This is a genomic window from Cupriavidus sp. 01L45 (genome assembly GCF_056399885.1).
In genome coordinates this window covers 166,935-333,453 of record NZ_JBFTSG010000001.1, presented here as the reverse complement: position 1 = coordinate 333,453, position 166,519 = coordinate 166,935, and the positions used below count along the sequence as shown (strand labels likewise).

The 166,519-nt window shown below is 65.6% G+C and carries 142 protein-coding genes, 1 other RNA gene, 4 pseudogenes and 1 riboswitch (1 of these 148 running past the window's edge); of the genes and pseudogenes, 94 read left to right on the top strand and 53 right to left on the bottom strand.

The window, feature by feature from the left end; translation table 11 throughout:
- The coding region (locus AC1DT6_RS01525; RefSeq protein WP_477114417.1) for an NAD(P)-binding domain-containing protein at positions 1 to 181 on the bottom strand (181 nt) is incomplete at its 3' end.
- Positions 182 to 193: 12 nt separating this feature from the next.
- The gene (locus tag AC1DT6_RS01520; RefSeq protein WP_441625511.1) at positions 194 to 1,360 is read right to left on the bottom strand and encodes an ABC transporter substrate-binding protein; all 1,167 of its coding nucleotides are present in this window, start codon (positions 1,358 to 1,360) and stop codon (positions 194 to 196) included.
- A gap of 609 nt (positions 1,361 to 1,969) precedes the next feature.
- Here AC1DT6_RS01520 and AC1DT6_RS01515 point away from each other — a divergent pair.
- The 6 genes from AC1DT6_RS01515 (at position 1,970) to AC1DT6_RS01490 (ending at position 11,373) form a co-directional block, all read left to right on the top strand.
- A complete protein-coding gene (locus tag AC1DT6_RS01515) occupies positions 1,970 to 3,403 on the top strand; it encodes a hypothetical protein (protein WP_477114416.1) in 1,434 nt (477 codons plus the stop codon).
- Entirely contained in the window at positions 3,400 to 4,881 is a 1,482-nt protein-coding gene (locus tag AC1DT6_RS01510) for a hypothetical protein (RefSeq protein WP_441625507.1), read from the top strand. The genes AC1DT6_RS01515 and AC1DT6_RS01510 overlap by 4 nt, the downstream gene beginning before the upstream one ends.
- Before the next feature lie 106 nt (positions 4,882 to 4,987).
- Positions 4,988 to 5,434, top strand: coding sequence for a hypothetical protein (locus tag AC1DT6_RS01505; protein WP_441625505.1), 447 nt, complete (start codon positions 4,988 to 4,990; stop codon positions 5,432 to 5,434).
- Between the two features lie 67 nt (positions 5,435 to 5,501).
- Positions 5,502 to 9,251, top strand: coding sequence for a tubulin-like doman-containing protein (locus tag AC1DT6_RS01500; protein ID WP_441625503.1), 3,750 nt, complete (start codon positions 5,502 to 5,504; stop codon positions 9,249 to 9,251).
- A 17-nt stretch (positions 9,252 to 9,268) separates the two neighbouring features.
- Positions 9,269 to 10,507, top strand: coding sequence for a hypothetical protein (locus AC1DT6_RS01495; RefSeq protein WP_441625501.1), 1,239 nt, complete (start codon positions 9,269 to 9,271; stop codon positions 10,505 to 10,507).
- A 155-nt stretch (positions 10,508 to 10,662) separates the two neighbouring features.
- Positions 10,663 to 11,373: a hypothetical protein gene (locus AC1DT6_RS01490; protein ID WP_441625499.1), complete on the top strand. Its 711-nt coding sequence runs from the start codon at positions 10,663 to 10,665 to the stop codon at positions 11,371 to 11,373.
- Positions 11,374 to 11,627: 254 nt separating this feature from the next.
- Here AC1DT6_RS01490 and AC1DT6_RS01485 read toward each other — a convergent pair.
- From AC1DT6_RS01485 to AC1DT6_RS01460, 6 genes and pseudogenes are all read right to left on the bottom strand, one after another.
- Positions 11,628 to 11,993 (bottom strand): annotated as a pseudogene (locus AC1DT6_RS01485) (helix-turn-helix domain-containing protein); the annotation flags it as partial.
- A gap of 53 nt (positions 11,994 to 12,046) precedes the next feature.
- Positions 12,047 to 13,042 carry a lysylphosphatidylglycerol synthase domain-containing protein gene (locus AC1DT6_RS01480; RefSeq protein ID WP_441625497.1) on the bottom strand — a complete coding sequence of 332 codons (996 nt, stop codon included), beginning with the start codon at positions 13,040 to 13,042 and terminating at the stop codon, positions 12,047 to 12,049.
- Positions 13,043 to 13,097: 55 nt separating this feature from the next.
- Positions 13,098 to 13,940 (bottom strand): hopanoid biosynthesis-associated protein HpnK, encoded by an 843-nt coding sequence (gene hpnK / locus AC1DT6_RS01475; RefSeq protein ID WP_441625495.1) that lies wholly within the window; start codon positions 13,938 to 13,940, stop codon positions 13,098 to 13,100.
- Between the two features lie 17 nt (positions 13,941 to 13,957).
- Positions 13,958 to 15,379, bottom strand: coding sequence for a hopanoid biosynthesis associated radical SAM protein HpnJ (hpnJ, locus tag AC1DT6_RS01470; RefSeq protein WP_441625493.1), 1,422 nt, complete (start codon positions 15,377 to 15,379; stop codon positions 13,958 to 13,960).
- Entirely contained in the window at positions 15,376 to 16,683 is a 1,308-nt protein-coding gene (hpnI, locus tag AC1DT6_RS01465; RefSeq protein ID WP_441625491.1) for a bacteriohopanetetrol glucosamine biosynthesis glycosyltransferase HpnI, read from the bottom strand. Before hpnI ends, hpnJ begins: the two co-directional genes overlap by 4 nt.
- Positions 16,684 to 17,409: 726 nt before the next feature.
- Entirely contained in the window at positions 17,410 to 18,561 is a 1,152-nt protein-coding gene (locus tag AC1DT6_RS01460; protein WP_477103004.1) for a zinc-binding dehydrogenase, read from the bottom strand.
- 269 nt (positions 18,562 to 18,830) lie between these two features.
- Between AC1DT6_RS01460 and AC1DT6_RS01455 the strand changes: the two genes are divergently transcribed.
- The 11 genes and pseudogenes from AC1DT6_RS01455 to AC1DT6_RS01405 all read left to right on the top strand — a co-directional run bounded on the left by AC1DT6_RS01455 (position 18,831) and on the right by AC1DT6_RS01405 (position 32,301).
- A complete protein-coding gene (locus AC1DT6_RS01455; protein WP_441625487.1) occupies positions 18,831 to 20,291 on the top strand; it encodes an MFS transporter in 1,461 nt (486 codons plus the stop codon).
- On the top strand, positions 20,288 to 21,811 hold the full coding sequence (locus tag AC1DT6_RS01450; RefSeq protein ID WP_441625485.1) for an FGGY family carbohydrate kinase: 1,524 nt from the start codon (positions 20,288 to 20,290) through the stop codon (positions 21,809 to 21,811). The genes AC1DT6_RS01455 and AC1DT6_RS01450 overlap by 4 nt, the downstream gene beginning before the upstream one ends.
- 22 nt (positions 21,812 to 21,833) lie before the next feature.
- On the top strand, positions 21,834 to 23,513 hold the full coding sequence (locus tag AC1DT6_RS01445) for a glycerol-3-phosphate dehydrogenase/oxidase (RefSeq protein ID WP_441625483.1): 1,680 nt from the start codon (positions 21,834 to 21,836) through the stop codon (positions 23,511 to 23,513).
- The gene (locus AC1DT6_RS01440) at positions 23,510 to 25,063 is read left to right on the top strand and encodes an FAD-binding oxidoreductase (protein ID WP_441625481.1); all 1,554 of its coding nucleotides are present in this window, start codon (positions 23,510 to 23,512) and stop codon (positions 25,061 to 25,063) included. Before AC1DT6_RS01445 ends, AC1DT6_RS01440 begins: the two co-directional genes overlap by 4 nt.
- A 5-nt stretch (positions 25,064 to 25,068) precedes the next feature.
- On the top strand, positions 25,069 to 25,653 hold the full coding sequence (locus tag AC1DT6_RS01435; protein WP_035868188.1) for a glycerol-3-phosphate responsive antiterminator: 585 nt from the start codon (positions 25,069 to 25,071) through the stop codon (positions 25,651 to 25,653).
- 18 nt (positions 25,654 to 25,671) lie between these two features.
- A pseudogene (locus AC1DT6_RS01430) lies at positions 25,672 to 25,779 on the top strand (putative quinol monooxygenase); the annotation flags it as partial.
- Positions 25,780 to 26,256: 477 nt separating this feature from the next.
- A complete protein-coding gene (locus AC1DT6_RS01425; protein WP_441625477.1) occupies positions 26,257 to 27,177 on the top strand; it encodes a glycosyltransferase in 921 nt (306 codons plus the stop codon).
- A 306-nt stretch (positions 27,178 to 27,483) separates the two neighbouring features.
- Positions 27,484 to 28,068 (top strand): SCO family protein, encoded by a 585-nt coding sequence (locus AC1DT6_RS01420; protein WP_441625475.1) that lies wholly within the window; start codon positions 27,484 to 27,486, stop codon positions 28,066 to 28,068.
- Positions 27,950 to 30,124, top strand: a complete 2,175-nt coding sequence (locus AC1DT6_RS01415; RefSeq protein WP_441625473.1) for an RICIN domain-containing protein — start codon at positions 27,950 to 27,952, stop codon at positions 30,122 to 30,124. The genes AC1DT6_RS01420 and AC1DT6_RS01415 overlap by 119 nt, the downstream gene beginning before the upstream one ends.
- Positions 30,124 to 30,558, top strand: a complete 435-nt coding sequence (locus AC1DT6_RS01410; RefSeq protein ID WP_441625471.1) for a hypothetical protein — start codon at positions 30,124 to 30,126, stop codon at positions 30,556 to 30,558. The genes AC1DT6_RS01415 and AC1DT6_RS01410 overlap by 1 nt, the downstream gene beginning before the upstream one ends.
- Positions 30,559 to 30,624: 66 nt before the next feature.
- Positions 30,625 to 32,301 carry a pectate lyase family protein gene (locus tag AC1DT6_RS01405; RefSeq protein WP_441625469.1) on the top strand — a complete coding sequence of 559 codons (1,677 nt, stop codon included), beginning with the start codon at positions 30,625 to 30,627 and terminating at the stop codon, positions 32,299 to 32,301.
- Positions 32,302 to 32,425: 124 nt separating this feature from the next.
- Here AC1DT6_RS01405 and AC1DT6_RS01400 read toward each other — a convergent pair whose 3' ends face one another.
- A complete protein-coding gene (locus tag AC1DT6_RS01400; protein WP_441625467.1) occupies positions 32,426 to 33,334 on the bottom strand; it encodes a sterol desaturase family protein in 909 nt (302 codons plus the stop codon).
- Positions 33,335 to 34,046: 712 nt separating this feature from the next.
- Entirely contained in the window at positions 34,047 to 34,397 is a 351-nt protein-coding gene (locus AC1DT6_RS01395) for a DUF1428 domain-containing protein (RefSeq protein ID WP_441625466.1), read from the bottom strand.
- A gap of 434 nt (positions 34,398 to 34,831) precedes the next feature.
- Between AC1DT6_RS01395 and AC1DT6_RS01390 the strand changes: the two genes are divergently transcribed.
- Positions 34,832 to 35,269, top strand: a complete 438-nt coding sequence (locus AC1DT6_RS01390) for a YciI family protein (RefSeq protein ID WP_441625464.1) — start codon at positions 34,832 to 34,834, stop codon at positions 35,267 to 35,269.
- Positions 35,270 to 35,604: 335 nt separating this feature from the next.
- On the top strand, positions 35,605 to 36,234 hold the full coding sequence (locus tag AC1DT6_RS01385) for a hypothetical protein (protein ID WP_441625462.1): 630 nt from the start codon (positions 35,605 to 35,607) through the stop codon (positions 36,232 to 36,234).
- A 158-nt stretch (positions 36,235 to 36,392) separates the two neighbouring features.
- Here AC1DT6_RS01385 and AC1DT6_RS01380 read toward each other — a convergent pair whose 3' ends face one another.
- The 5 genes from AC1DT6_RS01380 to AC1DT6_RS01360 are packed head-to-tail and all read right to left on the bottom strand — an operon-like array spanning position 36,393 to position 41,416.
- Complete coding sequence (locus AC1DT6_RS01380) at positions 36,393 to 37,358, bottom strand: tripartite tricarboxylate transporter substrate binding protein (protein ID WP_441625460.1); 966 nt, start codon at positions 37,356 to 37,358, stop codon at positions 36,393 to 36,395.
- Between the two features lie 25 nt (positions 37,359 to 37,383).
- Positions 37,384 to 38,244 (bottom strand): amidohydrolase family protein, encoded by an 861-nt coding sequence (locus AC1DT6_RS01375; RefSeq protein WP_441625458.1) that lies wholly within the window; start codon positions 38,242 to 38,244, stop codon positions 37,384 to 37,386.
- A 22-nt stretch (positions 38,245 to 38,266) separates the two neighbouring features.
- Complete coding sequence (locus tag AC1DT6_RS01370) at positions 38,267 to 39,460, bottom strand: CaiB/BaiF CoA transferase family protein (protein WP_441625519.1); 1,194 nt, start codon at positions 39,458 to 39,460, stop codon at positions 38,267 to 38,269.
- A 37-nt stretch (positions 39,461 to 39,497) separates the two neighbouring features.
- A complete protein-coding gene (locus AC1DT6_RS01365; protein ID WP_441625456.1) occupies positions 39,498 to 40,499 on the bottom strand; it encodes a tripartite tricarboxylate transporter substrate binding protein in 1,002 nt (333 codons plus the stop codon).
- 38 nt (positions 40,500 to 40,537) lie between these two features.
- Complete coding sequence (locus AC1DT6_RS01360) at positions 40,538 to 41,416, bottom strand: HpcH/HpaI aldolase/citrate lyase family protein (protein ID WP_441625454.1); 879 nt, start codon at positions 41,414 to 41,416, stop codon at positions 40,538 to 40,540.
- 94 nt (positions 41,417 to 41,510) lie between these two features.
- On the opposite strand from AC1DT6_RS01360, the gene AC1DT6_RS01355 reads away from it, so the two are divergent.
- Complete coding sequence (locus tag AC1DT6_RS01355; protein WP_441625452.1) at positions 41,511 to 42,386, top strand: LysR family transcriptional regulator; 876 nt, start codon at positions 41,511 to 41,513, stop codon at positions 42,384 to 42,386.
- Between the two features lie 40 nt (positions 42,387 to 42,426).
- Here the strand turns inward: AC1DT6_RS01355 and AC1DT6_RS01350 are convergent.
- From AC1DT6_RS01350 to AC1DT6_RS01330, 5 genes and pseudogenes are all read right to left on the bottom strand, one after another.
- Positions 42,427 to 42,792, bottom strand: a pseudogene (locus AC1DT6_RS01350) (LysR family transcriptional regulator); the annotation flags it as partial.
- Positions 42,793 to 42,917: 125 nt separating this feature from the next.
- Positions 42,918 to 43,793 carry a DMT family transporter gene (locus AC1DT6_RS01345; protein WP_441625450.1) on the bottom strand — a complete coding sequence of 292 codons (876 nt, stop codon included), beginning with the start codon at positions 43,791 to 43,793 and terminating at the stop codon, positions 42,918 to 42,920.
- Positions 43,786 to 44,601, bottom strand: coding sequence for a DUF2182 domain-containing protein (locus tag AC1DT6_RS01340; RefSeq protein WP_441625448.1), 816 nt, complete (start codon positions 44,599 to 44,601; stop codon positions 43,786 to 43,788). The genes AC1DT6_RS01345 and AC1DT6_RS01340 overlap by 8 nt, the downstream gene beginning before the upstream one ends.
- Positions 44,598 to 45,200 carry a DUF1326 domain-containing protein gene (locus AC1DT6_RS01335; RefSeq protein ID WP_441625446.1) on the bottom strand — a complete coding sequence of 201 codons (603 nt, stop codon included), beginning with the start codon at positions 45,198 to 45,200 and terminating at the stop codon, positions 44,598 to 44,600. The genes AC1DT6_RS01340 and AC1DT6_RS01335 overlap by 4 nt, the downstream gene beginning before the upstream one ends.
- A gap of 245 nt (positions 45,201 to 45,445) precedes the next feature.
- Positions 45,446 to 46,480, bottom strand: coding sequence for an AraC family transcriptional regulator (locus AC1DT6_RS01330; protein ID WP_441625444.1), 1,035 nt, complete (start codon positions 46,478 to 46,480; stop codon positions 45,446 to 45,448).
- Positions 46,481 to 46,814: 334 nt separating this feature from the next.
- Here AC1DT6_RS01330 and AC1DT6_RS01325 point away from each other — a divergent pair, with 334 nt between their 5' ends.
- The 6 genes from AC1DT6_RS01325 (at position 46,815) to AC1DT6_RS01300 (ending at position 55,625) form a co-directional block, all read left to right on the top strand.
- Positions 46,815 to 47,831, top strand: coding sequence for a hypothetical protein (locus AC1DT6_RS01325; protein ID WP_441625517.1), 1,017 nt, complete (start codon positions 46,815 to 46,817; stop codon positions 47,829 to 47,831).
- 55 nt (positions 47,832 to 47,886) lie between these two features.
- Complete coding sequence (locus AC1DT6_RS01320; RefSeq protein ID WP_477103002.1) at positions 47,887 to 48,705, top strand: alpha/beta fold hydrolase; 819 nt, start codon at positions 47,887 to 47,889, stop codon at positions 48,703 to 48,705.
- A 92-nt stretch (positions 48,706 to 48,797) separates the two neighbouring features.
- The gene (locus AC1DT6_RS01315; protein ID WP_441625440.1) at positions 48,798 to 50,027 is read left to right on the top strand and encodes a helix-turn-helix domain-containing protein; all 1,230 of its coding nucleotides are present in this window, start codon (positions 48,798 to 48,800) and stop codon (positions 50,025 to 50,027) included.
- A gap of 35 nt (positions 50,028 to 50,062) precedes the next feature.
- The gene (locus AC1DT6_RS01310) at positions 50,063 to 50,749 is read left to right on the top strand and encodes a Vgb family protein (protein ID WP_477103001.1); all 687 of its coding nucleotides are present in this window, start codon (positions 50,063 to 50,065) and stop codon (positions 50,747 to 50,749) included.
- 202 nt (positions 50,750 to 50,951) lie between these two features.
- Complete coding sequence (locus AC1DT6_RS01305) at positions 50,952 to 53,531, top strand: penicillin acylase family protein (protein ID WP_441625436.1); 2,580 nt, start codon at positions 50,952 to 50,954, stop codon at positions 53,529 to 53,531.
- A 513-nt stretch (positions 53,532 to 54,044) separates the two neighbouring features.
- On the top strand, positions 54,045 to 55,625 hold the full coding sequence (locus AC1DT6_RS01300) for an isocitrate lyase (RefSeq protein WP_441625434.1): 1,581 nt from the start codon (positions 54,045 to 54,047) through the stop codon (positions 55,623 to 55,625).
- 368 nt (positions 55,626 to 55,993) lie between these two features.
- Here the strand turns inward: AC1DT6_RS01300 and AC1DT6_RS01295 are convergent, their stop codons facing one another.
- Positions 55,994 to 56,887 (bottom strand): LysR substrate-binding domain-containing protein, encoded by an 894-nt coding sequence (locus AC1DT6_RS01295; protein WP_441625432.1) that lies wholly within the window; start codon positions 56,885 to 56,887, stop codon positions 55,994 to 55,996.
- Between the two features lie 159 nt (positions 56,888 to 57,046).
- On the opposite strand from AC1DT6_RS01295, the gene argH reads away from it, so the two are divergent.
- From argH to AC1DT6_RS01280, 3 genes are all read left to right on the top strand, one after another.
- Entirely contained in the window at positions 57,047 to 58,570 is a 1,524-nt protein-coding gene (gene argH, locus AC1DT6_RS01290) for an argininosuccinate lyase (protein WP_441625430.1), read from the top strand.
- Between the two features lie 31 nt (positions 58,571 to 58,601).
- The gene (locus AC1DT6_RS01285; RefSeq protein ID WP_441625428.1) at positions 58,602 to 59,564 is read left to right on the top strand and encodes a Bug family tripartite tricarboxylate transporter substrate binding protein; all 963 of its coding nucleotides are present in this window, start codon (positions 58,602 to 58,604) and stop codon (positions 59,562 to 59,564) included.
- Between the two features lie 1,275 nt (positions 59,565 to 60,839).
- On the top strand, positions 60,840 to 61,208 hold the full coding sequence (locus tag AC1DT6_RS01280) for a BON domain-containing protein (RefSeq protein WP_441625426.1): 369 nt from the start codon (positions 60,840 to 60,842) through the stop codon (positions 61,206 to 61,208).
- A 713-nt stretch (positions 61,209 to 61,921) separates the two neighbouring features.
- On the opposite strand, the gene AC1DT6_RS01275 is transcribed toward AC1DT6_RS01280, so the two are convergent.
- Entirely contained in the window at positions 61,922 to 62,545 is a 624-nt protein-coding gene (locus AC1DT6_RS01275) for a Crp/Fnr family transcriptional regulator (RefSeq protein ID WP_441625424.1), read from the bottom strand.
- 17 nt (positions 62,546 to 62,562) lie between these two features.
- Positions 62,563 to 63,465: a LysR family transcriptional regulator gene (locus AC1DT6_RS01270; protein WP_441625422.1), complete on the bottom strand. Its 903-nt coding sequence runs from the start codon at positions 63,463 to 63,465 to the stop codon at positions 62,563 to 62,565.
- A 136-nt stretch (positions 63,466 to 63,601) separates the two neighbouring features.
- On the opposite strand from AC1DT6_RS01270, the gene AC1DT6_RS01265 reads away from it, so the two are divergent.
- From AC1DT6_RS01265 to AC1DT6_RS01255, 3 genes are all read left to right on the top strand, one after another.
- Complete coding sequence (locus AC1DT6_RS01265) at positions 63,602 to 64,129, top strand: cysteine dioxygenase family protein (RefSeq protein WP_441625421.1); 528 nt, start codon at positions 63,602 to 63,604, stop codon at positions 64,127 to 64,129.
- On the top strand, positions 64,126 to 65,178 hold the full coding sequence (locus AC1DT6_RS01260) for a uroporphyrinogen decarboxylase family protein (protein WP_441625419.1): 1,053 nt from the start codon (positions 64,126 to 64,128) through the stop codon (positions 65,176 to 65,178). The genes AC1DT6_RS01265 and AC1DT6_RS01260 overlap by 4 nt, the downstream gene beginning before the upstream one ends.
- Positions 65,179 to 65,251: 73 nt before the next feature.
- Complete coding sequence (locus AC1DT6_RS01255) at positions 65,252 to 66,235, top strand: Bug family tripartite tricarboxylate transporter substrate binding protein (protein ID WP_441625417.1); 984 nt, start codon at positions 65,252 to 65,254, stop codon at positions 66,233 to 66,235.
- Positions 66,236 to 66,370: 135 nt separating this feature from the next.
- On the opposite strand, the gene AC1DT6_RS01250 is transcribed toward AC1DT6_RS01255, so the two are convergent.
- Positions 66,371 to 67,066: a DUF2076 domain-containing protein gene (locus tag AC1DT6_RS01250; protein WP_477103000.1), complete on the bottom strand. Its 696-nt coding sequence runs from the start codon at positions 67,064 to 67,066 to the stop codon at positions 66,371 to 66,373.
- Positions 67,067 to 67,193: 127 nt separating this feature from the next.
- On the opposite strand from AC1DT6_RS01250, the pseudogene AC1DT6_RS01245 reads away from it, so the two are divergent.
- The 3 genes and pseudogenes from AC1DT6_RS01245 to AC1DT6_RS01235 form a co-directional block, all read left to right on the top strand.
- Positions 67,194 to 67,406, top strand: a pseudogene (locus tag AC1DT6_RS01245) (tannase/feruloyl esterase family alpha/beta hydrolase); the annotation flags it as partial.
- A gap of 505 nt (positions 67,407 to 67,911) precedes the next feature.
- Positions 67,912 to 69,153, top strand: a complete 1,242-nt coding sequence (locus AC1DT6_RS01240; protein WP_441625515.1) for an ABC transporter substrate-binding protein — start codon at positions 67,912 to 67,914, stop codon at positions 69,151 to 69,153.
- The gene (locus tag AC1DT6_RS01235) at positions 69,150 to 72,092 is read left to right on the top strand and encodes a bifunctional diguanylate cyclase/phosphodiesterase (RefSeq protein WP_441625414.1); all 2,943 of its coding nucleotides are present in this window, start codon (positions 69,150 to 69,152) and stop codon (positions 72,090 to 72,092) included. The genes AC1DT6_RS01240 and AC1DT6_RS01235 overlap by 4 nt, the downstream gene beginning before the upstream one ends.
- A 65-nt stretch (positions 72,093 to 72,157) precedes the next feature.
- Here AC1DT6_RS01235 and AC1DT6_RS01230 read toward each other — a convergent pair whose 3' ends face one another.
- The 3 genes from AC1DT6_RS01230 to argC form a co-directional block, all read right to left on the bottom strand.
- Positions 72,158 to 72,955 (bottom strand): alpha/beta hydrolase, encoded by a 798-nt coding sequence (locus AC1DT6_RS01230; protein WP_441625412.1) that lies wholly within the window; start codon positions 72,953 to 72,955, stop codon positions 72,158 to 72,160.
- A gap of 122 nt (positions 72,956 to 73,077) precedes the next feature.
- Positions 73,078 to 73,338 (bottom strand): hypothetical protein, encoded by a 261-nt coding sequence (locus tag AC1DT6_RS01225; protein WP_441625410.1) that lies wholly within the window; start codon positions 73,336 to 73,338, stop codon positions 73,078 to 73,080.
- 430 nt (positions 73,339 to 73,768) lie between these two features.
- On the bottom strand, positions 73,769 to 74,698 hold the full coding sequence (argC, locus tag AC1DT6_RS01220) for an N-acetyl-gamma-glutamyl-phosphate reductase (protein WP_441625408.1): 930 nt from the start codon (positions 74,696 to 74,698) through the stop codon (positions 73,769 to 73,771).
- 129 nt (positions 74,699 to 74,827) lie between these two features.
- Here argC and AC1DT6_RS01215 point away from each other — a divergent pair, with 129 nt between their 5' ends.
- A complete protein-coding gene (locus AC1DT6_RS01215) occupies positions 74,828 to 75,712 on the top strand; it encodes a LysR family transcriptional regulator (RefSeq protein WP_441625406.1) in 885 nt (294 codons plus the stop codon).
- A 248-nt stretch (positions 75,713 to 75,960) separates the two neighbouring features.
- Here AC1DT6_RS01215 and AC1DT6_RS01210 read toward each other — a convergent pair whose 3' ends face one another.
- Entirely contained in the window at positions 75,961 to 76,515 is a 555-nt protein-coding gene (locus AC1DT6_RS01210) for a hypothetical protein (protein WP_441625404.1), read from the bottom strand.
- Positions 76,516 to 76,645: 130 nt separating this feature from the next.
- On the opposite strand from AC1DT6_RS01210, the gene AC1DT6_RS01205 reads away from it, so the two are divergent.
- Positions 76,646 to 77,059, top strand: coding sequence for a DUF1484 family protein (locus tag AC1DT6_RS01205; protein ID WP_441625402.1), 414 nt, complete (start codon positions 76,646 to 76,648; stop codon positions 77,057 to 77,059).
- A gap of 178 nt (positions 77,060 to 77,237) precedes the next feature.
- On the opposite strand, the gene AC1DT6_RS01200 is transcribed toward AC1DT6_RS01205, so the two are convergent.
- Positions 77,238 to 78,389, bottom strand: a complete 1,152-nt coding sequence (locus AC1DT6_RS01200) for a 50S ribosomal protein L11 methyltransferase (protein ID WP_441625400.1) — start codon at positions 78,387 to 78,389, stop codon at positions 77,238 to 77,240.
- Between the two features lie 181 nt (positions 78,390 to 78,570).
- Complete coding sequence (locus AC1DT6_RS01195; protein WP_477102999.1) at positions 78,571 to 79,512, bottom strand: CysB family HTH-type transcriptional regulator; 942 nt, start codon at positions 79,510 to 79,512, stop codon at positions 78,571 to 78,573.
- A gap of 156 nt (positions 79,513 to 79,668) precedes the next feature.
- Between AC1DT6_RS01195 and AC1DT6_RS01190 the strand changes: the two genes are divergently transcribed.
- The 7 genes from AC1DT6_RS01190 (at position 79,669) to cobA (ending at position 86,765) form a co-directional block, all read left to right on the top strand.
- Complete coding sequence (locus AC1DT6_RS01190) at positions 79,669 to 80,442, top strand: sulfite exporter TauE/SafE family protein (RefSeq protein ID WP_441625396.1); 774 nt, start codon at positions 79,669 to 79,671, stop codon at positions 80,440 to 80,442.
- A gap of 29 nt (positions 80,443 to 80,471) precedes the next feature.
- Complete coding sequence (locus tag AC1DT6_RS01185; protein ID WP_441625394.1) at positions 80,472 to 82,151, top strand: nitrite/sulfite reductase; 1,680 nt, start codon at positions 80,472 to 80,474, stop codon at positions 82,149 to 82,151.
- An 18-nt stretch (positions 82,152 to 82,169) separates the two neighbouring features.
- Positions 82,170 to 82,751, top strand: a complete 582-nt coding sequence (locus AC1DT6_RS01180) for a DUF934 domain-containing protein (protein ID WP_441625392.1) — start codon at positions 82,170 to 82,172, stop codon at positions 82,749 to 82,751.
- The gene (locus AC1DT6_RS01175; RefSeq protein ID WP_441625390.1) at positions 82,748 to 83,536 is read left to right on the top strand and encodes a phosphoadenylyl-sulfate reductase; all 789 of its coding nucleotides are present in this window, start codon (positions 82,748 to 82,750) and stop codon (positions 83,534 to 83,536) included. Before AC1DT6_RS01180 ends, AC1DT6_RS01175 begins: the two co-directional genes overlap by 4 nt.
- Before the next feature lie 11 nt (positions 83,537 to 83,547).
- Complete coding sequence (gene cysD / locus AC1DT6_RS01170; protein WP_441625388.1) at positions 83,548 to 84,510, top strand: sulfate adenylyltransferase subunit CysD; 963 nt, start codon at positions 83,548 to 83,550, stop codon at positions 84,508 to 84,510.
- A gap of 140 nt (positions 84,511 to 84,650) precedes the next feature.
- Positions 84,651 to 85,955 (top strand): sulfate adenylyltransferase subunit 1, encoded by a 1,305-nt coding sequence (locus AC1DT6_RS01165; protein ID WP_441625386.1) that lies wholly within the window; start codon positions 84,651 to 84,653, stop codon positions 85,953 to 85,955.
- 39 nt (positions 85,956 to 85,994) lie between these two features.
- Entirely contained in the window at positions 85,995 to 86,765 is a 771-nt protein-coding gene (gene cobA / locus AC1DT6_RS01160) for a uroporphyrinogen-III C-methyltransferase (RefSeq protein ID WP_441625384.1), read from the top strand.
- Between the two features lie 82 nt (positions 86,766 to 86,847).
- Here the strand turns inward: cobA and AC1DT6_RS01155 are convergent, their stop codons facing one another.
- The 3 genes from AC1DT6_RS01155 to lptF are packed head-to-tail and all read right to left on the bottom strand — an operon-like array spanning position 86,848 to position 89,549.
- Complete coding sequence (locus AC1DT6_RS01155) at positions 86,848 to 87,252, bottom strand: sirohydrochlorin chelatase (RefSeq protein WP_441625382.1); 405 nt, start codon at positions 87,250 to 87,252, stop codon at positions 86,848 to 86,850.
- A gap of 21 nt (positions 87,253 to 87,273) precedes the next feature.
- The gene (gene lptG / locus AC1DT6_RS01150) at positions 87,274 to 88,428 is read right to left on the bottom strand and encodes an LPS export ABC transporter permease LptG (RefSeq protein WP_276289849.1); all 1,155 of its coding nucleotides are present in this window, start codon (positions 88,426 to 88,428) and stop codon (positions 87,274 to 87,276) included.
- On the bottom strand, positions 88,425 to 89,549 hold the full coding sequence (gene lptF, locus AC1DT6_RS01145) for an LPS export ABC transporter permease LptF (RefSeq protein ID WP_276289850.1): 1,125 nt from the start codon (positions 89,547 to 89,549) through the stop codon (positions 88,425 to 88,427). The genes lptG and lptF overlap by 4 nt, the downstream gene beginning before the upstream one ends.
- Before the next feature lie 140 nt (positions 89,550 to 89,689).
- On the opposite strand from lptF, the gene AC1DT6_RS01140 reads away from it, so the two are divergent.
- The 3 genes from AC1DT6_RS01140 to AC1DT6_RS01130 all read left to right on the top strand — a co-directional run bounded on the left by AC1DT6_RS01140 (position 89,690) and on the right by AC1DT6_RS01130 (position 92,350).
- Positions 89,690 to 91,252, top strand: coding sequence for a leucyl aminopeptidase (locus AC1DT6_RS01140; protein WP_441625379.1), 1,563 nt, complete (start codon positions 89,690 to 89,692; stop codon positions 91,250 to 91,252).
- A gap of 73 nt (positions 91,253 to 91,325) precedes the next feature.
- Positions 91,326 to 91,769, top strand: coding sequence for a DNA polymerase III subunit chi (locus AC1DT6_RS01135; RefSeq protein WP_276289852.1), 444 nt, complete (start codon positions 91,326 to 91,328; stop codon positions 91,767 to 91,769).
- A complete protein-coding gene (locus AC1DT6_RS01130) occupies positions 91,766 to 92,350 on the top strand; it encodes a hypothetical protein (RefSeq protein ID WP_441625377.1) in 585 nt (194 codons plus the stop codon). The genes AC1DT6_RS01135 and AC1DT6_RS01130 overlap by 4 nt, the downstream gene beginning before the upstream one ends.
- A 121-nt stretch (positions 92,351 to 92,471) precedes the next feature.
- Here the strand turns inward: AC1DT6_RS01130 and ilvD are convergent, their stop codons facing one another.
- Positions 92,472 to 94,145 (bottom strand): dihydroxy-acid dehydratase, encoded by a 1,674-nt coding sequence (ilvD, locus tag AC1DT6_RS01125; protein WP_441625375.1) that lies wholly within the window; start codon positions 94,143 to 94,145, stop codon positions 92,472 to 92,474.
- Positions 94,146 to 94,309: 164 nt separating this feature from the next.
- Here ilvD and AC1DT6_RS01120 point away from each other — a divergent pair, with 164 nt between their 5' ends.
- The 3 genes from AC1DT6_RS01120 to AC1DT6_RS01110 all read left to right on the top strand — a co-directional run bounded on the left by AC1DT6_RS01120 (position 94,310) and on the right by AC1DT6_RS01110 (position 98,347).
- Positions 94,310 to 95,320 (top strand): LysR family transcriptional regulator, encoded by a 1,011-nt coding sequence (locus AC1DT6_RS01120; RefSeq protein ID WP_441625373.1) that lies wholly within the window; start codon positions 94,310 to 94,312, stop codon positions 95,318 to 95,320.
- An 86-nt stretch (positions 95,321 to 95,406) separates the two neighbouring features.
- Entirely contained in the window at positions 95,407 to 96,219 is an 813-nt protein-coding gene (lgt, locus tag AC1DT6_RS01115) for a prolipoprotein diacylglyceryl transferase (RefSeq protein WP_035875993.1), read from the top strand.
- 316 nt (positions 96,220 to 96,535) lie between these two features.
- The gene (locus AC1DT6_RS01110) at positions 96,536 to 98,347 is read left to right on the top strand and encodes a cytochrome P450 (RefSeq protein WP_441625371.1); all 1,812 of its coding nucleotides are present in this window, start codon (positions 96,536 to 96,538) and stop codon (positions 98,345 to 98,347) included.
- Between the two features lie 41 nt (positions 98,348 to 98,388).
- Here AC1DT6_RS01110 and AC1DT6_RS01105 read toward each other — a convergent pair whose 3' ends face one another.
- Both AC1DT6_RS01105 and AC1DT6_RS01100 read right to left on the bottom strand, forming a co-directional pair.
- On the bottom strand, positions 98,389 to 99,363 hold the full coding sequence (locus AC1DT6_RS01105; protein WP_441625369.1) for a Bug family tripartite tricarboxylate transporter substrate binding protein: 975 nt from the start codon (positions 99,361 to 99,363) through the stop codon (positions 98,389 to 98,391).
- A 139-nt stretch (positions 99,364 to 99,502) separates the two neighbouring features.
- Positions 99,503 to 100,465: a LysR substrate-binding domain-containing protein gene (locus tag AC1DT6_RS01100; protein WP_477102998.1), complete on the bottom strand. Its 963-nt coding sequence runs from the start codon at positions 100,463 to 100,465 to the stop codon at positions 99,503 to 99,505.
- Between the two features lie 179 nt (positions 100,466 to 100,644).
- Here AC1DT6_RS01100 and AC1DT6_RS01095 point away from each other — a divergent pair, with 179 nt between their 5' ends.
- The 7 genes from AC1DT6_RS01095 to AC1DT6_RS01065 all read left to right on the top strand — a co-directional run bounded on the left by AC1DT6_RS01095 (position 100,645) and on the right by AC1DT6_RS01065 (position 108,701).
- The gene (locus AC1DT6_RS01095; protein ID WP_441625365.1) at positions 100,645 to 101,817 is read left to right on the top strand and encodes a CaiB/BaiF CoA transferase family protein; all 1,173 of its coding nucleotides are present in this window, start codon (positions 100,645 to 100,647) and stop codon (positions 101,815 to 101,817) included.
- Positions 101,814 to 102,653, top strand: coding sequence for an HpcH/HpaI aldolase/citrate lyase family protein (locus tag AC1DT6_RS01090; RefSeq protein ID WP_441625363.1), 840 nt, complete (start codon positions 101,814 to 101,816; stop codon positions 102,651 to 102,653). Before AC1DT6_RS01095 ends, AC1DT6_RS01090 begins: the two co-directional genes overlap by 4 nt.
- 344 nt (positions 102,654 to 102,997) lie before the next feature.
- Entirely contained in the window at positions 102,998 to 103,699 is a 702-nt protein-coding gene (locus AC1DT6_RS01085; protein WP_441625361.1) for a GntR family transcriptional regulator, read from the top strand.
- A 10-nt stretch (positions 103,700 to 103,709) separates the two neighbouring features.
- A complete protein-coding gene (locus AC1DT6_RS01080; protein ID WP_441625359.1) occupies positions 103,710 to 105,167 on the top strand; it encodes a malonyl-CoA decarboxylase domain-containing protein in 1,458 nt (485 codons plus the stop codon).
- 92 nt (positions 105,168 to 105,259) lie between these two features.
- Positions 105,260 to 106,246 carry a Bug family tripartite tricarboxylate transporter substrate binding protein gene (locus tag AC1DT6_RS01075; protein ID WP_441625357.1) on the top strand — a complete coding sequence of 329 codons (987 nt, stop codon included), beginning with the start codon at positions 105,260 to 105,262 and terminating at the stop codon, positions 106,244 to 106,246.
- Positions 106,247 to 106,289: 43 nt separating this feature from the next.
- Positions 106,290 to 107,072, top strand: a complete 783-nt coding sequence (locus tag AC1DT6_RS01070; protein WP_441625355.1) for an enoyl-CoA hydratase/isomerase family protein — start codon at positions 106,290 to 106,292, stop codon at positions 107,070 to 107,072.
- Positions 107,073 to 107,147: 75 nt separating this feature from the next.
- Positions 107,148 to 108,701, top strand: a complete 1,554-nt coding sequence (locus AC1DT6_RS01065; protein WP_441625513.1) for a malonate--CoA ligase — start codon at positions 107,148 to 107,150, stop codon at positions 108,699 to 108,701.
- Between the two features lie 51 nt (positions 108,702 to 108,752).
- Here the strand turns inward: AC1DT6_RS01065 and AC1DT6_RS01060 are convergent, their stop codons facing one another.
- On the bottom strand, positions 108,753 to 109,562 hold the full coding sequence (locus AC1DT6_RS01060; RefSeq protein ID WP_441625353.1) for a LytR/AlgR family response regulator transcription factor: 810 nt from the start codon (positions 109,560 to 109,562) through the stop codon (positions 108,753 to 108,755).
- Between the two features lie 240 nt (positions 109,563 to 109,802).
- Between AC1DT6_RS01060 and AC1DT6_RS01055 the strand changes: the two genes are divergently transcribed.
- From AC1DT6_RS01055 to AC1DT6_RS01020, 8 genes are all read left to right on the top strand, one after another.
- Complete coding sequence (locus tag AC1DT6_RS01055; RefSeq protein WP_441625351.1) at positions 109,803 to 110,669, top strand: FAD binding domain-containing protein; 867 nt, start codon at positions 109,803 to 109,805, stop codon at positions 110,667 to 110,669.
- Between the two features lie 44 nt (positions 110,670 to 110,713).
- A complete protein-coding gene (locus tag AC1DT6_RS01050) occupies positions 110,714 to 111,232 on the top strand; it encodes a (2Fe-2S)-binding protein (RefSeq protein ID WP_441625349.1) in 519 nt (172 codons plus the stop codon).
- 36 nt (positions 111,233 to 111,268) lie between these two features.
- Complete coding sequence (locus tag AC1DT6_RS01045; RefSeq protein WP_441625347.1) at positions 111,269 to 113,683, top strand: aerobic carbon-monoxide dehydrogenase large subunit; 2,415 nt, start codon at positions 111,269 to 111,271, stop codon at positions 113,681 to 113,683.
- Between the two features lie 67 nt (positions 113,684 to 113,750).
- Positions 113,751 to 114,344: an SRPBCC family protein gene (locus tag AC1DT6_RS01040; protein ID WP_441625345.1), complete on the top strand. Its 594-nt coding sequence runs from the start codon at positions 113,751 to 113,753 to the stop codon at positions 114,342 to 114,344.
- A gap of 19 nt (positions 114,345 to 114,363) precedes the next feature.
- Complete coding sequence (locus AC1DT6_RS01035) at positions 114,364 to 115,257, top strand: AAA family ATPase (protein ID WP_441625343.1); 894 nt, start codon at positions 114,364 to 114,366, stop codon at positions 115,255 to 115,257.
- On the top strand, positions 115,251 to 116,450 hold the full coding sequence (locus AC1DT6_RS01030; protein ID WP_441625341.1) for a vWA domain-containing protein: 1,200 nt from the start codon (positions 115,251 to 115,253) through the stop codon (positions 116,448 to 116,450). Before AC1DT6_RS01035 ends, AC1DT6_RS01030 begins: the two co-directional genes overlap by 7 nt.
- Before the next feature lie 4 nt (positions 116,451 to 116,454).
- On the top strand, positions 116,455 to 117,498 hold the full coding sequence (locus tag AC1DT6_RS01025) for an XdhC family protein (protein WP_441625339.1): 1,044 nt from the start codon (positions 116,455 to 116,457) through the stop codon (positions 117,496 to 117,498).
- Positions 117,495 to 118,145, top strand: coding sequence for a nucleotidyltransferase family protein (locus AC1DT6_RS01020; RefSeq protein WP_441625337.1), 651 nt, complete (start codon positions 117,495 to 117,497; stop codon positions 118,143 to 118,145). Before AC1DT6_RS01025 ends, AC1DT6_RS01020 begins: the two co-directional genes overlap by 4 nt.
- 78 nt (positions 118,146 to 118,223) lie before the next feature.
- On the opposite strand, the gene AC1DT6_RS01015 is transcribed toward AC1DT6_RS01020, so the two are convergent.
- The 6 genes from AC1DT6_RS01015 to AC1DT6_RS00990 form a co-directional block, all read right to left on the bottom strand.
- Entirely contained in the window at positions 118,224 to 118,925 is a 702-nt protein-coding gene (locus AC1DT6_RS01015) for an SIMPL domain-containing protein (RefSeq protein WP_035876034.1), read from the bottom strand.
- 120 nt (positions 118,926 to 119,045) lie between these two features.
- The gene (locus AC1DT6_RS01010; RefSeq protein ID WP_441625335.1) at positions 119,046 to 119,858 is read right to left on the bottom strand and encodes a sulfite exporter TauE/SafE family protein; all 813 of its coding nucleotides are present in this window, start codon (positions 119,856 to 119,858) and stop codon (positions 119,046 to 119,048) included.
- Positions 119,859 to 119,994: 136 nt separating this feature from the next.
- On the bottom strand, positions 119,995 to 120,489 hold the full coding sequence (locus tag AC1DT6_RS01005; RefSeq protein ID WP_441625333.1) for an EVE domain-containing protein: 495 nt from the start codon (positions 120,487 to 120,489) through the stop codon (positions 119,995 to 119,997).
- Between the two features lie 202 nt (positions 120,490 to 120,691).
- Positions 120,692 to 120,902, bottom strand: a non-coding RNA gene (gene ssrS / locus AC1DT6_RS01000) — 6S RNA.
- A gap of 285 nt (positions 120,903 to 121,187) precedes the next feature.
- Positions 121,188 to 121,529, bottom strand: coding sequence for a cell division protein ZapA (locus AC1DT6_RS00995; protein WP_441625331.1), 342 nt, complete (start codon positions 121,527 to 121,529; stop codon positions 121,188 to 121,190).
- Complete coding sequence (locus AC1DT6_RS00990) at positions 121,526 to 121,843, bottom strand: hypothetical protein (protein ID WP_045235926.1); 318 nt, start codon at positions 121,841 to 121,843, stop codon at positions 121,526 to 121,528. Before AC1DT6_RS00990 ends, AC1DT6_RS00995 begins: the two co-directional genes overlap by 4 nt.
- A gap of 219 nt (positions 121,844 to 122,062) precedes the next feature.
- A riboswitch (cobalamin riboswitch) is annotated at positions 122,063 to 122,306 on the top strand.
- 95 nt (positions 122,307 to 122,401) lie between these two features.
- Here AC1DT6_RS00990 and AC1DT6_RS00985 point away from each other — a divergent pair.
- From AC1DT6_RS00985 to AC1DT6_RS00955, 7 genes are all read left to right on the top strand, one after another.
- The gene (locus tag AC1DT6_RS00985) at positions 122,402 to 124,363 is read left to right on the top strand and encodes a TonB-dependent receptor plug domain-containing protein (protein ID WP_441625329.1); all 1,962 of its coding nucleotides are present in this window, start codon (positions 122,402 to 122,404) and stop codon (positions 124,361 to 124,363) included.
- Between the two features lie 15 nt (positions 124,364 to 124,378).
- Positions 124,379 to 125,377, top strand: a complete 999-nt coding sequence (locus AC1DT6_RS00980; RefSeq protein ID WP_441625327.1) for a FecCD family ABC transporter permease — start codon at positions 124,379 to 124,381, stop codon at positions 125,375 to 125,377.
- 5 nt (positions 125,378 to 125,382) lie between these two features.
- Positions 125,383 to 126,219 (top strand): ABC transporter ATP-binding protein, encoded by an 837-nt coding sequence (locus tag AC1DT6_RS00975; protein WP_441625325.1) that lies wholly within the window; start codon positions 125,383 to 125,385, stop codon positions 126,217 to 126,219.
- Positions 126,212 to 126,853, top strand: coding sequence for a cob(I)yrinic acid a,c-diamide adenosyltransferase (gene cobO / locus AC1DT6_RS00970; protein WP_441625323.1), 642 nt, complete (start codon positions 126,212 to 126,214; stop codon positions 126,851 to 126,853). Before AC1DT6_RS00975 ends, cobO begins: the two co-directional genes overlap by 8 nt.
- 61 nt (positions 126,854 to 126,914) lie before the next feature.
- On the top strand, positions 126,915 to 127,955 hold the full coding sequence (gene cobT, locus AC1DT6_RS00965; RefSeq protein WP_441625321.1) for a nicotinate-nucleotide--dimethylbenzimidazole phosphoribosyltransferase: 1,041 nt from the start codon (positions 126,915 to 126,917) through the stop codon (positions 127,953 to 127,955).
- A gap of 28 nt (positions 127,956 to 127,983) precedes the next feature.
- On the top strand, positions 127,984 to 128,748 hold the full coding sequence (locus AC1DT6_RS00960) for an adenosylcobinamide-GDP ribazoletransferase (RefSeq protein ID WP_441625319.1): 765 nt from the start codon (positions 127,984 to 127,986) through the stop codon (positions 128,746 to 128,748).
- A complete protein-coding gene (locus tag AC1DT6_RS00955) occupies positions 128,733 to 129,101 on the top strand; it encodes a histidine phosphatase family protein (RefSeq protein ID WP_477114415.1) in 369 nt (122 codons plus the stop codon). Before AC1DT6_RS00960 ends, AC1DT6_RS00955 begins: the two co-directional genes overlap by 16 nt.
- A gap of 378 nt (positions 129,102 to 129,479) precedes the next feature.
- On the opposite strand, the gene AC1DT6_RS00950 is transcribed toward AC1DT6_RS00955, so the two are convergent.
- The 4 genes from AC1DT6_RS00950 to cobU are packed head-to-tail and all read right to left on the bottom strand — an operon-like array spanning position 129,480 to position 133,187.
- Positions 129,480 to 130,388, bottom strand: coding sequence for a cobalamin-binding protein (locus AC1DT6_RS00950; RefSeq protein WP_441637588.1), 909 nt, complete (start codon positions 130,386 to 130,388; stop codon positions 129,480 to 129,482).
- Between the two features lie 11 nt (positions 130,389 to 130,399).
- On the bottom strand, positions 130,400 to 131,479 hold the full coding sequence (cobD, locus tag AC1DT6_RS00945) for a threonine-phosphate decarboxylase CobD (RefSeq protein ID WP_477102995.1): 1,080 nt from the start codon (positions 131,477 to 131,479) through the stop codon (positions 130,400 to 130,402).
- Positions 131,476 to 132,474, bottom strand: a complete 999-nt coding sequence (gene cbiB, locus AC1DT6_RS00940) for an adenosylcobinamide-phosphate synthase CbiB (RefSeq protein WP_441637592.1) — start codon at positions 132,472 to 132,474, stop codon at positions 131,476 to 131,478. The genes cobD and cbiB overlap by 4 nt, the downstream gene beginning before the upstream one ends.
- The gene (gene cobU / locus AC1DT6_RS00935; protein WP_082094698.1) at positions 132,474 to 133,187 is read right to left on the bottom strand and encodes a bifunctional adenosylcobinamide kinase/adenosylcobinamide-phosphate guanylyltransferase; all 714 of its coding nucleotides are present in this window, start codon (positions 133,185 to 133,187) and stop codon (positions 132,474 to 132,476) included. The genes cbiB and cobU overlap by 1 nt, the downstream gene beginning before the upstream one ends.
- Positions 133,188 to 133,278: 91 nt before the next feature.
- Between cobU and AC1DT6_RS00930 the strand changes: the two genes are divergently transcribed.
- Together AC1DT6_RS00930 and AC1DT6_RS00925 are read left to right on the top strand one after the other, a co-directional pair.
- Positions 133,279 to 134,826 (top strand): cobyric acid synthase, encoded by a 1,548-nt coding sequence (locus AC1DT6_RS00930; protein ID WP_441635515.1) that lies wholly within the window; start codon positions 133,279 to 133,281, stop codon positions 134,824 to 134,826.
- A gap of 119 nt (positions 134,827 to 134,945) precedes the next feature.
- Positions 134,946 to 135,596: a nucleotide-binding protein gene (locus tag AC1DT6_RS00925; RefSeq protein WP_441635517.1), complete on the top strand. Its 651-nt coding sequence runs from the start codon at positions 134,946 to 134,948 to the stop codon at positions 135,594 to 135,596.
- Here AC1DT6_RS00925 and AC1DT6_RS00920 read toward each other — a convergent pair.
- The gene (locus AC1DT6_RS00920; RefSeq protein ID WP_441635519.1) at positions 135,577 to 136,128 is read right to left on the bottom strand and encodes a GNAT family N-acetyltransferase; all 552 of its coding nucleotides are present in this window, start codon (positions 136,126 to 136,128) and stop codon (positions 135,577 to 135,579) included. The two genes, AC1DT6_RS00925 and AC1DT6_RS00920, sit on opposite strands and share 20 nt — an antisense overlap.
- Before the next feature lie 220 nt (positions 136,129 to 136,348).
- Here AC1DT6_RS00920 and AC1DT6_RS00915 point away from each other — a divergent pair, with 220 nt between their 5' ends.
- Entirely contained in the window at positions 136,349 to 137,536 is a 1,188-nt protein-coding gene (locus tag AC1DT6_RS00915; protein WP_441635521.1) for a PepSY-associated TM helix domain-containing protein, read from the top strand.
- A 117-nt stretch (positions 137,537 to 137,653) separates the two neighbouring features.
- Here AC1DT6_RS00915 and panC read toward each other — a convergent pair whose 3' ends face one another.
- The 3 genes from panC to AC1DT6_RS00900 all read right to left on the bottom strand — a co-directional run bounded on the left by panC (position 137,654) and on the right by AC1DT6_RS00900 (position 139,747).
- Positions 137,654 to 138,502: a pantoate--beta-alanine ligase gene (gene panC, locus AC1DT6_RS00910; RefSeq protein ID WP_035864067.1), complete on the bottom strand. Its 849-nt coding sequence runs from the start codon at positions 138,500 to 138,502 to the stop codon at positions 137,654 to 137,656.
- Between the two features lie 140 nt (positions 138,503 to 138,642).
- The gene (locus tag AC1DT6_RS00905; RefSeq protein ID WP_035863726.1) at positions 138,643 to 139,524 is read right to left on the bottom strand and encodes a segregation and condensation protein A; all 882 of its coding nucleotides are present in this window, start codon (positions 139,522 to 139,524) and stop codon (positions 138,643 to 138,645) included.
- Positions 139,525 to 139,558: 34 nt separating this feature from the next.
- Complete coding sequence (locus tag AC1DT6_RS00900) at positions 139,559 to 139,747, bottom strand: DUF3460 family protein (protein ID WP_035863727.1); 189 nt, start codon at positions 139,745 to 139,747, stop codon at positions 139,559 to 139,561.
- A 207-nt stretch (positions 139,748 to 139,954) separates the two neighbouring features.
- On the opposite strand from AC1DT6_RS00900, the gene AC1DT6_RS00895 reads away from it, so the two are divergent.
- From AC1DT6_RS00895 to bamE, 3 genes are all read left to right on the top strand, one after another.
- On the top strand, positions 139,955 to 141,835 hold the full coding sequence (locus AC1DT6_RS00895; protein ID WP_441635537.1) for an autotransporter assembly complex protein TamA: 1,881 nt from the start codon (positions 139,955 to 139,957) through the stop codon (positions 141,833 to 141,835).
- A 64-nt stretch (positions 141,836 to 141,899) separates the two neighbouring features.
- The gene (locus AC1DT6_RS00890; RefSeq protein WP_441635524.1) at positions 141,900 to 146,066 is read left to right on the top strand and encodes a translocation/assembly module TamB domain-containing protein; all 4,167 of its coding nucleotides are present in this window, start codon (positions 141,900 to 141,902) and stop codon (positions 146,064 to 146,066) included.
- A gap of 58 nt (positions 146,067 to 146,124) precedes the next feature.
- Complete coding sequence (gene bamE / locus AC1DT6_RS00885; RefSeq protein WP_441635526.1) at positions 146,125 to 146,673, top strand: outer membrane protein assembly factor BamE domain-containing protein; 549 nt, start codon at positions 146,125 to 146,127, stop codon at positions 146,671 to 146,673.
- A gap of 104 nt (positions 146,674 to 146,777) precedes the next feature.
- Here the strand turns inward: bamE and metG are convergent, their stop codons facing one another.
- Positions 146,778 to 148,847: a methionine--tRNA ligase gene (gene metG, locus AC1DT6_RS00880; RefSeq protein WP_477102994.1), complete on the bottom strand. Its 2,070-nt coding sequence runs from the start codon at positions 148,845 to 148,847 to the stop codon at positions 146,778 to 146,780.
- A gap of 313 nt (positions 148,848 to 149,160) precedes the next feature.
- The gene (locus AC1DT6_RS00875; protein ID WP_035863736.1) at positions 149,161 to 149,793 is read right to left on the bottom strand and encodes a YiaD family glycine zipper/OmpA-like lipoprotein; all 633 of its coding nucleotides are present in this window, start codon (positions 149,791 to 149,793) and stop codon (positions 149,161 to 149,163) included.
- A gap of 305 nt (positions 149,794 to 150,098) precedes the next feature.
- Here AC1DT6_RS00875 and apbC point away from each other — a divergent pair, with 305 nt between their 5' ends.
- The 16 genes from apbC to AC1DT6_RS00795 all read left to right on the top strand — a co-directional run.
- Positions 150,099 to 151,187, top strand: a complete 1,089-nt coding sequence (gene apbC / locus AC1DT6_RS00870) for an iron-sulfur cluster carrier protein ApbC (protein WP_035863737.1) — start codon at positions 150,099 to 150,101, stop codon at positions 151,185 to 151,187.
- A gap of 5 nt (positions 151,188 to 151,192) precedes the next feature.
- Positions 151,193 to 151,771 (top strand): DUF3305 domain-containing protein, encoded by a 579-nt coding sequence (locus AC1DT6_RS00865; RefSeq protein ID WP_441635531.1) that lies wholly within the window; start codon positions 151,193 to 151,195, stop codon positions 151,769 to 151,771.
- Positions 151,772 to 151,787: 16 nt separating this feature from the next.
- On the top strand, positions 151,788 to 152,441 hold the full coding sequence (locus AC1DT6_RS00860; RefSeq protein WP_477102993.1) for a DUF3306 domain-containing protein: 654 nt from the start codon (positions 151,788 to 151,790) through the stop codon (positions 152,439 to 152,441).
- Positions 152,442 to 152,541: 100 nt separating this feature from the next.
- Positions 152,542 to 154,710 carry a 4Fe-4S binding protein gene (locus tag AC1DT6_RS00855; protein WP_477114414.1) on the top strand — a complete coding sequence of 723 codons (2,169 nt, stop codon included), beginning with the start codon at positions 152,542 to 152,544 and terminating at the stop codon, positions 154,708 to 154,710.
- A 107-nt stretch (positions 154,711 to 154,817) separates the two neighbouring features.
- A complete protein-coding gene (locus tag AC1DT6_RS00850; RefSeq protein WP_441625022.1) occupies positions 154,818 to 155,456 on the top strand; it encodes a TorD/DmsD family molecular chaperone in 639 nt (212 codons plus the stop codon).
- A gap of 207 nt (positions 155,457 to 155,663) precedes the next feature.
- On the top strand, positions 155,664 to 155,873 hold the full coding sequence (locus AC1DT6_RS00845) for a formate dehydrogenase (RefSeq protein ID WP_441625004.1): 210 nt from the start codon (positions 155,664 to 155,666) through the stop codon (positions 155,871 to 155,873).
- 56 nt (positions 155,874 to 155,929) lie between these two features.
- On the top strand, positions 155,930 to 158,947 hold the full coding sequence (locus AC1DT6_RS00840) for a molybdopterin-dependent oxidoreductase (RefSeq protein ID WP_441625002.1): 3,018 nt from the start codon (positions 155,930 to 155,932) through the stop codon (positions 158,945 to 158,947).
- Between the two features lie 37 nt (positions 158,948 to 158,984).
- A complete protein-coding gene (gene fdh3B / locus AC1DT6_RS00835) occupies positions 158,985 to 159,653 on the top strand; it encodes a formate dehydrogenase FDH3 subunit beta (protein ID WP_441625000.1) in 669 nt (222 codons plus the stop codon).
- The gene (locus AC1DT6_RS00830; protein WP_441624998.1) at positions 159,650 to 159,883 is read left to right on the top strand and encodes a hypothetical protein; all 234 of its coding nucleotides are present in this window, start codon (positions 159,650 to 159,652) and stop codon (positions 159,881 to 159,883) included. The genes fdh3B and AC1DT6_RS00830 overlap by 4 nt, the downstream gene beginning before the upstream one ends.
- A gap of 40 nt (positions 159,884 to 159,923) precedes the next feature.
- On the top strand, positions 159,924 to 161,132 hold the full coding sequence (locus AC1DT6_RS00825; protein ID WP_441624996.1) for a formate dehydrogenase subunit gamma: 1,209 nt from the start codon (positions 159,924 to 159,926) through the stop codon (positions 161,130 to 161,132).
- A gap of 48 nt (positions 161,133 to 161,180) precedes the next feature.
- Positions 161,181 to 161,582: a hypothetical protein gene (locus tag AC1DT6_RS00820; protein WP_441624994.1), complete on the top strand. Its 402-nt coding sequence runs from the start codon at positions 161,181 to 161,183 to the stop codon at positions 161,580 to 161,582.
- Between the two features lie 13 nt (positions 161,583 to 161,595).
- Positions 161,596 to 162,138 (top strand): superoxide dismutase family protein, encoded by a 543-nt coding sequence (locus tag AC1DT6_RS00815; RefSeq protein ID WP_441624992.1) that lies wholly within the window; start codon positions 161,596 to 161,598, stop codon positions 162,136 to 162,138.
- 57 nt (positions 162,139 to 162,195) lie between these two features.
- Positions 162,196 to 163,026, top strand: coding sequence for a formate dehydrogenase accessory sulfurtransferase FdhD (locus AC1DT6_RS00810; RefSeq protein ID WP_441624990.1), 831 nt, complete (start codon positions 162,196 to 162,198; stop codon positions 163,024 to 163,026).
- Between the two features lie 203 nt (positions 163,027 to 163,229).
- Positions 163,230 to 163,796: a dCTP deaminase gene (gene dcd / locus AC1DT6_RS00805; RefSeq protein ID WP_017230746.1), complete on the top strand. Its 567-nt coding sequence runs from the start codon at positions 163,230 to 163,232 to the stop codon at positions 163,794 to 163,796.
- A 152-nt stretch (positions 163,797 to 163,948) separates the two neighbouring features.
- On the top strand, positions 163,949 to 166,213 hold the full coding sequence (locus AC1DT6_RS00800; RefSeq protein WP_045235955.1) for an arginine/lysine/ornithine decarboxylase: 2,265 nt from the start codon (positions 163,949 to 163,951) through the stop codon (positions 166,211 to 166,213).
- Between the two features lie 177 nt (positions 166,214 to 166,390).
- Positions 166,391 to 166,519: the beginning of a quinone oxidoreductase family protein gene (locus AC1DT6_RS00795; RefSeq protein WP_441624987.1), read on the top strand. 852 nt of this gene lie beyond the right edge of the window; only the first 129 of its 981 coding nucleotides appear in the window; it begins with the start codon at positions 166,391 to 166,393; the stop codon falls past the right edge of the window.

Here is a 166,519-nt window from a genome sequence, read left to right as displayed (position 1 = left end):
GCGTGGCGCAGGGCACCGCGCCCAGCGCGCGGGCCGCGTCGGCCGCCTCGGGCCGGCGCACGCAGGCGCGCACGCCGTGGCCGGCGGCAAGCAGGTGGCGCACCATCGGCGTGCCCATGGCGCCCAGCCCGATAAAGCCGATCGTCAAGGGTTGGGAGGGGGTTGCTGTCGTATTGCTCATGTCAAGACATCCTTATTTCTCGGCCGCGTAGGCAAACTTGCCGTCGCGGATCACGCCCATCACGCGCGAGCGCTGGTCGAAGCCCTGATGGTCTTTCACGCTCAGGTTCATCACGCCATTGGGAATGGTCAGGTTGGTGGTGGTCTCCAGCGCATCGCGCATGGCGTGGCGGAACTCCCGCGTGCCCGGCTGCGCGCCGCTCTTGCCGGCACGGCGCGCGGCGTCGTCCAGCAGCATCCACGCGCCCCAGGCATCCCCGGCAAACTGCGTGATGCTGTCCACGCCGTACTTCGCCTCATAGCGCGTCGCGAAATCCAGTGCCACTTTTTTCACCGGATGGCCGTCCGGCAGTTGCCGGGCCACTACCACCGGCCCGGTCGGGAACAGCGTGCCGTCCACATCCTTGCCGCCTACCCGCAGGAAGTCCCAGGTGGCGATGCCGTGGGTCTGGTACACCTTCCCTTTATACCCCCGCTCGGCCAGCGTCTTCTGCGGCAGTACCGAAGGCGTGCCCGCGCCGGCCACCAGGATCGCATCCGGGTTGGCCGCCATCAGCTTCAGCACCTGCCCGGTTACCGAAGTATCGTTGCGCGAGAAGCGCTCGTTGGCCACCACCTTGATCTTGCGCAGCTCCGCCAGCCTGGAGAACTCCCGCCACCAGCTCTCGCCGTAAGCATCGTTGAAGCCGATGAAGCCCACCGTCTTCACACCATGGTTGCTCATGTACTCGGTGAGCACCGTGGCCATGTGCGAATCGTTCTGCGGCATCTTGAACGCCCAGCGCCGCTTCGGGTCCGTCTGCGGCTCGATGATGGCGGCCGACGCGGCCAGCGCCACCATCGGCGTCTCGCCCTCAGCCACCGCATCGAGCGCGGCGATGGCCGTCGGCGTGATGTTGGGGCCGACCACCACGTCCACCTTCTCCTCGGAAATCAGCTTGCGCACATTGCGCACCGCGGCGGCGGGGTCGGAGCCATCGTCCAGGATCACGTATTGCGCGCGCTGGCCGCCCAGGGTGGGCGGCCACATCAGCACAGCGTTCTTGGAGGGGATGCCGATGGAGGCGGCGGGCCCGGTGGTGGAGACGTCGATGCCCACGCGGATGTCGGCGCGCGCGGGCAGGGCGGCCAGGAGCAGGGCGGAAGCCAGCAGGGTGGCGCGGATGCGCGGGTGGGGCATGGATGATCTCCTCGTGTTCTATTTTTTGGGTAATGCGGCGAAGGCTATCTTAACGATTTATCGGCCCCATGCGGGAGGGGCGCCCCGGCCGCCCGCGCCGGGTTTCCGGTCAATGCGGGCGGAACGCCAATCCCCGCCAATGAGGGGAAAGCCCTTCGAATGGGGGGTGCTAGGAACCTTCCTAAATCCGGACAATGCGCAGTTGCTTCTTTTGAGGCAAATAGCACTAAACATTCCCATTGCCGTGCCGTTATTGCTGGGAAGGTGGGGGTACAGGAACCCGGGCGAGGTGCCGCGCTGACCCGCCATTCCAATCGCACAGACCCACCTTGCGCACGGCGGGAAGCATCGCACAGAACCTATACAGATAGAAAGCCGGTGCAAGCGGGCCGCCGGGCAATCGCGCCGGGAGCATTCCCCGGCCGTCGGGTGTCCGAGGCCAGGCATGGGGAGGGGCTGCACGCGCAGCGCCGCGGGTCCGCGCTACCGGAAGGGCTGATCGCCCCGGTGCGTGCTGGCGGGGAAGGACAGCAAAGAAGGCAACGATAAATGAATGCAGAAGATAGGGGCAGGCATTCCAAGGCATGGCAGTTGAATTCTGGGGACTGGATGGCAGCGGAAGAGGGGGGTGGCTTCGTGCTCGACCGGACCACGCAGAGACATGCCGTGCCGGAAGCCGTATCGAAGGACGACTTGCGCGTGCTGATGCAATGCGGGCGTTCAAGCGCGGCGGCACCAGGTCTCTATCCGCCTGAATTCAAGTTCGATCCACAGACCGGACATGCCCTGCTGCGGCCCGCGGCGGCGCCGGCCGCAAGCTGGATCCCGCCGCACGGCGCCGCCGACATCCTGCAACGCAGCGCGCGCCCGTCCCGTGGACTGAGGCAGGCAGCGCGGCCGTTGCGGCTGAGCGAGCCGTTCCTCCGGCGCGCCGATACGGACCCGGATGACAGCCTGAGCATGCCGCCGGAAGGCAGCTACGAGTTTTTCTCGCTGCCGGCTGGCACCCGGGCGCCGGTACTGCTTGCGCTGGATCCTGCCAAGGGGCTGCTCTATGCGCGGCTGCCTGCCAGCGGCCGCTGGGAACCCGTCGACTACGAGGGCCGCGGCATGCTGGAGGTGTCCGGCATCCCGCGCGAGGACTGGCGAGCCGAAGTGGCGCTGGATGGCAGCGCCAGCCGCATCTTCTTCGGTACCGATTCCGGGCTGGCCTGCGTGCGCGTGGATGTGCCGGGACTGCGTTTCGGGGTCGACTACATCGGCGCGGGCAAGGCGCTTGGCGCCCCCATCCATTTCGCAGAACGGATCTGGGTGCCGCTCGACGCCGGCGCCGGCTCGGTGCGCTTTGCCAGCGCCGACGCGCAGGGCGCGCCGGGGCCCGTGGTGGCGCTTTCCCTGGCCGGCCTGGATACCGGGGCGCTCCATGCGCCGCTGGTCAGCGGCCGCATCGCCATCTGGCCCGCCGAGCGTGGCCAGTTGCTGCTGCGCATGCTTTCCAATGGCGATTGCGAAGCCAGCTTCAGGCCTTGGCCGGACAATCTCCGGCCGGATTTCCGCTTCGGCTGCGCCAGCCTTTCGCCGGTGGGGCATCTGTCGCAGCTGTGCTTTGACGATGCCGCAGGCACATATTGCTACCTGGAGCTCGGCATCGATCAGCCCGCCCGGCATCCGGTGCAAGCGCCGCGCCTGTGCTCGGGCAGCGTGAACTACCGTTTCGCAGCCCGCTTCAAGACCGATCCCTGGGTCGAGCCGGAGCATGGCGACGATGGCGCCACCGACGAGGTGGTGATGCCGCTGCTCGAATCGCAAGACGGCGTGGTGGTCGGGATCAAGCTCGCGACGGCGAAAAGCCTGGACGAGGTGCTGCAATCGGTCGATCGCACGCCCGCGAAGCTGGTGATGGACGACGGATCGACGGAAATCGCCTTCCACTCGTTCTCCGTAAGCGAGCCGTGGCGTCTGCGCCTGTTCGTCCATGATGGCCTGCTATGGGCCTACCACCCCTTGATCACTCGCATCGACGGCTGGAAGCTACAAGCATGAAGCGATTTGTCGTTGGGGTCGCCGCGGCGATCTTGTGCTGTGCCGTGCCGGCGCGCGCCGCGGGCGTGCAACAGGCCTTCCTGGTGCAGAACTCCGGCTGGATGGAGCCTTTCTATGCCGATCCCGCTTCCCGGCTGAAGCCGCTGGTGGCTGCCGTCGCGGGCGCCGCGGCCAGTGCCGAGGACAAGGTGTATCTGCTGGCGTTCAGCCAGAGCACCGCCGGCAATGCCTCGCCGGCCCTGCTTTCCCAGGGCACAGGCGCTGCCGATGTGGCGCGGCGCCTGGCGCCGCTGGCGGTGGCCCGCAAGGGCGCGGGCGAGGCGCTGGCCGACACCGATTTCCAGGAGGCGGTCACCAAGACCATCACCGGTCCGTTCAAGGCGGCGCCGGGCATCATCTGGATCTTCACCAATAACAAGAACAGCCCTAACAACGACGCGCAGACTGCGGAGCGCAACCGCGATTTCTACCGCCTGCTCCACCTCGAGCCGTCGATCACCCGGACCCTGGCATTCCCGCTCAAGATGCCGGTCCAGGGCAAGCAGTACGCGGCCAAGGGCCTGATGGTGTATGCGCTGGCCTACGGCCAGCCGGCGGCCGACGCGCTCGGCCGCATCATGGCCGAAGGGCGGCTGTCCAAGGTGCTGACGCGCGCGCCGGCGCGGCTCAAGCCGATCGACCAGGATGCCGTGCGGATCGTGCCGGAACTGGTCAGGAACACGCCCAATGTGCGCGCCAGCCTCGGTACCGACCAGCGCACCATCGTGCTCGACGTGGACGCGGCCAGTCTCGTGCCCACGGTGGCCTTGCAGGCCTCGCTGCAGAACCTGTTCTATCCCTACGTGATCCGCTCGGCTGGCGTGAATGCCACGCTGGGCGCCGGTGGCCAGAGCGTGCCGGTGCAGGTGGAGCCGGCGGCGGTCAAGGACCTGCAGCCCGGTGCCAGCCAGCCGGTGCAGGCGCAGTTCGCGCTGCCGATGGCGCAGGTGCCCTCGCCGTGGTCGGCGCAGGCCATGTCGGCCATGGGCAAGCAGGTGCTGCTGCCGATGACCGTCGAGATCGGGCTCGCGGGCCAGCAGCTGGCGCTGTCGGACGGCTTTGCCGGCGAAATGCGCGAGCTGTTCCCGGGCGATCCCATTTCCGAAGTCTTCACGCCACCGGAGAGCGTGCGCGCCTCGGTGGCGCGCGTGCCGCTGCTGGTGCGCATCCAGTATCCGCTGCTGCCCTTGCTGGTGGCGATCGGCGGGCTGCTCGCGCTGGTGCTGGGCGCGGGTGCGCTCGGGCTGGTGTCGGGCCGCAGCAAGCGCTACGAACTGCTGGTGGACGGGGTGCCGCGCCACGTGGTGCTCAAGCCGTTCGCCCGCCTCGTCCTCAAGGACGACGCGGGCCAGCCCATCGGCGAGGTTCGCCGCGGGCTGGGCAAGCCGCAGGTGCGCAACGCGGCCGAGGGCCATTCGCTGCGCTTCAGCGGGCGCTGACGGCCCCGGCCTGATATCGCCCCCGATACCGCATTTGTTACCGCACTGAATCCGAATTTGAGTTCGCTTTGAACTCGCATTGATATTGAACAGGGAGAACGAGGGGATGGCACAGACTCAGCAGAACAATTCCGGTTTCGCATTGCCCGCGCCGGTCGAAGGTGGCAACGCCCAGGCTCCGGCCGCAGGGGCTCCAGCCATGGTGAACACGAGCACGGAAGTCTCGCAGCCGGCTTCGCTCAACGAGCTGGGCGCCACCGCCGACACGGGCTCGCGCGACCTGCTGATCGGCGGCGGCATCCTGCTGTTGCTGTTCATCGGCTTCTTCTTCGCCCGCAACGCCTATGCCAATACGCTGGTGGGCAAGCGCGTGCCGCCCAACAAGGCCAATGCGTCAGCCTGGTGGCTGTTCGTCTTCCTCTCCAGCCTGGCGACGGGCGTGGTGCTGTCTGCCGTCAATGCCGCCAAGTTCCTGACGCCGCTGATCATGGGCCCGGTGGCGCTGGTGGGCCTGGTGGCGCTGGTGCTGATGCTGGTCTCGGGCCGCAAGTAAGGCCGCATCAAGGCCGCATCAAGACCGCAAGCAAGAGTAAGCCAAGAGCGCAGGAAGGGGAGAGAACATGTCCGACACCATCAATCAGAGTATTCGCGCCGAGCGCAAGCAGGAGCAGAGCATCGAGCTGCGCCCGACACTGTTCATCGGCGTCGGCGGCACCGGCATGGAGGTGCTGATGCGGGTGCGGCGGCGCATCCTCAACACGCTCTGGGGCGGCTCGGGCATGCGCACGCGCGTCGAAAGCCTGGCGGATTTCCCGGTGGCGCAGTTTATCCAGTTCGACCTGGACTCCGGCGCCGTCATCGACAGCGGCCGCGCCCAGGCCGAGGACCTGCAGTACGAGCTGGTCAAGTTCAGCGACGAGGACAAGATCGTCGAGTCCTTCGACATGGACAAGTACAGCCGGGACGACGATTCCCTGGCGCGCTTTCCCCACATCCAGTCCTGGTCGCCGCTCACGCCCAAGAAGATCCGCGAGCTGGGCATTGACCCGTCCAAGGGCGCTGGCCAGATCCGCGCCGTTTCGCGCCTGTATTTCTTCGACAAGTACGCCAAGCTGCGCGACAAGATCCGCCTGAAGCTCAAGGGGCTTAAGGCCGGGCTGTCCCACGAGCGCCAGCTGAACCAGCTTGGCCTCAAGATGGAGACCAGCAAGTTCCGCATCGTCGTGGTCGGCTCGGTGGCGGGCGGCACGGGATCGGGCGCGTTCCTCGACATGGGCCTGCTGGCCCGCTGGCTCGCCGGCACCGAGGTCGGCAGCGCCGACGTGGAACTGATGCTGTTCCTGCCCACCGGATACTCGGGCGCCAACAAGGACCGCACCGAAGCCAACGGCTACGCGGCGCTGATGGAGCTGGAGTCGGCCATGCTGGGCAACCGCGGCTACGTGGGCCGCTGGGATGCCTATGACCAGCCGGAGCTCAAGCGCGAGCCCTACAACGAGGTGTACCTGATCGATTCCGGGAACCTGGCGCAGCAGCACACCAAGGATGTGGGCGATATCTATCACATGGTGGCCGACGCCTTGTTCGAGGACTTCGCCTCGGGCGACTTTGCGCGCCGCAAGCGTTCCGTGGCAGTCAACCAGGCGCACCACAAGAATTTCCTGCATGACGCGCTGGTACCCAAGAACCGCTTCGCGGACATGCGGCTGTCTTATTCGAAGCGCTATTCCGCGATGGGCCAGGCGGTGCTGGACACGCGCCAGGAATCCCGCCGCGACGAACGCGCGCATCGCTGGGCCGGCGAAATGCTCAAGGCCTTCTTCGGCGTCGGCGGCAACGACCTTGGCGCCAACCGCGCCACCGACAAGCAGCGCGACGAGTTCATGGCCAACCACATGGCCCTGCGCGCCGCGCCGTTCAGCGACTTCCCCGAGTTCTCCGACAAGAGCGTGGAACTGAAGCGTTCGAGCGGCGAGTTCCTCGACTATTTCCTGGTCGAGGAACTGTTGCAGGACAAGCACGGCCTGCTGGTCGCGGGCGTGGACCAGCGTGTCAATACGCGGATCGACGAGATCCGCAGCGGCTTCGATCGGGCCGAATGGCCTACCCAGGTACGCGAAGCGATCAAGCAGCTCGAGCGCGATGCGGTGCGCGACCAGGACTCCGCGGCGGATACGACGGAGGACCGCGTCTCCAAGCGCCGCCGCGAAGTGCTCGACCGCATCAAGCGCGTCATGCGCGACCAGCTCTACGGCTACCTGGACAACAAGGATTTCGGCGGCCTGGAGTACGTGCTGTCGCTGGTCGAGCAGATCAACGACCGCCTGGAAGCGCCGGGCAGCGGACTGACCGCCGCGCTCAACAACAATGCCGAGCGCTACCGCGAGATCAAGGAAGCCGTGCGCAGCCGCGAACTGGAGCGCCTGCTGGCCAACCTGGAGCAGACCAAGGGCGGCTTCTTCGGCGGCGGCGAGAAGCAGGCCGTGCAGGTGATGGACCACCTGCGCATCGAAATTGCCAATGCGCTCAAGTTCCACCTGCGCGCCAAGGCGGCCGAGGAAGCCGCGCTGCTGCTTACCGAACTGTCGGCCTGGCTGGGGCGCCGCGTGGGAGTGGACGCCGCGGGCAAGCCGGTGTGGAACGGGCTGGTGGGCGAGCTGCAGGCCGGGCGCGAATCGGTCCTGGACATGCTGGCCCAGTTGCAGCGCGCCAACGCCATCCTGCAGCACGAGCTGAAGAAGGACCACGCGACCCTGATCGCCATCGACGCGGGCGAACGTGAGGTGCCGATGCCCGGCGCTATCCAGCTGCGCGAGTGGGCCGATGAAGCCTTCAAGGACCTGGGCGGCTCCAAGGCCCTGTTCCCGATGCTGGCCGATACCGACCAGCGCAGCCAGATACTGACCAAGGTCAAGCGCATGGCCGAGCGCCAGCTGGTGCTGGTCAGCGCCGTGGACGGCGATGCGCCCGCCACCGATCCGCTGCTCGAAGCGCTGGAGCAGATGAGCTCGGCCGAGCGCATGAACCATTTCCGCAAGCTGCTGGCCTGTGCCATGCCGTGGATCGACGCCAACATGGCGGGCGATTTCACGGTCAAGGCCGACCAGTACAAATGCTTTATCGGTGTGGCCGGCGCGGACGAATTCAAGCGCAGGTTCAGCGTCGAGCTGGAGGCCTGCATTCCGACGCAAGCCGGCATTACCACGGCCCAGCTCTCCATCGTCGAGACCGGCGTGCCGGGGCGCGCGGTCTGCTATTGCGAACTCTCGGGCGTGCCCATGACGGTGCTGCGCGGGCTGGAAGGCTGGCGCACCAGCTACCGCAAGGAGGCGGAAAAGAGCCCCACGCACACGCATATCGACGCCACCCAGTTCAGCCATCCGATCGCGCCGAACACGGATGAGCTCAACCGCCTGGCGGAAGACTTCAAGCAGTTCCTCTACGCCGTGATGCTGGGCGTGCTGACCCGCTCGAGCCAGCGCGTGGTGCCGCCCGGCCAGTACCAGTTCGCGGTAGCGCGCGGCGACGTGCGGCGCATCGGCAACGAGCGCGCGGTGCGCCAGAACGGCTTGCCGCCGGCTTACCGCGAAGCCATCGTCGAGCGCGTGCAGGATCGCATCGCCGAGATGGGCCCCTGGCAGACCGCGGCACTGGCCGCCCTGTGCGAGTACTACGAGAGCGCGGTCTACACGTCCAAGCTGGTGGCCGACGGCAACGGTGCCGAGCAGGAGCGCAAGGGCTTTGCCAGCGCCATCGCGGCCGAGGCCGCCGCCGAACTCAACGAGCGCGCGCGCCGCCAGGGCCTGTCCGACAGCGAGGTCAAGCAAGCGGTGAACCGGCTGCTGGGCAACCTCAAGCCCTGGGCCACGGTGATCGCGGAATCGGACGCCGATGCCTACGAATGGGAAGTGCGGGAGGCCGACGACGACGGTCCGCTGCGCCTGAAGTTCATGCTCAATGCGGAGATGCTGGAACCCGGCCGCCTGGAGGCGCTGCTGCAAGGGCAGCCCGCGGCCGCCGCCACGGCCATCCCGCAGGCAACGATCCCGCAAGCGGCCATGCCAGGCCTGATGGCCGCGCCGGGCATGCCGCCCGCGCCTGGCACGCCTCCGCCGCTGGGCGGCATGCCGCCGCCCCTGGTGGAACACCAGTACCACCTCGGCGTGAACGGCCAGCAGTACGGTCCGTTCCAGGCCAGCCAGATCGGGCAGATGCTGCAGGCCGGGCAGATCGCCCTGGCGGGCACCAAGGTCTGGCGTGCCGGCCTGGCCGGCTGGCTGGAGCTGAACCAGGTGCCTGAACTGGCCGTGGTGCTGCAGGGTGCTTCGCCGTTCGCGGCCGCGCCGCTGATGCCGCCGCCGCTGTCCTGATGTCGTTGGGGTGAGTCTTGGAAAACTGTCTAGCTTGTGAAGCGCGTCTGTACGACGCGGTAAGTCACTGCCCCTACTGCGGCAAGGCGGTGGGCGACGCCGTCGCGGATACGCCTCAGGCGCCGCCGGCCAGCCAGCCCGTGGCTGGCGTGTCCATGCCGGCGCCTGAGGCGTCGGCACCGGTTGCGGCACAATCGACGCCGGCCGCGCAGGAAGCGGTGAGCGCCGCGCCCGCGCCCCAGCCTGTGGCGGCCAAGCCGCCGCCCCAGCCCAAGCCCAAGCCTAAGGCCCAGGAGAAAGACGAAGGCAAGGCCAAGGTCAAGGCCGAAACCAAGCCCGAAACCAGGGCCGAAGCCGAATCCAGACCCAAGCCCCCCCGCAAGGGCCGCGGCCTGATGGTGGCCGCAGGCGTGGTGGCTGCCGCCGTGGTTGGTTTGTACATGGTCGGCAAGTCGGGGGAGAAGAACCAGGCCTGCGAGCAGGCGCTGGTCGCCGGCGCCAGGCACCTCGCAGCGGGCGATCCGGCCTCGGCGCGCGCCCAGGCCGGGCTTGCCGCGGCCTCTTGCAGCGGGCAGGCACGTGTCAAGGCGGTGGATCTGCAGGCCGCCGCGGACAAGGCAGAGGCTGCGCTGGCGGCGTGCCAGCGCAGCTTCCGCACCATCGCCAGCCGCATCAGCGAGCGCCGGCTGCTCAGCGCCCGCAATGGGCTGGACCAGCTTGGCGCGCCCTGCGCCGATACCGCAACCGCCAAGGATTTGCGCCAGCAGGTCGAGCAGGCCCTGGCCGCCGCCGCGGCGGCCGGCGCGGAAGCGCGCCAGCACATTACGGAAGGCAATATCGGCGCTGCCCGCGCCGCGCTCGACCAGGTGCAGGCGCGCAATCGCGAAGACCTGGATCTGGCGGCGCTGCGCGCGCAGGTGCAGGAAGCCGCGCGATCGCAGGATGCCGCACGCGCACAGGAGGCCAACCGCGCGTCCGCGGACCCGGCCACCGCCGTAGTCCAGGCGACCGGGGTCAGGCCGCCGGCGCTTCCATCGGCACCGGCACCGGCCGCGCGCAATCCCCAGGCCGACCTGGCCCAGTCGTTCCTGCGCGATGCCGATCAGGCGCTTTCGCAGATGAAGTTCGACGCGGCCAAGACCTATGTTGAAAGCGCCCGGCGGATCGACCCCAACAACCCGCAAGCCATCAGCCTGGGGCGCCGCATCCGCGAGCGCGAACTGCAATACCTCAGGGATGAGACGACCATCAAGTGACCGGGAGCCGCGCCGCGCAGGGCGGCTTCTGCATGGCCGCCGCGCACGCGCGGCCAAGGTTGCCGCGTAGCTGCCGACTGGTCTCACCACATCTTTCCCGTTTGTTTCGATTGACCTCGTTCCACACCTACTGCTAACCCACCTTGGATACCCCGATGAAACGCATCAAGCCGGCCCAGCACGCCGTTGTCTATCTTTCGGTCCTGGCTTTGCTGGGCGGCTGCGCGGCTTCCCAGCCGGGCGGCCCCGGCCGGCCGCAGAGCAGTGCGGCTACAGAAGATCCCTGCGGCGTGGGCACCGGCGCGCTGGTCGGCGCGGCCGCGGGCGCGATGCTGGGTGCCATTCTCGGCGGCACGAAGGGCGCCCTCGCAGGCGCCGCGCTGGGTGGCGCAACGGGCGCCGTCGCGTGCCTGGCGATCAATGTCCAGTCGCGCCAGACCAAGACCGCTGCGCAGGCCGATGTCGACTACCGCAAGACCCGCGGCACGGCGCCGCGCGAGCCGATGGTGGTGTCCTATTCGCCGCAACTGAGCAGCCAGGTGGTGAAGCGCGGCCAGCCGGTCAAGGTCAGTTCCTCGGTGGAGCTGGTCAATGGCACCAACAAGCCGGTGCAGGAAGTCCGCGAGGAGCTGCAGGTTTACGCCCCCGACGGCAACCCTATCCGGGCCAGCACCAAGCCATTCACCGCGAACTCGGCCGGCCGCTTCGAAAATTCCTTCGAGCTCAAGCTGCCGGATAGCGCTCCGCAGGGCACCTACGCGATGAAGACCAACCTCTACGTGAACGGCAAGCTCAATACCACGCGCGACCTGAACACCCAGCTGGTCTGGGACGGCAACACCGGCGTGCTGGTGGCCTCGCGCTGAGTCGCCGGCAGCCGTCAGCAGTCGAGTCGCCCGCGCGGCGCATCGAACGGAATCATCACGTGCCCGCGATAGGCGGGCCGTAGTCTGCGCTGTCCGTACCACGCCTCGACGCCAGGGAGGCGTGGCCTTGCAGGAAGCTCGCGATTCGGCGAGAACGCCGAGCTACGTCGTGCCCATGCAGTCGGCACGATAATCCCCTCCCGTAATCCGGTACCCCCTTCGCAGTCCGTGATCGTACTGCGGACACCGGCCGGCTAGCCGCCGCTGTCACCCCGGCGATACGTTCCCGGCGCACTACCTGTCCATCCCTTGAATGCGCGCTGGAATGCCGCGCTGTCGGTAAATCCCGGTTCCTGCGCCAGCGCGGCCAGCGGCACCTTGCTGGTGTTCAGCCGGACGATGGCGATGTCGCGGCGCAGTTCATCCTTCAGCGCCTGGAATGAGGTGCCTTCCGTGGCCAGGCGACGCTGCAGCGTAGAGACCGACATGTGCAGCGCGTCGGCGGTGGCGGCAAGGTCCGGCCAGCCGGGTTGCGTATGCTGCAGATGGCCGCGCACGCGCGCGCTGGTCATTTCTTCGCGGCGGCGCGGCATGATGACATTGGCCTGCGCTTCCGCCAGGATTTGCGGGGGGCCAGGCGGACAGCGGAGTTGCGTGCGGCGCGGGTTGGCACTTACCTTGGCGCCGCCGCCTCCCGCCGCCAGCGGCGCAGTTCCACCCATTGCCATGACAACAATGCCGGCACGCCGAACAGCACCTCGCGTGCGCGCTTGACCAGCGCCAGCGACAGCGACACTTGCGGGTCCACCCCGAGCAGATGGCCCAGCAGCATCACGACGGCCTCCTGCACGCCCAGCCCGGCCGGCACGAAGAAGGCGACATGGCGCGCTGCCTGGGTCAGCGATTCGATGGCGATGGCCTGCCAGAACGGCACCGGATGGCCCAGCAGCATCAGCGCGAACCAGATTTCCAGCGTGCCCGCGAGAAAACCGGCGAGCTGCCAGGCGAGCGCGGCCGCAAGTTCGCCGTGGCGCGCATTGAGCGCGCGGATGGCGGCGTCGAGGCGAGCGCCGTCGATCAGCGCCACCAGCCTGTGGTCCCCGCCGAACAGGCGCTTGGCGGCACCCTCCAGGCGCTCGAAGATGGCGCTGTGACGCAGCGAGAGCGCGAACAGTACCGGCACGGGGAGAGATAGCGCCAGTCCGAGCAGGATCACCCACGCCTGGCCGCCATCGTGCATCGCGAGTATCAGCAGCATCACGCCCAGCGCGGAGAAGAGGTATTGCGCGAACAGCGTCACCATGACTTCCACCACGATGCTGGCGGTGATTGCGGTGGTGTCGTGGATGCGCAGGCGGGTCAGGTGGATGCCGGCCAGTTCACCGCCCACGCTGGCGGTGGGCAGAAGCCTGTTGACGGCTTCGCGCACGGTGGCCACCCACCAGAGGAAGCCCAGGCCGGCGCGCTCTCCGGGATCGGCCGAGGTCAGCAGCACGCGCCAGCCCTGTGCGTCCAGCAGCAGGGGCAGCGCGTGGAAGGGCACGAGCAGCAGCAACAGCCAGCCGCCATCGGCGACGATGCGGGCCACGTCGCTCGCGCCCTCGTGGCTGATCAGCAGGGTCAGGCCAAGCAGGCCGAGCAGGCCGGACAGGTAGATCAGCCGCTTCATCGCGTGTTTGCGGCCAGGGTTGCCGCTGGTGTTGCCGCCAGCATTGCCGTGCCCTTCATGCCGGGGCCAGCACGTCGGCGAAGCCGCCTCGGCGCGGCGCGGTCCGGTCCAGCGCGGCGCGCACGCGTGGCGACAGCAGCGCGGCCAGTTCGTCGGCATGGCGATAGCCGCGCATGGTGGCCGTGACTTCGGCGCCCGATACCACGGCGGGATGGAAGTAGATCTCACCCACGCCCGCGGGCAGGCGCGCGAGCGCGGCCAGCAGCGTGGCTTCGTCCATGGCGCCGCTATTGGCGATGCCCACCACGTAATCGTTGTGCGCCACGCCCGCGGCGGCAAGGCGGCGCCGCAATAGCGCGAGCCAGGGCCGCAGCAGCAGCGGCGCGCGGTGCTCGCGCGGCAGGCGCACGGCGCGCAGGCCGAACTCGCGGCCGATCGCCAGCGTCAGCGACAGCACGGTGGGATGCAGATGGAAATGCTTGTGGGCGTTGACGTGGTCCAGTGCCAGCCCGGTGGCTGCAAAGGCTTCGAACTGCGCGCGGATCTCGGCGGCAAGCTGCCGCCGCGCCCCGGGCAGGAAGAAGAAGCGGCAGCCGTCACGTGCCATGGCGGAGCCGAAGCGGCCTTGCGCGTCGACCAGCGCCGGGATCCGTGCGGGCGGCAGCATCGCGGGCCCGTCGGCCAGCACCAGGTGCAGCCCCACCCGCAGGCCGGGCAGGCGGCGCGCGCGCGCCACCGCGTCGGCGGCGGCAGGCGCGGCCACCATCAGGCTGGCCGCGTTGAGCACGCCATCGCGGCAGGCCATCTCAACCGCCTCGTTGACGGCGGGATGCAGCCCGAAATCGTCCGCGGTGAGGATCAGCGCGCGTGGCGATGCCACCGCGGTCTGCCCTGTCATCTTGTCTTGCGCCGGGCTCACGCTTCGTGCGAACGCAGGAAACGGAAGAACTCCACGCCTTCGCGCAGGCGCCGCTTCATCATCTCCCAGCTGCCCAGCATCTCGCGCACGATCTCCCAGATCTTGCCGGGGCGGAAGTAGAAGCGCTTGTAGAAGGTCTCCACGCCGTGATAGATCTCCTCCCTGGAGAGGTGCGGGTAGCTGATCGCGGCGAGCTGCACGCCCTTGTCGTTGACCAGGTTGATGACCTTGTTCTCTTCCAGCCAGCCGTTTTCCACCGCCTGGCGGTACAGCGTGGTGCCCGGATAGGGCGCCGCCAGCGATACCTGGATGGTGTGCGGGTTGATGTCCTTGGCGTACTCGATGGTTTTCTCGATGGTCTCGCGGGTCTCGCCCGGCAGGCCCAGGATAAAGGTGCCGTGGATGGTGATGCCGAGCTTGCGGCAGTCCTCGGTGAAGCGTCGCGCGATGTCGGTGCGCAGGCCCTTCTTGATGTTCAGCAGGATCTGGTCGTCGCCGGATTCGTAACCCACCAGCAGCAGGCGCAGCCCGTTTTCCTTCATGATCTTGAGCGTGCTGTACGGCACGTTGGCCTTGGCGTTGCACGACCACGTCACGTCGAGCTTGCCCAGGCCGCGCGCGATTTCTTCCACACGCGGCTTGAAGTCGGTGAAGGTGTCGTCGTCGAACATGATCTCCTTCACCTCAGGCATGTTCTCCTTGATCCACTTCACCTCGGCGATCACGCTCTCCGGCGAGCGGGTGCGGTAGCGGTGCCCGCCCACGGTCTGCGGCCACAGGCAGAAGGTGCACTTCGAGCGGCAGCCCCGGCCGGTGTAGATCGACACGTAGGGGTGCTTCAGGTAGCCGATGAAGTAGTTGTCGATCTTCAGGTCACGCTTGTACACGGGCGCCACAAAGGGCAGTGCGTCCATGTTTTCTATCATCGGGCGCGGGCCGTTGTGCTCCAGCGAGCCGTCCGGCAGGCGGTAGCTCAGGCCCGGCACGTCCTTGAGCGGCTTGCCCGCCGCCACATCCTGGCAGGTGTAGTCGAATTCCTCGCGGCACACGAAATCGATGGCGGTGCTGGCGCCCAGCGTGCCACCCGGGTCTACCGCCGGCTTGGCGCCCACCATGCCGATCAGCACGCCAGGCTTGCGCTTCTTCAGTTCCTCGGCGAACTTCGCGTCGGTCGGGAAGGACGGCGTGCTGGTGTGGATGATGACCAGGTCGAAGCCGGCGGCGATATCTAGCGTGGCCTGTGCGTCCAGGCCGTCGGCCGGCGCATCCAGCACGCGGCTGTCGGGCACCAGCGCGGCGGGCTGGGCCAGCCAGGTGGGATACCAGAACGATTTGATCTCGCGCTTGGCCTGGTAGCGCGAACCGGCGCCGCCGTCGAAACCATCGAAGGAAGGGGCCTGCAGGAAGAGCGTTCTCATAGCGGTCTCTGTGGAAACATGCCGTTTGCAGACGGGGCGGGAGAGCGGTCGCGCTCGTCATTGTCCGCGCCATCGGCCTGCAGGGAAAGGGGCAGCGCCATCATGCCGGCGGCAAAGCCAGTGACCGCTTGCGTGCCGGTGCCTTGTTGCGGAACAGGGCCGGAGTGCGGGCTCGCGAACTCCGGGCGGGGCGCGGCGGCAGCGGCGGGGTAATCGCGTACCGACATGACCTGGTCACGCCAGCGCACCTTCTCGCCGAACAGCGCGGCCGCCCATTCGACGAGCAGCAGCGCGTCGCGCAGCGGCGCGCGCAAGGCCGCGGCGGCGCTGCCCGCCAGCACGCTGCGCGCCAAGATACCGGCCAGCGCCACGGCCAGCACCAGAGGCTGCGGCGATAGCCAGGCGGCCAGCGCCAGCACGGGCCAGGTAAAGGTGATGAAGGTAAAGGCAAAGCCGGGAGGGTTGATGGAACGGATGGTGCGCAGCCAGCGCAGTTCGTGCGCCCACAGCGCGGGCAGATGCGTTTCCGTCACGTCCGTGCTCACCACGACGTCCGATAGCACGGTACGCAAGCCGCTGCGGCGGGTCAGCTCGCCAAGCCAGAAATCGTCGGCGAGCCGGTTGGCCAGGGGCGCGAATCCACCGATGGCGTCGAGTACCTCTCGCCGCAGGGCAATCGTCGCGCCGAAGGAGAAGCGGCGCGAGCCGCCGCCGTGGGCGATGCGCACGGAGGGCGCGAACCAGTCGTCGATAAACTGCGCGCCGACCCGTGACCATAGTCCGCCTGCGGCCCTGCCGCGGTACAGGCAGGTCACCACGCCAACCGCGGCGTCGGCCAGCGGCGCGGTGACGCGGGCCAGGTAATCCGGGGGCGCCGCAATGTCACTGTCGGCAATCAACAGCCAGGGATGGCGCGCTTGTGGCAGCAGGTTGATCAGGTTGCTGACCTTGAGGTTGCTGCCGTGCACCCGGGAGTCGGTCACCAGGGCAATGTCGCATGCCGGAAATTCCGCGCGCAGCCGCGCCACCACCGCGATGGCGGGATCGTCCGCCGCATGGACGCCGAACACCAGCTGGAACGCCGGATGCCGTTGCCGGCACAGGCCTGCAAGGTTCTCATAAAGCTGGGGGGCGGCACCGCACAGCGGCTTGAGCACGCTGACCGGGTGCAGGCCGGCGTCTTCCGGGGCGGCGCAAGGGATGGCGGCCTGCGCCGGCGCGCGCCGGCTGGCCAGTACCGCGGCGATGGCATAGCCTGCCGCCACGCACGCCAGCGCGACGTCCGGCAGTGTGCCCCAGTTCATCTTGGGCAGCCGCTGGCACGAACGGCGTTGCTCCCCCTGGCATCACCGCCAGGCACTTCCATCCGAAGGGCCGCGGGAAGATCAATGCGAGGATCAACAGGCAGTTCGAGCCGGATGCAACCGCGCTGGAAAAAAGTCACCTGCATCGAAGGCTCCCGGTCCAATCACCGCATTCATTGTGCGTGGATTTTCTGCCGGTTAATCATAGGGCAATCGATATAAGAAATTCCATGAATTCCTTAAAAATAATATTTGTTTTGAAATGAGTTTGTAAGGTTATGCCGATTAATTTTCGCTTATGCTATTGGTAATCATTTTCAAATGAAATGTGCTGACAGAAAGTGATTATCGTTTCATGACAATGCGTGGCATGGCTGCCGCCCCCGGGTGCCTGCTAACCCTGTTTGGCGCAAATGACGTCATTGATCATATTGCTCGCCATCGCGGCCGGCCTCGCACAGCGCTTTGTTGTCTGGGAAGAAGCAGAACGGGCACGCGGCTGGATTCCACGAGCATGTACGCCGGATCGGCCGCTCCGCGCCGGACCCGTTCGGTAATCCATTCCCGATCCTGTACATGGCGCTGCCGTCCTGAAGCGCGCCAGGACGGCAGCCGTCCGACAGGCAGCGGGTTACGGAGCGCTGCCGACCGGCTCGGGCAGATCCTTTTCAGTGCCCGGCGCGGGCACTGAAAGCCGGCAAGCGCGGCATGCCGCGCCGCGGGTCATTACCCAGCCAGCCCCTTGTTCGGATTAATCAGATACTTCTCGCCGGTCGCGCGCTTGTTGTAGACCGCGATCACGTCCAGGTCCAGTACCTCGGCCAGCGAGATCTCCTTCGAGTAGTGGCTGGCAAAGGTCGTCTTCAGTTCCGCCACCACGCGCTGCTTGAGCGCGCCCGCCGCATGCGGTCCGATCTTCTGCAGGAAGGGAAACAGCAGCCAGCCTCCCATTCCCCAGGCCATGCCGAAGTTGCGGGTGAACTCGGTCGGCGAGGTGTCCAGGCCGCCGTAGAGGTAGACCTGCTTGTGCGTCGTCGAGCCATAGCGGCTGTACTCGCCGGCTTTCCTGCTCAAGGCCGCCTCCATGCAGCTCAGGATCTGTCCCGCAAGCTTGCCGCCGCCGGTGGCGTCGAAGGCGAGCGTCGCGCCCGTGGCCGCGATCGCTTCGGTGAGGTCTTGCAGGAAGGTGGGCGAGGCCGCGTTGCAGACGTGAACCGCACCCTGCGCCTTGAGCAGATCCGCCTGCTCTTGCTTGCGCACGATGTTCACCAGGCCGACGCCATCCTTGAGGCAGATCTGGTTAAGCATCTGCCCCAGATTGGAGGCGGCAGCGGTGTGCACCAGCGCGGTATGTCCCTCGCGCCGCATGGTTTCGACCATGCCGAGCGCCGTGAGCGGGTTGACGAACGACGAGGCGCCTTCGGCCGGTGTCGCCCCTTCCGGCAGGACCAGGCACTGGTCCGCCGGGATACAGCGGTACTGCGAGTACATCGCGCCGCCAATGGCCGCCACCGTCTTGCCCAGCAGCGCCTGCGCCGCGGCCGATGAGCCCGCCTCGACGACCACCCCCGCGCCTTCATTGCCGACCGGCATGGACACATCCACCCGGCCCGCCATGCTCCTCATCGCCGCCTCAGGGACGCGGGCGGTGACGACGGGCTGGCCGGCCGTGCCGCTGGCCTTTGCCGTGCTCATGTCGGCGGCGCCGAACAGCAGGCCGAGGTCGGACGGGTTCAGGGGCGAGGCTTCGACACGGATCAGCACTTCGTCCGGGCCGGGCTGGGGGATGTCGACGCTGGCAAGCGACAACTCCAGTTCGCCGCCGCGCTTGATCAGCGAGCGGAGTTGAAGGGCGGTGCGGGTGCTCTCGATGGGCATTCGGTATCTCCTTGGATCGGTCGTCTGAAGCTGGCCGGGGCTGCGTTGGCCGCAGGGAGCAATGTAGCAAGTTCTGGCAAAACCGGCTGGCGGCGCCTCGCGCCGCCGGTCCGGGGCAGGCCAGGCAGCGCCCGATTACTCCCTTGACACTCGGAAACTTTCAACCTAAAGTGCGCCTGCAGATCTAGATAAGAGACCATCTGTAAGATGGTCTCTCCCTGCGTGCAGATTGCTGCGGCCTCTTACAGAAATAAAACAAGGAGACCGCTGTGCAATCCACGATCAAGATCCGTGGCATCGATGATGTCATCTCGTTTATTGATTCCTGCCCAGGCATAAAAGGCAGAGCCGGCCTCATCTGGTGGCTCGCGCTGGGGGGATTATTCCTTGACGCATTCTCCAATTCCGCATTGAGCGCGGGCCTTGGGCCCATGACGCGGGATTTGCATCTTGCCGCGTCGCAGGTCGCGCTGCTGACCTCGTTCGCTTCGTGGGTGGCCATTGCCTTCAACCCGATCGGCGGCTGGATGGCCGACCGCTGGGGCCGGGTTCGTCCGCTGGTGCTGGCGAAATTCCTGGCGGTGACCGGTGCGCTGCTGGTGGTCTTCGCGCCGGGCTTTGAAGTCATCCTGGTCGGGCGCTTCTTCGTGGGCGCCGCCTACGGCATCGATTTCGCCATTGCCATGGCGGTGCTGGCGGAGTTCACGCCAGTCAAGTTGAAGAGCCGGCTCAATACCTGGCAGGGCATGTGGTACACCGCCGTCTGCAGCAACCTGCTGCTGGCCTTGCTGTTCCACTCGTGGCAGGTGGGCGATTCCATCTGGCGCTATTCGGTGGCCGCTACGGCCATCTTCGGGGTCGGCATTCTCATCCTGCAGCTTGCCTTCCTGGTCGAAAGCCCGATCTGGCTGGCGCGCAAGGAGCGGCTGGACGACGCTGCCGGGGCGATGACCCGGATCTATGGCCGGCCCTTCGTGGCCGCGCCGGTGGACGAGCGCCTGCCTGTCCTCAACCAGGCAAAACGCGGCCTGGCCAATGTGTTGCTTATCTTCCGCGGCGTGTACCTGCCGCGCACCATCCTTGCGGCGACCGTGCAGATCGGCCAGTCCATCCAGTATTTCGCGGTCGGCTGGTATTTGCCGCTGATCAGCGCGGCCTTGTTCGGCAAGGACTTCATCTACGCCACCGTGGGCGCGCTGGTCTTCAATGTCTTCGGCATCTTCGGGGGCTTCATGTCGCCGCTGATCGGCAGAAAGCTTGGCTTGCGGCGCGCTTCCGCCTTCGGATTCGCCGCCGTCTTCGTCATGCTGCTGATCCTCGGCCTGTTCAACGGCAAGATGCCGGTCTGGGTGGCGGTGATCGTGCCGTCGCTGTTTATCCTTTTCCACTCGGGCGGCCCCGGCGCCAATGGCAAGAGCCTTTCGTCGCTGTCGTTCCGCAGTGAACTGCGCGCGGGGGCGAACGGCATCATCGGTGCCCTGGGCTCGACCGGCGCGGCGCTGGGCCTGCTGATTTTCCCGATCTTCCGGGAGAACTATGGCCTGGAAAAAACCTTCCTTATCCTGTCGATCGTGCCGCTGACGGCCAGCATCATCTGCTTTGTGATCCGCTGGGACCCGACGCGCACCACGATCAATCCAGACAACGAAGCCGATGCCCCGCAATTCAGCGGCGATGAACAGCCGGCCCCGGCGTTCCTCAACCCGGCGATAGAGAAAACCCAGCGATGAAGCACAACAGGCACGTCATACTCGCCATCGACGAAGGCACCTCCGGAACGCGCGCGGCTGTCGTCGCCGCCGACGGCCATGTCTCCTGCCTGGAGTACATGGCGCTCCAGGTGGACGCGCCGCGGCCCGGCGTGGTGGAACAGGATGCGAACGCGATCCTGGAGAAGACCATCGCCGTGTGCCGCGCGACGATTGCGCGCGCGCAGCAGGAGCAGTTGCAAATCGTGGCGCTGGGCCTGGCCACGCAGCGGGCCACGGCGGTGCTTTGGGATACCCGCACCGGCCGCGCGCTCGTGCCCGCCATGGTCTGGCAGGACACGCGCTACGTCAGCGAACTCAACGCGCTGGCGCCGGCCTGGGACAAGACGTTGATCGAGCAGGTCGGCCGCCCGGCGGGCGTGCGGTCCCCCTACCTCTGGGCGGCCCGCCATCTCCACGACACCCCGGCCGTGGCCGAGGCGTTCCGGGAGAACCGTCTTGCGTTCGGCACGATCGATACCTGGCTGCTGTGGCACCTGTCCAGCGAACGCACCTGCGTAACCACGCCCACCAACGTGACATCCGCCAGTGCCTACGTGCTGGCGGAGCACCGCTACCACCTCGGCTGGCTGGACGCGCTGGGCTTTCCTGCTGCGCTCTTGCCGGCGCTGCGCCAGGACGCGGACGACTTCGGCCGCACCCGGCCGGAGCAACTGGGCATCGACGTGCCGATCCTCGCCTGCGCCGGCGACCAGCTCGCGGGCGCGGCGGGGCTCGGGTGCCTGGACCGGGGGCAATCGATGTGCGTGCACGGCACCGGCAGCTTCGTCGACCTGATGACCGGGCCGGAGCTGCCGGCCAGGGCGGGGCTGTACGACGGCACCCTGACCATGACCGCGCGCCGGCAGCATCATGTCTCGCACCTCTCGGTCGAAACCTTCGTGGCCACTACCGGTTCGGCGCTCAACTGGGTCTGCGAGAAGTTGCGCTGGTTCGAGAGCGCGAAGCAGATCAGCGCGCTGGCGGCCACGGTCGATTCGGCGCGCGGCGTGACGTTCCTGCCCGCGCTGACGGGGCTGCGGGTACCGCAGATGCAGCCCGAGGCGCGGGCCTCGCTGACGGGCGTTTCCATCGCCAGCTCCCAGGCCGAGGTGGCCTACGCCATCCTCGAAGGCATTGCCCACGCGGTTGCTTCGTGCATCGAGGCCAACGAGGAAGTCGCTGGCGTGAAGGTGTCCGAACTCATCGTGGGCGGCGGCTTGTCCGGCAGCGACGCCTTGCTGCAGATCCAGGCGGACCTGACCGGCATGCCGATCCGGCGCATGCGCGAAACCGACCGGGCCAGCTTGCGCGGCATTGCCTTCTTCGCGGGATCGTCGGGATTGCTGTGGGAGTCGCTGCAGCAAGCCCGCGCCACCAATGAAACCGATGCCGTCTTCGAGCCCCGGCTCGGCGCCAGCGAGCGCGGCGAACGCCGCGCGCTGTGGCATGCGCGGGTGGCGTCCGAGCTGCGTCACGCGCAGACCTTCCACAATCAATAAGCAGTCAGGAGATCTCTACGACATGATGGTTTTTCCATCCAGAAATCCGGGCAAGGACCGCGCCGCGATGACCTCCACCGAGCCGCTGCGCCTGGTCCGCCAGGAGCAGCTGGACCGCCTTGCCAGCGAACAGTTTGACATCCTCATCGTCGGCGGTGGCGTGACCGGCGCCTACGCGGCGCTGGACGCGAGCTTGCGCGGCTACCGCGTGGCCCTGGTGGAGAAGAACGACTTCGCCTCCGGCACCTCGTCCAAATCCTCCAAGATGGTGCACGGTGGCCTGCGCTATATCGAACAGGGCAACCTCGGGCTGGTGCGCCATTCCCTGCTGGAGCGCCAGCGCCTGCGCAGGAATGCCAGGCACCTGGTGCAGCGCCTGCCGTTCCTGTTCCCCGTGCTCGAAAAGGATGGCGTGTTCGACAAGCGCCTGTCCAAAGCGTTTGAAAGCCTGCTCTGGACCTACGACATCGCCGGCGGCTGGCGCGAAGGCATCCTCCACCAGAAACTCACCAAGGCCGAGGTGCTGTCGCATTGCCCGACCTTCAACGAAGAGAACCTGCTCGGCGGCTTCCTGTATTTCGATGCGCGGGTGGACGATGCCAGGCTGACCCTGAACATCGCCCGTACCGCGGCCTTCCATGGCGCGGCGGTGGTCAACCATGCGAAGGCGGTCGAGATCACCCGCAACGATCACGGCAAGGTCGATGGCGTGATCGTCCATGCCGGCGAGCGCGAGATCCGGGCCAGAGCCGGCGTCGTCATCATGGCGACCGGCGTCTGGCTGCGCGACTGGACCGGCCGCAAGAAGGGCGAGGAAAAGACGATGCACATCCGGCCGGCCAAGGGCGTGCATATCGCCATTCCCTGGCTGAAGGTCCGCAACGACTGCACCGTGACCATCCCAGTGCCGGGGCGCAACCGCCGCGCCACCATCACCCGCTGGGGCAACGTCTCCTACCTCGGCACCACCGATGAAGACTACGAGGGCGACCTCGACGATGTCTGCTGCACCCGGCAGGAGCTGGACTTCCTGCTCGACGGCGCGCGCTGGGCCTTGAAGACGGACCTGCAGGCCGAGGACGTGCTCGGCAGCATCGCGGGCTGCCGGCCGCTGGTCGCGCCGCCGGGCGGCAAGACGCTGGAGATCAAGCGCAACCATGAAATCCATACGGCGGCGGATGGCCTGGTCACCATCGTCGGCGGCAAGCTGACCACCTCTCGGCATATGGCCGAGCAGACCATCGACGCCGCGCAGAAAGTCATCGGCCAGCGCAGCAAATGCCGGACCAAATCGGCATACCTGCTGGGCGCGGCGGGTTACGACGCGCAGGCCATCGTGGCATCCGGCGGCCTGTCGGCCCACCTGGGCGAGCGTTACGGCACTGAAGCGCGCTTTGTCAGCGACATCCTGCAGGCCGATGCGCGGCTGCAGAAGCCGATCGTCGAAGGCCTGCCCTACACCGAAGCCGAGATCGTCTACGCCGCGCGCCATGAACTGGCGGGCAGCGTGGACGACATCCTTTCGCGCCGCATCCGTGCCCGCCTGATGGCGCGCGATGCGTCAGCGCGCGCCGCGGCGCGCGTGGGCGAACTGCTGCAGGCCGAACTCGGCCTGTCCGAATCCGTCGTGGCGCAACAGGTCAACACCTACCTGAGCGCCGTCGCACATGAAAAATCCGTTCTTATGGGAGAGAAGGCATGATCAGCAAGGAAGCAATCAAGCGAGGCTACAACCGTGGCAACTACGTCGTCGGCGCGCACACGCCGCCTGCTTACGCGGCCACCGTCAAGGAAACGTCCGACACGCCCGGGCTGCAACGCGACGCCGTGGCCGTCGATGCCGCGCAGATCGACGCGCTGCGCAGCGTGGCGGATGAAGTGCTCACCGATGCCGGCAGCGTAGTGACGTGGACGCGTGACTGGTGGGCCGGGTCGATGATGACCGAGACTGCCGGTAAGCCCGCGACCCCGCGGGCCGTCATCGTGCGGGTTTCAACCATCGGGCAGATCCAGGCAGTCATGCGCATCGCGCACGCGGCGGCGATCCCCGTGACCGTATCGGCCGGGCGCAGCAATGTGACCGGGGCCGCCCTGCCGGTGCGCGGCGGCATCGTGCTGGATGTGTGCGAACTGAACAAGATGCTGGACTTCGACAAGGAAAGCCAGATTGTCGAAGTGGAGGCAGGCGTGTTCGGCGACATCTTCGAGCAGACCATCCAGAGGGAGTACGGCATGACGATGGGCCACTGGCCGTCGTCTTTCGCCATCAGCACCGTGGGCGGCTGGGTGGCGTGCCGCGGCGCCGGCCAGCTCTCCACGCGCTACGGCAAGATCGAGGACATGGTGTTCGGCATGGACGTGGTGCTGGCCGACGGCAGCCTCGTCACGGTGGGCGGATACTCGCGCGCGGCGCTCGGCTCCGACCTGCAGCAACTGTTCATCGGCTCGGAGGGCACCCTTGGTGTCATCGTGCGCGTGCGCCTGAAACTGCATCGGCTGCCCGACTACGGCCGCGCCATCGCCTATGGCTTCAAGACCTTCGCCATCGGTCTGGACGCATGCCGCGAGATCGTGCAGCGCGGCGCGAATCCCGCGGCGCTGCGGCTCTATGACGAACTCGAGAGCGGCGTGCAGTTCAACCTGCCGGACACCAACGTGCTGCTGATCGCCGACGAGGGCGCCCGCGAGATGGTCGATGCGGTGATGGCCATCAGCGAAGGCGTGTGCAAGGAACTTGGCCATGCCCTGGATTCCGGGACCATCTTCGAGCGCTGGCTGGACACCCGCTACCTCACCGGCAAGAGCGCGGAAGGCTTCAAGCGCAGCCCTGGCTTTGTCGCCGACACCCTGGAAATGTCCGGCCCCTGGAGCGACCTGTCCGCCATCTATACCGATGTGGTCAACGCGATCAACGCCGTGCCCGGCACGCTGGCGGGCTCGGCGCACCAGTCGCACGCGTATGTGGACGGCGCCTGCCTGTACTTTTCGCTGCGCGGCGAGGTGGAGGTGGAGAACCGGGCGAAGTGGTACCGCCAGGCCTGGGATGCCGCCAATGCGGTGCTGATCAAATACAATGCCGCGTTGAGCCACCATCACGGCATCGGGCTGTTGCGCGCGCCGTATATGCGTGAATCGCTGGGCAGCGCGTTTCCGGTGCTGGTGGCGGTCAAGCAAGCGCTGGATCCCAAGAACATTCTCAATCCCGGAAAGCTCGGCCTGAGCGACGAGCTGCCCCACCACGCGGATCGGTAAGCATCATGGACAAGTCACTCGGGGCACGCCTGACGCGGCACCCGGTCATCGGGACGCTCTACGGCGTCGAGCAGGTCGACATCTTTATCGAGAGCAATGCCGAAGTCTCCATCGTCGCCAACGTCGAGCTGCGCAAGCTGCAGCCGGTGGTGGCCACGCTGACCAAGGCGGGCAAGTACGTCATCGTCAACATCGACAGCTGCGAAGGGCTGTCGCAAGACAAGGGCGGTGTCGAGTATCTTGCCGATATCGGTGTGACCAGCCTCGTCTCCACCCGGGTGGCAACCATCCAGCGCGCCAACCGGGCGGGGCTGATCACGATGCAGAAGGTATTCGTGACAGACCGCTCGACCTGGCCGCGCAGCGTCAAGGCGCTGGAGCAGAGCGATCCCAATCTCGTGCAGCTGATGCCCGCGCCCATGCTCTCGCATCTTTCCACCAAGGACCGCAAGGCGCTGCCGCCCATCGTGACATCGGGCTTCGTCTGCAACAAGGACGATATCCGCAGCGCGATCAGGGAAGGCGCCGTGGCGGTTTCCACCAGCGACAGCAAGCTGTGGAACCTGGAGCCTTCCGTGTTGAAATCCTGAAACCGACCGAGGCAATCGATGGCTGCTTCCCACCTGCAGGTGATCGCGCACTACTTTGCGTTGCCGGGGAATGGCGACAAGGTATGCGCGCTGCTGGCCGAACTCGCCGCGGCAACGCCAGGTGAGACGATGGCCAGCAGAGCGGCGGTCATGAATCGAGGTATCCATATTTTCGTCCATTCCGTTTTGTGCGCCGCATCGCCGCGACGTTTGCATTGTGGGATGCGCAACGCATGATCACATCACTCAAATTGGTGATCGGCGTCGCGCTGTCGGCGCCAGCCGGGCCGCGCGCGCTGTCCCCGATGTCCAGCCGGTGAGGTGTCAATTTCCCAAGTCGCTGGCGGCATCAGTGGCCTTCACAAGAGCAAGGATTCGGGCACGTTCCGACTCGGCTGGCTATGGCGTTTTTGGTCCGGGCTTGCAGCAAGAGCGTGAGTCCTGCAGCGGGTATTCAAAGCGGCACATGTCAAGTGCGGTCCGTGCGCAAGCGCGCACTAATTCCCGGAAAAAAGAGGCCGCGCCGACTCATCCCAATGGCTAGTTGAAAGGGAATTTTCGCTACTTATACTAAATAAAGAAATCCAATCGCGGGTAATGCTCATGAAGACGTTGGCTACCGCAGATCAACATGCCCCCTTGCCGTCGCCGGCAAGGGTCGCTGTTATCGTGGCCACGAAAGGCCGGCCGCAGGCATCGACGCACGTGCTGCGACTGCTCGAGAAGCAATCCGTGCGACCGGCCATCACGCTGTTTTCCGCCTGCACGGATGCGGATATCGAGCCTGGCCTGGAAACGCCACTGGCGGTTGAGTATATCTTTGGCCCGGCAGGCTTGCCCGCGCAGCGCAACCGCGCGCTGGCCACGGTCCTGTCGCGCGTGGATTTTGTCGTTTTCTTCGACGATGACTTCGTGCCGTCACCCTATTGGATAGAGCGCTGCCTGCAGGCCTTTCTAGCGGAGCCCGATGTCGCGGGGATCTCCGGCGCCTTGCTTCACGATGGCGCGGTCGGTGCCGCCCTGTCATGGGACGACGCATGCAGCCTTGTCCGGCAAGCGGAGGCGGTTGCCAGTACACCGCGCCCGCTCACCACGCTGAGCGGGCTCTATGGATGCAACATGGCCTATCGCGTTTCCGCGATCGGCAATCTGCGCTTTGACGAGCGGCTGGTGCTTTACGGCTGGCTGGAAGACAAGGATTTTTCGCGCGCGATCGGCAGGAAGGGCAGGCTGGTCGAGTCCGACGCGATGTTAGGGGTCCACCTGGGGTTGAGATCGGGCCGAGTCTCCGGAAAACGTTTTGGTTTCTCGCAGATCGTCAATGCCTGGTATTTGCACAAGAAGGGCGTGCTTTCCACGAAGGAAGTCTGGAGTTTCATCGCTAAAGCGCTCACTGCCAATGGTGTCAGGTCGATCCGGCCTGAATCGCACATCGACCGCCGCGGACGTTTCGCCGGCAACCTGGTCGGCGTGACGGATCTTCTGCTTGGCCGGTGCCGGCCGGAGAGGGCCAGTGATTTGTGAGGCGCGTATTGCGATGCCGCTGACTTTCGTCAGCGTTTGATGGATGGACCCCGGGGGCGGGGAAGGTTGTTATCGAAATGACGGCGGGGCCAACGCGGGCCCGTCGCGAAAGCACTCGCCATCAAGGACGCTGCCTGTGCGCAGCGGCACCTCGGCAATTTCCCCCGATAGGCTGGAATGACATTCGGCGGCGCGCTCCCTGAGGGCGCCATTGGGGGAGTCCCTCGTGGAGCGCCAATTGCGATCATGCCGCTACGCGCCATGCCGGCCGGAGTGGCGCGACATATGACTCGGAGACGTACCGGAATGACCACCTGGACCCGGCGCGCATGGCTGCGCGGCATTTCAGCAAGCATCCTGGCTGTCGCATCGCGCGACATGTATGCGCATGTGAGCGCGGGACCTGTCGATGCACCGCTGCCCACGCTAGACGGCTGGGTGGTCGACCAGTTCGGCCGGCGGGTGCGTCTGCAGGACATGTTGCTGGGCGGCGTCACGGCATTGCAAACGATATTCACGGGCTGCAGCTCGGTTTGCCCGTTGCAGGGCGCGCTGTTCAGCGCGGTGCAGGACGGCATGCCGCGCGTGAACGCCCGGTATCCGCTTCGCCTGGTCTCGCTCAGCATCGATCCGCTGTCCGACTCTCCGGAGGCGCTGCGGGCATGGCTGCAACGCATGGGCGCCGGCCCCAACTGGCGCGCGGTGGCGCCAACGGGCGCCGTCGAGCAGATCAGGACGGTACTTGCCGGCAGGGCGCCGGGTCCGAACCTCGATGCGCATTCCACACAAGTCTATTTTTTCAACAAGGCTGCGCAATTGTGCTGGCGCAGCCCTGCATTGCCGCAAGCGAAAGAAGTCCTGTACGTCATGGAGCGCTTGGCCCAGGCTTGACGGATCCGGCACGGGCCAATCAACAACAGCAGAGCAACAGCAGAGCAACAGCAGAGCAACAGCAGAGCAACAGCACCAAACCACCAACCCACCAGCAAACTTCGCCATGACTCCCATCTCACTGCAATCCAACGGATTCACGAGGGCACTGCTTAAGTGGATCGGTACCTGTCTTGTTCTCTTTGCATGGACGTTCTCCGCGCCGGCGGCGGCGCAGACCGGCGCGATGAGCCTGAGCGGTAAGAACTTGTGCGCCGATGTCTCGGGTGCCTCGACCGCGAACGGCGCACCGGTCATCGTCTGGGCGTGCAGCGGCGACCCCAACCAGCGATGGACATTCGCCCAAGACGGTACCGGGTACAAGATCACGGTGGGCCACACCGGCTATTGCCTGGACATTAATGGTGTCAGCCTGGCCAACGGGGCCGCGGCAATTCAATGGCCATGTCAGGTACCAGCCGCCAACAACCAGCGGTTCACGCTGAAGCAGCAAAACGGCGGCTATGCGGTGGTGGCCGTGCACAGTGGCAAGTGCCTTTCCGCGACGGGGAAAGCCAGCGCGCAGCAAGGGCAGGCTGTGGCTCAATACACCTGCGACGGCAGCGTCGGCCAGACCTGGCTGCTCCCCAATCTGAACATTGTCACCCTGCCGTCGAAATGGACGGCGCCCAAGGCACTGTCGCTCGTACCGGTAGCGGCGGCGAGCCTGCCTTCCGGCAAGGTGTTGGTGTGGTCCGCCTACGATCGCTTCACGTTCGGCGGCGACAACGGGCAGACTTACACCGCCCTGTTCGACCCGGTCGCCATGACGTCCACCGAGAAGCTGGTCACCAATACCGCGCATGACATGTTCTGCCCGGGGATCGCGAATCTCCCCGATGGACGCATCTTTGTCAACGGCGGATCCAGCAGTACCAAGACCAGCATCTACGATCCGGCCACGGCCAAGTGGTCCGTGGCACCGGAGATGAACCGCGGCCGCGGGTATGAGGGCAGCGTCACGTTGAGCAATGGCGGCGTCTTCACCGTGGGCGGTTCCTGGAGCGGCGCCATCGGCGACAAGGACGGCGAAACCTGGATGCCGAACAACCCGTGGCGCCTGAACAGCGCCGTGTGGGACGACTACATCCTGACTGGCGACTCTGCGGGCCTGTACCGTTCGGATAACCACGCGTGGCTGTTCGCCTCGGCCAATGGCCGGGTGTTCCATGCGGGGCCGAGCAAGCAGATGAACTGGATCGACACCACCGGTGACGGCAGCGTGACCCCGGTCGGTACGCGGGCGGCGGATGGCGATGCCATGAACGGCAACGCCGTGATGTACGACATCGGCAAGATCCTTACGGTGGGCGGAGCGCCGGACTATGAAAACACGACGTCAACCGCGAACGCACACGTGATCGATATCACGAGCGGCACGCCGGTGGTGCGCAAGCTCGCTTCCATGGCCTATGCCCGCGCCTTCGGCAACAGCGTGGTCTTGCCGAATGGCCAGGTCGTCGTGATCGGTGGCCAGACCGTGCCGGTGCCGTTCTCCGATGACGGGGCGGTGCTCACCCCGGAACTCTGGGATCCGGCTACCGAGAAGTTCCAGAAGCTGGCTGCGATGGCAACCCCGCGGACCTACCACAGCGTGGCCCTGTTGCTGCCCGACGGGCGGGTGCTGAGCGGTGGTGGCGGCCTTTGCGGTGATTGCACGACCAATCATCCCAATGTGGAGATCCTGTCACCGCCCTATCTGCTCAATGCGGATGGAACGGCGGCGACCCGCCCGACGATTTCGTCGGCGCCGGGGGACGCCCTGCTTGGCACCACGATCTCCGTGACCACGAATACCCCGGTGGCCAAGTTCGCGCTGGTCCGCATGTCGTCGGTCACGCATTCCGTGAACAACGAGCAGCGCCGGGTGCCGGTCACCTTCACGGTCGGTACGGCGGGAGAGAATCTGATCAAGATCCCGTCCGACCCGGGCGTCGCCGTGCCCGGCTACTACTATCTGTTCGCCATGAATTCGGCGGGCGTGCCGAGCGTGGCCAAGGTCATTCGCGTCCACTGATGCGCCGCGCGAACAGTAGGGCATGGCGGGCGGTCGTGGGTGTGGCGCTGGCCGCCGCCAGCATGCTGGCGGCGGCCGCGGATGGCAGCGGGGACGTGGAGCGGGGGCGGGCGCTGTTCCACGGCGAGACGGATCTCTCTGCGCACTTGCGGGGGGATCCCGCGCCGCTGCCCGCTTCAGCCGTGCGCTGCATCAATTGTCATACCAAGACCAGCCGGGGGGAGGCATTTGCCCCGCCGCTGACGTCGGATTCCCTTCGTACCTTAAGCCCGCGCCGGGGCGGCCCGCCCACGGCTTACGACCGCGACGCTTTCTGCAGTGCGCTAGCCAACAGTATCGACGTGGCCAACGTGGTATTGGTAAAGGCGATGCCGCAGTACGTCCTGTCGGATAGCGACTGTTCCGCCTTGTGGGCGTACCTGATGACGCAGTAAGCAGGGTGATGGCGTTGCCATGCCTGCGCCGGTCGAAAGCTACACGAGTAACCACACGGAAACGGCATGACTCCATTCAGGCGACAATTCTTTGCACGGCTCGCAGGCACGGTCGCGGGGGCCGGTGCCGCGCTGGCGTCGACCGTTGGCATCGGCAGGGGCGCCATCGCGCGCACCGCGCAAGAGGGCAGGGCGGAAGAGCGCGTGGTATCCGTCAAGGATTTCGCGGGCCTGGACGCGACCGGCTCGAGCCCGTCCGACCAGGCGTTCAGCAGGGCACTGAAAGAAGTCGCCTCGCTCAAACGCAAAGCCCTCGGCGACGAAAACTCCAACAGGATCGGCAACAAGCGCATCGTGCTGCCGCCCGGCACTTACCTGATCACGCAGCCGGGCGCGCTGGTGGACTCCGGCGCATTCGGGGAGCGCACGCAAGGCCTGACGATCGAGGGTGACGGGGCGCCGGGAACGGTGGTCATCATCTACCAGCCGGCCATGCCGGGGCCGCTCATCAAGAACAACGACAAGCTGCTGGTGCTCCGCTTCAGGAACATCCAGTTCCACGGCAAGGCGCCGAACAGCGACCTGATCGACAGCACCAGTACGGGCGGCGCGCAGGACTACGCCTTCGACGACTGCATCTTCACCGGCAACTGGAGATATGGCGCCAACCTCACCGGCGGGAACAACAACAGCGAGTGGCATTTCGGCCGCTGTTCCTGGGCCGGCAAATGGCAGTCGTTTCTCTACGTGGGCACCGCCAATACCTCGGACCAGTTCCTGAACTACTGGTTTGACCACTGCAAATACTGGAGCTCCAGCACCTGGATCGACATGGCCAAGGGCGGCAATATCAAGCTGACCGATTGCGATGTCAGTGGCTATGAACCCGCCGCGCAAACCTACCTGTTCAACCTGCGCGGGCGCTCCCATGCGCGCGGCGTCTGTTCGTTCAAGGCGTCGGGCTTGCGCGTCGAGCAGAAGACCCGGTTCGCGGGCCTGATGTATTGCGAGTGGGAGCAAGGCAACATCGGGTTCAAGGATTGCGATTTCAGTTCGCAGGCTTACCAGCCATTCGCCGCGGGGGTGATGTCGGCCTTGTTCTCGCCGGGTGACAGTTCCGGGGCGCAAGTGGTGTTCGACAATTGCCAGATCATGGGCCGGCACCACTACACGACCGGACAGGCGCCGGCCGGCCAGGGGCGCTCCAGCTACCGGAACTGCGATTTCCTCAACTGCACCTACCCGGACGAGGCGTTTGTCTTCTCCGAGGCAGGAGGTCAGGCCGGGCGCCGCCGCGCAGTGCTGCTCGAAAGCTGCCGGGGCAACGGCACGGGCAGTGTCTACGCCGATGCCGAAGTGGGCTGGGACGTGGCGGCGATTGCGACGGTCAAGCAGAAGATCGTCTCGTTCAAGTCCGCCTTCGGCAACCTGCCGAGCGGCGCCGACGGCCCGCTATCCATCGTGTTGCCGCTGCACGCGATCATCCTGCGCGTCATCGTGGATGTCCCGGCCGGCGCGCTCGGATCCGGCGGCAAGGCAGGCTACACCGTGCAAACGGGCGAGGCCTCCACCACTGCGCTGGCTACCCTGAGCCTGAGTCCGGCGAGCTCGGCAGGCCGGGTGGATAACCACCCGTACTTCCGCTGCAGCACGCGGCAGAAGTGCACGATCAGCCTGGTGCCGGCGGTGAAGGACCAGCCTCCGGGGTTCGGCGCGGTGGTCCTGGTGGAATACATTGGATGAAGGTGGCGGCCGGATAGCGCGCCGGCGCGGAGCCTAAGGGCAGCGCTCAATGCCACCGGAAGCCCAATGCGCAACGCGCGCCGGTTCGTTGGCCGGGTAACGCGTGCCGCACCGCCGCCTGGATTCAGCCGCCGGCCGCGCCGCGCGCCACTCCGGACTCAGGCTTGCGCGCGCGCATCTGCGCGGTGGTATTGCCCTCGCCATCCGGCGTCCAGCCCGGCGGCATGAACAGGTATCCGAAGAAGGCGCGGGCGCTGCGCGCCCCGGCCAGGTCGCGCAACAGGCGGACCCACTGCGTGAACTCGATCCGCAGCGGGTTGGCGCTGTGGATCGGATGCACCAGCCCATACCGGCAGGGCACGTCGTCGCGCTCCTTCACGTAGGTGCCGAACAAGCGGTCGAAGACCAGCAGCACGCCGCCATAGTTCGCATCCAGGTACTCCAGGTTCGACGCATGGTGCACCCGGTGCGCCGACGGCGTATTGAGGATTCCCTCCAGCCAGCCCAGCCGCGGAATCCATACCGCATGAATCCAGAACTGGTAGAGCAGATTGAGCGACAGCACCGCGAACACCACGCCCGGCTCGAAGCCGATCCACGCCAGCGGCACGAAAAACAGCGCCGTGCCGGTCAGCTTACCAAGCACCCCGATGCGAAACGCAGCCGACAGATTGAGATCGTTAGGCGAGTGATGCACCGCGTGGTTGCTCCAGAACCAGCGCACCCGGTGCGCGGCGCGGTGATACCAGTAGTAGCAGAACTCCTGCCCGATAAAGAGCAGCGGCAACGCTACCCAGCCCACGGGGTGGATCGTCAGCAGCCGATGTTCGAACGCCAGCCGCACCAGCGGCGCGGCAATCGACAGCGGCAAGGCGATCCCGATCGCGATGCGCACGACCAGATCCAGTGCCGACACACCAAAAGCCCGCCAGTCATAGCGCTGGCGGCGCGACAGGATGATCGCCTCGATCAGCGCGAATGCCAGGACGCAAGGGACGGCGATGAACAGCTGAAATTTTTCTATTGCGTTCATGACTGCTGGCTGGTGAGTTGTTCGGGCTGGCGCATGTGATTAGCCCGGCATGCCGCAGCGCGGCGCCTGTCGCGTAAGCCGACACGTCACAAGGCCGCGTGCGAGGAAGATACCGCTAACGGTGCCATAGATAAAGCCGGCTGCCAGCGATGTGCTGCTCCGATGCAATAGATCAGGGTTTATCGCTAGTGCGACGCTGACGAAACCTGGCCATGGAAATGTCGGCGAGATAAGACCCATCGGGCAGGCGTATCCGCTTCTCGAAGCGTCCTTCCTTCCTGCGCTCGCCTGCGCAGCATTGGCGCCGTAAGTGGAATTTGCCGGAGTGGGTACGAAAACCCCGAGCCGCCATTACCAGCGTATGGCGGCCACCTGTCGAACTGGCGAAATCCTGGCGACGCTCATGTCCGGCTCGTATGCGCGCCGGCGTGGCCCCCCTCAGAGGGGAGGACAAGCGCCCGCCCTCTCCCCCGACCCCTCCCGCAAGCAGGAGAGGGGAACGCCGAGTGCCCGATCTCTTGATCTCTTGATCGTTCCGCGGGAGACATGAAGGCGAACACCGGGTGGAGTCATACCGCCCGGTGCCTCAAATCAAACCGCCACTGCTTCCAACAAAGAAGGCTGGCTGTCGATCCAGGGCTGCAACGCCGCCTCACTCATCGGCCTGGCGCACCCCCTTCCCACGCAAAACCGGCCCGCCGCGGCCGTCCGGCTAAGCGTCCACGATCATCTCGAAGCCGCCAAAGATCATCCGCTTGCCATCGAACGGCATCGGCTCGTCCATCTTCAGCCGCGGATCGGCCATGGAGGCCTTCATGCCCTCGTCGCGGACCTTGCGCGATGGCCACAGGATCCAGGAGAAGACCACGGTCTCGTCCTTCTCCAGCTTCACGGCCATCGGGAACGAGGTGAGCTTGCCCTCGGGCACATCATCACCCCAGCACTCGACCAGGCCCAGCGCGCCATGGTCCTTGAACACCACCGCGGCGGCCTCGGCGTGCTTGCGATAGGTCTCCCGCTTGGCGGTGGGCACGGCGAGAACAAATCCATCGATGTAATTCATGTCCGATCTCCTTTGGGATTGTCTGCAAACTGGCGCGCAACAAGTGCCGCCATGCAGACGACGAATCAGGGGTGCCAGTCTCGACACGCTGCGGGAAGAATTCTCAATATAGGCGGGGTGGCTGGCCGCGGGCGCCCGCGCTTGCCGTCCGCCGGCGTTCGGTGTGATGAATATGACACCGCGGTGCTGCCGCGCAACCTCTGCCCGCACGGCGCGCCGGTGCGCAAAAACAACCCCGGCGCGAAAGCGGGCCAGCCGCCACGGGCCCGTATCCGCGCCGTCGGTGACGGACCTGGCCACGTGTTGCCCCGGATTTTCCGAAGGCGGTGTCGATTTCCGGTATCCCGGTTCGTCGTAGTGTCAGAGCCGTCCGTCTATCCTGAATCGAGTTCGGGGCGGTGCGGCTCCGGCAATCCGATCAAGGAGAAACGGCGATGCGTGTCATGGTGATGGTGAAGGCCACGAGCCAGTCAGAGGCCGGCAAGATGCCCGGCACGGAGTTGCTTACGGCCATGGGCAACTTCAATGAAGAACTCGTCAAGGCCGGCGTGCTGCTTGCGGGCGAAGGCTTGCACCCGAGCGCGAGGGGAAAACGGGTGCGCTTTTCTGGCAGCCAGCGGACCGTGATCGACGGACCGTTCACGGAAACCAAGGAACTCGTTGCCGGGTTCTGGCTGTGGCAAGTGAAGTCCATGGACGAGGCCGTCGAATGGGTCAGGCGCTGCCCCAACCCCATGGAAGGGGAGTCCGAGATCGAAATTCGCCCGGTCTTCGAGGCCGACGATTTCGGCGCGGAGTTTACCCCCGAGCTGAGGGCCCAGGAGGAACGCCTGCGCGCGCAGGCCGAAGACGCGGCGAACAGGCCGCGGTAAGGCGAGCAGGCGCAAAGGCGCGCAAGCGGCGCCTTGTCGGCCAGGACAGGTGCCGGTCCTGGCTTGCGACTCAGTTTGCGATTCCTGTCGCTCTGGAGGGAAAAGCAATTGCCGCCCTTCCCTGGGCCGGAGTTCCGCACGCATCATCAACTATCGTGCGCCAGCGCACACTACGCCCCGCAGGCAAAAAAGATTTGCTATACGCTTTCACCTTGGAGCTATCGACATTGCATCCATTTATGAAACCCTGGTAAAAAGTGCGAGGTCATACCGTGGCGAAGCGGCTTCGATTTGACAGGGGCGTTGGCCTCAAGGATTTTCGTAGTGTAGTTCCGATGCAGGCGATTGCCGAGATCAACGCGGCCATTGATTCTCTGCCTGGCAATGTGTCGGAACGCCCCCATCCAGACGCCATAGCGGAAATGCTGCGTCGTAGCGACGCATTCCGGCAACTCGAGGAGGCCGTCTGTGCGGATACGCGCGCGATGGCGGCGAAGGCTGTACCGGGAATATTGCGTCCGGAACCCGTGCACGTGATTCGTTGCGCGGACCCGGTAAAGCGGAGGGACAGTCATTGCCGCCATTACGATTCCCATCTGCTGACGATGCTGATTCCGCTACAACTGGCGCCGGATTGTGCCTGCAACGGTGACCTGCTCATGTATCGGCGCCCCCGTCTGGCGGTCTCCACGCTGGGCAATGTGATGTGCAAGGTTACCCATGGCATCCATCGCAAGCTACCGTTCGAGTGGCGGAAATGGCTGACGCTGCACGATCTGCGTCGAGGCCACTGCGCGCGCGTGCCGGTGCAGCTTGGCAGTGTCTACGTATTCAACGGTTTTGCGCTGAAGCACGCCAACCTCGATGTGGAGATGGGGCAGCGGCGCTCGCTGCTGATCCATTACTACGATCCCGGCCACTCGCTCGGCCTGAGCGAGTTGGTGCGGCGTGTGCGCGGGGTCTGAGTTTGTCTCGGGGGCCGCGCACAGGCGCTTCAGTTCGGCCTCTGTGCGCTCGCCACATACGATGCAGGTGAGAGCGGCGCTTCCCGGGGAAGGGTGGCCACCCGCGATCCCGGTGGAAGCAGGTGCCCGTGAGACGGCGACGCTCAAAGTGAGGCTGTCTATTCGACCCGGATCCCGCGTGCCTTGACAAGGGTGTGCCAGCGCAGTGATTCGCCTTGCAGGAAGCTCTTGAACGCCTGTGGAGAGTTACCGACCGGGTCGAGTCCGGCTTGCTGCAGCCTGGAACGCACACCCGGATCCGCGATAGCCTTCTGCACGGCACCTGCGATGGCTTGCACGCGATCCTGCGCGGTGCCCTTCGGCAGGAACACGCCATTCCATTCGAGCACTTCATAGTCCGGCATGCCGCTTTCCGCAAGGGTGGGCGTATTGGGCAATCCCTGTATCCGCTTCCTGGATGTCACCGCAAGCGCCCTGAGCTTGCCGCTGGTGACGTATTGCAGCGTGGACGCCGTGTTCCCGAAATAGATCGCAACCTGTCCTCCCATCACATCGGTGAGCGCTGGCGCACCGCCTTTGTATGGGACATGGAGCAACTCGATCTTCGCCTGCTCGTTGAACATCTCCGCGGCAAGATGCGATCCGGTCCCCGCGCCGGCGGACGCGTAGGCCAGCTTGCCGGGCGTCTTCTTCGCCGAGGCGATCAGGTCAGCGACGGTCTTGTAGGGCGCATTCGCGGCAACCACGAGGATCTGCGGCGCAGTCGCCACCAACGAGACCGGAATGAAATCGCTGGCAGGATCGAATGGCAGCTTGCGCAGTGCACCGTTCACCGCGAATGCCGAGGCGTCATAGAGGACGGTGTAGCCATCGGGCGCGGCTTTAGCCACCGCGTCGGCGCCGATGACACCGCCGGCGCCCGGCTTGTTGTCGATCACGATCGTCTGCCCGAGGATCTCCCCCATCTTCTGCGCGACGACACGCGCCGTATTGTCGGCGCCGCCGCCCGCCGAATAGGGCACCACCATGCGAATCGGCTTGTCGGGGAATGCCATGGCGCAAAGCGGCACCGAAGCAGCCATGATCGCCAGGCCTTTGCAAAGCGCCTGCAGGGTTCTTCTCATCTTGTCTCCTTCAAGTCCGGCCGGCTTACGCGGCCTCGAATCCATACAGCAAGGCAGGGTTGTCCACCAGTATCTTGCGGCGGATTTCCTGGCTACCTGCCCATTGGGCAAGCAAGTCGTACAGCAAGGCATCGTCGGGCTTGTGCCACGCCTCGGTGGGGTGAGGCCAGTCGCTGCCCCAGACGAGCCGTTCCGGGGCCGCTCCCACCCATGCCTTCGCCACCGGATCCATGTCGTCGTAATGGCGGGCTGCGCCGACGAGGGAGTCGAGGTATGCGCCAGACAACTTCAGCCAGGCTTTGCCTCGATCCAGCAGATCAGACACGACCGCGAACGCGGCATGCGCCGTTCCCCCGGGGAGCGGCATGCGGGCCAGGTGGTCGAAGACCAGGGGCGCGCGCAGCCGCGCCAGCAGGTCGCGGTGTCCAACGATCTGGTCGGCGGTCCAGTGCAGTTGCAAATGCCATCCGAACTCGGCGATGCGGTTTGCCAGCGGCTCCACCATGTCGAACCCCACAATGGCATGCATTTCCGTATAAAGGGAGAAGCGTATCCCGCGGATACCTCCCGCGTGGAGGGCATGCAAGGCCTCGTCCGTGACGTCCGGGCGTACCACGGCGATTCCGCGGGTACTGGCCGGGCCCAACCGCTGGATGGCATCGAGCGTACAACTGTTGTCTGTCCAATAGGAGCGTGGCTGTACCACGACGGCGCGGCTGGTCCCGATCAGCGCCTGAACGCAGCGGTAGTCCTCCACCGTCGCATCCGCCACGATCGGCGCAATGGCTGTGAAGCGTGGATCGTAGATATGCAGATGGGAGTCGCAGGCATTTGCGAGTGCCGCGCTGACCGGGACCGTGGTGGCCGAACTGTTCGGCACCTGCACGGCAGCGCCGCCATGCGTGGAATCAGGCATTCCGCCCCAGCCTGTCCGCTGCGTCGCGGACCATTTCTCCGTGTTGATCGAGCACAGGTGCGGCGAATGGCTCCGGGCCGGGCGTGCGGCCGAATTTGACGCCACGCGTGAAGCCGCGATAGCGGCCAACCACCGGATGGTCGAACGTCGTGATCATTTCCTCCGCGGCCACCTGGGGGAAGTCGAACATGTCCTCCACCGACCGCGCCGCCGCGCATGGTACTTCTTCGCCGAACACGGCTTCCCAATCCAGGGCCGTGCGTTGCTGTAACGCGGCATGCAGTTTGGGGACGATCTCATCATGGTGCTCGGCACGCTTGCGCACGCTATCGTAGCGATCGGTCGACAGCAACGCAGTCAGACCGGTCTTCTCGCACAGCGCCTTCCAGAAGTGCGGGGTGTTGGCGGAGATATAGAGATAGCCGTCCCTGGTGGGATGGATGCCGGTGATCCCGCCGGAACGCATGTCGCGTCCCACATCCCTGGGTTCCGAATCGGCCCATACCATCCGGGCGGACTGCATGGTCAGCGCCGCGCGAAGCAGGGACACGCCGACATATTGCCCCTCGCCGCTCTTTTCACGCTCGTAGAGCGCAGAGGCAACGGCGCCGGCCACGAGGGCCGCCGCATAGTAGTCGACCACGGAGCCGTAGAGAATTTCAGGCGGGCCGCCACGCTTGCCTTGCAGCGTGCACATGCCGGTCATCGTCTGCAGCACCTGGTCATAGCCAGCCTTGTCTTTCAGCGGGCCCGTTTCGCCATATCCCGTGACGGCGCAGTAGATGAGGCGCGGATTGACGGCGCGGAGCTGCTCGTAGCCAATGCCGAGCCGGTCCGGGACGCTGGGGCGGAAGTTGTGCACAAGTACATCCGCGTTGTGCACCAGCGCAAGCAGCCGATCCAGGTCGGCGGGATCCTTCAGGTCGAGTACGACGCCGAGCTTGCTTCGGTTGACGCCGAGGAACGCCCGGCTCTCGGCCTCCAGCGTCGAAGGATACTTGCGCAGGTTGTCGCCCACGGGCGGCTCGATCTTGATGACGTCCGCGCCCTGATCCGCGAGCAGCGAGCAGCCGTACGGCCCTGCGATATAAGCGCTCAGGTCAAGCACGCGCACGCCGGTCAGCGGGCCGGACGGCCCCGTTCGGGTTGCGCCGAATGCGCCGAATGCGCAGTCTCCGACAGTCATGTTGGTTTGCATACAGCCTCCGGATTCAATTGGACACTCAGTCCGCGACAATGTTCTGCTGCCTGGCAAGCTGCTTCCACCTGGCAACATCGGCAGCGATCGTCTCTGCGAACTGTTTGGACGTGCCGGGCTTTGCCTCGGCGCCTTCGTTGAGGATCGCTGCCTTGACGGATGGCTTTGCCAGAGCCTTGTTCACGGCCCCATTGAGCCGCGCAATGACTGCCTCCGGCGTTCCTGCGGGCGCGAGAAAGCCCCACCAGAGTTCAAACTCGTAGCCGGGAACGGCGCTCGCCATGGGTACCAGGTCGGGTGCGATGGGGCTTGGTTTCAGGCTGGTAATGCCTACGGCCCGGACCTTGCCGGCCCTGACCATGGGCAGCAGCGACGGTCCGCTTGAGATCAGCACCTGCGTCTGGTTGCCGATCAGGTCAGTGATGGCGGGTCCCATGCCCCGGTAGGGGACATGCGTGATGGCGAGCTTTCCGGCCTTGGCCTTGAGCAACTCGGTGCCGAACTGATTGACGCTCCCTGGCCCGGAAGACGCATAGTTGAATTTGCCCGGATTCGCACGGATCGCGTCCACCAGGTCCTGCGGGCTCCTGGCAGGGAACGCATTGCTGACAGCCACGATGAATGGGCCCTGGGCCAGCATTGCTACCGGGGAGAAGCTCTTGATCGCGTCATAGGGCAGTTTGCCCTGCACCGCCGCGTTGGTCGTCATGCTCGAGGACACCGCGACCAGGGTATAGCCGTCCGGGGCCGCCTTCGCCACGATGCCGGTCCCCGTGTTGCCGCTCGCGCCGGGCCGGTTGTCGATGATCACGGGCTGCTTCAGGTCCTCGCCGATCTCCTTCGCCACGATCCGCGCGAAGGTATCGTTCGAGCCGCCGGGCGGATAGGGAACGACGATGGTGACGGGCCTGGACGGATACGCGCTCTCCGCGCCCGCGTGAGGCGAAGCAGCCAGCGAGCCGACCGTGGCAAGTGCGGCTATCAGCGCGAAGCGTCCTGCGCCCCCGCTTGAAGATGACGTGTTCATGGTTTGTCTCCTGTCAGTCTGATTTTTGTACAGTCCGGTCAGGCAGCGATCAGCCCCAGCCGCTTGCCGATATCGACAATGGCCTGCGCACGCCTGACAAAGGGTGGGTCGATCATCTTTCCATCAACGACGTAGGCCCCGATCCCTTTTGCATGCGCCTCGGCGGCGGCCGCCACGACCCGCATCGAATGCGCGATCTCTTCGTCGGACGGGCGATACACTTCGTTGGCCAGCGCGATCTGGCTCGGGTGGATGCAGCTTTTGCCAAGAAAGCCCATCCGCATGGACATCTCCGCCTCGGCACGGAAGCCTTCGGTATCCCGAATGTTGGCGAACACCGTGTCGTAGGCAAAGACGTTGGCCTCTCCCGCGGCCATGCGCACGGCGAACATGGCCGTTGCGATGGCCGCGGGATTGCGCCGGTGAATGCCGATGGGTTCGAAGAGATCTCCAAGCCCGAGTTGAAGGCCGGCGACGCGTGGATGCGCGCTTGCCAGTTCGGCAGCGCGGCGCAACGCCGCCGGCGATTCGATATTGAGCAGCAACCGGACTTTGGCGTCGGCTTCGGTAAAGCCGTTGGCCCGTTCCGCTTGTTCGACTGCCTCAGCCGCGTGCCGGACGTCGTCGTCGGTCTCCGGCTTGGGCACGTTGACCAGATGCAATCCTGGCACTACGACTGCGGCAAGATCCGCTTCGAAATGCCCCGTGGCAATGCCGTTGACGCGAACGATGAGCGTCTTGCCGGCGCTCCGTGCCTCGTCGGAGCGCAGGAGCCGTGACAGGAGGGATCTGGCTTCGGCTTTCCTGTCTTCGGCAACGGCATCCTCCAGGTCGAAGGACAGCGCGTCCGCATCGCTTGCCAGCGCTTTTGGGAAAAACTCGGGGCGCGAACCGGGGACAAACAGCTTGCTTCTCATGGCCAACACCTAGCTCTGTGGGACGAGATGCAGTGTCGTGCTATCCACAACAAAGATAAACTATGCTTTTCTACGTTCGCTCAATAGAAATTCTATGGAAACCGCCTATCTGAGAGCCTTCGCCCTGGTTGTCGAGACCGGCTCGCTGGCCGAGGCTGCGAGGCGGCTTGACGTCACCCCGGCGGCAATTTCCCAGCAGATTCAGGTGCTTGAACGGGAACTCGGGACCCGGCTCCTGGGACGGGCCGGCAGGACGGTGGCGCCCACGGAGTCCGGGAGCCGGCTCGCAGAACGATGCGGCCCCCTGCTCAGGGAAGTGGACAGCCTGAAAGGCTGGATCAGCCAGGCCGATGAAATTCGCGAGCTTCGTATCGGGACGATCAATACCGCGCTCCACAGCCTCCTGCCAGACGCGTTGGCGCGCTTCACAGCCGAACACCCGCGCGTGTCCGTCTACATACAGTCGGCGATGTCGAGCGAGTTGTATGACGCGGTCAAGCGTTCGGATCTCGATGCCGCCGTTTGCCTGCATCCGCCCTTTTCGATGCCGAAGGCGATTGCATGGGAACTGCTTCGCCAGGAACCGTTGGTCGTGCTCGCTGCGGAGCGTGACAAGAAGGCAGACCCCCACGAGCTTCTGCGAACCAGGCCGCTCATCCGATATGACAGAACCCTCGGCGGCGGGAAGCAGGCAGACGAATACCTGCGCAAGGCCGGCATTGCCCCGTCGCAAGAGCGCTTCGAACTCAGTTCCCTGCTCGCGATCGCGATGATGGTGGATCGCGGCCTGGGCGTGTCGCTGGTCCCGGACGTCGCGTCTCCGCTGACGTCGGCGCTGCACATTGCCAAGATCTCGCTGCCCTCGGAACCGGAACCACGCCGGTTCGGTATGCTATGGCAAAGGACGTCGCCGCGTACCCGTTTGATCGGATCGTTCCTTGAGCAGGCTCGCCTCGCGGCCCGACTATGAACAGGCCTTGCGCCGGATGATGTGTAGGCCGATCAGGGTCATCGGGATACGCTCGCAGCAAGGGGGACAGCTTCGGCCACAAGATGGTCTTGATCGCGTAGTCGGTCGCCGAAATGCGCACTGTTCCGGACGGCTTGTCCCGGAGCTCGCCAACAGCCGCGAGTTCGGTTTCGATCTCTTCAAAACGAGGCGCAACCGACTGCAGCAGACGTTCCCCCGCTTCGGTCGGAGAAACGCTGCGCGTGGTGCGCGTCAGAAGGCGAACGCCCAGTCTCGTTTCAAGCGAGCGAATGGTGTGGCTCAAGGCAGATTGAGATACTCCGATCTGTGCGGCGGCCCGGGCAAAGCTCCGCTCGCGGGCGACGGCGATGAAGGCAAGCAGGTCGTTGAAATTCTCGCGTGGCATTGGCGAGTTCAGCACACAGGTCTTTGCAGATCCTGGCACCTGGCCAGAGTGCGGATAAGGTCTCTGGCAAGGTATTCCGGGGACGCCGGTGGCGCGATGAACCCATTGCGCACAGGTGTCGGAGGCTAAGGGCGCGGCTTGCGCGACCTGCTGAACAGCACCATCGCAATGCCGCCGAGGATCGCCGCGGAGGCGGCAGCCAGGCGTGGTGTGATCGCTTCCGACAGGAACAGCACGCCGCCAAATGCAGCGATCAGCGGCACCGACAACTGTACGGTGGCCGCGCGCATGGCAGAAAGGTTGCTCAGCGCCGCATACCAGATGACATAGCCGATGCCGGACGTCAGTGCGCCGGAGGCCATGGCCAGGGCAACTCCGGCCTTGTCCGTGTACGCGTTGGCGACGAACAGCAAGCTCAGCACGAGGGCGAGCGGCGCCGCCCGCGCGAAGTTGCCAGCCGTGGCGGCAAGCGGGTCGGCCACACCGCGGCCGCGCAGCGAGTACACGCCCCACGCTACGCCAGCGATCGCCATCAACGCGGCGCCGAGTGGTGGCGGGGCAGCAACACCCGGCGAGACCAGGTAGACGAGCCCCGCGACCGCCAGCACGAGTCCAAGCGAGGCGATGGGTCCGAACCTCTCGCCCGAGCGAAAGCCCACGCTGAACATGGTCAGTTGCACCGCACCGAACAGAATCAATGCGCCCGTGCCCGCGGGCAAGGTGAGATACGCGAAGGAGAAGAATGTGACGTAGGCAAGCAGCATCGCCGCGGCGCGCCAGTCGGCATGGCCGCGCGCGAACCGCTCCGGCCTGATCCGTACGATGACCGCGAGCGTGATCGCTCCGGAAACCAGCCTGATGCTGCCAAAGCTGGCCGGATCGATGTGCCCTTGCTGCAACGCAAGCCGGCACAGCAGTGAATTGGCCGCGAAGGCAAGCATCGCCGCCACGGTAAGGATGATCGTCTGCGAGGCCGGCACGCCACGGGGCTCTTCAAGCATGGGTTGTCACCAGGACGACTGCCCAAGACAACAGCGCGACACCGAGCGGCGTGCTGAGACGGCGGCCCCAGCCCACGTTCTTTTCAATCGCCATCACGGCCGCAAGCAGGAGCATCCAGCCGAGGCTGCCGGTGCCGAGCGCGAACATCAGCAGCATCAGCGCCCAGCAGCAGCCGACGCAGTACAGGCCATGCTGCGCGCCAAGCGCGAACGCGTGCCACGCGTGCGCCTGTCCACGCCAGCGCTCGATGACGAAGCTCAAGGGCGTGCGGCACTTCTCCAGGCACCGGTACTTGAGCCTGCTGAACTGAAAGGCGCCGGCCAGGGCAATGATCGCGGCGCCGATCAGCCAGCCGTGCCAGGCCAGGCCGGGTACGCTGGCGAGCAGGGATAGCAGCGCACTGTGTAGTGCATGCGCCAGAAGCCCGAAGGCTCCCCACACCGTCATGTAGCCGAGCGCGAGCAGCATGAGCAGTCGCACGTGGTCCGGGCGCCCGGCCGTCAACCGATCGAAGGCGTTGAACAACGGCAAGGTAGTCGGCAGCATCATGGCCGCCGTCATGAGGATCCACGCAGCGGCGTAGAGCACCACCGGCACGACCACATCGCCGGCGGGAACGACACGGCACAAGAATGCCGCCGGTCCTGATGCGGTCCAGTCATCGTGCTCAAGATAGCGTCCGTATGGCGTGCGAGTCCAAGCCCACAACGCCACCCACGCGAGCGCAATCAGCGCGGCCAGGATCGGCAGGAACACGCGCTGATGGCGCGAGGCGCCGGACTGCGGTGAGCCTGCCATCGGGCTCATGCGTCGAAGACGAAGGTGCTTTGCAGGGCGTTGTGGTTCTTGATGTCGAGGTCAATGCCGAGGGCGGCGTTCTTGGAGCGATAGGTCGGGGCTTTGCCGACGAATACCGGAGCTCCCGGCACTGTCGAGAACACGGTGTCGGAGAGGGTGGTCTGGCCACCCGTCGCGCCGAGATAGGGCTCAAGCTCGGCGAAGTAGTCCTGGCCGATCTCGAGCGTGCCCTTGCCCGAGACTACTGTGAAGCGGATCGGTGCCCGCTCCACGGATACGACCGTGCCGATGAGCTTGGCGAGTTCGGCGACCGGCCCACCGGCCTGACCGGTGTAGACCTTCAGGAGTGCATCTTCCTGCGCTTTGGAGGCATTGTCGTCGACGTAGATCGCTGCCGTCCAGTTGCCTTGCAGGATATTGCCGGGCACATGTGCGACAGCCGCGATGGTATTGCCGCTGACATCGACGCCGTCGACCGTTCCCTTGTCGATGCGCCACGCGACGATGGTGTCGCAGGTGCCGTTGTCAGGGTCTTCGCCGATCCAGCAGGGGCAGAGGACGTTGCAGTTGCAAACCTCGAGCAGACGACCTTCCAGGTGATAGCTCATATGGACCTCCGTTGAAGGTACACAGGTACACGAACACCGGCCTGTTGCCGCAGTCACGGCGACAAGTAGCAAATCAATCCTCTGCTACGGGGGGGGACAAGTCAAGGTCAACGAAGGTCGGGCAGGCGGTCGGGCGAGTGCAGCCGGCCATTCTCGCCCGGGGCTGTCGAACTGGCTCATTGGATACCCGCTTTGGGCGCGCCAACGCGAGACGGATTGCGGCCCGGTGTGATTTTCCAGTAATTTTAAGATTCGCTTGCCGGCGGATGACTGTCGCCGGAGGGTTCTTTGTCCCGGGTCGCGGCGCCGATCGTGATCGTATTCCTGCGCCATGTCGCGGGTGGCTTGCCGAACTCCCGCTTGAACGCGCGATTGAATGAGGCTTCCGATTCGTACCCGGCAGCCTCGGCGATCGACGCCAGCGACGAATCAGTGAGGCGAAGCTGCCGCGCGGCGAGCTGCAGGCGCCACAGCGCCAGATATTGCATCGGTGGCAGCCCGACCAGTTCGGTAAAGCGCTGTGCCAGCCCCGAACGCGAGATGCCAACTTCGCGGGCGAGCGCTTCCACGGTCCAGGCATACACCGGCCGCGCATGCATCAGCGCGAGTGCTCGCGCGACGAAGCGATCACGTAATCCCGCCAGCCACCCCTTGCGATCATCGGCCATCGTGCCGACGTAACGGCGAACCGCTTCGACGAACACCAGCTCCGCAAGCTTGGCCAGCACCGTGGCGCTGCCCGCCTGCGCCGAAGCCGCCTCCTCGGTGGCGAAGCGCAGTGACGATTCGAGCCACGACGCGCCGGATCCGCGCATGCTCACCTTGAACAGCCTGGGCAGCGCGGACAGCAGGGGGTTGCGCGAATTGTCCTGCATGGAGAGAAAGCCGCACACCATGCGAGTGATCTCGCCACCGCCGCCGTGGACGAGTGTCATGACTTCACCCGGTTTCGCCTGGACATGATTGGCCAGTATCGGCGCCAGGAATTCCGGCAACAGATCGGTGGAACTGCCTAACACGTGGGTCTCGCCCTGCGGTACCACGATGACATCGCCTGCTTCCACCTGCAGCGTGCTCGCCGGGTCGCCTGGCAGCATCGCCCAGCACCTTCCTTCTGTCACGAGATGGAACGAGACGACGTTCTCGGAGGGCGGCAGGTATGCCGAGCAAAGCGCCGAATCAGCCTGCCCGATGACGCACCAGGGCGCCGAAAAGCTGCCGTCGAGGTGAACCGCCCCCGTCAACTGGATGACGCGCAACACATCGGAGAGAGCATCCATGGCAGCGGTTGCCCAATGTTGGGGCCACGCACAAGAAATCCGGACGACCGGCTATTCAATCGCGTGCTTACCGTCAGGATACTAGCCCCGTGCCTGAAGGCCAACACACGCAAGAAGATTCGATTGAAGCAGGGCAGCAATAAGGGTTGTGGCGTTCTCCGCGAATCAGGCGGGTGATGCACGCGTTGTATGCGTCTACTCCAGACGAACCTGGCGATTTGCGAATGCACCGGCGCGCACGCTGCGACGTCGTCGGACCTCAATTGTCCCTCGACCGCATTTTTTGCAGCAGCACCAGCTGCAACCCCAACCCCGTCTCCCAAGGAGAACCGTCATGTCCGCAATCCATTCACCTTCTCTGCCCGATACCGATCCCGCCGCCCTCAGGATCCGGCATGCCGTTGCCGGTATTCAACCACCTCTCTCGCAACCTTACGTCGATTCCGCGCGCTACGCCAAATGCGTGGAAGTGTCCAGGCGCGTCCGGTGGGACATTGATGGCGACGTGCTTCGCCATCGGGATTTCGACTTCACGAAGAAATTCCTGCCTGATGGCCTGTCGTTCGTCGATCGCCTGCCGTTCCTGAACGGCAACGAGCGCCGCCTGCTGTCGCAGATCCAGGGTCGCTCGTATGCCAATATCTTCGGCCTGGTCGAGCGGTTCATCGGCGCCAAGATGCTTGAGGTGAGCCGCGACCACTGGCTTGGCGACCAGATCGCGCTTGAGGCGCTGGTTCGCTTCACCGACGAAGAGCTAAAGCACCAGGCGCTGTTTCGCCGTATCGAGACCATGATCGGCGCCCGGATGCCCGCGGGATACAAGTTCGAACCGCAGCCCGATGACGTCGCGTCGTTCGTATTGGGCAAGTCGACCTGGTCGGTGCTCGCGCTGACCTGCCTCATTGAACTGTTCACGCAAGCCCACTACCGGGCCAGCATTGCGCCGGACAGCGAGCTCTCACCCCTGTTCAAGGATGTGTTCCTGTTCCACTGGAAAGAGGAGTCGCAGCACGCGATTCTGGATGAACTGGAATGGGTCCGTGAGAACGCGAAACTTTCGCCGCAAGCACGCGATGCGGCCGTGGACGACCTGATTGCGCTGGTCCGCGCCATCGATGTCATTCTGCAAGCCCAGGCGGCAGCGGACGCGCGCTACTTCATCGAACTTTGCAACCGGCCCACGACAACGGCCGAGAAGGATAGCGTGATGAACACCGTCCTTGCCGCCTATCGCTTCCAATACATCGTGTCGGGCGTGCAGATCCCGCGCTTCGGCGAAACGCTCAACGCCATGATCTCGCCGGCGCAAGCGCACCGGATCGGGGCCGCGCTCGCGCCGATCATGGGCTGACAGGCAATCGAAAACACGGGCCACCGGCAAAACCGCGACTTGATTGGAGACCGTGATGGATATGCAGATCCGTAACCCAACGACGGTGAACCCGGCGCCCGTGATCGCATTGCATTGCTCGGGTGCGGGTGCGGGGCAATGGCGGCAGCTTGGCAGCGCGCTCGACCCGCGCCACGCGCTCTTCGCACCCGAGCATTACGGCTGCGACAGCTCTGGCCCATGGAGCGGCGTGCGCGCCTTTACCCTGGCAGACGAGGCGGCTAGAACGATCGACATCATCGATCGTGCCGGTTGCAAGGTGCACCTTGTCGGCCACTCCTATGGCGGAGGCGTCGCGCTCCATGCTGCTGTCGAGCGACCGCATCGAATTGCCAGCCTTGCCCTCTATGAGCCGTCCGCCTTTCACCTGCTGAAAGCGATCGGCGCGCACGGGACGGCCGCGTTCGCCGAGATCCGGGCGATTGCCACGAAAACCGCGGAGGCGGTGTGCACCGGCGACTACATCGGCGCGGCCATGTCGTTTGTCGACTACTGGAGCGGCCCGGGCGCGTGGGCCGCGCTACGGCCGTCCGTGCAAGCCGCGCTGGCACGCTGGACGCCAAAAGCACCGCTGGATTTTCGCGCGCTGATCGAGGAGCCGACGCCTATGGCCGCATACGGCGACCTCGATTTTCCCGTGTTGATCATGCGCGGCGAACACGCGCCCACGCCGACGCGACTCATCGCGGAAGCGTTGCCGGCACTCATGCCCGCCGCCAGTCTTGTTGTCATCGAAGGCGCCGGTCATATGGGCCCGCTTACGCATACGCTCGAAGTCAACGCTGCGATCGTGCGGCATATCGGCAGTGCGGGAGCGCGGCTGGCGCTCGCCTGACTCAGGAACAGGCGTGCTGGCTGGTACTCGTGTGCTAGATTAGCGCCTGACTTCGAACGGGGAGCGTGACAAGTGTGGCGGGATTCAGGTAGATGGATTCGCTGATCACCGCCGCGGCGCGTGCGCTCGCTGCGGGCGACCCCCTCGGCGCGCTGAACCGGGTCGCCTTGCGCGACGACGCGCCCGCGCTCGCGCTTCGCGGCATCGCGATGGCACAGCTCGGGGATCTCCCCCGGGCCAAGGCGCTCGTGCGGAGCGCGGCGCGCGCCTTCGGCCCCAAGGAAGCCGTGGCCCGCGCCAGGTGTGTCATTGCCGAAGCCGAGATCGCACTCGCCTCGCGCGACCTGGGCTGGCCCGCCAGGGTGCTCGACGCAGCCCGATCAACGCTCGAAGCGCACGGCGACCACGTCAACGCCGCGCATGCGCGGTATCTCGAAGTCAGGCGCCTCCTCCTGATCGGGCGCCTCGACGACGCCGAACATACGCTCGCCGGAGTCGTCTCCTCGCCCTTTCCACCTGCCGACTATCCACCTGCATTGAAGACCGCGCACGAACTGGTCGTCGCCGGGATCGCAATGCGACGCCTGCAATCGAAAACGGCGCGTGCCGCGCTCGATCGGGCCCAGCGCGCCGCACGCCTCGCGGGAATCCCAGCGCTGACGGCGGAGGTTGAAAACGCATCCCTCATCCTGAACACGCCCGCGGCGCGCCTGGTTGCGCGTGGCGAGGAGCGGCTCCTGCTGCTGGATGAGGTGGAAGCGCTGCTGGCGTCGAAAGCGCTCGTCGTGGACGCATGCCGCAATGTCGTGCATGACGCCGGCAAGGCGGTCTTGCTCGCCAGGCGTCCCGTGTTGTTCGCGCTAGCACGCACACTGGCCGAAGCGTGGCCCGAAGACGTAGCCCGGGAAACGCTCATCGCACAGGCATTCCGGACGAAGCACGCCGATGAATCGCATCGCGTGCGGTTGCGCGTTGAAGTCGGGCGGCTTCGCACCGTGCTTCGGGAAGTGGCCGGCGTGAGCGCCACGAAGCGAGGATTCGCACTGGTGCCGGGCCACGCGCGCGAGATCGTCGTGCTGGCGCGTCCCGTCGAAGACAAGCACGCGGCAGTGCTGGCCTTCCTTGCCGACGGTGAGTCATGGTCGAGCTCGGCCCTGGCGCTTGGCGCCAGCCAGCGGACCGTGCAGCGCGCGATCGATGCGCTGGCGGCAGCAGGCAAGGTGCAGTCGTTTGGTCACGGGCGGGCGCGTCGCTGGGTGACCCCGCCCGTGCCGGGATTCGCGACGACCTTGTTACTCCCCGCGCCCCTGCCAAGTGACTAGGATGTACACATGCAACCAGTGACGAGGACAGAGAAATGAAACACTCGGCAGCCGAAATCATCCGTGAATACGGTCCCTTTCCAGGTATCGACAACGTGCATGGCGTCACCTATGACGGTCAGCAAGTCTGGTTCGCCACCGGAGACAAGCTGAACGCCCTCGATCCGGCGAGCGGCAAGACGCTACGCTCAATCGATGTCGCCGCGCACGCAGGAACGGCCTTTGACGGCCGGTACCTCTATCAGATCGCCGAGAATCGCATCCAGAAGATCGACCCGGCAACCGGCCGCGTACTTGGCACGATTCCGGCGCCCGGCAGCGGCGGCGACTCGGGGCTCGCGTGGGCCGAAGGAACGCTCTGGGTGGGGCAGTACCGGGACCGGAAGATCCATCAGGTCGATCCCCAGACCGGGGCGATTCTCCGCACCATCGAGTCCAACCGTTTTGTCACCGGGGTCACGTGGATCGACGGAGAACTCTGGCACGGCACCTGGGAAGGCGACCAGAGCGAACTGAGGCGAATCGATCCCCGAACGGGCGTGGTCGAGGAGAAGGTCGAGATGCCTCCAGGCGCCGGCATCTCGGGACTCGAGTCCGATGGCGGCGACCAGTTCTTCTGCGGTGGCGGGAGTAGCGGGAAGGTCAGAGCTGTCCGCCGACCCAGGCGAGGCGCCGCGGCTGGCGGGGACGACGGGGTCGCCGCCGATACCAGGAGCAAGTAATCGAAGCGGCCGTCGCGGGCGAGGTTGCGCAAGCGGGGACGACAAGGCGCGCCACCATCGGCGGCAGCAATGCCGCTGCGCGGCAAGACTCAAGCGGCGCGCGACAAGTTGCGGGCGCAGATGGGTTTTGATTAATTGACCGCTCGGTCGGCTTATTTTAGGATGTTCCGGCGCCATAAGGAAAAGAGACCCCGGAGACATCATGCCCCTGCGCCCCCGCCTTGCCTGCGTTGCATCGACTGCCGCCATCCTCGCCCTCGGCGGCATCGTGGATATTCCCATTGGTGTTGCGACGGCCCATGCTGCCTCGGCCCCTGCCGCGCAGCAGGTCGTGATCAAGCGGGACGAGTATGGCGTGCCGCATATCTACGCGGACACCGCCTACAAGCTTTTCTATGGCTATGCCTATGCCGTCGCGCAAGACCGGCTGTTCCAGATGGAGATGGCAAAGCGCAGCACGCAAGGCACCGTGGCCGAGGTGTTCGGCGAGCAGTTCGCCAAGTTCGACCTGGCAACGCGCGGCAACTACTGGCCCGCGGCGATCGAGCAACAAATTGCAGCTTTGCCGAAAAGGGAGCGTGACATCCTCGATGGCTATGCCGCCGGGATGAATGCGTGGATCGCGCAGGTCCGTGCGCGGCCCGACACCCTGATGCCCAAGCAGTTCAACGACGCCGGCTTCAAGCCTTCGGACTGGAGCGCATTCGACGTGGCGATGGTGTTCGTCGGCACCATGGCGAACCGCTTCTCCGACAGCACCAGCGAGGTGGACAACCTCGCGCTGCTCACCGCCCTGAAGGACCGGTATGGCGAAGCGCGCGGCATGGATCTGTTCACTCAGTTGAAGTGGCTCGTCAACCCGAAGGCGGTCACCACCATCGCAGCCGGCGAGCGTACTTACCCGATACGGCTCGGCGCCGCGTCAGTCACCGGTGGCCTTGCCTACACGTTGCCGCGCTACGACGGACCGCCTCCGATGGCCGAGCGGCCCGCGCGCGGCGACGACGGCATGCTGCTCGCGCTCGACGCGCAGGCCAACCGCGACACCGTGTTCGCCCAGTATGCGCAGAGCGGCGCCAACGGCCTTGCCGGCTTCCCGACCACCAGCAATATGTGGGTGATCGGCAAGCAGCGCGCGCGCGATGCCAAGGCGATCATGCTCAACGGGCCGCAGTTTGGCTGGTTCAACCCTGGCTACACCTACGGTATTGGCCTGCATGGCGCGGGCTTCGATATCGTCGGCAATACGCCGTTTGCTTACCCCTGCATCCTGTTTGGCCACAACGGCAAGATCTCTTGGGGATCGACCGCCGGCTTTGGCGACGACATCGACATGTTTGCCGAGCGCATCGACCCCACCCGGCCTGACTTCTACTGGCACAACGGCAAGTGGGTGCAGATGCAAAAGCGCTCCGAGCTCATCCACGTCAAGGATGGCGCGCCCGTGACACTCGACATCTACCGCACCGTGCACGGCATCGTCATGCAGCGCGACGACGCCACGCATACCGCCTATGCCAAGGCGCGCGCCTGGAGTGGAAAGGAAGTCCAGTCGCTCCTGGCGTGGACCCGCCAGGCGCAGGCGCATGACTGGAAGAGTTGGACAGCCCAGGCCGCACGACAGGCCTTGACCATCAATTGGTATTACGCGGATCGCCAGGGCAATATCGGATACGTACACACCGGCGCCTATCCGCATCGTCGGACCGGGCACGACCCGCGCCTGCCCGTGCCCGGTACCGGGGAATGGGACTGGCGCGGCGTGCTGCCGTTCGCCACCAACCCGCAGGTCTACAACCCGCGCTCGGGCTATATCGCCAACTGGAACAACTCGCCTGAGCAGGGCTACCCGGCCTCCGATCTGTTTGCCTTTCTTTGGGGCGCGGCGGACCGCAACGTCGAAATCCAGCATCGCATCGAGGCGCACGCGACGCTCGACAGCGACGATGCCTGGCAGATACTGAAGGACACCAGCCGCTCGGACCTGAACGTGCGGCACTTCCTGCCGTTCATCCGCAATGCGGCGGCGGCGCTGCCTGCCGATGACCCGCGCCGCCGCCTTGCCGATACGCTGGCGGGCTGGAACGGCATCAACGACGACCCGCGCGACACCGGAAAGTACGCCCGGCCCGGCTCGGCAATCATGAATGCCTGGCTCACGTCGATGCTGGCAAGGACCGTCGTCAAGGCGGTTCCGGCGCCGTTCGACAAGTGGTACATGGCCAGCGGCTACGAGACGACGCAGGATGGCCCCACCGGCTCGCTGAACCTCAGCACGGGCAGCAAGGTTCTCTATGAGGCGTTGCTGGGGCCACGCTCGGCCATTCCCCAGCGCGTGGACCTGTTTGGCGGCGCCGCGCCGGACGACGTGATTCGCGCCGCACTGGGCGACGCCTGGACATCGCTGTCGGCCAAGTACGGGGACGATATCGCCCGGTGGCAACCGCCAGCCGTGATGCTCACCTTCCGCGCGAACAACTTTTTCGGCATTCCGCAGGCGGACGCGGCCGAAGCCATCCGCGTGCCGGAGTACCAGAACCGTGGGACGGAGAATGACCTGATCGTGCTCGGCAGTGCCGCCGCTGCCGGCAAGACGCAGGCATGGGATGTGGTGGCACCGGGGCAAAGCGGGTTCGTCGCGCCGGATGGCACCCGCTCACCGCACTACAGTGACCAGCTCGCCCTCTATACGGGCTTCGGCCGCAAGCCGCTGCGCCTGGAGGCGGGCGAGGTCGCGCGACATACGCGCAGCGAGGAAAAGGTCTTGGTCGCACCTCGGTAGATCGTCGCTGGCAGGGTCTGGCCGACGGTCTCGGCTTGATCGTTGGCGTCGGACCCGGTGGCGGTGTGAGCGCCATCATGGCAGCCAGCGCGCCAAGACGGGAGGCCTCGCTGGCGGGGTGATCGAATGACCACAGCGGACACGAAGACAGCCACACGTCTCCGCGCCGACTCATGACGCTGTTCGTTCGACAGACGTCTGCAAAATCCCCCCAACGATCGTTGCTCAAGCCATCTGTGCTTGCCTTCACTGCTAACAACTGAAAGCGCTTTTCACATTGCGGAATTCACTCCGAATTTCCGCAGCGGTTTGTTTTCGTTTCTCGAAAACGCGTTCCACATCATGAAATTCAAAGCCTATCTCATTGAAAAATAAGGATAAAGCAACTCTTATGTCTTATATAAGACTTCGCCGTGATGCGCCAGAATCGCCATACAATGATTCCACGCTGCTTGCTTCGACATCCGTAGCGGCACACGCAACCCTTTCTTCAATCGCGCTTAGGAATTTCACATGGCCCAGTATCAAGACGACATCAAGGCAGTTGCTGGTTTGAAAGAGAACCACGGCAGCGCATGGAATGCCATCAACCCCGAGTATGCCGCCCGCATGCGTGCCCAGAACAAGTTCAAAACGGGCCTGGACATCGCCAAATACACCGCGAAGATCATGCGCGCCGACATGGCCGCCTACGATGCCGACTCGTCCAAGTACACCCAGTCGCTGGGTTGCTGGCACGGTTTCATCGGCCAGCAGAAAATGATCTCCATCAAGAAGCACTTCAACAGCACCGACCGCCGCTACCTTTACCTGTCCGGCTGGATGGTGGCCGCGCTGCGCTCCGAGTTCGGCCCGCTGCCGGACCAGTCGATGCACGAAAAAACCTCCGTCAGCGCGCTGATCCGCGAGCTGTACACCTTCCTGCGGCAGGCCGACGCCCGTGAACTGGGCGGCCTGTTCCGCGAACTGGATGCTGCCCAAGGACCTGCCAAGGCCGCCATCCAGGAGAAAATCGATAACCACGTCACCCACGTTGTGCCCATCATCGCGGACATCGACGCGGGTTTCGGCAACGCCGAAGCAACGTACCTGCTGGCCAAGCAGTTCATCGAAGCGGGCGCATGCTGCATTCAGATCGAAAACCAGGTGTCCGACGAGAAGCAGTGCGGCCACCAGGATGGCAAGGTCACCGTGCCGCACGAGGACTTCCTGGCCAAGATCCGCGCCATCCGCTACGCCTTCCTGGAACTGGGCGTGGACGACGGCGTCATCGTGGCCCGTACCGACTCGCTGGGCGCTGGCCTGACCAAGCAGATCGCCGTGACCAACACGACGGGTGACCTGGGCGATCAATACAATTCCTTCCTCGATTGCGAAGAATTGTCGGCCGACGAACTGGGCAATGGTGACGTCATCATCAAGCGCGACGGCAAACTGCTGCGCCCCAAGCGCCTGCCTAGCAACCTGTTCCAGTTCCGCGCCGGCACGGGCGAAGCGCGCTGCGTACTGGATTGCGTCACCGCACTGCAAAACGGCGCTGACCTGCTGTGGATCGAGACCGAAAAGCCGCATATCGCCCAGATCGGCGGCATGGTCAGCGAGATTCGCAAAGTCATCCCGAACGCCAAGCTGGTGTACAACAACAGCCCATCCTTCAACTGGACCCTGAATTTCCGCCAGCAGGTGTATGACGCGATGAAGGCCGCGGGCAAGGATGTGTCGGCATACGAGCGCACCCAGTTGATGAGCGTGGAATACGATCAGACCGAACTGGCGAAGCTCGCTGACGAAAAGATCCGGACCTTCCAGGCCGACTCGTCGCGCGAAGCAGGTATCTTCCACCACCTGATTACGCTGCCGACCTACCACACCGCCGCACTGTCGACCGACAACCTGGCCAAGGAATACTTCGGCGACCAGGGCATGCTGGGTTATGTGGCTGGCGTGCAGCGCAAGGAAATCCGTCAGGGCATCGCCTGCGTCAAGCACCAGAACATGTCCGGCTCGGACATCGGCGACGACCACAAAGAGTATTTCAGCGGCGAAGCAGCCCTGAAGGCGGCAGGTAAAGACAACACCATGAACCAGTTCTGATACCAGTAGTACGCCCCAAACATAGCGCCAACCCAAAACGGGTTGGCGTTTTTTTATCCGGCGACATAGCTCGCGGGGGGCCTCATCGAACGTTTTCCAGTGCGCGTGAAACTGGAGTGCACGGTTCGCCACCTAGGAATTGAGGTGGACGGCGCTCTGGAGATGGCAGATCAAACAGAAGTCTGAATGGGAGCCAACCGACTCGGCCGGGGCTTCATGGTGTGGCTTCGAATGGCTCCGCGAGGAATAGGCGATGTAGTCGACGAATAGGTCGGCTAGTCTGCGGCCCACCCTGCGCCTGCCGTGCGGGCCATTGTATGGCGCCTTCCCTTGGCAGTTCGGATCTTTGGGAAAACCAAGGGTCCAAATCAGGCTTTTGAATGCCTTAGGGCCTCGAAGCTACGGCGCACACAGTCTGTCAGCCGATTAGCCAGGAATCCCACCGGAAAATGGTCCGATGTCACGGCGTAGCTATTGAACGGAACCTCTTCGGAAAAAGGTATCTCGGAAACATTTTGTATCCGAAGCGCTCGGGAATCTATCGGACTTATTATAGATGTTCCGAGGCCCTTGCTAACCATCGTGCAAATTGTCGAGGCGTATGGTGTCTCGATGGAAAGATGCCTGAGGTCATTGGGGAAATGACGATCTATCTGGTTTCGGTTGGGGCTACCCATGGGCAGCGATATGAAGTGTTCATTTTCAAAATCGCTTGGATACACGACATCATGCGTGGCCAGTCTATGCGAACTATTGACGATTGCCACACCGCGAGCGGTATTGATCAGTTCAAAATCCAGGCTCGGCAAATCAGTGATAATAGAGCAGAATCCAACGTCACAAAAACCAGTCGCCGTCCATTTTGCGACGACATCGGAGCGCCCCAGATTAACCACAATCGGTATGTCCGGAAACATACCCCTGAAAATCTGAAGGGCATCCGGCAACACGCAGTGTGCAATCGAGCCTACCGCGCCCACGCGGAGCAGGCCGGTCCCTCGGCGGCGAATCGAATCCGCACTTTCTCCCAGAGACTCCAGGCCGAGAAATGCGCGCTCCACATCGGCATAAAATGCCTCCGCTTCCGCCGTCGGGATCAGCCGCGTCCCGATTCGTTGGAATAGCGTGAACCCGACCGTCTGCTCCAGGAGCGAGATCCATCTGCTGACATTCGGCTGAGAGGTGTGGAGGAGTCCGGCTGCCGTGGTCATCGAACGCGTCTTCATCACAGCCCTGAACGCCTCGACTTGCTTGAAGTTCATATGAGGTCCTCAAAAGCGCACATTTTGGCCGACCCGCTCCGGCCCTGCACGCCGGATCCTATCATATCAATTTTGTATTAATAGCAGCGAAACACTGATTTGACGCATGGTCTGCTTCATTCCAAACTGGTTGTATCCTTCTAACAGAGTGCTGCCATCATGGAATCGAAAGTTAGCCGTCGACTCAAACAACCTCCGGCGAAAGAGGTTATTGATTACATTTTTCAGCCCCGCACGACCAGAGAATTCTTCGCGAAAAATTTCGCGATTCTGACTCAAATCAATTTCGCTCATCTGTTGATGCTTAACGACCAGGGCATTCTCGACCGGGCGACGTCGATTCGCCTGGCCAATGCTCTGATAAAGATGCAGGAGGACGGCCCCGAAGCGGTCGAGCTCGACGCAGCACGAGAAGATGCTTATTTCAACTACGAAGCTCATCTGATCAAGCTGGTAGGTCAGGACATCGGTGGCCGCTTGCATACGGCACGCAGTCGCAACGATATGGGCGCCACCAACGATCGTATTCGCGCTCGTGCTTTCATTCTACGCATCAGCAGGGCATTGACCGATGTCGCTGCCGTCGCGGCGGCGCAAGCGGAGAGATTCGCCACCTATGTGATGCCTGGATATACGCACATGCAGGCTGCGCAGCCCATCACCTATGGGTACTATCTGTCGGGACTGGTCGATGCCTGGTCCCGGGATATCGATCGCCTCATGCATGTCCTGGAAACGACAGACAATTGCCCACTTGGCGCCTGTGCCTTGGCCGGCACCTCGTTTCCCATCGATCGGACGTCGACCAGTTTGCTGCTGGGCTTCTCCCGGCCCATGCCGAACTCGCTGGACGGGGTTGCATCACGCGACTTCGCATTGGAGTTGAGCGCGGTGCTCTCGATCATGATGATCACTTGCAGCCGGATGGTGCAGGATTTTTACATCTGGTCGACGCCGGAGTTCGGATTCCTGTCGTTCCCCGACAGCATTGCCGGCACGTCCAGCATCATGCCGCAAAAGAAGAATCCGGTCGTTCTGGAGTATTTGCGGGGGAAGACGTCCCATCTGATCGGACTGACGTCGGCCGCACTGACGGCCGTCAAATCTACCCATTTTTCGCACTCGGGCGACAGCAGCCGGGAAAGCACGAGGACGTGCTGGGAAAGCTGCGAGGAAGCCGTAAAGGCTCTCGAACTGATGAAACTGCTTGTGGAACGCGTTGAGCCAAATCGGCCGCGCATGGCAGACCGTGCTGCGCAGGACTTCTCGGCTGTCACCGATCTGGCCGACCTGCTGGTCCGGAAAGCCGACCTCTCGTTCCGCGACGCGCATCACATCATTGGCGCTGTCGTTCGACAAGCGCTTGATCAAGGAATCCCTGCTACAGGGATTACGGCCCAAATGATCGATGCCGCAGCGCTCGAACAGGTGGGGCGAAGGGCCTCGCTATCGGAAGACGATATCGGCGAATGCCTGGATCCGGTTCGCAACGTTGCCGCGCGCCGGTCGTATGGCGCGCCGGCTCCGGATGGCGTCCTCCAGCACATTGGCGAGCAAAGACGCTCGCTCAAAGCGAAGACAGATGCCATCGATGCGGTTGGTCACCGGCTCGTCGAGGCGCAGACGTTGTTGGAACGGCGTACCCGCACGCTTGTTTCCCCTGAGTCCGACCAAGGCGCGTAAATCCTGCGCCTATTCACCGAGGAATCGAGCGATGTCCAAGTTCGTCGTGGTTTTCGCCTTTGCCATGGGTATCGTTTCGGCAGCAAACGCTGAAACCTACCCGGACAAACCAATCAATCTCGTAGTGCCGTTCGCACCCGGCGGCACCGTCAATCTCACAGCGCGCCTTCTTGCCACACGGATGTCGGAAGTGTTGGGGCAGCCGGTTGTTGTCGACAATAGGGCCGGGGCCGGAGGGAACATCGGAGCCGCCTATGTTGCGCGAGCGAAATCCGACGGCTATACGCTCTTGTACGCAACGCCGGCAAATCAAGTGATTCAGCCACTGCTATCCAAGAACCTGCCATTCTCGCCGTCAAGAGATTTCAAGCCGGTCGCGCTATTTGCTACGGTCCCGAATGTGTTGGTGGTGTCAGAAAACACCCCCGCCAGGAATATGGCCGAACTGCTGCGGTATGCCAAGGCAAATCCCGGAAAGCTGAACATGGGATCGGCCGGGATGGGATCGGCGAACCACATGGTCGGTGAACTGTTCATGCTCAGGACCGGCACGGCGTTCACCCATGTTCCCTACAAAGGTGCTGGCCCTGCTACTGCGGATCTCCTGGCTGGTCAGGTACAGGTGCTCTTTGTCAATCTTCCAACGGTGCAACCCTACATAAAGCCGGGCAAGGTTCGCGTGCTAGGCATTGCGAGCAAGGAGCGAAGCCCGGCGATTCCTGACATTCCGACTTTCGAGGAGTTGGGTATCAAGGATGCGAACACAGAATCGTGGTCTGCCTTGATGGCTCCGGCTAATACAAGTCCGCAGGTGATCAAGAAGCTCCAGGATACCGTGATCTCGATTGCGAACGACAAGTCCACGATCCAGCAATTGACTGCCCAAGGCGCACGCCCTTTGCCAGGCACGGCTGCCGACCTCCAGGAGCTGATCAACGAAGACAGCAAGCGTTGGACTGAAGTCATTCAGCATGCGAAGGTCCAGATTGACTAGCCGGCGCGGATGAATCTCATCGTCATCGCGCCGAAGGGTTAAGCACGCGGCATCACCAGGTCCAGGGACCACGCCTGCGGCGTTGCAGGCGTGGTCGGCCGCATTTTCTGACGAAGCCCGTCATCAGGGAAATATCGTCACCCGCGGTTCCGATGCCCCGCTTCGCCTCGCATACCTTTATCGACGAGATTCAGGCAGAGTCGTCCGTGCTTCCCCGAGCAGCCGCTGATTTTTCCGGCGTGCCAGAAATCCCGGCTCGACAGCCTGCTTCGCAGTGCTACGCATTGCCTGCGCAGCTGAACCTACTTGTGTAGGGCTCGCGCGAAAGCTGGCGCGTATGGCGCCCGTAAAGCGGGCTTGGCTGGAAAGGTCCCGCCACTATGCGATCCCCCTGTATGGCGAGGTTTCGCAGCTTAGAATTTTTCATGTCGGCGCGAGCACGAATCGCGCGTTGGCCCGGTATAGGTACGTCCCTCCGAGGCAAAGAGCCTGTACAGTGTCGCTTCGAAGACGCTACCGCAATCCAAAAAAGCCGAGTACAAACAGGACGATAACCACAGCTCCCACAAGCCAGATGATGTTGTTCATAACACTCTCCTTGAGTTCTACACTCACTTGGATACCATGCGCCGCGCGGGTCGCGAGCGACTTGGGAAACGTGCAGCGATACCGAGCGTTCCGCCTCAACAAAGACCTGGTGCATTGCGCCAGTTGCCGCCTGCCAGATATGCGTGCCTAGCGACAGCGACCCGATAGTCGCTGGCGCGCGCAGATTGCAAAATTACATTCTCACACTCGACGGGGTACGTCTGTACGGTAGCGGTCCAACAGCCGAGGGCGCCATTGAATTGAATGAGGCGTTCGCCGCGTGGGCCTGCGTTTTTCCGCCTGGTTTGCGTAGGACGGGCGGAGCCTGTGCGGCGGGAGGTACGCGGGCGAATCTGCTCTACACGCCAGACGCGCTTCTGCTCTGCTGGACGGCCTCCCAGCATCGTCCGCACCCAAGCATCGTGCGATCACGCTGACAAGCAAAGCCCCTCAGGAATACAGGTCACCGATCCGCGACCGCCAAGTGCGCGTATGAACCTCGGCGTGTCCGCCATCGTACCGACCTGAAGGCGAAATGGTGCCAGTCTTAGCCTGTCGGGGGCTGCGTGACGAAGGACAGGATCTTTCGTGATGCCAAGCCGGGCGGCTGCCTTCTTCAGGGCAGTTTGCGTACCGGAGCACTCCGCGTCCGCAATCACTGATTCGATCCGAATCGAGGTAGTTCAAATGAAATCCATCCCTCTTACCAAATTCGCCACCAGTGTCGCATGCATTGCGCTCGTGACGGGCTTCCATGCTTCGCTTAGCCAAGGCGCAACGAGTGCCCCGGCGGCATCGCTCACGAACCCCAATCCCACGCACGAGACGGCTGGCCAGGGCATCAACGATACGGAGATCACGACCAAGGTCAAGGCTAGCCTGCTCGATCGAAAGAATCTGAGTTCCACGAACATCCACGTGCGCACCCGCGAAGGCGTGGTACGGCTGACCGGCAGCGTTCCGTCAGCGGCACAGAAGCAGACGGCAGCCGATGTCGTCCACGGCGTCACCGGCGTGAAGTCAGTAGAGAATCAACTGCTCATCCACAAGTCGTGACGGGTCGGACAGCACGCGGCGAGCCTCATGGCCGGCAACGCCATACAGCCTTGCCGGCCTTCGCCGCTGACAGTGACAGGCTGAATCGCGCCGACACAGGAGCGATCATGCACAAACTGGTCTGGCCGGGATTGGCATTGGAATGACCACAATGTCCGGCGTCGTACCGACAGCCCGATCTGATTCCATCGGACAGGTCATGGCGCATGGCGCGGATATCTTCGCATCGGATTCGCAGATTCCGGTCCCCTTGGCGAGCTAGCCAAGGGTTCTAGCGAGGGCGATGGGGACCAATGACTGATGTCCCGGGGAACATCACCTTTTCATGCCCACCGGAAATCCGGCAGGACGTCACGGTGTTCCGCAACGCTGACGCCTCCCAATTCGCTAATCATCAGCTTCACGGATTCTTTTGTTCCCTTGCTGCAAGTTGCAACAAGCATCATTTCTCCTTGCGCAAGCTGCGCTTGCCGCCGGGCGATCCCGCCCCGCCGAATGCGTGCGCCAAGCCATCCGCCAAGCCGCCACCCGGACAGCGCACCGATAGCGCCGCCCCCCACGCAGGCGGAGCACAAACGCCAGCCCTCATGGTTCCCAAGATGTGGCGCCCCAACAAAGCCAAAATGGCATGGTTTCGTAGCGAAGTCGGTACGATGGCGGACACTGTGCGGGTCGGCAAGACCGCGCCCGCCATGGCCTGGGCACCGGGAGTTTCAAGCCGCCGTCACGGCAGGCAACAGGCGGTCGAACTCCCGCTTCACAACGGCATAGCATTCGCACGCGTGTTTTTCGAGCGCCGGCCGGTCGAGTACCGAAATATGTCCATGACTGTAGCGAATCACACCTGCGTTCTGCAGCTTCAATGCCGCTTCGGTGACGTCGGAGCGCCGCACGCCAAGCATGTTCGAGATCAGTTCCTGCGTCATCGTCAGCTCATTGGATGGGAGCCGGTCGATGCTCAGAAGCAGCCAGCGGCATAGTTGCTGTTCAATAGTGTGATGCCTGTTGCAGACTGCGGTATAGGCCATCTGGGTGATCAGCGCCTGGGTGTACCGCAACAGCAAATGCTGTATGGGACCGCCGAGGGTAAACTCCTGCTTCAGTACCTTGGCGCTTAGCCGGTAGCCATGGCCAGCGCTTTGCACGATGGCCCGGCTCGGTGTCGTCTCGCCGCCCATGAACAGGGCAATCCCGACTATCCCCTCATTGCCGACGTCGTCTGGTTCGACTGCACGCGTGCTCGATGTGCAGATGAGCATGCCCCATCGCTTGATGGCGGCCAGCGCGGAATAAGCCGGGACCGAACTCGACCTGAGCGCGCCCAAGTTGCCCGCCATGCTGTGCGGCAGCGAGCTTATCCCGCCGGCGCGTCAGCCTGCTGGCCTAATTGCCGCAGCAGGGCACCCACGTAAATTGCGGACGCAGCCGCGTTTCGCCGCGTGCATAGCTTTAGTGGCCGCACTGCCCATTTCTCACGCAGCGTCAACACGCGCACGCCGTCACAGTTGATCGACTGCAGCACCGAGCGCGGCACCATCCCGACCCCCGCGCCCGAGCGCACCATTGCCACCACCGCCGCGAACCCGGACACCTGGATGCGTACGTCCATGTGATGTCCCAGTGCTGCGGCCTTGCCCACCATGAAGGTATGGATGGCCGCCCCGCTTTGCAGGCTGACGAAGGGGCGGCTCAGGCAGTCCAGGAACGCTACCGACTGGCGCGCGGCCAGCGGGTCACCCTCGGGCACAACCATGACGACCTCATCCTGACGGTACGGCAGGAACACAAGTTCGGGATGCTCGTCATCCCATGTGACCACGCCGACGTCGGCGCGCCCTTCGGCCACGGCGGCCACGATGTTGTGGCTGAGACGCTCGTCCAGGGAGATACGTACTTCGGGGTAGTCGCGCAGGAACGTCTGCAGATCCCCCGGCAAGAACGAAGCGATCGCACTGCTGTTAGCAAAGATCGTGACCTGCGCCCGGACACCTTCGGCATAGGGAGCCAGGTTGGCGTGCATCTGCTCCAGCTCGGCAAGGCAGCGGCGGCAGTGCTCCAGCATGACCTGGCCAGCGCGTGTCAGCGAAACGCCGCGTGCCTCCCGCACGAACAGCCGGGTGCCCAGCGCTTGCTCCAACTGCTTGATGCGCAGGCTGGCCGACGAGGGTGCCAGGAAGCATGTGGCGCCGCCTCGCGACACGTTGCCTGCGTCGGCCACTGCCACGAATAGTTTCAGGTCTATCAGGCTGTAGTGCATAAGGTTTCGTATTTTACAAAAACTGTTTTCCAAACATCTCGTTTGTCCTGCATTTCACCCAGTGAAAGACTAAGCGCCAGCAATGCCTTGTGTCATCGATTTTGTGAAAAACGAACTGTTACTGGGAAAAACCCCTATGTGCTTGACTCTGGAAACCGACAATCTGGCCGCGCTGACCCGCGCGATCGACGCCGCAATGGCATTGCCGCCGGATCGCTTGCCCGGCGCGGTGCAACACGCCTTGCAGGCATCTTTCGCCGACGGTAACTGGCTAACGCCGGCACAGCGCCAGCCGGACCCGCAGCGCTATGCGCGCCACGTGCTGCAGGCCGACCCGCAGGGGCGCTATACGGTCGTGGCGCTGGTGTGGCAGGCCGGGCAGTTCAGCCCGGTGCACGCGCACCACACCTGGTGTGCGCTGACGGTGGTTCAGGGAGAACTGCAAGAGCACTACTACACCTGCGACCGCCAGAGCCTGCGCGCCACGCCGCTTCACTGGCAGCCGCGCGCCGTGGGCGCGGGCAGCAGCGGAACGGACGGCCTGGACCAGGTCCATCGGCTGGGCAACGCTGGCGCGGGTGTGGCGATCTCCGTCCACGTGTACGGCGTGGAGGCCGCGCGCGTAGCCACCGGCGTAAACCGAGTCCTCGCGCTGGCCCCTTGAATCCGCTGGATTGCGCAAACATCGAAGCGAGCAAACACATGCAGACCATGAATCATTGGCAGCGCATTGAAGCCGCCCTGCTGGGCGAAGCCACCGACCGCACTCCCGTCGCGTTGTGGCGCCACTTTCCGGAAGACGACCTGGACGTGGACAAACTTGTGCGGCACACATTGGAGTGGCAGCGGAAATGGGATTTTGACCTGGTCAAATTCATGCCACCGGGCACATACGGCGTTGAAGACTGGGGCGCCGCCACGGCATACCAGGGCAGTGCCAACGGCGCGCGCGCGGTGGTGGCGCCACCGGTGCGAACCACGGAGGATTGGCTTCGGATCCGGCCGCTGGATGTGAGACAGGGCTCCTATGGCCGCCAGAACGAGGCGCTGCGCGCCGCCGCGCGGTCCCTGCGTGGCGCGGTGCCCATCCTGCAAACCGTGTTCAGCCCGCTAACCACGGCGCGCAAGTTGAGTACGGACAAGCTATTTGCCGACCTGCGCTGCGAGCCGGATGCGCTCGAGGCGGCGCTGCGGGTAATCACGGACACCACGATCCGGTTCGCTTTGGACTCGCTGGAGGCCGGCGCGCACGGCGTGTTCTTCGCGACGCAACTGGCGTCGAGCCGCATGCTGACGACCCAGGAATATGAGCGTTTCGGGCGCCGCTACGATCTGGAGGTGTTCGCGGCGTTGCGTGGCCAGGCGCAATTCAACATGCTGCACGCGCACGGCGATGACATCATGTTCGATCTCCTGGCGACGTATCCGGTCGAGATGTTCAATTGGCACGACCGCCTGACTAAGCCTGGCCTGGAGGCGGCGGCGGCGCGCTTCCCGCGCCTGCTGGTGGGTGGGTTGAACGAGCACGACACCTTGCTTCATGGAAGCGAACAGGAAATTGCGGATGAGGTGCGCAACGCCATATCGCAAACGGACGGCCGCCGCCTGATGGTCGGCCCGGGCTGCGTTCTGCCAGTTGCGACATCGGACTCGGCGATACGCGCCGTGGTCCGCGCCGCGCGCGCCCCCCAGGAGCAAGCGCTGTATGCTTGACGCCGCCGCGAGCCGGTACCAACCAAGAATAGGGCAGCGCCTAATTGCCGCCTACAAAGATCAAGGAGATAACATGCGTCACGTCCTGGCCTGCCTGGCCGCTGCGGCGGCCCTGGTTCCATGTCTGCAGTCCTCCGCGCTGGCGGCGGACTGGCCCGACCCGTCCAAGCCCGTGCAGATCATCGTGCCCGCGCCAGGCGGTGGCGGCACGGCCGACACCCTGGCCCGTGTGCTAGCCGAGCAATTGCACAAGCAACTGCACGCCACAGTCATCATCGAGAGCCGGGGCGGTGCCAACGGCAATATCGGGGTGGGGATGGCCGCCGGGGCCGTGCCGGATGGGTACAAGTTCCTGTTTTCGTGGGCGGGCACGCTGGCGGTAAATCCCAGCTTGTATGCCAAGCTGCCGTTCGATTCGCAAAAGAGCTTCACGCCGGTGGCGCTGGTGGCCGATGTGCCCAATATCCTGGTGGTCAACAAGAGCCTGCCGGTCAAGAACCTGGCCGAGTTCATTGCGTATGCCAAGGCCAACCCGGACAAGCTGAATTACGGTTCCACGGGAAATGGCAGTTCCATGCACGTGGCCGGCGAACTCTTCATGCGCGAGACCGGCACCCGCCTGATCCACGTGCCATACAGTTCCCCCGGCCAGGCCACCACGAACCTCCTCGCTGACGATATCCAGGCCATGTTCCAACTAGTGCCTGGCATCCTCGGGCAGGTCAAGAGCGGCAAGGTGCGCGCGCTGGCCGTCATGTCGAACCAGCGTTCGCTCGCCCTGCCCGACGTACCGACCGTTGCCGAGCTGGGCCAACCCAAGCTGATGTCCTCGACCTGGTTCGCGATGCTCGCGCCCCGCAACACGCCAGAACCCATCGTGATGCGCATGAACGCGGCACTGAACGAAGTGCTGCGCGACCCGGAGGTGATCCGCAAATTCACCGAGATGGGGGCAACGCCGCTGGGCGGCACGCCGCAGCAACTGTCAGCGCACCTGGCGGGAGAACTTGTGAAGTGGCGAGCGGTGGTGAGCCAGGCGAGTATCAAGATTCAGTAGGGGCGCGCTCCGGTGTTGTACATCGGCAGGGACAGGACGTGATCGCGCTGGCTCAGCCAGGAATCGTCTGGCGTACCTGTCACCGCCTGGAAGTTGAACCGTTGCTGCGGGCGACGGGGTACGCCCCAGAATGCGCTAGACGTTGAAGGAGTCGTCATCCGTGAAGTCGTCATTGCCCAGCCCGTCATCCAGGAGGCCATTGTCCAGCGCCGCCCCGGGTTCCCCCAGCGGCGAGCGGTCTTCATTGCCGTAATAGTTGTTGACGACCGTCGTTTCGCTTGGCAGCGCACCTGCGGCTGGCTGTCCAAGGAATCCGCTTGCGCCCCCGCCACCGCTATTGCGATGGAACAGATTCTCGATACCCTGGAACAGGAGCGCACCCCCGGCTACGCCGGCAGCCGTGGTGGCAATGCCGCCCAGCGTGCCACCCAGGCCGCCGCCCAGAAAGCCGGGCCGAGGCGGCTGCGCGGGCGCGGCCTGGGGGGCCGCCGGCGGTACGGCGACAGGCGCGGCCGTCGCCTGCGGCGCGGCGGGGCTTGCGGCAACGCGGCCGGCGCTATTGCCCCAGGCATTGTCCGCGTCGAGAAAGCGATTGGCGCCGCCGGCCTGCGCCATCTGCAACTGGCTCTGCAGCGTGGCGATCTGCGCTTTCGCTGACGCCAGCGCCTGGTCAAGCATCATGGCGCGCTGGACCAGCAGGTAGGCGGCATCCGGTTGCCGGGCGGCCGCTTCGGCGATGAGGGCGTCCGCCTGGGGGTCCTTCATGCCGGCCCTGGCTTGGGTCAGCTGAGTCAGGAAGGCTTCCAGTGCTTGCATTTCTTGGGGGGTCATGGCACCTCCTACGCGGGTTGTCTTCGCGGGTTGTCTTGTGTGATGGCAGTTTAAGGGCAGAGACTTAAGCAAGCCTTAAAGGCCTTGGTGCCGATGTGCCTGCCGGTCCGCGTTCACCAGCCAGCCCGCCAGCGTGGCCAACGCGTTCAAACAAGGCTACGTCACCTACGGCAGCGATAGCGGGCACGACGCATCGGGCGGCGGCGCCTTCGCGCTCGACAACGAAGCGCTCGCCAATTTCGGCAGGCTGCAGTTCAAGGCGAAGCACAACGCGGTCAAGGCCATCATCAAGGCACGCTACGGACCGCTGCCTACGCACAGCGACTTCATCGGCGGATAGCAAGGAGTCTCCAGTGTGTTGCATCCACCGTTCGAATCCCCGTCAGGGGCGGTCATTCGGCTATCATGCTGAGTCCGGCCATGCCGGCAACTACCCGTCATGGCATGGAAATTCGGGTTTGCCCCGGTAAAGTATTTGCGCTCGTTGTCGATACGCAGTGCAGGCACCGCTCCGATCAATTCGCCTAACCCGCCGTCATGGCCAAACATACGCAGCCCAGCCGTAGCAAGCGTTTCCCGATGCGGGTTGGCTGCGCATTCCTGCTGTGTTTGCAAGCCCTGTCTTGTAGGGAATCGGTTGCCTCGCCGGGGGCTGCGGCGTTCTCGACTTCGTTGCAGGTTATCGCGGCAGAGACGCCGCCATGCCTTGCCATCGGTTCGCTTCCCGGTACATCGAAAGTGCCTGTGGAGGCACAGATAGCCCATCCCGAAGCCGAAAAGTGACCCCCCAAGCGCGACGCATCGAGTTTTCCTCCCTGCTAGCTGGGCTGGTCAGCCTCGTTTTATTGTTCCTATGCGGTTGTCAACAGCGAGACAACGCTTCGTCGGGCGCAGCCGTGCCGGCCAGGACCTCCATTACAGCGTTGATATGGGCGCCAGACTGGCCGGAGGAGATGCTCCGGATTGCTGCTGAATTCAGCAAACTCAATCCAGACGTCCGCGTGAATGTGCAGTTCATGGTCGGCAATTCGGTCGAAGAGAATATCAAGCCCCGGATTGCTTCCGGCAACTTGCCGGATCTGGTGAGTGTCAACCCGAACGCCTATGCGGCTGAATTGGCCGATCAAGGCATCCTGGCAGACGTGAGCGCGACATCGGCATGGAGCAACATGCTCGGCCCTCTCAAGGGTGACTGGACCAGTCGCCAATCCAGGCGTTTTGGCATTGCCGGCGGAGTGGCTACAACGCTGATCTATTACAACAAGGCACTGTTCGCGAAGGCTGGGGTCAAGGAACTGCCAACCAATTTCCAAGAGTTCCTGATGGTTTGCGAGCAGCTCAAGCTTGCGGGCTTAACACCCATCATGTGGAGCGGCGGCTTCCCGAACATGCTCGGCAACGGCCCCTTCAGCTTCGGCTTTGGCAACAATGTGGTGGCGCGCGAGCCAGACTGGAAGCAGAGAATCGGTGATGGCACGCTGGACCTGAACACGCCTCAGGTAGCAGCTATCTTTGCCCGGATTGCGCTGATGCCGCAACGTGGTTACGTACAAGATGCCTTCATGGCGACGGATTACGACGAAGGCATACGGCTGTTCAAGGAAGGCAAGGTCGCGATGGCTTTTCACGGCAGTTGGGCAGCCGGCCCTTTGCTGCACGGCAACCCTTTCGAGGTTGGCGTGTTTATTCCGCCCTGGAACGCGCCGGGCAAGCGGGTGGTGCCTGTGATCGGCAGCGAAACCGGGTTTGCGGTGTGCGAGACGCCCAACAAGGCCGCAGCCATGCGTTTTCTCGAATTCATTGCCGGGAAGGGGTTCTCCATTCTCCAGAGAAAACGCCAGAACATCCCCCCATTCAAGCAAGTCGCGGGAACGCTCGCAAGCGATCAGAAGATTGTCGACTACACAAACATGGTCAGCCGCTATCCGGTGACCGTCAGCCCATACTATTCGGTTCTACCCTCCAACTCGATCGAGCAGCTCCATCGATTGATGCAGGAAGTGCTGGTCAGGAAGATCACGCCCGGACAGGCCGCCAAGCTCCTCGACGAGTCTGTCAAGAATGAAGCAAAGATGCACTACCGATGAGCTCAATCATAGGTTCGCTGCGAAGCGCTTTCGCATATCTCTCGCTGGACCTGCTGCGCCGTGTCGAAATTCGCTACCGGCTGATGACTGCGTTCATCCTGCTGTCGCTGATACCGATACTTATATCGGGCTACATATCGTATGTGGAGTCGACCGCCGCGATCAAGGAGAAGGCGGAGGTATTCTCGAAAGAGATGGTCAAGCAGGTATCCAAGAACATCTCGTTGCGGATGGAGCAGATCGAGACGGAAAGCAGCCTTCTTGTACTCTCCGATCGCGTTCAAGGCGCGCTGACAAGCGTTGTGGATGGCAGTGCAAAGGAGCGGAGCGAGGCGCGCCAGGATATGACACGCCTGCTCCTGCAGCACTACGGATCGGTTGACTTCATCAACCAGAAGTATCTGCTCGACAAGAACAACCGGATCATGGACACCCAGGTCTTCGCGCAGCTGAGCCGGGGTGTGCTGCGTCTGGTCAAGCAGGCTCCCGATCGCAATGGCCGGCCTTACTGGGGCAGTTACGACAACGGCGTCGGGCAACAAAATCTCGGGATGGTGCGCGCCATCATCGGCAAGAGCAACAACCGGCAGATTGGCAATCTGGTTCTGGTCATCAGCCCCGAGCATTTTTCGACAATTTTTGATGACGTCGCCCTAGGGAGTGGAACGGAAATCTACGTTCTCGATGCCGGCAACAACAAAGTGGTTGTCCGCGCCGACGGCATTTCCACGAACACCGAAGGGATGGCCGAGCCTGACCTGATCAAGAAAATCGCAAGCAACGAGCTACACGGGGAGCCGAGTGGTTTCGTCGACTTCGAGGGCAAGCGCGAGGGGCGCTACCTTGCCGCGTACGCAGCAATTCCCGGCACGACATGGTTTGTCGTCAGCACAATCCCAGAAAAGAAGTTGACGGCAGAGGCACAGTCCGTGCGCAATCAGATCGTACTGGTTGGCATCTCGGGGTTCCTGCTTTCGATCTTCCTGGCCTACTTCATTTCCCACAGCATTTCGGCACCGCTCAAAGAGCTGGTGCGAAAGATGCACGATACCGGCAACGATGCGGGAGCCGAGGCGGAGGCGCATGCGCGCACTGATGCCGGCGGCAAGGATGAACTTGGCCGGCTCGCGCAGCGTTTCGAAAGAATGAGTGGGGCGATCAGCCAGAAAATCCAGAAGATCAACGAGATCAACGCCTCCCTTGAGCAGACCGTCGTCGAGCGAACAGCGGAACTCGTCTCCAGGGAGCAGGAGTCGCGAACGTTGATTGAGAACTCCCCGGACACGATTACCCGCTACGACCGGGACCTCCGCCGCACTTACGCCAATCCCGCGTTCTGTGCCTCGGCAGGGCGCACCCTAGGCGAATCGCTCGGCAAGCGGCCCTCGGAGGTTCCCGGCGGCGCCAACGCGCTGATCTACGAGGAGAAAATCGCCGACACCATTTCAAGCGGGAGAAGTGGGCAATTCGAGCTGAGATGGCTCAGCAAGGATGGACGGGAACACTGCACCCATATCCGCCTGACGCCAGAGATTGACCGGTCGGGCAAGGTGAACTCGGTGCTGGCTGTGGGTCGTGATTTATCGGACCGGATGGCATTCGAGGCGACAATCTGGAAACAGGCCAATTTCGATGCGCTGACCCATCTTCCGAATCGCCAGATGTTTCACAGCCGTCTCGAGGAGGAAGCCGGCATGGCGCATCGCTCCCGGCAGCGTATGGCCTTGATGCTGATCGACCTGGATCGCTTCAAAGAGGTCAATGACTCCCTGGGACACGACACAGGAGACATCCTGCTGATCGAGGCCGCCAGGCGCATCATCTCGTGCGTGCGCGAATCGGATATCGTCGCGCGCCTTGGCGGTGACGAATTCACCGTCATTCTGCCCAACATGGACGATACCGAACGCATTGAACGGATCGCAAAGGCCATCATCCACAAGCTGGCCGAGCCCTTCAAGCTCGGCGCGGATGAGACCTTCATTTCCGCCAGCGTCGGCGTCACACTTTATCCCGACGACACCGGCGAACTGGATGTCCTTTTCAAGAACGCAGACCAGGCCATGTATGCGGCCAAGAACGCCGGGCGCAACCGTTTCAGCTACTTCACGCCCGACTTGCGTGTAGCGGCGGAAAAGCGCCTGCGTCTCACGAGCGATCTACGTGCCGCCCTGCCTGGCGGACAGTTCCAGGTCTACTATCAGCCCATCGTCGACCTGGAGACCGGGGAAATCTACAAAGCCGAGGCACTGATCCGCTGGCTGCACCCCGAACGCGGCACGATCAATCCGCAGGATTTCATTCCATTGGCCGAAGACACGGGGCTCATCGTTCCGATCGGGGATTGGGTGTTCAAGCAGGCCGTGCACCAGGCCCGTCAATGGCGCGGCCGATTCCATCCGTCTTTCCAGATCAGCGTCAACATGTCACCGATGCAGATACGGCAAGACGGCCTGGTTTGCAATCAATGGTCCGACTATCTCGTGCGGGAAGGGATGCCGGGGCAGAGCGTTGTGGTTGAAATCACCGAGGGCCTGTTACTGGACGCCGAACTGAATGAGAAGCTGCTGACCTTCCGTGATGTGGGAATCGGGATTTCGATCGACGACTTCGGTACTGGTTACTCGTCCCTGGCTTATCTCAAGCGCTTCGACATCGATTACCTCAAGATCGACCGCTCGTTCGTACATAACCTCGGCTTTGATGGCGACAATCAGGCGCTTTGCGAGGCAATGGTCATGCTGGCGCACAAACTGGGATTGAAGGTCATTGCCGAGGGCGTGGAGACGACGGAGCAACGCGATTTTCTCATCGCCGTGGGTTGTGATTTTGCCCAGGGCTTTTTGTATTCCCAGCCGGTTCCGCCTGATCAGTTTGAGGTGTTGGTGTGGCCGAATATCGAGGAAGGGGCTGGCAGTCCGGCCTGCGCCACGCTTTAGTGACTGAAGGCGCCAGCCCGTGCCGACCACGCAATATTTGGGTGTCATCCGGTAGGGGGACGGACTCAATCCGACCCCCCGAGCAGGAAGCGAAGGGCATCGCGCCACCAGGCATCGTCTACCCGCTCGAACCAATCGTTGTGCTCGGCACCAGGCACTACACGCAATTGCCGAGGCGCTACCAGCCCGTCATGCAGTGCGACGCCAAAGCGCGCCGGGACAATGCTGTCGCGCTCCGCAACCACCACCAAAACGGGCCGGGTGAACGACGCCAGGTTGGCCGCGCTGTCGTAGCGATCCCGCAGCAGCCACGACACCGGCAGCCAGGGATAGTGGTAGCCGGCAACATGTTGCAGCGTGTCCCATGGCGTGATCAGCATCAGGCCTGCTGTCTTGTCCCGCTGGCGCACGCTGGCCGCCGCCGCAACGCCGGCCCCCAGCGATTCGCCGATCACCAGCAGCGGTGCGCCATATTGGCGATAGGCCTGCGCGATGATCTGCTCGGCGTCATTCACTAGGCTGACTTCGCCCAACGGTCCCGGGCGCGGTCCGTAGCCCGGATACTCGGCGAGAATCACGCGTGCGCCATGGGGCGCCAGAGCCGCGGCGTACGCTCTGCGGTGGCCGGCATGTCCGGCATTGCCATGGAAAACAATCGCCGTGGCACGCACTGGCCCGGTGGGTTCTGCAACCAGGCCCTTGACGTCTTGCGAAGACGGCCATGCCCTTAGGCCGCCAGCAACCAGTTCTGACAACTCAGCCTTAGCGGGGAAATACAGGAACTGATTCTGCAGGGCTGCAAGGGCAGGGGACGGCAAGAGACTCCCAAGCCATAGTGCAAGCCCGGCGGTTTTCGTCGCCATGCGCATTGCTGTGGTTTGGATCTGCCGTCCGGGACTGTCCCATTCCCTGCCGATGACGTGGCTGGGCTGGCGAACTGACGGCCGAATTGGGGCATTCATCGGCATCCCGGCATCCTTTACCATCAGGCAGCGCCGTCCCTGTGCGACTTGTGCTGCGACGCCATCGGTTTCTGCGGGGCGGGTGGCACGGATTCATAGTGACCGAGCTGGATCGTGTGGTTGTCGTGACCGCCCGTGATGTCGTTCAGGCGCGACTGGTCGTCGGGCGTGTCGAGCGGATCGAATTCGCACATCGTGGTGCGGCGCTCGACCGGCGAGGTTTTGCCGCAACCCGCGTTCCCCGGCAGGGCGGCTGTATGAATTGCTTCGGGACTATAAAGCATGGTCGCCCTCGTCCGGCAACGGCAGTTAGACCATTATTAGCGATATAGGGCGGGAACGCCATGTGGGGTAATGGCCGACCTGGGGCGAGCCGGCGACGCATGTAAGCCATGCGAGCACGTGAAAGGGGGGCAAGCAGGAGCCTCCTTCCTAGTGCACCGCACAACGATAGTTTCGATCCCTGCAGATGACCCGGCGATGCCTTCGTGACGGCGTCGCCGTGATTTCTGCTGCGAGCAGATTCGCATCGCGCGTGAGCCGCCAATGCCCATCGGGGTCTTTGCGCAGGATGGTGAGTGTATAGCCGGAGCGGTGGATGGCAGCGCTGCCGCCAGGCGGCGTGACGGTCATGCGGACGTGGTTTCGGAGACCAGATTGGCAACAATCGTTGGCATATGGGTGCGGCCGAACGTTAGCTCGAGCCATCGGCCACTATTGCTGCGTGAGCATCAGGTTCAGGTTCTGAACCGCAGCGCCGGATGCGCCTTTGCCAAGATTATCGAAAACCGCGGACAGCAGGACGTGCCCGTGTTCCATGTTAGGAAATACGCTTAAGCGCATGTCGTTCGTACCGTTCAGCACTTGCGGATCCAGGTGCTTTAAGGTGCACGATTCGTGCAGCGGCAAGACATGTACGTGGGCCGCCTCGGCATAGTGGCGTGCGAGGCATGCGTGTAACGTGGCGCCATCCACGTCGGGTGCCAACAGCCGCAACTCCAAGGGCACCGTCAGCACGATGCCCTGGCGGAACGCACCCAACGCAGGGACGAAGATGGGACGCTGCGCGAGCCCGGCGTGCTGCTGGATCTCCGGGGTGTGCTTGTGCGCGAGTTCCAGACCATATACCTGGTATGAAGGCGCGTTGACGGCACGCTGCCCCTCATGTTCCTCCACGCCGGCACGCCCGCGTCCGGAGTAGCCCGACACCGCATGAATGCTGATAGGGTAGTTGCCTGGTATGAGCCCAGCCTGCAACAGGGGACGCAGCAAGCCAATTGCACCGGTCGGATAGCAACCGGGATTGGTGACCCGACGTGCGTTCGCAATGCGCTCAGCCTGTCCCAGCGTCATTTCCGGAAAGCCGTATGTCCAGTCCGGCTGTGTGCGGTGGGCGGAACTTGCGTCGATGACTCTGACGGCAGGATTAACAATGGCGTCCACGGCCTCGCGCGCGGCGGCATCAGGCAAACAGAGGATGGCGATGTCGCAGGCGTTGATGGCTTCTGCGCGACGCCGCGGATCTTTGCGTTCCGCAGCGGCAAGCGTGAACAGTCTAAGGTCGGTCCGGTTGCGCAGCCGTTCGTGGATTTGCAACCCGGTGGTGCCTTGGTCGCCGTCGATGAAAACAACGGGAGAGCTCATACGTGGAATACTCCGGTGACTGTGTGTTGTAACAAGTAGAACGAGCCCCTATGTTCCATGGACCGCTAGAATAGGGAAAGTTGTATTTCATAACGTGAATATTCAGTTTTTCTGAATCTGGACGCCGACATGCGAGAGATCAGCCTGGACCGTTTGCGCACTCTGGTCGCCATTACCGACCGTGGCTCATTTGCCGATGCGGCGCGTGCGTTGCACCTGGCGCCGCCAACGGTCAGCCTCCACATCGCTGAACTAGAAGACCGCATTGGGGCGCCACTCCTGTCACGGAAGCGCGGACATGTCAGGCCGTCGGCGATAGGAGAGGTGCTGGTGGAGCGCGCGCGTCGACTGCTGGCCGATGCGGAGCAGGCGTTAGACGATATTCAGCGCCAGGTGCAGGGGCTCGAAGGGCGCGCGCGGCTCGGTGCGTCGACTGGCGTGATCGCGCACCTGTTGCCGCAAGCGCTTGAGGTGTTGCGCCAGCAACATCCCGCTATCGACATTCAGGTTGCAGTACTCACTTCGCATGAAACGCTGTCCCGACTGGCGGATGGAACGCTGGATGTTGGGCTGATCGCACTGCCTCAGCCCCCGGTGGCCGGACTCGTGATAAAGCCTTGGCGCCGCGACCCCGTGATGGCCTTTGTGCCGGCGCATTGGCGGTGTCCGGCCCGCGTCACGCCTGAATGGCTCGCCGCCCAACCTCTGATTCTCAATGACGCGACCACGCGTCTCTCGCGTCTGACTGCGGAGTGGTTCGCGACCGGGGGGCACCATCCTGCTCCGCGCATTCAGCTCAACTACAACGACGCGATCAAGAGTCTGGTAGCGGCAGGTTACGGCGCGGCGCTGTTGCCCCATGAGGCCACTACGCCATTGCCCGACAGCCGCATTGTCATGCGTCCGCTGCGCCCGGCGTTGTGGCGTCGGCTCGGCATCGCACATCGTGCGGGGTACGTTGAGCGTTCCACGCAACACGTACTTGATGTGTTGTGGGATCTGCGATTGGCGTAGGCGTTGCTATTTTCCGCTTCGGTTCGTTCTCGCTGGGACAGTAGCCTTATTGCACGCCACGACGAACGAATGGCCGGCTTGTAGAAATTGGACTGACCGGATTGGGGTCGATAACGGAAAAACGCAACTTCCGGCCGCAAGCCGCCATGCCGCGGGAGTGTGACGCGCCCGCCCAACGGACATCATGCCGTCGGCATGTCAGCCGCGCCCTCCGGAGCGAAGCGAGAGGGCCTGTCCCGCAGAACGCCTTACTTCCCGGCCAGTGCCGGGAATTGCGGGCTCGTCACAACCTGCTTCAGCAGTTCCTGCACGGCGGGGCCAAAGGCGTCAGCCACGTTTTTGCACGCGCCGGCGGCAGTCCAGCTCGTGTCGAACGGATATTTGACCGAGACCTTATAGCCCTTGTCAGCGGTCGACTTCACGACCATCGTGATCTGCCAGTACGCAGGCGACACGGAGCTGAAACTTAGTTCTTCGATGCGTCCCTCGATCGGGGCACCTTTCACGTCATAGGATTGAGCCATCAGGAGCTCTTCCTGGAAGGCGTCCTTGATGTACTGCGATGGCGTCTTGCCCGGCGCTACCCTTACCGGACCGTTCAGACGACACAGCGGGCTCTCATCGACGCCCGGCGCCAGACCGACGTCGGCAACGCTGACCTTCTTCGGTTGCAGGCTCTGCTGGATGGCGATGACATTGGCGGGGGAGGCCTTGTAAGGGATCGAATTCGTCGTCTCGCAACCGGTCAATAGAGCGCCAGCGGCGCAGAGGGTAGCAACAAGGGCGATCTTGCTTTGCTTCATGTCTTTCTTCCAGATGGGTTAAAGGGGCCTTGACGGTATGCGGGCCCGCAACGATAAACGGACGAATACCGGGGCAAATGAACCCCACCTTAGGAGGGGCCGCTGCTTGTCTGCCATGCGGCAAGCGCAAATGGCAGCTTCCGGCAGCCACAACCGGCCATTGAGCAAGCCGCACGACGTGCGGTGGAGCGACTGCTTTGCTCTCCAAACTGTCTCGCATTACCCCGAGCGCACGCTCACCCTCTCCCGGCAATCCGACCTACTCGCCGACCTGATCCGCATCACATTTCCAGCGGACACCCCCACAAAGCTAAGCGTGCAGGAGCTAGCGTACCAACTAGACGCTCTGCGCAGCGACGCCCAGATCATCGCCCAGGAAGGCTGCGCCGACCTGCTACGCGTAAGCGCAGGCCTCGGCTCCGTTCTAAAACTGCTGGATTACGACAGTGACGATGTAGAAGACAGTCACGGTTTGCATTGCTTGCTGATGCCGTTGAAGCGGCAATTGGATGCGGCTTTGAATCGGGTGCAAGGATTGCTTTGAGGTAGGGGAGGAGGGGGCTTGTGGCAGGGTGAGACGCGTCGCTCTTGCTAGCTCCCGCCCTCTCCCCCGCCCCTCTCCCGCAGACGGGAGAGGGGAGACAACAGAGCGGAGGTTGAGAGGCTCTGGTGTCTTTGAGCCGAGGCGGCGAGCGCCGCCCGGCTTGTCAGCGTGCTACAGCTTACTTAATACCCAGGCGCCACAACGAAGTCACTTCAGCCGCCCGCGCAGCATGCAGCGGGTCAGTCATATCAGTAGCCTTCGGATGGCTAGGCTTCACCTCCAACCGCCCCAGCACCTTCAACCCAGCCTCATCAATCCACGCCAGCAACTGGTCCCGCGAACGCAGCCCCAGGTGTTCAGCCAGATCAGACAGCAGCAGCCAGCCTTCACCCTTCGGCTCCAGATGATCAGCCAGCCCGGCAATAAATCCCTTCAGCATCTGGCAATCCGGGTCATACACCGCGCGCTCAATCGGCGAGTTCGGACGTGCCGGCACCCACGGCGGGTTACACACCACCAGCGGCGCACGGCCTTCCGGGAAGAGGTCGGCCTCTACCACTTCCACCTGGCCTGCCGCCTTGAGGCGGTGGATGTTGTCGCTGGCGCAGGCAAGCGCGCGCGGGTCCATGTCCGTGGCGATCACGCGCTTGACGCCGCGCTGGGCCAGCAGGGCGGCCAGCACGCCGGTGCCGGTGCCGATGTCGAAGGCGAGGTTGAGGGCGCCGGCGGGTAGCTGGGCCTTGGCGACCAGATCGATGTATTCGCCGCGCACCGGCGAGAAGACGCCGTAGTACGGATGGATGCGTTCAGCGAGCGCGGGAATCTCCACACCCTTCTTGCGCCACTCGTGCGCGCCGATCAGTCCGAGCAGTTCGCGCATCGATGCCACATACGGCGCATCGACTTCCCCATAGGCTTCCAGGCACGCCTCGCGCACATCGGGCGAGCGGCGCAGCGGCACCAGGTGGTCGGCGTCAAAGGGCAGCAGCAGCATGGAGAGCGTGCGGGCGCGCTGGGACTGGGCCTGGCGGTGCAGGTGGAAGGCTTCGGTCGGGGTGGGCTTTGCCTTGGGCACCTTGGAGGCCTTGGCGGCCTTCTTGGGCTTGTCGGCGCGGCGGGCCAGCGCTTGCAGCAGCTGGCGGGCGTTCTGGAAGTCGCCGCGCCAGAGCATGGCGGTGCCTTCGCAGGCGAGGCGGTAGGCGGTGTCGCCGGTGGTGGTGTCGTCGGCGATGACGACGCGCTTGGGCGGCGGCGCGCCGGCTTCGGAGCGCCAGTTCGCGCTGCGTTCTTCGCCGTTTTCGGTCCAGTGGATGGTGGCTTGCTCGGTCATTAGTTTCTTTCTGGCCACTTATGGCGGCCAATGGGGTTGTGCGGATAAGTCTGGCCAACATGGGCTGGCCATTCAAGGCGATCCGGCCCCGCCGCGCGCCGGCTGGCAAGCCGGGGCGCCCTGGCAGGGCTGGCATGGCGCGGCTGGTGGCGTTCCGGTCAGCCGCGCTGGATTGGGTGCTTCAGAGTTCGTACGCCTCGTGGTCGCCCGACATGGCTTGTTCTACCAGCTTGCGGTTCAGCGTCGGGGAGAACAACTCAATAAAGGTATACACAAAGCTGCGCAGGTAGGCGCCTTGCTTGACTGCCAGATGCGTCACATTGGTGCCGAACAGGTGTCCGGCGGGAATGCCGCGCAGGTTGCGGTCGCGCTCGGCGTCAAAGGCTACGCCGGCGACGATGCCTACGCCAAGGCCGATTTCCACATAGGTCTTGATCACGTCGGCGTCGATGGCTTCCAGGATGATGTCGGGCTTGAGGTGGCGCAGCTCGAAGGCTTTGTCGATCTTGGGGCGGCCGGCGAAGTTCGGATCATAAGTGATGATGGGGTAGCCCATCAGGTCTTCCAGCGCCAGGTGCTTCTTTTCCAGCAGGGGATGGTCGGGCGGCGTGACGACCACGTGCTGCCATTGGTAGCCGGGCAGGGAGATCAGGTTCTTGTCGGCGGAGATCCCTTCCGTGGCGATCCCGATGTCGGCATGGTCGTGCAGCACCATGTCGGCGATTTGCGTCGGATTGCCCTGTTGTATTGAAAGGCGCACTTTTGGGTAGCGTTTGGTAAACTCCGCGATCACCCGGGGCAGGGCGTAGCGCGCCTGGGTGTGGGTGGTGGCGATGGTGAAGTTGCCCTGGTCCTGGGCGGCGTAGTCCTTGCCCACCCGTTTCAGGCTTTCCACTTCCTGCAGGATCTTCTCCACCGACTCCAGAATGCGGCGGCCGGGCTCCGTCAGGCTGCGGATGCGCTTGCCGTGGCGGGTAAAGATATCCACGCCCAGCTCTTCCTCAAGCTCGATGATGGCCTTGGAGACGCCGGGCTGTGATGTATAGAGCGCTTTTGCGGCTTCGGTCAGGTTGTAGTTCTGGCGTACGGCTTCGCGCACAAAACGGAACTGGTGCAGGTTCATATATCCGTGTTCGTATAAACAAACAACTTCTTATTAGTTTGAGATATGAGGCCAGTTTATTACGATTCTCGAACTTTGTTAATGAACGGTCGGAACCTCCGCGCACGTGCCTCGTTTCCAGGCAGTCCCGGACGCTCACCGGCCTGGTGAACCCCAATGTCTCTTGCCTATACCGTTTCCGGTCTGCTAGTAGGCGTCCTCGTCGGTCTGACCGGGGTTGGCGGGGGTTCGCTCATGACGCCGCTGCTGACCCTGCTGTTCGGCTTCTCGCCGGCCACGGCGGTTGGCACCGACCTCGCCTTCGCCGCCATCACCAAGGGTTTCGGCACGGTGGCGCACCGCGCCCACGGCCATGTGCAGTGGCAGGTGGTGCGCCGCCTGTGCATCGGCAGCCTGCCGGCCGCGGTGGTGGCCATCCTGGTGCTCAAGAGCGCCGGTGAACTCAACGCGCAGTGGCTGCACGCGATCCGCCTGACCATCGGCGTGTCGGTGATCCTGACGGTATTGTCGCTCCTGTTCCGCAAGCAGATGCTGGCGTGGCTGGCACGCAACCCGCGCTTCCAGCTCGAAGGCCGTGCCCAGGCGGTTGCCACCGTGGTGGTGGGCGCCGTGATCGGGGTGCTGGTAACGGTGTCCTCGATCGGCGCGGGTGCCGTGGGCGCCACGCTCATTCTCCTGCTGTATCCCCGCATGAAGCCGGCCGAGGTGGCTGGCACCGATATCGCCTACGCCGTCCCGCTGACGGCGCTTGCCGGCTTGGGCCACGTTTGGCTCGGCACGGTGAACTGGACGCTGTTGCTGGCCTTGCTGGTGGGTTCGATCCCCGGCATCTGGCTGGGCGCGCAACTGTCGCGGGCGCTGCCCGAGCGGCTGGTGCGCGCCGCGCTGGCTACCACGCTGACGCTGGTCGCCATCAAGCTCGTCTCCTGAATTCAACGAATACTGAACGGACCCACACCATGTATCAGTACGACCAATACGACCAGCGCATCGTCAACGAGCGCGTAGCCCAGTTCCGTGACCAGGTGCGCCGCCGCCTGTCGGACGAACTGACCGAGGAAGAATTCCTGCCGCTGCGCTTGCAGAACGGCCTGTACATGCAGCGCCACGCCTACATGCTGCGCGTGGCGATTCCGTACGGCCTGCTGTCGAGCAAGCAGATGCGCATGCTGGGCCATATCGCGCGCGAGTATGACCGCGGCTATGGCCACTTCTCCACCCGCCAGAACATCCAGTACAACTGGATGGAACTGGAGCGCGTGCCCGACGTGCTGGCCGAACTCGCCAGCGTCGAGATGCACGGCATCCAGACTTCCGGCAATTGCGTGCGCAATATCACCACCGACCACTTCGCCGGCGTCGCGCCCGATGAGTCCGTGGACCCGCGCGTGCTGGCCGAACTGCTGCGCCAGTGGAGCACCTTCCAGCCGGAATTCGCGTTCCTGCCGCGCAAGTTCAAGATCGCCATCTCCGCTTCGGTCGACGACCGCGCCGTGGTGCAGATGCACGATATCGGCATCTACGCCTACCGCAATGCCCAGGGCGAAACGCGCCTGCGCATCCTGGCCGGCGGTGGCCTGGGCCGCACGCCGATCCTGGGTTCGGTGATCAAGGACGACCTGCCGTGGCAGCACCTGCTGTCGTACGTGGAATCGGCCATTCGCGTGTACAACCGCTATGGCCGCCGCGACAACAAGTACAAGGCTCGCATCAAGATCCTGGTGAAGGCCATCGGCGCGGAGAAGTTCGCGCAGGAAGTCGAGGAAGAGTGGCAGCACAGCAAGGATGGTCCCGCCACCATCACGCAGGCTGAGTTCGACCGCGTGGCGCAGTATTTCGCGCCCCCGGCCTACGACAAGCTGGCCGATACCGATGCTTCGTATGAAAAGCACCTGCTGGAAGAAAAGGCCTTCGCCCGCTGGGTGAGCCGCAGCGTGCATGCGCACAAGGTGCCCGGCTACGCCGCGGTCACGCTGTCGACCAAGCCCGGCCCGGCATCGCCCCCGGGAGATGCCACCGATGCGCAGATCGACCTGGTGGCCGACCTGGCCGACCGCTACGGCTACGGCGAACTGCGCGTGGCGCACGAGCAGAACCTGGTGCTGCCGGACGTGCGCAAGCGCGACCTGTACGCGCTGTGGCAGGAGGCTAGGAAGGCTGGCCTGGCTACTGCCAACATCGGCCTGCTGACCGACATCATCGCCTGCCCGGGCGGCGATTTCTGCTCGCTGGCCAATGCCAAGTCGATCCCCATCGCGCTGGCCATCCAGGAGCGTTTCGACAACCTGGACTACGTGCACGACCTGGGCGAGATCTCGCTGAACATCTCGGGTTGCATCAACGCCTGCGGCCACCACCATGTGGGCAATATCGGCGTGCTGGGCGTGGATAAGGACGGCGAGGAGTGGTACCAGGTCACGCTGGGCGGCGCGCAAGGCAACAAGAGCGCCATCGGCAAGGTGATCGGCCCGTCGTTCAAGGCCGACGAAATGCCCGACGTGGTGTCGCGCATCATCGACACCTTCGTGGCCAACCGCCATGACGACGAACGCTTCATCGACGTGCTGGGCCGTATCGGCATCGCCCCGTTCAAGGAACGCGTCTATGCCGACAAGCAGCGCGAACGCGCCGAAGCCTGAGCACCGGAGATAAACGACATGGCAAAGATTATTCAACTGCAACGCGGCGAAGGCGCCAACCCGGTCCCGGTCATCATCGATGACGCATGGACCGTGCTGCGCGGTGCCGAGGGCGCGGCCCTGACCGACGAACAGATCGTCGCCGCCGCGCAAGGCACGGACGCCGTGCTGTTCCCGCTGACCGCATGGCTGGCGCACAAGGACGGCGCACTGGCTGGCCGCGCGGCCGACGTCACCGGCATCTGGCTGGCGCCGGAAGACGAGCCGGCCGACGCGCAGGCCGCGTTTGCCAGCGTGGCCGTGGTGGCGGTGGATTTCCCCGTGTTCCGCGATGGCCGTGGTTTTTCCACCGCCTATCTGCTGCGCACCCGTTACAACTGGAAGGGCGAGCTGCGCGCCATCGGCGACGTGCTGCGCGACCAGCTCAATTTCATGAAGCGCTGCGGCTTCGACACCTTCGCCGTGCGCGCCGACAAGAACATCGACGACGCCATCAAGGGCTTCACGGAATTCACCGTGGCCTACCAGGCATCGGTGGACGAGCCGCTGCCGCTGTTCCGCCGCAACCGCGCCGAAGCGCTGGGCAAGGAAACGGCATGAGCGAGATTGCTATCGTCGAGGCTCCCGTCTCTTCGCTGCGTCCCCCGGCGCTGTGGACCGCGCCGGAGTACACCGGCAGCGTGGCGGATCTCGAAGCCAAGGAGCGTGAGCTTGGCCTGCGCCTGGCGCAAATCGCCGGCAGCTTCTTTCGCGCCCGCTTTGCCTCCAGCCTGGCGGCCGAAGACATGGTGGTGACGGATGCGATCCTGCGCGGCTCCGAGCAGGTGCGCGCGGGCATCCGCGTGTTCACGCTGCAAACCGGCCGCCTGCACGCCGAGACGTTGGCGGTGCTGGACGAAGTCAAGGCGCACTACGGCTACGACATCGAGCGCTTCACGCCGGACCCCGAGGCCATCGAGAACTACCTGAAGAACCACGGGCTGAACGCGTTCTACGACAGCGTGGACCTGCGCAAGAGCTGCTGCGGCATCCGCAAGGTGGAGCCGTTGAACCGCGCGCTGTCGCATGCGGACGCATGGCTGACCGGCCAGCGCCGCGAGCAGGCGGTGACGCGCTCGGAGCTGCCGTTCGAGGAAATGGATGAGGCGCGCGGCATTCCGAAGTTCAACCCGCTCGCCGACTGGAGCGAGGCCGAGGTGTGGGCTTACCTGAAGCGGCATGACGTGCCGGTCAACGCGCTGCATGCCAAGGGCTACCCCAGCATCGGCTGCGAGCCCTGTACGCGCGCCGTGCGCGCCGGCGAGGATGTGCGCGCCGGACGGTGGTGGTGGGAGAGCAAGGACTCGAAAGAGTGCGGGCTTCACGAACAGAACATCAAGCATTGAGGCCAGACGAAATGGGCATCATGAACGAACTGACTGGCGCGCCGGAAGTGGCGCACCTGCTGCAAGTGCAAAACGATCACCTCGACAAGCTCGAGGCGGAATCCATCTACATCATCCGCGAGGTGGTGGCGGAGTGCCGCAACCCGGCGCTGCTGTTCTCGGGCGGCAAGGATTCGATCGTCATGCTGCATCTGGCGCTCAAGGCATTCCGCCTGGGCGACCGCAAGACCGAACTGCCGTTCCCGCTGGTGCATATCGATACCGGCCACAACTACCCGGAAGTGATCACTTTCCGCGACCAGCGCGTGGCCGAGCTCGGTGCGCGCCTGGTGGTGGGCCATGTGGAAGATTCCATCAAGCGCGGCACCGTGCGCCTGCGCAAGGAAACCGACTCGCGCAATGCCGCGCAAGCCGTGACCCTGCTGGAAACCATCGAGGCCAACAAGTACGACGCGCTGATGGGCGGTGCCCGCCGCGATGAAGAAAAGGCGCGTGCCAAGGAACGCATCTTCTCCTTCCGCGACGAGTTCGGCCAGTGGGACCCGAAGGCCCAGCGCCCGGAACTGTGGAGTCTGTATAACGCCCGCATGGCCGCCGGCGAACAGATGCGCGTGTTCCCCATCTCCAACTGGACCGAGCTGGACGTGTGGCAGTACATCGCCCGTGAAGAGCTTGAGCTGCCTCCGATCTACTACGCGCACCAGCGCGAAGTGGTGAAGAAGAACGGCCTGCTGGTGCCGGTCACGCCGATCACGCCGAAGCAAGACGGCGACGTCAGCGAAGTGATCTCGGTGCGTTTTCGCACCGTGGGCGACATCAGCTGCACCTGCCCTGTGGCCAGCGTTGCGGCCTCGCCGATCGAGATCATCGCCGAGACGGCCGTGACCGAAATCACCGAGCGCGGCGCGACGCGGATGGACGACCAGACGAGCGAAGCGTCCATGGAACGCCGCAAGAAAGAAGGCTACTTCTAACCCGGACGCATAGGCGGGCACATCGCGTCGTTGCGAGAGTGCTCGTGTACCAATGTACACGTCGCCCTCACGCGCCTAGCGCTGCCTCCCGCCTATGCGCCGGAGCGAGCGCTGCGAGAGGGAAGAAGAAAGGATTTGACATGAGCACCCAAGCAACACACCAAGGCCTGCTGCGTTTTATCACCGCGGGTTCGGTCGACGATGGCAAGAGCACGCTGATTGGCCGCCTGCTGTATGACAGCAAGGCTGTGCTGTCCGATCAGCTGACCGCGCTGACCAAGGCCAAGAACAAGCGTACCGCCGGCGAGCAGATCGATTTCTCGCTGCTGACCGATGGCCTGGAAGCCGAGCGCGAGCAGGGCATCACCATCGACGTGGCTTACCGCTACTTCTCCACCGCGCGCCGCAAGTTCATCATCGCGGACACGCCGGGGCATGAGCAGTACACCCGCAACATGGTGACGGGCGCGTCCACCGCGCATGCCGCCATCGTGCTGGTCGACGCCACCCGCGTGACCGTGACCGACGGCCGCGCCGAACTGCTGGCCCAGACCAAGCGCCATTCGGCCATTCTCAAGCTGCTGGAGCTGCAGCATGTGATCGTGGCGGTCAACAAGATGGACCTGGTCGAGTTCAGCGAAGAGCGCTTCAACCAGATCCGCGACGCCTACACCGAACTGGCTGCCCAGTTGGGCCTGAAGGACGTGCGCTACGTGCCGGTATCGGCGCTGCGTGGCGACAATATCGTCAACGCCAGCCAGGCCATGCCGTGGTACCAGGGCGAGCCGCTGCTGCCGCTGCTCGAAGCGCTGCCGGTGGAAGAAGCCGCGTCCGAAGGCGACGATGCGTTGCGTTTCCCGGTGCAGCTGGTGATTCGCCAGGACGGCGCCCAGGCGGACGATTTCCGCGGCTATGCCGGCCGGGTCGAGGCAGGCACCGTGCGCGTGGGCCAGAAGCTGCGCGTGCTGCCGACCAATCGCGATGCCGTGGTGGCCGAGGTGCTGACGCCCAATGGCGTGGCCGAATCGGCCAGCGTAGGCGAGACCGTCACGGTGCGCCTGTCGGAAGATGTGGATGTGTCACGCGGTGATATGTTCGTTGCCGCCGGCGCGGACAGCGTTTCGGCCAAGAAGCTGACCGCCGACCTGTGCTGGTTCGACGACGAATCGCTCAACCCGGCCCGCAAGTACGTGCTCAAGCACACCACGGCCAGCGTGTTTGCGCGCGTCTCGTCTGTGGACCGCGTGCTGGATGTGCACACGCTGTTGCACGAAACCGGCCGCCACGACATCGGCCTGAACGATATCGGCTCGGTGCAGATCTCGCTGCAAAAGCCCATCGTCTGCGATGCATACGGCGACAACCCGGCGACCGGCGCTTTCGTGCTGATCGACGAGGCGACCAACCACACGGTGGCCGCAGGCATGATCCGTGCGTTCGCTTAAGGCGAATGAACTGATCAAGCGAACGCGAAGGAGCATGGCATGGGCAAGGTCTACCTGATCGGGGCAGGTCCCGGTGCCGCGGACCTCATTACGGTGCGCGGTGCACGGCTTTTGGGCGAAGCCCAGGTGGTGCTGCACGATGCGCTGGTGTCGCCCGAGATGCTGGCATGGTGTCCGCAGGCGCAGCTGATCGAGGTGGGCAAGCGGTGCGGGCAACGCTCCACCGCGCAGTTGTTCATCAACCGCCAGATCGTCGACCAGGCCCGCAAGCATGATCGCGTGGTGCGCCTCAAGGGCGGCGACCCGATGCTGTTCGGCCGCGCCGACGAGGAATTGCAGGCGCTGGAAGAAGCTGGCATCGAGTATGAGGTCGTGCCGGGCATTACCGCCGCGCTGGCGGCCGCGTCCGCCATCCGCAAGCCCCTCACCAAGCGCGGCGTATCGCGCAGCGTGGCCTTTGCGACGCAGTCCAAGGCAGCCGACACGGTCGACGTGGAGGCCGATGTGAAGGCCGATACGCTGGTGTATTACATGGGCCGCGATCAGGCCGCGTCCATTGCGGCGCAGTTGATCTCGCATGGCAAGCCGGCTTCCACGCCCGCCTGGGTGGTCGAGGCCGCGACGTCGGCGCACCAGCGCAGCAGGCAGTTCACGCTGCGCCAGATGGCGGCGGGCGAGGCGGCGGCATGGATCGATCCGACCCATCCCAGCCTGTTGATGATTGGCGAGGCGCTGGCTTCGCGGGCCAGCGAGGCGGTGCCGCAGGATGCCGATGGCGGCGTGTCGTACGGGGAAACTCGCGCAGCCTGAATCGTGGGCGCGATGTGAAAAAGCCGGACAACGTAGGTGGCGTTGTCCGGCTTTTTCTTTGGGCTTTCGTGGCGCGCCTGCGTCAGACTTTGCTGCTGGCAAGCGTCCCCACGCAGTAGGCCGCAATCGCATCCAGCACGCTCTCATCCTCTCCCACCGCCGTGGCGCAACGGATCGTCACCCCCGGAAGCCGCTGGCGGCAGTCGTCGAGCAGTGCCGGCAGGTCACGCCGCAGATGCCCGCCCTGGCCAAAAAAGACCGGCACCACATTGATATCGGCAACGCCGGCCGCAGCCAGTTCGGCCAGCGTGTCCGGCAGCGAAGGCGTCATCAGTTCCAGGAACGCCAGCCGCACGGCGCTGTCCGGCAAGGCAGCGGCCAGCTTGGCGTGCAGCCGGTCAAACGGCTCCCGCCAGCGCACGTCGCGCGCACCGTGGCCGAACAGCACCAGGGCCTGGCGCGCAAGGGGGGCGGGGGTCGCGGTCATCTTCGGGCCTCGATGCGGGTCTTAATGCCGGTCCACCCAGCGCAACGCGCCAAGCGCCACCAGCAGGTACAGCGTGCCGGGTATCAGCGCCGAGACGATCGGCGGCCAGGTATGCAACAGCCCCACGTGCGAAAACAGCGTGTTGGACAGGTGGAACGACAGCCCCAGCATGATGCCGCCGAACACCTTGACGCCCACGGCGCCGGCCCGCGCGTGCAGGTAGGCGAAGGGCAGGGCCAGCGCCACCATCACGAACAGGGTCAGCGGGTAGATCACTTTCTTCCAGAAGGCGATTTCATAGCGCTGGGTGTCCTGCTTGTTGTCGCGCAGGTGGCGGATATAGCGGAACAGGTCCAGCGTGGACATGCGCTCGGGCTCCACCAGCAGCACGGACAGGATCTGCGGCGTCAGTTCGGAACGCATGGCCAGGCTGGGTACGCTTCGCTGCTCGCCGCGGAAGACCGGCGCCAGGGTGTCGGCCTTGCCCGGCTCGCCCCTGGGCAAATCCAGGAAATGGGTTTCGGTGACGCCGGTGAGCTGCCAGGACTGGTTGCCCTGGTAGCGGCCTTCCTTGGCCACGCGGATCACGCTGAGCCGGTATTGCTGGTCGAATTCGTAGATGGTGACGCCGGTGATGCTCTGGTCGGGCCGCAGGCCGGCCACGTTGACGAAGCGGGTGACCTCATGGCCCAAGGTGGCGTCGCGGTCGCGGTCCTTGACCCACACGCCGGAGCGGAAACCCGCGGAGACGGTGGCGCCCAGTGCTTCCAGCTTGATCTTCTGCGCGTATTGCTCGGCCTTGGGGCCGATGAACTCGCCGAAGATAAACGTGGCGATGGCCAGCGGCACCGCCAGCTTGAACAGCGAGAACAGCGCCTGGCGCGTATTCAGGCCGGCCACCCGGAAGATCGTGTATTCCGACTGGCTGGCCAGTTGCGAGAAGACATAGATCGCACTGATCAGCACGGCGATCGGCAGCACCTCATAGATGCGCGTGGGCGCTTGCAGGATGACGTGGAAGAACGCCACCAGCGAGGTGTAGCGTCCGGCCACGCTCTCCAGTTCGCTGAGCATGTCGAAAAACACGAACAGCGCCAGCACCGCAAACAGGATAAAGGCGAAAACGCCGTAGATCAGCTGCCCGAAATAGCGCTCGTAGACCCGCAATACCCTCATGCCTGGCTCCCCGTGTTGCCGCCCTTGCGGGGCAGGCCGAAGACGGCACGCCAGCCTCCCAGGCTGCGGTTCTGGCGGTAGCGGAACAGCATCACCGCGCCCAGCAGGGCAAGCAGGTGGAATGGCCACCAGGCCAGGGAGAACGGGATCGAGCCGGAGCGCACCCAGGCCTGCGAGAGATTGATCAAGTTACTGTAGGTCAGGTAGATCAGCACCGCGAAGACCAGCGGCGTGTAACGGCCCAGGCGCGGGTTGACATAGGCAAGCGGGATGGCGATCAGTACGAAGTTGAAGGCCAGCAGCGGCAGCGACAGGCGCCACAGCAACTCCCCCAGGTTCTCGTTGGTGGGGTTGCGCAGCAGGTCGATGGTGTCGCGGCTCTTGGTCGGGATGTCGCCTTCCGCCTCGGGTGGTTTGCTGTCCACCTTGACCGCGTACTGGTCGAACTCGACGATGCGGTAGTCGAGCTTGCCGGGCGTGCCGGCATAGCGGCGGCCGTTTTCCATCACCACCATGCGGTCGCCGTTCGGCAGGGTCTGGAACTGGCCCTGGTGGGCCAGCGCCACGCCGATCTTGTCGGCTTCGGCGTTGGCGACAAAGACATTGCGCGCGTACTTCATGTCGGCGTCGATGCCTTCGATAAACAGCACATAGTTGCCCTTGGCCGGCTCGATGAAGCGGCCGGCGGCGATCATCGACAGCACGCCGCGCTGCTCGAAGCGGTCGCGGAACAAGGAGGTCTGCTGGTTGGCCCACGGCCAGGCGAAGATACCCAGCAGCAGCGACAGGATGATGAAGGGCGCGGCAAACTGCAGCACCGGCTTGACCAGGTCGCGCAGCGAGATGCCTGCCGAGAACCACACCACCATCTCCGAATCCTTGTACCAGCGCGTGAGCACGATCAGGGTGGAGATGAACAGCGTGGCCGACAGCAAAATGGACAGGTAGCCGATGGTGGCCAGGCCGATCAGCATCAGCACGTCGTTGGGGCTGGCCTTGCCGTTGGCGGCCATGCCCAGGATACGGATGACGAGCGAGGTCAGCATGAAAGTCAGCATGACCAGGAACACCGCGCCGGCGGTGTAGGCGAGCTCGCGACGCAAGGCTTGTTGAAAGATCATGCGGAGTCGGTTCCGGGCTGCCGGCCGGCGCGGGCGATGTCGGTGCCGGAGGTGCTTGCTAGCAAGCATAGCGGACCGCCGGCAGCAAATCGCGGATAATAGGAGCTTTCGTGGTGGACGAGCCCCTGGAAGGAAGCGCGATGGAATTTAGCACAAAAGCCCTGGATTGGAGCAAAGCGGGCCAAAATGGTTTCCTGGCGACCAAGACCGATTGCCTGGTAGTGGGCCTGTTTGAAGGTCAGAGCCTGGCCGGCGTGGCCAAGGCACTTGACGTGGCGACAAAGGGCTTGGTGTCCCGCATCGTCAAGCTCGGCGATTTCGAGGGCAAGCGCGGTACGCAGCTGATGCTGCACGAAGTGGCCGGCGTGGGCGCCGCCCGCGTGCTGCTGGTGGGATTCGGCAAGGAAGCCGAGTTCGGCGACAAGGCATTCGCCGAAGCCGTGCGCACTTCCCTGCGTGCCTTGTCCGGCACGCGTGCCGCCAATGTGCTGTGGTGCCTCGCCCAGCAGCAGGCGCCCCAGCAGGCCGGCAATGCCCGCGACCTGGCCTGGCGCCTGGTTACCACCGTCACGCTGATCCGCGAAGCCGGCTACCGCCTGCTGGAGCGCCATCCCGGGCTCAAGCGCGCCAACGCCAAGGGCAACGGCGCCGGCAACGGCAATGACAAGCTGCCTGGCCTGCGCAAGGTGGTGCTGACGGTCGACGCGGCCGACGCCAAAGCGGCGGCCCAGGCCGTGGTGCGCGGCGCGGCCATCGCCAACGGCATGGAGCTGACCAAGGACCTGGGCAACCTGCCGTCCAATATCTGCACCCCGACCTACCTGGCCAACACCGCGCGCGGCATCGCCAAGCGCCACAAGCTCAAGGTGGAAGTGCTGGGCCGCAAGCAGCTGGAAGCCCTCAAGATGGGTGCCTTCCTGGCCGTCACCAAGGGCGCCGTCGAGCCGCCCCAGTTCATCGTGCTGCGCTACGACGGCGCCTCGGCCAAACAGGCGCCGGTGGTGCTGGTGGGCAAGGGCATCACCTTCGATACCGGCGGTATCTCGCTCAAGCCCGGCGAGGGCATGGACGAGATGAAATACGACATGTGCGGCGCCGCCTCGGTGCTGGGCACGCTGCAGGCGGTGGCCGAGATGGGCCTCAAGCTGAACGTGATCGCGGTGGTCCCCACCTGCGAGAACATGCCGTCCGGCAACGCCACCAAGCCCGGCGACGTGGTCACCAGCATGTCCGGCCAGACCATCGAGATACTCAACACCGACGCCGAAGGCCGCCTGGTCCTGTGCGACGCGCTGACCTATGTGGAGCGCTTCAAGCCGGCCGCCGTGGTGGATGTGGCAACCCTGACGGGCGCCTGCATCATCGCGCTGGGCCACGTCAACAGCGGCCTCTACGCCCGCAACGACGGCCTGGCGGATCAACTGCTGCAAGCCGGCCGCAAGGCCATGGACACCGCCTGGCGCATGCCGCTGGACGATGACTACCAGGACCAGCTCAAGTCCAACTTCGCCGACATGGCCAATATCGGCGGCCGCCCGGCCGGCAGCGTGACCGCGGCCTGTTTCCTGGCGCGCTATACCGAAAAGTACGACTGGGCCCACCTGGACATCGCCGGCACGGCCTGGAAGAGCGGCGCCGCCAAGGGCGCCACCGGCCGTCCGGTGCCGTTGCTGACGCAGTTCCTGATGGATCGCGCCGGCTGACGGCGGGGGGGGCCGGCGCCGCCTTCCGGCGCCGGCCCGCCCGGTTTCATCTTCACAGGATTGGTTTTCACCCATGACGCGTATCGATTTCCACAGCAACGTGCCCGACAAGCTCGGCTACGCTTGCCGGCTGATCCGCAAGGCCTACGGCGCCGGCCAGAAGCTGGTGGTGCACGGCGCGCCGGAGCAGCTGGCGCAGCTCGATGCGCGCTTGTGGACATTCTCCGCGCTGGATTTCCTGCCCCATTGCGGCGTCGACAGCCCGCATGCCGGCGTGACGCCGATCGTGCTGGCAGCCAGGCTGGACCAGGCCCCGCATCACCAGTTGCTGATCAACCTCAGTGTTGAGACGCCCGCGCAATTCGCCAGTTTCGAGCGCATGATCGAGGTGGTCGGCAGCGACGCCGGCGACCGGGCCGCGGGGCGCGAGCGTTTCCGCCTTTACCGCGAACGTGGCTATGCGCTGGCCCACCACGATATCGCACAGGCCAGCCAGGGCAAGGGGGACGCCGCATGACCGAACGCACCACCTCGCGCGTGATCCCGCGCATCGGGCCCAACGACAGCATTCCATTGCTGACCGAGGTGATCGACCTGCCTGCCGACGGCGCCAGGCCGCCGGTGCAGGACGGGCCGGGCGCGGGCACGGTCGCCCGGTCGGAAGCCGAGGCTGGCGGCCGAAGCCATGCCCAGCCCGCTCCCGATATCAGCTGGCCCGGTGCGCTGACCCATGTCGTCGTGCCGCGCGAGGCGGGGGCGGGCATTCCCGCCGTCGAGGTGCCCGCGCTGCACCAGCCCACCCCATCCGCCCGGGACGGTGCCTATTCGGTTTCCCATGCCGCAGCCCACGCCAGCCCGCCGCCCAGCGCGGACGAACTGCGCGCGGTGCGCAGCGAGTTGCTGACGCGCGTGATGATGCGTTTTCGCACCGAGTGGCCGCAGGTGGTGGAGGCCCATACGGAGGCCACGCTGCAATCGCGGCTAGCCCCGCTGACCGCGCAGCTGGCGTCGGAACTGACGCAGTCGCTGGAGGCCCGGCTGGTGGAGTGGCTGGATGCCACGCTGGAAGAAATTGAGCGGGATCCGGGCGGCATGTGAAAGCCCCAGGCACGGAACGAAGCCGACGAACAGGCCAGGCGGGTGTTCGAGTCTCCGCCGCACAAAAAAAAGCCCGCGATCGCTCGCGGGCTTTTCCTTTCCGGCGCCAAAGCACTCAGCCTCAGTCCGTCACTGCGCCCTTGCTTGCCGTCGAAGCCAGCTTGGAGAACTTCGCCAGCACGCCACGCGTATAACGCGGTGCCGGCTGCTTCCATGCCGCACGGCGCTTGGCCAGTTCTTCGTCGCTCACGTTCAGTTGCAGCAGCAGCTTGTGCGCGTCGATGGTGACCGAGTCGCCTTCCTGCACCAGCGCGATGTTGCCGCCCACGTACGCTTCCGGCGCCACGTGGCCGACCACCATGCCCCAGGTGCCGCCCGAGAAGCGGCCGTCGGTGATGAAACCGACCGACTCGCCCAGGCCCTTGCCGATGATGGCCGAGGTGGGGGCCAGCATTTCAGGCATGCCGGGGCCGCCCTTGGGACCCAGGTAACGCAGCACCAGGATGTCGCCGGCATTGATCTTGTCGGCCAGGATGGCGTCCATGGCGCTTTGCTCGTCCTCGAACACGCGGGCCGGGCCGGTGATGACCGGGTTCTTCAGGCCGGTGATCTTGGCGACCGCGCCTTCCGGAGCCAGGTTGCCCTTCAGGATGGCCAGGTGGCCTTCCTTGTACAGCGCGCGCTCGATCGGCAGGATCACGTCCTGGTCGGCGCGCGGGGTGTCCGGCACGTTTTCCAGTTCCTCGGCCAGGGTGCGGCCGGTGATGGTCAGGCAGTCGCCATGCAGCAGGCCGGCCTTGAGCAGGATCTTCATGACCTGCGGGATGCCGCCGGCGCGGTGCAGGTCGGTCGCCACGTACTGGCCCGAGGGCTTCAGGTTGCAGATCACCGGCACCTTGCGGCGGATGCGCTCGAAGTCGTCGATGGTCCATTCCACTTCGGCCGAGTGGGCGATCGCCAGGTAGTGCAGCACGGCGTTGGTGGAGCCGCCGGTGGCCATGATCAGCGCGACCGCGTTCTCGATGGACTTGCGCGTGATGATGTCGCGCGGCTTGATGTCCTTCTTGATGGCTTCGACCAGCACGCGCGCCGATTCGGCGGCGCTGTCGACCTTTTCCTGGTCCGGGTTGGCCATGGTCGACGAGTACAGCAGCGACATGCCCAGCGCCTCGAACGAGGAGCTCATGGTGTTGGCGGTGTACATGCCGCCGCACGAACCCGACGATGGGCAGGCATTTTTCTCGACACCCTCGAAGTCTTCCTGGCTCATGCGGCCGGCGGTGAATTCGCCCACGGCTTCGAACGACGACACGATGGTCAGGTCCTTGCCCTTCCAGTTGCCCGGCTTGATGGTGCCGCCGTACACGTAGATGCCCGGCACATTGGTGCGCGCCAGCGCGATCATGCCGCCCGGCATGTTCTTGTCGCAGCCGCCGATCACGACCACGCCGTCCATCCACTGGCCCTGGGTCGCGGTCTCGATGCAGTCGGCGATGACTTCGCGCGAGATCAGCGAGTACTTCATGCCCTCGGTGCCCATCGACATGCCGTCCGAGATGGTCGGGGTGCCGAAGATCTGCGGGTTGGCGTCGGCGGCCTTGATGGCGTCCACGGCGGCGTCGGCCAGCCGTTGCAGGCCGGAGTTGCACGGCGTGATGGTGGAGTGGCCGTTGGCGATGCCCACCATCGGCTTGTCGAAGTCTTCCTTCTTGTAGCCCAGCGCGTAGTACATCGAGCGGTTGGGGGAGCGCGCCACGCCTTGCGTGATGTTCTGCGAACGTTTGTTGTATGCCATGGGAATCTCCGGGGGAATGTGCCGGCCTGCGAGGGGCGCCCCGAGGTAGCCGGGGACCGGGCAGGCTCTTGCCATGTTGTGGACGAGAGCATGCCGCTTGCCTTTTATGCTGTCAAATATATTATTCAACCTTTATTGAGTCGATAAACATATCAGGAGCCCATGTGGACCTGCGCCAGCTGCGCTACTTCGTGACGGTGGCGGAGGAGTTACATTTCGGCCGTGCCGCGCGGCGCCTGGCCATGACCCAGCCGCCGCTTTCCCAGCAGATCCAGGCACTGGAAGAGGAGATCGGGGTGCAACTGTTCGCCCGCACGCGGCGCTCGGTGGCGCTCACGCCGGCCGGCCAGCAATGGCTGCCCGAGGTGCGGCGCGTGCTGGCGGACGCCGCCGCGCTGCCGGGGCTGGCCCAGCGGCTGGCGCGCGGGGAGGCCGGCACGCTCTCGCTGGCCTTTGTCAGCACGGCCGACTACGGCATCCTGCCCGACCTGCTGCGGCGCTTTCGCGCGCGCCATCCCAATGTGCAACTGCAGCTGCGCGAGGCCACCAGCGATATCCAGCTGGAGGCCTTGATGGAAGGCACCATCGACGCCGGGCTGGTGATCCGCCCGCAGTTGCCGGCGATGCCGCATGGCGTTTCCTATCTGCCGCTGGTGCGCGAGCCGCTGGTGCTGGCGGTGCCGGAAGGCTGGCGCGCGGGGACGGGGGAGGGCACCGGGGCAGCAGGCGTTTCCCTCAGGGATGCGGCGCACGAGCCCCTCATCATCTTCCCCCGGCGAAGCGCGCCGGCGTTTTATGACATCATTACGGGCTGTTATGCGCGCGAAGGCCTTACGCCGGTCATTGCCCAGGAGGCTATCCAGATGCAGACCATCGTCAGCCTGGTATCGGCCGGCATGGGGGTGGCGCTGGTGCCGGCGTCGCTTTGCAACCTTCGCCGTACCGGTGTGTCCTACCTGCCGTTGCGCGACGCCGGGCCCGATATCGAGACCGGCCTGGTGTGGCGCGAGGCCGGAGCGGGCAGCGTGAGCCCGGTGCTGAGGTCGTTCATCGAGATTGCCGGTGCGCTGGCGTCTGCCATGACGCTGACGCAATTGGCTGGCATAAAGCCGGGCACGGAGCCCGGCACGAATGTAGCCATCCGGCGCGCGGCACGGCCGCAGGCTGAACACTGACATCCGATACCGTCCGGGCGTATTTCATATTTTGTTGTTCGAATTTGTCTGCGGCGGTCTTCCTTCAACCCAATTCCACGGCACACATGCTGATTCATCCCCAATTCGATCCGGTCGCCATTCATCTCGGCCCGCTTGCCATCCGCTGGTACGGGCTGATGTACCTGGCCGGTTTCATCATGTTCCTGTGGTTTGGCCGCCTGCGCATCCGCCAGCCGCATATCGCGGCCCAGGGCTGGACCGTCAAGGACCTGGACGACATGCTGTTCTTCGGCGTGCTGGGCGTGATCCTGGGCGGACGGCTGGGCTACGTGCTGTTCTACAAGGCCGACTACTACCTGAGCCATCCGCTCGAGATCTTCAAGGTGTGGGAGGGCGGCATGGCCTTCCACGGCGGCTTCCTGGGCGTGGTCGTGGCGATGTGGCTGTTCGGCAAGCTGCGCGGGCGGCACTGGATGGAGGTCACGGACTTCATCGCGCCGATGATTCCCTGCGGGCTGGCGGCCGGGCGCATCGGCAACTTCATCAACGGCGAGCTGTGGGGCCGCGCCACCGACCTGCCCTGGGGCATGATCTTCCCGCAGGCCGGCGACAACATCCCACGCCATCCTTCCCAGCTCTACCAGTTCGCCGGCGAAGGCGTGGCGCTGTTCATCATCCTGTGGTTGTTCGCCAGGAAGCCGCGGCCCATGGGCGCCGTGTCGGGCGTGTTCCTGATCGGCTACGGGGGCTTCCGTTTCCTCGCCGAGTTCGCGCGCGAGCCGGACAACTTCCTTGGCTTGCTGGCGCTTAACTTCTCCATGGGCCAGTGGCTAAGCCTGCCGATGATCCTGGCTGGCGTGGCGATGCTGGTCTGGGCCAACCGCCGCGGGCACGCGGCGCAGGCTTCAGTGCGCTGACCTCTGCCACTTCTGCCGGCGGATTGAAGAAAGCGGGCCGAGGCCCGCTTTTCTTATGGGTCCGCCCCATTGGTTTGGCCGCGCCTGTGCGTCGACGACGCTAATGTGATGGCCGCGTGGTCTCGGCACGGTGGCCCCGGCAGGCGCGTCAACGGCGCTTGGGCAGGACTGCTGGCGGTGTATATGCTTGCTTTCAGGCGGGCTGTTTGCCGCAGAGGCTGCCACGCCGATGTGCGCCACTGCCGTCGCAAGCCGGACAGTGGCGGTTTCAGCGGCGCATGCCGTCTGGCTTGAAGTCCGGCCAGGGGAGAAATCGATGGAAATGGCGCGTGAGGCTGCGGGACCCGAGGCTTCCTCGACGCGGGTGCGCCTCGCGGCCGCTTCGGAGCTGCGCGACGATGTTGCGTTGCCTGCCAGGGTCGACGGCGTGGATCTCGTCGTGATCGGGCACGGCGGCGGCGCGCTGGTCTACCAGGGGCATTGCCCGCACCGGGGCACGCTGCTGGCCGAAGGCGCCATCGAGCATGGCGTGCTCACTTGCCGCGGCCACGGCTGGCGCTTCGACTGCGGCTCCGGCACCGTGGTCGAGCGGCCCGAAATCTGCCTGAAGCGGTTTGCCGCCGTCATCGAGGACGGCGCGGTCATGGCGGACCGCGACGAGATCCTTGCGTGGCAGCGCCTGCAGGCGCTGCCGGATCCGGCAGCGCCATCCCCAGGCCCGGGCCCCGGCCTGCGCTCGCTCTCGGAGCTTCCCGGTCCGAAAGGCCTGCCCTGGTTGGGCAGCGCGCTGCAGTTGCAATGGCAGCAGCAGCGGATGCATCTCGTCTTCGAGCAATGGTGCGAGGAATTCGGCCCCCTGTTCTGCGTCCGCATGGCGAACCGGCCAGCCCTGGTGATCGCCGAAGGGGTATTGATCGACAAGATCCTCCGCGACCGGCCCGCGACCTATCGCCGTATCGGCGCGCTGGAGGCGGTGGCGCTGGAGATGGGCGCGCTAGGCGTGTTCTCCGCCGAGGGCGAGGTATGGCGCAGGCAGCGCCGGCCGGTGGCGCAGGCGCTGGACGCGCACCGGCTGCGTGCCTTCTTGCCGATGCTGGCCAGCGTCACGCGCAGGCTGGAGCGGCGCTGGCATAAGGCGGCCGCGCAGCGGCGGCGGGTGGATGTGCAGCACGACCTGATGCGCTACACGGTAGATGTGACGACCGCCCTGGCCTTCGGCTACGACATCAACACGCTGGAGCGCGAGGGCGAGGTCATCCAGCAGCATCTCGAACAGATCCTGCCGATGGTGAACCGGCGCGTCAATGCGCCATTCCCGTACTGGCACTATGTCAGGCTCCCGGCGGATCGCTCGTTCGACCGCGCCCTCGCGGCAATCCACCAGATCATCGGCGAGTTCATCGCCGCGGCCCGCGAGCGGCTGGCGCGGGCGCCGGAGCTTGCCGCGCAGCCGGCCAATTTCCTGGAGGCGATGCTGGTGGCCCAGCAGACGGGGCAGGCGCCGCTGGACGACGAGGAACTGTTCGCGAATATCTTCACGATACTCGTAGCGGGCGAGGATACGACCGCCAATACCGTTGCCTGGATGATGTACTTCATGTGCTGCCACCCGGAGGTGCAGCGCAGGATGCAGGAGGAGGTGGGGATAGTGCTGAGGCAGGCGGACGTCCTGCAGGACATGCGGGATGCCGCCAGGCTGGTGTACGTGGAGGCGGTCGCGCACGAGTCGTTGAGGCTCAAGCCGGTCGCGCCGCTCTTCTTCCTGGAACCGAATGAAGACGTGGAAGTGGGCGGCGTCCGGGTGCCGCGCGGGACGCTGCTGGTGTTGGTGAACCGGCCCAATGCACTGCAGGAGCACAACTTTCCCGCAGCCCGCGAGTTCCGGCCGGAGCGCTGGCTGCTGGGCGCCACTCCGGCGGCCCAGCATCGCAGCGGCTTCGTGCCGTTCGGCTCGGGACCGCGCTTGTGCCCCGGACGCAGTCTCGCGCTGCTGGAGGCCAAGGCGGCGATTTCGATGGTCTGCCAGAACTTTGACATCCGCCACGCGCCCGAGTCGGGCCCGGTCGGGGAGGCTTTCGGCTTTACGATGATGCCGACGGACCTTTGGGTGATGTTCTCGGCGCGATAGTTGAATGGCCAGCCTGGCTGATCAGCCAGGCGGCAGCGTCGTCAATCCACCTGCGCCCCGGACTTCTTCACGATCACCGCCCATTTGTCGAGATCGGCCTTGAGCATGGCGCCGAACTGCTGCGGCGTGCCGGCGAGGACTTCGGCGCCTTGCGCCGCCAGTTTGTCGCGCAGCGTCTTGTCGGCGAGCGCGGCCTGCATGGTCTGCGCGAGCTTTTGCGTGACTTCCTTCGGCGTGCCCCTGACCGCGAACAGGCCGACCCACAGGTCGCCGCTGTAGCCGGGCACGGTCTCGCCGATGGCCGGGATGTCTGGCGCGAACGGCGAGCGCCTGGCGGAGCTGACGCCGAGCGCGCGCACCTTGCCGGCCTTGATATGCGCCAGCACCGAGGGCAGGCTGGCGAAGGCCAGCGGCACCTGATTGCCAAGCACATCGTTGAGCGCCGGCGCCACGCCCTTGTAGGGCACGTGCTCCAGCTTGATGCCGGCCATGCTGTTGAGCATTTCGCCCAGCAGGTGGTTGAGCGTGCCGTTGCCGGCGGAGGCATAGCGGTAGAAATCCGGCTTGGCCTTGGCCATGCTGATCAGTTCGGGCAGCGTCCTGGCGGGAAAGGCGGGGTTGGCCACCAGCACATTGGGCACGCTCGCCACCGGCGAGATCGGCTCGAAATCGCGCACCGGATCGAACGGCACCTGGCGGTACAGCGACGGGTTGATGGCCTGGGTGCTGCTGATGGTCATCAGCAGGGTGTAGCCGTCGGGCGCCGAGCGCGCGGCCGTCTGCGTGCCGATATTGCCGCCGGCGCCGGGGCGGTTTTCCACCACCACCTGCTGGCCGAGGCGTTGCGACAGGTCGGCCGCCACCAGGCGCGCGACGATGTCGTTGGTGCCGCCCGGCGCCTGCGGCACGATCATCTGGATAGGCTTGGCGGGATAAGTCTCGGCCTGCGCGGCGGCGCCGGCGAACAGCGAAATCGCCGCGGCGATGCCGGCCAGGACATGGCGGGTGCGTTGCATGGTGTCTCCTCGATGTTGGGATGGCGGCATAGCAGTCTTTTCCTGCCGATGGCTACGCCTTGCCTGTCGCTGGCAGCGACTCTACACGAGGGTTTTGCGCCGGAGAAATTCAATCGCCGACTACCGCCATAAGATTTATTTATTCCGCTGAACCTGGCTGGGCGGCGCCCGGCGCTGGCTTGAGCGAGCCGCCCTGGGCGATGCGCGCGTCGACGATCTCGCGCAGGATCTCGGCCACCGCTTCCGCCGCGCGCGTGCGCGGCAGCGCGCGGGGCCAGCACAGCGAAAGCGTGCGGCGCAACTCGGGCAGGATCAGGCGCGTGGGCATGGCGGCATCGCTCGGGTCTACCGCCGAGGCCGGCAGGATGGTGCAGGCCAACCCTTCGCGCGCTGCGCCCAGCAGGAAGGGCAGGGAGTCCAGGTCGGCTACCACATTGAGTGCCGCGCCAGCCTGCGCGAAGCCGCGCTCCAGCACTTCGCGCAGGCCCTGCGAGCCGCTCGGCAGGACCAGCGGCACGCCCGCCAGTTGCCTGAGCGCGATGGTGTCGCGGCGGGCACGGCGGCGGCCGGCGGCGTCTGGCGCCTCGGGCGGGTTGCCGATCAGGTACAGCGACTCGCTGGCCAGCATTTCGGGTTCCACCGCGCGCGAAGCCGTGTCGCGGAACAGGATGGCGAAATCGAGCCGGTTGTTGTTGAGCAGCTCCGAGATGTAGCCGCTCATGCTCTCAAACAGTTGCAGGCGTACCTGCGGGTAGCGCGCCCGCACCGCCCGGATCAGCGGCATGCCAAAGGCCGCGGCGGCGGTGGTGGGCAAGCCGATGGCCACCGCGCCGGAGACCTCGGCGCCCGCCGCACGCACGTCGGCGCCGGCACTTTCCACCTGCTTGAGGATGGTGCGCGCATGCCGGTACAGGGTCTTGCCGGCCTCGGTCGGCTTCACGCCCTTGGGGCCGCGGTGCACCAGCGGCACGCCGTATTCGGCCTCCAGCGCGGCAAGTTGCTGGCTCAGCGCCGGCTGCGCCACGCACACCGCTTCCGCGGCGCGGGTCAGGCTGCCGTGGTCGACGATGGCCACGAAGTAGCGCATGGAGCGGATATCCATTGGGTGTCCTTGGTTTGGCGTTTCCCGTGTGAGGTATTTATTCTACTTATGGGCGACTAGGCATTCCCTATTTCCCAGCGGATGCCGCCAGGCGCTAGATTGTGGGCTGGCCGGCCGGTTTCGCGCTTTCGCGCCGCCGGCCTCCACCCCCACGTACCCAAGCATCAACGAGTCCAGCCATGTCCCAACCGCTGCAAGGTATCACCGTCGTATCCCTGGAGCAGGCGATTGCCGCGCCGTTCTGCACCCGCCAGCTGGCCGACCTCGGCGCGCGCGTGATCAAGATCGAGCGCCCCGGCGTGGGCGACTTCGCGCGCGCCTACGATAACCGGGTGCGCGGCTTGTCCTCGCACTTCGTGTGGACCAACCGCTCGAAGGAGAGCGTGACGATGGACGTCAAGCACGCGCAGGCGGCACCAGTGCTGGACGCGCTGCTGGCGCGCGCCGATGTGCTGGTGCAGAACCTGGCGCCGGGTGCGGCGGCGCGTCTGGGGCTTGATTACGAGGCGCTGAGCGCGCGCTTTCCGCGCCTGATCGTTTGCGATATCTCCGGCTATGGCGCCGACGGTCCCTACCGCGACAAGAAGGCCTATGACCTGCTGGTGCAGAGCGAATCGGGCTTTGTCTCGGTCACGGGCACGCCCGGAGAGGGCGTAAAGGCCGGCGCCTCGGTGGCCGACATCGCCGCCGGCATGTATGCCTACAGCAATATCCTGGCGGCGCTGATCGAGCGCGGCCAGACCGGGCGCGGCAAGCGCATCGATATCTCGATGCTGGAATCCACCGTGGAGTGGATGGGTTTCCCGCTCTACTACGCCTTCGACGGTGCCGAGCCGCCCCCGCGCGCCGGCGCCGCCCATGCCACCATCTATCCCTATGGCCCTTTCCCCACCGGCGACGGCAAGACCGTGATGCTGGGCCTGCAGAACGAACGCGAGTGGAACACCTTCTGCCAGCGCGTGCTGGAAGACCCGGCGCTCGCCACGCATCCCGACTACGCCGACAACACCCTGCGCAGCGCCAACCGCGCCGCGCTGCGCGCGCGCATCGTGGAGGCATTTGCCGCGCTCAGCGCCGAGCAGGTCACCGCGCGGCTCGAAGCAGCCGGCATCGCCAACGCGCGCGTGAACACCATGGCCGATGTCTGGGCGCATCCGCAACTGGCCGCGCGAGCGCGCTGGCGCCAGGTCGATACGCCCGCCGGCCCCGTGCCCGCGCTGCTGCCGCCCGGCGTGCAAGAGGCGCGCATGGACCCGGTGCCGGCGGTGGGCGAACATACCGACGCGGTGCTGGCCGAACTTGGCCTGACGCCCGCGCAGGTGGCGGCGCTGCACGGCGCGGGCGTGGTATGAGCGACGCTGCTGCCATCAGGGCGCCCGCCCGCAGCTACCTGTTCGTGCCCGCCACGCACCCCGAGCGCATCGGGCGCGCGATCGGTTCGGGGGCGGATGCGGTCATTGTCGATTTCGAGGACGCGGTGGCGCCCGACGCCAAAGCGTCGGCGCGCGAGGGCCTGGCCGGTTCCTGGCTACAGTGGCAGGCCCGGGCGGCCGCCGCCGGCGTGTCTCTGCTGGTGCGCGTGAATGCCGCCGACAGCGAATATCACGCGGGGGACCTGGACTGGTGCCGCGCCCGGCGGGCGCGTGACCTGGTATTGCCCAAGGCCGATGCCGCCGCCCTCGACGCGCTGGCGCTTGCCTTGCCGCACGCCAATTATTATCCGCTGATGGAAACCGCTGCGGGCTTTGCCGACCTGCGCGCGGTGAGCCGCGCGGCCGGCGTGGTGCGGTTGCTGTTGGGCAGCATCGACCTGATGTTCGACCTGGACGTGGCGGACGAGGACGAGCCGCTGGACTATTTCCGCGCCAGGTTGGTGATGCATTCGCGCGCGGCGGGATTGCCGGCGCCGGTGGACGGGGTTTGCACGGCCATCGGCGATGCCGTGGAGCTGGCCCGGCAGACCACGCGCGCGCGGCGCTTCGGGTTTGGCGCCAAGCTGCTGATCCATCCGCAGCAGGTGGCGCAGGTGCATGCCGGGCTGGCGCCGTCGGAACGGGAGCGGGCCTGGGCGCGGCGCATCGTGGCCGCCGCCGCCGGTGCGCAGGGCGCCGCGCTCGCGGTCGACGGCAAGATGGTGGACCGGCCGGTACTGGAGCGCGCGCGCAAGATCCTGCGGCAGGCCGGCTAGGTTGGGGCGGTGGGCGATCCGCGCGCGTGCTGCGCCGCGTCAGCGAGCGCCAGGGCGAGCGCTGGCTGGTGCGGCGCCTGAACGGCCTGCGCTGGAGGCGCCGTGCGACCGGTGCGGAGCGTGGCCTGGAAGGTGGCTAGGGCGCTGGCGAAGTGCTTCCGCAGCCTGCTTCAGCAACCAAAACGCGCCTTGTCACATGAGCGGCGCACGCTGCGCATGCCGCTGCGCAGCATCGAATTGTCTTGTCATTGCGCCACCGTTATTCATAATTATGAATTATTGGGCCTGGCAAGACACATCCGAGGCCATCCCGATGCCATTGCATTCTTCCATCCGGAGGCACCATGCGCATCATCCAGCAGGCCCTGTACCTCGAGGTGGCGGAGCGCCTGCGCACCATGATCGACGAGCACGCGCTGATGCCGGGTGCCTGGATCGACGAAGCCAGCGTGGCCGAATCGATGGGTATCTCGCGCACGCCGATGCGCGAGGCGCTCAAGGTCCTCGCCGCCGAAGGCCTGGTGCGGCTGGAGCCACGCCGCGGCTGCTTCGTCAATGCGCTGTCCGAGCAGGACCTCGACGAGATCTTCCCGCTGATGGCGCTGCTGGAAGGGCGCTGCGCCTATGAGGCCGCGCGTAACGCCACCGCTGCCGACCTGGAGGCCCTGGAGAGCCTGCATGCCGATCTGGCGCGATACGCCCAGGGCGGCAATATCGACGCCTACTACGAAACCAATTACCAGATCCACGAAGCGATCCAGCAGCTCGCCGGCAATCGCTGGCTGTCTGGGCTGATCAGCGATTTGCGCAAGGTGCTGCGGTTGTCGCGCCACAAGAGCCTGAAGCTGCCGGGCCGCATCCGCGAATCCTGCGCCGAACATCTGTCGGTGTTCTCCGCGCTCAAGGCGCACGATCCCGAGGGCGCCGAAACCCTGATGAAGACACACTTGCTGCGCCAGCGCGCCGCGCTCAGGGCGCTGGACGCGGCAGAGTTGCAGGCGCCCGCGGATACCGCCGCGGGCGCCGGTTCATCCATCCATCGATAGCAGGTACCCCATGGATACCCTCAGCAACAGCGAACAGAAAGCCAGTGCTCCCGTCAGTGCTCCCCTCAGCGGGCCCGAGCCCTCGGGCGAGACCCTGTTGTCGCGCTTCGGCCGCTGGTGGGGCCGCAAGGGCGAGCGCGATGGCAACGCGAGGCCCGATGCCGGCATCGCTGCCAAGGCGGACGCCGGGCCCGTGACCTTGCCGGCCCGTGTGCTGCGCAGGCAGCGCGAGCAACTGCGCCTGTGCTTTGACGCGCGCCTGACCGACGGCGCCGCCAACACCGCCGCGCAGACCTGGCGCGCCGAGTACGAGGCGGCGGGCGACGATGCGCGCCAGGCCATGCTCGCCGTGCTGGCGGAAGTCGCGGCCAATGGCAGCACGGAGGCGGGCGAGGACGGCAAGGCCGCCAAAGCGGCCGCCGGCCTGCCGCAAGCCATGTCGACCGCGCGCATCCGTTTCTTCAAGCGCCTGGCCGCCTTGCACGGCCAGCAGGGCGCCAGCGTGTGCGGCCTGCATTTCCTGATCGGCTTGCGCGCCGACATGCTGCGCTGGCATAAGCGCGTGCCGGGCCTGCACCCGCTCGACGACGATCTCGAAGCGCTGTTCTCCAACTGGTTCGACGTCGGCCTGCTCGAATTGCAGCCGATCACCTGGGACTCGCCGGCCTCGCTGCTGGAGAAGCTGATCCGCTACGAAGCCGTGCACGAGATCGCCTCCTGGGCGGATTTGCGCAACCGGCTCGATTCGGACCGGCGCTGCTATGCCTTCTTCCATCCGCGCATGCCGCGCGAGCCACTGATCTTTGTCGAGGTGGCCTTCGTGCCCGAGATGGCGGCAAACGTCCATGCGCTGCTGGACGAGGCCGCGCCGCTGGAAGACCTGCGCCGCGTGAAGTGGGCCATCTTCTATTCCATCTCCAATACGCAGGCGGGCTTGCGCGGCGTGAGCTTTGGCAATTTCCTGCTCAAGCGCGTGATCGAGGAGTTGCAGCGCGAGTTTCCCAAGCTCAAGCAGTTCGCCACGCTGTCCCCAATTCCCGGCTTTGCCGACTGGCTGCGCAAGCGCGACGGCGAGTCGGTGGGCAAGGTGCTGGGCGACAAGCGCCTGGCGCGCTGGAGCGAGCGGCACGGCGCCCCGCCCGCCGACGGCGCAGGCTGGCTGGCGGCGCTGCCGGCGGATTCCGAGGACGTACTGGTGCGCGACACAGCGCTGGCGCTGGCCGCGCACTACCTGGTGCGCGAGCGCCAGCAGGCGCTGCCGGCCGACCCTGTGGCACGCTTCCACCTGGGCAATGGCGCCTGCGTGGAGCGCCTGAACTGGGCCGCCGACCTGTCGCGCAAGGGGCGCGCGCAGTCGTGCGGCATGATGGTGAACTACCTTTACGCGACCGAGGCGCTGGATGACAATCTGGTTCGCCTCGGCAACGGCAACCCGCGGATCAGTCGCGCGGTGAGCAAGCTGTTGTGACCCTCGTCAGGTCGTAAACAGGGCCATTTTCACGGGCCATTCAGCAGTCCTTCATTTGACTTTCCGCAGCATAAGAGAGAGGAGATAGGTTCATGAATCGTCGTCAGTTTCAACTGGCAGGGCTGGCTTGCGCGCTTGGCGCGGGTCTCGGCGCGGTTGCTCCCGTGGCGCAGGCCGACACCTGGCCGTCCAAGCCGATCACCGTGATCGTGCCGTTCCCCGCCGGCGGCGGCACCGATGCCTTCGCCCGTCCCCTTACCGCCCAGCTCTCCAAGCAGCTCGGCAAGCAGTTCGTGATCGACAATCGCGGTGGCGCTGGCGGGACGGTGGGCGCCAGCATTGCATCCAAGGCCGCGCCGGATGGCTATACCGTGTTTATCGGCGGCGCCCATCATGCCATTGCGCCGTCGTTCTACAAGAAGCTCGACTATGACATCGAGAAGGATTTCATCCCCGTCACGGTGATCGCGCAGCCGCCGCAGGTGATCGTGGTGAACCCGGCCAAGGTGAGCGCCAACACGCTGGGCGAACTGATTGACTATGCCAAGAAGAACCCTGGCAAACTGAACTACGCCTCGGCCGGCAATGGCTCCTCCCACCACCTCGCGGGCGAGCTGTTCAAGCTGCAGACCAAGACCTTCATCACGCATATTCCCTACAAGGGCGCGGGTCCTGCGCTGTCCGACCTGATTGCGGGCCAGGTCGACATGGACTTCGACGGGCTCGGCTCCTCGGCCCAGCATATCCGCGCCGGCCGCATCAAGCCGCTGGCGGTGGCTTCCTCCAAGCGTTCGGCCGCTTTCCCGAATGTGCCGACCGCCGCCGAGGCGGGTGTGCCCAACTATGAAGTTTCCACCTGGTATGCGATGTGGGTGCCCAAGGGCACGCCCAAGGACATCGTAGACAAGCTCTACACCGAAGTGGAAAAGGCACTGAACACGCCGGAGATGAAACAGATCTGGCTTGCCAACGGCTCCGATACGCCGGCCTACACGCAAGAGCAGTTTGCCCAGTTCCAGCGCGCCGAGATCAAGCGCTGGGGGCAGGTGGTGCAGCTGTCCGGCGCCAAGATCGACTGATGAGGAATCGACCAATGCATCCTGGTGCGCGTGGAGCGCAGGCATGAGCGGCGCGGTGGAGTTCGCGCGCGACGGTGACGTGGCCACCGTCACGCTGTCGCACGCGGGCAAGCTCAATGCGATCTCGGTGGCGATGTGGCGCGCGCTGGCGGAGGGTTTTGCGCAGCTGTCGGCCGATCCGTCGCTGCGCTGCGTGGTGATACGCGGCGCCGATGGCAACTTCGCCGCCGGCGCCGACATCGCCGAGTTTCCCGGGGAGCGGGGCGACGCCGCCGCGCTGCGCCGCTATCACGTGGCGGTGATCGCGCCGGCACTGGCCGCCATCGCCGGCTGCCTCCATCCCACGGTGGCGATGATCGAGGGGGTTTGCGTGGGCGGCGGGCTGGAGATCGCCTGCCATTGCGACCTGCGCATCGCCGCCAGCGACAGTCGCTTCGGCGTGCCGATCAACCGTCTCGGCTTTCCCATGGCCCCCGGCGAACTGACGGGGCTTCTGGCCCTGGCTGGCCGCGCGGTGACGCTGGAGATCCTGCTGGAGGGGCGCGTGTTCGACGCCGCCGAGGCGCGCGACAAGGGGCTGCTGACGCGCGTGGTGCCGGCCACGGCGCTCGGCGAGGAAGTGGCCGCCACGGTGAAGCGTATCGTCGCGGGCGCGCCGTTGGCTGCACGTATCAACAAGGAGAGCATCCGGCGTCTCGCGCCGGCCCCCGAGCCGCTGAGCGCGGCGGAGCTGGAGGCGCACTTCCGCTATGGCGGCAGCAGCGACCATGCCGAAGGCGTGGCCGCATTCCTGGCGCGCCGGCCGCCGCGCTTTACCGGGCAGTAGCAACGGGCCTATCATTGCCGGCTATTGATCGGGATGCCCATGCTATTGCCGATTCCGTTTTTTATCTTCCGCAACATGAACGCCAACCTGTTCGCCCTATTTGAATCCCGCTTTCCGGCGGATCGCAGTGCCTGCTGCATCGAGACCCACGACGGCCTCTACTACAGCTGGGACGACCTCGACCGCGCCACCGCCCGGATGGCCAACCTGCTGACCGCGCTCAAGCTGCCCGAGGGCGCGCGCGTGGCGGTGCAGGTGGAGAAGTCGCCCGAGGCGCTGTTCCTGTACCTGGCCACGCTGCGCGCCGGCTACGTCTACCTGCCGCTCAATACCGCCTACCAGGAGGCCGAGATCGATTATTTCGTCGGCAATGCGGAGCCGGCGGTGGTGGTGTGCAGTAGCGCTAACTTCGGCTGGGTTTCCAAAGTGGCGTTCCGCCACGGCACGCAGCATGTGTTCACGCTGGACGACGACCGCTCGGGCTCGCTGCTGTCCCGCGCCGCCGCGCAGCCGGACAGCTTCGCCACCGTGGCGCGCGGCGCCGGCGATCTTGCCGCCATCCTGTACACCTCGGGCACCACCGGGCGCAGCAAGGGCGCCATGCTGAGCCACGGCAACCTCGCTTCCAACGCGAAGACGCTGCACGAATACTGGGGCTGGCGCAGCGACGACGTGCTGCTGCACATGCTGCCGATCTTCCACGTGCACGGCCTCTTCGTGGCTTCGCATGGCGCGCTGCTGGCCGGCGCCAAGATGATCTGGGCGCCCAGGCTCGACATGGCCCAGGTGCTGAAATTCCTGCCGCGTTCCACCGTGATGATGGGCGTGCCCACCTACTACGTGCGCATGCTGCAGGAGGCGCGCTTCGACGACGATACCTGCCGCCGCATGCGGCTGTTCGTGTCCGGCTCGGCGCCGCTGCTGATGGAGACCTTCGACGCCTTCCGCGAGCGTACCGGGCACACCATCCTGGAGCGTTACGGCATGAGCGAGACCGTGATGCTGGTCTCCAACCCTTACGAGGCGGATGCCGGCGAGCGCATCGGCGGCACCGTCGGCAAGGCGCTGCCGGGCGTTTCCGTGCGCGTGGTGGATGGCGACGGCAAGGTTTGCGCGGCCGGCGAGATCGGCAACGTGGAGGTGCGCGGACCCAACGTGTTCCATGGCTACTGGCGCATGCCGGAAAAGACGCAGGAAGAGTTCACCGAGGACGGCTGGTTCAAGACCGGCGACGTGGGCCGCTTTGGTGGCGCCATCGTCAGCCAGGCCGGCGAGCGCAAGGTGCCGGACGACTACCTGACCATCGTCGGCCGCAGCAAGGACCTGATCATCTCCGGCGGCTACAACGTCTATCCGAAGGAGATCGAGAGCTTTATCGACGAGATGCCGGGCGTGGCGGAAAGCGCCGTGATCGGCGTGCCGCATGCCGACTTCGGCGAAGCGGTGGTAGCGGTGGTGGTCGGCAAGCCGGGCGCGGAGCTCGACGAGTCCATCCTGATCGGCTCGCTCAAGGGCCGCATCGCCAACTTCAAGGTGCCCAAGCGCGTGCACCTGGTCGATGAACTGCCGCGCAACACCATGGGCAAGGTGCAGAAGAACGTGCTGCGCCAGCAGTTCGCGGCGCTGTAAGCCTGCGAGGCGGCGGTCAGGGCCGCCGCCTCGCTGTCATGCCGGCCTGGCTCACCTGGTCACGCCGAGCCACTCCTTCAGTTGCGTGGCCTTCGACCGGCTCACCGGCACCAGCGTGTGTTCCGCATCGTCCATCACCAGCTGGATATGCTCTTCCGACCGGATCACTTCGATCGCGTGCGGAAGGCTGACGATATGGCTGCGGTGGACGCGCAGGTAGACGCTGTCATCCAGGCGATGCTCAAGATCCGTCAGCGAGAGATTGGACAGGTAGCGCTCGTCCCTGGTCACGATCGTCGTGTAGTGGCCATCGCCCTGGAACCGCACGATGTCCTTCAGGTCCACCAGGATCACGCGGTTCTTGCGGTACACGGGAATCTTGAATAGCCGCCGCGGCGACGGCACGTTGCCGCCCGCGCGCTGTTCATCCGGTTCCGTGGTGAGATCCGTCACGTCGTAGAAAATCATGCAGGTGCCGCAGATACCGCCCGAGGCCGTCATCTTGGACACCTTGATCAGCAGGATCCGGTCGGGGATGTTGATCATCATGGCGAGCGGCGGAGGCGACTTCACCGGGCATCCGCTGGCGTCCTCCGCCTGAAGCAGGAAGCGCAGCTTCTCCCGGCTTTTCTCCGGGTGCAACTGCAACACATCGATCCCGATCAGCTTGTCCTGGCTGACGCCCAGCGACTGCTCGCTGGCGGGGCCCAGGATTTGCATCGCCACATCGTTGAACGCGGTGACATGCCCCTGCGCATCGAGCCAGACGATGCCCGGATTGAACTGCTCCAGTTTGTGCTGGAACGTCTCCTGGCGACGCGCATCGGGCGTCGTCACGGTGAAGGGCGCATGGCGGTCCATTCACATCTCCTGGTCATTCATGGGGCCCCTCGTGCGCCTGGCCCGGCATTTCCCTTGTGCATTTCTGTTGTATGTGCAACCTGCATTTCGTGCAAGTTTCCGACGCCTGGCGCAGGCAAAACGGCCGTTCGGGAATTCAAATTGCTTTGCTGCGGTGCATTCTGAAATGCTGCAAGAAACACTGCGCGCCCGGGGCATCGCTGGCCTGGACGGGAACTGGCGCATGACAAGGAGACCGATGTGATACCTCGTCCGTTCGAATATCACTTGCCGAAGACGTTGCCGGAGGCGTTTGCCTTGCTCGGAGAGTACGGCGACGACGCCAAGCTTCTTGCCGGCGGCCACAGCCTGCTGCCCATGATGAAGCTGCGCTTCGCCGAGCCCGGCCACCTGATCGACCTGGGCAAGCTGGCGGAACTCAAGGGCATTCGCGAGGACGGTGGCGAGATCCGCATCGGTGCCATGACGACCGAGAACGAGCTGATCTGGTCGGCCTTGTTGCAGGAGAAATGCCCTCTGCTGGTCGAAGGCGCGCGCCAGATCTCGGACCCGCAGGTGCGCTACCGGGGCACGCTCGGCGGCGACATCTCGCACGGCGATCCGGGCAACGATCATCCGGCGCTGATGATCGCGCTGGACGCCTCGTTCGTGCTCGCGGGCAAGCTTGCCGAGCGCGTGGTGCCGGCCGACGGCTTCTTTCTCGGCACCTACATGACGCTGCTCGAAGCGGACGAGATCCTGACCGAAATCCGCATTCCGGTGCCGGCCACGGGCAGCGGCCATTGCTACGCCAAGCTCAAGCGCAAATCCGGCGACTTCGCCACCGCCGCCACGGCGGTGATGCTGCGTATGCGCGGCGAGACCGTGGAGGATGTGCGCATCGCGCTGACCAATGCCGCGCCGACCGCCCTCAGGGCCAGCGACGCAGAGCAATACCTGCGCGGCAAACCGCTCGACGATGCCGCCATTGCCGAGGCCGCGCGGCTGGCGATGGCCATCTGCGACCCGGCCGAGGACCTGCGCGGCGACGTCGAATACAAGACGGCGATGGCGGGTGAGATGACGCAGCGCGCGCTGCGCGTTGCTTATTCGCGCGCCGCGCACTGAACTGGCGATACGGTAAGCCGATAAGCAGGTTCCGGAGGCACGACATGAGCAAAAAGACGATGGTGTCGTTCAGGCTGAACGGCAAGGACACGGACGTGGTGGTCGAGCCGCGCGAACTGCTGATCCACACATTGCGGGAGCGGTGCCTGCACACCGGCCCGCACATCGGCTGCGAGACTTCGCATTGCGGCGCCTGCACGGTCGACATGAACGGCATGTCGGTCAAGGCCTGCACGGTGCTGACGGTGCAGGCGGAGGGCGCGGACCTGCTGACCGTGGAAGGCATGGCGCAAGGCGGCGAGCTGCACGCGCTGCAGGAAGCCTTCATGCAGGAGCACGCGCTGCAATGCGGCTTCTGCACGCCCGGCATGCTGATCCGCGCGCACCGGCTGCTGCAGGAGATCCCCGACCCGAGCGAGGAGGAGATCCGCTACTGGATGGCCGGCAACCTCTGCCGCTGCACGGGCTACCAGAACATCGTGAAAGCCGTGCAGTACGCCGCGCGCAAGCTGCGCGGCGAGGCGGTCCAGACCTCGCATCCGCTGATGGGCGAGACGCAGTGATCCCGCCGTCATCCAACATCGACGCAACGGAGAAGCATGATGGGAAATATGAATGCCGAATCCGGGCGCGTGGCCGCGCTGGAAGGCATGGGCTGTTCGCGCAAGCGCCGCGAGGATCCGCGCTTCCTGCAGGGCAAGGGCACCTATGTCGATGACATCAAGATGCCGGGCATGCTGTTCGGCGTGATGGTGCGCAGCCCGTACGCGCATGCGCGCGTGAAGAAGATCGACAAGTCGCGCGCGCTCGCGCATCCCGGCGTGCACGCCGTGCTGACCGCCGATGACCTGAAGCCGCTCAAGCTGCACTGGATGCCGACGCTGGCCGGCGACGTGCAGGCGGTGCTGGCCGACGAGAAGGTCTGCTTCCAGAACCAGGAGGTGGCGTTCGTCGTGGCCGACGACCGCTATGTCGCGGCCGATGCCGCGGAACTGGTGGAAGTGGAATACGAGGAACTGCCCGCGCTGGTCGATCCGCTGCAAGCCCTGGTGCCGGACGCGCCGGTGATCCGCGAGGACATCCGCGACAAGCAGGCGGGCGCGCATGGCGCGCGCAGGCATCCCAATCACATCTTTACGTGGAATATCGGCGACAAGGACAAGACCGACCGCGTGTTCGACAACGCTGAAGTCACCGTGACGCAGGACATGCTGTATCCCCGCGTGCATCCGTGCCCGCTGGAGACGTGCGGCTGCGTGGCGTCCTACGACAAGGCGCGCGGGGACCTCACGGTCTACATCACCTCGCAGGCGCCGCATGTGGTGCGTACGGTGGTTGGCCTGCTGTCCGCCATCCCGGAGTCGAAGATCCGCATCATCTCGCCGGATATCGGCGGTGGCTTCGGCAACAAGGTTGGCGTGTATCCCGGCTATGTCGTTTCCATCGTGGCATCGATCGTGCTCGGGCGGCCGGTCAAGTGGATCGAATCGCGCGCGGAGAATCTCAGCACCACAGCGTTTGCCCGCGACTATCACATGAAGGGCGAACTCGCCGCGGACAGCGACGGGCGCATCAAGGCACTGCGCGTGCATGTCGTCGCGGATCATGGCGCCTTCGACGCGTGCGCCGACCCCACCAAGTGGCCGGCGGGCATGTTCCATGTGTGCACCGGTTCCTACGCGATCCCCAACGCCTTCGTCTCGGTCGATGGCGTCTACACCAACAAGTTTCCTGGCGGTGTGGCCTACCGCTGCTCGTTCCGCGTCACCGAGGCGGTCTACCTGATCGAGCGCATGCTGGACGTGCTGGCGCTGGAGCTTGGCATCGACAAGACCGAACTGCGGCTGCGCAATTTCATACGCAAGGAGCAGTTCCCGTATCTCACGCCGCTGGGGCTCGAGTACGATTCCGGCGATTACGAAACCGCGCTGCGCAAGGTACTGGACGCCGTTGACTATCCCGCGCTGCGCGCCGAGCAGGCGGCGCGGCGGGCTGACAAGCATGCCGAGTGGCTGATGGGCATCGGTGTCAGCACCTTTACCGAGATTGTCGGCGCGGGGCCGTCGAAGTCGTGCGACATCCTCGGCATCGGCATGTTCGATTCGTGCGAGATCCGCGTGCATCCGGACGGCTCGGCCATCGCCCGGATGGGCACGATCACGCAGGGGCAGGGCCACCAGACGACTTACGCGCAGATCATTGCTTCGGAGGCCGGCATTCCGGCATCGGTGATCCAGGTGGAGGAGGGCGATACGTCCACCGCGCCGTACGGCCTTGGCACCTACGGCTCGCGCTCCACGCCGGTTGCCGGCGCGGCGGTGGCGCGGGCGGCGCGCAAGATCCGCGAGAAGGCCCGGCTGATCGCCGCGCACCTGTTCGAGGTCGGCCCGGACGATGTCGAGTTCGACCTGGACCGCTTTGCCCTGAAGGGTTCGCCCGGACAGTTCAAGACCTTGAAGGAGGTCGCATGGGCCGCCTACAACAACGTGCCGGAAGGCATGGAAATGGGGCTGGAAGCGGTGGACTACTACGATCCGCCCAACTTCACCTTCCCGTTCGGCGCCTACGTTTGCGTGCTCGATATCAACCGCTACTCGGGCGAGACGCGGGTGCGCCGCTTCTACGCGCTGGATGACTGCGGCACGCGCATCAACCCGATGATCATCGAAGGGCAGATCCACGGCGGGCTGACGGAGGGCTTCGCCGTGGCGATGGGGCAGGAGATGCCCTACGACGAAGCCGGCAACCTGCTGGGCGCCACGCTGATGGACTACTTCATCCCGACCGCGATCGAAACGCCGCACTGGGATACCGATTTCACTGTCACGCCGTCGCCGCATCACCCTATTGGCGCGAAAGGCGTGGCCGAATCGCCGCACGTCGGCTCGATCCCGTGCTTCACCTCGGCGGTGGTCGATGCCTTCGCGCACCTGGGTGTCACGCATATGAACATGCCCCACAGCGCCTATCGCGTCTGGCAGCAAAGCCGCGCGCTCGGGCTGGCGGAGCGCTGACGCCAGGAGCCCGCCATCGCGCCGCGTGCGGTGGCCGGCGGCGGCTCACGAACTCGAGGACAGCCCGATGAAAGTCGTACTCGAAAAGGTATTTCCGCTGGCATCCACGGTCGATGCCGCGTGGCATTCCCTGCGGGACGTCGAGGCCGTGGCCGCGTGCATGCCGGGCGCGACGATCACCGAGCGCGTGGATGCCACGCACTACAAGGGGACGATTGTCGTTCGACTGGGCCCCGCCACGATGTCGTTCAAGGGCGATATCGAAGTGCTTGGCCTCGATCCGGCCGCGCGAAGCCTGCATCTGGCCGGCAAGGGCGCGGATTCGACGGGCTCTTCCGCCGCGTCGATGGACCTGCTCGCGACCGTGCGGGCGGCAGGCGCGGCTTGCGAGCTGGCCGGCAGGAGTGAGGTGACGATGAGCGGGAAGGCGGCCGCGTTTGGCGGACGGATGATGAACGCGGTGGGGGACCAGATCCTCAAGCAATTCGCCGCCAATTTCGCGGCGCTTGTGCAGGCGCCGCGGGCACGGCCCGCTGCGGATGCCGCCGATACCCCCGTGCCGGAGGCGGCCGCGCCGCAAGCCGGGTTGAACGGCCTGGCGCTTGCCTGGGCCATGCTGCGCGACTGGGTGCGCGGGATCTTTTCCCGCAAGGCCACCTGACCGGATGCCCGAGCCCGCCATGACCACCGGCCGCATGAACGACGTGATATCGCTGCAGCAGCGCCTGGAGCGGCATGGCTATATTGCCGAGCGCAGCTTCGCGGCGACCCTGCTGCTGACCATGGAGATGCGCCGTCCCCTGTTGCTGGAGGGCGAGGCGGGCGTCGGCAAGACCGAGGTCGCGAAAGCGCTAGCGCGCTTGCTGGACACGCGCCTGATCCGCCTGCAGTGCTATGAAGGGCTGGACGCGCATTCGGCGCTCTACGAGTGGAACTACCAGCACCAGTTGCTGGCGATCAAGCTGCTGGAGCAGGACGAACGCCCGGTCCCGGACAAGGAGCAGGACATTTTCTCCGAGCGCTACTTGTTGAAGCGGCCATTGCTGGAGGCGATCACCACGACGCCGGCGCCGGTGCTGCTGATCGACGAGATAGACCGTACGGACGAAGCGTTTGAAGCGTACTTGCTGGAGTTGCTGTCGGACTTCCAGATGTCGATTCCGGAGCTCGGCGTGATCCGCGCGGCGGAGCGTCCCTTCGTGATCCTGACCTCGAACGGCACGCGCGAGATCTCCGATGCGCTGCGCCGCCGCTGCCTGTACCAGTATGTGGACTATCCGAGCTTCGACAAGGAACTGCTGATCGTGCGCATGCAGGTGCCGGAGGTGCCGGAGAAGCTCGCGCGCCAGGTCGTCGAGTTCGTGCAGGCCTTGCGGCAGATGGATATGCAGAAGCGGCCCGGCCTTGCCGAGACGCTCGACTGGGTGTCGGCCCTGCTTCGGCTGGGCATCAGCGCGCTCGACGCCGGCGGCGTCGAGCGGATCATGGATTCCCTCTCCGCCCTCGTCAAGACGCGCGCGGACCAGGCCGGGCTGACCCGTCCGGTCGTGGAAAAGCTGGCCGCAGCATGCTGACCGCCATCCCTTGCGCCGACGAACGGGCGCCTGCGCAAAGTCTCGGTGCCATGCTCGAATCCCGCTATGCCGGGTTCGCGGGATGGCTGCGCGCCAACGGCTTTGGCATCACCAGCAGCGAGATGGCCGCCGCGATGGAGGTGGCGCAGCGCATGGGGCAGATGGATAGCCAGCTGCTGCGCTGGAGCCTGCGCGCGCTGTTGTGCTCGCGCGCCGAGGAATGGCGCCGCTTCGATGCGCTGTTCGACGCCTACTTCCTCAGGCCGAACCGCCGCGCGCTGGTGCGGGCCCATGCGGGCGGCGCTGGCCGCATGGCGCGGCAGCGCGACGGCGGCCGGCCCGACGACAGCGAAGGCACGCCGCTGGCACCCGGTGGATATGGCGACGACACGACCGGTATGGGCAGCGCGGCCGCGCGCGGCGTCTCGGTCGAGGCCTCGCTCGCCCACGCGGATTTTCGCCATCTCAACCAGCCCGATGCACTGTTCGCCATCGACGAGGCGATGCGGCGCTTCGCGCAGCGGCTGCGCGGCATACAGACACGCCGCGAACGCCGCGCCGTGTCCGGCCGCGTGATCGACATGCCGTCGACGATCCGGCGCAGCGTGTCGCGCGGCGGCCTGCCGCTGGACCTGGCCTGGCGGCGCCCGCAGCGGCGGCGTCCCCGCATCGTGCTGCTGCTGGATGTGAGCCGCTCGATGAGCCTGTACAGCTTCTTCTTTCTCCGGCTTGCACGGGTGTTGAGCGCGCGCGTTTCCGACGTGCATTGCTTCATCTTCCATACGCGGCTGGTGGGTATCGCGCAGGCGCTGCGCGATCCGGATCCCTGGCGCTCGCAGGAGCGGCTGGCGCTTCTGTCGGCGGGGTGGGCGGGCGGCACGCGCATCGGCGAAAGCCTGGATGAATTCAACCGGCAGCATGCCGCGGCGCTGCTGCACTCGCGCACCGCCGTCGTCATCGTCAGCGACGGCTACGATGCCGGCGCGCCGGCGTTGCTGCGGCAGTCGCTGCACAGGATCCGGCGGCGTTGCCGCACCCTGGTCTGGCTCAATCCGCTCGCGGGCCAGCCCGGCTTTACGCTCGCCAGCGGCGGCATGTTGGCAGCGCTGCCGTATATCGACCTGCTGGCCGGTGCGCGCGATCTCGCAAGTCTTCAGCAAGTGCTGCCACAAGTGCTGTCCATTCTGCAATGAAGCAATGAACGACGATACTCTCCTGCAACTAGAGCAACGGCTGATCGAAGCCTCGCTGCCGTTCGCCGTCACCACCGTGATACGGGCGCAGCCGCCTACCTCGGCCTGGGTAGGCGCGCAGGCGCTGGTGGAAGCCGATGGCGCGTTGCACGGCTGGATTGGCGGCGGCTGTTCCCGCGCCATCGTGATCCAGGCCGCGCTGGAGGCAATCCGTTCGGGGCAGCCCAAGCTGCTTCGCATCAGCAACGCGCCCGCGGCGCCGGAGGCGGATGTGGAAAACCACGCCATGCCGTGCGCGAGCAACGGCACCATCGAACTGTTCATCCAGCCGACGCTGCCGCCGCCCGTGGTGCTGGTGCTTGGCGCGACGCCCACCGCGCTGGAGGCCTGCGTGCTCGCGCAGCGCATGGGGCTGAGCGTTGCCGCCGCGGCGAAGGTAACCGTGCCGCTCGCCGCGCTTGGCTTGCCGCGTGTCATCGAAGGCTTCGACGATGCGGCCTTTGCATTGCTGGATCCGCAACTAGTCCTGGTGGCCACTCAGGGCGACGGGGACGAGGATGCCCTGGAAGCCGCCATGCGCAGCCGTGCAGCGGCGGTCCTGCTGGTAGCCAGCCAGCGCAAGGCGGACAAGCTGCGCGAGGCCATGCGCGCGCGCGGCATCGCCCCGGAACGGCTGGCCGCGCTGCATGCGCCGGCCGGACCCTGTATCCATGCGCGGACCCCGCAGGAGATCGCGCTGGGCGCGGTCGCGGGACTGGTGATGCTGCGCCGCCTGCTGGAGCAGGAGCGGGCGGCCGAGGTGTCGGGCGCGGGGCCGGCCGACAAGCTGCCCGTGGTGCGTCCGTGCGAGTCGATGGCATCGGTCGAGCCGATGCCGGTGCGCTACGTGAACCCGGTCTGCGGGATGGAGATCGATATCGCTTCTGCGAAGTATGTTGTCGACTACGGCGGGCAGCGCCTGTATTTCTGCTGCGACGGCTGCAAGGTGGAATTCGAGCGCGAGCCGGGCAAGTACCTGGCGATCGCGCGGCAGCGGGAAACGACATGAACGACATGAGCGAGACTGCGACCGCGCTGCCTGCCTTCTCGGCGGTCGTGCTGGCCGCCGGCATGTCATCGAGGATGGGGGACAGGCACAAGCTGCTGCTGCCGGTGGCAGGGCAACCCGCGGTCAGGCGTACCGTACGCGCCGTGCTTGCGGCGGGACCGCAACAGCTTGTCGTGGTGACCGGCTTCCAGGGCCGCGCGGTGATCGAATCGCTTGAGGACCTGCCAGTCGGCTTCCAGCCCAATCCGCGCTACGAGGAGGGCCAGATGACCTCGGTGGCCGCCGGCGTCGCCGCGCTGCGGCTGCCGTGCAGCGTGGTGCTGGTCTGCCTGGCCGACCAGGTCTTGCTGGAGGCCGGCGATTACCGGGAGCTGGTGGACGCCTTCGGCGCCATGCCGCGCGGCTCGATCCTGGTCCCGGTATTCGCGGGGCAGCGGGGCAACCCGGTCGCCTTTTCCGCCAGCTATGCCGCCGAGGTGGTGGCGGGGCACGTCAATCCCGGCTGCCGCAAACTGATCGCCGACCATCCGGACGAAGTCTTCGTCCATGAAGCCAGCCACGACCGCTTCACCACCGACATGGATACACCGGAGGACTACGCCCGCATCGTGGAGCGGCTGCGCGTTGGCAGCACGGCTCGCGCATAGGAAAACGGGCCTCTCCCGCTGCGCGGAAGAGGCCCGTTTGACCCGTGTGTGGTTCGTCCTGGTCCGGACGCGCGGGATTTACTTCAGCATCTGCACCGAACCGTTTACCGTCACCGTGACCTGGGCCTTGCCGCCCTCTACCGGCACCGGCGCGGAATCGGCCATCATGGCCTTGGCCGCGTACATGCGCGGCATCGGCTGCACGGCGCCGGCTTCGCTCACCTGGACTTCACGGATGGTGTAGCTGCCGTAGCCGAACAGTTTGGTGGTGGCCTGCGCTTTTTCGCGGAAGGAGGCCACGGCCTGCTCGGTCAGCTTGGCCTCGGCGGCGTGGCGGGCTTCGCGCGACAGCGAGAAGCTGATGTTCTGCACCTGCATCTGGCCGGCGAGCTGGCCCGCGAGCTTGGACACCGCGGAGAAATCACGCGACTCCAGAATCACCTCGGCGCGGCCGCGCCAGGTGCTGATGCGCCCGTTCTTGTCGTTGGACGGATAAATGGTGAAGCCGCCTGATTGCGCCTGCACGCCGCTGGTCCGCTTTGCCTGGGCAATCACTTCCTGCGTCTTCGCCGACAACGACGAGGAAATCGCGCCGGGCTCCGCGCCTTCCTGTTCGGCTGCCAGTGTCATGTGCACCACGTCGGTGGGTACCTCGGTGGCGGCCTGGGCGGACAGCGACAGCACGCCGGCGGGCGCCGGGTCGTGGGTCGGGCCACCACCCTGGGCGGAGGCAACCATGGCGGTGGTACCGAGCAGCGTGGCGGCAAGCAGTTGTTTCATCAGGATTCTCCCTTTCTTGGCGATGCAAATCAGACGCGCGGCCGAGGTGATCGTTCCGTTACCTTGCGATCGACGTTGTATCTACATGTATCCGCTGCGCTGCACCGCCCAAGCCGCCGCTCAGAACGCGTGCCAGGCCTTCCACAGCATATAGGCCGCAAGACTGAACAGCAGGCAGGCGAAGACCTTCTTGAGTTGCCCGACATCCATGCGGTGCGCGGTGCGCGCCCCCAGCGGCGCGGTCAGCACGCTGGCCACGGCGATCACCGCCAGCGCTGGCAGATAGATGTAGCCGAGCGAACCCGCCGGGAGCCCGCCCTGGCCCAGCCCGCTCCATACATAGCCGATCACGCTCGCCACGGCGATGGGAAAGCCGAGCGCGGCCGAGGTGGCCACGGCGTTGTGGATGGGCACGTTGCACCAGGTCATGAACGGCACCGAGACAAAACCGCCCCCCGCGCCGACCAGGCTGGACAGGAAGCCGATCACCCCGCCGGCGCCCAGCATGCCCGGCGTGCCGGGGAGCTGCCGGTGCGGGGCGGGCTTGCGGTTGCGCAGCATTTGCCACGCGGAGAAACCGACAAACACCGCGAACAGCAGCGACAGCCAGCTCGTCTTGAGCGCCGCGAAGACCTTGCCGCCCCCGATCATGCCGCCGATCAGGATGCCCGGGGCCAGCGCGAGCACCAGTTTCCATCGCACCATGCCGCGCTTGTGATGGGCACGTACCGAGGACAGCGAAGTGAACAGGATGGTCGCCATGGAAGTGGCGATCGCCATATGGACGATGGCCTCATGCGGGAAGGCCATGGCGGTGAACAGCAGCGTGAGGAAGGGCACCATCAGCATGCCGCCGCCGACGCCGAGCAAGCCGGCGCAAAAACCGGTGAAGGCGCCGAGCAGCAATAGCCCGGGAATCAGGGAAAAACTCATGATGCGGAATCGGCCTTATTGGTGTTGTAGTTATGTAGTCGGCAGCCATTGTGTCATGCCGCCTGTGTGACCGTCAGTGCTGCCCGCCATGGTGGGCGGCCGCAGCCGCGCCGCATCTTTGAAGCGTTTCAGCGCATCAGCGCATCAGATTCGTGGTAATGAAACGCCATTCGGCCGGCGTCACCGGCGTGATCGACAAGCGGTTGCCGCGGCGTAGCACGGCCATGTCCGCCAGTTCCTCGTGCGCGCGCAGGTCGGCGAGCGAGATCAGCGGGCCCTTGCCGACAAAGCGCACGTCGACCAGCATCCAGCGCGGTGCATCGGGCTTGGCGGCGGCATCGTAGTAGTCGCTCTTCGGGTCGAACTGGGTGGGATCGGGATAGGGCTGCGAGCTGACTTCGGCCAGGCCGGCAATGCCGGGCTGCGGGCAGGAGGAGTGATAGAACAGCACGCCGTCGCCGATGCGCATGGCGTCGCGCATGAAGTTGCGTGCCTGATAATTGCGCACGCCGGTCCATGGCAAGGTGCCACGCTCGGCCAGGGTATCGATGCTGGCCTCATCGGGTTCCGATTTCATCAGCCAGTACTGGCGGGCGCGCGTGGTGGCATTGGCTTGCGTGGATCGGCTCATGGGCAGGCAGGGCAGGCGTGACGTTGGCGACAGCGCTATGGTGCAGCAAGCCCGGCCAAAAGAAAACCGTTTGCCCGACGCGGGCCGGCGTGGGCGCGCATCAGCAAGGAAGCGGGGGCAGGGCGCAGGAGGGAAACATGGCGGCGCAAGAAAGCGCGGCACAAAAGGAAAAGGCGGTGGTTAAAAAACCACCGCCTTTAGAGGGGTCCCCGCCTCGGCCGCTGGATCGGCATCCTGAACCCAAGTGAGGTTCAGAGTGGCTGCGGAAGCCGCATTTCGGGTACATCACTGTTTCAGGGAGTCCAGACTGCGACTATGAACCAAGCGACGCGCTCGCCCACACGGCATAATCCCGCACCAACAAATGCTTATCGGTTCAAGGAATATGATCCTGACGAACCAGGCAGGGAAACTGTCAAACGTCTGACCTTTATTGCACTACCGAACACAACGGCTCCGGGAGGGCTGTCAGACGTTTGCCGTTTCGAACTTGGATGGGATGAAAACGGCGGTCAGGCGCGATAACCCGACCTAAGGTGCCGCAACTATGTGGCTTGGTGCGGCTTGGCTCCACTATACACCGCACCGCTTTCCATACCAAGCCCGTCGTTGCGTGTCGTTACATTTTGCTGACGCGCGCGGCATGTCGGGCACATCGCGGCTCCCCTGTGCCGTGCGGTACACCGCCTGCGGTGCGTTCAGTTGCGCGGCGCGGGCGCATTGGTACCCACGTGCGCGTACTGCCGCAGGGCTTCGTCCGCGCGTTCGTTGAGTTCGCGAATGCGCGCGCGCACGGCATCGACGGGAATCGCGCCGTCCTCCTGCTGCTTGCGCTTGAGCGAGAGCAGGTCGGAGGCGATGCTGATGGCGGCCATCACGGCAACGCGTTCCACGCCTTTGGCGGACACGCCGCCCTTGAGGCGGGTCATCTGGTCGTCTACCAGTGCCACGGCTTCCAGCAGCGCGGCTTCATTGTCGGGCGAAATGGCGAAACGGTAGGACTGGCCGGCAATGTTCACTTCGACTTGCTTGTTGCTCATGCGTTTTCTCCGGGAGCCTTGTGATCGGCGCGGCTGGCCGCCTCGCCTTCGCCCAGCAGGTCGAGCTGGCGGGCGTCGCTGGCGGTGGGCAGCTTGTCGAGGATCGACTGGATGCGCAACTGCGCTTCCTCGATCTTGATATTGAGCAGCTCGCGGTCTGCCGCCATGGCTTCGCGGTCGCCGCGCAGCTGGCTGGCCTCGGCCTGCAGGCGTTCGATCTCCTCGCGCAGCCGCTGGTTCTCCGCCGCAAGGGTATCGGCATGGTGCAGCACACGCCCGATCTTGGCGGCGAGTTGTTCGAGTTCGGTGAGCATAGAGCCTGTCATATCTAGGGTCTCGGGTTTTGGGATTTTAGCCCAAGCGCTATCGTGAGGACGGCGAACGCAGGTGTGTGTGACCGGGCCTGCGCGCCGAAGTTGCATGCATCGTCGCTTAACGGCATTCCGGGCGACGGCTTTATGCCTGTTTTCAGGCGCCCGCCACTGGTTTTCCGCCGGAATCACGCGGCATTGACGCTTGCCCTGAAACTGCCTACACTCGCGCACGTTCCAGGTGCTCGTAATCCTATTCACTACAGGGTTGCAGTTCAACGGGAAACAGGGAGCCAGCCGCCGCCGCCAGGGCGGGGCCGTGCCAACCTGTGCTGCCCCCGCAACGGTAAGCGACCGCGATCGCAAGATCGCAAGGCCGACCCACAAGCCACTGAACCGCAAGGTTCGGGAAGGCGGTCGGACTGGTGTCGCCAGCCCGGATACCGGCCTGGATGAGAGTGCGCTGCCTTTTGCTGTCTTTTTGCGGGAACCGGCGGCGTGCTTCGTCGCCAGACGGTCCGCGGGGGAACGGACCAGGCAGATCTCTCCCACAATCGCATCATGCGCTCATCGTCCTACAGGTCGAGCCGTCCGGCATTGCCGGCGCGCCGTCACACCGCCCCCGTCTTCGTCTCCCGGCAACTGCCCGCAGCGCTTGCCGCCTTGCTTGCCGTGAGCGCGCCTGGCATCGCCATGGCCCAGTCCGCCGGACAATCCGCCTCGCAGCCCGCGGCCGATGCGCAACTAGACCCGGTGGTGGTCACTGCCACCCGCACTGTCCAGCCGTTGACCGAGGCGCTGCCGCATACCACCGTAGTGACCCAGCAGGACATCGTCAACTCGCAAGCCATCGACCTGCGCTCGTTGCTGCGCACGCAGGCCGGCGTGGAGTTTGCCGCCAACGGCGGCCTGGGTGCCAATACCAGCCTGTTCATGCGCGGGGCCAACTCCAACCAGACGCTGATCCTGATCGACGGCGTGCGGATCTCGGCTGCCAGCAGCGGCACGGCCCAGCTCTCGAATATCCTGCCCGACCAGATCGACCATATCGAGATCGTGCGCGGCAATGTCTCGGCGCTCTATGGCTCGGATGCGATCGGCGGCGTGGTGCAGATCTTCACCAAGAGCGGTGCGGGCCAGGCTCCCGCAGCCAACGCTCAGATCGAATACGGCAGCAACAATACGCGCCAGGGCACGGTGGGCTACGGCGGCCAGGTGGGCGATACCTCGTTCAATATCACCGGATCGGCCGTCAAGACAGACGGTTTTTCGGCGATCAATGCGGCCCAATGGAACGGTGACAATCCGGCCAAGGCAAAGAAGGGCACAGGCCCGAACCCGAACGACAACCCGTATGACAACAAGAGCGTATCGGGCCAGGTGAAGCATCGTTTCACCAGCGACTGGGACGCCGGCGTCACCGCCTACTACTCGAAGAGCAAGCTCTCCTACGACACCACGACAGGCAAACCGACCGATGTCTGGTGGATGAACAGCGAGTTGTACACCGTATCCGCCTTTGTCAACGGCAAGTTCACCCGGGACTGGACCACGCATTTCAAGATCGCGCAGAGCGGGGACAATAGCGAAAACACCCTGAACGGACTGTTCAACAGCAACTTCAACACGCGCAACCGCCAGTACACGTGGCAGAACGAATATGCGCTGGCGCCCACCCATAAGCTGCTGTTCGGCACGGAGTATGCGCAGCAGGAATTCAGCTCGAACACGTATGGCGCGCCGGGCCGCAATATCATGTCGGTGTTCGGCGGCTACGATGGCCGGCTGGGCAAGCACCAGCTGCAGCTCAATGCGCGCAACGACCATTACTCGGATTTCGGCAGCCAGGCGAGCTATTTCGCCGGCTACGGCTATAACGTGACCGAGGCGTTCAAGCTGATCGCCAACGCCAGCAATGCCTTCCGCGCGCCCACCTTCAACGAACTGTACTATCCCAACTATGGCCAGCCCGGCATCCAGCCCGAGCGCGCCAAGTCGGTCGAGCTGGGCGCGCAGTACAGCACGGACAGCGCCGGCCTGCTGCGCGTGACCGCGTTCGAGACCCGCTACGACAACCTGATCACCGCCGCGTTGCAGCCCAACGGCTTGTTCCTGGCGCAGAATATCAACAAGGCCAAGGTGCAGGGCATCGAAGCCTCGTGGCGCGCCAGGCTGATGGGCACCGATGTGGGCGCCAGCGTGACCTTCCAGAACCCGGTGGACGAGCAGAGCAATACGCAGTTGCTGCGCCGCGCGCGCCGCCATGCCGCCTTCGACGTGGGCCGCCAGTTCGGCGCCTTCCGCCTGGGCGGCGAGTGGATTGTTTCGTCGGCCCGCCTCGATAGCGGATCGCGTACCCTGGGCGGATACGGTATCGTCAACCTCACTGCCCGTTACAACATCGACAAGCAATGGTTCGTTGCCGCCCGCGTGGAAAACCTGTTCGACAAGAACTACCAGCTCGCCTATCCCTACAACACGCAGGGACGCGCCGGCTTTATCACGCTGGGCTGGCGCCAGTGATGGCGGCCGCCTGAGATGCGTCGCGCGCTAGCCGTCTGGCTGATGCTTGCCGCCGCCGGCGTGGCGGTGTTCCTGCTGTCCCTGGCGGTGGGCAGCGTGCCGCTGTCGGGCACGCAGGTCTGGCAGGCGCTGTCAGGCGCCACCGACGATACCGCCGGCGCGATCGTGCGTGAGCTGCGGCTGCCGCGCGCGGCGGCCGCCTTCGCCTGCGGCGGCCTGCTGGCGCTGACCGGCGCGCTGATGCAGGTGCTGCTGCGCAATCCGCTGGCCGAGCCCTATGTGCTGGGCGTCTCGGGCGGCGCGGCCACCGGCGCGCTCACCGCCATGCTGATGATGTGGCCGCTCTGGACGGTGCAGGCCGGTGCAGCGGGCGGCGCACTGTTCTCGATGCTGCTGGTGGCCACGCTGGCCCGGCGCGACCTGCTGCACCCGCAGGTGCAGGGCGGCCACCATGAGGCCGGCTCGCGCCTGCTTCTCACCGGCGTGATCCTGGCCGCGGGCTGGGGCGCGCTGATTACCCTGATCCTGAGCGTGGCGCCCGAAGCGCGGCTGCGCGGCATGTTGTTCTGGCTGACCGGCGATCTTGGCGGTACCGCCAGCTACGGGCTCGCGCTGGGTGCCCTGGCGTTGGCCGTGCTGCTGGCGATGCCGCTGGCGCGCTCGCTCAATGCGATGCTGCTGGGCGAGACGGTAGCGCAGGCGCTGGGCGTGCGCGTCGGCGCCGTGCGGATGTCGGTGTTCGTGCTGGCCTCGCTGGCCATCGCGGTGGCCATCACGTCCGCCGGCTCGATCGGCTTTGTCGGCCTGGTGGTGCCGCATCTGGTGCGCCTGGCCTGGGGCAACGACCAGCGCCTGTTGTTGCCAGCCTCGGCCTTGCTCGGCGGCGCGCTGCTGATGGCCGCCGACCTGGTGGCGCGCACGGTAATCGCGCCCGCGCAGTTGCCGGTGGGCGTGATCACGGCGCTGCTGGGCGTGCCGACTTTTCTCTTCTTGCTGTTGCGCAGGCCGCGCTGATCCCCATGACGAGCTGGAACCAACCCGTCTCGCCTTGTCCGCCGCTGGTGCTGCAGTCCTTGCAGCTGCGCGCTGGCAAACGCGCCTTGCTCGATGGCCTGAGCCTGACCATGCAGGCCGGCGAACTCTGGTGCATCGTCGGCCCGAACGGCGTCGGCAAGTCCACGCTGATGTCGGTGCTGGCCGGACTGCGCAAGCCCGACGGCGGCGCGGTGCTGCTCGACGGCCGCGCGCCACTGGAGATCGCGCCGGCCGCGCTGGCGTTGCGCCGCGCCTATCTGCCGCAGGCGGTGCACGATACCTTTTCGATGTCGGTGCGCGACGCCGTGGCCGTGGGCCGCCATCCTCACCTATCGGGCTGGGGCTGGTCCGGCCGCGAGGACGATGCGGTGGTCGCCGCGGTCATCCGCGAACTGGATCTCGACGGGCTGGCCGGGCGCGATGTGCTGACCCTGTCCGGCGGCGAACGCCAGCGCGTCTCGCTGGCCGCCACGCTGGCGCAACAGGCGCCGTTGCTGCTGCTCGACGAACCGGCAGCCCACCTGGACCTGCGCCACCAGATCATGGTGCTGGAAACCCTGACCCGGCTGGCGCGCACCGGCCGCCACGCCGTCGTGGTGATCCTGCACGACCTCAACCTGGCGCGGCGCTACGCGACCCATGCCTTGCTGCTGGCCGAGGACGGCCTCTGCCTGCATGGCCCCGCGTCGGAAGTACTGACTCCCGCGTATTGCTCGCACGCGCTGCGCACGCCGATTGTCAGTGTCAGCGACGGCCACCATACCGCGCTGATTGCCGACGGCGCCACTCATCCGGAACAAGACGGAAATCAATATGACTGAACCCCAGGCCAACGCCCCCTCCAAGAACGAAGACGCCGCCCGCGACGAACGCCACAAGGCGCGCATGGCGCGCAAGAAGGATGTCGTGGACGCCAAGATCGCCGCGGCCCAGGACGAGCGCGGCGTCATCGTGATCACCACCGGCAACGGCAAGGGCAAGTCCAGCTCCGGCTTTGGCATGGTGGTGCGCGCGCTCGGCCACGGCATGCAGGCCGGCGTGGTGCAATTCATCAAGGGTGCGATTCCCAGCGGCGAGGAACTGTTCCTGCGGCGTTTTCCGGAGCAGTGCGCCTTCCACGTGATGGGCGAGGGCTACACCTGGGAAACCCAGGACCGCGCGCGCGATGTGGCCAAGGCCCAGGTGGCGTGGGAGGTGGCGCGCGGGCTGCTGCGCGACCCGTCGGTCGGGCTGGTGCTGCTGGACGAACTCAATATCGCGCTCAAGCTGCATTATCTCGATGTCGACACCGTGATCGCCGACCTGCGCGCGCGCCCACCGATGCAGCATGTGGTGATCACCGGCCGCGGCGCGCCGCCTGCGCTGATCGAGGCGGCGGACACCGTGACCGACATGACGCCGGTCAAGCACGCCTTCCAGCAGGGCATCAAGGCGCAGCGCGGCGTAGAGATGTAAGGCTCCGGCCATTTGTGCATTTGTGCCATTTGTCATTCAGCCAATCACTGCGACGAACATCATGCAATTACCCTACATTGCCCCGCTCGACGCCTCCCTGCGCCCGGCGCTGCAAGCCGCCATCGATGCCAAGACCAAGCCGCTCGGCGCGCTCGGCCGGCTCGAAGACCTGGCCCTGCAGATCGGCCTGATCACCGGCGGCGGCACGCCTGAACTCAAGCGACCGGCCGTGATCGTGTTCGCCGGCGACCACGGCGTGGCCGACGCCGGCGTGAGCGCCTATCCGGCCGAAGTGACGGCACAGATGGTGCTCAATTTCCTGGCCGGCGGCGCTGCCATCAATGTGTTCTCGCGTCTGCACGGGCTGGCGCTGGAGGTTGTGGACGCCGGCGTGCGCGCGCCGCTGCCGTCCGCGCCCGGCCTGGTCAACTGCCGCATCGCGGCGGGCACGCGCAATTTCGCGCAAGAGCGCGCGATGACCGCGGAGCAGGTGCAGGCGGCGCTCACCGCCGGCATGGCGCGCGTGCTGCGCCACGCGCAAGAGGGCAGCAACGTGATCGGCTTCGGGGAGATGGGCATTGCCAATACCTCGTCGGCCGCTTGCCTGGTGAGCCGGCTGACCGGCACGCCGATCGACGATTGCATTGGCCGTGGCACCGGCCTGGACGATGCCGGCCTGGCACGCAAGCGGGCTGTGCTGTCGCAGGCGCTGGCCCTTCATGCCGATGCCGTGGAGCCGCTCGACGTACTCGCGGCATTCGGCGGTTTCGAGATCGCCATGATGACCGGCGCTTTCCTGGCCGCGGCGGCCAGCCGGATGGTGATCCTGGTCGACGGCTTTATTGCTTCGGCCGCGCTGCTGGTGGCGCAGCGCCTTGCTCCCGAGGTGCTGCAGTACTGCGTGTTTTCGCATTGCTCGCATGAGCACGGCCATCGCCGGCTGCTCGAGCATTTCGGCGCGGAACCGCTGCTGGCCCTGGACCTGCGCCTGGGCGAGGGCACCGGCGCCGCGCTGGCCTATCCGCTGGTGGCCTCGGCCGCGGCCTTCCTGCGCGAGATGGCGACCTTCGGCGCCGCCGGCGTCAGCACGGCTTCCGCCTAGCGCGGCGGCAATCCTGCCACAATGGCCCATGCTCGATGAAATCCGCTATTTCCTGACCGCCGTTGGCTACTTCACGCGGGTGCCCGTGCCGCGCTGGGTTGGCTTTGCGCCGCACTACCTGAACGCGGCGGCGCGCTATTTCCCGCTGGTGGGGCTGCTGGTGGGCGCGCTCGGCGCGCTGGCGAGCTGGGGCGCACTGCAATGGTGGCCGCCCGGCGTGGCGCTGCTGCTGGGCATGGCAGTGACGCTGCTGGTGACAGGCGCCTTCCACGAAGACGGCCTGGCCGACTGCATCGATGCCTTCGGCGGCGGCTACCGGCGCGAGGATGTGCTACGCATCATGCACGACTCGCGCATTGGCGCGTTCGGCGCTATCGCGCTGGTGGTGGCGCTGCTGCTCAAGTGGCAGTTGCTGGTGGCGATTGCTGCGCGTAGCGGCATGGTGGAGCTGCTGCTGGTGCTGGTGGCCGCGCATGCGGCCAGCCGCGCGATGGCGGTGAGCTATCTGGCCACGCTGGACTACGTGCGCGCCGAGGGTAAGGCGAAGCCGGTGGCGCAGCGGCTGTCGGGCATCGGCCTGGTGTTCACGCTGCTGTGCGGTGCCTTGCCGCTGTTGCTGGTGTCGCTGCCGTTTGCCGCCGTGGTGATGGTGGCGTTGGTGGTGCTGCGTTTCCTGCTTGGGCGTTATTACGTGCGCCGTATCGGCGGCTACACCGGTGATTGTCTCGGCATGGCGCAGCAGCTGGCCGAGTTGTTGATCTATCTCGTAGCAGCGGCATGGACCTGGTCCTGATCCGGCACGCGCGGCCTGAGGTTGCGCAGGGCGTTTGCTACGGGGCGCTCGATTTGCCCCTTGCGCAACCAGTGGAACCCGAACCCGCTCGCATGTTTTCGATGCTCGATGGCCTGGTGCCGCAGCGCATCGTCAGCAGCACGATGGCGCGCGCTCGCGCTACAGCGGCGTTGCTGGCGCGGGACCTCGGGCTGCCGCTCGAGACCGATGCGCGGTTGCGTGAGCTGGATTTCGGCAGGTGGGAGGGCTGTGCGTGGGATGCCGTGCCGCGCGCGGAGGTGGAGGCGTGGGCCGCGGATCTGCTGCATGCCAGGCCTCACGGCGGCGAGACGGTGGCCGAGGCGATGGCGTAAAGTCAAAGGCAGTTTCACCTCCCCTGCGGGGAGGCGACCTACTTTCTTGTCTTGCCAAGAAAGTAGGCAAAGAAGGCGCGCCGGATGGGGCGACACCCCCTCGGGATCCGGCGAAAAGAGCGGCCGGGACCCAAACTCGCATCGCCTTAAGGCGATATTCAAACATGGGTCCCTCTTTTCCGCTCTTTTCACCGGATCCCGAGGCGCCCCATACGGCCAGGTACACCTACACGGCTCGCTCCGCATTGCGCTGGGGTGTGGGCCGCCCTTGGGGGCGCTCCACACGGCTACCAATCGTTGATTTGGCGGGCTCGCCCCTGCAAATGGCAGCCCTCTCGCGCAGGCGGGATGGGGCGGGCGTTCCTGGACCTGTCCTACCTATTGCGCCGGCCGCTTGCGGCGCGCGTTGTCCAGGTCCTTGCATACGACTTCCGCACCCTGGGTGATGCGCGGGCCGGCCCGGTTGACCAGGTCGCCGTCGATGGCGTACAGGTTGCCGCGCGCTACCGCGGTCACCTGTTTCCAGCGTTCCCACATGGCGAAGTCGGGCAGCGGGCGGTCGGAACGGGTCGCGCCCATGCTGGCGGTCATCATCACCTCGGGATTGCCGGCGACCACGGCTTCCACCGATACCGTCGGTACCAGCAGGGATTCGTTGGCGAACAGGTTGCGCCCGCCGCAGAGCGCCAGCACGTCGCTGATCAGGTGCTGCCCGCTGAGGGTCATCAGCGGTTGCTGCCAGACCTGGTAGAAGACCGTTACCGGCGGCCGTGCGGCGTAGGTCTGGCGCAGTTTGTCGACCTGATGGCGGAAGCTGGCGGCGGCGCCGTTGGCGGTGGATTCGGTGCCGAGCAGCACGCCAAGCCTTTCGATATTGCTGGGAATGCCCTCCAGCTTGCGCGGCTCGCTGTAGAACAGCGGCAGGCCGAGCGCGCGCAGCCGGTCGGTCTGCTTTTGCGCATTGCCGTGGCGCCATACCACGATCAGGTCCGGCTTGAGCGCGGCGATGCGTTCGAGATCCAGTGCCTTGTTGTCGCCTACGCGCGGGATGTCGCGTGCCTGCGGCGGGTAGTCGCTGTAGCTCACGGCGCCGACGATGCGCGCGCCGCCGCCGGCAGCGTACAGCATCTCGGTGACATGTGGCGCCAGCGAGATCACGCGGCGCGCGGGTTGTTCCAGCGTGACGGTTTGCCCGGCATCGTCGACCACCGAGACAGCGGCGCCGGCGTTGCCGCAAACGCCGATGCCCAGCAGTGTTGTCAGGACCAGCAGGGAACGGGCAGTCATCGGGAAAGGGATCATCGGGGTTGTGTCGGGGAAGGTGCCTGTGTTGAGCCGTCTTGATGCATGCCCATGGGCATCGCGGCGCATGCGGATGCCAGCGCCGCGTCGAGCCATTGCCACGCCGCTTCTTGCGCCGGGGGCAATCCCAGCCGCAGGCTTGGCATGGCATCGACGCTGGCCGGTGCGTCGAACAGCCGCGTCCATACGCCTTGCCGCGCAAGCGTGTCGTGCAGCAGCGCCGCGTCGGCGCGCGGCACCCAGCTGAACAAGGGGTGGCTCACGGGCGCCAGGCCGTGCGCGCGCAGTATCGCCGCGAGCCGCCTGCCCGCCTGCTGCAGATGCTCGCGCGCGGCGGCCTGCCAGCCGTGGTCGGCCAGGGCCAGGCGCGCTACCGCGCGCGCCGGGCCTGCCACGGTCCAGTGCCCGAGCTGTTCGGCCAGCGCCGCCAGCAAGGCGGGCTCTGCCAGCACGAAGCCGCAGCGCACGCCGGCCAGGCCGTAGAACTTGCCGAGCGAGCGCAGGACTACCAGGCCGGGGAGATCCGAGCGCGCGGCCAGCGACAGCGCGGGCGTGCAATCCATGAAGGCTTCGTCGAGCAGGAGCGTGCCGCCGCGCGCCGCCAGATCGGCATGCCACGACAGCAGCGTGTCTTGCGTGAGCGTGCGCCCGGTGGGGTTGTTGGGGTTGACCACCACCAGGTGGTCGAGCCGCGCGGCAAGGTCGCCGCGCGCGAAATCCGCTTCGGCCAGCGGCATCACCTGATGCCCGGCGCGGGCGAAGGCGGGCGCGTATTCGCTGTAGCCCTGCGCCGCCACGCCAACGCGGCCCGGTTTGAGCAATTGCGGCAGGGTGCGGATGGCAGCCTGCGAGCCGGCCACCGGCAGGGCTTGCGGCGCGCAGTAAGCCTGCGCCGCCAGCTCCGACAGGCCGTCGCCGTCCTGCGGCAGCCGTTGCCATGCGTCGGCGGGCAGGGCCGGCACGGGATAGCCGTCGGGATTGATGCCGGTGGAAAGATCGAGCCAGTCTTCGGCTGGCCGGCCGTAGCGGCGCACGGCGGCGAGCAGGTCGCCGCCGTGGCGGATCGGTGTACTCATGCGATGCCGTATTGGAGGAGGGCGGCGCTGGCGCCGGCGGCGGCCAGCCATAGCCAGAGCGTGCGTTGAACCAGCCGGAGGCAGGCGTGCACATCGGCGGCGCCGGGTGCGCGTCCCTCGCCAAGCGGCGGACGCTCCTCCCATTCGCCGTGGTAGCGTGCGGGCCCGCCCAGTGCCACGCCGACGGCGCCGGCGCCGGCGGCCATCACCGGGCCCGCATTGGGGCTGGACCACGCCGGCGCCTGCGCCCGCCAGCAGCGCAGCGCTTGAACGGTGCGTCCGAGCAGTGCGTAGGAGAGCGCGGTGAGGCGGGCAGGCGCCAGGTTGAGCACGTCGTCCAGGCGCGCGGCGGCCCAGCCGAAATGCAGCAGGCGGGGCGTGCGGTAGCCCCACATCGCATCCAGCGTATTGGCAAGGCGGTAGGCGATCACCGCCGGCGCGCCGCCCAGCAGGAACCAGAACAAGGCGCCAAAGATGGCGTCGTTGCCATTCTCCAGCGCCGATTCGCAAGCGGCGCGGGCCAGCGCCTCGCCATCCGCGTCGGCGGTGTCGCGCGAGACGATGCGTGCCGTGAGCTGGCGCGCATCGGCGAGATTGCCTTGCGCCAGCGCCACGGCGATCGGCGCGATATGCTGGGTCAGGCTGCGCGCGCCCAGCGCGGCGTAGAGCGCCAGTGCCTGCAACAGCCAGCCCAGCACCGCGCTGAACTGCGTGGCGGCATGCACCAGAATGCCGGCCAGCGCGGCCGGCGTCAGCACCATCAGCGCCCAGGCGGCCAGGCCGGTGAGCCGCTGGCGCAGCGGCGCGCCGCCACGGTTCAAGCGGCGTTCCAAGGCCGCCGCGAGGCGGCCGAAACCCACCAGCGGATGCCAGCGGCGCGGCTCGCCCAGCCACTGGTCAAGCAGCACGCCGGCTACGGCGGCGGCCACGCAGGCGGTCCAGGTAAAGTCGAGAAACGGCCACCACGAAAGCAGCGAGGACAGCGAAGACAGCATCAGCACGCCGGGTCGGCGCCTTTCACGCTGACGGGAATGCCTGCCACCAGCAGCCGCACGCGGTCCGCGGCGGCGGCCAGCTTCTGGTTCAGGCGGCCCAGTTCGTCCACGTAGAAGCGGGTGATGGCGCCCATCGGCACCACGCCGAAGCCGATCTCGTTGGAGACCAGGATGACGTGGCCGGGCAGGGTGGGCAACGCGGTCAGCAGCGCGTCGATTTCCTCGGTGAAGGCGGCCGGCGGCGTCACCAGGCCATGCTCGGGATAACTGCGGGCGTCGAGGAACAGCAGGTTGTTGAGCCAGAGCGTGACGCAGTCGACCAGGATGCAGCCATTGTGGGTCGCGTGCGCGTACAAGGCGTCGGCAAGGTGCAGCGGCGCCTCGACCAGGCCCCACTCGGCCGGGCGCCGGGCGCGGTGCAGCGCGATGCGCACCTCCATCTCTTCATCGGCGCTGTTGTCGTCGTGGCGCGCGGTGGCGATATAGGTGACGGGGCCCCCGGTGGCTGCGGCATGGTCGGCGGCCATCTGCTCGGCAAAGTGGCTCTTGCCCGACCGTGCCCCGCCGAGCACCAGCGTGAGCTGGCGTGCGCGGCCGGCCGCCGCCGCGGCGTGCGGCGCGGTCGCGGCCTGGGGCGTGCGTTCGCCGGCCGGCGCGTGGCTGGTTGCGCTGACGGGCTCGGTGGCGGTGGCGGAGGCTTGTGCCGGGATCATCCGGGTATTGTAGCGGGCGCATCCATGGATCGCACGCCCGCGATGGCGCGCGCAGGGCCGCCGGGAAGCACGCCGATGCGATAATCCCACGATGCAAAAAAATCTCTCCGAAGCCACCGCGCAGGCGCTGCCGGGCGGCTTGCGCGGTACCTTGATGGTGCAGGGCACCACCTCCGACGCTGGCAAGAGCACCCTGGTGGCAGGCCTTTGCCGGGTGCTGGCCCGCGCCGGCGTGCGCGTGGTTCCGTTCAAGCCCCAGAACATGGCGCTCAACAGCGCGGTCACCGCCGACGGCGGCGAGATCGGGCGCGCGCAGGCCTTGCAGGCGCTGGCCGCCGGGCTGGCGCCGCATACGGACATGAATCCGGTGCTGCTCAAACCCAGCAGCGATACCGGCGCGCAGATCATCATCCATGGCCAGGCGCGGCTGGACCTGGATGCGCGCGCCTATCACGCCTACAAGCCGGTGGCGATGCAGGCGGTGCTGGCCTCGCACCGGCGCCTGGCCAGCGCCTACGAGGTCGTCATGGTGGAGGGCGCCGGCAGCCCGGCGGAGATCAACCTGCGCGACCGCGACATCGCCAACATGGGTTTTGCCGAAGCGGTCGACTGCCCGGTGGTGCTGGTGGCCGACATCGACCGCGGCGGCGTGTTCGCCCACCTGGTGGGCACGCTGGACTGCCTGTCGGAATCCGAACGCGCGCGCATCAAGGGCTTCATCATCAACCGCTTCCGCGGCGACATCGCGCTGCTGAAGCCCGGGCTGGACTGGCTGGAGGCGCGCACCGGCAAACCCGTGCTGGGCGTGCTGCCCTACCTGCATGGCCTGCACCTGGACGCCGAGGACGCCATCATCGGCTCGCAGGCGGCCAAGCAGGGCGAACTGCTGCGCGTGATCGTGCCGGTGCTGCCGCGCATTTCCAATCACACCGATTTCGATGCGCTGCGCGCGCATCCGCAGGTGGACCTGCGCTTCATCGGCCCTGGCATGCCGATCCCGCCTGCCGACCTGATCGTGCTGCCAGGCAGCAAGAGCGTGCGCGCCGATCTGGCCTTCCTGCGCGCCAATGGCTGGGAGCCGGCCCTGCGTCGGCATCTGCGCTATGGCGGCAAGGTGATCGGCATTTGCGGCGGCATGCAGATGTTGGGCCGGCGTGTGGACGACCCGGCCGGCAACGAGGGCACGCCCGGCAGCAGCGAAGGTTTCGGATTGCTGGACTACGAGACGGTCCTGGCGCCGCACAAGCAGCTGCGTGTGGTGAGCGGCCGGCTGGCCCTGGAGGACGGCAGCGAGGCAGCCGTGCAAGGCTACGAGATCCATATGGGCGTGACCACCGGCGCGGCGCTGGCGCGCCCGGCGCTATGGCTCGAAGGCGAGCGCCCGGACGGCGCGCAGTCGGAGGACGGCCAAGTGCTGGCCTCCTACGTCCACGGCCTGTTCGACCAGCCCGAGGCCTGCGGCGCGCTGCTGCGCTGGGCCGGGCTGGCGCGGGCCGAAGGCGTCGACCTGGCCGCGCTGCGCGAGGCGTCGCTGGAGCGGCTGGCCGACACGCTCGCCGCGCATCTCGACCTGGGCACCTTGCTGGCGCCCTTGCAAACTTCGCCGCTGGCCGGGCCGCCCGCGCGCGGCAACTGCTAAACTCGCAGGCGGGTCCGCTCCGCCGGGGCCCGCTTACGACAAACGGCAAGGCCGTGGCGGAACCCGGAGCGGCGCGCCCGAGGGCAGCGCCGCCATGGAAAGCCATTGCGGAGACACCCATGCCTGTAGTCGTGATCGCCAATCCCAAAGGCGGCGTAGGCAAGACCACGCTGGCCACCAACCTGGCGGGCTATTTCGCCAGCGCCGGCCATGCCGTGATGCTGGGCGATACGGACCGCCAGCAATCCTCGCGCGCCTGGCTGGGTTTGCGGCCGGCCTCGGCGCCGGCCATCCGCACCTGGGACATCAGCTCCGACCAGATCGCACGTCCGCCCAAGGGCACCACCCATGTGGTGCTCGACACCCCGGCCGGCCTGCACGGCTGGCGCTTCAACGACGTGATGAAGCTGGCCCACCGCGTGGTGGTGCCGCTGCAGCCTTCCCTGTTCGATATCCTGGCCACCCAGGATTTCCTCGCTCGCCTGGCGGACGACAAGCGCGTGCGCCACGGCGAGGTGGAGGTTGGCGTGATCGGCATGCGGGTCGACCTGCGCACCCGCGCGGCCGAGCAGTTGCAGCGCTTTGTCGCGGAGCTGGGGCTGCCGGTGCTGGGTTTCCTGCGCGATACGCAGAACTACGTGCAGCTGGCCGCGCACGGGCTGACCTTGTGGGACGTGGCGCCATCCCGCGTGGCGCGCGACTGGGAGCAGTGGCAGCCCATCATCGGCTGGCTGGAGCAGCCCGCCCTGGCTAAGCGCCCAGCCGCCTGAGCAGGGCGTCCACCGACGGCCAGCTGACGCGGCGTACGGCCACGATAAGGCTGGCGCCGGGAAACGCATCGTCGAACGGTTCGCTTTCGATGCCGTCCAGGCGCCGGTAGAACTCGCGCGCCTGGGTGTTGCTGTCCAGCACATAGAGGAAGAGCGGCTGCCCGGGCCATCCGCTGGCCGCGCGCCGCGCGCAATGCGCGAACAAGCGCTTGCCGAGGCCCAGTCCATGCCATTGCGGCAGCACATGCAGGTTGTCCAGGTACACGCCGAACTGCGGCTCGGCTTCCGCTTGCAGGCAGGCAAAGCCGGCCGGCTCGCCATCCACGCGCGCGAGCGTGACCTCCAGCGGCCCCTCGGCGCCATCCACCAGGCGTGCCCGCCAGGCCCGCAGGCGCTCGGCCGGCACTTCCCGTTCCAGGTAATCCGCCGGCAACAGGCCCTGGTAGGCGTGGTGCCAGCTTTGGGTGTGCAGGCCGGCAATCAGCGCTGCATCTTGGGCCGCGGCGGGCAGCAATTCGATCGATCTGGGCATCTTCAGGGCAGGAACGCGGGGCCGGCGGTGGCCGCGCACGCCATTCTGCCGCAATCCGGTGCGGCCCCGCCACAGTCTTGCTCCCGTCGCGCGCGGGCTTGTAACGCCTGATAGAATCGCGAATCTTTCGCATTCTCATTTTTACTGGCGTGACGTATCCATGCGTTGCCGGCCTGTGATGCGCAATACATAACCCCCCCAAATCTGCTCTCTGCCTCCCATGGTCACCGGCCGCCTGCGCGTTGTCATCGTCAAGATTCATCTCTACATCGGCTTAACGCTGGGTTTGCTGTTCGTCATGCTGGGCCTGACCGGCACCGCCATCGCCTGGCGCGATGAACTCGATGCGCTGCTCAACCCCGGATTGCTGACCGCCTCGGCCGAGGTGCCGCTGCCGGTCGCGCCGGCGACGGTACAGGCGGCGACCGACAAACTGCAGGCCGATCCGCGCTACGGCCGTCCCGGGTTGCTGATGCTGCCGTCCGCGCCGCACGAGGTGTTCGTGGCCTGGTATCCGCTCAAGGGCGCGGATGCCGGCCGTTCGCGCCAGGTCATGGTCGATCCCGTCACGCTGGCGGTGAAAGGGGAGCGGGTCTGGGGCGAGCCGGGGCTGTCGCGCCCGCTGCTGATGCCCACCTTGTTCCAGGTGCACCATTACCTGCTGTCTGGCGAGACCGGCCGGACCATTCTCGGCATTGCCGGCATGTTGCTGCTGGTGATGGTGATCTGCGGGGTCGCGATGTGGTGGCCCAAGCTCAAGCCGCGCGCGGTGTTGCATGCCTTTCGCATCACGCACGGCGGCTCCTGGTCACGCTTCAATTATTCGCTGCACCGCGCGGGCGGCATCTTCGCGGCGCCGGTGCTGGCTACCATGGCGTTTTCCGGCTGGTACCTGGACCTGCCCAAGTGGGTGACGCCGCTGGTGGCCGGCGTGATGACGGTGACGCCACCCGGCAAGCCGGCATCGGCGCCTGTGCCCGCCGGAACGCCGCCGCTCGGCGCGGCGCAAGCGGTCAGCGCGGCCCAGGCGCTTTACCCCGCCGCGCAGGTCACGCGGGTGAGTTTCCCGCGCAAGGCCGGCGATCCCTTCGAGGTCCGCGTGCGCCAGCCCGGGGAGGTCCGCCAGGGCAGCGGCGCCACCCGGATCTGGCTCGATGCCCACACGGGCAAAGGCCTCGGCGTGCGCGATCCGATGGCCGCGCCCGCCGGCGATACCTTCCTCAACTGGATGTACCCGCTGCATACCGGTGAAGCCTTCGGTTTGCCGGGGCGGATCTTTATCTCGGTGTTCGGGCTGGTGCCGCTGCTGTTCGCCGTGACCGGAGTGCTGATCTGGTGGAAGCGGCGGCGCGGGCATCGGCGCCATGTGGCCCGGACGCTGCAACGCGCCAGGGCACGGACCGCCTGACCGGGCCGGGTCTGCACGGGCGGTGCCCCGGCAGGGCCTTGAACGACAAAAAGAGAAGCGGCCCTGGGGCCGCTTCTCTTTGCTACGGGGTAGGTGCGGCGCCAGCCGCTCCCGGCGTCAGATCTCGAGATTGTCGATCAGCCGGGTAGCCCCCAGCTTGGCTGCCGTGAGGATCACCAGCGGCTCGCCCGCCACGTATTCCTCGCGGGTCGGCGGCTGCAGGTCTACCTGCTTGCGGATGGCAATGTAGTCCGGCTTCCAGCCACGCGCCTGCAGCGCAGCCTGTGCATTAGCCTCGATCGCGGCCAGGTCGGCGCTGGCGCTGTTGGCGGCCAGAACGGTATTGCGCACGTCATGCAGCGTCTTGTAGAGCACCGGTGCCTCGGTGCGCTCGTCGGGCGTCAGGTAGCGGTTGCGCGAGGACAGGGCCAGGCCGTCCTCGGCGCGCACGGTCTCGGCCGGCACGATGTCGATCGGCAGCGCGAACTGGTTCACCATGCGGCGCACGATCATCAGCTGCTGGTAGTCCTTCTTGCCGAATACCGCCACGCGTGGCTGCGCGCACGAGAACAGCTTCATCACGACCGTGCAGACACCTTTGAAGAAGCCGGGGCGGAATTCGCCTTCGAGGATGTCGCCGAGGTCGTGCGGCGGCTCCACGCGGTATTCCTGGGGCTCGGGGTACATGTCCCGCTCGGTCGGCGCAAACAGCACGTACACGCCTTCCTTCTGCAGCTTCTCGATGTCGTCCTGCAGCGTGCGCGGGTACTTGTCGAAATCCTCGTTGGGACCGAACTGCAGCCGGTTGACGAAGATTGACGCGACCACCGGGTCACCGTGCTGGCGCGCCAGGCGCATCAGCGACAGGTGGCCTTCGTGCAGGTTGCCCATGGTCGGCACGAAGGCCGCCCGGTTCTGTCCGCGCAACTGGTCCCGCAACTCGTGAATGGAGGAGATGACTTTCATGAAGTTGGTGTGCTGGTCGTGGTAGGGATGACCCTGGCGCATACGCGCGCCCGAGAAGCCGGTCTGGTGCTCTTGGTGGCGCCGACTGTCGGCGGATTGTAGAGCATGTGGCCCGAGGCGGGCGCCGCTATCGGTGCGGCCTAGCTGGGAATGTACGCCAATCGCACATAAATCGGCGCAAACGGCTCGGCCTGGGTGATCTCCACCAGGGCTTCACGCGAGAGCTCCAGCATGGCGATGAAGTTGACCACCACCACCGGCACGCCCTTGCCGGAGCGCACGGCTTCGTCGAAGAGCTCGCTGAATTCCATGAAGCGCGTATGCTGCAGGCGCCGCAGGATATGGCTCATGTGCTCGCGCACCGACAATTCCTCGCGCGAGATCTTGTGGTGCTGGTTGAGCCTGGCGCGCTTGAGCACGTCGGCCCAGGCGGCCTGCAGGTCCACGACCTCGACATCGGGAAAGCGCGGCGCGAGGCTTTGCTCGATATAGACCTGCGAGTGCAGGAAGTCGCGCCCGAGCTGCGGCACCTGGTCGATGCGCATGGCCGCCAGCTTCATCTGCTCGTATTCGAGCAGGCGGCGCACCAGTTCGGCCCGGGGATCCTCTTCTTCCTCGTCGCTGTCGCTTTTCTTCACCGGCAGCAGCATGCGCGACTTGATTTCGATCAGCATGGCCGCCATCAGCAGGTACTCGGCCGCCAGCTCAAGATTGCTTTTGCGGATCTGGTCGATATACGTGAGGTACTGGCGCGTCACTTGCGCCATCGGGATATCGAGGACGTTGAAGTTCTGCCTGCGGATCAGGTAGAGCAGCAGGTCCAGCGGCCCTTCGAACGCTTCCAGGAAGATTTCCAGCGCATCCGGCGGGATGTACAGGTCCTGGGGCAGCTTGAACAGCGGCTCGCCATACAGGCGCGCGAAGGCCATGCCGTCGACGGCGGCCGGCGTGGAGTCCTGTCCGGGTGCCACGCTGGGCAGCTCGATCGGCGGCTTCAGCTTGTCCTGCTCGCTCTGGTTCATCTAGGGGCGGGCGCTCGAGGGGGCGGGTACGGCTTCAGTCCAGCGAATAGACGTAAGGCTTCTGCGCCACGCGGGAGGCGTCGGCGCGGGCACGTTCTTCGAGATTGATCGGGCTCTTGTCCCACAGCAGGGCGCGGCCCTGGCGTTGTTCCGCTTCCAGGGAAGGGCGCTCATCCTTGAGCGACTTCAGGAACTGGGTGATATCCGATTCGTAGAGAGCCATGACGGGAAACAGTGGGGAATTGTCGAACGAGCCCGGATTTTACCGTATTGGCAGGGTCAGTAACGGGATTGCACGCGATTCCGCCATTTTGATCCCACACCCCTGATGCGCGGCCGCCCGGGGGGGTCTTTTTGGCGCCATCGGGCAGGCTGGCCGCCCGGGTGTGGTCAAATATCGACTTTGCGTGACGTGCACCAATCGATGAGGATGGATCCAGGGACCCCGCGTACCAGGCCCGCCGGCTTTGTCGCCGCCTCCGGCGCAGAGCCGGGGGCGGCGGCCGCGCTGCGCCGCCTGGCGTGTCCGTTGCTGGCGGCCCTGGCGCTGTCCGCGGGGCCGGCCGCTGCCGCCTACAAGGTCGAGGTGGAGGCGCCCAAGGCGATCAAGGAAATCCTGCAAGACCACCTGGACCTGTCACGCTACAGCGCGCGCGACGACATCTCGCCGGACCAGTTCAACTACATGGTCGAGACGGTTGGCGAGCAGGTCCGCCAGTTCACCTCCACCGAAGGCTATTTCGATCCGCAGACCACCGCCAAGGTGGAAGGCAGCGGCGATAAGCGCACCGTGACCATCACGGTGGACCCTGGCGCGCGCACCGTGATCCGTGCGGTCGACGTTAGCGTGAGCGGCCCCGCCGCCACCCAGTCGCCGGAGCAGATTGCCGAAATCCGGGCCAAATGGGGCCTGCCGGTGGGCGAGCCGTTCCGGCAGGCGGACTGGTCCAAGGCCAAGGAGGACGCCCTGGTGGAGTTGCAGAGCCATACCTACTACGGCGCCCGCATGACCGGCTCGCAGGCGCGCGTCGAGCCGGACGAACATGCGGCGGACCTCAGCGCGCGTTTTGCCAGCGGCCCGGCATACCGCATGGGACCGCTGAAGATCAGCGGGTTGCGGCGTTATCCCGAGCAGATCATCCGCAACGTCAATCCGCTGTACGAGGGCGAGCCGTACCGCGTGGAGCGCCTGCTGGAATTCCAGCGGGCAATCCAGAACCAGCCCTATTTTTCCAACGTGCAGATCGACCTGGGCCAGCAGGAGTCGACGGATCAGGGCAAGGTGACCGAGGCGGGCACGGCCAGCGACGCCGAGCCAAAGGTCGACATGAACGCCGACAAGGTCACCGTGCCGGTGTATGTGCGCGTGCGCGAGTATCCCGTCAACCGGCTCTCGAGCGGCGTGGGCTACACCACCGATACCGGCGCCCAGGTCGAAGGCCGCTATTCCTATTACAACCTGTTCAACCGTGCCTGGGTGTTCGACTCGCAGGCACGCATCGAGCAAAAACGCCAGTACGTTTTCGCCGAGATGGCCATGCCGCCCGATAGCAGGACGTACCGCAACAGCGTCTACAGCAGCTACGAACGCACCATCGACCTGGAAAGCACCGACCTGACCAGCCTGCGCACCGGCCTGAAGCGCTCCCGCTCGCGCGAGAATTACGACACCACCATCTCGCTGGACTATTACTACGACAACCTGCAGCCCTTCGGCGAGCCGAACCAGCTCAGCCGGGCGCTGGTGCCGGCTTTCGCATGGACGCGGCGCGACGTGGACAACCCGGTGTTCCCGCGCCGCGGCAATGTCATCAACACGCAGGTTGGCGTGGCGGCCCAGCACGTGCTGAGCGACGAGACCTTTTTCCGTGTCTACGGCCGTATCCGCCAGTACATCCCGGTGGGCAAACGCGACCTGGTGGTGGCCCGGCTGGAACTGGGCGCCGATATCACCAGAGGCGACGTCACCAAGGTGCCGGCCTCGCTGCGCTTTCGCGCCGGCGGCACCGATTCGATCCGGGGCTACAGCTATCAGTCGATCGGCACGCGCGACGGCGCCAGCGTGCTGCCCGCCAAATACCTCGGCACTGCCAGCCTGGAATACCAGTACTGGTTCCTGCCCGACTGGGGCGCCGCGGTTTTCTGGGACGTGGGGACCGCCACCGACAACCTGACGGGCGTCAAGCTCTACAACGGCGTGGGTATCGGGGCGCGCTGGCGCAGCCCGGTCGGGCCGGTGCAGCTCGATATCGGCTACGGCATCCAGGAGACACAGTTCCGCCCGCATATTTCACTTGGAGTTGCGTTCTGATGGCGATGCGACCCTGCCGGCAGGCCGGCGCCTCCCGTCCACGCAGCCGCAAGGCGTTTGCCGCATGAGTATCCCCGACATGCCTCCCGTTCCCGCCCGCGATGCTGGCGCACCCGGACCGGCGCGTCCGCGCCGGGGGCGCGTCTGGCGCTGGCTGGCGTGGCTGGTGGCGGTGTTGCTCGTGCTGCTGCTGGCGGCGCTGTCGGCCGTGGCGCTGGCCCTGCGCACCGAGGCGGGTACGCGCCAGCTATGGTCAATGGCCACGCGGCTGTCCGACGGCGCCTTGTCCGGCAAGCTGGAGGGCGGCACGGTGGCCCAGGGCCTGCGCCTGCGCGATGTGGTGTTCGCGAGCGGCGAGACACGCGTGACGGTGGACCGCCTCGATGGCGACTGGTCGTTCAACTGGTCGCCGACCCGCTTGCATGTCAAATGGCTGCGCATCGGTGCGGTGACGCTGCGTTTGCCCCCGGCCCAGCCCGACAGCGCGCCTGCGACGCTGCCCAAGTCGCTCGAGCTGCCGCTGTCGGTGGACGTGGATACGCTCACCCTGGCACGCCTGGCCTTGCTGGAGGGGCCGCCGGCCACGCCCAGCGAGATGGTGTTTGCCGACCTGGCGGGTTCGCTGCATTCCGACGGGCAGCACCATCGCGCCAGCGTGGAACACCTGGTCACGCCGTATGGCAAGCTCGCCGCCAATGCGCAGATCGCCGGCCAGGCGCCTTTCGCGTTGACCGGCGCGGGCCTGCTGGAGGGCAGCTGGGAGAAGGAGTCCTTCAGCATCAGCGCCAGCATGCGTGGCTCGCTCGCCGCCCTGCGCGCGGAAGTCGAGGCCAGCGGCGATCGAATGCGCGGCCGCGCCGGGGCCGACCTGACGCCGTTCGGCAAGGTGCCGTTCACCCATGTGGTGGTCAACGGCGAGCATATCAATCCGCGCCTGTTCAGCGCTTCGGCGCCGCAAGCCAACCTGTCCGTGCAGGCCGAGTTGCGGCCGGTGGACGGGGCGGGCGCACCGGCACCGGCAGCGGCGGCATCCTCGCCGGCGGCTGCCAGCGCCCCGGTTGCAACGGCATCGGCGGTTCCCGCCTCCGCCGCCGGCGCAAAGCCCGCCGGCGCCACCGACGAGGCGCCCCTGCGGGTAGCGGGCGACGTGCGCATCGTCAACCATGACGCCGGCAAGCTCGACGCCGAGCGCCTGCCGGTGGAATCGGTGCAGGGGCACATCGAGGTCAGCGAGACGGCACAGGCGGTGCGCGACCTGCGCGTGGCACTGGCCGGTGGCGGCGAGATCCGTGGCGGCGGCGCGCTGCACGAGGGCCGCGGCGGCTTTGACCTCGACGTGCGCAACCTCGACCCGCAAGCCCTCTATGGCAGCCTGAAGCGCGTGCGTTTGTCCGGCCCGGTGATCCTGCGGCTGGAGCCCGGCCGCCAGAGCGCGGCGCTGGACCTTGCCGGCGGCGAGTTCAAGCTGTTCGCCGATGCGCGCCTGGACGCCGAGGCAGTGACGCTGACCGCGCTGCGCGCCGGCATCGGCTCGGGCACGCTCAACGCCGAGGGCAAGCTTTCGCTCAAGGACGAGCAGCCCTTCAGCTTCAAGGGCAAGCTCACCAACTTCGACCCCGCGCGCGTCGCCACGGTGGCGCCCGGCCGCATCAATGCCGATTTCACTGCCAGCGGGACACTTGCGCCGGAGTTGCGCGTGGGGCTCGATTTCTCGGTGCGCGACAGCGTCTATGCGGGGCTGCCTATGCGCGGCGAGGGCAAGCTGCGCCTGGCCGGCGAGCGCCTGCTGCCGAGCCAGGCCACGATTGACATGGCCGGCAACCAGGCTCAGCTCAGTGGCAGTTTCGGCGCGCGCGGCGACCGCCTGAAGCTGCACGTGGACGCGCCGCAGCTCGAGCGGCTCAAGTTCGGCGTGGCCGGCGTGCTCAAGCTCGATGCCAACGTCACCGGCACCCTGGCGCGGCCGGAAATCGTGGGCACCTATAGCGCCCAGTCGCTGGTGGTGGGCCCGCACCATGTCGCCAGCGCCAGCGGCAGCGCGGAGCTGCGCGGGGGCCTGGATGGCACGCTCGCGCTGCAACTGAACGCACGCGACTATCGCGGCCCGGTTGCCACGCTGCACACGCTCGACGTGACGCTCAGCGGCACCCAGGCCAGGCACAGCTTCGAGTTGAAGACGGCCGGCGCGCTGCACGACAAGCCGATGCAGCTGACGCTGGCGGGGCAGGGTGCCTGGCAGGGCCAGGCGGGCTGGAACGGCACCATCCGCACCCTGGAAGAACGCGGCACCGTCAATGTGCGGCTGATAGCGCCTGCACAGCTGCTGGTGGCCGACCAGCATGTGCGGCTGGGCGCCGCCGGCCTGCAGTTCGAGCGCGCCCGCGTCAATGTGGACAGTTTCGAGTTCGATCATGGCCGCATCCGCACGCAGGGCAACCTCGACGGCTTGCAGGTGGCAAATCTGCTGCGCCTGGCCGAGGCGCTCAGCGGCGAGGCGCCGCCGGTGCGCTCGGACCTGGTGCTGGACGGGCGCTGGAACATCACGCTGGCCGAGACCGCCTCCGGCTTCGCCGAGTTGCGCCGCCGCAGCGGCGATGTCTCAGTGAGCGCGGGTCGGGGCTTCACCACGCTGGGACTTGGCGAGAGCGCGCTGCGCGCCGAGTTTGCCGGCAGCCGCGTCAACCTGCGCGGCGGCGTCGAAGCCGCGCGCCTCGGGAAGCTGGTGGTGGACGCGTCCGCCGGGCTGCTCCAGGACCAGGGCTTGATGACGGTGACGCCGGCTTCCGCGCTGGCGGGCAAGGTGTCGCTGGATGTGCCGAAGATCAAGACGCTGGAAGCGTTCACCGGGCCGCAATACGCGTTCGATGGCAAGCTGGCGGCCACCCTGCAGCTTGCCGGCACGGTCGGCAACCCGTTGCTCACCGGCAATATCGACGGCAGTGGCATCGCTATCACGCTGTACGACCTGGGCATCCGCCTGACCGACGGCATCGTGCGCGTCGCGCTCGATCAGAACGCCATTGAGCTCAAGCAAGTGGAATTCCGCGGCGGCGACGGCAAGATCGTGGCCACCGGCAACGTGAAGCTGGGCGAGACCGATCCCAACCTGACCGGCAAGATCGTGGCCGACAAGCTCCAGATCTTTGCCAGCCCCGAGCGCACCCTGATCGTTTCCGGCGATGCCAGTATCGTGAACGAGAACCGCCAGATCGTGATACGCGGCAAGTTCCGCGTGGACAGCGGCCTGTTCGACCTGCCCAAGGCCGGTGCCCCGGAGCTGGGCGACGACGTGGTGGTGGTGCGCCGCCGCGACCAGCGCGAGATCAAGACTGCCGCCACGCCCGTGCCGGAGACCAGGCCGGCCAGCCGCTTCAGCCCGCTGATCGATCTCACGCTCGACCTGGGAGACAACTTCCGCTTCCGCGGGGCCGGCGCGGACCTGCGCCTGGGCGGCCAGCTCGGCATCAAGAGCGCGCCGCTGACCCCGCTGCGCGCCACCGGCACCATTCGCGTGACCGACGGCACCTATGAAGCCTTCGGGCGCAAGCTGAACATCGAGCGCGGCATCGTCAATTTCAACGGTCCGGTGGACAATCCCAACATCAATATCCGCGCCATGCGCCGCAACCAGGAGGTGGAGGCCGGCGTGGAGGTGACCGGCACGGTGCGCCTGCCGCGCGTCAGGCTGGTGTCGGAGCCGAATGTGCCGGAGGAGGATAAGCTGTCATGGCTGATGTTCGGTTATGGTGCCGAATCCGCCGCCGCCGGACAGCAGAAGCAGCTGGGTGGCGCGGCCCTGGGCGGCGCTGCGCTGGGGATGATCGGCGGGCGTGCCGGCAAGGGAATCGTGCAGCATTTCGGCATCGATGAGTTTTCCATCGGTCCGAGTACCGCGGGCCTTAACGACCAGCAGGTGGTAAGCGTGGGCAAGGCCGTGACCGAGCAGATCTCGGTGGGCTATGAGCAGAGCCTGACCAGTGCTTCCAGCGTGTTCAAGCTGACCTGGGCATTCTCGCGGCGCTGGTCCCTGGTTGCCAAGGGTGGTTCGATCAGTGGCCTGTCCCTGTTGTTCAACCGCCGCTTTGACAGTTGGGGCAATCTGTTCACCGGCGCGGGCGGCCGCGCCAGATCCGAAGGGAGCCAGACCGATGGCAGCAATGAAATCAACAGCAAAACCGGCGACGATGCCCCCCGCGGTGCCGCCTCGGATGCCGCGCCTGCGCGGCCCTGAGGGGCAACGCTATCGCCTCCCTTCAGATACTGCCGCGTCGTACCGACGCCTTGCCGCCATGGGACTGATTTCCTCCGTGCTTGCCCTGTTCGGGTGCGACCAGCAGAAGGTCGACGAAGCGATGAAGAAGGCGGGTGATGCCGCGCGCTCTACCTGGAACTCGGTCAAGCCCGATAGCCAGCTGTTCAAGGGCATCGTGGTGGGCGAGTCGGGCGAGGAGGACGTGCGGCGCCAGGCCGGGCGCCCGGAGATTGTCTGGGAAGAGGATGGGGGCGGGCGCCGCCTCGAATACCCGCGCGGGCCGGAGGGCGGCACTACCTGGATGGTGACGATCGGCGCAGACGGCAAGGTGAGCGCCGTCGAGCAGGTGCTGACAGCGGAAAACTTCGCGCGCGTGCGGGCCGGAATGAGCCGCGACGACATCCGCCGCCTGCTGGGCAAGCCCACCAAGGTGGAAGCCTTCGCGCTCAAGAAGGAGGAGGTCTGGGGCTATCGCTGGTGGGAAAGCTCGCAGGAGAAGGCCTTCTTCAACGTGCATTTCAACGCCGACGGCAAGGTAACCCACACCTCGCGCAGCGACGATCCCTCCAAGATGCAGGGCGGCTAGCCCACTACGGGCAGCGGGGCTTGCTGGCGGCGCGGCGTCAATCGACGCCGGCGCCGTTGCGGCATTGGCGGATCAACGCGGGCGCGCCTCACCGCCTCGGTACATCAGCGGATACGCATGCCCGGGACCGCGCCTTCGTGCGGCTCCAGGATCCAGAGCCCGGGCGTGGCCTTCTCGTCCGCCGCGGAAGCGGCCAGCACCATGCCTTCGGACAGGCCGAACTTCATCTTGCGCGGCGCCAGGTTGGCCACCATCACGGTGAGCTTGCCCACCAACTGTTCGGGCGTGTAGGCCGACTGGATGCCGGAGAAGACGTTGCGCGTCTTGCCTTCGCCCAGGTCCAGCGTCAGCTGCAGCAGCTTGTTCGAGCCTTCCACCTTCTGGCATGCCACGATCTTGGCGACGCGCAGGTCGATCTTGGCGAAGTCGTCGATGGTGATGGTCTCGGCGATCGGCTCGATCGAGGCGGCGGCATCGTCCGCCGTGGCGGCGGGGGCGGTGGCTTGCAGCGAATCGCGGTTGGCGGCCAGCAGGGCATCGACCTGCTTGGCATCCACGCGGGTCATCAGGTGCGAGTACGGCTGCACCGGACGCGAGGCCGACAGCTGCTTGTCGATGCCGCGCCAGTCCAGCGGCTCGATATTGAGGAAGCGCTCGACGCCCGCGGCCATCTGCGGCACCACCGGCTTGAGATAGACGGTGAGCAGGCGGAAGGCTTCCAGCGAGACCGAGCAGGCGGCGTGCAGGGCGGCACGCCTGGCTTCGTCCTTGGCCAGTTCCCACGGCTTCTCGGTGTCGACGAACGCGTTCACTGCATCGGTGAGTTCCATCACCAGGCGCAGCGCCTTGCTGTATTCGCGGCCCTCATAGAAGTGCGCCACCTGCGGCGCGGCTTCACGCAGTTGCTTGAGCAGCGGGTGGGCCAGCGCGGCCTCGTCCACCACGCCATCGAAGCGCTTGACCAGGAAGCCGGCAGCGCGGCTGGCGATATTCACGTACTTGCCGATCAGGTCGCTGTTCACGCGTGCGATGAAGTCGTCGAGGTTGAGGTCGAGGTCTTCCATGCTGGCGTTGAGCTTGGCGGCGAAGTAGTAGCGCAGCCACTCCGGGTTCATGCCGGTATCGACGTAGCTCTGCGCGGTGATGAAGGTGCCGCGCGACTTGCTCATCTTGGCGCCGTCGACCGTCAGGAAACCATGCGCGAACACGTTGGTGGGCGTGCGGTAGCCCGAGAAACGCAGCATGGCCGGCCAGAACAGCGTGTGGAAATACAGGATGTCCTTGCCGATGAAGTGGTACTGCTCGGCGGTGGAATGCGGGCCTACCCAGGCGTCGAAATCGATGCCCTTCTTCTCGGCCAGGTTCTTGAAGCTGGCGTAGTAGCCGATCGGCGCATCCAGCCACACGTAGAAGTACTTGCCGGGTGCCCCGGGAATCTCGAAGCCGAAGTAGGGCGCGTCACGCGAGATGTCCCAGTCCGACAGCGTCGAGGCCTCGCCTTCGGCGCCAAGCCATTCCTGCATCTTGTTGGCCGCTTCCGGCTGGGCCAGGTCGGCCACCCACTCGCGCAGGAAGGTTTCGCAGCGCGGGTCGGAGAGCTTGAAGAAGTAATGGGCGGAAGATTTGCGCACCGGCGTGGCGCCGGACACCACCGAATACGGGTTCTTCAGGTCGGTGGGCACGTAGGTGGTGCCGCAGACCTCGCAGGAGTCGCCGTACTGGTCCTTGGCGCCGCACTTCGGGCACTCGCCCTTGATGAAGCGGTCCGGCAGGAACATGTTCTTGACGGGGTCGTAGAACTGCTCGACCTCGCGTTCGGCAATCAGGTCTTCGGCCTTCAGCGCCAGGTAGATCTTCGCGGAGAGCTGCTTGTTCTCGTCGGAGTCGGTGCTGTAGTAGTTGTCGAACGACACCATGAAGCTGTCGAAATCGCGCTTGTGCTCGGTCCACACGCGGTCGATCAGCTGCTTGGGGGTGATGCCTTCCTTTTCGGCCCGCAGCATCACCGGGGTGCCGTGCGTATCGTCCGCGCCGACGTAGTACACCTCGTTGCCCATCATGCGCTGGAAGCGCACCCAGATGTCGGTCTGGATGTACTCCACCAGGTGGCCGATATGGATCTGGCCGTTGGCGTATGGCAGGGCAGATGTGACGAGGATGCGACGTGCGGTCATGGAAAAATTGCCGGTCAGGAGGGGGTTGGACAGTAAGGCGGGGGCGCCGCCGCGAGAATCAGGCGGGCACCGTGAGAGGGCTATTCTAGCAAGCGGGGCAGGCAGCGCGTGCACTCCGGCAGGGCGGAGCGGGAAGAGAGTGCTGTAAGTGCCTGAAAAGGCACTGAAAAACTTCTGGGCAAAAAAAGCGCCGGTTAGTACCGGCGCAGCTTTCCACAACGGAAAAGGAGGAGAAATCAGGTACCGCCCGGGAGGTCAGCCACCCATCGCGAGCCAGCAACGGTGACAAGCGGTACCTGTTTCTATGACAGCATCATCGCTGAATTGGTTTCAAATAAATTTCGACCCGGCGATTTTGTGCGCGACCCGCCTCAGTGGCGTTGTCCGCCAAGGGCTGGGTTTGCCCCCGGCCTTCGGCTGCCAGGCGGGTCCGGGCCACGCCGCGGTCACCCAGATAGGTCGCCACGCTCTGCGCGCGGCGCTGCGACAGTTGCATGTTGTAGCTGGGATTGCCCGTGCTGTCGGTATGGCCGACCACGGTGGCGGAGACGTCCTGTTGCTGGGCAAGGGTCTGCGAAACCTGGTCCAGCACCGAGCGGAACGAGGGCTTGATGGTGGCGCTGTCGGTGTCGAAGGTTACCTGGCTCGGGATATTTACCTTCAGCGAGCCATCCGGCTGCTCGGTGATCTGGGTCCCGGTGCCGGCAGTGTCCTTGTTCAGCTTGCCGCGGATCGCGTTCCAGTTGTAACCCGTAGCTCCGCCGAGTGCCCCGCCTACCGCCGCGCCGACGAGCGTGCCGGTAGTGTTACCGCCGATCAGGTTGCCCAGGCCGGCACCGACCGCAGCGCCCACACCGGTTCCGACCGCGGTCTGCGTGCCTTGTTCTGTAGCGCAGCCGGCGGCAAGAATGGCGACAACGGCAAGGCTGGCAAGCTTGAATTTCATGCTTTCTCCTTCAGGACGGATCTTGTTGAGATGATTGTTGAAGTGGTGTGAGCTACACCACTAGAAATAACGCGGACGGCACGTGAACACAAGAGTCCGGGCGGTATTCCGCTGGCGTGCGTTCCTGGCGCACTACAATAAGGAGATGAAGCCGGGTGCACAAGTCTGTTGCTGTGACAGTTGTAAGTGCGTGTAATTCCACGCCCGCGTGAGGGGCTTGTCGTCCGCGCGCCACCTGCCGCCTGCGCTTCGCTCATACTTTGATACAGTACGCGCCTTCCCCATATTCAGTAGCGGAGATTGTCTTGAGCCTCACCGTCGACCAGGTTACCGAAGTCCTGCGCACCGTGATCGACCCCAACACGGGCCGGGATCTGGTGTCTACCCGCTCTGCCCGCAACGTTCGGGTCGAAGGCGGCGATGTGTCGCTTGAAGTCGAGCTGGGCTATCCCGGCAAGAGCCAGCTGGAACCGATCCGCAAGCAGGTGGTTGCTGCGCTGCGGCAACTGCCGGGCGTGACCAATGCCAGCGTGGCCGTCAGCATGAAGATCGTGGCGCATGCCGTACAGCGCGGCGTCAAGCTGCTGCCGGGCGTGAAGAACGTGATCGCCGTGGCGTCGGGCAAGGGCGGGGTGGGCAAGTCCACCACCGCCGTCAACCTGGCGCTGGCATTGTCCGCCGAGGGCGCCCGCGTGGGCATGCTCGACGCCGACATCTACGGTCCCAGCCTGCCGATGATGCTCGGCATCGACGGCCGCCCCGAGTCCTCCGATGGCCAGACCATGGAGCCGCTTGAAGGCCACGGCCTGCAGGCCAACTCCATCGGTTTCCTGATCGAGCAGGACAATCCCATGGTGTGGCGCGGCCCGATGGTGACCTCGGCGCTGGAGCAGTTGCTGCGCCAGACCAACTGGCACGATCTCGATTACCTGATCGTCGACATGCCGCCGGGCACCGGCGACATCCAGCTGACGCTGTCGCAGAAAGTGCCGGTTACGGGCGCCGTGATTGTCACGACGCCCCAGGACATTGCCTTGCTGGACGCCAAGAAGGGCCTGAAGATGTTCGAGAAGGTGGGGATTCCCATTCTCGGCCTTGTTGAGAACATGGCGGTCTACTGCTGCCCGAACTGCGGCCACGTCGAGCATATCTTCGGCGAAGGCGGCGGCGAGAAGATGTGCGAGGACTACGGCGTGGAGTTGCTCGGCAGCATGCCGCTGAACCGTTCGATCCGCGAGCAGGCCGACACTGGCCGCCCGACTGTGGTGTCCGACCCTGACAGCCCGATCGCCGAGCTTTACCGCGCCATGGCGCGCAAGGTGGCCGTGAAGGTGGCCGACCGTGCCCGCGACATGACCAGCAAGTTCCCCAGCATCGTGGTGCAGAACACCTGAACGCCATGGGCACGCCAGCCGATCCCGCCGCAGGCATCCCGGCCACCGGGGCAGATGCTGTGCCCGCTGGCCGGCCCGGCGTCACCATGGCCGTGGTGATGCGCCGCGTGGCGCTGCGCAGCCCCTGGCAACCGTGGAAATGGGAACTCGACGCCGTCCTGCCCGACCTCGGCGAGTTCGGTGCCGTGCCGCACTGCCTGGCGCAGGACGAGCATGGCGCGCGCTGGCTGTATCCAGGCTACGGCGTCACGCTGTTCCGCGATGAGGCGGAGGGGTATTACCTCAACCTGACCTCCACCGCGCCCTGCTGGTTCGTGCTCTGGCGCATGGCGGAGGAGGGCGGCCAGGCCGCCGTCCCCGCATCGGACGATGGCGAGCCGTTGCCGCTGCCGGTCACCGTGACACTCTCCTACAACGAGGCCGGACGCTGGCTCGATGCCGGCGAAACCGTCGAGAATGTGCCGCTGGCGCCCGAGCAACTCGACTGGCTGCGCGCCTACGTGGCAGAGCATTACCGCCCGGAGCCCAAGAAACGCCGCCGCCCGGAATCGTTCAAGGCGCCGGAGGACCGGGCGCGCTACTGATGCAGGCTGGTACCGCATGAGCGATGACACTTTCCTGTCGCGCTGGTCACGCCGCAAGGCCGCGGCGCGCCAGGGGCAGCCGCTGGCGCCCGAGCCGGCGCCACCCGTGCCGGCCGAACCGCCAGCCCCCGCTGACCGGTGGCAGGTGGAACCTGCCGCGCCGGCCGAGCCCCTTCCCACGCTTGCCGACGCCGCCTTGCTGCAGCCGGGCGACAGCATCGCGCGATTCGTGGCGCGCGGCGTAGACGAAACCGTCAAGCGCGCCGCGCTCAAGACCTTGTTTGCCGATCCGCATTTCAATGTGATGGACGGGCTCGATATCTACATCGACGACTACAGCAAGCCCGACCCGATTCCCCTCGATGTGTTGCGGCGCATGCGCCAGTCCGAGACGCTGGGCCTGTTCGCGCCGACCGACGACGAACTGGCTGCGGCACGCGCGGCGGAACAGGCGCCGGATGCGCCCGGAGCTGCGGTGCCGCAGGCGGAGCAGGCCAGCCCTGGCCAGTCCGCGACGCCGGAGCCTGTGGATGCAGTGCCGCCTGAAATGCAGGGGGGCGCGCAAGAACATGGTGGCGATCCAATCGCACCCACGCCAGTCGCGGCCGGGCCCGGTTTGCCGGGCACGGAGCGCCAGACGGACGATTCCGCCCCAGGCAAACACGCGTAGCCGCTGCCGCCGCGGCGGCCTACAATGGGCTTCCCCCCACAATTCGCCGGCCGCAAGACTCCTTAAAAAGGGAGCAACCACGCCGGCCAGCCGCATCGCCATGCCGACGCTGATTTGCAATTGCAACGACACCATGCCGCTTGACGGGGCGACGCTGTCGGGCAATGGTTCCACGACCGCAGGCGGCACCAGCCCGCCGCTCAAGGTGCACCACTTGCTGTGCCGCCGCGAAATCGGCGACTTCACTGCCGCGCTCGATGGCACGGACGATGTCATCGTGGCCTGCACGCAGGAGCGCGCCTTGTTCACCGAGGTAGCTGCCCGGCGCCAGGCCGAAGGCACCATGACGGCACCGGTGCGCTTCGTCAATATCCGGGAAACCGGCGGATGGTCGCAGGGGGCGCGGCGCGATCCCAAGACCGCCAACGCCAAGATCGCCGCGCTGCTGGCCGCTGCCGCGCTACCCGATCCGGAGCCGGTGCCCGTGGTGGACTACCGTTCGGGCGGAGCCGTGCTGGTGCTCGGCCCGGCCGCCCGTGCCATGCCCTGGGCCGGCAAGCTGGCCGAATCCGGCATGGAAGTGTCGGTGCTGCTGGGCGGCACCGGTGAGGCCATGGGCGCAGCCACTCAGCCCGCCTCGCGGGACTTCCCGGTGCACAGCGGCAAGCTGGTCAAGCTCGGCGGCTGGCTCGGCGCCTTCGAGGCAAGCTGGGAGACCGGCGCGGGGCGCGGCAACCCGATCGACCTGGATCTTTGCACGCGCTGCAACGCCTGCATCGAGGCGTGCCCCGAGGACGCCATTGATTTCAGCTACCAGGTCGACCTGGACCGTTGCCGTTCCCACCGCGCCTGCGTGAAGGCTTGCGGGGCCGCCGCCGCGATCGACTTCGATCGTCCCGTCAAGACCGCCACCGAGCGCTTCGACCTGGTGTTCGACCTGGCCGATACGCCGGCCTTCACCATGCACTCGCCGCCGCAAGGCTACCTCTACGCCGGCGCGGATCCGGTGCGCCAGCAGGCGCAGGCACTGGCCCTGGTCCAGATGGTGGGCGAGTTCGAGAAGCCGAAGTTCTTCCAGTACAAGGAGAAAATCTGCGCGCATGGCCGCAACAAGACCACCGGCTGCACGGCCTGCATCGATATCTGTTCCACCGAGGCGATCCGCTCGCAATGGCATGACGGGCGCGGCCGTATCGAGGTCACGCCCAACCTGTGCATGGGCTGCGGCGCCTGCACGACGGTGTGCCCGACCGGTGCCATCAGCTACGCCTACCCCAAGCCGGACTATCTCGGCGAGCGCTTGCGCACCCTGGTTTCGGCCTACCGCGCGGCAGGTGGCCGCGACGCCGTGCTGCTGCTGCACGGCGAGGAATACGGTAACGCTCCCATCCTGGCGCTGGGCCGCGCCGCGCGCGCCGGCCAGGCGAGCGGCATGCCGCCCAATGTGATACCGGTGGCGCTGTTCCATCCGGCCGCGAGCGGACTTGAGTTGTGGTTGTCGGCCATTTGCTGGGGCGCCAGCCGCGTCGCGGTGATGTTCACGGGCGACGAAGCGCCGCAATATCGCACGGCGCTGGTAGAGCAGATGGCGGTAGGGCAGGCGATTCTCGCGGGCCTTGGCTATGAGGGCGAATGCCTGTCGCTGGTGGATGGCCCTGATGCCGCCACGCTGGATGCGCAACTGGCGCAACTGGCGCAATCGAGCAGCCGGCCGGCACTCCCGCCGGCGCTGTTCCATGCCGCGGCAGCCAAACGCGAGACGCTGGATTTCGCGCTCGACTACCTGGTGCGCAAGGCGCCGCGCTCTCAGGCCAGCGTGCCGCTGCCGGCCGGGGCACCGTTGGGTGCGGTAGCTGTCGATACCACGCGCTGCACGCTTTGCATGGCCTGCGTCGGTGCTTGTCCCTCGCAGGCCTTGCGCGATAATCCCGAGCGTCCGGTGCTTGGCTTCCTGGAACGCAACTGCGTACAGTGCGGCCTGTGCGAAAGCACCTGCCCGGAAGATGCCATCACCCTGGTGCCGCGGCTGCTGACCGGCGAGGACGCGCGCCGCACGGTAACACTGGCCGAAACCCAACCCTTCCATTGCATCCGCTGCGCCAAGCCGTTTGGCACCGCGCAGATGGTGCATGCCATGCTGGCCAGGCTCGCGGACCACCCCGCGTTCGCCGGCGAGGCTGCCGAACGCCTGAAGATGTGTGGCGACTGCCGCGTCGTCGATATGATGGAAAAGAGCAACGGCACCCCAAGCGGTACCGTGGTGCAGTAGTACAGCCGGTGGGACGCAAGCGTGCCTTGCCGCGTGAGCGGCAAGGCGCGCTTGCGCCGGCCAAGTCAGCAATCCGGTCTCCCGGTACCCTTGAGAACCATCACGAAATGACAGATTTCCAGCCCATCCAGCTGATTCCCCCGGTCATCGAAGCCACGGCCAATGCCGAGGACACCGCTCGCGCTGACCTGTACGGTCTGCTGGCCACGCTGTTGTATCGCGCGCCAGATGCCGCGCTGCTGCACCATATCGCCGCCAACCGCGCCATTGGCGAGGACGCCGCGACCACGCTGGGCGAAGCCTGGAATGATTTGTGCGATGCAGCATCGATCGCGACGGCCGCCGAGACGGCCGACGAGTACCAGGAATTGTTCATCGGCGTGGGCAAGCCGGAAGTCCTCCTCTACGGCTCCTACTACCAGACCGGTTTCCTCAACGAACGCCCTGTGGTGGCGCTGCGAGACGACCTGGCACGCTATGGCCTGGTGCGCCAGGACAATGTCAGCGAGACAGAGGACCATATCGCCACGCTGTGCGAAGTGATGCGTTTCCTGGTGGCGGGCGAGGATGCGGGTGTTTCCAATCTCGCAGAGCAGCAACACTTCTTTGCGCGCCATGTTCAGCCATGGGTGGAGACGCTATGCGATGCCATGGCGGCGCATCCGCAAGCCCGTTTCTATGTACAGGTAGCCGCTTTGCTGAAAGCCTTCATGGCGGTCGAGGCGATCGCGCTCGACATGCGCTGAGCCTTCAAGGCGGATCGCCGGGATCGCCGGAAGGAGGCGGCCTCGCCTGCAACCTTGTTTCAAACAAGCCGGGCATGGCATTTTTTAAACGCAGGTATCAGTAAAAACCCGCGTATTGCATGGTCTTTCAGCACATATCAATCTAAAATAGGCAAAAGAATACATAACAGGATTGGTTATCGGCTTTAATCTGCCGAGGAGCCCCACATGAAAGACAAGCAGCCCAGGGTCGCACGCCGTACTTTTCTCGCCGGCACGGGGGTTGTTGCCGCCGCCGGCGCGGCCGCTGCGCTGACCGCGCGCGGACCGGCCATGCCCACGCAGGCCGCGGCCATTCCGGATGTCACGCCCGGCGACGGCGAGGGCTACCGGGTTACCGAACACATTCGCAAGTACTACCGGACAACGCTGGTGTGAGCCGAGTCGCGTCTTGTGCGCGCCCGTTCGACCTCGTTTCCATCCAGGGGTGATACATGATCTTGACCCGCAAGCGCGCGGCGCAGGGCAGCGCATCCTCGCAACTGGCCGGCACCGTGGCCGGGCATGCCACCGGCAGGCTATCCGACCGCCTGGCCGCCGGCCTGGCTGGCGCGATGCCCACCATGGACCGCCGCAGTTTCCTCAAGCGCTCCGGCATCGGGGTGGGGGCGGGTCTGGCGGCCTCGCAACTGACGCTGTTGCGCCATGCGGACGCCGCGGATGCGCCGGGGAGCGGCGGCGAGGGTAAGAGCAATATCGTGGTGCGCCGCACCGTCTGCGGCCATTGCTCGGTGGGTTGCGCGGTCGATGCGGTGGTGCAGAACGGCGTATGGGTACGCCAGGATCCGGTCTTCGATTCGCCGATCAATATGGGCGCGCACTGCGCCAAGGGCGCCGCGCTGCGCGAGCACGGCCATGGCGAGTATCGCCTGAAGTACCCGATGAAGCTGGTGAACGGCAAGTACCAGCGCATTGGCTGGGACCAGGCGCTCGACGAGATCTCCGCCAGGATGAAGGAGATCCGCCAGCAGACCGGGCCGGACTCGATGTTCTTCGTCGGCTCCTCCAAGCACAGCAACGAGGGCGCTTACCTGCTGCGCAAGTGGGTGTCGTTCTTCGGCACCAACAACACCGACCACCAGGCTCGCATCTGCCACTCCACCACGGTGGCCGGCGTGGCGAATACCTGGGGCTACGGTGCGATGACCAACTCGTACAACGATATGCAGAACGCCAGGGCGGCGCTGTATATCGGCTCCAACGCGGCCGAGGCGCACCCGGTATCGATGCTGCACCTGCTGCACGCGAAGGAGAATGGCTGCAAGGTGATCGTGGTCGATCCGCGCTATACACGCACGGCGGCCAAGTCCGATTACTACGTGCGCATCCGCTCCGGCACCGACATCGCCTTCCTGTTCGGCGTGCTGTACCACATCTTCAAGAACGGCTGGGAAGACCCGAAGTATCTCAACGACCGCGTCTACGGCATGGACAAGGTCAAGGAGGAAGTCCTCGCCAAGTGGACGCCGGACAAGGTCGAGGAAGTCTGCGGCGTGCCCGAGGCCCAGGTCCACCAGGTTGCCGAGATCATGGCCAAGAACCGCCCCAGCACGCTGGTGTGGTGCATGGGCCAGACCCAGCACACCATCGGCAACGCGATCGTGCGGGCCTCCTGCCTGGTGCAGCTGGCGCTGGGCAATATCGGCGTGTCGGGCGGCGGCGCGAATATCTTCCGCGGCCACGACAACGTGCAGGGCGCCACCGACGTGGGCCCCAACCCCGACTCGCTGCCGGGCTACTACGGCCTGGCCACCGGCGCGTGGAAGCATTTCGCAGCGGTGTGGGGCGTGGATTACGAATGGATCAAGAAACAGTACGCCTCGCAGGCGATGATGGAGAAGTCCGGCACCACCGTATCGCGATGGATCGATATCGTCACCGAGAAGCCCGACCTGATCGATCAGGACAACAACGTCCGCGGCGTGTTTTTCTGGGGCCACGCACCCAACTCGCAGACGCGCGGGCTGGAGATGAAGAAGGCCCTCGACAAGCTCGACCTGCTGGTGATCATCGACCCCTATCCGTCGGCCACCGCGGCGATGGCCAATATGCCGCCGGCCGAAGGCGACAAGGTCAACCCGAACCGAGCGGTCTACCTGCTCCCGGCCTGCACGCAATTCGAGACCTCCGGGACCTGCACGGCCTCCAACCGCTCGCTGCAATGGCGCGAGAAGGTGATCGAGCCGCTGTTCGAGTCCATGCCGGACCACACCATCATGCAGGCCTTCGCCGATCGCCTGGGGTTTGGCAAGGAATTGTCGAAGAACTTCAAGCTGCTCGAGGTCAAGCGCGCGGGGCGTACCTGGATGGAGCCGGAGCCCGAGTCCATCCTGCGCGAGATCAACGCCAGCAACTGGACCATCGGCTATACCGGGCAATCGCCCGAGCGGCTCAAGTCGCATATGCGCAATATGCAGATGTTCGATGTGCGCACGCTGCGCTGCAAGGGCGGCAAGGATCCGGTGACCGGCTACGACCTGACGGGCGATTATTTCGGCCTGCCGTGGCCCTGCTACGGCACGCCGGAGCTTAAGCACCCGGGATCGCCCAACCTGTACGACACCAGCAAGCACGTCATGGACGGCGGCGGCAACTTCCGCGCCAACTTTGGCGTGGAGCGCGATGGCGTCAGCCTGCTTGCCGAGGATGGCTCATGCTCTAAGGGCGCGGACATCACCACCGGCTATCCCGAGTTCGATCATGTGCTGCTGAAGAAGCTGGGCTGGTGGGATGAGCTGACCGACGCCGAGAAGCAGAAGGCCGAGGGCAAGAACTGGAAGACCGACCTGTCCGGCGGCATCCAGCGCGTGGTGCTGAAGAACCATGGCTGCCACCCCTTTGGCAACGCCAAGGCGCGCGCGATCGTGTGGAACTTCCCCGACCCGATCCCGCAGCACCGCGAGCCGCTGTATTCCACGCGGCCCGACATGGTCGCCAAGTACCCGACGCATGACGACAAGATGGCGTTCTGGCGGCTGCCCACGCTGTACAAGTCACTGCAGCAGCGCAATATCGATAACAAGCTCTATGAGAAGTTTCCCATCATCCTCACCTCGGGCCGCCTGGTCGAGTACGAGGGCGGTGGCGAGGAAACTCGTTCCAATCCGTGGCTGGCCGAACTGCAGCAGGAGAACTTCGTCGAGATCAACCCGCGCGCGGCTTCCGAGCGAGGCATTCGCAATGGCGACTTCTGCTGGGTCAGCACACCCCCCGGCGCGCGCATCAAGGTGCGTGCCCTGGTGACGGAGCGCGTCGGCGTGGATACCGCCTTCATCCCGTTCCACTTCTCGGGCTGGTGGCAGGGCAAGGACCTCAAGGACTACTACCCCGAGGGCGCGATGCCGATCGTGCGCGGCGAGGCGGTCAACACCGCCACCACCTATGGCTATGACGCGGTGACGATGATGCAGGAAACCAAGACCACGATCTGCCAGATCGAACGGTTCGCCTGATTGCGACAGAGACTGAGATCAAGGGCAAGGAACGACCATGGCACGCATGAAATTCATCTGTGACGCCGAGCGATGCATCGAATGCAATAGCTGCGTCACCGCCTGCAAGAACGAGCACGAAGTGCCGTGGGGCGTCAACCGGCGCCGCGTGGTGACCGTCAACGACGGCATCGTCGGCGCCGAGAAGTCCATCTCGGTGGCCTGCATGCATTGCTCGGACGCGCCCTGCATGGCGGTCTGCCCGGTCGACTGCTTCTACCGCACCGACGACGGCGTGGTGCTGCACGACAAGGACGTCTGCATCGGCTGCGGCTACTGCTCCTACGCCTGCCCGTTCGGCGCGCCCCAGTTCCCCAGCGCCGGGACTTTCGGCGTGCGCGGCAAGATGGACAAGTGCACCTTCTGCGCGGGCGGCCCGGAGAAGAACGGCAGCGAGGAAGAGTTCGAGAAGTACGGCCGCAACCGCCTGGCCGAAGGCAAGCTGCCGCTGTGCGCGGAAATGTGCTCGACCAAGGCCCTGCTGGGCGGCGATGGCGACGTGATCGCCGACATCCTGCGCAACCGCGTGATCAAGCGCGGCAAGGGCGGCGATGTGTTCGGCTGGGGGACGGCCTATGGCAACAAGGGCGCCGCGCAGGGAGCCCCGGGCGCGCCCGCGGCACCGCCGCCTGTCGCACCAGCCGCGTCCGGAGCGCAGCCATCATGACCCGCTTGCTCATGATCCTGCTGGCCGCCGGCAGCACCGTGCTGGCCGCCTGCGGCGAACGCCCGCAGACATCCACCGCGGCGCACAAGAAATCCGACGCGCCGGCTTACGAGGGCGCGCCGGGCGATCCCTTCGTGGCCAAGGGCTGGACGCCGGGCGACAAGACCAGCTGGCAGAACCAGATCCACGAGCGCAACCAGAACCAGAACGAATACAACCGCACGCCATGACCCCGGCAACGCGAACCCCGGCCGAGCCGATGGAGGGCAAATGAAGCCGACGCTCAATCCTGGCTGGTTCCGCTACCTGGCGGGAGTGGCCTGCGCGCTGGCCTTGCTGGCGCCGCTTGGCGCCGCGCGGGCCCAGGCATCGTCGCCACAGGCCACGCCCGCCACGCCTGCCGCCGCGGTGACTGCCGACGCGAACAATCCGGCCACGCACCCGGTCCAGCCCTTCGCGGGCATCGCGTCGGAGAACATCTTCAATGTGCCCAAGCGCGATATCGCCGCCGAGGCGCAGGCCCAGCAGGCGCGCACGCAATCGCAGCCCGGCAATAACGCGCCGGTGTGGCGCGAGGTGAATTCCGACCAGGCGCACTACAGCAGCCTGCCCGCCAAGGAGGCCGGCGTGCTGATCCAGCGCACCGGCCAGAAGTGGCGGCTGTTCCGCAACGGCGTGATCACGGTCTGGGGTGGCTGGCTGATCGTCGCCGTGCCCGCCGCGATCCTGGCCTTCTTTTTCTGGCGCGGCACCATCCCGCTCAAGACGCCGCGTACCGGCCGCATGATCCAGCGCTTCACGCCGCTGGAGCGCGTGGTGCACTGGACCATGGCGATCTCATTCGTCACGCTGGCGGTTTCGGGCATCGTCATGTTGTTCGGCAAGCATTTTCTGCTGCCGCTGATGGGCCACACCTTGTTCGGCTGGCTGACCTACCTGCTGAAGAACGTCCACAACATCGTCGGGCCGGTCTTCACGCTGGCCGTGATCGTCGGCTTTGTGATCTTCGTGCGCGACAACCTGCCTGCCCGCGAGGACTGGCAGTGGCTCGCCAAGCTGGGTGGGCTCGTTTCCGGCAAGCATGTGCCAAGCGGGCGCTTCAACGCCGGCGAAAAGGCATGGTTCTGGGGTGGGCTGGTGCTGTTCGGCCTGATCCTGTCCGCTTCCGGCTGGGTGCTCGACATGATCGTGCCTGGCATGGATTTCTACCGTGCCACCATGCAGATCGCCAATGTGATCCATGGCATCGCGGCGGTGCTGATGATGGCGATGGCCTGCGGTCATATCTACATGGGCACCATCGGCATGGAAGGCGCCTACCGCGCCATGCGCGACGGCTGGGTCGACGAAGCCTGGGCCAAGGAGCATCACGAACTCTGGTACGACGATATCAAGTCCGGCAAGATCCCGGCGCAGCGGGCGGCCGAGCCGCAACCCGGCGAGCGTGCCGGTGGCCGGGCCAGCACCGGCGAAGCCTGAGCGAACGCGGCGCCGCGCCACAGATCCCGAGGAAGAGGAATCAGACCAATGAAACGCATCCTGCTGCTGCTCGCCCTCGCACTTGGCGGCACGGGCGCCCTGGCCAAGCTGCCGCCCCCTACCGAAGCGCAAAAGCTCAAGGCCGACGAGGCCAAGGCACGTGCAGCCTGGGCCGACAAGGTGGCCGCCTACCAGCTCTGCCGTTCACAAGACAAGACGGCTGCGTACTATTTCAACGATATGAAAGCCAAGGGCAAAGAAGTACCGGCCGGCGCGGCAGCCCCGCCGTGTGCCGATCCGGGACCATTTGTGGCGGCGGCGCCCGCCACCGGGGAGGCCGCCGCTACCGCCGGCGGCCCGTCCACCGCCCCTGTCGCGGCACCTTCGGATCACAAACCGGCCGCAGCGCCGGGCACCGGAGCGGTACAATCGCCCCGGACATCACCGTGAGAGGAGGTTCGGCATGAAGCATGTACGCGTACTTTTCGGCCTGGCGGTAGCGGGAACCCTGGCAGGCGGCCTGGCCGGCTGCGCCGGTACGGGAATGGGAGATGGTTCGGACACCGCTGTCGCCGCGCTGGCATCCAAGAGCGGCACCGCGACGCAGGGCAGCGTGACATTCACCCAGCGCGCCAACACGGTGCTGGTCAAAGCCGATGTGACGGGCTTGCCACCCAATACCGAGCATGGTTTCCACGTGCACGAGAAGGGTGACTGCTCCACGCCCGACGCCATGAGCGCCGGCGGTCACTTCAACCCGACGGCCAAGCCGCACGGATCGATGTCGATGCCCGACCATCATGCCGGCGATATCAACAACCTCAAGGCCGACGCCAGCGGGCGCGCCCAGGCCAGCTTCGAGCTGGCCGACGTGACCGTGGCCCCCGGCCCGAACAGCGTGGTGGGCCGCGCGGTGGTCGTGCATAAGGACCCGGACGACTACAAGACCCAGCCTACCGGCAACTCCGGCGGCCGCATCGCCTGCGGCGTGATCGCCAAGTCCTGACGGACGGGGCAGGGCAGCGCCGCCCGGTCGCGCTGCCCATCCATTTTTCCCCTACCCATGCCCCTGCGTCCCGAACTCACCCATGCTTGCGTTCCCCTGATCGAAGAAGTCGAGGTGGTCGATGAGCAGGGGCGCGTGCGGCCGGCCTTCCTGCCGGGCGAGCGTCCGCTCACGGTCTACCTGGACAAGCGGGAGCTGGTGACGCTGATGACGCTGGGCGGTGCGCCCGAGGCACTCGTGCTGGGCTACCTGCGCAACCAGCGCCTGGTCGAGTCGATCGAGGATATCGCCGCGATCCAGGTCGACTGGGAAACCGAATCCGCCGCCGTCACGACCCGCACGGGCGTGGACCGTATCGAGGAGCGTACCTCCCGCCGCGTGGTGACCACCGGCTGCGGCCAGGGCACGGTGTTCGGCTCGCTGCTGGACGAGGTCGACAATATCCGCCTGCCGGACGACGCCACCCTGGACCAGGAAACGCTCTACAGCATCGTCGATACCATCCGGCTGCAGCAGTCGGTCTACAAGCAGGCCGGCTCGGTACATGGCTGTGCGCTGTTCCGCGGGCGCGAGCTGTTGATGTTCATCGAGGACGTGGGCCGGCACAACGCCGTGGATGCCATCGCCGGCCTGATGTGGCTGGAGGATATGAGTGGCGCCGACAAGGTTTTCTACACCACCGGCCGGCTGACCTCCGAGATGGTGATCAAGGGCGCCCAGATGGGCATTCCCTTCCTGCTGTCGCGCTCGGGCGTGACCCAGATGGGCTACCAGATGGCCCGGCGCGTCAACCTGGCCCTGTTCGCGCGGTGCACCGGACGTCATTTCCTGCTCTATACCGGCCGCGGGCGCTTCCGGCACCAGTTACCGGAGCAGGCTACCGCCTGAGGCGGGGCTCCGGGCCGCCTGTCCCAGCCATGTGCCGCAGGGACGGGTGCTATTGCGGCGGGGGCGCCGGTTTTTGGTTGTACAATGCGGCCCATCGCAAGGCCCCGGCAGGTCCGGCGCGCCTGTGAGCAAATGCGAGCAGTGTTCCCGGTCAGTCCTGACCGCGCCCGAGCCTGCCCTCATTTGTTCATCCCGATACCCCTATGAGCATCAAATCCGATAAGTGGATCCGCCGCATGGCGGAACAGCACGGCATGATCGAGCCGTTCGAGCCCGGCCAGGTACGGGAGGAAGACGGCCGCAAGATCGTGTCGTACGGCACCTCGAGCTACGGCTACGATATCCGCTGCGCCGACGAATTCAAGATATTCACCAATATCAACAGCACCATCGTCGATCCCAAGAACTTCGACGAGAAGTCCTTTGTCGACTTCAAGGGCGATGTCTGCATCATCCCGCCGAACTCCTTCGCGCTGGCCCGCACGATGGAGTATTTCCGCATTCCGCGCAGCGTGCTGACCATCTGCCTGGGCAAGAGCACCTACGCGCGTTGCGGCATCATCGTCAACGTGACCCCGTTCGAACCGGAATGGGAAGGATATGTGACGCTGGAGTTCTCCAACACCACGCCGCTACCCGCCAAGATCTACGCCGGCGAAGGCTGTGCGCAGGTGCTGTTCTTCGAAAGCGATGAGATCTGCGAGACTTCCTACCGCGATCGCGGCGGGAAGTACCAGGGTCAGCAGGGTGTCACACTGCCGAAAACCTGATCGCATACAATGCGCGCGTTGCGGCACGACCGGTAGCACAGCAGGCGAGCCGGGCCGCGCGCGAAGCCTGAACGTCGAGCCACATGCCGACCCAGGGGGATGAGTCCCCGGGCCATGTGGCTCAAGTCCTTCTTGCCGTCCAAGGATGCCAAATGAAATTCCGCTTCCCCGTCATCATCATCGATGAAGACTTCCGCTCCGAGAACATTTCCGGCTCGGGCATTCGCGCGCTGGCGCAGGCCATCGAGCAAGAAGGCATGGAGGTGATGGGCCTGACCAGCTATGGCGACCTGACCTCGTTCGCGCAGCAGTCCAGCCGTGCCTCCTCGTTCATCGTGTCGATCGACGACGATGAGTTCGTCAGCGAGGACGACCGGCCCGAAGCCGCGGCCATCGAGAAACTGCGTGCCTTCGTCAACGAAGTGCGCCGCCGCAATACCGACCTGCCCATTTTCCTGTACGGCGAGACCCGTACTTCGCGGCATATCCCCAACGATATCCTGCGCGAGCTGCACGGCTTCATCCACATGTTCGAGGACACGCCGGAATTCGTCGCGCGCCACATCATCCGTGAAGCCAGGGTCTACCTGGATTCGCTGGCACCGCCGTTCTTCAAGGCGCTGATCGCCTACGCGCAGGACAGCTCCTACTCGTGGCACTGCCCGGGGCACTCCGGCGGCGTGGCGTTCCTGAAGAGCCCGGTCGGCCAGGTGTTCCACCAGTTCTTCGGCGAGAACATGCTGCGCGCCGACGTCTGCAACGCCGTCGATGAACTCGGCCAGTTGCTTGACCACACCGGCCCGGTGGCGGCATCGGAGCGCAATGCCGCGCGCATCTTCAACTCCGACCACATGTACTTTGTCACCAACGGCACGTCCACCTCGAACAAGATGGTGTGGCATGCCAACGTGGCGCCGGGCGACATCGTGGTGGTGGACCGCAACTGCCACAAGTCGATCCTGCACGCGATCATGATGACGGGCGCGATTCCGGTGTTCCTGATGCCCACGCGCAATCACTACGGCATCATCGGCCCGATCCCGAAGAGCGAGTTCGATCCGGAAACCATCCGCCGCAAGATTGCCGCGCACCCGTTCGCCAGCCAGGCCAAGAACCAGAAGCCGCGCATCCTGACCATCACCCAGGGCACCTACGACGGCGTGCTGTACAACGCCGAGCAGATCAAGGAGATGCTGGCCACCGAGATCGACACGCTGCACTTCGATGAAGCCTGGCTGCCGCACGCGGCATTCCACGACTTCTATCGCAACATGCACGCGATCGGTAAAGACCGCCCGCGCAGCAAGGACGCGCTGGTCTTTGCCACGCAATCCACGCACAAGCTGCTGGCCGGCCTGTCGCAGGCCTCGCAGATCCTCGTGCAGGATTCGGACACGCGCAAGCTGGACCGCTATCGGTTCAACGAGGCGTACCTGATGCATACGTCCACCAGCCCGCAGTACTCGATCATCGCCTCGTGCGACGTGGCGGCGGCGATGATGGAAGCGCCGGGCGGCACCGCGCTGGTGGAGGAAAGCATCCAGGAAGCGATGGACTTCCGCCGCGCCATGCGCAAGGTGGAAGGCGACTACGATGCCGGCAACAACGGCGACTGGTGGTTCAAGGTGTGGGGCCCCGAGGCGCTGGTCGAGGACGACATCGGCGACCGCGAAGAGTGGATGCTCAAGGCCAACGAACGCTGGCACGGCTTCGGCGACCTGGCCGATGGCTTCAACCTGCTCGACCCGATCAAGGCCACCATCATCACCCCGGGCCTGGACGTGGACGGCGAGTTCAGCGATCGCGGCATTCCGGCGGCCATCGTCACCAAGTACCTGGCCGAGCACGGCATCATCATCGAGAAGACCGGGTTGTACTCGTTCTTCATCATGTTCACCATCGGCATCACCAAGGGCCGCTGGAACTCGCTGGTAACGGAGCTGCAGCAGTTCAAGGACGACTACGACCAGAACCAGCCGCTGTGGCGCGTGCTGCCGGAATTCGTCGGCAAGCATCCGCAGTATGAGAAGCTCGGCCTGCGCGACCTGTGCGACGCCATCCACAGCGTCTACAAGGCCAACGACGTGGCACGCGTGACCACCGAGATGTACCTGTCGGATATGGAGCCGGCGATGAAGCCCTCGGACGCCTGGGCCATGATGGCCCACCGCGAGATCGAACGCGTGGCGGTCGACGAACTGGAAGGCCGCGTCACCGCCATCCTGCTCACGCCGTACCCGCCGGGCATCCCGCTGCTGATCCCGGGCGAACGCTTCAACCGCATCATCGTGCAGTACCTGAAGTTCGCGCGCGACTTCAACAAGCTGTTCCCCGGTTTCGAAACCGACATCCACGGCCTGGTCGAGGAAGAGGTCGAAGGCGGCGGCAAGGCGTACTTCGTGGATTGCGTGAAGTAAGGCAAGTCGATGGAAAAAGGGCCTCGCATGCGCGAGGCCCTTTTTCTTTTCCCCGGCCTCGGCGGGCAGGCCGGCGCCACGCGCGAGATTGCGATAGAGTTGCGCTCTGTATCCTGGCTCGTGCCCCGCGGTAGTGGCCGGGACTGGACCTATCCAAGCAACTTCGACGGAGCGGAAATGGCATCAGCACGTGCGGTGGAATTGACAGAGTTCGGTGGTCCTGAAGTGATGCGCCTGGTGACGTCGGTGCTGCCGGCGCCGTCGGCCGGCCAGGTGCAACTGCGCCAGACCGCGATCGGTTTCAAC

Coding starts and splice junctions, on each gene's coding strand:
- AC1DT6_RS01520 (WP_441625511.1), bottom strand. CDS start 1,360: ATGCCCCACCCGCGCATCCGCGCCACCCTGCTGGCTTCCGCCCTGCTC.
- AC1DT6_RS01515 (WP_477114416.1), top strand. CDS start 1,970: ATGGCAGCGGAAGAGGGGGGTGGCTTCGTGCTCGACCGGACCACGCAG.
- AC1DT6_RS01510 (WP_441625507.1), top strand. CDS start 3,400: ATGAAGCGATTTGTCGTTGGGGTCGCCGCGGCGATCTTGTGCTGTGCC.
- AC1DT6_RS01505 (WP_441625505.1), top strand. CDS start 4,988: ATGGCACAGACTCAGCAGAACAATTCCGGTTTCGCATTGCCCGCGCCG.
- AC1DT6_RS01500 (WP_441625503.1), top strand. CDS start 5,502: ATGTCCGACACCATCAATCAGAGTATTCGCGCCGAGCGCAAGCAGGAG.
- AC1DT6_RS01490 (WP_441625499.1), top strand. CDS start 10,663: ATGAAACGCATCAAGCCGGCCCAGCACGCCGTTGTCTATCTTTCGGTC.
- AC1DT6_RS01480 (WP_441625497.1), bottom strand. CDS start 13,042: ATGAAGCGGCTGATCTACCTGTCCGGCCTGCTCGGCCTGCTTGGCCTG.
- hpnK (WP_441625495.1), bottom strand. CDS start 13,940: ATGACAGGGCAGACCGCGGTGGCATCGCCACGCGCGCTGATCCTCACC.
- hpnJ (WP_441625493.1), bottom strand. CDS start 15,379: ATGAGAACGCTCTTCCTGCAGGCCCCTTCCTTCGATGGTTTCGACGGC.
- hpnI (WP_441625491.1), bottom strand. CDS start 16,683: ATGAACTGGGGCACACTGCCGGACGTCGCGCTGGCGTGCGTGGCGGCA.
- AC1DT6_RS01460 (WP_477103004.1), bottom strand. CDS start 18,561: ATGCCCATCGAGAGCACCCGCACCGCCCTTCAACTCCGCTCGCTGATC.
- AC1DT6_RS01450 (WP_441625485.1), top strand. CDS start 20,288: ATGAAGCACAACAGGCACGTCATACTCGCCATCGACGAAGGCACCTCC.
- AC1DT6_RS01445 (WP_441625483.1), top strand. CDS start 21,834: ATGATGGTTTTTCCATCCAGAAATCCGGGCAAGGACCGCGCCGCGATG.
- AC1DT6_RS01440 (WP_441625481.1), top strand. CDS start 23,510: ATGATCAGCAAGGAAGCAATCAAGCGAGGCTACAACCGTGGCAACTAC.
- AC1DT6_RS01435 (WP_035868188.1), top strand. CDS start 25,069: ATGGACAAGTCACTCGGGGCACGCCTGACGCGGCACCCGGTCATCGGG.
- AC1DT6_RS01425 (WP_441625477.1), top strand. CDS start 26,257: ATGAAGACGTTGGCTACCGCAGATCAACATGCCCCCTTGCCGTCGCCG.
- AC1DT6_RS01420 (WP_441625475.1), top strand. CDS start 27,484: ATGACCACCTGGACCCGGCGCGCATGGCTGCGCGGCATTTCAGCAAGC.
- AC1DT6_RS01415 (WP_441625473.1), top strand. CDS start 27,950: ATGCGCATTCCACACAAGTCTATTTTTTCAACAAGGCTGCGCAATTGT.
- AC1DT6_RS01410 (WP_441625471.1), top strand. CDS start 30,124: ATGCGCCGCGCGAACAGTAGGGCATGGCGGGCGGTCGTGGGTGTGGCG.
- AC1DT6_RS01405 (WP_441625469.1), top strand. CDS start 30,625: ATGACTCCATTCAGGCGACAATTCTTTGCACGGCTCGCAGGCACGGTC.
- AC1DT6_RS01400 (WP_441625467.1), bottom strand. CDS start 33,334: ATGAACGCAATAGAAAAATTTCAGCTGTTCATCGCCGTCCCTTGCGTC.
- AC1DT6_RS01395 (WP_441625466.1), bottom strand. CDS start 34,397: ATGAATTACATCGATGGATTTGTTCTCGCCGTGCCCACCGCCAAGCGG.
- AC1DT6_RS01390 (WP_441625464.1), top strand. CDS start 34,832: ATGCGTGTCATGGTGATGGTGAAGGCCACGAGCCAGTCAGAGGCCGGC.
- AC1DT6_RS01385 (WP_441625462.1), top strand. CDS start 35,605: ATGCAGGCGATTGCCGAGATCAACGCGGCCATTGATTCTCTGCCTGGC.
- AC1DT6_RS01380 (WP_441625460.1), bottom strand. CDS start 37,358: ATGAGAAGAACCCTGCAGGCGCTTTGCAAAGGCCTGGCGATCATGGCT.
- AC1DT6_RS01370 (WP_441625519.1), bottom strand. CDS start 39,460: ATGACTGTCGGAGACTGCGCATTCGGCGCATTCGGCGCAACCCGAACG.
- AC1DT6_RS01365 (WP_441625456.1), bottom strand. CDS start 40,499: ATGAACACGTCATCTTCAAGCGGGGGCGCAGGACGCTTCGCGCTGATA.
- AC1DT6_RS01360 (WP_441625454.1), bottom strand. CDS start 41,416: ATGAGAAGCAAGCTGTTTGTCCCCGGTTCGCGCCCCGAGTTTTTCCCA.
- AC1DT6_RS01355 (WP_441625452.1), top strand. CDS start 41,511: ATGGAAACCGCCTATCTGAGAGCCTTCGCCCTGGTTGTCGAGACCGGC.
- AC1DT6_RS01345 (WP_441625450.1), bottom strand. CDS start 43,793: ATGCTTGAAGAGCCCCGTGGCGTGCCGGCCTCGCAGACGATCATCCTT.
- AC1DT6_RS01340 (WP_441625448.1), bottom strand. CDS start 44,601: ATGAGCCCGATGGCAGGCTCACCGCAGTCCGGCGCCTCGCGCCATCAG.
- AC1DT6_RS01335 (WP_441625446.1), bottom strand. CDS start 45,200: ATGAGCTATCACCTGGAAGGTCGTCTGCTCGAGGTTTGCAACTGCAAC.
- AC1DT6_RS01330 (WP_441625444.1), bottom strand. CDS start 46,480: ATGGATGCTCTCTCCGATGTGTTGCGCGTCATCCAGTTGACGGGGGCG.
- AC1DT6_RS01325 (WP_441625517.1), top strand. CDS start 46,815: ATGTCCGCAATCCATTCACCTTCTCTGCCCGATACCGATCCCGCCGCC.
- AC1DT6_RS01320 (WP_477103002.1), top strand. CDS start 47,887: ATGGATATGCAGATCCGTAACCCAACGACGGTGAACCCGGCGCCCGTG.
- AC1DT6_RS01315 (WP_441625440.1), top strand. CDS start 48,798: ATGGATTCGCTGATCACCGCCGCGGCGCGTGCGCTCGCTGCGGGCGAC.
- AC1DT6_RS01310 (WP_477103001.1), top strand. CDS start 50,063: ATGAAACACTCGGCAGCCGAAATCATCCGTGAATACGGTCCCTTTCCA.
- AC1DT6_RS01305 (WP_441625436.1), top strand. CDS start 50,952: ATGCCCCTGCGCCCCCGCCTTGCCTGCGTTGCATCGACTGCCGCCATC.
- AC1DT6_RS01300 (WP_441625434.1), top strand. CDS start 54,045: ATGGCCCAGTATCAAGACGACATCAAGGCAGTTGCTGGTTTGAAAGAG.
- AC1DT6_RS01295 (WP_441625432.1), bottom strand. CDS start 56,887: ATGAACTTCAAGCAAGTCGAGGCGTTCAGGGCTGTGATGAAGACGCGT.
- argH (WP_441625430.1), top strand. CDS start 57,047: ATGGAATCGAAAGTTAGCCGTCGACTCAAACAACCTCCGGCGAAAGAG.
- AC1DT6_RS01285 (WP_441625428.1), top strand. CDS start 58,602: ATGTCCAAGTTCGTCGTGGTTTTCGCCTTTGCCATGGGTATCGTTTCG.
- AC1DT6_RS01280 (WP_441625426.1), top strand. CDS start 60,840: ATGAAATCCATCCCTCTTACCAAATTCGCCACCAGTGTCGCATGCATT.
- AC1DT6_RS01275 (WP_441625424.1), bottom strand. CDS start 62,545: ATGGCGGGCAACTTGGGCGCGCTCAGGTCGAGTTCGGTCCCGGCTTAT.
- AC1DT6_RS01270 (WP_441625422.1), bottom strand. CDS start 63,465: ATGCACTACAGCCTGATAGACCTGAAACTATTCGTGGCAGTGGCCGAC.
- AC1DT6_RS01265 (WP_441625421.1), top strand. CDS start 63,602: ATGTGCTTGACTCTGGAAACCGACAATCTGGCCGCGCTGACCCGCGCG.
- AC1DT6_RS01255 (WP_441625417.1), top strand. CDS start 65,252: ATGCGTCACGTCCTGGCCTGCCTGGCCGCTGCGGCGGCCCTGGTTCCA.
- AC1DT6_RS01250 (WP_477103000.1), bottom strand. CDS start 67,066: ATGACCCCCCAAGAAATGCAAGCACTGGAAGCCTTCCTGACTCAGCTG.
- AC1DT6_RS01235 (WP_441625414.1), top strand. CDS start 69,150: ATGAGCTCAATCATAGGTTCGCTGCGAAGCGCTTTCGCATATCTCTCG.
- AC1DT6_RS01230 (WP_441625412.1), bottom strand. CDS start 72,955: ATGGCGACGAAAACCGCCGGGCTTGCACTATGGCTTGGGAGTCTCTTG.
- AC1DT6_RS01225 (WP_441625410.1), bottom strand. CDS start 73,338: ATGCTTTATAGTCCCGAAGCAATTCATACAGCCGCCCTGCCGGGGAAC.
- argC (WP_441625408.1), bottom strand. CDS start 74,698: ATGAGCTCTCCCGTTGTTTTCATCGACGGCGACCAAGGCACCACCGGG.
- AC1DT6_RS01215 (WP_441625406.1), top strand. CDS start 74,828: ATGCGAGAGATCAGCCTGGACCGTTTGCGCACTCTGGTCGCCATTACC.
- AC1DT6_RS01210 (WP_441625404.1), bottom strand. CDS start 76,515: ATGAAGCAAAGCAAGATCGCCCTTGTTGCTACCCTCTGCGCCGCTGGC.
- AC1DT6_RS01205 (WP_441625402.1), top strand. CDS start 76,646: ATGGCAGCTTCCGGCAGCCACAACCGGCCATTGAGCAAGCCGCACGAC.
- AC1DT6_RS01200 (WP_441625400.1), bottom strand. CDS start 78,389: ATGACCGAGCAAGCCACCATCCACTGGACCGAAAACGGCGAAGAACGC.
- AC1DT6_RS01195 (WP_477102999.1), bottom strand. CDS start 79,512: ATGAACCTGCACCAGTTCCGTTTTGTGCGCGAAGCCGTACGCCAGAAC.
- AC1DT6_RS01190 (WP_441625396.1), top strand. CDS start 79,669: ATGTCTCTTGCCTATACCGTTTCCGGTCTGCTAGTAGGCGTCCTCGTC.
- AC1DT6_RS01185 (WP_441625394.1), top strand. CDS start 80,472: ATGTATCAGTACGACCAATACGACCAGCGCATCGTCAACGAGCGCGTA.
- AC1DT6_RS01180 (WP_441625392.1), top strand. CDS start 82,170: ATGGCAAAGATTATTCAACTGCAACGCGGCGAAGGCGCCAACCCGGTC.
- AC1DT6_RS01175 (WP_441625390.1), top strand. CDS start 82,748: ATGAGCGAGATTGCTATCGTCGAGGCTCCCGTCTCTTCGCTGCGTCCC.
- cysD (WP_441625388.1), top strand. CDS start 83,548: ATGGGCATCATGAACGAACTGACTGGCGCGCCGGAAGTGGCGCACCTG.
- AC1DT6_RS01165 (WP_441625386.1), top strand. CDS start 84,651: ATGAGCACCCAAGCAACACACCAAGGCCTGCTGCGTTTTATCACCGCG.
- cobA (WP_441625384.1), top strand. CDS start 85,995: ATGGGCAAGGTCTACCTGATCGGGGCAGGTCCCGGTGCCGCGGACCTC.
- AC1DT6_RS01155 (WP_441625382.1), bottom strand. CDS start 87,252: ATGACCGCGACCCCCGCCCCCCTTGCGCGCCAGGCCCTGGTGCTGTTC.
- lptG (WP_276289849.1), bottom strand. CDS start 88,428: ATGAGGGTATTGCGGGTCTACGAGCGCTATTTCGGGCAGCTGATCTAC.
- lptF (WP_276289850.1), bottom strand. CDS start 89,549: ATGATCTTTCAACAAGCCTTGCGTCGCGAGCTCGCCTACACCGCCGGC.
- AC1DT6_RS01140 (WP_441625379.1), top strand. CDS start 89,690: ATGGAATTTAGCACAAAAGCCCTGGATTGGAGCAAAGCGGGCCAAAAT.
- AC1DT6_RS01135 (WP_276289852.1), top strand. CDS start 91,326: ATGACGCGTATCGATTTCCACAGCAACGTGCCCGACAAGCTCGGCTAC.
- AC1DT6_RS01130 (WP_441625377.1), top strand. CDS start 91,766: ATGACCGAACGCACCACCTCGCGCGTGATCCCGCGCATCGGGCCCAAC.
- ilvD (WP_441625375.1), bottom strand. CDS start 94,145: ATGGCATACAACAAACGTTCGCAGAACATCACGCAAGGCGTGGCGCGC.
- lgt (WP_035875993.1), top strand. CDS start 95,407: ATGCTGATTCATCCCCAATTCGATCCGGTCGCCATTCATCTCGGCCCG.
- AC1DT6_RS01110 (WP_441625371.1), top strand. CDS start 96,536: ATGGAAATGGCGCGTGAGGCTGCGGGACCCGAGGCTTCCTCGACGCGG.
- AC1DT6_RS01105 (WP_441625369.1), bottom strand. CDS start 99,363: ATGCAACGCACCCGCCATGTCCTGGCCGGCATCGCCGCGGCGATTTCG.
- AC1DT6_RS01100 (WP_477102998.1), bottom strand. CDS start 100,465: ATGGATATCCGCTCCATGCGCTACTTCGTGGCCATCGTCGACCACGGC.
- AC1DT6_RS01095 (WP_441625365.1), top strand. CDS start 100,645: ATGTCCCAACCGCTGCAAGGTATCACCGTCGTATCCCTGGAGCAGGCG.
- AC1DT6_RS01090 (WP_441625363.1), top strand. CDS start 101,814: ATGAGCGACGCTGCTGCCATCAGGGCGCCCGCCCGCAGCTACCTGTTC.
- AC1DT6_RS01085 (WP_441625361.1), top strand. CDS start 102,998: ATGCGCATCATCCAGCAGGCCCTGTACCTCGAGGTGGCGGAGCGCCTG.
- AC1DT6_RS01080 (WP_441625359.1), top strand. CDS start 103,710: ATGGATACCCTCAGCAACAGCGAACAGAAAGCCAGTGCTCCCGTCAGT.
- AC1DT6_RS01075 (WP_441625357.1), top strand. CDS start 105,260: ATGAATCGTCGTCAGTTTCAACTGGCAGGGCTGGCTTGCGCGCTTGGC.
- AC1DT6_RS01070 (WP_441625355.1), top strand. CDS start 106,290: ATGAGCGGCGCGGTGGAGTTCGCGCGCGACGGTGACGTGGCCACCGTC.
- AC1DT6_RS01065 (WP_441625513.1), top strand. CDS start 107,148: ATGAACGCCAACCTGTTCGCCCTATTTGAATCCCGCTTTCCGGCGGAT.
- AC1DT6_RS01060 (WP_441625353.1), bottom strand. CDS start 109,562: ATGGACCGCCATGCGCCCTTCACCGTGACGACGCCCGATGCGCGTCGC.
- AC1DT6_RS01050 (WP_441625349.1), top strand. CDS start 110,714: ATGAGCAAAAAGACGATGGTGTCGTTCAGGCTGAACGGCAAGGACACG.
- AC1DT6_RS01045 (WP_441625347.1), top strand. CDS start 111,269: ATGATGGGAAATATGAATGCCGAATCCGGGCGCGTGGCCGCGCTGGAA.
- AC1DT6_RS01040 (WP_441625345.1), top strand. CDS start 113,751: ATGAAAGTCGTACTCGAAAAGGTATTTCCGCTGGCATCCACGGTCGAT.
- AC1DT6_RS01035 (WP_441625343.1), top strand. CDS start 114,364: ATGACCACCGGCCGCATGAACGACGTGATATCGCTGCAGCAGCGCCTG.
- AC1DT6_RS01030 (WP_441625341.1), top strand. CDS start 115,251: ATGCTGACCGCCATCCCTTGCGCCGACGAACGGGCGCCTGCGCAAAGT.
- AC1DT6_RS01025 (WP_441625339.1), top strand. CDS start 116,455: ATGAACGACGATACTCTCCTGCAACTAGAGCAACGGCTGATCGAAGCC.
- AC1DT6_RS01020 (WP_441625337.1), top strand. CDS start 117,495: ATGAACGACATGAGCGAGACTGCGACCGCGCTGCCTGCCTTCTCGGCG.
- AC1DT6_RS01015 (WP_035876034.1), bottom strand. CDS start 118,925: ATGAAACAACTGCTTGCCGCCACGCTGCTCGGTACCACCGCCATGGTT.
- AC1DT6_RS01010 (WP_441625335.1), bottom strand. CDS start 119,858: ATGAGTTTTTCCCTGATTCCCGGGCTATTGCTGCTCGGCGCCTTCACC.
- AC1DT6_RS01005 (WP_441625333.1), bottom strand. CDS start 120,489: ATGAGCCGATCCACGCAAGCCAATGCCACCACGCGCGCCCGCCAGTAC.
- AC1DT6_RS00995 (WP_441625331.1), bottom strand. CDS start 121,529: ATGAGCAACAAGCAAGTCGAAGTGAACATTGCCGGCCAGTCCTACCGT.
- AC1DT6_RS00990 (WP_045235926.1), bottom strand. CDS start 121,843: ATGCTCACCGAACTCGAACAACTCGCCGCCAAGATCGGGCGTGTGCTG.
- AC1DT6_RS00985 (WP_441625329.1), top strand. CDS start 122,402: ATGCGCTCATCGTCCTACAGGTCGAGCCGTCCGGCATTGCCGGCGCGC.
- AC1DT6_RS00980 (WP_441625327.1), top strand. CDS start 124,379: ATGCGTCGCGCGCTAGCCGTCTGGCTGATGCTTGCCGCCGCCGGCGTG.
- AC1DT6_RS00975 (WP_441625325.1), top strand. CDS start 125,383: ATGACGAGCTGGAACCAACCCGTCTCGCCTTGTCCGCCGCTGGTGCTG.
- cobO (WP_441625323.1), top strand. CDS start 126,212: ATGACTGAACCCCAGGCCAACGCCCCCTCCAAGAACGAAGACGCCGCC.
- cobT (WP_441625321.1), top strand. CDS start 126,915: ATGCAATTACCCTACATTGCCCCGCTCGACGCCTCCCTGCGCCCGGCG.
- AC1DT6_RS00960 (WP_441625319.1), top strand. CDS start 127,984: ATGCTCGATGAAATCCGCTATTTCCTGACCGCCGTTGGCTACTTCACG.
- AC1DT6_RS00955 (WP_477114415.1), top strand. CDS start 128,733: ATGGACCTGGTCCTGATCCGGCACGCGCGGCCTGAGGTTGCGCAGGGC.
- AC1DT6_RS00950 (WP_441637588.1), bottom strand. CDS start 130,388: ATGACTGCCCGTTCCCTGCTGGTCCTGACAACACTGCTGGGCATCGGC.
- cobD (WP_477102995.1), bottom strand. CDS start 131,479: ATGAGTACACCGATCCGCCACGGCGGCGACCTGCTCGCCGCCGTGCGC.
- cbiB (WP_441637592.1), bottom strand. CDS start 132,474: ATGCTGTCTTCGCTGTCCTCGCTGCTTTCGTGGTGGCCGTTTCTCGAC.
- cobU (WP_082094698.1), bottom strand. CDS start 133,187: ATGATCCCGGCACAAGCCTCCGCCACCGCCACCGAGCCCGTCAGCGCA.
- AC1DT6_RS00930 (WP_441635515.1), top strand. CDS start 133,279: ATGCAAAAAAATCTCTCCGAAGCCACCGCGCAGGCGCTGCCGGGCGGC.
- AC1DT6_RS00925 (WP_441635517.1), top strand. CDS start 134,946: ATGCCTGTAGTCGTGATCGCCAATCCCAAAGGCGGCGTAGGCAAGACC.
- AC1DT6_RS00920 (WP_441635519.1), bottom strand. CDS start 136,128: ATGCCCAGATCGATCGAATTGCTGCCCGCCGCGGCCCAAGATGCAGCG.
- AC1DT6_RS00915 (WP_441635521.1), top strand. CDS start 136,349: ATGGTCACCGGCCGCCTGCGCGTTGTCATCGTCAAGATTCATCTCTAC.
- panC (WP_035864067.1), bottom strand. CDS start 138,502: ATGAAAGTCATCTCCTCCATTCACGAGTTGCGGGACCAGTTGCGCGGA.
- AC1DT6_RS00905 (WP_035863726.1), bottom strand. CDS start 139,524: ATGAACCAGAGCGAGCAGGACAAGCTGAAGCCGCCGATCGAGCTGCCC.
- AC1DT6_RS00900 (WP_035863727.1), bottom strand. CDS start 139,747: ATGGCTCTCTACGAATCGGATATCACCCAGTTCCTGAAGTCGCTCAAG.
- AC1DT6_RS00895 (WP_441635537.1), top strand. CDS start 139,955: ATGGATCCAGGGACCCCGCGTACCAGGCCCGCCGGCTTTGTCGCCGCC.
- AC1DT6_RS00890 (WP_441635524.1), top strand. CDS start 141,900: ATGAGTATCCCCGACATGCCTCCCGTTCCCGCCCGCGATGCTGGCGCA.
- bamE (WP_441635526.1), top strand. CDS start 146,125: ATGGGACTGATTTCCTCCGTGCTTGCCCTGTTCGGGTGCGACCAGCAG.
- metG (WP_477102994.1), bottom strand. CDS start 148,847: ATGACCGCACGTCGCATCCTCGTCACATCTGCCCTGCCATACGCCAAC.
- AC1DT6_RS00875 (WP_035863736.1), bottom strand. CDS start 149,793: ATGAAATTCAAGCTTGCCAGCCTTGCCGTTGTCGCCATTCTTGCCGCC.
- AC1DT6_RS00865 (WP_441635531.1), top strand. CDS start 151,193: ATGGGCACGCCAGCCGATCCCGCCGCAGGCATCCCGGCCACCGGGGCA.
- AC1DT6_RS00860 (WP_477102993.1), top strand. CDS start 151,788: ATGAGCGATGACACTTTCCTGTCGCGCTGGTCACGCCGCAAGGCCGCG.
- AC1DT6_RS00855 (WP_477114414.1), top strand. CDS start 152,542: ATGCCGACGCTGATTTGCAATTGCAACGACACCATGCCGCTTGACGGG.
- AC1DT6_RS00850 (WP_441625022.1), top strand. CDS start 154,818: ATGACAGATTTCCAGCCCATCCAGCTGATTCCCCCGGTCATCGAAGCC.
- AC1DT6_RS00845 (WP_441625004.1), top strand. CDS start 155,664: ATGAAAGACAAGCAGCCCAGGGTCGCACGCCGTACTTTTCTCGCCGGC.
- AC1DT6_RS00840 (WP_441625002.1), top strand. CDS start 155,930: ATGATCTTGACCCGCAAGCGCGCGGCGCAGGGCAGCGCATCCTCGCAA.
- fdh3B (WP_441625000.1), top strand. CDS start 158,985: ATGGCACGCATGAAATTCATCTGTGACGCCGAGCGATGCATCGAATGC.
- AC1DT6_RS00830 (WP_441624998.1), top strand. CDS start 159,650: ATGACCCGCTTGCTCATGATCCTGCTGGCCGCCGGCAGCACCGTGCTG.
- AC1DT6_RS00825 (WP_441624996.1), top strand. CDS start 159,924: ATGAAGCCGACGCTCAATCCTGGCTGGTTCCGCTACCTGGCGGGAGTG.
- AC1DT6_RS00820 (WP_441624994.1), top strand. CDS start 161,181: ATGAAACGCATCCTGCTGCTGCTCGCCCTCGCACTTGGCGGCACGGGC.
- AC1DT6_RS00815 (WP_441624992.1), top strand. CDS start 161,596: ATGAAGCATGTACGCGTACTTTTCGGCCTGGCGGTAGCGGGAACCCTG.
- AC1DT6_RS00810 (WP_441624990.1), top strand. CDS start 162,196: ATGCCCCTGCGTCCCGAACTCACCCATGCTTGCGTTCCCCTGATCGAA.
- dcd (WP_017230746.1), top strand. CDS start 163,230: ATGAGCATCAAATCCGATAAGTGGATCCGCCGCATGGCGGAACAGCAC.
- AC1DT6_RS00800 (WP_045235955.1), top strand. CDS start 163,949: ATGAAATTCCGCTTCCCCGTCATCATCATCGATGAAGACTTCCGCTCC.